Origin of the sequence: Pedobacter nanyangensis (genome assembly GCF_003313505.1) — a bacterium.
Classification (GTDB): domain Bacteria; phylum Bacteroidota; class Bacteroidia; order Sphingobacteriales; family Sphingobacteriaceae; genus Pedobacter; species Pedobacter nanyangensis.
Genome location: NZ_QMHO01000001.1, coordinates 57,672 through 288,357, shown reverse-complemented (window position 1 = coordinate 288,357; position 230,686 = coordinate 57,672). Strand labels below are relative to the sequence as shown.

209 protein-coding genes, 2 tRNA genes, 1 pseudogene and 1 riboswitch (2 of these 213 only partly in view) are annotated in these 230,686 nt (G+C 41.3%); of the genes and pseudogenes, 108 read left to right on the top strand and 104 right to left on the bottom strand.

Going from position 1 to position 230,686, the window contains the following annotated elements; translation table 11 throughout:
- Positions 1 to 1,017, top strand: the final stretch of a protein-coding gene (locus tag DUT71_RS01340) for a S9 family peptidase (protein ID WP_113660725.1). 1,299 nt of this gene lie to the left of the window's left edge; the window shows 1,017 of its 2,316 coding nt (coding positions 1,300-2,316); its start codon lies off the left edge, out of view; its stop codon occupies positions 1,015 to 1,017.
- A 218-nt stretch (positions 1,018 to 1,235) separates the two neighbouring features.
- Here DUT71_RS01340 and DUT71_RS01335 read toward each other — a convergent pair whose 3' ends face one another.
- Both DUT71_RS01335 and DUT71_RS01330 read right to left on the bottom strand, forming a co-directional pair.
- Entirely contained in the window at positions 1,236 to 1,481 is a 246-nt protein-coding gene (locus DUT71_RS01335; protein ID WP_113660724.1) for a hypothetical protein, read from the bottom strand.
- A gap of 32 nt (positions 1,482 to 1,513) precedes the next feature.
- A complete protein-coding gene (locus DUT71_RS01330; protein ID WP_113661074.1) occupies positions 1,514 to 2,416 on the bottom strand; it encodes a class I SAM-dependent methyltransferase in 903 nt (300 codons plus the stop codon).
- Between the two features lie 139 nt (positions 2,417 to 2,555).
- Between DUT71_RS01330 and DUT71_RS01325 the strand changes: the two genes are divergently transcribed.
- Positions 2,556 to 3,146, top strand: a complete 591-nt coding sequence (locus tag DUT71_RS01325) for an RNA polymerase sigma factor (protein ID WP_113660723.1) — start codon at positions 2,556 to 2,558, stop codon at positions 3,144 to 3,146.
- Positions 3,143 to 4,549: a hypothetical protein gene (locus tag DUT71_RS01320; RefSeq protein WP_113660722.1), complete on the top strand. Its 1,407-nt coding sequence runs from the start codon at positions 3,143 to 3,145 to the stop codon at positions 4,547 to 4,549. Before DUT71_RS01325 ends, DUT71_RS01320 begins: the two co-directional genes overlap by 4 nt.
- Here the strand turns inward: DUT71_RS01320 and DUT71_RS01315 are convergent, their stop codons facing one another.
- The 4 genes from DUT71_RS01315 to DUT71_RS01305 all read right to left on the bottom strand — a co-directional run bounded on the left by DUT71_RS01315 (position 4,550) and on the right by DUT71_RS01305 (position 7,187).
- A complete protein-coding gene (locus tag DUT71_RS01315; protein ID WP_113660721.1) occupies positions 4,550 to 4,954 on the bottom strand; it encodes a c-type cytochrome in 405 nt (134 codons plus the stop codon). It lies immediately after the preceding gene.
- A gap of 2 nt (positions 4,955 to 4,956) precedes the next feature.
- The gene (locus tag DUT71_RS01310; RefSeq protein WP_113660720.1) at positions 4,957 to 6,129 is read right to left on the bottom strand and encodes a PQQ-dependent sugar dehydrogenase; all 1,173 of its coding nucleotides are present in this window, start codon (positions 6,127 to 6,129) and stop codon (positions 4,957 to 4,959) included.
- Positions 6,130 to 6,250: 121 nt separating this feature from the next.
- Positions 6,251 to 6,424 carry a hypothetical protein gene (locus DUT71_RS20315; RefSeq protein ID WP_205313810.1) on the bottom strand — a complete coding sequence of 58 codons (174 nt, stop codon included), beginning with the start codon at positions 6,422 to 6,424 and terminating at the stop codon, positions 6,251 to 6,253.
- A gap of 139 nt (positions 6,425 to 6,563) precedes the next feature.
- Positions 6,564 to 7,187, bottom strand: coding sequence for a porin family protein (locus DUT71_RS01305; RefSeq protein WP_113660719.1), 624 nt, complete (start codon positions 7,185 to 7,187; stop codon positions 6,564 to 6,566).
- Between the two features lie 375 nt (positions 7,188 to 7,562).
- On the opposite strand from DUT71_RS01305, the gene DUT71_RS01295 reads away from it, so the two are divergent.
- Positions 7,563 to 9,269 (top strand): glycoside hydrolase family 3 protein, encoded by a 1,707-nt coding sequence (locus tag DUT71_RS01295; RefSeq protein ID WP_113660717.1) that lies wholly within the window; start codon positions 7,563 to 7,565, stop codon positions 9,267 to 9,269.
- A gap of 383 nt (positions 9,270 to 9,652) precedes the next feature.
- Here the strand turns inward: DUT71_RS01295 and DUT71_RS01290 are convergent, their stop codons facing one another.
- Positions 9,653 to 10,147 carry a thioredoxin family protein gene (locus DUT71_RS01290; protein WP_113660716.1) on the bottom strand — a complete coding sequence of 165 codons (495 nt, stop codon included), beginning with the start codon at positions 10,145 to 10,147 and terminating at the stop codon, positions 9,653 to 9,655.
- 113 nt (positions 10,148 to 10,260) lie between these two features.
- On the opposite strand from DUT71_RS01290, the gene DUT71_RS01285 reads away from it, so the two are divergent.
- The 13 genes from DUT71_RS01285 to DUT71_RS01225 all read left to right on the top strand — a co-directional run bounded on the left by DUT71_RS01285 (position 10,261) and on the right by DUT71_RS01225 (position 24,319).
- Positions 10,261 to 10,920, top strand: coding sequence for a TatD family hydrolase (locus DUT71_RS01285; protein WP_113660715.1), 660 nt, complete (start codon positions 10,261 to 10,263; stop codon positions 10,918 to 10,920).
- Between the two features lie 98 nt (positions 10,921 to 11,018).
- Positions 11,019 to 11,822, top strand: coding sequence for a tRNA threonylcarbamoyladenosine dehydratase (locus DUT71_RS01280; RefSeq protein WP_113660714.1), 804 nt, complete (start codon positions 11,019 to 11,021; stop codon positions 11,820 to 11,822).
- An 88-nt stretch (positions 11,823 to 11,910) separates the two neighbouring features.
- Positions 11,911 to 12,369, top strand: a complete 459-nt coding sequence (locus DUT71_RS01275) for a 6-pyruvoyl trahydropterin synthase family protein (protein WP_205313809.1) — start codon at positions 11,911 to 11,913, stop codon at positions 12,367 to 12,369.
- A gap of 149 nt (positions 12,370 to 12,518) precedes the next feature.
- A complete protein-coding gene (locus tag DUT71_RS01270; protein ID WP_113661073.1) occupies positions 12,519 to 12,932 on the top strand; it encodes an endonuclease domain-containing protein in 414 nt (137 codons plus the stop codon).
- 110 nt (positions 12,933 to 13,042) lie between these two features.
- The gene (locus DUT71_RS01265) at positions 13,043 to 16,288 is read left to right on the top strand and encodes a UvrD-helicase domain-containing protein (RefSeq protein WP_113660712.1); all 3,246 of its coding nucleotides are present in this window, start codon (positions 13,043 to 13,045) and stop codon (positions 16,286 to 16,288) included.
- A 71-nt stretch (positions 16,289 to 16,359) separates the two neighbouring features.
- Positions 16,360 to 19,197, top strand: coding sequence for a PD-(D/E)XK nuclease family protein (locus tag DUT71_RS01260; RefSeq protein WP_113660711.1), 2,838 nt, complete (start codon positions 16,360 to 16,362; stop codon positions 19,195 to 19,197).
- A 62-nt stretch (positions 19,198 to 19,259) separates the two neighbouring features.
- Positions 19,260 to 19,811, top strand: a complete 552-nt coding sequence (locus DUT71_RS01255) for a GNAT family N-acetyltransferase (RefSeq protein WP_113660710.1) — start codon at positions 19,260 to 19,262, stop codon at positions 19,809 to 19,811.
- Positions 19,812 to 19,828: 17 nt separating this feature from the next.
- The gene (locus tag DUT71_RS01250) at positions 19,829 to 20,026 is read left to right on the top strand and encodes a hypothetical protein (protein ID WP_113660709.1); all 198 of its coding nucleotides are present in this window, start codon (positions 19,829 to 19,831) and stop codon (positions 20,024 to 20,026) included.
- Between the two features lies 1 nt (position 20,027).
- Positions 20,028 to 20,498 (top strand): nucleotidyltransferase, encoded by a 471-nt coding sequence (locus tag DUT71_RS01245; protein ID WP_113660708.1) that lies wholly within the window; start codon positions 20,028 to 20,030, stop codon positions 20,496 to 20,498.
- A gap of 2 nt (positions 20,499 to 20,500) precedes the next feature.
- Positions 20,501 to 20,857, top strand: coding sequence for a bleomycin resistance protein (locus DUT71_RS01240; protein ID WP_113660707.1), 357 nt, complete (start codon positions 20,501 to 20,503; stop codon positions 20,855 to 20,857).
- A 153-nt stretch (positions 20,858 to 21,010) separates the two neighbouring features.
- Positions 21,011 to 21,997: a pyruvate dehydrogenase complex E1 component subunit beta gene (locus DUT71_RS01235; RefSeq protein WP_113660706.1), complete on the top strand. Its 987-nt coding sequence runs from the start codon at positions 21,011 to 21,013 to the stop codon at positions 21,995 to 21,997.
- A 315-nt stretch (positions 21,998 to 22,312) separates the two neighbouring features.
- Positions 22,313 to 22,948 carry an OmpW/AlkL family protein gene (locus DUT71_RS01230; protein WP_113660705.1) on the top strand — a complete coding sequence of 212 codons (636 nt, stop codon included), beginning with the start codon at positions 22,313 to 22,315 and terminating at the stop codon, positions 22,946 to 22,948.
- Between the two features lie 327 nt (positions 22,949 to 23,275).
- On the top strand, positions 23,276 to 24,319 hold the full coding sequence (locus tag DUT71_RS01225; RefSeq protein WP_113661072.1) for a hypothetical protein: 1,044 nt from the start codon (positions 23,276 to 23,278) through the stop codon (positions 24,317 to 24,319).
- Positions 24,320 to 24,324: 5 nt separating this feature from the next.
- On the opposite strand, the gene DUT71_RS01220 is transcribed toward DUT71_RS01225, so the two are convergent.
- The 5 genes from DUT71_RS01220 to DUT71_RS01200 form a co-directional block, all read right to left on the bottom strand.
- The gene (locus DUT71_RS01220; RefSeq protein WP_113660704.1) at positions 24,325 to 25,512 is read right to left on the bottom strand and encodes a hypothetical protein; all 1,188 of its coding nucleotides are present in this window, start codon (positions 25,510 to 25,512) and stop codon (positions 24,325 to 24,327) included.
- A gap of 29 nt (positions 25,513 to 25,541) precedes the next feature.
- Complete coding sequence (locus tag DUT71_RS01215; protein WP_113660703.1) at positions 25,542 to 26,369, bottom strand: type 1 glutamine amidotransferase; 828 nt, start codon at positions 26,367 to 26,369, stop codon at positions 25,542 to 25,544.
- A gap of 4 nt (positions 26,370 to 26,373) precedes the next feature.
- A complete protein-coding gene (locus DUT71_RS01210) occupies positions 26,374 to 27,474 on the bottom strand; it encodes a carboxylate-amine ligase (protein WP_113660702.1) in 1,101 nt (366 codons plus the stop codon).
- Positions 27,475 to 27,492: 18 nt separating this feature from the next.
- On the bottom strand, positions 27,493 to 28,524 hold the full coding sequence (locus tag DUT71_RS01205; RefSeq protein ID WP_113660701.1) for an ATP-grasp domain-containing protein: 1,032 nt from the start codon (positions 28,522 to 28,524) through the stop codon (positions 27,493 to 27,495).
- 63 nt (positions 28,525 to 28,587) lie between these two features.
- Entirely contained in the window at positions 28,588 to 29,292 is a 705-nt protein-coding gene (locus DUT71_RS01200) for an esterase family protein (protein ID WP_113660700.1), read from the bottom strand.
- Between the two features lie 147 nt (positions 29,293 to 29,439).
- Here DUT71_RS01200 and DUT71_RS01195 point away from each other — a divergent pair, with 147 nt between their 5' ends.
- Positions 29,440 to 30,228, top strand: coding sequence for an alpha/beta hydrolase (locus DUT71_RS01195; RefSeq protein ID WP_113660699.1), 789 nt, complete (start codon positions 29,440 to 29,442; stop codon positions 30,226 to 30,228).
- 4 nt (positions 30,229 to 30,232) lie between these two features.
- Here DUT71_RS01195 and DUT71_RS01190 read toward each other — a convergent pair whose 3' ends face one another.
- Positions 30,233 to 31,048 carry an anti-sigma factor gene (locus DUT71_RS01190; protein WP_113660698.1) on the bottom strand — a complete coding sequence of 272 codons (816 nt, stop codon included), beginning with the start codon at positions 31,046 to 31,048 and terminating at the stop codon, positions 30,233 to 30,235.
- Between the two features lies 1 nt (position 31,049).
- On the bottom strand, positions 31,050 to 31,601 hold the full coding sequence (locus tag DUT71_RS01185; protein WP_113660697.1) for an RNA polymerase sigma factor: 552 nt from the start codon (positions 31,599 to 31,601) through the stop codon (positions 31,050 to 31,052).
- 101 nt (positions 31,602 to 31,702) lie between these two features.
- Between DUT71_RS01185 and msrB the strand changes: the two genes are divergently transcribed.
- From msrB to typA, 4 genes are all read left to right on the top strand, one after another.
- Complete coding sequence (gene msrB / locus DUT71_RS01180; RefSeq protein WP_113660696.1) at positions 31,703 to 32,236, top strand: peptide-methionine (R)-S-oxide reductase MsrB; 534 nt, start codon at positions 31,703 to 31,705, stop codon at positions 32,234 to 32,236.
- 69 nt (positions 32,237 to 32,305) lie between these two features.
- Entirely contained in the window at positions 32,306 to 32,878 is a 573-nt protein-coding gene (locus DUT71_RS01175) for a fasciclin domain-containing protein (protein ID WP_113660695.1), read from the top strand.
- Between the two features lie 276 nt (positions 32,879 to 33,154).
- A complete protein-coding gene (locus DUT71_RS01170; protein ID WP_113660694.1) occupies positions 33,155 to 33,604 on the top strand; it encodes a VOC family protein in 450 nt (149 codons plus the stop codon).
- A 255-nt stretch (positions 33,605 to 33,859) separates the two neighbouring features.
- A complete protein-coding gene (gene typA, locus DUT71_RS01165; protein ID WP_113660693.1) occupies positions 33,860 to 35,668 on the top strand; it encodes a translational GTPase TypA in 1,809 nt (602 codons plus the stop codon).
- Between the two features lie 129 nt (positions 35,669 to 35,797).
- Here typA and DUT71_RS01160 read toward each other — a convergent pair whose 3' ends face one another.
- The 4 genes from DUT71_RS01160 to DUT71_RS01145 form a co-directional block, all read right to left on the bottom strand.
- Positions 35,798 to 36,202 (bottom strand): energy transducer TonB, encoded by a 405-nt coding sequence (locus tag DUT71_RS01160; protein WP_113660692.1) that lies wholly within the window; start codon positions 36,200 to 36,202, stop codon positions 35,798 to 35,800.
- A 3-nt stretch (positions 36,203 to 36,205) separates the two neighbouring features.
- Complete coding sequence (locus DUT71_RS20140) at positions 36,206 to 37,258, bottom strand: energy transducer TonB (RefSeq protein ID WP_162795908.1); 1,053 nt, start codon at positions 37,256 to 37,258, stop codon at positions 36,206 to 36,208.
- Positions 37,259 to 37,378: 120 nt separating this feature from the next.
- Positions 37,379 to 38,173 carry a M56 family metallopeptidase gene (locus DUT71_RS01150; protein WP_113660691.1) on the bottom strand — a complete coding sequence of 265 codons (795 nt, stop codon included), beginning with the start codon at positions 38,171 to 38,173 and terminating at the stop codon, positions 37,379 to 37,381.
- A complete protein-coding gene (locus DUT71_RS01145; protein ID WP_113660690.1) occupies positions 38,170 to 38,547 on the bottom strand; it encodes a BlaI/MecI/CopY family transcriptional regulator in 378 nt (125 codons plus the stop codon). Before DUT71_RS01145 ends, DUT71_RS01150 begins: the two co-directional genes overlap by 4 nt.
- Before the next feature lie 169 nt (positions 38,548 to 38,716).
- Here DUT71_RS01145 and DUT71_RS01140 point away from each other — a divergent pair, with 169 nt between their 5' ends.
- A complete protein-coding gene (locus DUT71_RS01140) occupies positions 38,717 to 40,123 on the top strand; it encodes an MBL fold metallo-hydrolase RNA specificity domain-containing protein (protein WP_113660689.1) in 1,407 nt (468 codons plus the stop codon).
- Between the two features lie 64 nt (positions 40,124 to 40,187).
- On the opposite strand, the gene DUT71_RS01135 is transcribed toward DUT71_RS01140, so the two are convergent.
- From DUT71_RS01135 to DUT71_RS01120, 3 genes are all read right to left on the bottom strand, one after another.
- Positions 40,188 to 40,826 carry a response regulator transcription factor gene (locus DUT71_RS01135; protein WP_113660688.1) on the bottom strand — a complete coding sequence of 213 codons (639 nt, stop codon included), beginning with the start codon at positions 40,824 to 40,826 and terminating at the stop codon, positions 40,188 to 40,190.
- 3 nt (positions 40,827 to 40,829) lie between these two features.
- Complete coding sequence (locus DUT71_RS01130; RefSeq protein ID WP_113660687.1) at positions 40,830 to 41,621, bottom strand: sensor histidine kinase; 792 nt, start codon at positions 41,619 to 41,621, stop codon at positions 40,830 to 40,832.
- A gap of 621 nt (positions 41,622 to 42,242) precedes the next feature.
- On the bottom strand, positions 42,243 to 42,677 hold the full coding sequence (locus DUT71_RS01120) for a hypothetical protein (protein WP_162795907.1): 435 nt from the start codon (positions 42,675 to 42,677) through the stop codon (positions 42,243 to 42,245).
- 154 nt (positions 42,678 to 42,831) lie between these two features.
- Here DUT71_RS01120 and DUT71_RS01115 point away from each other — a divergent pair, with 154 nt between their 5' ends.
- Positions 42,832 to 43,059 carry a response regulator transcription factor gene (locus DUT71_RS01115; protein WP_113660684.1) on the top strand — a complete coding sequence of 76 codons (228 nt, stop codon included), beginning with the start codon at positions 42,832 to 42,834 and terminating at the stop codon, positions 43,057 to 43,059.
- A 76-nt stretch (positions 43,060 to 43,135) separates the two neighbouring features.
- On the opposite strand, the gene DUT71_RS01110 is transcribed toward DUT71_RS01115, so the two are convergent.
- Entirely contained in the window at positions 43,136 to 44,701 is a 1,566-nt protein-coding gene (locus DUT71_RS01110; RefSeq protein WP_240186818.1) for a M28 family metallopeptidase, read from the bottom strand.
- A 98-nt stretch (positions 44,702 to 44,799) separates the two neighbouring features.
- Between DUT71_RS01110 and DUT71_RS01105 the strand changes: the two genes are divergently transcribed.
- The gene (locus tag DUT71_RS01105; protein WP_113660683.1) at positions 44,800 to 46,158 is read left to right on the top strand and encodes a M20/M25/M40 family metallo-hydrolase; all 1,359 of its coding nucleotides are present in this window, start codon (positions 44,800 to 44,802) and stop codon (positions 46,156 to 46,158) included.
- Between the two features lie 56 nt (positions 46,159 to 46,214).
- Here the strand turns inward: DUT71_RS01105 and DUT71_RS01100 are convergent, their stop codons facing one another.
- Genes DUT71_RS01100 through DUT71_RS01090 form a run of 3 tightly spaced genes read right to left on the bottom strand, consistent with a single transcriptional unit; the run spans position 46,215 to position 48,113 of the window.
- The gene (locus DUT71_RS01100) at positions 46,215 to 47,012 is read right to left on the bottom strand and encodes an ABC transporter permease (protein ID WP_113660682.1); all 798 of its coding nucleotides are present in this window, start codon (positions 47,010 to 47,012) and stop codon (positions 46,215 to 46,217) included.
- A gap of 4 nt (positions 47,013 to 47,016) precedes the next feature.
- The gene (locus DUT71_RS01095) at positions 47,017 to 47,928 is read right to left on the bottom strand and encodes an ABC transporter ATP-binding protein (protein ID WP_113660681.1); all 912 of its coding nucleotides are present in this window, start codon (positions 47,926 to 47,928) and stop codon (positions 47,017 to 47,019) included.
- Between the two features lie 2 nt (positions 47,929 to 47,930).
- Entirely contained in the window at positions 47,931 to 48,113 is a 183-nt protein-coding gene (locus tag DUT71_RS01090; RefSeq protein ID WP_113660680.1) for a hypothetical protein, read from the bottom strand.
- Positions 48,114 to 48,362: 249 nt separating this feature from the next.
- Here DUT71_RS01090 and DUT71_RS01085 point away from each other — a divergent pair, with 249 nt between their 5' ends.
- Both DUT71_RS01085 and DUT71_RS01080 read left to right on the top strand, forming a co-directional pair.
- Entirely contained in the window at positions 48,363 to 49,400 is a 1,038-nt protein-coding gene (locus tag DUT71_RS01085) for a sensor histidine kinase (RefSeq protein WP_113660679.1), read from the top strand.
- Entirely contained in the window at positions 49,397 to 50,134 is a 738-nt protein-coding gene (locus tag DUT71_RS01080) for a LytR/AlgR family response regulator transcription factor (RefSeq protein WP_113660678.1), read from the top strand. The genes DUT71_RS01085 and DUT71_RS01080 overlap by 4 nt, the downstream gene beginning before the upstream one ends.
- Positions 50,135 to 50,288: 154 nt before the next feature.
- Here DUT71_RS01080 and DUT71_RS01075 read toward each other — a convergent pair whose 3' ends face one another.
- The 5 genes from DUT71_RS01075 to DUT71_RS01055 form a co-directional block, all read right to left on the bottom strand.
- A complete protein-coding gene (locus tag DUT71_RS01075) occupies positions 50,289 to 51,026 on the bottom strand; it encodes a lysophospholipid acyltransferase family protein (protein WP_113660677.1) in 738 nt (245 codons plus the stop codon).
- A 3-nt stretch (positions 51,027 to 51,029) separates the two neighbouring features.
- Positions 51,030 to 51,734: a glycoside hydrolase family 16 protein gene (locus DUT71_RS01070; protein WP_113660676.1), complete on the bottom strand. Its 705-nt coding sequence runs from the start codon at positions 51,732 to 51,734 to the stop codon at positions 51,030 to 51,032.
- A gap of 2 nt (positions 51,735 to 51,736) precedes the next feature.
- The gene (locus tag DUT71_RS01065; RefSeq protein ID WP_113660675.1) at positions 51,737 to 52,288 is read right to left on the bottom strand and encodes an NUDIX domain-containing protein; all 552 of its coding nucleotides are present in this window, start codon (positions 52,286 to 52,288) and stop codon (positions 51,737 to 51,739) included.
- Positions 52,289 to 52,372: 84 nt separating this feature from the next.
- Positions 52,373 to 54,817, bottom strand: a complete 2,445-nt coding sequence (locus DUT71_RS01060) for an outer membrane beta-barrel protein (RefSeq protein WP_113660674.1) — start codon at positions 54,815 to 54,817, stop codon at positions 52,373 to 52,375.
- A 165-nt stretch (positions 54,818 to 54,982) separates the two neighbouring features.
- Positions 54,983 to 57,481: a TonB-dependent receptor domain-containing protein gene (locus DUT71_RS01055; protein WP_113660673.1), complete on the bottom strand. Its 2,499-nt coding sequence runs from the start codon at positions 57,479 to 57,481 to the stop codon at positions 54,983 to 54,985.
- Positions 57,482 to 57,577: 96 nt separating this feature from the next.
- On the opposite strand from DUT71_RS01055, the gene DUT71_RS01050 reads away from it, so the two are divergent.
- On the top strand, positions 57,578 to 58,180 hold the full coding sequence (locus DUT71_RS01050) for a thioredoxin family protein (RefSeq protein ID WP_113660672.1): 603 nt from the start codon (positions 57,578 to 57,580) through the stop codon (positions 58,178 to 58,180).
- A 151-nt stretch (positions 58,181 to 58,331) separates the two neighbouring features.
- On the opposite strand, the gene hisS is transcribed toward DUT71_RS01050, so the two are convergent.
- The 3 genes from hisS to pdhA all read right to left on the bottom strand — a co-directional run bounded on the left by hisS (position 58,332) and on the right by pdhA (position 62,905).
- Entirely contained in the window at positions 58,332 to 59,714 is a 1,383-nt protein-coding gene (gene hisS, locus DUT71_RS01045) for a histidine--tRNA ligase (protein WP_113660671.1), read from the bottom strand.
- Between the two features lie 430 nt (positions 59,715 to 60,144).
- Positions 60,145 to 61,791 (bottom strand): dihydrolipoamide acetyltransferase family protein, encoded by a 1,647-nt coding sequence (locus tag DUT71_RS01040; RefSeq protein ID WP_113660670.1) that lies wholly within the window; start codon positions 61,789 to 61,791, stop codon positions 60,145 to 60,147.
- 118 nt (positions 61,792 to 61,909) lie between these two features.
- On the bottom strand, positions 61,910 to 62,905 hold the full coding sequence (pdhA, locus tag DUT71_RS01035; RefSeq protein ID WP_113660669.1) for a pyruvate dehydrogenase (acetyl-transferring) E1 component subunit alpha: 996 nt from the start codon (positions 62,903 to 62,905) through the stop codon (positions 61,910 to 61,912).
- Positions 62,906 to 63,437: 532 nt separating this feature from the next.
- Here pdhA and DUT71_RS01030 point away from each other — a divergent pair.
- The 10 genes from DUT71_RS01030 to DUT71_RS00985 all read left to right on the top strand — a co-directional run bounded on the left by DUT71_RS01030 (position 63,438) and on the right by DUT71_RS00985 (position 70,871).
- The gene (locus DUT71_RS01030) at positions 63,438 to 64,688 is read left to right on the top strand and encodes a site-specific integrase (RefSeq protein WP_113660668.1); all 1,251 of its coding nucleotides are present in this window, start codon (positions 63,438 to 63,440) and stop codon (positions 64,686 to 64,688) included.
- A 654-nt stretch (positions 64,689 to 65,342) separates the two neighbouring features.
- Positions 65,343 to 65,735 (top strand): single-stranded DNA-binding protein, encoded by a 393-nt coding sequence (locus DUT71_RS01025; protein ID WP_113660667.1) that lies wholly within the window; start codon positions 65,343 to 65,345, stop codon positions 65,733 to 65,735.
- Positions 65,736 to 65,778: 43 nt separating this feature from the next.
- Positions 65,779 to 66,852: a DUF932 domain-containing protein gene (locus DUT71_RS01020; protein ID WP_113660666.1), complete on the top strand. Its 1,074-nt coding sequence runs from the start codon at positions 65,779 to 65,781 to the stop codon at positions 66,850 to 66,852.
- A gap of 51 nt (positions 66,853 to 66,903) precedes the next feature.
- Positions 66,904 to 67,110, top strand: a complete 207-nt coding sequence (locus DUT71_RS01015) for a DNA-binding protein (protein ID WP_113660665.1) — start codon at positions 66,904 to 66,906, stop codon at positions 67,108 to 67,110.
- A gap of 4 nt (positions 67,111 to 67,114) precedes the next feature.
- Positions 67,115 to 67,315 (top strand): hypothetical protein, encoded by a 201-nt coding sequence (locus DUT71_RS01010; RefSeq protein ID WP_113661070.1) that lies wholly within the window; start codon positions 67,115 to 67,117, stop codon positions 67,313 to 67,315.
- 4 nt (positions 67,316 to 67,319) lie between these two features.
- Positions 67,320 to 67,928, top strand: coding sequence for a PRTRC system protein E (locus DUT71_RS01005; protein ID WP_113660664.1), 609 nt, complete (start codon positions 67,320 to 67,322; stop codon positions 67,926 to 67,928).
- Between the two features lie 18 nt (positions 67,929 to 67,946).
- Entirely contained in the window at positions 67,947 to 68,165 is a 219-nt protein-coding gene (locus DUT71_RS01000) for a PRTRC system protein C (RefSeq protein WP_055133022.1), read from the top strand.
- A gap of 17 nt (positions 68,166 to 68,182) precedes the next feature.
- Entirely contained in the window at positions 68,183 to 69,349 is a 1,167-nt protein-coding gene (locus tag DUT71_RS00995; protein ID WP_113660663.1) for a hypothetical protein, read from the top strand.
- Positions 69,346 to 70,065, top strand: a complete 720-nt coding sequence (locus DUT71_RS00990) for a PRTRC system protein B (protein ID WP_113660662.1) — start codon at positions 69,346 to 69,348, stop codon at positions 70,063 to 70,065. The genes DUT71_RS00995 and DUT71_RS00990 overlap by 4 nt, the downstream gene beginning before the upstream one ends.
- The gene (locus DUT71_RS00985) at positions 70,065 to 70,871 is read left to right on the top strand and encodes a PRTRC system ThiF family protein (RefSeq protein WP_113660661.1); all 807 of its coding nucleotides are present in this window, start codon (positions 70,065 to 70,067) and stop codon (positions 70,869 to 70,871) included. Before DUT71_RS00990 ends, DUT71_RS00985 begins: the two co-directional genes overlap by 1 nt.
- A gap of 283 nt (positions 70,872 to 71,154) precedes the next feature.
- On the opposite strand, the gene DUT71_RS00975 is transcribed toward DUT71_RS00985, so the two are convergent.
- From DUT71_RS00975 to DUT71_RS00865, 22 genes are all read right to left on the bottom strand, one after another.
- Positions 71,155 to 71,604, bottom strand: coding sequence for a response regulator (locus DUT71_RS00975; RefSeq protein WP_113660659.1), 450 nt, complete (start codon positions 71,602 to 71,604; stop codon positions 71,155 to 71,157).
- A 268-nt stretch (positions 71,605 to 71,872) separates the two neighbouring features.
- Positions 71,873 to 72,172, bottom strand: a complete 300-nt coding sequence (locus DUT71_RS00970; protein ID WP_113660658.1) for a helix-turn-helix domain-containing protein — start codon at positions 72,170 to 72,172, stop codon at positions 71,873 to 71,875.
- Complete coding sequence (locus DUT71_RS00965) at positions 72,153 to 72,464, bottom strand: helix-turn-helix domain-containing protein (protein WP_113660657.1); 312 nt, start codon at positions 72,462 to 72,464, stop codon at positions 72,153 to 72,155. Before DUT71_RS00965 ends, DUT71_RS00970 begins: the two co-directional genes overlap by 20 nt.
- Before the next feature lie 196 nt (positions 72,465 to 72,660).
- Complete coding sequence (locus DUT71_RS00960) at positions 72,661 to 74,169, bottom strand: hypothetical protein (RefSeq protein WP_113660656.1); 1,509 nt, start codon at positions 74,167 to 74,169, stop codon at positions 72,661 to 72,663.
- A gap of 451 nt (positions 74,170 to 74,620) precedes the next feature.
- Complete coding sequence (locus tag DUT71_RS00950; protein WP_113660654.1) at positions 74,621 to 75,070, bottom strand: DUF3872 domain-containing protein; 450 nt, start codon at positions 75,068 to 75,070, stop codon at positions 74,621 to 74,623.
- A 12-nt stretch (positions 75,071 to 75,082) separates the two neighbouring features.
- Positions 75,083 to 75,643: a conjugal transfer protein TraO gene (locus DUT71_RS00945; protein WP_113660653.1), complete on the bottom strand. Its 561-nt coding sequence runs from the start codon at positions 75,641 to 75,643 to the stop codon at positions 75,083 to 75,085.
- A 21-nt stretch (positions 75,644 to 75,664) separates the two neighbouring features.
- On the bottom strand, positions 75,665 to 76,558 hold the full coding sequence (traN, locus tag DUT71_RS00940; protein WP_113660652.1) for a conjugative transposon protein TraN: 894 nt from the start codon (positions 76,556 to 76,558) through the stop codon (positions 75,665 to 75,667).
- 24 nt (positions 76,559 to 76,582) lie between these two features.
- On the bottom strand, positions 76,583 to 77,932 hold the full coding sequence (traM, locus tag DUT71_RS00935; RefSeq protein ID WP_113660651.1) for a conjugative transposon protein TraM: 1,350 nt from the start codon (positions 77,930 to 77,932) through the stop codon (positions 76,583 to 76,585).
- Entirely contained in the window at positions 77,919 to 78,206 is a 288-nt protein-coding gene (locus tag DUT71_RS00930; RefSeq protein ID WP_113660650.1) for a nitrogen regulatory IIA protein, read from the bottom strand. The genes traM and DUT71_RS00930 overlap by 14 nt, the downstream gene beginning before the upstream one ends.
- 13 nt (positions 78,207 to 78,219) lie before the next feature.
- Positions 78,220 to 78,648, bottom strand: a complete 429-nt coding sequence (locus tag DUT71_RS00925) for a hypothetical protein (RefSeq protein ID WP_113661069.1) — start codon at positions 78,646 to 78,648, stop codon at positions 78,220 to 78,222.
- A gap of 13 nt (positions 78,649 to 78,661) precedes the next feature.
- Complete coding sequence (gene traK / locus DUT71_RS00920; RefSeq protein WP_034867764.1) at positions 78,662 to 79,285, bottom strand: conjugative transposon protein TraK; 624 nt, start codon at positions 79,283 to 79,285, stop codon at positions 78,662 to 78,664.
- A 20-nt stretch (positions 79,286 to 79,305) separates the two neighbouring features.
- Positions 79,306 to 80,301, bottom strand: coding sequence for a conjugative transposon protein TraJ (gene traJ, locus DUT71_RS00915; RefSeq protein WP_050378374.1), 996 nt, complete (start codon positions 80,299 to 80,301; stop codon positions 79,306 to 79,308).
- A 2-nt stretch (positions 80,302 to 80,303) separates the two neighbouring features.
- Positions 80,304 to 80,936 (bottom strand): DUF4141 domain-containing protein, encoded by a 633-nt coding sequence (locus DUT71_RS00910; RefSeq protein WP_050378373.1) that lies wholly within the window; start codon positions 80,934 to 80,936, stop codon positions 80,304 to 80,306.
- 27 nt (positions 80,937 to 80,963) lie between these two features.
- On the bottom strand, positions 80,964 to 83,468 hold the full coding sequence (locus tag DUT71_RS00905) for a TraG family conjugative transposon ATPase (protein WP_113660649.1): 2,505 nt from the start codon (positions 83,466 to 83,468) through the stop codon (positions 80,964 to 80,966).
- On the bottom strand, positions 83,465 to 83,797 hold the full coding sequence (locus DUT71_RS00900; protein ID WP_113660648.1) for a DUF4133 domain-containing protein: 333 nt from the start codon (positions 83,795 to 83,797) through the stop codon (positions 83,465 to 83,467). Before DUT71_RS00900 ends, DUT71_RS00905 begins: the two co-directional genes overlap by 4 nt.
- An 11-nt stretch (positions 83,798 to 83,808) precedes the next feature.
- Positions 83,809 to 84,114 (bottom strand): DUF4134 domain-containing protein, encoded by a 306-nt coding sequence (locus DUT71_RS00895; RefSeq protein ID WP_113660647.1) that lies wholly within the window; start codon positions 84,112 to 84,114, stop codon positions 83,809 to 83,811.
- Positions 84,115 to 84,313: 199 nt separating this feature from the next.
- On the bottom strand, positions 84,314 to 84,844 hold the full coding sequence (locus DUT71_RS00890; protein WP_113660646.1) for a hypothetical protein: 531 nt from the start codon (positions 84,842 to 84,844) through the stop codon (positions 84,314 to 84,316).
- Between the two features lie 33 nt (positions 84,845 to 84,877).
- Entirely contained in the window at positions 84,878 to 85,513 is a 636-nt protein-coding gene (locus tag DUT71_RS00885; protein ID WP_113660645.1) for a conjugal transfer protein TraD, read from the bottom strand.
- Positions 85,514 to 85,516: 3 nt separating this feature from the next.
- Positions 85,517 to 85,789: a DUF3408 domain-containing protein gene (locus DUT71_RS00880; protein WP_113660644.1), complete on the bottom strand. Its 273-nt coding sequence runs from the start codon at positions 85,787 to 85,789 to the stop codon at positions 85,517 to 85,519.
- Between the two features lie 11 nt (positions 85,790 to 85,800).
- Positions 85,801 to 86,073, bottom strand: coding sequence for a DUF3408 domain-containing protein (locus tag DUT71_RS00875; RefSeq protein WP_052114627.1), 273 nt, complete (start codon positions 86,071 to 86,073; stop codon positions 85,801 to 85,803).
- Positions 86,074 to 86,084: 11 nt separating this feature from the next.
- Entirely contained in the window at positions 86,085 to 86,528 is a 444-nt protein-coding gene (locus DUT71_RS00870; RefSeq protein ID WP_034867772.1) for a DUF3408 domain-containing protein, read from the bottom strand.
- Between the two features lie 5 nt (positions 86,529 to 86,533).
- Positions 86,534 to 87,301, bottom strand: a complete 768-nt coding sequence (locus DUT71_RS00865; protein WP_113660643.1) for a ParA family protein — start codon at positions 87,299 to 87,301, stop codon at positions 86,534 to 86,536.
- A gap of 748 nt (positions 87,302 to 88,049) precedes the next feature.
- Between DUT71_RS00865 and mobA the strand changes: the two genes are divergently transcribed.
- The 16 genes and pseudogenes from mobA (at position 88,050) to DUT71_RS00780 (ending at position 107,586) form a co-directional block, all read left to right on the top strand.
- The gene (mobA, locus tag DUT71_RS00855) at positions 88,050 to 88,517 is read left to right on the top strand and encodes a conjugal transfer protein MobA (protein ID WP_072997294.1); all 468 of its coding nucleotides are present in this window, start codon (positions 88,050 to 88,052) and stop codon (positions 88,515 to 88,517) included.
- Positions 88,489 to 89,776 (top strand): annotated as a pseudogene (gene mobB / locus DUT71_RS00850) (conjugal transfer protein MobB). Before mobA ends, mobB begins: the two are co-directional and overlap by 29 nt.
- A 278-nt stretch (positions 89,777 to 90,054) precedes the next feature.
- Entirely contained in the window at positions 90,055 to 91,113 is a 1,059-nt protein-coding gene (locus DUT71_RS00845; protein ID WP_072997296.1) for a 3-oxoacyl-ACP synthase III family protein, read from the top strand.
- A 148-nt stretch (positions 91,114 to 91,261) separates the two neighbouring features.
- Entirely contained in the window at positions 91,262 to 93,259 is a 1,998-nt protein-coding gene (gene mobC / locus DUT71_RS00840) for a conjugal transfer protein MobC (RefSeq protein ID WP_072997297.1), read from the top strand.
- Between the two features lie 248 nt (positions 93,260 to 93,507).
- Complete coding sequence (locus tag DUT71_RS00835) at positions 93,508 to 94,119, top strand: GNAT family N-acetyltransferase (RefSeq protein ID WP_072997298.1); 612 nt, start codon at positions 93,508 to 93,510, stop codon at positions 94,117 to 94,119.
- Positions 94,120 to 94,441: 322 nt separating this feature from the next.
- Positions 94,442 to 95,530, top strand: a complete 1,089-nt coding sequence (locus tag DUT71_RS00830; RefSeq protein ID WP_072997299.1) for an efflux RND transporter periplasmic adaptor subunit — start codon at positions 94,442 to 94,444, stop codon at positions 95,528 to 95,530.
- A gap of 14 nt (positions 95,531 to 95,544) precedes the next feature.
- Entirely contained in the window at positions 95,545 to 100,008 is a 4,464-nt protein-coding gene (locus tag DUT71_RS00825; protein ID WP_072997300.1) for an efflux RND transporter permease subunit, read from the top strand.
- 43 nt (positions 100,009 to 100,051) lie between these two features.
- A complete protein-coding gene (locus tag DUT71_RS00820; RefSeq protein ID WP_072997301.1) occupies positions 100,052 to 100,561 on the top strand; it encodes a hypothetical protein in 510 nt (169 codons plus the stop codon).
- 22 nt (positions 100,562 to 100,583) lie between these two features.
- Entirely contained in the window at positions 100,584 to 100,994 is a 411-nt protein-coding gene (locus DUT71_RS00815; RefSeq protein ID WP_072997302.1) for a DUF2147 domain-containing protein, read from the top strand.
- 67 nt (positions 100,995 to 101,061) lie between these two features.
- Complete coding sequence (locus tag DUT71_RS00810) at positions 101,062 to 102,087, top strand: sensor histidine kinase (RefSeq protein WP_072997303.1); 1,026 nt, start codon at positions 101,062 to 101,064, stop codon at positions 102,085 to 102,087.
- Complete coding sequence (locus DUT71_RS00805; RefSeq protein ID WP_072997304.1) at positions 102,084 to 102,842, top strand: LytR/AlgR family response regulator transcription factor; 759 nt, start codon at positions 102,084 to 102,086, stop codon at positions 102,840 to 102,842. The genes DUT71_RS00810 and DUT71_RS00805 overlap by 4 nt, the downstream gene beginning before the upstream one ends.
- A gap of 35 nt (positions 102,843 to 102,877) precedes the next feature.
- The gene (locus tag DUT71_RS00800) at positions 102,878 to 104,035 is read left to right on the top strand and encodes an acyloxyacyl hydrolase (protein ID WP_221405655.1); all 1,158 of its coding nucleotides are present in this window, start codon (positions 102,878 to 102,880) and stop codon (positions 104,033 to 104,035) included.
- Between the two features lie 295 nt (positions 104,036 to 104,330).
- Positions 104,331 to 105,347, top strand: coding sequence for a BamA/TamA family outer membrane protein (locus tag DUT71_RS00795; RefSeq protein WP_072997307.1), 1,017 nt, complete (start codon positions 104,331 to 104,333; stop codon positions 105,345 to 105,347).
- 63 nt (positions 105,348 to 105,410) lie between these two features.
- On the top strand, positions 105,411 to 106,235 hold the full coding sequence (locus DUT71_RS00790; protein ID WP_072997308.1) for an RteC domain-containing protein: 825 nt from the start codon (positions 105,411 to 105,413) through the stop codon (positions 106,233 to 106,235).
- 158 nt (positions 106,236 to 106,393) lie between these two features.
- The gene (locus DUT71_RS00785; protein ID WP_072997309.1) at positions 106,394 to 107,122 is read left to right on the top strand and encodes a helix-turn-helix transcriptional regulator; all 729 of its coding nucleotides are present in this window, start codon (positions 106,394 to 106,396) and stop codon (positions 107,120 to 107,122) included.
- 59 nt (positions 107,123 to 107,181) lie between these two features.
- Positions 107,182 to 107,586: a VOC family protein gene (locus DUT71_RS00780; RefSeq protein WP_072997310.1), complete on the top strand. Its 405-nt coding sequence runs from the start codon at positions 107,182 to 107,184 to the stop codon at positions 107,584 to 107,586.
- 38 nt (positions 107,587 to 107,624) lie between these two features.
- Here the strand turns inward: DUT71_RS00780 and DUT71_RS00775 are convergent, their stop codons facing one another.
- Both DUT71_RS00775 and DUT71_RS00770 read right to left on the bottom strand, forming a co-directional pair.
- Positions 107,625 to 113,069: a helicase-related protein gene (locus DUT71_RS00775; RefSeq protein ID WP_072997311.1), complete on the bottom strand. Its 5,445-nt coding sequence runs from the start codon at positions 113,067 to 113,069 to the stop codon at positions 107,625 to 107,627.
- Positions 113,056 to 113,493 (bottom strand): DUF1896 domain-containing protein, encoded by a 438-nt coding sequence (locus DUT71_RS00770; RefSeq protein WP_072997312.1) that lies wholly within the window; start codon positions 113,491 to 113,493, stop codon positions 113,056 to 113,058. Before DUT71_RS00770 ends, DUT71_RS00775 begins: the two co-directional genes overlap by 14 nt.
- Before the next feature lie 173 nt (positions 113,494 to 113,666).
- On the opposite strand from DUT71_RS00770, the gene DUT71_RS00765 reads away from it, so the two are divergent.
- Positions 113,667 to 113,843, top strand: coding sequence for a histone H1 (locus DUT71_RS00765; protein ID WP_072997313.1), 177 nt, complete (start codon positions 113,667 to 113,669; stop codon positions 113,841 to 113,843).
- Positions 113,844 to 113,874: 31 nt separating this feature from the next.
- Here the strand turns inward: DUT71_RS00765 and DUT71_RS00760 are convergent, their stop codons facing one another.
- From DUT71_RS00760 to DUT71_RS00735, 6 genes are all read right to left on the bottom strand, one after another.
- Positions 113,875 to 114,753, bottom strand: a complete 879-nt coding sequence (locus DUT71_RS00760) for an ORF6N domain-containing protein (protein WP_072997314.1) — start codon at positions 114,751 to 114,753, stop codon at positions 113,875 to 113,877.
- A complete protein-coding gene (locus DUT71_RS00755; RefSeq protein WP_072997315.1) occupies positions 114,743 to 116,836 on the bottom strand; it encodes a type IA DNA topoisomerase in 2,094 nt (697 codons plus the stop codon). Before DUT71_RS00755 ends, DUT71_RS00760 begins: the two co-directional genes overlap by 11 nt.
- A 2-nt stretch (positions 116,837 to 116,838) precedes the next feature.
- Positions 116,839 to 118,290: a DUF3945 domain-containing protein gene (locus tag DUT71_RS00750; protein WP_072997316.1), complete on the bottom strand. Its 1,452-nt coding sequence runs from the start codon at positions 118,288 to 118,290 to the stop codon at positions 116,839 to 116,841.
- A gap of 99 nt (positions 118,291 to 118,389) precedes the next feature.
- Positions 118,390 to 118,683 (bottom strand): helix-turn-helix domain-containing protein, encoded by a 294-nt coding sequence (locus DUT71_RS00745; RefSeq protein WP_072997317.1) that lies wholly within the window; start codon positions 118,681 to 118,683, stop codon positions 118,390 to 118,392.
- Positions 118,684 to 118,694: 11 nt separating this feature from the next.
- The gene (locus DUT71_RS00740) at positions 118,695 to 119,048 is read right to left on the bottom strand and encodes a helix-turn-helix domain-containing protein (protein WP_072997318.1); all 354 of its coding nucleotides are present in this window, start codon (positions 119,046 to 119,048) and stop codon (positions 118,695 to 118,697) included.
- Positions 119,049 to 119,308: 260 nt separating this feature from the next.
- Positions 119,309 to 120,154, bottom strand: coding sequence for an RteC domain-containing protein (locus DUT71_RS00735; RefSeq protein ID WP_072997319.1), 846 nt, complete (start codon positions 120,152 to 120,154; stop codon positions 119,309 to 119,311).
- Positions 120,155 to 120,681: 527 nt separating this feature from the next.
- Between DUT71_RS00735 and DUT71_RS00730 the strand changes: the two genes are divergently transcribed.
- Complete coding sequence (locus tag DUT71_RS00730; RefSeq protein ID WP_113660639.1) at positions 120,682 to 121,236, top strand: C40 family peptidase; 555 nt, start codon at positions 120,682 to 120,684, stop codon at positions 121,234 to 121,236.
- A gap of 58 nt (positions 121,237 to 121,294) precedes the next feature.
- A complete protein-coding gene (locus DUT71_RS00725) occupies positions 121,295 to 122,404 on the top strand; it encodes a CapA family protein (protein ID WP_240186817.1) in 1,110 nt (369 codons plus the stop codon).
- Positions 122,405 to 122,591: 187 nt separating this feature from the next.
- Here DUT71_RS00725 and DUT71_RS00715 read toward each other — a convergent pair whose 3' ends face one another.
- A complete protein-coding gene (locus DUT71_RS00715) occupies positions 122,592 to 122,777 on the bottom strand; it encodes a hypothetical protein (protein WP_113660637.1) in 186 nt (61 codons plus the stop codon).
- 151 nt (positions 122,778 to 122,928) lie between these two features.
- Here DUT71_RS00715 and DUT71_RS00710 point away from each other — a divergent pair, with 151 nt between their 5' ends.
- On the top strand, positions 122,929 to 123,864 hold the full coding sequence (locus DUT71_RS00710) for an SPFH domain-containing protein (RefSeq protein WP_113660636.1): 936 nt from the start codon (positions 122,929 to 122,931) through the stop codon (positions 123,862 to 123,864).
- 185 nt (positions 123,865 to 124,049) lie between these two features.
- Here the strand turns inward: DUT71_RS00710 and DUT71_RS00705 are convergent, their stop codons facing one another.
- Positions 124,050 to 124,550, bottom strand: coding sequence for a DUF1579 family protein (locus DUT71_RS00705; RefSeq protein ID WP_113660635.1), 501 nt, complete (start codon positions 124,548 to 124,550; stop codon positions 124,050 to 124,052).
- A 164-nt stretch (positions 124,551 to 124,714) separates the two neighbouring features.
- Between DUT71_RS00705 and DUT71_RS00700 the strand changes: the two genes are divergently transcribed.
- Complete coding sequence (locus tag DUT71_RS00700) at positions 124,715 to 125,281, top strand: thiamine pyrophosphokinase (protein WP_113660634.1); 567 nt, start codon at positions 124,715 to 124,717, stop codon at positions 125,279 to 125,281.
- 83 nt (positions 125,282 to 125,364) lie between these two features.
- Positions 125,365 to 125,859, top strand: coding sequence for a GNAT family N-acetyltransferase (locus DUT71_RS00695; protein ID WP_113660633.1), 495 nt, complete (start codon positions 125,365 to 125,367; stop codon positions 125,857 to 125,859).
- A 56-nt stretch (positions 125,860 to 125,915) separates the two neighbouring features.
- On the opposite strand, the gene DUT71_RS00690 is transcribed toward DUT71_RS00695, so the two are convergent.
- The 3 genes from DUT71_RS00690 to DUT71_RS00680 form a co-directional block, all read right to left on the bottom strand.
- Positions 125,916 to 129,230, bottom strand: a complete 3,315-nt coding sequence (locus DUT71_RS00690; protein WP_240186816.1) for a S41 family peptidase — start codon at positions 129,228 to 129,230, stop codon at positions 125,916 to 125,918.
- Positions 129,231 to 129,237: 7 nt separating this feature from the next.
- Positions 129,238 to 130,548 carry a M20/M25/M40 family metallo-hydrolase gene (locus DUT71_RS00685; protein WP_113660631.1) on the bottom strand — a complete coding sequence of 437 codons (1,311 nt, stop codon included), beginning with the start codon at positions 130,546 to 130,548 and terminating at the stop codon, positions 129,238 to 129,240.
- A gap of 103 nt (positions 130,549 to 130,651) precedes the next feature.
- On the bottom strand, positions 130,652 to 132,487 hold the full coding sequence (locus DUT71_RS00680) for a M61 family metallopeptidase (RefSeq protein ID WP_113661067.1): 1,836 nt from the start codon (positions 132,485 to 132,487) through the stop codon (positions 130,652 to 130,654).
- A gap of 1,475 nt (positions 132,488 to 133,962) precedes the next feature.
- Here DUT71_RS00680 and DUT71_RS00670 point away from each other — a divergent pair.
- Complete coding sequence (locus DUT71_RS00670) at positions 133,963 to 135,696, top strand: GMC oxidoreductase (RefSeq protein ID WP_113660629.1); 1,734 nt, start codon at positions 133,963 to 133,965, stop codon at positions 135,694 to 135,696.
- 2 nt (positions 135,697 to 135,698) lie between these two features.
- Positions 135,699 to 136,358 carry a gluconate 2-dehydrogenase subunit 3 family protein gene (locus DUT71_RS00665; RefSeq protein ID WP_113660628.1) on the top strand — a complete coding sequence of 220 codons (660 nt, stop codon included), beginning with the start codon at positions 135,699 to 135,701 and terminating at the stop codon, positions 136,356 to 136,358.
- 120 nt (positions 136,359 to 136,478) lie between these two features.
- On the opposite strand, the gene trpC is transcribed toward DUT71_RS00665, so the two are convergent.
- The 4 genes from trpC to DUT71_RS00645 all read right to left on the bottom strand — a co-directional run bounded on the left by trpC (position 136,479) and on the right by DUT71_RS00645 (position 140,221).
- Entirely contained in the window at positions 136,479 to 137,261 is a 783-nt protein-coding gene (gene trpC, locus DUT71_RS00660; RefSeq protein ID WP_113660627.1) for an indole-3-glycerol phosphate synthase TrpC, read from the bottom strand.
- A 92-nt stretch (positions 137,262 to 137,353) separates the two neighbouring features.
- A complete protein-coding gene (locus tag DUT71_RS00655; protein ID WP_113660626.1) occupies positions 137,354 to 137,974 on the bottom strand; it encodes an anthranilate synthase component II in 621 nt (206 codons plus the stop codon).
- Between the two features lie 70 nt (positions 137,975 to 138,044).
- On the bottom strand, positions 138,045 to 139,454 hold the full coding sequence (locus DUT71_RS00650; RefSeq protein ID WP_113660625.1) for an anthranilate synthase component I family protein: 1,410 nt from the start codon (positions 139,452 to 139,454) through the stop codon (positions 138,045 to 138,047).
- A gap of 317 nt (positions 139,455 to 139,771) precedes the next feature.
- The gene (locus tag DUT71_RS00645) at positions 139,772 to 140,221 is read right to left on the bottom strand and encodes a cytochrome B (protein WP_113660624.1); all 450 of its coding nucleotides are present in this window, start codon (positions 140,219 to 140,221) and stop codon (positions 139,772 to 139,774) included.
- Positions 140,222 to 140,518: 297 nt separating this feature from the next.
- Between DUT71_RS00645 and DUT71_RS00640 the strand changes: the two genes are divergently transcribed.
- The 5 genes from DUT71_RS00640 (at position 140,519) to DUT71_RS00620 (ending at position 149,665) form a co-directional block, all read left to right on the top strand.
- On the top strand, positions 140,519 to 143,722 hold the full coding sequence (locus DUT71_RS00640) for a TonB-dependent receptor (protein WP_113660623.1): 3,204 nt from the start codon (positions 140,519 to 140,521) through the stop codon (positions 143,720 to 143,722).
- A 130-nt stretch (positions 143,723 to 143,852) separates the two neighbouring features.
- Positions 143,853 to 146,888: an amidohydrolase family protein gene (locus tag DUT71_RS00635; protein WP_113660622.1), complete on the top strand. Its 3,036-nt coding sequence runs from the start codon at positions 143,853 to 143,855 to the stop codon at positions 146,886 to 146,888.
- Positions 146,845 to 148,188 carry an amidohydrolase family protein gene (locus DUT71_RS00630; RefSeq protein ID WP_240186815.1) on the top strand — a complete coding sequence of 448 codons (1,344 nt, stop codon included), beginning with the start codon at positions 146,845 to 146,847 and terminating at the stop codon, positions 148,186 to 148,188. Before DUT71_RS00635 ends, DUT71_RS00630 begins: the two co-directional genes overlap by 44 nt.
- A 77-nt stretch (positions 148,189 to 148,265) precedes the next feature.
- Positions 148,266 to 148,781: a hypothetical protein gene (locus DUT71_RS00625; protein WP_113660620.1), complete on the top strand. Its 516-nt coding sequence runs from the start codon at positions 148,266 to 148,268 to the stop codon at positions 148,779 to 148,781.
- Complete coding sequence (locus tag DUT71_RS00620) at positions 148,778 to 149,665, top strand: HTTM domain-containing protein (RefSeq protein WP_113660619.1); 888 nt, start codon at positions 148,778 to 148,780, stop codon at positions 149,663 to 149,665. The genes DUT71_RS00625 and DUT71_RS00620 overlap by 4 nt, the downstream gene beginning before the upstream one ends.
- 21 nt (positions 149,666 to 149,686) lie before the next feature.
- On the opposite strand, the gene DUT71_RS20135 is transcribed toward DUT71_RS00620, so the two are convergent.
- Positions 149,687 to 149,831, bottom strand: a tRNA-Asp gene (locus DUT71_RS20135).
- Positions 149,832 to 149,925: 94 nt separating this feature from the next.
- Positions 149,926 to 150,035, bottom strand: a tRNA-Asp gene (locus DUT71_RS20130).
- A gap of 199 nt (positions 150,036 to 150,234) precedes the next feature.
- Here DUT71_RS20130 and DUT71_RS00615 point away from each other — a divergent pair.
- The 9 genes from DUT71_RS00615 (at position 150,235) to DUT71_RS00575 (ending at position 160,101) form a co-directional block, all read left to right on the top strand.
- Entirely contained in the window at positions 150,235 to 150,711 is a 477-nt protein-coding gene (locus DUT71_RS00615) for an Lrp/AsnC ligand binding domain-containing protein (protein WP_113647279.1), read from the top strand.
- Positions 150,712 to 150,819: 108 nt separating this feature from the next.
- On the top strand, positions 150,820 to 151,215 hold the full coding sequence (locus DUT71_RS00610) for a response regulator (RefSeq protein ID WP_113660618.1): 396 nt from the start codon (positions 150,820 to 150,822) through the stop codon (positions 151,213 to 151,215).
- Positions 151,216 to 151,223: 8 nt separating this feature from the next.
- The gene (locus DUT71_RS00605; RefSeq protein WP_113660617.1) at positions 151,224 to 152,300 is read left to right on the top strand and encodes a sugar transferase; all 1,077 of its coding nucleotides are present in this window, start codon (positions 151,224 to 151,226) and stop codon (positions 152,298 to 152,300) included.
- 11 nt (positions 152,301 to 152,311) lie between these two features.
- Positions 152,312 to 152,992 (top strand): TolC family protein, encoded by a 681-nt coding sequence (locus DUT71_RS00600; protein WP_113660616.1) that lies wholly within the window; start codon positions 152,312 to 152,314, stop codon positions 152,990 to 152,992.
- A gap of 6 nt (positions 152,993 to 152,998) precedes the next feature.
- The gene (locus tag DUT71_RS00595) at positions 152,999 to 155,149 is read left to right on the top strand and encodes a GumC family protein (RefSeq protein ID WP_113660615.1); all 2,151 of its coding nucleotides are present in this window, start codon (positions 152,999 to 153,001) and stop codon (positions 155,147 to 155,149) included.
- An 8-nt stretch (positions 155,150 to 155,157) separates the two neighbouring features.
- A complete protein-coding gene (locus tag DUT71_RS00590; protein WP_113660614.1) occupies positions 155,158 to 156,612 on the top strand; it encodes an O-antigen ligase family protein in 1,455 nt (484 codons plus the stop codon).
- Entirely contained in the window at positions 156,599 to 157,798 is a 1,200-nt protein-coding gene (locus tag DUT71_RS00585; protein ID WP_113660613.1) for a glycosyltransferase, read from the top strand. The genes DUT71_RS00590 and DUT71_RS00585 overlap by 14 nt, the downstream gene beginning before the upstream one ends.
- Before the next feature lie 104 nt (positions 157,799 to 157,902).
- Positions 157,903 to 159,099, top strand: a complete 1,197-nt coding sequence (locus DUT71_RS00580; protein ID WP_113661066.1) for a glycosyltransferase — start codon at positions 157,903 to 157,905, stop codon at positions 159,097 to 159,099.
- An 87-nt stretch (positions 159,100 to 159,186) separates the two neighbouring features.
- Positions 159,187 to 160,101 carry a glycosyltransferase family 2 protein gene (locus DUT71_RS00575; protein ID WP_113660612.1) on the top strand — a complete coding sequence of 305 codons (915 nt, stop codon included), beginning with the start codon at positions 159,187 to 159,189 and terminating at the stop codon, positions 160,099 to 160,101.
- A gap of 63 nt (positions 160,102 to 160,164) precedes the next feature.
- On the opposite strand, the gene DUT71_RS00570 is transcribed toward DUT71_RS00575, so the two are convergent.
- The gene (locus DUT71_RS00570) at positions 160,165 to 160,920 is read right to left on the bottom strand and encodes a glycosyltransferase family 2 protein (protein WP_113660611.1); all 756 of its coding nucleotides are present in this window, start codon (positions 160,918 to 160,920) and stop codon (positions 160,165 to 160,167) included.
- A 111-nt stretch (positions 160,921 to 161,031) separates the two neighbouring features.
- Between DUT71_RS00570 and DUT71_RS00565 the strand changes: the two genes are divergently transcribed.
- Together DUT71_RS00565 and DUT71_RS00560 are read left to right on the top strand one after the other, a co-directional pair.
- On the top strand, positions 161,032 to 162,558 hold the full coding sequence (locus DUT71_RS00565; protein WP_113660610.1) for a lipopolysaccharide biosynthesis protein: 1,527 nt from the start codon (positions 161,032 to 161,034) through the stop codon (positions 162,556 to 162,558).
- Entirely contained in the window at positions 162,555 to 163,289 is a 735-nt protein-coding gene (locus DUT71_RS00560; RefSeq protein WP_113660609.1) for a glycosyltransferase family 32 protein, read from the top strand. The genes DUT71_RS00565 and DUT71_RS00560 overlap by 4 nt, the downstream gene beginning before the upstream one ends.
- Positions 163,290 to 163,545: 256 nt before the next feature.
- Here the strand turns inward: DUT71_RS00560 and DUT71_RS00550 are convergent, their stop codons facing one another.
- Complete coding sequence (locus DUT71_RS00550) at positions 163,546 to 164,853, bottom strand: alpha/beta fold hydrolase (RefSeq protein WP_113660608.1); 1,308 nt, start codon at positions 164,851 to 164,853, stop codon at positions 163,546 to 163,548.
- A gap of 183 nt (positions 164,854 to 165,036) precedes the next feature.
- Complete coding sequence (locus tag DUT71_RS00545; RefSeq protein ID WP_113660607.1) at positions 165,037 to 165,453, bottom strand: OsmC family peroxiredoxin; 417 nt, start codon at positions 165,451 to 165,453, stop codon at positions 165,037 to 165,039.
- Positions 165,454 to 165,563: 110 nt separating this feature from the next.
- Between DUT71_RS00545 and DUT71_RS00540 the strand changes: the two genes are divergently transcribed.
- A complete protein-coding gene (locus DUT71_RS00540; RefSeq protein WP_113660606.1) occupies positions 165,564 to 166,040 on the top strand; it encodes a nuclear transport factor 2 family protein in 477 nt (158 codons plus the stop codon).
- Here the strand turns inward: DUT71_RS00540 and DUT71_RS00535 are convergent.
- Positions 166,027 to 166,308, bottom strand: a complete 282-nt coding sequence (locus DUT71_RS00535) for an ATP-dependent Clp protease adaptor ClpS (RefSeq protein WP_113647264.1) — start codon at positions 166,306 to 166,308, stop codon at positions 166,027 to 166,029. The two genes, DUT71_RS00540 and DUT71_RS00535, sit on opposite strands and share 14 nt — an antisense overlap.
- Positions 166,309 to 166,464: 156 nt before the next feature.
- On the opposite strand from DUT71_RS00535, the gene DUT71_RS00530 reads away from it, so the two are divergent.
- The gene (locus DUT71_RS00530; protein ID WP_113660605.1) at positions 166,465 to 167,511 is read left to right on the top strand and encodes a 3-oxoacyl-ACP synthase III family protein; all 1,047 of its coding nucleotides are present in this window, start codon (positions 166,465 to 166,467) and stop codon (positions 167,509 to 167,511) included.
- Positions 167,512 to 167,567: 56 nt separating this feature from the next.
- Positions 167,568 to 168,512 (top strand): Smr/MutS family protein, encoded by a 945-nt coding sequence (locus DUT71_RS00525; protein WP_317048845.1) that lies wholly within the window; start codon positions 167,568 to 167,570, stop codon positions 168,510 to 168,512.
- A gap of 30 nt (positions 168,513 to 168,542) precedes the next feature.
- On the opposite strand, the gene DUT71_RS00520 is transcribed toward DUT71_RS00525, so the two are convergent.
- Positions 168,543 to 169,574 carry a dipeptide epimerase gene (locus DUT71_RS00520; protein ID WP_113660603.1) on the bottom strand — a complete coding sequence of 344 codons (1,032 nt, stop codon included), beginning with the start codon at positions 169,572 to 169,574 and terminating at the stop codon, positions 168,543 to 168,545.
- Between the two features lie 69 nt (positions 169,575 to 169,643).
- Here DUT71_RS00520 and DUT71_RS00515 point away from each other — a divergent pair, with 69 nt between their 5' ends.
- Together DUT71_RS00515 and DUT71_RS00510 are read left to right on the top strand one after the other, a co-directional pair.
- Positions 169,644 to 170,774 carry a hypothetical protein gene (locus DUT71_RS00515; protein ID WP_113661065.1) on the top strand — a complete coding sequence of 377 codons (1,131 nt, stop codon included), beginning with the start codon at positions 169,644 to 169,646 and terminating at the stop codon, positions 170,772 to 170,774.
- 249 nt (positions 170,775 to 171,023) lie between these two features.
- Positions 171,024 to 171,986 carry a hypothetical protein gene (locus tag DUT71_RS00510; RefSeq protein ID WP_113660602.1) on the top strand — a complete coding sequence of 321 codons (963 nt, stop codon included), beginning with the start codon at positions 171,024 to 171,026 and terminating at the stop codon, positions 171,984 to 171,986.
- Here the strand turns inward: DUT71_RS00510 and DUT71_RS00505 are convergent.
- The 3 genes from DUT71_RS00505 to DUT71_RS00495 all read right to left on the bottom strand — a co-directional run bounded on the left by DUT71_RS00505 (position 171,966) and on the right by DUT71_RS00495 (position 175,273).
- Positions 171,966 to 172,583 carry a rhomboid family intramembrane serine protease gene (locus DUT71_RS00505; protein ID WP_113661064.1) on the bottom strand — a complete coding sequence of 206 codons (618 nt, stop codon included), beginning with the start codon at positions 172,581 to 172,583 and terminating at the stop codon, positions 171,966 to 171,968. The genes DUT71_RS00510 and DUT71_RS00505 overlap by 21 nt on opposite strands.
- A gap of 145 nt (positions 172,584 to 172,728) precedes the next feature.
- Positions 172,729 to 174,471: a M14 family metallopeptidase gene (locus DUT71_RS00500; RefSeq protein WP_113660601.1), complete on the bottom strand. Its 1,743-nt coding sequence runs from the start codon at positions 174,469 to 174,471 to the stop codon at positions 172,729 to 172,731.
- Positions 174,472 to 174,559: 88 nt separating this feature from the next.
- Entirely contained in the window at positions 174,560 to 175,273 is a 714-nt protein-coding gene (locus DUT71_RS00495; protein ID WP_113660600.1) for a hypothetical protein, read from the bottom strand.
- 74 nt (positions 175,274 to 175,347) lie between these two features.
- Between DUT71_RS00495 and pepT the strand changes: the two genes are divergently transcribed.
- On the top strand, positions 175,348 to 176,601 hold the full coding sequence (gene pepT / locus DUT71_RS00490) for a peptidase T (RefSeq protein ID WP_113660599.1): 1,254 nt from the start codon (positions 175,348 to 175,350) through the stop codon (positions 176,599 to 176,601).
- Positions 176,602 to 176,689: 88 nt separating this feature from the next.
- On the opposite strand, the gene DUT71_RS00485 is transcribed toward pepT, so the two are convergent.
- From DUT71_RS00485 to DUT71_RS00460, 6 genes are all read right to left on the bottom strand, one after another.
- Positions 176,690 to 177,370: a class I SAM-dependent methyltransferase gene (locus tag DUT71_RS00485; protein ID WP_205313808.1), complete on the bottom strand. Its 681-nt coding sequence runs from the start codon at positions 177,368 to 177,370 to the stop codon at positions 176,690 to 176,692.
- A 92-nt stretch (positions 177,371 to 177,462) separates the two neighbouring features.
- Positions 177,463 to 177,669, bottom strand: a complete 207-nt coding sequence (locus tag DUT71_RS00480) for a YtxH domain-containing protein (RefSeq protein ID WP_113660597.1) — start codon at positions 177,667 to 177,669, stop codon at positions 177,463 to 177,465.
- Between the two features lie 310 nt (positions 177,670 to 177,979).
- Complete coding sequence (locus tag DUT71_RS00475; RefSeq protein ID WP_113660596.1) at positions 177,980 to 178,750, bottom strand: succinate dehydrogenase/fumarate reductase iron-sulfur subunit; 771 nt, start codon at positions 178,748 to 178,750, stop codon at positions 177,980 to 177,982.
- Positions 178,751 to 178,836: 86 nt separating this feature from the next.
- Positions 178,837 to 180,816 (bottom strand): fumarate reductase/succinate dehydrogenase flavoprotein subunit, encoded by a 1,980-nt coding sequence (locus DUT71_RS00470; RefSeq protein ID WP_113660595.1) that lies wholly within the window; start codon positions 180,814 to 180,816, stop codon positions 178,837 to 178,839.
- A 31-nt stretch (positions 180,817 to 180,847) separates the two neighbouring features.
- Positions 180,848 to 181,516 (bottom strand): succinate dehydrogenase cytochrome b subunit, encoded by a 669-nt coding sequence (locus tag DUT71_RS00465; RefSeq protein WP_113660594.1) that lies wholly within the window; start codon positions 181,514 to 181,516, stop codon positions 180,848 to 180,850.
- Between the two features lie 388 nt (positions 181,517 to 181,904).
- Entirely contained in the window at positions 181,905 to 182,549 is a 645-nt protein-coding gene (locus tag DUT71_RS00460) for a hypothetical protein (protein ID WP_205313807.1), read from the bottom strand.
- 120 nt (positions 182,550 to 182,669) lie between these two features.
- Between DUT71_RS00460 and DUT71_RS00455 the strand changes: the two genes are divergently transcribed.
- The 5 genes from DUT71_RS00455 (at position 182,670) to DUT71_RS00435 (ending at position 188,636) form a co-directional block, all read left to right on the top strand.
- Positions 182,670 to 183,914: a DEAD/DEAH box helicase gene (locus DUT71_RS00455; protein ID WP_205313806.1), complete on the top strand. Its 1,245-nt coding sequence runs from the start codon at positions 182,670 to 182,672 to the stop codon at positions 183,912 to 183,914.
- Between the two features lie 250 nt (positions 183,915 to 184,164).
- Positions 184,165 to 185,445, top strand: coding sequence for a replication-associated recombination protein A (locus tag DUT71_RS00450; RefSeq protein ID WP_113661062.1), 1,281 nt, complete (start codon positions 184,165 to 184,167; stop codon positions 185,443 to 185,445).
- Between the two features lie 142 nt (positions 185,446 to 185,587).
- Complete coding sequence (locus DUT71_RS00445; protein ID WP_113660592.1) at positions 185,588 to 187,060, top strand: DUF5687 family protein; 1,473 nt, start codon at positions 185,588 to 185,590, stop codon at positions 187,058 to 187,060.
- A gap of 4 nt (positions 187,061 to 187,064) precedes the next feature.
- Complete coding sequence (locus DUT71_RS00440) at positions 187,065 to 187,760, top strand: ABC transporter ATP-binding protein (RefSeq protein WP_113660591.1); 696 nt, start codon at positions 187,065 to 187,067, stop codon at positions 187,758 to 187,760.
- 195 nt (positions 187,761 to 187,955) lie between these two features.
- On the top strand, positions 187,956 to 188,636 hold the full coding sequence (locus DUT71_RS00435) for an OmpA family protein (protein WP_113660590.1): 681 nt from the start codon (positions 187,956 to 187,958) through the stop codon (positions 188,634 to 188,636).
- Positions 188,637 to 188,690: 54 nt separating this feature from the next.
- On the opposite strand, the gene DUT71_RS00430 is transcribed toward DUT71_RS00435, so the two are convergent.
- Positions 188,691 to 189,035, bottom strand: a complete 345-nt coding sequence (locus tag DUT71_RS00430; protein ID WP_113660589.1) for a hypothetical protein — start codon at positions 189,033 to 189,035, stop codon at positions 188,691 to 188,693.
- 164 nt (positions 189,036 to 189,199) lie between these two features.
- Between DUT71_RS00430 and DUT71_RS00425 the strand changes: the two genes are divergently transcribed.
- Positions 189,200 to 190,216: a Gfo/Idh/MocA family oxidoreductase gene (locus DUT71_RS00425; RefSeq protein WP_113660588.1), complete on the top strand. Its 1,017-nt coding sequence runs from the start codon at positions 189,200 to 189,202 to the stop codon at positions 190,214 to 190,216.
- 180 nt (positions 190,217 to 190,396) lie between these two features.
- On the top strand, positions 190,397 to 191,884 hold the full coding sequence (gene hutH, locus DUT71_RS00420) for a histidine ammonia-lyase (protein WP_205313804.1): 1,488 nt from the start codon (positions 190,397 to 190,399) through the stop codon (positions 191,882 to 191,884).
- Positions 191,885 to 191,968: 84 nt separating this feature from the next.
- Here hutH and DUT71_RS00415 read toward each other — a convergent pair whose 3' ends face one another.
- Together DUT71_RS00415 and DUT71_RS00410 are read right to left on the bottom strand one after the other, a co-directional pair.
- Complete coding sequence (locus DUT71_RS00415; protein ID WP_113660587.1) at positions 191,969 to 194,275, bottom strand: TonB-dependent receptor; 2,307 nt, start codon at positions 194,273 to 194,275, stop codon at positions 191,969 to 191,971.
- Between the two features lie 119 nt (positions 194,276 to 194,394).
- The gene (locus DUT71_RS00410; protein WP_113660586.1) at positions 194,395 to 194,730 is read right to left on the bottom strand and encodes a hypothetical protein; all 336 of its coding nucleotides are present in this window, start codon (positions 194,728 to 194,730) and stop codon (positions 194,395 to 194,397) included.
- 195 nt (positions 194,731 to 194,925) lie between these two features.
- Here DUT71_RS00410 and hutU point away from each other — a divergent pair, with 195 nt between their 5' ends.
- From hutU to DUT71_RS00395, 3 genes are all read left to right on the top strand, one after another.
- On the top strand, positions 194,926 to 196,566 hold the full coding sequence (gene hutU / locus DUT71_RS00405) for a urocanate hydratase (protein WP_113660585.1): 1,641 nt from the start codon (positions 194,926 to 194,928) through the stop codon (positions 196,564 to 196,566).
- A gap of 164 nt (positions 196,567 to 196,730) precedes the next feature.
- A riboswitch (Fluoride riboswitch) is annotated at positions 196,731 to 196,795 on the top strand.
- A gap of 35 nt (positions 196,796 to 196,830) precedes the next feature.
- Positions 196,831 to 198,129, top strand: coding sequence for a voltage-gated chloride channel family protein (locus DUT71_RS00400; protein ID WP_205313803.1), 1,299 nt, complete (start codon positions 196,831 to 196,833; stop codon positions 198,127 to 198,129).
- A 56-nt stretch (positions 198,130 to 198,185) separates the two neighbouring features.
- A complete protein-coding gene (locus DUT71_RS00395; RefSeq protein ID WP_113660584.1) occupies positions 198,186 to 198,815 on the top strand; it encodes a hypothetical protein in 630 nt (209 codons plus the stop codon).
- Positions 198,816 to 199,059: 244 nt separating this feature from the next.
- Here DUT71_RS00395 and DUT71_RS00390 read toward each other — a convergent pair whose 3' ends face one another.
- Together DUT71_RS00390 and DUT71_RS00385 are read right to left on the bottom strand one after the other, a co-directional pair.
- A complete protein-coding gene (locus DUT71_RS00390; RefSeq protein WP_113660583.1) occupies positions 199,060 to 201,852 on the bottom strand; it encodes an outer membrane beta-barrel protein in 2,793 nt (930 codons plus the stop codon).
- A gap of 143 nt (positions 201,853 to 201,995) precedes the next feature.
- Positions 201,996 to 202,595 carry a hypothetical protein gene (locus DUT71_RS00385; protein WP_113660582.1) on the bottom strand — a complete coding sequence of 200 codons (600 nt, stop codon included), beginning with the start codon at positions 202,593 to 202,595 and terminating at the stop codon, positions 201,996 to 201,998.
- Positions 202,596 to 202,841: 246 nt separating this feature from the next.
- Between DUT71_RS00385 and DUT71_RS00380 the strand changes: the two genes are divergently transcribed.
- The 3 genes from DUT71_RS00380 to DUT71_RS00370 all read left to right on the top strand — a co-directional run bounded on the left by DUT71_RS00380 (position 202,842) and on the right by DUT71_RS00370 (position 207,461).
- The gene (locus DUT71_RS00380) at positions 202,842 to 205,196 is read left to right on the top strand and encodes a PIG-L family deacetylase (protein ID WP_240186814.1); all 2,355 of its coding nucleotides are present in this window, start codon (positions 202,842 to 202,844) and stop codon (positions 205,194 to 205,196) included.
- Positions 205,197 to 205,217: 21 nt separating this feature from the next.
- The gene (locus tag DUT71_RS00375) at positions 205,218 to 205,622 is read left to right on the top strand and encodes a GxxExxY protein (RefSeq protein WP_113660580.1); all 405 of its coding nucleotides are present in this window, start codon (positions 205,218 to 205,220) and stop codon (positions 205,620 to 205,622) included.
- A gap of 129 nt (positions 205,623 to 205,751) precedes the next feature.
- Entirely contained in the window at positions 205,752 to 207,461 is a 1,710-nt protein-coding gene (locus DUT71_RS00370) for a sodium:solute symporter (RefSeq protein WP_113660579.1), read from the top strand.
- A 376-nt stretch (positions 207,462 to 207,837) separates the two neighbouring features.
- On the opposite strand, the gene DUT71_RS00365 is transcribed toward DUT71_RS00370, so the two are convergent.
- Complete coding sequence (locus DUT71_RS00365) at positions 207,838 to 208,686, bottom strand: DUF2911 domain-containing protein (protein ID WP_113660578.1); 849 nt, start codon at positions 208,684 to 208,686, stop codon at positions 207,838 to 207,840.
- A gap of 91 nt (positions 208,687 to 208,777) precedes the next feature.
- Between DUT71_RS00365 and DUT71_RS00360 the strand changes: the two genes are divergently transcribed.
- Complete coding sequence (locus DUT71_RS00360; RefSeq protein ID WP_162795906.1) at positions 208,778 to 209,557, top strand: SDR family oxidoreductase; 780 nt, start codon at positions 208,778 to 208,780, stop codon at positions 209,555 to 209,557.
- Positions 209,558 to 209,643: 86 nt separating this feature from the next.
- Here DUT71_RS00360 and DUT71_RS00355 read toward each other — a convergent pair whose 3' ends face one another.
- Positions 209,644 to 211,959: a Tex family protein gene (locus DUT71_RS00355; RefSeq protein ID WP_205313801.1), complete on the bottom strand. Its 2,316-nt coding sequence runs from the start codon at positions 211,957 to 211,959 to the stop codon at positions 209,644 to 209,646.
- 454 nt (positions 211,960 to 212,413) lie between these two features.
- On the opposite strand from DUT71_RS00355, the gene hflX reads away from it, so the two are divergent.
- The 5 genes from hflX to DUT71_RS00330 all read left to right on the top strand — a co-directional run bounded on the left by hflX (position 212,414) and on the right by DUT71_RS00330 (position 215,847).
- Positions 212,414 to 213,613, top strand: a complete 1,200-nt coding sequence (gene hflX / locus DUT71_RS00350; RefSeq protein ID WP_113660575.1) for a GTPase HflX — start codon at positions 212,414 to 212,416, stop codon at positions 213,611 to 213,613.
- An 83-nt stretch (positions 213,614 to 213,696) separates the two neighbouring features.
- The gene (gene rbfA, locus DUT71_RS00345) at positions 213,697 to 214,080 is read left to right on the top strand and encodes a 30S ribosome-binding factor RbfA (RefSeq protein ID WP_113661059.1); all 384 of its coding nucleotides are present in this window, start codon (positions 213,697 to 213,699) and stop codon (positions 214,078 to 214,080) included.
- Positions 214,081 to 214,098: 18 nt separating this feature from the next.
- On the top strand, positions 214,099 to 214,734 hold the full coding sequence (gene trhA, locus DUT71_RS00340) for a PAQR family membrane homeostasis protein TrhA (RefSeq protein ID WP_113660574.1): 636 nt from the start codon (positions 214,099 to 214,101) through the stop codon (positions 214,732 to 214,734).
- A gap of 60 nt (positions 214,735 to 214,794) precedes the next feature.
- Complete coding sequence (locus DUT71_RS00335; protein ID WP_113660573.1) at positions 214,795 to 215,448, top strand: TonB family protein; 654 nt, start codon at positions 214,795 to 214,797, stop codon at positions 215,446 to 215,448.
- A 3-nt stretch (positions 215,449 to 215,451) separates the two neighbouring features.
- Entirely contained in the window at positions 215,452 to 215,847 is a 396-nt protein-coding gene (locus tag DUT71_RS00330) for a hypothetical protein (protein ID WP_162795905.1), read from the top strand.
- Here DUT71_RS00330 and DUT71_RS00325 read toward each other — a convergent pair.
- Entirely contained in the window at positions 215,837 to 216,715 is an 879-nt protein-coding gene (locus tag DUT71_RS00325) for a diacylglycerol/lipid kinase family protein (protein WP_113660571.1), read from the bottom strand. The two genes, DUT71_RS00330 and DUT71_RS00325, sit on opposite strands and share 11 nt — an antisense overlap.
- Before the next feature lie 52 nt (positions 216,716 to 216,767).
- On the opposite strand from DUT71_RS00325, the gene DUT71_RS00320 reads away from it, so the two are divergent.
- From DUT71_RS00320 to aat, 3 genes are read left to right on the top strand one after another with little or no spacing between them, the layout of a single operon-like run.
- Entirely contained in the window at positions 216,768 to 217,745 is a 978-nt protein-coding gene (locus DUT71_RS00320) for an App1 family protein (protein ID WP_113660570.1), read from the top strand.
- Positions 217,746 to 217,758: 13 nt separating this feature from the next.
- Positions 217,759 to 218,157 (top strand): META domain-containing protein, encoded by a 399-nt coding sequence (locus DUT71_RS00315; protein WP_162795904.1) that lies wholly within the window; start codon positions 217,759 to 217,761, stop codon positions 218,155 to 218,157.
- 41 nt (positions 218,158 to 218,198) lie between these two features.
- Positions 218,199 to 218,834 (top strand): leucyl/phenylalanyl-tRNA--protein transferase, encoded by a 636-nt coding sequence (gene aat, locus DUT71_RS00310; RefSeq protein ID WP_113660568.1) that lies wholly within the window; start codon positions 218,199 to 218,201, stop codon positions 218,832 to 218,834.
- Positions 218,835 to 218,867: 33 nt separating this feature from the next.
- Here aat and DUT71_RS00305 read toward each other — a convergent pair whose 3' ends face one another.
- From DUT71_RS00305 to htpG, 5 genes are all read right to left on the bottom strand, one after another.
- Positions 218,868 to 219,449: a TlpA family protein disulfide reductase gene (locus tag DUT71_RS00305; RefSeq protein ID WP_113660567.1), complete on the bottom strand. Its 582-nt coding sequence runs from the start codon at positions 219,447 to 219,449 to the stop codon at positions 218,868 to 218,870.
- A gap of 2 nt (positions 219,450 to 219,451) precedes the next feature.
- Positions 219,452 to 220,366: a M28 family peptidase gene (locus DUT71_RS00300; RefSeq protein WP_113660566.1), complete on the bottom strand. Its 915-nt coding sequence runs from the start codon at positions 220,364 to 220,366 to the stop codon at positions 219,452 to 219,454.
- Between the two features lie 253 nt (positions 220,367 to 220,619).
- A complete protein-coding gene (locus DUT71_RS00295) occupies positions 220,620 to 221,321 on the bottom strand; it encodes a DUF4397 domain-containing protein (protein WP_113660565.1) in 702 nt (233 codons plus the stop codon).
- Between the two features lie 362 nt (positions 221,322 to 221,683).
- Positions 221,684 to 222,928: a metallophosphoesterase gene (locus DUT71_RS00290; protein ID WP_113660564.1), complete on the bottom strand. Its 1,245-nt coding sequence runs from the start codon at positions 222,926 to 222,928 to the stop codon at positions 221,684 to 221,686.
- A gap of 74 nt (positions 222,929 to 223,002) precedes the next feature.
- Positions 223,003 to 224,886, bottom strand: a complete 1,884-nt coding sequence (htpG, locus tag DUT71_RS00285) for a molecular chaperone HtpG (protein ID WP_113660563.1) — start codon at positions 224,884 to 224,886, stop codon at positions 223,003 to 223,005.
- A gap of 449 nt (positions 224,887 to 225,335) precedes the next feature.
- Here htpG and DUT71_RS00280 point away from each other — a divergent pair, with 449 nt between their 5' ends.
- Both DUT71_RS00280 and def read left to right on the top strand, forming a co-directional pair.
- On the top strand, positions 225,336 to 226,565 hold the full coding sequence (locus tag DUT71_RS00280) for a M16 family metallopeptidase (protein ID WP_113660562.1): 1,230 nt from the start codon (positions 225,336 to 225,338) through the stop codon (positions 226,563 to 226,565).
- A gap of 60 nt (positions 226,566 to 226,625) precedes the next feature.
- The gene (gene def / locus DUT71_RS00275; protein WP_113660561.1) at positions 226,626 to 227,183 is read left to right on the top strand and encodes a peptide deformylase; all 558 of its coding nucleotides are present in this window, start codon (positions 226,626 to 226,628) and stop codon (positions 227,181 to 227,183) included.
- A gap of 32 nt (positions 227,184 to 227,215) precedes the next feature.
- Here def and DUT71_RS00270 read toward each other — a convergent pair whose 3' ends face one another.
- From DUT71_RS00270 to DUT71_RS00260, 3 genes are all read right to left on the bottom strand, one after another.
- The gene (locus DUT71_RS00270) at positions 227,216 to 229,282 is read right to left on the bottom strand and encodes a family 10 glycosylhydrolase (protein WP_113660560.1); all 2,067 of its coding nucleotides are present in this window, start codon (positions 229,280 to 229,282) and stop codon (positions 227,216 to 227,218) included.
- 130 nt (positions 229,283 to 229,412) lie between these two features.
- Positions 229,413 to 230,429 (bottom strand): hypothetical protein, encoded by a 1,017-nt coding sequence (locus tag DUT71_RS00265; protein ID WP_113660559.1) that lies wholly within the window; start codon positions 230,427 to 230,429, stop codon positions 229,413 to 229,415.
- Positions 230,430 to 230,448: 19 nt separating this feature from the next.
- Positions 230,449 to 230,686: the end of a HEAT repeat domain-containing protein gene (locus DUT71_RS00260; RefSeq protein ID WP_113660558.1), read on the bottom strand. 518 nt of this gene lie beyond the right edge of the window; only the last 238 of its 756 coding nucleotides appear in the window; its start codon lies beyond the right edge, outside the window; the stop codon is at positions 230,449 to 230,451.

The following is a 230,686-nucleotide window of genomic DNA, read 5'->3' as shown; positions in this document are numbered from 1 at the left end:
GTGGGTTTTGATGGTAAGGGCTTCACCCTGTTAACCCCAGATTTGGGTAATCACCAAGTGTCGTTTTCGCCAGCACACAATTATATCGTTGACACTTATTCGCAACCTAATGTGCCTGCAATAAGCGTATTGAGAGACTCCAAAGGGAAACAAATTGAGGAGTTGGGCAGAACCGATATTTCAAGATTGTTGGCCAAAGGCTGGAAAGCCCCTGATGTGGTCCAATTGTTAGCTGCCGACAACCAGACCGATATTTATGGGCTAGTATTTACGCCAACCAAAATGGAAGCAGGAAAGAAATATCCTGTGGTTGATTATATTTATCCGGGGCCGCAGGGCGGAAGTGTAGGCAGTTGGTCTTTTTCCGCTTCGAGATCTGATCACCAGGCATTGGCTGAACTGGGCTTTATCGTGGTAGTGATTGAGGGAACCAGCAATCCATATCGTTCAAAAAGCTATCATGACATGGCCTATGGTAATATGGGCGAAAATACTTTGCCCGACCAAATCACAGCGATTAAGCAATTGGCGCAAAAATATCCGATCGATTTAGATAAAGTTGGTATTTGGGGGCACTCTGGAGGTGGGTTTGCTACTGCTGCAGCCATGTTCCGCTATCCTGATTTTTTCAAGGTAGGAGTATCCCAGGCGGGCAATCACGAAAATAGAAACTACGAGGACGATTGGGGTGAGCGGTACAACGGTTTGTTGGCAAATTCAAACTATGAGGCACAAGCTAACCAAAACCACGCCAAAAACCTAAAAGGAAAATTGATGTTGGCGCACGGCATGATGGATAATAACGTGCCGCCTTACAACACTTATTTGGTGGTTGATGCGTTAAATAAGGCCAATAAAGATTATGACTTGGTATTGTTTCCGCATAGTGCACACGGTTTTGGTGCTAACAATCCTTACATGATGCGTCGTCGTTGGGATTATTTTGTTAAAAACTTGCTTGGTGTAGATCCGCCTAAGGAATATAGTTTAAGGGGAACCAATCAATTGCAGAGGTAGTAGTTACGATCGTCATTTCGATGCGTGCAACGAGGAGAAATCTGGCAAGTTGTATAGGCTTCTTGCTAGATTTTAAGGCGTAGCTGCTTCGTGGTCTTAACCCAAGTTCGATTAATAAACATGCTACGGCTAGCCTTTAAAAGCTGATGCTGAACCCGAATGGGTTGTAAGACTTACGGAGTTTCTAAAACTTCATAAGTCTGTAAAAGAAGCCGAAACTAGGTGTTGGGCCTCTCTTTTTCCTGTCTTTCCCTAACATGGTCGGCTAGTTGGTAGCCTTTTTTTTCGTCCTTAGCCTCTTTAGGTTTTTTGTTGTCAATCACTAATAAAACAACCAGGGAGATAATGGGGATGAGAAAAGATATGAAGAACCAAAACCAAAAACTTTTGCCAATACTGTGCGCATATACCCCGGCCACAATTTGTGGAATCAAGAGAAAACATAAAAGCAGGATCTCTGGCATGGCAAGGGATTTGATCAGTAAAGATAACTACATTATAGAAAAGGGTTGCTAGGGATTTTGATGATTTGATAGCCCGCAAGCCTTAGATCTTTAAGCGTGCGTTCATCGGGCGTTGTTTTGAAAACCAAAGCACATAATACTTGAGCGGGAATAATGCCCAATTTAGATAGCAAATCTCTCATTTGTTTTTTGAAGCAGATGGACAAGAATTTAAGATTTCTTTTATTAGCCATGCTTTCATTGGCACCCTCAAAGTAAAAATTTGGATTTAGTTTTTTGAACGCAACCATAGGTAAATTTAAACCGGCGGCAAATTTCTCTAGTTCCCTTTCAGACAGCTTGTACACAAAATTACCTACAGGCTCATAAGAAAAGCGATTTTTCCACAGCCTTCTACTTAAGCTGTCGCTAAAAGCGCCTACGATATTAACCAAACCTAATAAAAAAGGCATTTTAAGCACAGGGTCCTGCGGTTCCATTAAGATAAAGCCTTTTTTGACTACTCGGGCCATTTCGTATAAAGCAGCGTAGGGCCTGGGGAAATGATGGTAAGATTCCTTGCATAAAATGTAATCGAAGGCATTTTCCGGGTAGCTCAAAGCCTCCGCATTTTGAACGCAAAAATCTTCAATGATTTGATGTTTTTGTGCAATACCCAGAAATTCGGTATCAAGATCACTGGCAATAGCCCTATTTCCAGAATTAAGGATATACTGGGCATCGAAACCGTAAGCATCACCGAGGGTAAGCCAAGTATGGTTTTTGTTGATAAGCAATGGATTTAAGCTTCGGAAGAAAATTTGTTGCAACCATTTGCCAATGGTAAGCCGTTTGGTGTCCAAATGGCCTTTTAGGTAGGCAGATTTTAGCTCCTCTGTAGGAAATTTCTGATGGTACCATTGACTGTGCTTTTCGTAACTATCTAAATTGAACATGGGCTTTTTTTGATATTTACGGCCCAAAAGCCAAAGATGTTGGGCCAAAAAAAATAAAAAAAATCTTCCCAACGTTTAGTTGCTAGGTTGCGTATTAGTTAGTAGGAATTGATGTATAAATACGGATTTACATATTTGAATGAGCGATTTGGATAAGGAGATAGCAGCATTAGTTAAAACTTGTGTTGAAGGGCATCGCTTGTCGCAGGAACGCTTGTACAAAATGTTTTATGCAGAAATGTGGCGTACCTGTATCCGGTATGTAAAAACTGATGATTTAGCCAGGGAGGCTTTGAACACCGCTTTTTTGAAAGTATTTCAGCACATGTCAACGTACGATGTTAAAAAAGGTTCTTTAAATGCCTGGATGGCAACGATCATGATTAGAACCTGCATCGACCTGAGCAGAAAAGAGTGCAGGTTTGAAACAACTACCTGGCAAGGGGAACTGCCCGCTGAAGATGCATTTGTAGCGCCTGAAATTTTGGATAAACTATACGCCCAAGACCTGATTAAATTGATTAGACTGCTGCCCCATGCAACTCAAATGGTTTTTAACCTTTCCGTAATTGACGGTTACTCACATAAGGAAATTGCCGAAAGATTGGAAATAGGAGAGGCTACTTCCAGATGGCATCTTTCGGAAGGGAAAAAGCAGCTTAGAGCACTGCTACTAAAGCATACCAAGAGCAAAACAATTCATACTGAAAACAAAACAGAAAAAAAATGAAAAAATCAGTATGGTATCCTAAATTTTGGCAAAAGAAAATGGCCGAGCTTCCGGTAAATGAAGACCTGGATGCGGCATGGCAACAAATGAATAGTTTGTTAAACCAGCATTTTGAAATCGCTAACCCCAAGAAACCACCTTTTCCAAAGCGCACTTTGTTGCATCATTTTATTCCAATCATTAAACTGATGATACCAGTGGTGCTGGTTATAGGAGCGGCCTATTTTACTTTTTATCAGAAAACTGAACTCAGGGATGGGGAAAAAGTGGTTAAGCAGAAACCGTTAAAAAGCCCACAAGTAATACAGCTTCCCAAAGATTTGATTTTGGTGGATAGCCCTGGTATGGAAGTTGCCGCAGGTATAACAGCAAGAAAAAACACTTGGGGGCAAGAAACAGCTCAGCCAAATAACTCAGTTGGATCATACCCAACGGCAAAAATTGAAGTGCCAAACCAAACTACCTCAAGCACAAACACAGGCGCTACACTTCCGTTAAAAAGTAATGGGTCACCAAGCCTAACCGAATTTAAGGTTTATGCCATATCTCCCCTCATTTCGCCTGTTAATTTAGGAAATACAATTGGCCAACCAGCACTCACTGAAATTGGACTTCGCTTGAAGTTCAACCATGTTTGGCTTGCTCAAAATAATCAAGATCCTTCGGTAAAATTAACCACTACCCGATCTAAACGTGAACAAAGGCGTATGCGAAAAGCTTTCGTTAAAGATTCAAGGGAAAAAGCAAAAGAAGTACGGTTGCTACAAAGGGCAAACCTTAAACCCACCGCCACAAAGGCCCCAAAAAATCTCCAAAAAGAGATCATAAGTCCAAAATTAAGCTTTGAACTTCAAGGCGGACTGATGTTTAGCCAACAAAATATTTCACCATATTTAGGATTGCAAAGCCAATGGGCATTAACCAATAGGTTGTTGTTGGGGGCCGGCTTGAGGTTAAATCAAATGAAGTTCGAAGGCGAATATTTCCACCAAGGTTATAATACTGTTACTGCCGGAAGCCCTTTTCAAATTGTTGATACCAGAAAACTGACCAACATGGTTTTGCCGTTAAATATGAGCTATAGGATTAATAAATGGATAAGTTTAAAAGCAGAGGCAAATTTGGCATTTGCTATTGCAAAAAGCGGCGGAAGCAAGGTTGGATATGTGGCAAGTTATTTGGACACGATTTTTCACACCAAGCCCATTGAAAAAGCCCTTTCAGAAAGCAGTATCAATAAAATGAATTTCAATATTGGCGGCGGGCTCCGTATTCAGTTCAAGCAATTTAATATCGATGCCATGTATTTTTACCAGCCTAGCCCCTATCGGGTAAGCAGCAACTTGGGCAGTTACCGCCGTCGTTATACAACCTTTAATGTAGGCGTAGGCTATCAGTTTTAGTTACTTTTCCTTGATGGCCGCCACCATTTTCTGGGTAATCATTTCGGTGTTTTTGTTGCCAAACGAATTGCGGATATAATTCATTACATCAGCAATTTCATCGTCTGCAAAGCCAGATGGCGGCATGGCGCTGTTATAAGTTACACCATTTACCACTACTTTACCAGTCATGCCAAATTTAATGGAATGAATAGATTTTTCGGGATATTTCAGCAAGAAATCTGATTTGGCCAAAGGAGGGAAAGTGCCTTTTACCCCTTGCCCATTAGCCAAGTGGCAGGTTACGCAGCTTTCCATATAAAGCTCCTTGCCCCGTTCAATACTTTGGTTCAAATCGTCTTTAATGTTCAGCGAAAAGACGGCGGCGTAGGCTAAGCCACAGCCGATAAGGGTCAGTACTTTCATGTTTAAGCTTTTGGACTTATCTTAACAATTGAGCCAGTATTTTCTACCACCACGTAAATGTTGCCATCAGGCCCTTGTTTCACATCTCTCACCCTGCCTATCTTGTCAAAAATGATCTCTTTTTTAATCACTTTGCTGCCTTTAATGGTTAAGTGCTCCAAGTTCATGAACTTTAGGGATCCTACCAGCAAATCGCCATTCCATGCTTTAAATTTGGGGCTATTGATAAAAGTCATTCCACAGGGCGCAATAGAAGGTTTCCAGTAAATTACGGGCTGTTCCATACCTGGAGCCTCTGTTTTGTCAGAAATGATGGAATTATCATAATCAATACCGTAGGTGATTAGTGGCCAGCCGTAGTTTTTGCCTTTCTCTACAATGTTCAGCTCATCACCTCCCTGGGGGCCATGTTCATGCGCCCAAATAGTGCCAGTAGTTGGGTGTATTACCAACCCTTGCGGATTTCTGTGCCCGTAGCTCCAAATTTCTGGCAAGGCATCTTTGGTTTTTACAAAAGGATTGTCATTGGGAATTTTTCCGTCTTCGTGCAGGCGCACCATTTTTCCTTGTGCTTTACCTAGGTTTTGGGAGTTTTCTTTTTGCCCACGCTCGCCCAACGAAAGGAAAACATACCCTTTATTGTCAAATAAGATTTTGCCCCCAAAGTGTACACCACCTCTTACATTTGGGCTGGCTTTGTACAAATGCTCAATATTGGTGAGTTGGTGGCCATCCAATTTTGCACGCATCAATGCCGTGTTAGCGCCATTATCGTCCCCAGCTTCTCCTTCTTTTTTTGGTGAAGCGTAGCTGATGTAAATCCATCCGTTTTCTTTGTAATTAGGATGAAGCACAACATCTAACAGACCGCCCTGGCCACGGTAATAAACCTTAGGGATCCCTGTAATTTCCTGAGGGTCAAGAGAGCCCCCTTTCACTATTCTCAATTTTCCGGCCCTTTCGGTAACCAAAACCCGGCCATCAGGCAAAAACGCCATGGCCCAGGGCATGCTCAGCCCCGTTACAACAGTTTCCGATTTCAGGTCCTTCTCGCTTAGGGCAGTATCATTGGGGTTAATGTTGCAGTGGCTCATTAACAGTCCTGCTGCCAATATCGCCACCGGCAAAAGGAAAAATTTAAAAGATTTTTTGATCATCAAATATGAAAACTTCATAAGGGCATTTTTTCCTAAAGATATTAAAATAGAATTTACTTTTAAGGATGTAAAAGGAGCTTATACAAAATAACTCGTTTTTAAACCAAAGGGCTGGCCTAAGTTAAGCCAACCCCTTCGGTTATTGTCCGCGTTTGCGTTCGTTGTCCTTGTTCGAGGTCTGGTCTGATCGTTGGCCACCGGCATTGGTAATGCCAATTTTCTTTTTATCCAGTTTTACATCGTAATTTGCCCTATCGGCAATGGTACTGCCATGAGCACGGCCATTATTTTTTGGAAGATTGCTATTTTTCATGATCTCTAAGTTTTAAGGGTTTAAAAACTTTGGTTAAAGAAATAACCTGCAACCAGGTGCTTTGGTTTTCAAAAAAAGAAAAAGCCCATCCTTTTAGCAAAAGAATGGGCTTTTGATTTATATAGAAATCGCTAGGCGATTAGAATTTTATTCCTAAACCTACTTGGAAACCTTGGTTTTTAAACTCAGGCGTAGTCGTAGAGCCGTTTTCGTTGTTTTTTTGGAAATCCAAGCTGTAACGGCCGTAAATGCCCACCTTGTTGCTCAAATCAAACCTTGCACCAATTACACCGCCCAATAAGCTCTTTTTAAAACGGTCAGATTCGTCCTCTACAATTTGTTGCTCGGCAGAACTAAAGCCGTTTTCAAACTTGTTGTTGGTTGAAAGCAGGAACGATACCTGTGGACCCGCCACCACGTTAAAGCCCTCGGCCAGTTTAATGCTCGCCAAAATTGGCACATCAATAAAGTGGGTAGTTTGAGTGAATTTACCCAAGCCAGATTCTAATTTATAACCTTTGGTTGAGTACAATAGCTCTGGCGTAAAGGCCAAGTTTTCCAATAATTTGATGTCTAAGGTTGCCCCTACATGGTAGCCTACTAAATAATCAGTTTTAAAATCGTTGTTGCCATCATCTTTTATAATGTTTGAAAAACTGGCACCACCTTTAATACCAAACCGAATAAAACTATCTGTTGACTGAGCGTTTGCAGTAAGGCCAGTAACAAACAGGCCAAGTACCAGGATAACTATCTTTTTCATTTCTTTTAATTTTAGTTCAATTCACGAAAGAGCTCTCTTGCCTTTCGCAAAACGGTATCAAATAAATGTGCCAAAAGCACCACGGGCTTAATGTGCGGGCAAGTTTTTTTCTTTAAAAAAGCGATTTAAACCACAGATTTTTAAACGTTTAAAAATTTTTAAACGTTTGCTGCGGTCGCGCTTAAGGCAAAGCAAAGGTGTATCAAATTTAATACAATGGCCATGCCGATAAGCTAACAGGGTGTATTTTTTACACCTCTCCGTAAAAATGTAGGGCAATTTATTGGCAACAAGAAATTGTTTCCGCATCTTTAAAGGATTTTCCGCAAGAAACTGCATTTGCGGAACCCAACAACCAAAATTTTAACACAAAAAATGAACAAAAAACTTATTTATGCGCTCGGTGTAGTCTCCTTACTCTCCATAGGGCAGGCCGGCGCACAACAACCGTCTTACCTGGAATTGCTTAAACAACAGCCGCATTGGGTTGACTCGGTATTTAATAAATTGAGCACAAAACAAAAAATTGCGCAATTATTCTTTGTGCGGGCGCATACCAATCTGAGTCAAGCCTATCAGGATTCTGTGGGGAAAGTAATCAAGAGAGAAAAGTTGGGAGGCGTAGTGTTTTTTCAAGGTGGCCCCGTACGGCAGGCGGTTTTAACCAATAAATATCAAGCTAAAGCCAAAGTGCCCTTGCTTATCGCTTCTGATGGCGAGTGGGGGTTGGGTATGCGCTTGGACAGCACCATTTCCTATCCTTACCAAATGGCTTTAGGCGCCGTACAAAATAAGGAGCTTATTTACAAAATGGGCTTAGAGGTTGCCAAGGATTTTAAGCGTATTGGCATGCACATGAATTTGGCGCCAGATGTAGATGTGAACAATAACCCTCGAAATCCGGTGATCAACTTCCGCTCATTTGGGGAAAATAAATATAACGTAGCCGAAAAAAGTGCAGCTTATTTAAAGGGAATGCAAGAAGGTGGTTTATTGGTAAGCATCAAGCACTTTCCGGGCCACGGCGATACTGATGTAGATTCGCACTATGATTTGCCCCAGCTTAAATTTAGCAAAACACGCCTTGATTCGTTGGAGCTTTACCCGTTTAAAGAGCTCATTAAGCAAGGTACCGCAGGTGTAATGATTGCCCACATGAACATCCCTTCTTTGGATCCCACCCCTAACATGCCTTCTACCCTGTCGCAGCCCATTGTTACCGGACTGCTGAAAAATGAGCTGGGCTTTAAAGGATTGATCATTTCCGATGCCATGGACATGAAAGGCGTAACCAAGTTCTACAAAGACGGCGAAGCCGAAGTAATGGGACTAATTGCCGGAAACGATATCCTGGAGTTGGCGCATAATACCAAACAAGCCGTAAAAAAAGTAAAGCAGGCCATTAAAGATGAGCGTATCACCATGGAACGCATTGATGAGAGCGTCAAAAAAGTGCTGACCGCAAAATATTGGGCAGGCTTGACCTCCAAACCTCATATCGACGAAAACAATATTCCCGCAGACGTTAATCGCCCAGAAAGCATAGCCCTGGTACAACAATTAGCCGACGCCAGTATTACCCTTTTGAAAAGCCGCGAAGGATTGGCCAGTTTAACCCCTAACAAAAGAACCGTAATTGTAAATGTGGGAACTCCGCAAGCTACCCTGTTCCAAACCGAAATGACAAGCGTTTATAAAAACGCAATTGCTTTTAATGTAGATAAAAACGCCAACGCCGCGGCCATTGCCAATATCTTGAAACAAATCAAAGACGACGACCAGATTGTATTGGCTATTGTAGACACCAGAACACGCCCGGGAAATAACATCCCATTAAACAAAGAGGTAAAGGACTTAATTACTTCCCTGTCTGCTAGAAATGCGATGGTGGCCTTTTTTGCCAACCCTTACAACCTGGCCAATTTGCCAGGAATTGAAATGGCCAGGTCCATTGTGGTAGCCTACCAAAAAGAAGACTTTATGCAAAAGGCCGCAGCCGCAGTGTTCAATAAAAAATTAATGCCAACCGGCAAATTACCCGTAACGGTTAATGCCATGTTTAAATACGGCGACGGTTTGTAGCACTTGCCGTTAAATGGAAAGCGTCCAGTGCATAACTGGGCGCTTTTTTTGTGGAAGCGCAGTGTCCCAGCTACGATGATCGGCAGTCCCGCTTTCACTTCAAGTCCGCACACACCGCCAATTGGCGGGTGTTTACGGGCTTTCCGTTCAATCGGGGCTATTTTACTAAATTTGCTGCAATAAAAGGTAGCTGTCGGTTTCCATCCTTTGGCAAACATCAGAGATAGGCCAAAGTTTCCCCGATGTCACCACCTTCGGGGCTGCTGGCCGTGTGACTTGGCTGTTATAATTGTTCCACCCCTTTGGGGTTATAACCCAAATCCGAAGGACTGACATTATTTTTCAAAAAAAAAATCCCGCTCATAAGGAACGGGATTAAAATTTTATTTCGTTGTAGCTGGATTAACCGCTTTGTAGGTCCAGTTTTTCAGGAAATCCATAATCAGTTTTACACTGTGTCCCTTTCCTTCTTCCAGGTAAGCCGAATTTTGGATATGGATAACCTCGCCATTGCCATCCAGGATCAGAAATACCGGAAAGCCAAAACGCCCGGGGTTTTTTAGCTTTTTCAGCACCGCATCATTTTTATTTTCGGGGCTGTAATTAACTTTTACCGTTTCAAAATTGGTGTTCAGGTAATGTTTAAGCTCGGGCGTTTCCTCTACAAGGTTATGGAAACGAATGCACCAAACGCACCAATTTCCGCCAACCTGTACAAAAACGTGTTTGTCTTCTTTTTTGGCTTTGGCTACCGCAGCATTGATATCGGCTTGTGCATTTGCGGCAGGATTATAAATTTTAGCACCTTCCGTAGCCGATTGCCCAAAACTAGAAAATCCTAAGCCCAAGGCTAGCCAAAAAAATAACAGTTTTTTCATTTTGTAAATAATTAGACAGTTGATAATGATGCAAATATAGATCAATTAAGATCGACTACTGTTTTTGTATAGTAAATTTTTTCTAAAGCTATTTCCGTATTTTTATACCATCAATGGTTCCCTTTCTAAACATCCATACCCACCAGGCAAAACAACAAGATGGAGTTGTTGCCGTTCAAAGCCTTTCCTTAACCGAGGGTACGTTTTTGGCCATGCCCAAAACCAAGCCAATTTCCATAGGGATACACCCTTGGTATGCTCATTTGGAAAACCTTCCCACAAACATGAAATATTTGAACGTACTAGCCAGGCAAGCTAATGTAAAACTGATTGGCGAATGTGGTTTGGACAGGCTAAGAGGCGAAGAGATGACTAAGCAGATGGAAATATTAGCGGCGCAAGTTTTTTTGGCCCAGCAGTTGAAAAAGCCGGTAATTTTACATTGCGTAAAAGCATTTGATGAGCTTATTGCCCTAAAAAAGCAATTGAAACCCACAGTGCCAATGATTATTCATGGCTTCAGCAAAAAGCATGAAATGGCGCAACAACTGATGGCACAAGGTTTTTATTTGTCCTTTGGAGCAGCCGTTTTAAAATCCGACGAAATCGCGAGCGTGCTAAAGGAAATCGATCAGCCCTTCTTCCTAGAAACAGATGATTCGAATGCCGACATCGTTGAGATTTACGCCCGAGTAGCAGAAATAAAGAAAATATCCGTTGATGAATTGAAAGATGTTATTTTTGCAAATTGGAAAAAACTAGGGTTGTTGTAAACAGTTTTGGGTTGTCCGTTACGAGTTATAAGTTTACGGGCGCTTATCCCATAACCTGTAACTCCCAACCCATAACATTAAAAAATTTTACTTAGTAAATGTCTGATTTAGCTTGGTTATCACGTTCGGCCTTATTGGTAGGCAATGAAGGAATAGCGTTGTTGCAGCAAAAGCACGTTTTGGTAATAGGATTAGGGGGTGTGGGTTCTTTCGCGGCAGAGTTTATTTGCCGCAGCGGGGTAGGTGAAATGACCATTGTGGATGGCGACGTGGTTGATCCCAGCAATAGGAACAGGCAATTGCCAGCATTGGCCACCAATCACGGCGTAGGCAAAGCTCAAATTATGAAAGAACGTTTGCTGGCCATCAATCCTGAATTGAAACTGCATGTGGTAGAAGATTTTTTAACCCCGCAAAAATGTAGGGAAATTTTAGCCACAAAATTCGATTATGTGATGGATTGCATTGATAGCATTACGCCCAAGGTTACTTTGTTATCCACTGCTTTGCAATTTAACTTGCCTATTGTAAGCTCAATGGGTGCCGGAGGAAAGTTGGATCCTACCAAGCTTCGTGTAACCTACCTAACCGATACCTATCAATGTGTTTTTGCGCAGTATGTACGCAAGCGATTGAAAAAATTGGGTAATGCAAGCACCATAAAGGCCGTTTTTTCTATCGAGGAAGTGATGAAGGAATCGCTCATCATGACCGATGGTTCAAACTTTAAACGATCTGCTTATGGCACGATCTCTTATTTGCCAGCGGCTTTTGGAGGCGTTTGCGCTTCGGTAGTAATCAGGGATTTGTTAGGCTATAAAGTGGATATTGAAAAGCGCCCGGAACGGATCAGCAAAAAATCAATTGCCAAAAGCAAGAAGGCGGCTCAGAAGAAATCCTAATCCGCTTTGCGTTAAATAACTTTTATATCTGATGCTGCTCATTTTTCCATCAAGCTGCTTGCAGTAACTTGGTTGCATGCAAAATCAGATGATCAGAGTTACAAAGGAATTTACTTTTGATATGGCACATGCCCTTTTCAATTACGATGGCCCTTGCAAAAATATTCATGGGCATACCTATCGTTTACAGGTAACCGTATCCGGCTACGCCAACCAAGACCCGCAAAATGCAAAGTGTGGCATGCTTATCGATTTTGGCCAACTTAAAAAGATTGTTGCCGACCATGTGATTGATAAATACGACCATGCATTGGTACTCAACGAAGCAGTTCCCGCTTCGCTGCGTGCAAGCTGTTACGCCATTTCCGAAAAAGTACATTTTGTTTCCTTTCAGCCCACTTGTGAGAACATGCTGATCAGTATCAAATTTACGCTCTTGCCAATTTTAGAAAGCATTGGTTTTACCTTACAAACCGTGCGATTGTGTGAAACGCCAACCTCTTGGGCCGAGTGGCGAAGGGAAGACCAACCGAAGTCTTTTCAATAAAGTAGTATAGAAATAAGCCCACTGTCCAAATTCCCCTCTTTTAGAGGGTGCCCGACGGGCGGGGTGTTTTGTTAATGTGTATTCAACAAAATAAATGTCCGTTTTTTAGTTTATTGAGAATATTGGTAGCTTTAAGTAAACCTACCAATATGAAACCTATCACCATCGATGGCATAGCAATTACACCATGCCCTAAAACAAGCCTTCCTTATAATCCTAAGTTTATAGAACGAGCAAAAGCCTTACGTTATGCCCAAAATTTGCCCGAAGTGCTCTTTTGGATGCAGGTCACAAATGGACGTTTTCACCAGCTAGATTTTGATCGACAGCGCATTATAGGAAATTACATTGTAGATTTTTATATCAAACAATTGGGTTTGGTGATAGCAATTGATGGTGCCAGTCATGATTTTGATGGGGATTATGATGAACGCAGAGAGAAATATTTAATCTCTTTAGGTTTAAAAGTTTATCGAATAACAGTTGTAGATGTGCTGAAAAATATGGAATTTGTGATGACTGGATTGGAGAATTACATCATCGAAAATTACGGTATAAAATAAATAATAATACACCCCGCCCGTTGAGCACCCCTCTAATAGAGGGGAATTTAGGATTGTGCTATTCTGCCTTTTGTAGAAGAGTTAAAGATCGGGGTATTTAAGGTATATAAATGCAAAAACCACTCAAAATACTTCAGGCATCGGCGGGCTCAGGCAAAACTTTTAGTTTAGCAGCACATTACCTTACCTTGCTTTTTAGTGGCGATAATAAATATCGGGAAATATTAGCGGTAACCTTTACCAACAAAGCCACCGAAGAAATGAAAACCCGTATTTTGGAAGTGCTTAAAGGTTTTGCGGAAGGCAATACTTCCAAAAAAATTGAGGATTACAGAGCCATTGTATTGGCGGCACATCCTGATTTGAATGCGGAAACATTAAAACTAAAGGCAGATAAGGTTTATCGTAGGATTTTACATGATTACAGTCGCTTTGCGGTAAGTACCATTGATGGATTTGTACAAAAAGTAATCCGTGGCTTTGCTTTTGAGTTGGGCCTTAATGCCGATTACACCTTGGAAATGAACTACGACAAGGTGAAGAATGAGCTGGTGGAAAAGCTTGATGAAAGCCTGAACCATAATCAGCAACTGCTTCAATGGATCATTGACCTGGCCCTTGAACGCATTGGCGACAATAAGAGCTGGAATTACAAAGCCGAGCTGATGAACCTCATTAGTGAAGTGTTTAAGGACAGCTACGAAGTTTTTGAAATCGCCATAAATTCCTTGGGTTTAGCTAATTTGGATGAGCTCTTCAAAAAATATATCAGCGTTACCAAAAGCCAAATCCAAAGTTTTCAGGATAGGTTAAAGGAGCTTGGAGCTACTGCTTGGCAGCTCTTGGAAAATCACGGTGTAAGTGCCGACCAGTTAAAGGGAAAATCTCGTAACGGCTTGCTGAAAATTCTCAATATTGCTCGGGGAGATTTTTCCAAGCTCGATGCTGTTTTTAAATTGATAGATACGCCCGACGAATGGTTCCAAAAAGGGGTGGATTTACCACAATTCTATCAGGCGCTAAATGAGCAGATGACCGCTATTAAGGCATACTACGATGCTAATTTGGCGACTTATAGCCTCTCCATCGCTTTTAATAAAAATCTTTATTACCTGCGTTTGATGCAGGAAGTGGCAATGCTGCTTAGCAATTATCGAAACGAGAACGACAACCTCTTAATTAGTGATGCACAGAAGCTGATTACTGGAATTACGGATGACGCAGGCGAAAATCCCTCCTTCATTTGGGAAAAAGTGGGCAGCAAGTATAGGAACTTTTTGTTTGATGAATTTCAAGACACTTCGGTGAACCAATGGAAAAGTTTCAGGTCTATCCTATCAAACGCCATTGCTTCCCCAAGCCAAAAACATATCGATAACCTGATTGTGGGGGACACTAAACAATCCATCTATCGCTGGCGTAATGGCGATTGGAACATCCTCCATCAACAGGTAAAAAACGAAATAGGTGCGGCAAATGTGCTCGACGATCATTTGGAAGAAAACTATCGCAGTACCGAAAATATCATCAGTTTTAACAATTATTTGTATCAAGCGTTGCCATTGGTGGTGCAAAATAAGCTGAACGAAAATGTCACTGAAAAATCAGACGAATTGTTGCAATGGTGGGACGAAAACGGCTACAGCGATATTGTCACTTCGGTATATGCCAAGGCCAAACAAAACCTTTCCCCATTTACCAAAGCTGGAGGAACCATTAAAGTAAAACGCTTTGGGAAGGACGATGTAAGTGAAGAAATAGAAAGATTTTCAGAAACGGTTTATCGCGAGATAGCTTTACAGGACGTGATTGAGGAGATTAAATTTCTTAAAACCGAAAAAGCCTATCAGGAAAAAGACATGGCTATTTTGGTGCGTTCTAATATGGAGGCAATGCTTTGTGTAACCCGCTTAATGGAGCACAATATCCCTGTGTTGTCTGGCGAAGCGTTAATGGTAGCCAACAACAGTGCCGTGCAACTCATCGTGAATACGCTGAAAGTGTTGGTGGGGATAGACTCGCAAACGGCCTTGTATAAGGCCAATTGTATTTCGCTTTATCATCGCTTGCAACAAAAAACAATTGAGCCATCGGCATATTTGGCCTTAACAGGTAAATCGTTAAGCAGCTTGTCTTCATTACTTCCAAAATCGCTTTGCGAAAACTGGCAAAGTTGGATGCAACTGCCTTTGATTGAGCTGGTAGAAAACCTTATCGGAGCTTACGGGCTGCCTAAATTAAAGCAGCATATTCCTTATTTGTTGGCATTTAGAGATTTGGTAGCCAATGCCATGCGTTTGGGCGAGAAAGGCATTGTCAACTTCCTCACTTGGTGGGATGAAGACGGGGTACGACAGTCTCTGCCTTCGCCAGATGAAGCGAATGCGGTACAAATTGTGACCATCCATAAATCCAAAGGATTGGCATTTAGAGCTGTTTTTGTGCCTTTTTGTAATTGGGAGCTTAAAACAAAAGCCAATTCTATTTTTTGGGTCTCGGCCGAAGATACCATTTATAAGGAGTTGGGTGGTATTCCACTGAAATTTGCGGAAGAACTCAGTAACTCAACGGTGGCCAAAGCCTATTATAAAGAGCTGCTGGATAGTAATTTGGATGCCTTAAACATGCTTTACGTAGCCACTACCCGTTCCAAAGATTATCTGTACCTGTCGGTGATGGAGAAAAAGGATGCTTCGAATATCAGTTCCGTAGGCGATGCGTTGGCGCAAGTAGTAGGGCAATTAAGCTCGGTCGACGACGACGGTTTTGACGCCACAAATCGATACGAAATTATAGACCATGTGCTGGAAAAGCCTGAGGTAAACGAAAGCAATGGATTTGAATTGGAGGAATATCCCACCACCAATCGACTGTCGGCTTTGTACGTGCCTTCGCAGGATAAACATTTGCAGCACGTACTCAACATAGAACAATCAGGTCGTTTAGGTTCAATCAAGCACGAAGTATTGGCCAATGCGGCTAACCAAAAAGAAGTACAAAGTTACCTAGATGAGTTATTACTTAGCGGAGTGATTGCAGAACAGGAAGTGGAAACATTGCATGAAGAAGTCATGGAAGTTTTAAATCATCCCGAGTTAAAGGCTATTTTCGATAAATCTACCGAAAGTATCATCGAAAAAAATATTATTGACGCCAACGGTAAGCTACATCGACCAGATCGTATTTTAATTGACGACGAAGGGGTAGCTATTTTAGATTATAAGTTTACTTTGGAGCAAAGCGACCAACATATTGAGCAGATCTTAAACTATAAGGACCTGTTATTGCAAATGGGTTTTCAGAAGGTAAAAACCTACTTGTTTTATGCCGTGACTAAAGAATTGAAAGAAGTATAGATTTTAAGTAATAAGTTGTACGTTGTTTGACGCCTAAAATCGTCACTTGTCAATCTAAAATCGTAAGTTAAATGACACCATTTTTAAAAGAAGTTGCAGAAGATTTAGTTGCCAAATTTGGTGATGATTTACAGCATTGTGCCATTGTTTTCAATAACAACAGGCCAGCAACCTATTTGCGTAAATATTTGGCCGATATTATCCAAAAGCCATTTTTTAGTCCTGCCATATATACCATCCAAGAGTTTTTTGCTGGAAGTATAAAAGAAAAACCAGCCGATTTCTATTTACAGTTTTTTACCCTACTTAAAATATACAATAGGTTATTAGAGGAAGAGGGTCTTGCGCCCATGAAGAGCAGTCAGTTTTTCCCCTTGGCCAAAATTATGCTTAGTGATTTTGCCCAGATCGATAATGACTTGGTAGATGCCAACAAGCTTTACCAGGAAATGGAAGATGTAGCACAAATCAATCTGGAATTCGACTACCTCAGTAAAGAACAATATGATTTTTTAGCGCAGTTTTGGCAATCGTATAGCGAAGGAAAGCATAAAAAACAGCAGGAGCTTTTTATCAAAATGTGGCGACGCATGCCACGTTTATATCAATTGTTTCACGAAGCGCTAAAAGCACAAAATTACATCACCAATGGGCAAGTTTATCGTCATTTGGCCAATACAGATTTAACCACGTCTGATTTTATCAACTCCTTTAACCGGGGGAAAATCATATTTGTAGGCTTTAATGCGTTGACCAGAGCCGAGGCAAAAGTATTTACACACTTGCAGGAAGCAGATAAGGCGCTGTTTTACTTCGATACAGACACTTACTACTTGGATGATGAGCTTCAAGAAGCGGGATTGTTTTTAAGAAAGAATTTTAAACAACTAGGTTTAAAAAACGCCTTCGAAGGTGATGGTAATGGTTTTACTTCCGCGAAGCATACGGTGAATGTCTACAAGGTTCAGGGGCAAAGTGCACAGGCGAAAATCCTCCATCAAATTATTGGAGATGAGGATGGGAAGGAAGAGGTGGGTACCACAGCGGTTATTTTAGCCGACGAACAATTGCTGATGCCCGCACTGCAAACCATTAATGATGGTATAGACCTCAACGTAACCATGGGCTTTGCTTTGGCGGGTTCCACCGTTTTTGGCCTGGCCGATTTGTGGTTGGCCACCCAGTTAGAATTGAAAGAAACAAACAAGGTAGCCTATCAAACTTTGGAAGCTTTTGTTACTCATCCGCTAACGGGGCTAAGTGCAAAATTAAAAGCCAACGTGCAAGAAGCATTATTGCGTGATAATGTAGTAAGCATTGATTTGCACCGCTTAATTAAGCAAGGTGGTATTTTCGAAAGATTTTATCAAAAGATAGACGACCCAGCTCACTTAGTTGAGGAGCTGTTAAGTGTGATGAAGTATCTTTTGGCACGTTTATCTACACAACAGTCGTTGAAAAAAATTGATGCGGATTTGCTAGTGAAAACCATCGAAGAGCTCACTCGTTTGAATGATACTTTAAGAACTTTTGTGGCTGGAGAAGAGTTTCGCTTTGTGGTGCAGCTCATCCAGAAATCTTTGTTGGCTGTGTCTGTGCCTTTAAGCGGAGATCCCCTAAAAGGAGTGCAATTGATGGGTTTGCTGGAAAGCCGTAACCTCAATTTCGATAGGCTTATTTTCCTGGGCTTCAATGAAGGAATTATCCCCAAGACATCCATAGGTAATAGTTTTATTCCTGATAGTATTCGTAGAGCTTACGGTTTGCCAGTACTCGAAAATTTGGACGCCATTTCCTCTTATATGGTCTATCGTTTATTGCAAAGAGCTAAGGATATCAATTTTGTCTATAATAGCCTAACAGATGAACGAAATACCGGCGAAGTCAGTAGGATATTGAAGCAATTGGAGTATGAAAGTAGTTTCAGCTTCAATTATCAGTCCTTAAATCTGCCTGTGAGCACAGAGCCCAAGGAAGAAATCATTATCGATAAAAAAGATCCTGTGATACAAGCCGCTTTACAGCGATATCTCAGTGGAGAGAAGATTTTATCGCCATCGGCCTTAACCATGTATATCTCTAACCCTATTGATTTTTTCTTCCGATACATTGCCGAAATTAAAGAGCCAGAGGAGGTAACCGCAGTTATAGAAGCCAATCAGATAGGCTCTATATTGCACAAGGTGATGGAATATTTTTATATAGGAGAAATTGGGAAAGAAGTTACCGCAGATGTGATTTTGGTAAAGAGAAAAGCATTGAAGCAAATGGTAACCAAAGCCTTCAATTTTGTAATGACCAACAGGGAGGAGAGTACTTTGGAGTATTCTGGCATGCAAAAGGTGATTTTGGCGATTGTGGAAGCCTATGCAAATATCATTTTAAATAGAGACGAAGCCGATGCCCCTTTTACCATCCTTAGCCTGGAAGAAAAAATAAGTACCGAGTTGGAATTTGAGCTCAACGGAGAAATGCAGCAGGTAAAACTGTTTGGCTTTATTGATAGGGTCGACGAACGCAATGGCGTAACTCGTATCATCGACTATAAAACCGGAAGTGATAAACTTACCTTTTCGGAAATAGACAAACTTTTTGATACGGATGGAAAAAATATCAACAAAGCCTTAATCCAAACACTAATTTACACCTACGCTTACGAAAGGCAGTCGGGGAGGCAAGGCGTTGAGCCAAGTTTGTTCGTCGTAAAAACCATGGCCGATGGGCATGTATATTTTAGATCTAGAAAGTCTACGCTGTCTGATGCTTATTTGGAAGAAATTAAGCCGCTATTTTTAGCGCAGTTGCAGCAAAAAGTAGCAGAAATTTTCGATCTGAATGTGCCGTTTAGGGCAAGTCAGGTGCCAGATAATTATAGCTATTCTATTTATAAAACCTTATTTGGTGTTTAATTACACGGTAATGCTGGCAGATCAATATTCTTAACTCATCAACCTAAATCGTAAATTACGATATGCTTAACCTAAATTTTAATCCGTTTCCGGTTTTACGAACACAGCGCCTGCTGCTACGGCAAGTGGTTGAAGCCGATGTGCCATATGTGATAAAAATACGGGGCAATGAAGAAGCCATGCGCTACATTCCGCGGCCAAGAGCAAAAACCGAGGAAGATGCGCTAGGCGTAATTGCAATGCTCACCAATGGCATTAGCGAAGGTAAATCGATCAACTGGGCCATTTGCAATGCTCAAAATCCCAACGAAATTTATGGAATCATGGGTTACGTCAATTTCTATCCACAAGAACTTAAAGCCGAAATAGGTTATATGCTGCATCCAGATTATTGGGGAAAAGGTTATGTGCCAGAGGCCATTATAGCCGTAGAGAAATTTGGTTTTGAAAACATTAAGCTCGAACTCATAGAAGCCAAGATAGATCCACGGAATGATAATTCAAGGAAAGTGCTGTTAAGAAACAATTATCAATTTGACCGATTGATGCAAAAAGAAATGACCTTCGAAAATGAAGCATTAGATTCAGAGTACTATATAAAGCACCGTATGTAAATTCTTATATTTGTAACATGCAGCGACTAGATAGAACAGCATTCAAAGCGCATACTGCCGCACAAGCAGATAAATCTGATGTGGCTGTATACAAAAACATGACTTGGCAAGAACGGTTACGGGTTGCCAATTATCTTAATAGTGTTGCTTACAATTATCCAGAATTTAATCCTCCAAAAATGGATAAGACTTTCTTTAGGATAAAAATCAGGTGATATGGGCAACATATTTAATGAGGACTTTCGAGAGTTTATCCAAGCATTAAATCACCATGATGTTAAATATATGCTGATTGGTGGCTATTCAGTAATTTTACATGGCTATTCTCGGACCACTGGAGATATGGATATATGGGTTGAAAGAACGGAAGAGAACTACGCTAAACTTGTTTCTGCTTTCTTTCAATTTGGGCTTCCAGTATTCGATATGACGAAGGAAAATTTTTTGAATCATCCTGAATGGGAAGTTTTTAGTTTCGGCAGACCTCCAGTATCCATTGATTTGATGATTATTGTAAAAGGACTTGAGTTTCAGGCGTGTTATCAGAAAGCAGTGTTTTTCTCTGAGGATGGACTTAACATAAGGACCATTAACTATAAGGACTTGATCAAAGCAAAAAAATCCTCAGCAAGACCAAAAGATATTAATGATTTAGATAAGCTTTCTCAAACCAGTAACGAAGAATAACGATGCTAAAACACGCTGTGCCAATTCTCGCTTCTCTCCATGCAGATGATACGATTGCTTTTTATACCCAAAAGTTAGGTTTTACCTTTCATTCTAATTGGGATGGCTATCTCATTCTTAGTAGAGATGAGATCCAGGTCCATCTTTGGCCTACTTTAGATGAAGAAATACCTAAGAATACGGGTTGTTATGTAAACGTAACCAACGTAGACCTGCTTTATAAAGAGTTTTTACCGTTGGATATTGTACATCCCAATGGGAAGTTGGAAAATAAGCCCTGGGGAATGAGACAGTTTTCCATTTTGGATAATAACGGCAATATCATCCATTTTGGAGAAGATATTTCAGGAGAAGGCTAAGGGATTTCAAATTTTCATTTGGCAAATCATCTGTTTTATAACATTTTCTACGGCCAGTAAGCCAATTGCAATATTACAATTACGAGCTTTTTGAACCTTTGCATTGCAACAAAGTAATAATTATATTTGCCATCGTTAATTTTCAGCAAAACAATGAGAGAAATCCAATTCAGAGAAGCATTACGCGAAGCATTGAGCGAAGAAATGCGCAAAGACCAGAACATTTTCATGATGGGCGAGGAGGTTGCGCAATATAATGGGGCCTATAAAGTAAGTCAAGGAATGTTAGACGAGTTTGGTGACAAGCGTATCATAGATACCCCAATTGCCGAGCTAGGTTTTGCAGGTATCGGAATTGGAGCGGCAATGAATGGCCTTAAGCCAATTATCGAGTTCATGACCTTCAACTTCTCGCTGGTAGCTATCGACCAAATCATCAACTCGGCGGCAAAAATGTTGTCAATGAGCGGAGGCCAGTTTTCAGTGCCAATCGTTTTCCGTGGGCCAACTGGTAACGCAGGTCAATTAGGTGCTCAGCACTCACAAAATTTCGAAAACTGGTATGCTAACTGCCCAGGTTTGAAAGTGGTTGTTCCAGCTACTCCTTACGATGCCAAAGGTTTATTAAAGCAAGCTATTTTAGATCCAGATCCAGTAATTTTCATGGAATCTGAGGTAATGTACGGCGATAAGGGCGACGTGCCTGCAGAAGAATATTACTTAGAGATAGGTAAAGCCAATGTAGTTAAAGAAGGTACAGATGTAACCATCGTTACTTTTGGTAAAATGCTGACCCGCGTAGTTAACCCAGCAGTAGAGGAATTAGCCAAAGATGGGATCAATGTAGAAGTCATAGATTTACGTACCGTACGTCCAATTGATTACGCTACCATCATCAACTCTGTGAAGAAAACTAACCGTTTAGTGGTAGTAGAAGAAGCTTGGCCATTGGCTTCAATTTCTTCTGAAATTGCCTTCAACGTACAAAAAAACGCATTCGATTATTTAGATGCACCAGTAATTCGTGTTACTTGTGCTGACGTTCCGCTTCCGTATGCACCAACTTTAATTGCTGCCAGCTTACCCAATGCTGAAAAAGTAGTTAAGGCGGTAAAAGAAGTAATGTACGTTGCCAAATAAGAAATAACCATCGGCTTTGCCTGATAAAATATTGGAAATCCCGTTCTGCAAAAGAGCGGGATTTTTTTGTGCCCCTTGCTGTCATTCCGAGGAACAGAGAATCGCTAAGCACCCTAATAAGAAAACTAAAAACTATGAATTGTTTTGTTTGCTCCAGTACGCTTCGATAAACCCAGCGTGACCACAAGCAAACAGCGCAACAAAATGATTATATAATACGCTACAAGTAACTAACATCACAAAACAAGCTGTCCTGGCTCATTCATTACCTCAATTTCTCATGCTAATATTGTCTTAACAAAATCACATAATACGATGAGAAAAATATCAACCCTACTTCTTTTGATTGGATTAGCCACAAGTGTATTTGCACAGCAAAAAGGCGATTTTAGAGTACGTCTGCGTGCCACGGCCGTCATTCCTCAAGAAAGCGCAACCATCAGCACCATTAACGGCGATGTCGATATCTCTAACACCATTATTCCCGAACTGGATTTTACCTATTTCCTGGCTAAAAACTTCTCCGCTAACCTTATTCTCGGTACCACCAAACATGAGGTAAGTGCGGTAAACACCGCTTTGGGCAATGTAGATTTAGGAAAAGTTTGGCTACTGCCGCCAACCTTAACGCTGGCCTATCACTTGCCTGTAAGTAAGCAAGTACAACCTTATGTAGGGGCAGGCGTGAACTACACTATTTTTTACGGGATTAAAGATGGGCCAGCCATTGCCAAAACTTCATACAAAAACACTTTTGCGCCAGCAGCTCAATTGGGGGTTGATTTTGATATCAGCAAAAGGCTATTCCTCAATTTTGATGTGAAAAAGCTATGGCTAAGCACTGATGCTACCGTTACCACCATTCCTACTGTAGCGGGAGGAGCTACCGTAGTGGCTGATACTAAAATAAACCCTTGGTTATGTAGTTTCGGGATCGGAATAAAATTGTAGCTTTTTACAACCAAATACTGGCCCCATGTTTCAATGCATGGGGTTTTTGTTTTCTTCAAACTTTTAAATCAAATCATTTTCATTTAACCTGAGTTCGGAATGAACAAACTTTTTCTACCTGTTCTTTAAGAATTATCTGCTGCAATTGGTAACCGCAAATGCCCCTATGTGCCGATGTGGTTTAATATAATACCTAAAAGAACCACATAGGTACATCGCAAACTCGGTAGCATTAACCAAGAGTCGTTGCTTCTTAAACGGTGATTTTTTCTTTAAGTTTTTTTAATATTTCTTAAATAAGGGTTATCTTATTCAAAAATGATTGGTATGGAAATAACAGATGTAAAGATTTCGAGAAAGAAGCCCATATTTCCAGTTAGCGAAAATTTGCATAAATACCTGCGTACCTACCAGCGGGATGCACGCTTGCCCGTAAATTACGAAGCGCTGAAAGCGTTTACCGAGAGCTATCCGATACTAGATAAAAGCGGTAAAGATACTTTATGGGAAAGCCCTATCTATGCCCAGGGTCAAATGGAGGAGCTGCACAGCGGTTTAAAGGTAATTTACGCCAAATTAAAAGCTTCAGGGAATTTGCGCATCGTAGAGCATAAATATATCGATAGGATTGACTATTGTACTTTTGGGAACACCCATCCATTTAGAATAAGAATAGTGAACCGCCTAAATGATGTTTACGATTATTTTTATGTGAAAAAGGCGGACGCTTCCAGGATTTATGGCCTGGAACTGGAGGAGATCCTTTCGCCAAACCAGGTAAATTATTTGGTTGATGGCGATACCATGATCGAGGAGCATATTGTGGGTTTGCCTGGTGACGTGTTCAACCAAGGAATGATACATCAAGCGGAATACAATCCTACCCGTATTGCAAAAGAGTTTGTAAAGTTTAACGAGCGCTGTTTGGTTACTTTGTTGGGCGACATGCGTTCTTACAATTTTGTAGTGCAAATAACCCCTGATTTCGACGATATCCAATTCCGCATACGGGCAATAGATTTCGATCAGCAGTTTTACGAGGGCAATATCAAGGTTTACATGCCGCAATTTTTCAAGGAAAATTATCCTTTGGTAAAACTGTGCATGGAGCACCTCACCGAGAAAACGGTTCAGCAGTACAAACAGGAAGAATTGTCGTCCATTGTACATCGGGTACGCAGTGAACGCCATCGTTTAACCGATTTGAGGGATGTTTCTTGTAAAGAGGAGCTAACGACTAAAGAAAATATCACGAGGCTAAAAAAAAGTATGGCAGTTTACTACAAGGAATCGGCCTATGAAGATTGTAAGAACATGACGGATATTATTGAGCTTAACCTTAAGAATATCATCAGGCAGGTAAAATTATAGTTTGTCTAAGATTCCATCAAGCCAACGGTGCCTCCAACCCAATCAAAATCGGCGTTATAGCGTACGCCAATCATTTTACCACGACTTAAGCGGGCCAAATTGATGCAAAGCTGCGGTTCTTCGCCATCAGGCCATAAATACATCAATCTTAATTCTACTTTTACACCACCATCAGGAGCTTTTACAATGGGTTCGTAAGTTACTTTACGCTGTAATATCCAGTTCTCGGGATCCTTTATTTCACGGATATCACTTTCTTTTACGTCTATGATTACACCCATTCCGGCAAAAGAAAACAGGGGCTTTAAAACGTAATTTTCCAAGTCAGACGGTAGCTCGGTGAGCTCGTTTAAAAACCTCGTTTCGGGAACAAACTCGCCTGTTAGCATTGGCATCGTATATTTACTGATGCGGTAAAACCAGTTGGGGTGCGTTATCCATTCCACCTCTACGTCTTCTCTAGGATCAAAGCTGTGCTCAAACATGGAATTTTGTCCTGCAATTTCATCAAAAATCAGGCGGTTGTAAATCCGCTTGATCAGCACTTTTTTGTCATCTTCCATGTAATATAGCTTGCTTCCTTCCTTTTTTACTTCTTCTAAGGGTAAGATCTTAATACCCAGTTTGTTGGCTGTAACATGGAAATCGATTACAGTCTTTTGATTGAGCGCATCAACATCCATAAGAATTACCTGGTGGGGGTGGTGTTGGCCCACAATCACTTTTTTCAGTAAATTGAAATAGCTTTCCTCATTTAAACCGTTAAAAAAAGGACTAAGTTGTGGGTTAAGGTTAAAGCACTCTTTATAGGTGTTTGCCAAATGAGCTTGAAAGCCATACAGCGATGGGAACCCTTGCATTTCAATCAGCATTGGCTTGATTTCTCCATGCTCGTCCCTGCAAATACCGAAATCAAAAGTTAAAAAATGTGGGTGATCGTTCTCATTGGGCACTATCCAATCTTTAGGGATAGCATTTTTGGTGATCTCTTTAAAGTCGCTGCGTTTAATTGTTGAGATGATTTGATCTCCTGCAGCAATCAATTGTTGCTTTAGTTCTTCAGGAATAAAAACAGGAGATTCGGCCAGCCTAAACGTAATTTCGGGATATCCTAAGGTAATCTTTCCTAAGAAATCCTCGTATTTCTGCTCACTGAAACCGGCATTAAAAGCTGTTCTGTATTTTTCAATCATGGGTAGCCTTAAGGATTAAGAATAAGCGTTTATGCGAATTGCAGCGCATGAATGGCTTCATCCAAGAAATTTGGTAAAATAACGCCTTTGGTTAGCATAATTCTATCTGGATTTTCCAAGCTGTTCAACATGTCATAATACTTGTCTTCGCCGTGGTTTTTAATAATGGCTTCTTTCTTTTCTTCCTGTAATAAATAAATTTTCATGCCTGTAGGGTCAGCTTCCGGATGAAATTGGGTGCCGATTACATAAGGCGAAAAGCGTATGGCCATCATGCATCTTTCCAAGTCTACGTGCGGTCTATCCTTTTCAATGGCCAATAGCTTGGCGCCTATTTTTTCAAAGGCCTTGCGGTTGGGTTGTATAACCTGCCAATCTCTACTGTCTACCGAAAAAAATGGATTGTTAAGGCCGTTAAAAATAGGTTCTTTTTCACCTTCTGCAGTTAAGGAGATGGGAAAAATCCCAAAGGCATTGGATTTTCGCTGGGTTACTTCGCCCAATTGATACTTCCTACAGCCTAGTTGGAAAGAATGGCAAATCAAGAATGCGTATTTTTTTTCATCGCTGATCAGATTGAAGTTGTCAATTTGGTCCAATAAATTAAAAAAACTGCTTTCCCATTGCTGGCCTTCTCCATCGTAAGGGTTTCCAGGGCCGCCGCTTGAAATGTAAATGTTGTAACTTAAATCTGGGACTTCTCCTTTTTTCCTAATGTCAAATATGTCAATGGTTAAATTGAGGTGATTATCAGTTTTATATTGGTGTAAAATTTCCTGTATACCCCTCATTCCCTGGTTAGGGAAGCCCATATTCATATCAATAATGGCTACCTTAATACTGTTGCTATCGTTCATCTTTTTATTTCGCACCTATTAATGTTTGTGTAGTGATGTAGTCTACTACTGATTCATAGCTTTGGGTTTGTTCATAAACCGCCAGCTGTCTATCGGCCCCAGTTCCGTTGGCCAAAATCTTGTGTACGTACTCAATTTCCCTTCGGCTGCCTAGCTCGTCTACTACGTCATCTATAAAATCTAACAATTCAAGGACCAAATTTCGACAATTTACTTCCATTTCTTTCCCAAAATCTATTAAATTTCCGTCAATGCCGTAACGGGCGGCCCGCCATTTGTTCTCGTTAATGAGTGCCCTGCTGTAAGAAATGAAGTTTAAATTTTGTAAGCGCAACTTGTACAATTTGGCGCATAGTGCCTGAAAAATGGCCGTAAAGGCCATTGTTTCATCAATCAGCATAGGGCAATCACATACCCTAAACTCAATGGTTTCGAAGAAAGGGTGTACACGAATATCCCACCATATTTTTTTCGCATTGTCTATACAATTGGTCTTGATCAAGAGCTTCACATAATTGTCATAATCTTCAATACTATTAAAAATATCAGGAATGCCAGTTCGGGGAAACTTGTCGAACACTTTTGTGCGAAACGATTTATACCCAGTGTTTCTTCCCTCCCAAAAGGGCGAATTGGTAGAAAGGGCAAATACGTGCGGTAAAAAGTAGCGTACCTGGTTGGCAATATGTATGGCCAGTTCTCGTGATTGGAAACCTACGTGTACATGTAGACCAAAAATTAAGTTGGACCTGGCGGCTTCCTGTAGTTCGTTTACAATTTCACTGTAGCGAGGATGTTCGGTAATGAGCTGTTTTTCCCAATGCGAAAAAGGATGCGTGCCAGCAGCGCCAATGCGCAGGCCCTGTTCGCCTGCAAGTTCTGCCACGGTTTTTCGCAGTTGCGAAATTTCTGCTCTTGCTTCATCTGTATTTCTACAAATACTGGTCCCTACTTCTACCACGGCCTGGTGCATTTCTGCTTTCACCTGGTCTTTATGTATTTTTTGTGCTGCCTCTACAATCTTTTGGTCATGAGAGGTTAGCTCTCTGGTAATGGGATCAATGATCATGTATTCTTCTTCGACCCCTAATGTAAACTCGTTCATAGATAGTTCGGTTTAGCGTTATTTAATCGGTTTTTTGGCAGTTGCTTTTGGTTTGGCTACCGCTTTGGTACTGGCCGTTGCTTTGGTAACTTTTGTGGTTAAGGGCGTGCCGGCAGCGCTGGTTTTAACGTAGTTTCCCCAAGTGAGGTTGTTTTTGCCAAATTCTTGAGCCAATGCTTTTTCTATTGCATAATTAGCGGCGGTTTCAACTACCCATTCAAAGTTTTCTTGGCCAACACTTTCCAGGCTTGCATCTGGCGCCGGATTACAAAAATCGATGGCAATTGGAACGCCGTTTCTCACCGCAAATTCTACTGTATTAAAATCATAACCCAGATATTGGTTAAGTTTTAAGGTGTACTCTTCAATCTTTTTTAATAGCTTATCGCTTGGTTTTGGCCCATTAACCACATAACGTAGGTGGTGCGGGTTGCGCGGTTCGTACGGCATAATTCGTACATGCTTGCCGCCAATGCAATAACATCTAAAATACTCTTCGAAAATAATTTCTTCTTGCAGCATCATTACCGTTTGTTGGGTTTGGCTGTGTTTTTCAAAAAACTCTTCCATGCTTTCCAGTTTGTAAACCTCTTTCCAGCCGCCGCCGTCAAAAGGTTTCATGTAGGCAGGAAAACCCACGTAATTAAATATCGCCTCCCAATCAAAGGGCATCACCAAATTGGTAAACGAATGCTCATTGGTGTCGTCGGGATGCTCTCTAGAAGGAATTAATGCCGTTTTGGGTACAGGCACCCCAATGTTTTCGGCTAAGGCATTGTTGAAAAATTTCTCATCGGCACTCCACCAGAAGGGATTGTTAATAACTGCCGTGCCGCCCATGGCCGCATTTTTTAAGTAAGCCCTGTAAAAAGGTACATCCTGCGAAATACGGTCAATAATTACGGCATATTCAGGTTTTTCGGCTTGGAAAACCTTGTCTATTTTTACAAATTCCGCGGTAATGTTTTCAACCGCCTTTTGGTTCACCCTGTCTACAAAAGCTTGTGGGAATGAACGCTCCTGTCCAAATAAAATTCCGATTTTTTTCATAGTATATATGTTTAAAGTGTTGATTGTGCTGAAGTATTCTTTTCTAATTATGAGCTCCTATTCCTAAATCTGATAGACATATTCGGGAAACATTTCTCTCCATATTGGCCAGTCATGGTCTGCGTTGGGCTTTATGTCCAGCCAATGGCTAATTCCTTTTTGATGTAAAATTCCCGATAGATTTTCATTGTCAGCCCGGCACATATCGCGGTCAGTAGTGCCCAAAACAATTTTAAGCTGCCAAAGCTCGGGATTCATATTGTTTGGGATATAATCAATAGGGTTGTTGAAATAAACATCGTCGTTATAAAAGCCATCCAGTTGACCTCTGATGTTAAAAGCGCCACTCATGCTAAAAACATGGCTTATTGCCCAAGGATGCCGGAATGCAAAGTTCACCGCATGGTAGCCGCCAAAGCTACATCCGGCCGTAATGACTTTGTCCCTTCCCGTTTCGCTGCTTGCAAGGGGAAACAGCTCTTCTAATAAGAACTTATCGTACCAGATATGGTTTTTCACTCTTTCCGCAGGATGTATGCTCTTGTTGTACCAGCTTAAGGAATCAATACTATCGGGGCAGTAAATTTTAACCTTCCCTTCTTCAATGAAGTGCTGCACGGATTCTATTAACTTAAAATCCTTGTTTTCGTAATATCTTCCCATGCTGGTGGGAAATAAAATAATGGGATAGCCGCTATGGCCAAAAACCAAAGTTTCGATCTCTCTGTTGAGGTTGGGGCTGTACCATCTTTGTAATTCCTCTTTCATTCGGTATAATGGTTATAGAATTTAAGTTAGTCATTTTCAGTTACAAAAAAAATAATACCTATTTTTTTTGTCTACTTAATGGCTGTAGGTTTTTGAGATAATGATAACTTTGTAGCGGAATTAGAAGAATAACCGCAAACATTAACGATACTGTTTATCAAAACTACCTATCAAATAAAATCGAAATATCTTCAACGTACGGTTGATTTGGACGTTTATGTTCCCGCAAATCTGTTGGGCAACGAAATCGTAAACTTGCTTTTGGTGAATGATGGGCAAGACTTGTTGCAAATGGGCTTGGAAGATCATTTGTTGGAGCTGCAAAATAAGTGGAAAATAAATCCCGTAATTACCGTTGGGATTTATGCTGGGGAACAACGTTTGCTGGAGTATGGAGTTGCTAACAGGCCTGATTTCAAAGGCAGGGGTGGCAAGTCCGATTTGTACACCGCATTTGTAATGGGAGAACTATTGCCTTTTATCCAAAAGCAATTCGGAAAAACCATTAATGGTAAAAAAGCTTTTGCAGGCTTTTCATTGGGTGGTTTAACCGCTTTTGATATTGCTTGGCACCATAGTGATATTTTTGACCTGGTGGGGGTGTTTTCGGGCTCTTTTTGGTGGCGTAAAAAAGATCTATCAAAAGATTATACCGATGATGACCGAATTTTGCACGAGATGGTTAGAGAAACTCCCGACAGGCCTAATTTGCAGTTTTGGTTAATGACAGGTACAGAAGATGAAACGGCAGACCGTAATCAAAACTTTATCATTGATTCGATAGATGACACGGTGGATGTGATCAAAGAACTGATGAAAAAGGGATACGAACGGCCTAGGGATATCTTTTATTACGAAATGGTTGGCGGTAAACATAATGTGCCTACGTGGGGGCAGGTATTGCCAAAGTTTTTAGAATGGGCTTTCGCTAAATAAGGGTTTAAATCTTGCCCATTACATACATATTTTCCATGGTTGGCGTTTCACTACCGCCCCTCTTTTCCAAAGTAATGGCAAAGGCTTGTGCCGAGGCAATGGCCGTCATTTTTTGCACCGCAGTTTCCGAATCCTGATTATATACGCCTAGGCTAACGGGTTTTCCATTTACAATGGCCCATAGCTGGTATTGTTGCTCCTTGGCAGTTGCAGGCAGGTTTTCCAACGCCAAATATACATTGTTGGATTTTTGCTCCAAATAAACCATGGCCTTCATGTTAGGGTGTTTTGCAACTCCTAACAATGGAATAGATTTCATTTGGGGGTTGCTGGCCATATCCCACTTACTCTTTAGGTTTTGATAAGCAAGCTGGTTGTCCTTTTGCGCTTCGGTTAAAGCTGCAACTTGGTTTTTTATCGTATTTTGAGCATTGTTGAGATAAAGGTTCAGGGACGCACTGGCGATTAATAAAATAGAAGCAGCAATAGCAAACCATTTTAAGGTTGCTTTGCTGTGATCTGTACTTTGTGCCGGATAAAGAGGTTTTGCAACAGGTGCTGCCGGTATATCTTCAACAGCAACAGGGTTTTCTTGGTCATCGCTAATTTTGGCCCATATTGCTGATTTAAGATTGGGAGGTGGGGCAATAGCCTGCTGCGACGCAAAATCTTCCAATGTATTTTGTGCGTCAATAATAGCCTGCTTCACCTCGGGATTGTTCTTTTGGATACAGTCCAGAATGCGTATTTCCTCCTCAGAGGCTAAACCCATCACATAGGCTTCTATAATACCAGACGATATGTAATCTTTAATGTCCAATTTATCGGTAATCTTTTAATAATCTTTTCAACTCAATCAAGGCGTTTCTAGTTCTCGTTTTAATGGTTCCAATAGGGATATCAAGTCTTTCAGCGATTTCCTGTTGTGTATATCCTTTGAAATAAGCTAATTCTATCAATTCCCGCCATTCTCCTTTTAGTTGCGACAGCACGTTTTTCATGCCAATGTGGTCAACGTTGGTGACGGTGGCGTATTGCTCGCTATCATTTACGAATTCTGGAATAGTTTGGTTTTTTTGCTCGTTCTGATAGCCTCTGGACCTGATATAGTCAATGGCCGTATTGCGTGCCAAGTTAATCATCCAGGTATATAAGCGACCTTTTTCCGCATCAAATTGCCCTATATTTTTCCAAATCTTAACAAAGACATCCTGTATAATCTCGTCGGCATATTCTTTTAAGTGCACTACCTTGGTAATGATACCATAAATGGCCCCTGCATAATTATCATATAGATAGTTAAATCCTTTCTCATCTCGCTTTAAGAGCAAAGCGATGATCTCTTGTTCGGATAATTTGGGTTGTGTGCTCAAAAAAAAGTGCTTTTAACAAAAATATAAAAATATCTGAAAGTCAAGCTTTTTTAAATCTGTTTTTAATCCTTTATCGTACATGGGTTAAAAACGAAGATGATATGAACACATTTTTAAAAAGGGAGGTGTTTTTATGGCTGCTGAGCGGCATGCTAGCTGTACCAACATTTGGACAGCAAAAAGCTAAAAACCCTTATTATTCCAGAACAGATCAAAGCAAACTCCATGTAAGCAATAAAGAATGGAAGCGAATTTTAGGGCCTGATTTATATGCTGTAGCTCGAGAGGGGGCTACCGAAAAGGCTTTTACGGGCAAGTATAATGAGTTTGATGTAAGGGGCACCTATTATTGTGCCGTTTGTGGAAATAGATTGTTCCGCTCAGGGGCAAAATTTGCCAGTACCTGCGGCTGGCCATCATTTTTTGAGCCAGGTGCTAAAGGAAGTGTTGCCTATAAAGAAGACACATCCTATAATATGGTACGTACAGAAGTGCTTTGCGGCCGGTGCGGTTCGCATTTAGGACATGTATTTGATGATGGCCCCCAGCCTACGGGCAAACGTTATTGCATGAATTCTATTAGCCTTGATTTTGAGGCAGATAATGGGCGTTCTTTAAAAAATATTCAAAAATAAAAACCGAGGGCTTGCACAATCTCGTAAGTGTAGGCAAAGACATAAATCATTAAATAAAATTTAAACATCATGAAAAAGTTAACAAATCTATTGGCCTTAAGTGTATGCGCATTAAGCTTCACCTTTTCAAATGCTACCATGGCGCAAAGTTCAAAAAAAGAAAAAACAGTAATGGTAGGTGGAGCGCCCATGTATCCATCAAAAAATATTGTAGAAAATGCCGTAAACTCAAAGGACCACACTACTTTGGTGGCAGCGGTTAAAGCAGCGGGTTTAGTAGAAACTTTATCATCAAAAGGCCCATTTACCGTTTTTGCCCCTACTAATGCGGCTTTCGATAAATTGCCTAAAGGTACCGTAGAAACCTTGGTGAAACCAGAGAACAAAGCAATGCTTACTAAAATTTTAACCTACCATGTGTTAGCGGGCAACCATAGTGCTAAATCTATTTGGGCTGCAGTAACTAAAGGTGGCGGTAAAGCCGTGATGACTACTGTTCAAGGAGAGAAACTGACTTTCTGGACCAAAGGAAAAGATCTGTATGTGAGAGATGCTAAAGGTAATGACGCAAAAGTTACCATTGCTGATGTGAACCAATCGAATGGCGTTATCCATGTAATTGACACCGTTTTAATGCCTTAGTTTTCATTTTTGATTAATAAATGAGGCCCTGCACGTGCAGGGCTTTTTTTGTTGGTTTGTTGCCCCTTAAAAAAAATATAAAATATTTTTATCCTCCATACAATAAAGCCTTGTTAAGAGAGTTTATATTACTGAGAGCGTTAATTTAGATGGCGGGGACAAGGTGGTATGCCGAGTCCCCGTTTCTTTTTTTATCCCAAGCTTGATAGATATTCTTGATGATTGGATTGAGATAAGTGATTTTCTTTCACGTTTTGCTAAGCGTAACTTCACCACATGATTAAAGGATTATTTGAAACACACCTTTTCGTAGAGGATTTGGAGAGGTCTGTAAATTTTTATAAAAATGTATTGGGGCTTATTGCGTGTGGTTATAACGATGAGCGTAGGGTTGCCTTTTTTTGGATAGGCGAGCCTAAAGGCGCTATGCTTGGTTTATGGGAAAAACCGAAGAGTGAAATCGATATCCGTCATTTTGCGTTTCGCTGCGACGTTGACGAGGTATTGAACAAATCTATTGGCTTTTTGAAAGAAAGAAACCTGCAGCCTTATAATTTTCTGAAAGATGGAAAGGAGAAACCCATGGTTTTTGCCTGGATGCCAGCTGTAGCTATTTATTTTAAGGATCCCGATGGGCACGAACTGGAGTTTATTGCCATGCTGGAGGGGGAAGGAAAGCCTGAGTTGGGGGTGATTAGTTATGAGGAATGGCTACAGCATCAGTAGGGCCCCCTCTCGAGTGTTCGTCGGTAAGCATTTAGATGACGTTTAAGGTACAGCATTGCTAAAGGCTTAGCCTAGGGAAATTAAGTAATCACCCTTGCCTTGCGTCCTAAACCCGATTGAAAGGTAAAGCGGGGCTACAGTGGCGAATTGGCAATGCAATTGATTTACAAAAACTTAACATATTTTGCTTAGCGTTTGTGTTTCGTTTTTCGGCTTTTTTCGCTACCTTTGCGCCCTTAAATACTATCGCATAAGATGCAAAATATTAGAAACATAGCTATTATAGCCCACGTAGACCACGGTAAAACCACCACGGTAGACAAAATTTTACATGCCTGCTCTATTTTTCGCGACAACGAGGAAACTGGAGATTTGATCTTGGACAACAACGATTTGGAGCGTGAACGAGGCATTACCATCGTGTCTAAAAACGTTTCGGTTAAATATAAGGACGTTAAAATTAATATTATTGATACCCCTGGTCACGCCGATTTTGGTGGCGAGGTAGAGCGTGTATTGAAAATGGCTGATGGCGTGCTTTTGCTTTGCGATGCTTTTGAGGGAGCAATGCCTCAAACTCGTTTTGTAACTCAAAAAGCTTTGGCTTTGGGCTTAAAGCCAATTGTAGTGGTAAACAAAGTTGATAAAGAAAACTGTCGCCCTGAAGAAGTTTATGAGCAAATTTTTGAGTTGTTCTTTAACTTGGAGGCTACGGAAGAACAGTTGGATTTCCCGGTAATTTACGGTTCGTCTAAAAATGGTTGGATGAGTACTGATTACAAACAACCAACGGATAACTTTTTCCCTTTATTGGATGCGATTGTGGAACACATTCCAGCTGCGCCGGTAAATGAAGGTACTTTGCAAATGCAGATTACCTCTTTAGATTATTCTTCTTTTGTGGGCCGTATTGCTATTGGCCGTGTACACAGAGGAACCATTAAAGAAAACCAACCTGTTACTTTGATTAAACGTGACGGCAAATTGGTTAAATCTAGGGTAAAAGAATTATATACTTTTGAAGGTTTAGGTAAAGTTAAAACTACCGAAGTTAGATCTGGCGATATTTGTGCGGTGGTGGGTATTGATGGTTTTGATATTGGAGATACTATTGCTGATTTTGAAGCGCCAGAACAACTACCGGTAATTAAAATTGACGAACCAACCATGAACATGTTGTTTACCATTAACAACTCTCCGTTTTTTGGTAAAGAAGGTAAATTGGTAACCTCACAACGTATTAAAGACCGTTTATCGAAAGAGATGGAGAAAAACTTGGCCCTTAAAGTGGTTGAGACTGAATCTCCTGATGCTTGGTTGGTATATGGTAGAGGTATCCTTCACTTGTCGGTTTTAATTGAAACGATGCGCCGTGAAGGTTATGAGTTGCAGGTAGGCCAGCCACAGGTAATCGTTAAAGAAATTGACGGACAGAAATGTGAGCCAGTAGAAACTTTAATTGTTGACGTTCCGGCAGAGGTTTCTGGTAAAGTAATTGAGTTGGTAACACAACGTAAAGGTGAGTTATTGATTATGGAGCCAAAAGGCGATTTGCAGCACTTGGAGTTCGAAATTCCTTCACGTGGTATTATTGGTTTGCGTAACAACGTATTAACCGCTACCGCCGGCGAAGCGATTATGGCACACCGTTTTAAAGCTTATGAGCCGTGGAAAGGTACAATTCCTGGCCGTATGAACGGTGTTTTGATTTCTATGGATAAAGGTCAAACTACGGCATATTCTATTGATAAATTGCAAGACCGCGGTCGTTTCTTTGTAGATCCGGGGGTTGATGTTTACGAAGGACAGATTTTGGGCGAACACATTCGTGATAACGATTTAGTGATCAACGCTGTTAAAGGTAAAGCTTTAACCAATATGCGTGCCTCAGGTTCTGATGATAACGTTCGTATTGCACCAGCCATTAAATTCTCATTGGAAGAAGCAATGGAGTACATCCAAGCTGACGAATATATTGAGGTTACTCCTGCAAGTATGCGTTTACGTAAGATCTTTTTAACAGAGAACGAGCGTAAGGTGAAAGGCAAGATTTTTCAATCGTAATTGATTGTATGCTAGCATAGTAAATTCGGAAAATTGAAATTAATTTATTAACTTTAGTTGTCCGAGACAGAGGAGAAATTGTAAAGCCCCCCCGACTTTTTGTCGGGAGGGCTTTTGCGTTTTTATGAGTTATTTATAAAAGAATTTTATGGGAACACTATATTGTGCTCTAACAGGTTTGCCATCTAATGAGCCCGGCTTCCATTTTGGGCTAGTTTTTAGCACTCTTATAGCCTCTTCGTCTGTCCCTGAGCCCAGGCCCCGCAGTATTTTGATGCTGGAAAGTGATCCGTCTTTTTCGATGATAAAGGAAGCGAATACATTTCCACGGATACTTTTGGCCTTAGCAGCCTCCGGATATTTGAGGTTTTTGGCAAGAAATTCATAGAATTTAGTAAGGCCGCCAGGGAACTGTGGAGGATTTTTTAAGGCCACAAACGAATAAAGTTGATCTCCCTGGCTTTTGTTGGTTTGCGCTGGGCTGAGCCCATACCCTAATAATGCCGCTAATACGACAAGCGTAATTTTCTTCATTTTTTATTTTTGGTTTGTTTTTTTGCTAGGCCTGCCAATTACCGCCTTCTCCGCATTTTTTGTGGTAATCAATATCACCCCATTTTTCCCTTTTTCACCATAAAGGATCGTGGCGTTTTCATCTTTCAGGATGTTGATGGTTTCAATGGTTTTGGTGTCTATGCCAGTAATCTGGCCGTTTTCCACAACCTCTCCATCTAAAATATAAAGCGGTAGTTTCCCGTCATCAAAATCAGCGCCCCTTAAGCTCAGTTGATCTCCGCTAAGTTGTACTACACCGTCTCTGGACTGTACTTTAAAGTTCTTTATGGTGCCGGTTTGCCTTTTGCCTAAACTAAATTTGATAGGGAGGCTATATTTTACCCTTACCGCTTTCCCGTTCTGGGTTCCCGGATTCCATTTGGGGCTAAGTTTCAAAACCCTTATTGCTTCTTCATCGGTGCCATAGCCCAATGGCCTGTCTATCTTGATATCATTTATTGAGCCATCTTTTTCAACAACAAAGGATACAAAAACATTTCCCTGAATGTCTTGCTTGGCAGCTTCCTCTGGATATTTAATATTGTCTGCTAAAAACTTGAAAAAATCGCTAATGCCTCCAGGGAAGTTTGGCGGGTTTTCCATGCTTACGAAACTGTGCACCTCATCCGGTTCAAAAGGATAGCCTACAATGGAAATGGTGTTTAAGCTGATAAAGTTGGGCTTATTTTTAACAGTTTCATTTAGAAATGGTGCTGAGGAACCTTGGAGTATAAAAGCTACTTTTAGGCTGTAGCTTCCGTCTTTTAGCGCTCCGTCTTTGTAGGCGCTTATCCTTTTAACGATTTCCTCATCACAGCCTGCCCCTAATTTGGCTTCTATTTTAATGTCTGTGGTTTTTCTGTTGATGACCTTAAAGGTAACTATTAGGTTCCCCTGAACTTTATTTTCGGCAGCTAAAGGGGGGTATTTCACTGTATTGCCCAGATATTTATAAAAGGAGTTGATCCCCTCAACCTCTTTACTGCCCTTTGGAATTGGGAATCTTACCGTAGGCTCGGCAAGTACAACCTCCACAGACCTTTCTGGCGTTAAATTTAGCACTTCAGCTACGGCTGCCTTTGCTTCTTCAAGCTGTACCTGCTCTGCAGCGGCTAAAAGTTGTTCGTTTTTTCTGATGGTTGAAGATGAAAGTAATTAGGCTAAGGCAAATAGCGGAACGAAAATGCCATATTTGACAATGGCTGTTTTTCTTGACCTTTCTTTGTAGAGCATAAAGATCCGTTTCTTAATCATCGATTTCCTGAGAAAGCCATTGGTTAAGGTATTTACATTTACGCCAAAAGCCTGGTTAAGCAATAACATGGAGTAGGCTTCTTTGTTGCCCTGGAATTTAGCGGCTGCTTCGTCGGCCAAATATTCGTGGATATTTTTAACAGTGGCTTTGTACAGGTAGATGACAGGATTAAACCAGGTGAGAATGCCCAGCAGCTCAAAAAACAATACATCGAAAGTGTGCAGCTGTTTAACGTGGATGTCTTCATGATGGTTTACCGTTTCAAGGCCCGGCAGATTGTTGGCTACTATTTTTTTGTTCCAAAAGGAAAATGCCAATCCGTTTCTAGCGTCGTTGAACATTTTTTTTACACCAACCAACTGAACAACAAAACGGCCCAAAAAGAATAGTATGCCCAATAGGTAAATTGCTACAATTAAGCTCCCCCAGTTAAAGCGTTTAGCCTCTGCCACTACAGCCCCTTGCGTAATAAGCTGGTTAAACTGCTCAACCTGTACATAAATCTGTTGGCTGATTTCCTGTTTGCTAAACCAATCTAGCTGTATAAACGGAATAGCTAACGAGAAAACACCCGAACAAATTAAATAAGCTCTATTTAGTACAAAATAGGTTTCCTTAGTAAGTAATAATCTGTAAAAGGCATAAAATACAACCAAATAGATATTTACCTGCAATAAATAATGTGACCAGCTCATTTTGGTTTGTTTTTAAATTTATCAATCATTTTCAAGATCTCATCCACATCGCTCAGGTCAAGTTTTTCTTCCTTTACAAAAAAGGAGAACATGCTTTCTACAGAATTTTCGAAATAGCTGCCCAGTAGTTTTTCGGTGGCGTGTCTTTTATACTCGTCCTTTGAAATTAAAGGGTGGTACTTGTGCGACTTGCCAAAGGCCTCATGGCCTATAAACCCCTTTACCTCTAAAATTCGGATAATGGTTGATACCGTGTTGTAGGCAGGCTTAGGCTCAGGCAGATGGTCAATGACCTCTTTAACAAAAGCGCTGTCAAGCTGCCACATTACCTGCATAATTTGTTCCTCTGCCCTGGTTAAATCTTTAATTTCCATATCATCTATTTAAATAGTGTTCTTTAAAGCGCAAGCTTAAGAAATATTCCAACACCAATATATAACTAATTAATTAGTTATCAAAATTTACGACGATATTTTTATCGGAAATAACTTTGGTTGTTAAAATGAAGTTGGTTTCTTATCATTGAAGCATAAATTTGTTAAAATGAAAATAGCCTTTCATGGTGCCGCCAGAAATGTAACCGGCAGTAAGCATTTGCTTAGTTTAAATAACGGGACCAAGATTTTATTAGACTGTGGAATGTTTCAGGGAATGGGACAGGATACGGTATCATTAAATGAAAACTTTGGTTTTAATGCTGCCGAGATAGATGTTTTGGTATTGTCGCATGCACATATTGACCATAGTGGCCTTATCCCACGTTTGGTGGCGCAGGGCTTTAAAGGTAAAATTTACGGAACCCCGGCAACGAAGGAACTGGCCAAAATCCTGCTTCTGGATTCGGCAAAAATACAAGCGGGAGACCTGAACTATAAGAACAAGAAACTGGCCAAAAAAGGGCTGCCCTTGGAAGAAGCACTTTACGAAGAGGAGGACGTGCTTAAGGCCATGTCGCTTTTTGAAACTGTTCCCTATCAAAAGGAAGTGCCCATTGCCAAGGGGGCTACCTTGCAGTTTATTGATGCCGGACATATCATTGGCAGCGCTTCGGTGCATTTGCGCATTACCGAACAGGGAAATACCTCGCAGTTAAGTTTTAGTGGTGATGTGGGGCAATATGGAGATTTGCTTTTAAGGCCACCACAGCCTTTCCCACAAGCAGATTATATTTTGCTGGAATCAACCTATGGTGATAAGCTCCATAAAGATGCCCAACCAACAGCGCAGGCACTACTGGCCATAGTGATCAAAACCTGTGTGGAAAAGAAGGGCAAACTGATCATCCCTGCGTTTAGCGTGGGCAGAACGCAGGAAATTTTGTACGTACTTAATAATCTGGATTTAGAAGGCCAATTGCCAAAAGTGAATGTGTACGTGGATAGCCCGTTATCGGCAAAGGCCACACAAATTGTTGAGAACCATGCCGAGGGATATAATGATGAGGTATTGGATATCATGAAGATAGATGATAATCCATTTGATTTTGAACGACTGCATTATATAGAAACCGCAGAAGACTCCAAGGCGCTGAATGCCAACCCTGAGCCATGTATTATTATTTCGGCATCGGGCATGGCCGAGGCTGGGCGAGTGAAACACCACATCAAAAATTGTATTGGAGATCCGAAACATACCATTTTATTGGTGGGCTATTGCGAGCCAAACTCATTGGGCGGCAGGCTGAAAAATGGCGCCACAGAGGTAAGTATTTTTGGAGATAGGTTTACGGTACATGCCGAGGTGCAAAGCATCCAATCTATGAGCGCCCATGGCGACTATAACGATCTGCTGCAATTCCTTTCCGCTCAGGACGCCCGCAAAGTGAAAAAATTGTTTTTGGTGCACGGAGAGTATGAGGTGCAACTGGTGTTTAGGGAAAAACTTCTTGCGGCGGGATTTAGAAATGTAGAAATTCCAGACAGGCACCAGTCATTTGATTTGCCTAGTTAATTAGCTAATTATCGAATTGGCTAATTTGATAATGTCAATTAACCGATTTCAACAATTAACCAATTTAGATCTTTATCAAATCGTTTTTAATGCCATAAATTACCAAGCCAGTTCTCGACTTTAAATTGAGCTTAGCAAATAGGGATTCTCGATAGTTGTCTACCGTGCGGGGGCTAACGTTCATGAGTGAAGCAATTTCTTTATAGGTAAGTTCGGAGGCGCAATATTGTAAAAAGGTAAGTTCCTTTTCTGTAAGGATATTTTTGGGAGCTTCGTTTTTAATGGAAACCAATAAACGGCCTGATACCAGCTCATTTACATAAAATCCTTTTTCAAGCATTGCTTTAATGGCAATGAGCACTTCAGTGGGTTTTGATTCCTTTAAGAGATAGCCATTTGCTCCAGCCCTGATCATGTTGATGATTGATTTTTCATCCTCGAACATGCTTAGGGCCAAAATGTAAATATGAGGATACCGTTCCTTGATCCACTTTGTGGCTGCAAAGCCATCCATTATGGGCATGTTGATATCCATAAGGATCAATTGCACCTCTTCATGCTTTTTAATTTTAGTTTGTAAATCGATACCGTTTACGGCTTCAAAAGCGATAACGAGCTCGTCAAATTCGCTTAATAAACTGGCCAGGCCAGACCTGAAAAGCGTATGATCGTCAACTAATGCTATTTTTATGCGCTGTTGCATGGTTTAAGGATAAGGTATGGTAAGGATAATTTCAGTCCCGCTGCCTATTTCAGTGTTTAAGTTAAATTCGCCGCCAATTAGCTTTACTCTCTTTTCAATAGTGTGAAGGCCTAGCCCATTGCTGTTTTTAGCTACCTCCTGATAGTTAAAGCCAACACCGTTTTCATTAATAATGATGACCAGCTTTTCTTCTTTATGTGCTAAGCTAATGACAATTTGGGTTGCTTGTGCATGCTTAACGATGTTATTGATCACTTCTTGAAAGAGCCTTAGGATGATCAGGTCTTTTTCTGCGGAAGCTCCAATATTCTCCCCAAGCTCATCCGTAAAACTGATGTGGTAAACCTCTACTTTCTTTAGCCAATCTACTTCCTGTGCAATGGCATGGGCTATACCCCTTTCGAGCAGTTTTTCACCCTGTAGGAGCTTGGCCAGTTCCCTTAGTTCCTTGATGGACTTATTGACCAAGTCTGTAGAAGCATCTATTTTTTTGCGGGCTTTTTCTCGGTCATCCATGTTAATGGAAGCTAAGGTTAAGTTGGTAAGGCTTAGCAGTTGACCAATATTGTCGTGCAAGTTGCTGGCGATGGTTTGCATGGTTTGCTCCTGTACCTCAATTTGTGTTTTTAGAAGTTCTGATTCAAACTGCTGAGCCATTAATTTCTTTTCCTGCAGATGCTTTGCCTTACGGGCATTATATTGCCTGATGTAAATGAGTAGAAAGCCCGGAACTAACAAAAAAATTAGCGTAGCTAGAATAATTAGGATATATATCTGCGTTGTCGATTCCTGCATATAAAGGCGTATGTCCAAAAGCCGTACAGTAGTAGATTTAGTAAGATAAAGATAAAATATCTTAGAGTATGCCCAGCATATATTTTATTTGGAAAAATAGGGTCAAAAAGTGTAATTACTACACCTCCAAAATAAAATAGCAAAGCACCAGCTATCCACCAAAAAGGGGCATGTTTTCTTATAACAACAAATTCATCTTTTTTTAGTAGTAGATAATAATACCATAAGCTATATAAGATAGCTACTATTGATAGAAACATTATGGGCAAGGTATTTTTGCCCATAATGCCATTGAAATAAATTTCTAATATATAAATTGAACAAAAAATACCATAAGATGATAGCGCAAGTAATTTGACCTTCGTATAATCTTTAAGAAAATAATACATGCCATAAATAATATATGCGGCTTCAATTAGTATAAATATTGTATAAAGCCAAGTATTATGAAGGTGATAAATTCGACTGAGCACACGCCCTGTAATCTCTACCGAGCAAACAATGAACAGATATAAGATGGATAACTTCCAAAACTTGTTCTTGTCTAGTCGCAATAAAAAAAAAGAAGCAAGAAACGTTACAAGCTCTATAATGATAAATATGTTCAGTAATTTCGGCATACTAGTCTGTTAACATTGGACTATCTTTGGGACAGTCGTTTGGACAAAGTTCTCCTCTGTTTTCAGGGTTCATAGGGTGTTTCATGTCAGTAAAATAATCAGTTTTTTTTATGCCGTTTTCTTCTCTGGTCGAAACGAAGATTACCGTGTTTCTATTAGCATAGTCTTTTGGGATTTCAGGTGCACTAGTAATTTGGTTTAATTTTTTAATTAAATCTTCTGTGTATTGCCCAAAATAAACCCTGATGCCATCTGCTTTTTCTTCTTTCAAGGCATTTGCAATTGCTGTGATTTGTTCAACAGGAAACCAAACTGATTTGGTGTCTTTATCCGTCCTAACGTGATTCTTTCGAAATGTTTTAGCCATTTCTTTCGCAATAGGTAAAGGGACAGACGTCAAAGATGTTGTCAATAATTCTTCTTTTTGATTTTTCATTTGGATTTAATTTTAGTTGGTTATTAAATTGTTTTTTACAAAGGAAAGTAATTGGGGCAAATCACAATACCGTAAAAACACCCTGTAAATTAAGGTAATATCTCTGAAGTTAGAACAGTTAGGCCCAAATAATTTTGGGTAAAACTAAAGAACTATGACCATTCAAATTAATGAAGAACATCTTCAAGACAGTATCAGTGCCCGCGAGGTGGAAGTTTTACAATTGATTTCCTTGGGCTATTGCAATAAGGAAATTGCCGATCAGCTTTTCATCAGTAGGCTTACCGTTGAAACCCACCGCAGAAATATGGTGAAGAAAATGGGGTTTAGAAATGCTTACCAACTGGTGGTATGGGCATTTAAGGAAAGGGTATTCGTATAAAAACCACATAGAAACACAGTTTTATGATTTCGATACTATGTTTCTATGTGGTTGGCTTATTTTTCAGCTCAGTTACTTAATTTCTTGGAGCAACTGGTTTTGGTAATTCTTTACGTGGAATTTTCTCGGCACGCTCAGAGGTATGGTAAACAAAAGAAGCGATAATTGTCGCAGATTTTTTCAAGTCGTCCTCTACCAATCTGTCGTAAGTATCCTGGTTGGTGTGGTGGGTACGGGTGTTATAGTCCATTGGGTCTTGAATAAACTGGAAACCCGGCAATCCAACGGCATCATAAGCCTGGTGGTCAGTGCCACCGGTATTGCTAATGGTCACCGTTTTTGCCCCTAAATCAGCAAATGGGTTTAACCAAGCTTGGAAAATATCCCTAGCACCGGCATTGCCCTGTAAGTAGATACCGCGTACGGCACCAGTTCCGTTGTCTAAGTTATAGTAGGCGCTTAACTTGCCGTGCTCAGGTAATAGCTCCATTTTCGTTGGATCTGCGAAATGCTGTTTTACATAACCCCTTGACCCATGCAAACCTTGCTCTTCGGCATCCCAAAGTGCAATTCTGATGGTTCTTTTAGGTTTAAAGTCAATTGCTTTTAAAATTCTCATCACTTCAATCATTACAATGGAGCCCGCTGCGTTATCGGTTGCACCGGTTCCCGAATGCCAAGAATCAAAGTGGCCGCCCAACATAACAATTTCGTCTTTTAGCTTTTTATCAGTACCCGGAATTTCGGCAATAACGTTGTAGCCTTTTACATCCTGTGGATAGAAAGTTGTTTTCACCTCGGCCTCTACTTCTACTTTTTGGCCTCCGCGCAACAAGCGTAAAATGTGCAAAAAGTCTTCCGCTGATACTTCCAGTTCAGGCGCAACAGGTTTGGCGTCTACCGCATAAGAAGCGCCATTGCTAGTAAAGAAAGTGCCGTAGTTGCCACGGGCATAAGTTAAAATCAGGCCTACCTTTTCTTGTAGCAGCATTTCGTTAATAGCAGCCCTGTTTTGGCGCATGCGCATCATCATGGCCATTTGGTTGCTATTGCCCCCCGGACGGCCCTGCCTTGGTGCGGCGGGCTCTGCTGCGGCCATTTCGGCAAGTTTTTCATCAGTGTACCGCGTTACATCGGGGGTATAAGAGTTTTTCAACGGCTGTACCATTACTGATTCGATCACCACAATTTTACCCGCTAATTTTCCTTTATATTTCTCAAGGTCAGTTACCGTATCCGCTTTAACTAAAATAACTTCCGATTTTATTGGGCCGTTAGTGCCTGGCGTCCAAGCTTTAGGGTAGCCAATAATGGGTCTGTAGAAAGGAGCAGTGGTAGCAGCGTAATATTTTTCCACTGACCAGCCCTTTCCAAAATCGCCCCAGCTTTCTTGTTTGGCATTTTTAAGCCCCAAATCAGTAAAATATTTCACGGCCCAGTCCCTTCCCCTTTTTATGCCGGGAGAGTTGGCCAAACGAGGCCCGATTACGTCGGTGATCTGGAAAGCAATATCCATTACTTTCGAGTTTTCCAATCCTTCTTTTCTAATCTTCTGTATAGCCTCGTTATTAACGGGCTCCTGTGCAAAAGCGCTCAAAGAAAACGTCATGGCTAATGCGCCAATGGTAAAATTCTTTATCATAAAATGTTGATTTAGGTTAAGTAACAATATGGTGTGAATTTACAGGTAATGTCAAATAGTTGTAACTTTCTATTCAGAATTTTACAACTCGAAAGAATATGAAAAATTTCCGTCTGGCTTTGCTGATGAGCATAGTGGTTTTAGCCAATTCTGTTGTTTTTGCGCAAACGGCAGAAATTAAAGACCCTCAAATTACCAACATGTTAAACGAGGTTTCTGCTACTCATTTAGAAACTTTGGTCAGAAAGATGGTTTCTTTTCATACCCGTCATACGCTGAGCGATACCTTGAGCAAAACCAAGGGAATAGGTGCTGCCAGAAGCTGGATCAAGAGCGAATTTGAAAAATATGCGGCCGAAAGTGGAGGTAAGCTACAGGTTTCGTATGATACCTTTCAACAGCCTGCTGATGGCAGACGCATTAAGGAACCTGTAATCCTGAAGAATGTGATGGCTGTTTTGCCCGGTACCGATCCAAATGATAAGCGGATGCTGATGGTTTCTGGACATTATGATTCGAGGGTTACTGATGTGATGAACATCAAAGACTTTGCCCCCGGGGCCAACGATGATGCTTCAGGCGTAGCCGCGGTGATGGAAATGTGTAGGGTAATGAGCAAATATCAGTTCAGGACTACCTTGGTATTTGTTGCCTTTGTGGGAGAGGAACAGGGTTTGTATGGGGCCGCTAATTTGGCAAAGCGAGCAAAAGCCGAAGGCTGGGACGTTCATTTATTAATGAATAACGATATTGTAGGAAATTCCTACGGAATGGAAACAGACATTAAGGATAATAAAAGTGTTAGGGTTTTTAGCGAGGGGGTTGCTGCCGCAGAAACCAAGGAACAAGCGGCCGCCCGCCAGTCGGCAGGGACAGAAAATGATGGCAATGCCAGGCAGGCAGCTAGATATATCAAAGAAATTGCGGAGCGTTATGTAGATCAACTGGAGGTTAAGCTCATTTATAGAAGAGACCGGTATTTGAGAGGCGGCGATCATACTCCTTTTTCACAGCAGGGATTTACGGCTGTTCGGGTGACGGAAATGAACGAAGACTTCAACAGGCAACATCAAGATGTAAGAACTGAAAATGGATTTAAATACGGAGATTTGCCTGAATATGTCGATTATAGTTACCTTCAAAAAGTGACCCGAATGAATATGTCGGTAATGGCCAATTTGGGGCAGTCTGCTCAGGAACCTCAAAATGTAAAGGTGATTACTACCGGGTTAACCAACAAAACCCAGCTGAAATGGGAAGCCCCTAAAGGAAAAACGCCTTTTGGATATTATGTGTTAATGAGAGAAACCACCAGCCCGTTTTGGGAGCGTAAGTTTTTTGTGAAGGATCCCTCGGCCAACTTGGCCTACTCTAAGGACAACTATTTTTTTGCTGTACAATCTGTAGATGAAAACGGCCATGAAAGTTTAATGGTGGTTCCAAAACCGGGCAGATAAAAAAAGGCGGTAACCAGCCGCCTTCTTTATATTAACTAAAACTAAACTAAAAATTTTTATTTGATGTTTCGCTTTGCGAGAATAAAATAACCCGCAATAAACAGTGCTATTCCGTAGGCAATGCTTACCCATACTTCTTGGGTAAATATTGGCAAATCTTCTGGATTGGCATTTTTGCTGGCCTTGGTTAACTTTAGCGCCAGGGCAGGATCACTGTATGGGATAAGATAAGCATGTTTCCAGCCAACATTGGCGGTTATTATGCCCATAATGGTAAATACAAAACCAATCCCCATGGGCTTTAAAAAATCAGACCATATCAAACTGAATATAAACTGTAACGATAAGATGCCCAGCGAAGCAAAAAACAGTTTGCCATAAAGCCTGCTCAGTATAACGGCCGGATTGTAGTCGTTAAAGGTGTATTTGGGCACCATAGCCTGTAACAGATATCCGGAGGTATAGGTTAACAAGGCAAAAAGCACTAGACAGATGAACAATAGGGCAACGGCATAAGCATATTTCGCGGCATAAATAGAGAATTTATTTAAGGGCTGTGAAAATAATGTTTTCCAGGTGTCGTTTTTATGCTCGATGTTGTTTACGGAAAATGCCATAAACATCACGTAAAAAGGTAAAATGAGCATGCCCATTACACCTAGGGCTGCACTACTATATTGGAACCAGAGCATCATGCCCGGGTAGTTGTATTTAAGTACTCTATCTGAATTGGAATAATACCCAAAGGCAATTAGCCCACATATAATTAACGGTAGAACGATAGCCGCCCAAAAGGCCAGGGTTTTACGTGATTTATAAAATTCTGAAACAAAAGATATGTAGAAAGAACGCATGATGTTAGTTTTTAGAGGTAATATCCAGGAATAGATGTTCGAGGTCTTTTTTCTCGGTATGAATGGCATAAACCGTTACGCCACTGTTTACCAAAAGCGTGTTGTATTTGCCCATTTCGGCTTTGCCAGTGTAAGCAATTTTTACCAAACCCTCGTCGCTGCTTACGATTTCGGCACCTGCAGTGCTCAAAATGTTTGTGGCAGCACCACTGTCATCTACTTCAACTTTGATGACGGGCTTGCTCAGATCGTGAAGCTCGTTGATATTGCCCTGGAAAAGTAGTGCTCCTTTATTGATAATGCCCACATGGGTAGCGGTTCTTTCAATTTCGGCAAGTAGGTGGCTCGAAACCAGGATTGTTTTTCCGTGCTTGCTCACCAATTCCATCATCAAGTTCCGCACTTCAATAATCCCGTTAGGATCGAGGCCATTGGTGGGTTCGTCCAATAGCAATAGTTCAGGATCGGCAATTAAAGCTAGGGCTATCCCCAGGCGTTGTTTCATTCCTAACGAATACTTTCCCGCTTTTTTGTTAGCCGCATCTGTTAGGCCAACCAAAGCCAACATCTCTGTTGCGCGATGCTTACTTATGCCCAGCAAAATGCAGCGGTTGATCAGGTTTTCTTTGCCTGTTAAGTGTGCATAAATAGCAGGCTGTTCCACAAGGGAACCCATTTGGCTTAAGCAGGCCGTACGGTTGCTATTTAATTCCTTGCCGAAAATAAACACGGTATCCGAAGACGACCGCAACAGATTCAGTAATATTTTAATGGTGGTGGTTTTTCCAGCCCCATTAGGGCCTAAAAAGCCATAAATGCTTCCTTTCGGGACCTGTAGCGACAAATCTTTCACTACAGTTTGTGAGCCAAAACGGTGGTTTAGCCCTACGGTTTCGATGGCAAATGATGTACTCATGTTTATCGTAGGATTACACTGGCAGCCTTCACGATCGTGGCATTTTCTGAAGCACTGGTGGTTTTTACCAAGCCCTCTTCGTTATGGTTGGCTTCGCTGCTGTTTGAAGCAAATGCAAATAACATCACTACAAAAACAGGGAATAATAAAAGTAGAAATGGCGATACGTTGGTTAACTTTTTCATGGTTCTAAAGGTTTAAAGTTTAATGCTCTTTCGTTTTCGTTGAACAAATAGAATAATTCCTGAAAACCTGTGAAAATGTTTTAGACCAAGTGTAAAATATCCTAGATAAACGCTAAAAATGCCTGTTTGTCGAATAAATCGGCTAAATTGCCTATTCGTAGAAAAAAAATGCCAGTTGGTCGAAAGCACTTGGTTGAAATAGTGCCTTATGGCTAGTTTAGGTAAAATTTATTGTAGGCAAAACGGATAATGAAGAGTAGCAGCAAAGCGTCGTTAATATTGAATTGCGTATTTTGGGGAATCATTGTTTCCATCATCGCAGTTGCCTTGTTTTTTTCCAGCAAACCACATCCCCTAAAGGAACTTGTTATTGACTATGTGGTTTTTGGCGCCATTAACGTAGCTGTTTTTTATATTAACTACATTGTGCTCATTCCTGAGCTTCTCAAAAAAAGAAAGCAATATTGGTGGTACATCACCTGTTTTGTGCTGCTTATTGTTGCAAGTGTAGGCCTCAAACTACTGGTTGGCCTGCTTAACCCCGAGCAGGTATTTTATTACGAGTCCGATAACGGTACGCGTAACCAAATTTCCATGAGCAATTACGTGATCACCGTGATCTTTATTGCGGGCTTTTTCCTGGTTTCCAGTAGCATTATCAGGTTTGTGGTCGATTGGTTTTCCAACGAAAGAATCCAACGTAATTTAGAGAGCGAGAAAAAGGACATGGAATTGCAGTTCTTGAAATCACAGCTTAACCCACATTTTCTGTTCAACTCGTTAAATAACATTTATTCCCTGGCGTATCAAAAATCTGATAAAACAGCCGACGCCATCTTAAAACTATCGGAAATTATGCGCTACATGATTTACGAAAGCAACGACAGTTGGGTAAGTTTGGACAAGGAGGTGCAGTACGTAGAGAGTTATGTAGAGCTACAAAAACTAAGATTTAAGGATGGTGCGGCCGTAGAGATCAGTATCAATGGGATAATTGATGGCCAGAAAATAGTGCCCCTGATTTTAATATCTTTTGTTGAAAATGCTTTTAAACATGGCGTAGCCAATGATAGTGCCGATCCCATAAAGATCAATATTATTGCCAACCAAAAAATTTTACATTTCAGCGTAACCAATAAAAAGAACGCCACCAACAAGGATGCTATTGGCGGTGTTGGCCTAAACAACGTAGAACGTAGGTTGCAACTGCTGTATCCTGATAGATATAAGCTAAATATTGTAAATTCGTCTACACATTACACTACAGAACTAATGCTTGATTTATGATTTTAAAATGTATTGCCGTTGACGACGAACCTTTAGCGCTGGACATTATTGCCGACTACGTGGCCAAGGTGCCCTTTTTGGAACTGGTTAAACGTACTGAAAGTGCTATTGAGGCCATGCAGATAGTGCAAGAAGGGAACATTGATTTGGTGTTTTTGGACATTCAAATGCCTGAACTTACCGGAATACAATTCCTTAAAATTGCCGGCAATAAGGCCAGTTACATTCTCACAACGGCCTACTCTCAATATGCGTTAGAAAGTTATGATCTGAACGTATCTGACTATTTGTTGAAGCCAATTGCCTTTGACAGGTTTTATAAAGCTGTAGAGAAAGTGCGTAACCAACGTCAGAAACAAGATTTGCCAACGCCAATGGCTCCAGAGCCTGTAGCAGCCCCAGCAGCGGCACCAATACAGGATTTTATCTTCGTTAAAACGGAGCATAAAATCCAAAAAATTGAACTTGACGATATCCTCTACATCGAAGGGCTGAAAGACTATATCTCTATTTTCACCAAAAATGAGCGTGTAATTACGCTACAGAATATGAAGAAAATGGAAGAAACCCTGCCTAAAAATGATTTCATCAGGGTGCATAAGTCTTACATTATTGCGGTAGATAAAATTGAGAGCATTGAACGTAGCCGTATCGCTATTGCGGGGAAAACCATTCCGGTAGGAGACACCTACAGAGATGCGTTCTTCAAATTGATTGATACGAAGAATGTTTAGTTTTTTGTCATTCAGAGCGCAGCGAAGAATCTCCCAAGAGTTTTAACATTTATCTTTGCGTTCTTAACGTAGCTCTTCCCTTTATTAGTGGTTTAATTTTACCGCAAAAGGAAAAGAAGTATTCGCAAAAAACGCTAGAGTGGAAACACTTAACCTAAGCCTGCCCGATATGCTGTTTAATTGCATTTTCAGCCTTTAACACTAATTCTTCGGGAGCTTTGTCCTCACGTTCTATGGGAGCCAAAACAGTCCATTTTAGCGGGAGTAAAGTGCCCAGCGGATACGAGCCATATCTCACTATTTTCCACGAATTTTCTATCGCTACAGGAACAATAAGGGCATTTGGAACTATTTTAAGCAAGGTAGCAATGCCACCCACCTGAAAAGGCTTTAGCTGGCCATCTTTAGCTCTTGTACCCTCGGCAAAAATAACGGTGCTCCAATTGTTCTCGTTCATGCGCCTACCAAGTTTAATAATCTCGCCAATAGATTGTTTGCTGTCTTTTCTGTTAATGTTAGCACCTCCACCATATTTTAGGTTAAATGAAATGGAAGGAATCCCTTTGGTTAATTCAATTTTGGAAATGAATTTGGGATGATGCTTGCGCAAAAACCAAATTAAGCTAGGAATGTCGTACATGCTTTGGTGATTGGCCACAAAAATAATCGACCTGTCTTTTGGCAGTTTAAAATCGTTCCTGAAACTTACGCTATTCAGTAAGGTTAACTGTGAGTAGGTCAGGAAAAAGTTAAGCACATCTACCGACCATTTGTGCGCCGAGTAGCCAAACACTTTGTAGCAAAACCATTGTATGGGATGAAAAATGCCCAAGAAAAGACCAAAGACTAAATAGAATATTGGCGTTAGGAGGTAGCCCAAAAACTTGCTCATTAATTACTTTTTATAAGGTGTGTACTTAAACCAATCAATTTTTGCAAAGGTAGGAAGTTTTGCGTCTTTTATGCTACCTGCCCATTTGATAGATTTGGTGGCCCATAAATTAAAAACTACCTGCATGGCCTTGTTGGGCACGGCTGTGGTAGTTCTATGGATTATTTGGCCATCTATTTCCCATTCAATTAAATTGGGCTTCCAATGAATTACATAAGTGTGGAAATCTTTTGTGCTATCAAAATTTAGGGGGATGTCCTTGTCGTGCGAACGTTTGTCCACCCAATGGTTTAACGTAATTACCTTCGGATATTTACCGCTGATCTCGAAATCTATCTCAGTATTTTGAGCCGCGTTGGGCCGGTACAGAAAGAAAGCAGTAATACAACCTAAGGCATCCGAGGCTTTTAACCTTGCCTCAAAGCGGCCATACAAAAACATTTTTTTAGTGCGCAGTTCAGCTGCGGTGTAGTCCTTCCCCTGATGTTTGGTGGGGTTAAGTTCCAATACAAGGCTCCCATTTTCAATACGAACGTTGTTGTCAGAAAAATGGGCAAGGTTGTTTTCGAATGTATGGTTTTCTGCATACCAATCTACATCGTATCGATTGTCAAAATGCGTGTCCAGTTTGGTTTTTTGCTGCAATTTCTGTGAAGCAGAACAGCCCAGGAGCAAAACGATGAAAAAGAGAAAATAACCGGGGCGCATGCTTAGATTTCCCCTTTCTGTAGCATTAAATGTACTTTTAGGATGCCGGCAACACTCATGCTATCGGTAATTTCGCCATTTATTACCATTTCAACAGCTTTTGCGAAAGGCAGTTTAATGAGTTGAAGGTCTTCGGTTTCTTCGGGTTCGGCTTTGCCCAATTGTAAATCTTGCGCCAAATAGATGATCGCCAGCTCGTCACTTACCGAATTGGAAAGATGCATGCGTTGTATCTCCATAAGTTTTGAGGCAACCAAGCCCGTTTCTTCCGCTAATTCTCTTTTGGCACTTAATTCTGGGTCTGTGCCCAGGGGGCCGCCACCTTCAGGGATTTCCCAGCTATAAGCTTTTAAGGGATAGCGGTACTGTCCAACCAGCCAAGTGTTGTAATCCTCATCCAAAGGCAACACGCCTATGGCAAGGTTTTTAAAATGTACTTGGCCGTAAATTCCCTGGCCTCCAGAGGGATTAATAACCTGGTGCTCGGTAACGGTAATCCAATTATTGTTGTATTTTTCTTCGCTGCTCAGCGTTTTCCAAGGGTTGTCGGTCATTAACGATCAGTTTTTTGGGGGGTGTGCCAATAAATAAGGCAAAGCTAATAAATAATGAGTTTGTGGGCTAATGATTTTCCTGCGCTAATTTTTTGATGTAGTTGGCGGCGGCACATTTACCTTGTTGGTTTTTACCTTGGTAAAGCGATAATTGATGTTGAACACAAAATTGTTAGTATTGCTAACGCCATAAGTGTTAGAGAAGAAATTGAGCCCTTCGTTAAAGGTGGAGTTTCTTCTTGCCCTAAAAGGGTCATTTGCACTGATTCGGGCAGTAAGGGTATTTTTTAAAAAGGTTTTTCGTGCGCCAAAACTTGTGTTGATAGATGCACTATTTCTGCCTATGGCACTCACGTTGTTGTTGTAGTTCAGGTTGGCTTCAAATGCTGTTTTGTAAGGTAGCTGCATCGAAATGCCAGCTCTGGAACGGATACTAATGCCGCCTCTGTTCAGCGCACTATTTAAGCTCGAAGTGTAATTGCTTTGGATGATGCTAAAGTTTCCGTTGGCCGAAATTTTCTTGGTTGGCCTGTAATTTCCGATAAGCATGAGAGCTAATGAATAGTTTGTGCCCACATTATCGAAAGTACTTTCTGAAATACCGTTGTCGTTCACGAAACGATAGCGCTCAATAACGCCGCCAGCTCTAGAATAGGAGATGCGGGGAGTAAAAGACCATTGCTTTCCAAAGGCACCAAAACTCACATCAAATTGGTGGGTGTAGGAAGGAGAAAGATCAGGGTTACCGTAAGAGATATTCAGTGTATCGGCGTTGTTTACCTGGGGGTTTAAGGTGTTTTCCCGAGGGCGGTTAATCCTTACGCTGTAAGTGGCACCAATGTTGTATCTTTTTCTGAAAAATCGATTTAGAGATAACGAGGGGAAAAAGCTAAAATAGGGTCTTACATTGTAAACTTCGCCTGTAGAAAGGTCAAAATTAACGTTGGTGTATTCACTTCTCAGTGCCGCTTTTGCCGACCAACCCTTGTTCCGGTAATTATACGAAAGATATCCTGCCAAGATGTTTTCGTTGTAAAAAAACTCGTTGCTCAGCTTTTCGTTGGTTACAAACTGCTGTGTTTTGTAGTTAAAGTTATCCACTAATAAATCGTTCTGGTTTTTGCGATAGTTATAAGCTAGCCCAAACTCCAATCGGTCTCTTTTGTTAAAAACAGGCTTGTCGTAATCCAGGTTAAAGTTAATTCCCCTGTTACCGATCTCATTGTCGTTTTGCTGCAAACTTGGGTTTAAATTGGCGGGGAAAGCGTAACTGCGCTCAAAGCTCCTGATGGAGTTGCTGCTGTTTGCATTTACGGTAAAGCCTGCGGTTAGCTTTCCGCCAGAGGTATCGGTAGCCAGGCTGTAATCGGTATTGAACACAAAATTATTGCTGCTGGCATCTCCCAAATTGATTTGGTTACGGAGGCGTTTGGTAACTTGCTGCTGGTCAATGTAATAAAAATCATTGCCCGACCGGCTGTCGCTATTGTTCACATTGTAGCTGGTATTTACACGTAGGTTCTGTTTTTTGTTAATATCCCAATCTAAAGCTACTCTAAAGTTTCCACCACTGTTTTCGTTGCGGGCATTGTTAAATTGGTTGTAATAAAAAGTAGTGTCGGGGTTTTTGTAGATATCAGGATCTCTATCTCTAAAAAAATTAGTTCTATAACTTTCGCTACTGCTTTTCCCGATACCCATCCTATAGGCTCCGCCACCGGTGATGCTGTATTTTTCACCTTTATAGGAGGCGTTTGCATTGGCATTGCTGTTGCCTTGCGTACCTGCCGAAAGCCCTACATTGCCATTAAAGCCCACCTTAAAGCCTTTTTTCATCACGATGTTGATGATACCTTCGCCATCGGCTGAATATTTGGCGGGAGGGTTGGTCATTACCTCTATCTTTTCGATGGCATCAGAAGGAAGGACATTGAGCAAATCGGCAATGTTCGAGGTCATATAGTCCGAAGGTTTGCCATCAATAAATACCCGAGTGCTTCGTTTGCCGGAAATGGTGGTGTTGCCGTCAATATCCACTTCAACCATGGGCACGTTCTTAAGAAGATCTGTGGCGGTACTGCCCTCTGCCAAAATGCTCGAGCTTACGTTGTAGGTAATCACATCGGCACCTACCTCTATCACCGGTTTTTCGGCCGTAATTACTACCTCGTTCAGGTTATTTTGTTCGGCGGCCAATTTTAAAGTGCCCAGGTTTTTGTCGGACTCGGCTTGGTTAACAATTACCTCGTTCACAAATAAGGGCCCAAAACCTACATAGCTTACCTTAACTTTATACGTGCCAAATTTGATGTTGTTGAACTTGAAGAAACCATTTTCATCTGTTTGGAAAGTGGTCATAGGCTGCTCCGCACCGCTTTCAAAAATGGAAACAACAGCAAATGGAATAGGCAAGGCGCCTACTTCTTCAATAACTTTACCTCTAATAATACCTTTTTCGGATGTTTGTGCTTTTGATAGGAAGGGAGTAAGGAATAAAATAAAAAAGAGTGAGGCTAGTAAATTCTTCAAGGTTTGTTTTGGTCTAAATCAATACTAATATATTAAGAAACTCGCTAAATTTCAATTTGATGGAGCCAGTTGTTTTAAAAAGGTAGGTTGTGAAATTTTTTGGACAGGAAAAAGCCCTTAAGGTTTAATTTCTTAAGGGCTTTTTGTTTAGAGATACTCCTGTCGTTAAAAATTCTCTTCGTCTGATCGAGGGGCTTCCTGGGTTTTCTTTCTCTTTTGGTTAAAATCTGTTTTTCCAAAGCGGTAGGAGAATGTTAACGATCCCATGTTACCGGCCCTGGCTCTGCTAAAGTTAATGGTTGATCCTGTGTTAGCCGGGTTGGTATTATCAAACTCCATTTGGAATTTGCGGGTATTAAACAAATTTCTGATGTTAAAGCTTAAACTTGCTCGTTTGTTCATCAGGTCCATTTTTGCACCTGCATCAAAGCCGTACATTGCCTTAAAGGTACCTTGTGCGGTCACTTCGTCCGAGCGGTAATCTGCTCTTAGTTGTAGGGTGATATTGTACGGCAAAGTAATGTTGTTGGTAATATTGGCGTTGTAAGAAACTCCATCAACATCTGTGGTTCCAAATGCCGCTACACCTTCAATTTTTCTGTAGTACAAATTAAAGTTGGTCGTAAAGTTCCATTTTTTGGAAACATCAAACTTTCCGATCAACTCCATACCGCTATTTTTTGCGCTGGTAAGGTTTTGGGGAACGGTTAGGCTAACTCCTTGCTGGCCGTTATAATCATCAATCCTGATGCGTTGGATCACATCGTTGGTTTGACGGAAATAGGCCGAGGATACCAGGGAGAATTTCTTAAAGAACCTGCTGTAGCTAAACTCAAAGGCGTGCACATCTTCGGGCATTAAATTCACGTTGCCCATACGGTGGTTAATTGGATCCGAAACATCTAAAAATGGATTGGTATCCCAGCCACGCGGACGGTTAACACGGCGGCTATAGCTTAACTGAAGTTGTTGTTCGTTTTTAAGTTTTTGGGTCAAGAAAATACTTGGATATAAACGGGTGTAGGCAACCCTTCCTGGAGTATAGCTGATTTTTTGAGCCACATCATAGGCGCCCATTTCAGTTTCTAGCGCCGCATCTTCCCCCCTTAAACCAACTTGGTAACCAAAGTTTTTGATCTGGTTCTGATAGTTTACGTAAACCGCATGCACATAATCATCGCTATTAAAATCGTTACTTAGCGTACGGCTAAACTCATAGGCGCCGTTGATTAGCGAATCGGCAACGGTTCTGCTATTTGAAACACGGTACTGGGTTCTATAGCCCGCTTCTAAACGTGAAGTTTCGGTTAATGGCAGGGTATAATCTAACTGTACATTGTAGTTCTTGTTATCGCTAGGCCTAACGGTACGTTGTTGAAAAAATAAAGGCGTAATTGACGAACCATTTTCGAAAAACTTTTTGGTGTCAAAATACTGATAAGTGTCGTTATCGCCCGTGGCGTAACTAGCGTTAAAAGTTAATTCAGCACCTTTTTTCTTGAATTTTTGTACAAAATCTAAACTTAAGTCGTAGTTGTTCCCTTTACGATTTCGGGTGTTGGCACGATTGGATAAGTTTAGCGGGGCATTAGCGGCATCATAATCGCTAAAGCTAATATTTTCTATCTCGTCGCTATTTCTAACATTAAAGCCACCTGATAAGCTTATGGTACTTTTATCCGTGAGATTGTAGTCTATGCCCAATTTAACGTTATGTCCTTTTTCTAACTCGTTGGAGTTGTTGCTTTGGTTAATGTAGCCTCCGCCTCTTACGCCGCTTTGATAAAACGTATTATTGTATCCGTTGCCAGGCCTGTTGCCATAACGGTAGCTGTAGTTGGCGTAAAGGTTAATGTTTTTATTTTGAAACGACAGATTGGTAGAACCATTATAGTTGTCCCTGTTTCCAGCGGTTAAGGCCACATTTCCATTAAAACCTAGTTTCTTGTTTTTCTTTAAAACAATGTTGATGATACCCGTTTGCCCTTCAGCATCGTATTTAGAAGAGGGATTGGTAATTACCTCGATGGTTTCGATGGAACTTGCGGGGATTGATGCCAAGATCTGGGCAACATCGCCGCCGCCAATTAACGATTGTTTGCCATCAATGAGCACCCTGGCGGCCGAACCCCTTAACGAAACCCCTCCATCCATGTCGGTTTGCACAGAAGGTACATTTTGTAGCACGTCAGTGGCCGAGCCGCCTTCGCTAACTACGCTTTGATCTACCGAGAAAACTTTTTTGTCGATACCCAATTGCATGGTTGGTTTTTGGGCGGTAACCGTTACTTCGTTAAGCAAGTTTCCCTTGCCCGTTTTCATTTTGATGGTACCTAAGTTGATGCTTTTCAAAGCGCCCGTGATGGAAACAGAATCCCTAACCATGGTTTGGTAGCCTACATAACTGGCTTTAAAGGTATATGTGCCATCAGCCAAATTGGGAATGGCAAAATTCCCGTCCAAATCAGATTGGACAATTCTAACGGTGGCTTTTGTTTTTCTGTCCAATACTATTGCCGAAGCGTAGGGAATGGTTTCATTGGTTTGTGCATCTACGATCTTGCCACTTATCTTTCCGGTATTACCCGATTGTGCGTAAATTTTTACAGTTGCAATACAAATAACAGCAGCTAATAAAAGAACTTTGCGCTTAATCCTATCCATTTAAATTCAGTTGAAGTGTTGTGTGTTAATAAGGGCACAAATCTCGTCAAATAAAGATTTAAAAAAAGGGCGTAACCATTTTATTACAGCGTTTTTATGCTTAATTACAGTAATATTTTTGATAAAGAAGCGCTAGCTTATCCTAGCTATAGACATTTAGTAGATGAGCTTTTGGCTCAGGGACAAACTACTGGTCCCGACAATTCGGAAGCCATGCTGCACTACACCAAAATGAATGTGCAACGTATGAACAGGGTGGATAAAACCACTGTGCTGGACGAAAAACTTTTAGAAACCCTGAAAGGGATTAAAGGTAAATACCACTTTTTGGTGATTACGGAAGGTTGGTGTGGTGATGCGGCACAAATAGTGCCGGTTATAAACAAAATAGTTTTGGCGGCGCCTGATAAACTTCAGCTGAAACTTACGTTGCGTGATAAAAATCTGCCGCTAATTGATGCCCATCTAACTAACGGTGGCAGGTCAATTCCGGTACTTTTGGTATTGGATGAAGCAGGGAATTTATTGTTGCCCAAGTGGGGACCTCGGCCTGCGGTTTTACAAGGTTTGTTAGCCCAATGGAAAACTGAAGGGGTGGAAATGCCTGAATTGGCCGAAAAGCTTCATGGGTGGTACGCTAAGGACAAAACCGCAGCCACACAGCAGGAGCTCAACGAATTGTTGAAACAGCTGCTTTAACAGGAACCATCATTTTGGTCACGGCGTTAATTGTACGTCATTTCGACTGGGGCACAGTGGAACGGAGAAATCTTTGTATCATGGCAAATCCAAAGATTTTACTTCGTAGAGCTTCGGTTTTCCGGCACGGTTGAAATGACAGGCCTTGTGCTTATTTCAACTGCTCAATAATTTCTGCTGCGGATAATTTTTGTTGTTCTCCGCTGGCCATATCCTTTAGGGTAGGCAAATTGTTTTGCATCTCCTCCTCGCCAATTAAAATCACGTAAGGGATATTTTTGGCATCGGCGTAGCTCATTTGTTTTTTAAGCTTGGCCGAGCTTGGATAAAGTTCTGAAGGAATGCCAGCTTCCCTTAATTGTTGTAGTATTGGCAGGGCATATAGCTCTGCTTTTTCATCAAAATTGCTGATGAGTACTTTGGTGCCTTGTTGTGCTGAAGTTGGGAAAAGGTTTAGCTCTTCGAGTACATCATAAATACGATCGGCACCGAAGGAAATGCCCACACCGGTAAGATCTTTCAGTCCAAACATTCCCGTTAAGTCATCATAACGACCGCCACCGCCGATGCTGCCCATGGCTACTTCATTGGTTTTTACTTCGAAAATACAACCTGTGTAATAATTAAGTCCCCTGGCCAGGGTAATGTCTAATTCTATTTGGGTGTTGAGTTTTGGGTTGTTGGTTACGAGATTGTTCACGTAGTTGAAAACTGTTTCGATTTCTTGGATCCCTTTTAAGCCAGTTTCGGAAGCTGATAGGACGGTTTTCAAGCTGGCTAGCTTTGCAGCGTTAGAACCTTCCAGCAAAATAACTGGTTTCAGTTTTTCGATATCAGCTTCGGTAAAGCCACGCTCTAATAGTTCTTTGGCAACGCCATCTAGGCCAATTTTGTCTAGCTTGTCGATGGCTACGGTCATGTCAACAATAAGTTCGGGCTTGCCAATAATTTGGGCAATGCCGCTTAATATTTTACGGTTGTTGATTTTAATGGTGAAATCTTTCAGTCCCAGTTTGCTTAAGGCTTCGTGATAAATCAAAATAAACTCAGCCTCGTTTAATAGGGATGTAGAACCTACTACATCGGCATCACATTGGTAAAACTCGCGGTAGCGTCCTTTTTGTGGCCTGTCGGCACGCCACACCGGCTGTACCTGGAAACGCTTGAAAGGGAAAGCAATATCGTTTTGGTGCATCACCACGTAACGGGCAAAAGGCACCGTTAGGTCGTAGCGGAGCGCTTTCTCTGATAGTTTAGAAGTTGCTAAGTTAGAGTTGCGGGTGGCTAGTAGGGTTTCGTCAACTTTAGCCAAATAATCTCCTGAATTAAGGATTTTAAAGATCAGTTTGTCGCCCTCGTCACCGTATTTGCCTGTTAAGGTTTGCAGGTTTTCCATGCTAGGCGTTTGTATTTCGGCGTAGCCATATTTCCTGAAAACGGTTTTAATGGTGTCATAAATATAGTTGCGTTTCACCATCTCGATGGGCGAAAAATCTCTGGTTCCTTTGGGTAAGCTTGGCTTGGTTACTGACATGCCGCAAAAGTACTTAATTAAGGTGAGAAAATATACGTATTCTCGTCATTGCTTGGTGCCTTGCCATGACGACGGCGCGCTACAGGCGCTGCATTTTAAACCTGATTGAGCGGATTAGCCCGCAGGTGGAGTGCAACGAAACCGAGGGCTATGAGCGAAAGCAGGACGGACGTGAATAGTTGCAGGGAATTGCTTTGCTGGATTTTATTTCGATGATTTGGCTTGCTCATTGAAATCGAGGCATAGGTTAAGCCAACATTCAACGTATTCTTTCCGGTTGAAACGCTAGATGCTCCCTGATTCTGTCTGCTGGTTCGATGCTGTAGGCCATATTTAACGTTATGGAATTGGCTTTAAAAGAAAAAGCCCCGAATTTTCGGGGCTTTGTATGGTTTATGCTTCGACAGGCTCAGGATGACGAGCCTTACGATTATGCTAATAATGTAACCGGAGCTTCCAACAACTGTTTTAATGTTTGTAAGAAGGCTGCGCCAGTTGCGCCGTCAACTACACGGTGATCGCAGCCTAGGGTTAGTTTCATTACGTTGCCGGGAACAACTGCGCCGTTTTTAACTACAGGAACTGCTTGGATAGCGCCTACGGATAAAATAGCTCCATCGGGAGAGTTGATGATTGAAGTAAACTCATCAATACCGAACATGCCTAAGTTGGATACGGTGAAGGTTGAGCCTTCCCAGTCAGCAGGAGTTAGTTTTTTTGCTTTGGCTTTGGCGCCGTACTCTTTAACTTCAGCTGAGATGTGCGATAATGATTTGCCATCGGCAAAGCGAACTACAGGAACCAATAAACCATCTTCAACAGCCATAGCTACACCAATGTTGGTGTGTTCGTTGAAGCGGATTTTATCGCCGCCCCATGATGAGTTTACCGCTGGATGCTTTTTCAAGGCTACGGCAACGGCTTTAATCACGATATCGTTGAAAGATACTTTTACAGGAGCAACCGTGTTGATTTGGGTACGAGCAGCCATGGCGTTGTCCATATCAATACTGATGGTTAAGTAGAAATGTGGAGCTGTAAATAAACTTTCGCCCAAACGCTTAGCAATTACTTTACGCATTTGCGATACTGGTTTCTCGGTATATTTTTCTTCGCCAACATAAGTAGGGATTACAGGCGCTGCGGCAGCTTTTTCAGGTGAAGCAGCAGGTGCCTCAGCTTTAGCAGCTGTTGCCGAAGGTGTAAAGTTCTCTACGTCCTTCTTGATGATACGGCCACCTTCTGCGCTACCGGCCACTTGTGCTAAATCAATTCCTTTTTCTTTGGCAATTTTTTTGGCCAGAGGCGATGCGATGATACGGCCGCCGTTAGCATTTGATACTGCTGTAGGAGCGGTTTCGGCTTTTGCTTCCTCTTTTGGAGCTTCAGCGGCAGGGCTTGTGTCGGCTTTTTTGGCAGGAGCGTCGCCGGCAGCTAAAATGCCCGAAACATCCGTTCCTTCAGGACCTACAATAGCAATGATGCCGTTTACTTTAGCGGCTTCGCCTTTTTGTACGCCAATATGTAATAAAGTGCCCGTAGCGTAGCCCATTACTTCCATCGTAGCCTTGTCGGTTTCTACGTCGGCAAGTACATCGTCGTCTTTTACTTTATCACCTACTTTTTTATGCCACTCGGCAATAACGCCTTCGGTCATGGTGTCGCTTAGCAAAGGCATGCGGATTACGGTAATACCTTTTGCAGAAAGTTCTGCCTCGCTCAAACCGCCACCTTGAGCGGGAGCGGCTTCGGTTTTAGCTTCTTCTTTTGGCGTTTCCTGCTTGGTTTCGGCTTTGGTGCCGCCTTTTTCAGCTTCCAAAAGTGCTTTGTAGTCTTCGCCTTCTTTACCTACAATTGCCATTAGGGCGTCAATTGGTACTGCCTGGCCTTCCTCTACACCAATATAGAGTAGTGTGCCATCCCAGTAAGACTCCATGTCCATGGTTGCTTTGTCTGTTTCAACTTCTGCTAAAACATCGCCACTTTTTATTTTATCGCCTACCTTTTTGTGCCACTTTGCCAAAACCCCTTCGGTCATGGTGTCGCTCATTTTGGGCATCTTAATTACTTCAGCCATTGCTATATCTTTATTTGAATGCTTGTCTTTTTATGTCTTCGTCACCCTGAACTCGTTCCGGGGCCTGTTTCACTGATGCTGAAATAAAATTCAGCATGACGAGATGGTTAATTAAAAATTAAACTTGTTGAAAAGGGTAGTTGGTGTCTACGTAGATATCGTCGAACAACTCTTCTGGTTGTGGCCAAGGAGATTCTTCGGCAAATTTTACCGACTCGTCTACGATGCTTTTTACTTTTTCTTCAATTTCGGTAATCCAAGCTTCGTCAGCATATTTTTCTTTAAGGATAACCTCTCTTACTTGTTCAATTGGATCTTTTGCTTTGTATTCTTCCAATTCTTCCTTGGTACGGTACTTTGCAGGATCCGACATGGAATGTCCTCTGTAGCGGTAGGTTCTCATTTCCAGGAAAGTAGGTCCTTCGCCGGCACGGGCACGTTGAATGGCCTCGTCCATGGCATTGTGTACCGCTACCGGATCCATACCATCCACTGGGGCGCAAGGCATATCAAAACCTAAACCAATTTTATAGATGTCCATCATGTTGGTAGTACGCTCTACCGAAGTTCCCATGGCATAACCGTTGTTTTCGCAAACAAAAACCACTGGGAGTTTCCATAACATAGCCATGTTGAACGATTCGTTCAGCGCACCTTGACGTACGGCCCCATCGCCCATGTAGCAAATGTTTACGTTGTTGGTACCTTTATATTTTTCTGCGAAAGCGATACCGGCACCTAAAGGCATTTGCCCGCCTACAATACCGTGGCCGCCATAAAAGTCGTGCTCTTTGCTAAAAATGTGCATTGAGCCACCTTTGCCTTTTGAGCAGCCGGTTACTTTGCCATACATTTCGGCCATGATGCTGTTAGCGCTCATTCCCAATGCTAAACCATGAGCGTGATCTCTATAAGAAGTAATCATTGAATCGCCTTTTTGCATGGCAGAAACTGCCCCTGCCACTACGGCTTCTTGCCCAATGTACAAATGGCAAAAACCCCTGATTTTTTGCTGACCATAAAGTTGTCCAGTTTTTTCTTCGAACTTGCGCATCAGCAACATCGATTCAAACCACTTCAAATAGGTATCTTTATTAATTTCTACTGCACTCATGTTTTGATGATAAATTTTTTATTTACGAGAGCAAATCTAATCTATTTTCTTGTATTTTTTTATACGTGTTAATGTAAAAACATCAATAAGTAGTGGTTAAACCCCTTGCTGTACTGCTTTTTAAACCATTTTTGGAAATGGTAAATTTTACACTATTCATTTTGTGTTGATTGGGTAAAACTCAAAGCCTTTAAAAACAGAAATTTTATTTGGCATTGGAGTGCTTTGGCCTAATTTCTGATTTTGTGCTAAAAAAGATTAGTTTTTTAACAAAAAAGATTAGTAAAAAGCAAAAATAAGCAAAACGATTAAAACCGTTGCTATACAATGCTTTATAAAACAGTAGTCTTAGTTTGGAACTCGGTGTCTGATAGGTATTGGGCTTGAAAATACAAGGTTAGGTTACTAATTCGTTACCGATTAATAAAGGTAACAATATAGCTTAACTGATTATATTTCAGTCTTTTGCACCCATTTTTACATTCCCTTGTAACTCAATGTAATTTAATTTTAAACATTAAACATTTGAGTTATGGAACAGACAAAAAAGTCCACGTTTAAACTACTTTTCTATTTGAAAAAGAACGAACTGAAAAAGAATGGTAATGCCCCGATTATGGCACGTATTACCATTGATGGAACAGCTAAAACTTTCGGGACAAAGTTAGAAATAAACCCCAATAATTGGGATTTAAAGTACGGAAGAGTTGAGGGTAAAAGTGCGCAAGCATTGGGCATTAATAAAAAACTCGATAATATACGTGGGCGTATCGACAAGATTTATGAAGATATGCTCAAGCATGAGGGCTTTGCTACCGCCCAAAAAGTAAAGCTCTCATTCTTAGGTGTTGGTGTAATGGATGATGCAATACTAAAAGTCTTCAACGACCAAAATGAGGATTTTAAAAAATTGGTCGAAAAGGAAGAACGTTCGCAAAGTACCTATAACAAGTATATCACAGTTTACAATCATCTTACTACCTTTATAAAGGAACGCTATCATCGTGATGATATGGCTTTTCGGGAATTGACTGCCGATTTTATCCGTGAATTTGATTTTTACCTCCGGTACGATTTACAGTCTTCCCATAATACGGTTTGGGTTTACACTATGCCTGTATTAAGTCTGGTAGAGCTGGCTATTAAGAAAGGCTTGATACGTGATAATCCGTTTCAGGATTATGAAATCAATATGGAAGAAACCGACAGGGGTTATATACTTAAAGAAGACGTAGAAAAACTGATGATGTGCGTACCATCGCACCCACGGTATGAACTTGTAAAAGACCTGTTTATTTTCAGTTGTTTTACCGGACTTGCTTATGCGGATATAAAAAAACTAACAAGGAACAACATTCAATCTTTCTTTGACGGTCATCAGTGGATTATCAGCAGAAGAAAGAAATCCGATATTGCTTCCAATGTTCGGTTAATGGAAATCCCTAAACGCATCATTGAGAAATATCAAGGTACAACAAGGAATGAATTTATCTTCCCGGTTCCGACCAATGTAACCTGCAATACTCACGTAGGTAAATTGATTGTCGAAGCGGAAATCATTACGGAGCAAAAGGTAACTTTTCACACAGCAAGGCATACTTTCGGAACAATGTTTTTGACCGAGGGCGTACCGCTTGAAAGCCTTAGCAAAATGATGGGACATAAAAACATTTCAACCACACAGATTTATGCTAAAATCACAAGCCAAAAAATCAGTAAGGATATGGATTTAGTTGCCCCAAAATTTCAGGCTATGGAAGAAGCATTTTTAGCGGCAATCTGATTAGCTTTTATTACTCCACAACAGAGCAGAACTTAACGGTTCTGCTTTTTTTATGCCCATACTTTTTGTAGCCAAAGCACATTTACTTTCCTAACGCAATCCCACCGCAGTAAAAGAGCTTTTGGTTACTTCCGAAACAGAAAATTGAAAAATGCCCTCTTCCGCTACTCCTTTTTGCCCGCATTTTTCAAATCCCTGTTATGGTGGCTTACACAGCCACACTACTAAAAAAACATTTATAAATCCAGCGAATTGGAAGTGTTATTTCAATTCACTGGGAACCATTTATCAATGCCATTTTCTTAGACTTCCACAATTTTTTTTATCCAAAGAACCGTATGCTTTTTTGTCCCATTTCAAGAGCAAAGGTATTTCCGTGTTCTTAACGCCGACAAAAGGTCAAGCAAGTTTGTAAAAAAATCTCCACCCGTTGGGTAGTATTTGTTTTCCAAAACCTTGTGTCGCCTAAACACGAACCTTTTATGCTCGTGAAACGAAACATAGCATACTCCGGCTCTTTACACGAATAAAAAAAATGTCAGATACGAAAATTAAAAGCATTGAAAATGGTAATGAAACGAAACAGCACCTCCTCTCATTGCCGAATAAATCAAAAAAAATCAAATCAAAATCAATCACTAAAAATCAAAGGATATGAACATCACAGGCAGACTGACAAGAGATGCGGAAGTACGCACATTGTCGAACGAAAAACAGGTAGTAAACTTTTCAGTAGCGACCAACGACAGCTACCGTAACAAGCAGGGCGAACGAGTAGAGCAAACAACCTACTTCGATTGTGCCTATTGGATTTCTGCAAAGGTGGCAAGGCTACTGACCAAAGGCACTTTGGTAGAACTCACAGGACGAGTAAGTACAAGGGCGTGGGTAAGCAAAGACGGAGAAGCAAGAGCAGGTCTGAATTTCCATACCTCAAACATCAAACTGCACGGAGGTAGCAGGAGAACCGAAACCATACAGGCTACTGCACAAGCCGATAATAACAAGGTTACAGTACAGGGAACAGATGACGACCTCCCATTTTAATCAAGAACATTCAATCATTTTTTAACATCAAAATTTTATCAAAATGGCACATAATATCAATTTCAACGAGAGAACAGGACGTTATTCATTTTTCAGCGTTCAGCAAAAAGCGTGGCACGGATTAGGGCAAATCGTGGAACAATACCCGACAAGCGAGGAAGCTATCAAATACGCAGGGTTAGATTACGAAGTCGTAAAATCCCCACTATTTACAAAAGGTTCGGGCATTATTGAAACTGCCAACGGCATAGAGATAGGCAGTAGCGAATTGGAAGTACCTAACTATTTCGCCAACATACGCACCGATAACAATGCAGTATTGGGCGTAGTCGGTAAGGATTACCATATCGTACAAAACCGTGAAGCCTTTAATTTCTTTGATGCTATTGTAGGCGGTGGCGAGGGCATTCTGTACGAAACCGCAGGAGCGTTAGGCAACGGAGAACGTATTTTTATCACAGCCAAATTGCCCGACTATATCCGTGTAGGGAATGGCGATGATGTAACGGAAAAGTACATTTTCCTGACCACTTCTCACGATGGTAGCGGAAGTATCACAGCCGCATTTACTCCTATCCGTATCGTTTGCCAAAACACGCTGAACGCTTCGCTACGCAGTATGACCAATGTAGTCCGTATCAAACATACTTCGGGAGCAAAACAGCGTATCGAGAACGCTCACAAGATTATGGGACTTGCAAACACATTGAGCAACCAATTAGAGGGCATTTTCAATAATTGGGCAAAAGTAAAAGTAACAGACCGAGAGGTAAGAAAGTTAATCCAATTGGCACTTTGCCCGAATAAAGAAACTTTGGATTTAATCAAAAAGGGGGCGGAAGATGAAATTTCCACCGTGTTCAAAAATGTCGTTGAGGATGCTTTTGCGTATGCAATGATAAGCGATACACAGCAAATGGACACTACCAAAGGCACATTGTTCGGAGCGTACAACGCTGTTACAGGCTACTATCAGAACGTAAGAAATTATAAGAACGATGAAGCCAAGTTGCAAAGTATTGTATTGGGTGGTACTGCCCAACTCAAATCACAAAAAGCATTTGAATTGTGTAGTGATTTTGCCTTAGATGGTGCGGAAATCCTAAACCTTAATTAAATAACAACAGGCTACCGCCTTAATCGGTGGTAGCCTTATAAAACAACGGATATGAAAGCAAAAACAATAGAGGAAGCAAAAAGTATGGCTAAAGACAAGAGCCGTGAAACACAATACAAAGACGAAGCTATTTACATCATCTATTGCAGTAGAACCGAGTATTTCTATGTAGATACCAATAGCCTAATACGACTTTGGGAACAGCTATTTGGCTATTATGAAAATGGAGTTTATACCGCTGAAAAATCACACTCATAAAGCTATGCAAGTAACAGATTTGAACGGTTGCCCCATTGAGATAACAAACCTTAAAGAAGCCATTAAAATGGCAAGGCAATATAAAGAATACCGACACGAGGACAAAAGTTTTTCAGAGTTCGACAAAAAGCTAAAAGCCTATTGGACGGATATGTTTGAGAAACTGACAACAATAAAACGATTAGACGAAACTTTAAAATTTTAGAACAATGAACACAAATTTTTTCAATCAGATACAGCAGTTGGACTTTACAGGAGTTTTACAACTGAACATTTCAAAAGGAATAGAAAGCAACTTAATCGTAACAGTATTGCTCAACAACGAACAATGCGGAGATAGTGCCAAAAACCTTATTCCCCCATTGACATTTAACGCCACACCCCAAGAGTTTGACGAGGGATTTTTTGAGCAGATAACCACACCTATACAAAAGGTATCGGGCTTAATGGTGGATATGGAGAAATTCTTAAAGCAATTGGAAGAAGTTAAAAAGCAATCGGCAATCGAGAAAGAAAAAGCCGAAAAGGAGAAAAAGGAAAAAGAAGCCAAAGACAAGAAGTTTAAAGATGCTATGGCAAAGGCTGACGAGTTGGAGAAAGAGGGCAAGTTCCGTGATGCGTGGATGAAAGTACCCGATATAACGGAGTTCCCCGAAAAAGCGGACGAGATACGCAAGCGTAAAACATCATTGTCCGACAAGTTTGCCACACCAAGCCTTTTCGGGGCAATGGAAGAAGCAAAACCCGAACCGCAAAAAGAGGAAGAAGTTACTGCCGATTATCCTATTGATGAAGCGGACGAAGAAGAACAGTATTAACACTTAAAAACGACCATTATGTTATTAGCAACCCAATTAGAGCGAGTATTTATCCTCAATGATAAAGGACAGGACATCAGACTGACCGACCCAGAACCACGTTGGAGCGTGGAAGCCGTAATGAATTTTTACGCCAATATGTACCCGATTTTGACAACAGCAAAAGCATCCGCACCGCAAATCAAAGATGATGCGGTAGAGTACAAATTTGAAAGCGTAATGGGTACGAAAGGTTAAACAAAAATTATAAAACGATGAATTATGCAACGCAATATCATATCGGGAACAATCAGCATACCCGAACAGAAACGACAACAGCAGTTACACCGACAGTTGGGCGAGTTCGCAAATTGGCTACAAAGACCAAAGGACGCAAACCAAGTGCAGAAAGACAAGCAGAAATCCGTACCAATAGCAATGCTACCAATGGTATTCTAAAGTGTACGTTTCTGCCTAAACTGAAAATAGCACAATCCGTACAGGCTTGTCAGAAAACGGAGAGGGATTTTTACAAGTCCCTTTCCCGACTTGCTGAACATTACAGCATTGAGCCAATGCAGACCAAAGATTTTGATTTTCCATACAATATAACATTGTCTATGTGGGATATGGAAACCAAAGTAAAACGTACCAACATAAATTGGGATAGTTTCAAATTGGTACAGGATAGTAAGAAAACCTTTTTTGTGAGCGAGGAAAGGTATAATGTAGGTACAACCTTGTATTATATTCCTATTGCACCGCTTTTTAAAATGCTCAAAGACCCGAAGCGTAAAAAGACCGCACAGCTACTTGTATCGGTATGCAGTTATCTGTACCATATTGCCGATGTGCCGTATTACAGACAGGAAGACAGCTATTTGTATTGGCTATATGAAACGCATAAAGATTGGGTAGAACAGGACGATGAAACGGACGAAACCGAAACGTATAAAAGTGAGTTGAAAAATGCCGAATATATTGGCGACAATATAGAACAGAAGTTATTTAACCGTATCAATTTAAAGGTATTTGAACAGCGTTTGAGCCGATTTAAAAGCCTTGATACATTCGACAGGGAATGTTGGCAAGTTGCTTGTAATGCCTTTGCCCTTTATACGGAATATCCGAACGCAACCATTTTCAGAAATGCACCATTGTCCGAACAAGACCCCTATAATGATGATTATGAAAACGAAACAATCGGAATGGAAAAGTACATTTCATTTATCGCAGATACCAAAGGATGGCTATATGAAAGTCTTTCCGATAGCATCAACAATGAGTTCAACGAATACGGAAAAATGGAAGAACCGACTATTTGCAAAGTATTTGACAGCAGTAAAATAACACAAGGCAACCTTGATTTTGAAAATCGCCTGTTTGAATTGTTGGACTACCTTTCTTACTTATTGTATAACTATAAAACAACAGAAAAATGAACACCGTAAACGACTTAACCCAAGATTTTGGCACATTGTACTATCCAAAATCCGCTTTGGTTTTCTATGAAACCAAAGGAACAGACACAGCAATGTACGTGGAGCATTTCGATATGGATAGCAACGGAACGCCTACCAATGCCCACCCATTGACAGTAAAGGAAGCCAACGTATTGGCAAAGGCTTTACAGACCGATGAAGAAAAGAACACAGCTTTTTTAAAGCCAAATGGCATTTTGCCGACCAATATTCTGCATATCAGTCCGAGCGAAAAAGGTACGGTGCTATGGTACACCAAAGCACAGCAAAGGCAACTGTATTTTGTTGATAGTTTGGGCATACCCAACGGAATGGCACAAGTACCGCCAATGCTTTGGTTAGCGAGCAAAAGCAGTCTTACTGTATTTGCTTTGGCAAACAACAGAAGACCCACAGAGAAGACGCCATTGCATTACGCACCTTTTTTCAATATCTACGAAAAGGGCAATGTATGTATGGGTACTGTTAGTATTGACATTAAAAATTCGGCTTCGGTTGAGGAATTTATACAAGCGTGGGAACATTATTTTTTCAATTCCTATTTCAGCCATTCATTATGCGAAAACTTGACGAAAAAAAACATTGTAAACCTTTGGAAAGACCTTATCAGCACCGATAAACCCTTTCCGAAAGAAGTATTAAAAAAAAATAACAAAACCCTTAAAAATCTATTGTGATGAATACAGCAAAAACAGCAATCCATTTTACGGACAATTATCTGCTCAATCCGACAAACCCGATTTCGGTAAACCTTATCGGAGCAGGTGGCACAGGCTCAAAAGTATTGACCGCTTTAATGGAAATAAACGAAAGTTTGATAGCCTTAGGACACGCAGGGTTGCAAGTTCGCCTTTGGGATGATGATGTTATCACGAGTGCCAATTTAGGCAGACAGCGTTTTGCAGAAAGTGAAACAGGATTATACAAATCCGTTGCTTTAATCAATCGTTGCAACCGTTGGGCAGGAACAAATTGGAAAGCCGAAACGGTAAAATTTGAAAAGGACAAGTTTGGGAGAATGCCCGAAAAAGCAAGGGCAATCATTACCATTACTTGTGTGGATAATGTACAGGCAAGGTTTGGTGTTGCTGAAATTCTTAAAGAAATAAGTTACCGCAGACACTACCACGATGAACCAAAATATTGGTTGGATTTTGGCAACAGCCAAGATACAGGACAAGTGCTACTATCTACTATCGGAGAGATAAAGCAACCCAATTCCGAGAAATACCAAACGGTGGCAAGCCTGCCATTTGTTACCGATGAATTTGGCGAATTGCTGAAGCAATCCGAGCAAAAGGACAACACGCCAAGTTGCTCACTTGCCGAAGCATTGGAACACCAGGACTTGTTTATCAATTCATCATTGACACAAATGGGTTGCTCCTTATTGTGGAACTTGTTCCGCAGGGGAATGACCGAATACAAAGGATTTTTTCACAATCTGAAAGATTTCCGCACCCACCCGATAAAAGTCGCCTGACCTAAAAAATCGGGCGGCAAAAAGACAGATCCTCCCGATGGTCGGGACAGTCTTTTTGCATTAAACAGGTGCAACCACTTTGTCAAAATGCACCGCTCCACACATTCCCTTTCCTTACATTTTACCAAACAGATTGCGACATTATTGCGTGGGATATTCATTATCCCAAAGATTGGTTTTGGTAAAATTGACTTCTTTTCTTTTCACACAGCGACCAAAGAAAAGAAGCAAAAGAACGTCGCTTTATTAGAACAGATATTTTTACGCTGTTGGGATTGGACGGTTACTTATTGCTGAAATATTCCTGTGCAATTTCCGCTACTCCCATACTAAAATATCTTCCGCCATTGATAACAGTTTCAATGGCTTTTTTAAAATCGTCCCCATCGCTACCAATGAGCAGATAACCTGCAAAACCAATTTCCAAAAGAGGTTTCACGGCTTTTTCGCTATCCTTATCGCTGAAAGCAATCAATTTTATGGTTGGATATTGTGTTCTCAATTCTTGAAGCTGTGCAAGCACATTCCTGTCGTAAAAATCAAGGTCTATAAAACAAACTTTGGGAAGTTTTTTTAATGCGGATATTTGAGATAATCCGTCTTTAATGTTTTCCGAACGGAACAATATATCAATTCCAAAATTAAGGAGGTCATTGTAAATAATATCTACAATTGGGCTTTTATCGTTGATAAATGCAATGCTGATTTCTTGGAGGGAGTTTACAGTGTTCATAATACCAGTTTTAATATTAGTGAAGCCCTGCACAAAAAAAAGACGCAGGCAACTACACTCATCGATACTACGGCACTGGTACGCCTAACCCCGAATAAGCGAGCGCCCACGCCATAACGTGAGCGTTCTTACTTATTGCCTCGGGGTTACAAAAATTACCAGTTTTTAGTACCAAGACCTAAAGCAAAAACACTTTAAGTATTTTCTATATTTTACATAGCAAATATACTAAACCCATTTCGATAGAACCATACTCACACAAAATTTATTACAGCCAATGTTTGTTATTGGATATATAATTCTGCTCCAGTATTGTCAGAATATCCGTTTCCTTATAGATAATCTTACCTCCAATCTGTATATATGGTAGGATATTATCATCACGGTATTGCTGTAAAGTCCGTTTGCTGATATGTAACAGTTTGCACAAATCTTCGCCCGACAGGTATATTTCTCCATTCATTACAGGACGGTAGTTTTTCAATATACTTTCGATACGGGTTCTTAGCTGCGTTATCATTTCCTTATGGGCAATGATTTCGTCATTATCATTCGTGAATAAATCCATTTTCAAGAGTATTGTACGGCTGTCCGGCTTCGAGTAAAGCCTGTACGTCCGAGCGTTTGTAATAATTCTTCCGGTTCAGTTTGGAATAAGGAAGTAAGCCTTTGTCCTTGTAGGTCTGCAAAGTCCGCTTGGTAATGTTCATCATCAGGCAAACTTCCTGGTTATCGAGCCATTTTTCCGCTTTGAAAATCGGCGTGTATTTTCTCGTGACTTTTTCGGTCATTTCCAAAAGTTCCCTTAGCTCATTCTTCATTCCGTCAAATGCGGATTTTTGTATTGCGATAACTTCCATAATCTGCTCAATTTTTCTGTGGAAGTCGAATTTATAAAGGCTTATTACAGGGGTGGGAAATATTGCAGGGTTTGGCTTTGAGAGGCAGTGTTTGGCGGTTTACACAATAAAAAAGGATAACCTTTCGAGCTATCCGATTTTTTCAATACCGTCATTACAATTATTATGTTCCTAAAATTTGCTGTAAACTTAGACTTTACTTTTTTCCGTACTTTCTGAAAGCGGCAATGAATTGGTAGATTAAAAATCCAACAAGGATTTTATTAAAATAGTCAATAGTCAGAGAAAAACCATTGAGTTCAGTTTTATTAACCAAAAAGTCTGACCTATGTGTTATGTCCAAAAATGAGAAGTAATAACCAACTAAATTCCAATCAACATCACTGCAATTAAAAATTCTTCCCAAGCTCCATAAATACAAAACGTAAAAGACAATTGAAATCGCTATTGTTGCAATAAACGGTTCTTTTATTGATAATCCGTGGTTGTTTGATAGGCTGTTAACTTTTAAGATTAGTCTATCCCAATATGGCAAATTCTCAATGTTTTTAAGGGCTTCGTTAGATATAGCTTGAAATTTTTGAGCTTCGTAGAAGTTTCCTGATGCTTCAAGTTGTTTTTTAAATTGAACAAAAATTTCATAGCGTGTCTTGAAATAATTATTATCCTTTTTATCTGGATAATGAATGTTTTCAATAGTCTGTATTTTGTCAAATCCCTTGTATGTGGTTGGAAAATCACAGGCAGTTAATGTAGTTTGCCCAAATTTATTTCTGTATAGAGATATAGTTGAATATCCATCAAATGATACGTTGTCAAACCAAACTTTATCAAGATTGGATTTATGTATCTCTAATTTGGTTTCTTCCGTTTCTTTTCTGAATGGTTTTATATCATAAAAATTACTGCCTAACTGTGCGGAAAAATTTCTGATATACCAACTATCTATTTTGCAATTTTCAACTAATACCTCTCCGGTTGAATATCCACTTATAGATAATGCTAATAGTTTAGCATTAATGACTTTTGTCAATTTATGTTCTTTATCCGCAGAATATTGAATATTTAAACTGACCTTGAAATTTTTCTTTTCTGCTTCGCTCAGAAAGTAGCCAATTTTATTTTCGATGTTATTAGAATGTGGTCTTTTGTAAAGTCCAATCTTATCGGTTGAATTTTCATTGAAATTGAATACTATTTCTTTGCAGTCATAAATGTAAAATGACTGTTTTTCCAAAAGTAAATTTTCAAGTGTAGCATTGACTGATTTAAGTAGCCTCTTCCACCTGACGGGATATATATTTTCTTCGGTAAATGAAACTACAGCTTTCTTTAAGTCAAGTAGAAATAATGAATTGTTCAAAAAGCAATTATTAACTGTTACACTTAATAAGTTGCTGTTTTTAATCCGTCCTTGTAGTATTGAACTTCCAAAGAAGATTGAAAGATTTGTTGTTATGATATTTTCAACCGTAATTTCTTCTATATAACAGCTAATAAACTGAATGCTTATATCTTTAAACTCAATTGTATCACTGTTCTCAATTTCTAATTTTTTAAAACGACAGTTAATGAAGCTAAATGTTATTCTTCCATCTTGAAATAACACATTTTCAAAGTCCGATGCTCTAATAACAATTTTGGTATCAGTTGGATAGTCCGTGTTCTCAATTAATGTATATGGTGTCAGGAAAATTGTGTTCATTTATTATTGTCGTTTTATTTGTTTACAGAAAATCAACCATCACTATCGTGGATTTTGTATTTCTGTGTTCGGGGATGATTTTTCCTTTTTTTCACGTGAATAGACCCACAATGACAATAGCCCGAATATAATCAGCGCATAAGCTACCCATTTGCCAACCTTTTCAATCAATTTAATGAAAACCGAACTTTCATAAGATGAAAAACCCTCTGCTCCCATAGGGCTGCGCCTGTAAAACTTTCTTCGGTTAATCCAGTAACGAAGTCCCAAGCCTGCAACCAAAAATATTATCCCTATAACCAATGATGCAACCATATCCTCACATTTTTAATTTCACAAGTATAAATTTAAGAAATATTGATGAGCCAGTAAAATGCTCCTAAGCATACGCTGTAAATAGAAAACGGCTTACCAATCAGATAAGCCGTTTTTATGAAATGACATACTACTTTTAATCGCTACTATTAAACTGAAAGCTCAATTGCTTTTCGTTCCCGGAGCTATCCGAAATCCAAACCTCAAAGGATTGTGATACGGCAGATGTTGACGTATAGTACAATCGAAACTGGTCTGTCGATAATGGGTATAAATCGTTCGGCAGGTATGGTGGTTCATCGTAGTATTTCAACGTTCCCTGTCCGTCAAACTGAAAGTAGCGGAGAAAATACTGCGTGTTGCTGTAATTCCCTTTACGCTGTATGGTAATGCGTATTTCTACTGTCTGTCCGTTGGCAACATCTTTGGGAACTGGCATCACGTTTACCTCAAAGGGAAAATCGTTCTGTATTTCGAGTTCATCGTCTTTGCTACAAGATACCAAAGAAACCGAAGCTGTGAGGATTGCCAGCATTACATATATCGAGCTTAATCCCATTCTGAATTTATTGAATATTGTTATCATTGTCTTTACGTTTTAAAAATTAAACCTTAGTCCCAAACCTGCCGACGGTCGGAACTGTTGTAAATCTGTACCCCAAAACACTTTTGTACGTCCTTGCAGGACAAGTACAAAACGGTCGGACAGGTACGTTTCAAAAGTGAGCCGTCCACCAGTTCCGTAGATAAAATTATCCTCGCTCAAAATTTTTGCACCGTCATACAACATCGTTTCGCCCCGGTTGATGGTTTCGTAACCGACTACGCCTGTTATTCCGAAGTTCAGCGTAATGTTCTTACGGGCATCGCCCAGCAGGAAGAAGCTGTAACCGCCTTCGGCAGTATAAGTTTCCTGCGGTATGCGCAGGGCTTTATAATCGTGGTACTGATGTGTGTATTCCAACGCCCAAAGCTGGTAGTTACCGTTTTTGCCGTTTACGGTCATTGCTACATTGATATAATAATCATTGCCAATCTTATCATCGGACAGCACTCCTGCATTTATTTCCAATCCTTTCTGTTTAGGCAACATTCTTTGTGCCTGTGTAACCGTGATGGCTATCAAGATGAGCATCACGGTATAGATATACTTTTTCATATAATTACTTTAAAAGGGTTATTAAAATTTCAGGTGCATATCGTTAATTAAACGAGCCTTGATTAAGTCTGAGTTTTCGATTTGCAGGGTTTGATGTCTGCCACCGCTCTTCTCGAAAATTTCAATCAGCAGTACCTTGTCATCTGCAATGGTAAATTGGTCTAACAGGAACACGTTTTGCTCGGTCGTTTTTCCGCCAATCTCATCCAATGGTTTGTAAGTCCTAAGCGGTATCATCGGGCGTTCCTGCACTACGGTACGTTTGGCTACCTTTTTATCCACCACTTTGAAATTCACAAAATCAATCTGAAACGGCACATTGGTACGGTTTCTCAATTCCGTATGGAAATAGTATTTGCCGTTGTGGATGTAAATGCCTTTGAGAATAAACTGAATGCCGAAACTCTTAGCCCTGATATGCTTTACAATGCGTTTGTCCTTTTTGTAAATGGTTTCCAATAACAAGCCTGCCAGCGATGGCGAATTGTTGCCCAATTCCTCAAAAAGCACATCGTTACCGTTGGCTTTATCCACCGCCTTTTGCATTGTCAGCAGGTCATAGCTCAATGCTTCGGGATAGGAACTGTAATACACATTGAAACTGTAAAAACGTCCGTCATTCGTGATAACGGAAAAATTGGTTTCCGCTTCAAAATCCCTTACCGTTGCTTTTACACGCAACACGTTTTCCGCATCTTCAGCTTTACCAGCAATCAGGTATTCGCTTCCCAAATCCACATAACGGATAGCGGTTGGAAAAATCAGGTGTGAAGTCTTATCGTAGGTAACTTCCATTTTATACGGTTCTATCTTGCCCAACGCAAGCGGAGTTCTGATGCTGTCCTGTGCATAAGATTGTACGGCAAAGCCGAGTATCAGGGCAAAAGCCCAAAAGGTTTTTAAATGATTTTTCATTGTTTTATTTATTTGAGTTCAACATTATTTTTTAGATACAAGAAAGACCTGATGTCCCGCTTTCAGCGTAACCTTTGGGGTTCTTACCTTTTTAGCGAAATAGCCCGAAATTCCCTGTACCATTCCTTTGCTTAAATCTGCGACAACCTGTTGTCCGGCATTCTGTGTGAGCATTACGCTCGTTCCACCTGTCTGGCTCATATTGCCTGCCATTTCGGTAAGGGCATTCATTTCGGGAGAATACGGAACGTACAAGCCTTGCTGCCCGTCTAAATCGTAAATGGTTATATCTACCGGGATGATACTGCCCTCCAGTTCTATCGAGGTAATCTTTAATTGTAGCCTGCCATTCTGAAATTTGGCATTAGCAGTTACAACCGTTCCTTTTGGAATAGTACGTTGTGGCGTTTGGGCAGGCTCTAATAATCGTAAACGCACACCCGTTTCGCCAATAACCGTTTGAGCATCGTGTACGCAGGCTTTAATACTGTTTTTAGGTTGTACCACCTGCTCCACAGAACCGGCGGTATAAAAGCCACGGTTCTTTGTTTCGCTCCAATCGGCTAAAAAAGCACTGTCCGTAGGCTCCCGATACAGGGCTGATACGGTGTTCTTTCTTGCAGGCGTAAACGATACAAAATGCTCCTTTTGATTAGCACCCGCTGCACCAACAGCACCCGGAACAGCACCATTAGCAGGGGCGGCAGTTCCGGTATTAGCATTCTGCGGAAGATATTTTGCCGCCATTTCATAGGACTTCTCCATTAGTTTAAGTTGGTCATCTACGGTGGCAACAGGTGGCACATCTTTTTCAGCGAGCTTCTCTTTCATTTCGTCCAGTTGCCTGCGGAGTTCCATTGTTTCCGAATTATTATCCTGATAGAATGAACCCAATGTGCTTTGCATATTTCGGTAGCTGTTCAACCCAGGATTGCCGTTGCTTCCAACATTTCTGCCACCTCCGCCAAAGCCGTTGCTGTCCTCATCTTCAGGAAACTGCTCATCGGTCGGTTCTTCCTTATCTTCCGTATTCCAGTAATCGGAAAGCGTTGCAAGCGCATTGCGTTTTTCCTGCTCTTTGCGTTCGAGCATTTCCTGCTCATACGCTTTGCCTTTGTCGGCAGGCATTCCTGCTCCGGTAGCCTGTGGTACGGCATCGTTTAGCCCCACATTTTCGATTGCCTTTTTATCTTCGGACGGTTTAAATATGAGGTACATACAACCCACGAAGACAATCGTCATTAAGCCGAAGATTAAAGGCTTTTTGAGCTTTTCCTTATTATTCTGTGTACCGTTTTGAAGCACATCAACGGTTTCTTTCGGGCTTCCCCCGGTTACCCGAACAACCGATTTTTTGTTCTCATTTTCTTTCATAAATCCTATTTTTTAAAATTGTTGATACTGTGTCCCGTAATCTTGCAGGACTTTCATTCTTTTTAAGAATAGGGTTCTCGATATGCCTGATGTTGATAGCATCATTGGGCTTACCCGTATCGTACATTACTTTGCCGATAACCCCTGCGGTCAGCAAGAGATAACCCACAAAAAAGTACAGGGTATATTGGTGCTGTTTGCGCACTGGCAATGCCTGCCAACGTTCGTCGAGCTTATCAAAATACCTATCCATATTTGCTCTTAATTTTTTCATACCGTTTTCTGTTTTAGAGCTTGAAACGCTTAGGACTTTTCCCTGCCTTTTGTTTCGGTGCATCGTTGACCAATGCCACCGCTTCCGCCGCTTTGGGTGCGGATATTACAGACAGGTTTGCCAGTTCTGATTTTTTGAGCAATTGCCCAAATTGGTCTTTTCTTGCCACCTCCATTCTGTTGAGAGAAAATTTGCCGTTCAGGTGTTTTACCCACATACTACATTGCACACTTGGCTTGTCTTCGCCCGACCATTGCAGGTAGCCTGTCAGCAACAAATCCTGTTTAGGTAAAGTGTCTGCACCTTTTTGGCAGCTTTCGAGGTAATCGCTGATGCTGTCTTTCAGCTTTCCGGCATACGCACCCTGCGTATGGAAATAACCATTGTATCCTTTGTCTGTAAGGATTTTTGCGAACGTGTTTAAATCTGATAATGCTTCCATAAGATTGTTTTTTTTAGCGTTCAATAACTTCTATATCCCTGTTTTCAACCACCGCAAACTTTTCAATGTTGAAGCCTTGCGGATTGTTGTCGGAACGAACAGAGTTTACGAGATAGCAGGAAGTAATCAGGTTACGCCTGGTCACGTTGCTCGAACGGATAATGAACTGTTTGGCGTAGGTACGTACCGCATAAGGATAGGTGTCGAAGTTGCACACGACACTATCGACCTCTATGCGTTGCTGTACATTCCCCGAAATAATCCTGCTGTAATAACCCTTTTCCGACAGGTCTTTGTAATAATCAAAAGCTGATTTATCGGCAAGGTTGAACGCCCTGCTCATATTGCTTTCGATAGCGTTCTTGTCGGGAGCAAGCGTAAAAAAGAGTTCGTGAAAACGCCTGACGTGTTCCCTTGCTTCCACAGGTCGGTTGATACTTGCATCTTGTGATAAGGCAAGCATTAAAGATTTGCCGTTATCCAATACATAGATTTTTTGGCGTTGTTCTTCTGCAAAGCGGTAGGACTGCCATACGGCATATCCTACCACGCCAATGCAGAGAACCGCAAACACAATGGCATATAATCTTATTTGCCTAAAGCTGTTTTCGATATTTCTTAGCGTTTTAAATTCCATTTTTTAGAATGATTAATTGTTTATTTATTCATCAGTTTACCGCCGATGTTTCCAACTGTGGAACCTGCACCTGCACCTGCGATGTTTCCTGTTTTCATTGCAGCTTGGTTTACGTTGCGGGTAAAGTTTCCTGCGCCTCCGGCTTGGATTACCCAACCTGTTACTGTCGGAATTGTAAAGTACCCGATGATGCCGATAATCATAAAAATGATATACACCGTATTGCTTGTATCAGGTATATAGGTCGGGTCGGCAAGCATTGCTATATCCCTTTCCAGTATGAGGGATTGTATTCTTGCCAGCATCGAGCTGAACAAATCTGAAACAGGAAGCCAGAGATATACGCTGACATACCTCGTGATCCACTGTGTGAGCGTGGACTGAAATCCGTCCCACACGGAAATAGCAAAAGCTATTGGTCCGAGTATGGAAAGGACTATGAGGAAAAACGTCCGTATAGTGTCAATAACCAAAGCCGCCGCCTGAAAGAGTATTTCCAGTAAATTGCGAAACCAATCCTTTATGGCTTTCTCTATCTTGTAGGCTTGCCTGTCCATATACATTCCCGCCATTGTACCAACGTCTGATGGCGACCATCCTAATTCATCCAGCTTTTTATCAAACTCTTCGTCTGATACCATATAGGCGGTTTCGGGATTTCGTACCATTGCTTCATATTCCAACTGGTCTTTCTGCTGTTGCAGCTTGTTCAGGTCAAGCACCTGGTCTTCAAGTATAGCGTGTGTTCCTGTAACCACAGGACTTAGTACCGCATTGATGGTTCCCAAAACAATAGTTGGGAAGAACATAATACAAAGCCCCAAAGCGAACGGGCGCAGCAAAGGGAAGACATCAATAGGTTCGGCACGGCTTAAAGCCTGCCAAACCTTTAATGCCACATAGAACAACGCTCCCAATCCCGCCAATCCCTTAGCCACCGCTGCCATATCGCCTGCAAGCGGCATCATATCGTCATAAAGCGAACGCAGGAGTTCGTGAAGATTATCCCATTCCATTTTTACCAGTATTTTTGGTTAGCAGTTCCGTAGAGTTCAAGCACTCTTTTGGCATCGTTTTTCTTTTTCGCTCTCAGGTAGCTTACAGAAATGTTTTTATTGGTGTAGTAGCGTACAAGGCTATGATAATCTTTTACTTCTTTGTACACACGGTCGATGATGTCCATACGCTCTTTGTCGTTTAGCGAAAGGCTTGAAGAGGTTATAATCTGCTTCAATTCTTTTAGCAGTTCGGTACTTTCATTGAGCAGTGCCGAATAACCATTGCCGATAGCGACCAATTCCTGTGGTGTAAAATTTGGGTCGTTCATCATCTTGCCAAAATTCTGCACGTATATTTCGGACACATCGCCTACTAACAGCACGGTTTGTTGCACTTTTCGGGCATCTTTCACAAGGTTGTTGATAGCTTTCAGCTTGTCGTAATATTCTTTACCCTGGTCGTACACTTTCTTCACTTCGTTGAAGTTCTTAACCACATTGCTCACGGTGGAAGAAGTCTGTATGATTTCGTTCGCACTGTTGATAATCCCTGAAGCCAGATTTGCAGGGTCAGTTACTACAAATTGGGCTTTCGCTGACGGTGCTACGGCGAGCATTAGTGCCGTACACACCAGATACAATACTTTTTTCATTGTTCTTGAATTTTAAAATGTTAATGACTATTGATTTGCTTTGTCCCGCCTTTGCATTGCGATATGCTTAATGGCGAGTTCTACGTTACCGTCCAATTCAGAAGCTAATTGCATCACTTCCATTTTTTCGGTTTCTTCGGTGGTGTATGCGAGGTATTCCTCCAAACTAACTTCGGTGGCATAGACTGCCGAGTGCGTACCACCTAAGCCAATCCAAACCTCTTTGTACAGTCGGCTTGCATCGTTATTCATATTGATAGAAAGTACCTGCCCTTTCTCTTTGTCCGTAAGCCCCAACATTGCCTGTATGTCATCGAATTTGTTCATATACTTGCGCTGGTCTAAGAGGATTTTGCAATCGGAGTTGTTGATGATACTTTCTTTCACAATGGGCGACTGGATAATATCATCGACCTCTTGCGTTACGACAATCGCTTCTCCGAAGAATTTGCGGACGGTCTTAAAGAGATACTTGATGTATTCTGCCATTCCTTCTTTTGCAATCGCTTTCCACGCTTCTTCAATCAGGATGAGTTTGCGGATACCTTTGAGCCTCCGCATCTTGTTGATGAAGACCTCCATAATGATAATTGTGACTATGGGAAAGAGGATTTTGTGGTCTTTAATCGCATCAATTTCAAACACGATAAAGCGTTTGGAAAGCAGGTCTAATTGCTTGTTGGAGTTCAACAGGTAATCATATTCGCCACCCTTGTAGTAGGGTTCGAGAACATTCAGGAAGTTGGCAATGTCAAAGTCTTTTTCCCTTACCTGCTTTTCCTCCAACACCTTGCGGTAATCGCCTTTTACATACTCATAAAAGCCGTTGAATGACGGGTAAACATCTTCCTGTTTGATGCGTTCGATATAGCCACTTACTGCATTGGAGAGAGCAACCTCTTCCGAGCGGGTGGGCGGTTCATCATCACGTTTCCATAAGGTCAGTATCAAAGTCTTGATACTTTCACGCTTTTCAATATCGAACACGCCATCATCTGTATAGAAAGGGTTAAAGGCAATGGGATTGTCTTCTGTATAAGTGAAGTAAACGCCGTCTTCGCCTTTGGTTTTCCCTTTGATGAGTTCGCATAAACCCTGATAGGAATTACCCGTATCTACCAACAGGACGTGTGCGCCCTGTTCGTAGTATTGCCTTACCATATGATTTGTGAAGAACGATTTTCCCGAACCTGATGGCCCCAAAATGAATTTGTTGCGGTTCGTGATAATCCCACGCTTCATCGGCAAATCCGAAATATCCAAATGGATAGGCTTTCCGGTCAGGCGGTCAGCCATTTTGATACCGAACGGCGAGGGCGAATTGTGATAGTTAGTTTCTTCCGTGAAGAAGCACAAGGCAGGCTCGATAAAAGTGTAAAAACTTTCCTCACTCGGAAAATCGCCTGCATTGCCCGGCATTCCTGCCCAATACAATGTGGCTACATCCGTAGTGTTGTGGCGTGGTTTGCATTCCATCAGTGCCAACGCACTACCGCAATCATTCTTTAGCTGTTTCAGTTCTGCCGGATCTTCCGACCACGCCATAATGTTGAAGTGTGCACGGATGGAGGATAGCCCGAAGCTGTGGGCTTCGTTCAGATACTTTTCTATCCATTCTTTGTTGATTTGGTTGGCACGGCTGTACCTTGCCAGTGAGTGCATATTCCTTGCGGATTTTTCAAACTTTTGCAGGTTGTCTTCGCTATTATCCAAAAACAAATACTGATTGTAAATGTGATTGCAGCTTAACAGCAAACCCACAGGTGCGGCGAATGACAGACGGCAGTCGCTACGGTCGGTAGATAGCTTTTCAAAACGGGTATCTGCCGATACCGTTCCGGGCAGGTCGTCCGTGTCCGAAAGCGTGTGCAGGCTTAACCTTTTGTTCCCGATACGGACTTCTTCTGTTCCGAGTGCGATGTCCTGCATCGGTGTTCCCGCATCCCTCGATAGCGTAAGGTATTGTTCCAGCAACCCCTGCTTTTCTTCCGTTCCGATGATTTCATCTTCGGTAAGGCGTTGCAGGGTTATAAAACCGCTATCGTTTACGATACGTTCAAACTGTGCCACCGCTTCCATAAAGCGATGTATCGTTTCCTTGTTCCTAATTTCCTTTGGTATCAGTGAACCTTTACAAAGCGATGAAAAATTACTTTGCATACGCATACGCTCTTTGGTTGTCTTGGTTAAAAAGAGGTAGCAATAATGGTTCAGGAACGGTCGCTCATTAAAATGGCGTTGGTAGGATTTTGCCAAAAAACTTTGATTGTCTTCTGCCAAATCGGGCGCATAGCTTTCTTTGATATACCAATCCTGTTTGTGAATGACCGTAAAATCCGGCAAGGTCTTAATAGCCTTATGCCAGGCGGAATGAATGGCTTCATATTCCGCAGAGGCTACGGTAAACAGTTCCGGCAAACGCACTTCAAAACAGGCGGTAATGTCTGCATCTTTGGAAAGAATGCAGTTGTTTTCTACTGCCAGCAAAGGAAACTTGCTTTCCAATGTGGTGGTCTTTGCTACATTTCTCATACGGCATTCGATTTAGGAGTGAATTTTAAATAGCGGTGTACTGCCTTGCGACAAATGATATGGCGGGGATGCCTTTTATTAGCCGCTATCTTCATTAATCCGTGTTCGCCGTACTTCCTATTCAGCGAAAAGGTCTGCCACACAATCAGCGAAGCACCGCCTGCTCCGAGAAACAGGCAGATGTAAGAGTTTACGCCTGCCATATACAGTATCATCACGAAGATGAGCGTACCGAGTAATCCGCCAGCGAAGATGAACAGGTATTGCGCTTTCAAACCTTTAAATTCCACCGTTCTTCCGATGCCTTTGTTTATGTTGTAATTGTTCATAAAGCAAAGGATTAAAGGAAGAATGAACGCAGGATGGTAGCTGCCACGATTAAGAAGATACACGCACCGAACCAGCTTGCCGCAGTTTTGCTCGTATCGGGGTCGCCCGAACTGAATTTGTTGTACACCTTAACACCTCCGATTAGCCCGACCACCGCACCGATGGCGTAGATTAATTGGGTTGCGGGGTCGAAATAAGACGTTACCATTTGGGTAGCCTCGTTGATACCTGCCGAACCGTTACCCTGTGCGAACACACCAATTCCTGACAGCATAGCCACGGCTGCCAGCAATACTTTTTTTCTCTGTTTTTTCATAATTGAAACACATTAATTTGTTACTGTTATCCCGCACCTTGCGGTCTTTCGGGATAAAGGTGTTTCAGAAAATGAGGCGGTCTAACAAAGTGGCAGTCAAAGGAAGTGTTTGGCTGTGAGTGGCTTTGTAACAGATATTTGAGCATAAAAAAACGCCAAACTTTTTACTGTATGGCGTTTACTGACCGGGCTGTTTATTTTACATTTTTCGTCCTTTTGGTTTGCTTTTCTTTGATTGGGTTGGCTGTTGTTTTTCGACAGTCTTTTGTTGGTTCTTTTCAGTTTTCAGATTGCTTCTTATCAAACCAACAAGAAAGGTTTTCTCCCACGGTATTTGCTTCGCTTCAAACTGCAATTGCAAGCCCTGCTTTGCCAGTCCGTGTGTCAATTCAAATCCATAATGTCTGTTCCATCCAATCCTGTCAAGCAATCTTTCAGAGGGAAAACTCACAGCGATTAAATCTTTGGGAAGCTCTTTTATATTCCGATAGTCAGGCTCCTGAAATTCGTGTGTCTTCGGATTGTATGGAATGGTATAGGTTCTTTTATCTTCATCATAATAGTTTTCTATATCCGAGAACACAATCCCTTTAGACAGAAAATCATCTTTAGGTCGTAGCATATCCATACGGATATCCACATCAAAAGTATGACCTGCAATATCTATGGTAGGTAGCATTCCTTTGTTTACACGCAAGTCGTAGGCTTCCTGATTAATTTCATTTTCCATATTTCCTTGTTTTTAAAAATGACAAAGGGAAGTCTATAAAAACTCCCCAATGTCAAAATCACTCAAATCACTTTTCCGCAAAGTGGAAGAACTGTCTTCCGTTTCAGATGAAAGGGTACTATCCAAAAGCTCGGCAATTTTTAGGGAGGCACCCTCGATGGAATTTTCCAATAAGCTGAATAATTCAGTCCCCTGTAATCTTTGAACTATATCTACCGCTGTTTCCTTTTGTGATTGTTCCAAATTCTCTTTTTGGAGCAATGCACCTACGGAGCTTAGTTCTTCAAAGGTAACCCCTTGGGCAAGACTGTTATCGCCACCAAATATTCCGTACCTGTTCCATTCTTCTTCCTCTTCCTCCAAATCAGGCATATTTCTGAAAACTTCGTCCAGCTCTTCCTGCGGAATTTGAATACCTACGTTTTCATTTTCGTCGTATTCAATGTCTAAATTATCAGGGTTTATCTCTTGTTCCTCAATTTGGCTTTCATTGGCAGCGTTTGGCAGGGAAAGGCTTCTTACAGGCTTGGGCTGACCCATAATATCGGGCAGGTTCGGATTAACCTTTTCCTGCATTGGCTTATGCTCCGACCTTTTCTTAATGACAATCTTATCCTGCACCAGCAGGGCAATGACTATGAGCAGGCATATCACAATTACTGTTTCCATAGCTTATAAAATGGGTTTAAAATGGTCGTTGAAATAATCTGTAATATCTTCCCCGAACTCCTTGAAGTGGTGTTCAAGAATATTGTCAATGTATGAGTAGAGCGTTGTTTTTTCCTCCCTTGTTACTTGTACAATACGGAGCAATCTTTCGTGGTATTCAGGGCGTATGTAAACCACCTTGCCGTTACGCCCCGATGGAAACCGATTGGCTAAAAACCGGGCACTATATTGTGCGGTGCTTTTAGGTTGTGTCTTTTTCTTAAATAAATTTTTCATAATCAAATACTTTATAGAATAGGTTTATTATTCTTGTTATAATCTTCGAGAATTTCTTCGGAATGCAACTCAAAATGGTGCTTTAAGATATTATCCAAATAGGCGTACAATGGGATTTCTCCCGCACCGATAATCTTCACTATCCGGGTAAGCCTTTCGTGGTATTCGGGACGGACATAAATAGATTTATCGCCTCTTCCTTTCAGTGTGTTCCTTTTAAGGAATTTAGAAGAATACGATTTGTTTGTCTTCTTTGCTCTGGTCGCTTTATTGCTCTTTTCCATATCTCCAATTATTAAATGGGTTTATACTTGTCGTTATAGCTCTTGGTAATCTGTTCGCCAAATTCCTGAAAATGGTAGTCCAGCAGATTGTCCAGATAAGCGTATATACTAATCTTATCTTCGCCAATCACCTGAATAATGCGTGTCAGCTTTTCATGAAATTCCGGTCGTATATAGACCGTTTTTCCGTCACGGGCATTGGTGTCGGTTTTTTTGAAAAAGATATTTTCGTAATCGGTTTCAGCGTTTCGCCTTGTTCTGTTCTTTTCTCTAACCGTGACTTTGTTTCGGTCAGCCTGTTGTTTTGTTTCCTCAACTTCACTTTCCTTTTTGGGTTCTTTTACGGGCTCAGGAGGTAGTTTTATGCCATCCTTTTTGATACCATCCACCATAAGGCTCATCATAAGTTCTTCGTTTATATCGGGAGTAACCCTTTTCTTGTTTCCTTTTTCCATAGGGCTTATAATTGAATGATTTTTAAAAATTCGTTCATAAACAGGTTTAACTGACAGGTTTTCATCAACCGTTTGTCGGGAGGCAATAGCGTGGAGCGGAAAACGGTTTTGCTGTTCACTTCGCTTTCTTTACGAAAGCGTGTACTGCTCTTGATTTGGCTCTGCATCAGGCTTAATCCTAATTGGCGGATAAGGCTGTTATATACCTCATATAATGGTGTACTTTCCCTGCCGTCCACTTGGTTCCAAAACAGGTTAATTGTTTTAATGGAAGTTTCACCTTGTTTCATAATCACGTCCTTTAAAAGTTGTGTAAAAACAAGCGTACTTTCCATTACCACACGGTCTGCCGTGATGGGAGTAAAAATGTGGTGCATTCCTGCCAACGCTTTAAGAATGCCGGGTGTGTTCACGGTTCCGGGTAAATCGAAGAATATAACATCAATCGGAACAGGAGAAGCGTTTACATATTCCTGGGCTTTTTCTAATACACTATCAGCCCCGTGCTGTATAATCTCATACGCCTTTTTGTTTATGGTCATAAATTGATTATACGCCTGTTTCTTCAGGGCTTCGTTTCCCATTACCATTTTAAGGTCACGTTCTTTCATTTTCATCAGGCTGTGCTGTGGAAAATCCGTATCAAATACGGCTACATTATAACCTAAACGATAATGCAGGGTACTTGCAGCAAGTGTGGTGAATGTACTTTTGCCGACACCGCCTTTTTGAGAAGAAAAGGCGATAAATACTGTTTTGTGTTTTGTACTCATATCTCTATTTATTTAATTATTTATATACTCCATTACCTATTATGCGTAAATGCTTATGTCCGCAGATAGACACCTCTGTATTTAAGTATGTTGCTATGCACCGATTTATTTACGTACGTAATTATTTACCCATAGACCAACCTATCTATGTACTTGAATACACGCCTACATCGGTAGGCAGATAAGTAGATTTGTACAAGCAGACCTACTTACCTGAATACTTGCACTTGTGCATACAGAACAACATAACCAGGTATCTGAACAGGTACTTTTCTATGTACCTGTTTGCTTGATTACTTACTTCGGTAGTTAGGTACTTATGTTGTTACCTACATAACTATCTATACACTTACTTCCTTTTGTTGGTACAAATAAAAAGAGATAAACAAAGGAGTTTATTAATGTGGCAGTGTTTGGCGTTCAAAGGCAGTGTTTGGCACTGCTATACAGCACAATGCTTTCGTAAACAGGGCTTTACTTTGTACAATAATTTTTATTAACGGATTTATGCAAAAGACTTTTGACAAATCGGAGGGTAACGGGAACGGCATCGAGCCGTTTTTCCCTGTTACATTTAATCCGGTTCCGCCTTTTTTGGCGGACGGATTTTTGTGTTCAACAGAACACGGCAAGTTGTGTTTTGAGGCACTCGAAACCGAGTTTAGTGCCTCAAAACAACTTGCCCTTGCAGGGAGCAGAAAAAGACCTCCGAAGTCGGCTTTTCGTATGAATTAAAAATGGATTTGTGATGAACGAGAACAACAAACAGAAACAGCATAAGGGCGGTCGTAAGCCAAAGCTCAATCCCAGCACCCACCGCCACGTTTTCCGTTTGACAGACGAGGAAAACGCTAAATTATTATCGCTTTTTGAAGCATCGGGAATGCCCAATAAGGCAAAATTTATCATTTCGCAACTATTCGGAAATGAAATGAAGTCGGTTCAGATTGACAAAGGAACAGTTGATTACTATATGCGATTGACCTCGTTTCACAGTCAGTTCCGCTCCATAGGTGTGAATTATAACCAGATCGTAAAGCTGTTGTACCGCAATTTTTCGGAGAAAAAAGCTGCCGCTTTCCTTTACAAATTAGAAAAACAGACATTGGAAATGGTCATTTTATGCCAAAAAATTATGGAGTTGACCGAAGAATTTGAAGCAAAATATCTGAAAAACAGCATAAACAATGATCGCAAAAATCGGAAGAAGCAGTAATTTATATGGTGCATTGTCATACAATAACCTCAAAGTGGAAAAGGAAAATGGGCAAATTCTCCTTGCCCATAAGATAATTGAGACACCAAACGGAGAATATACCGTAGCACAGTTGACCCAATCTTTTGAACCCTACTTAATCGCAAATCGCAATACGGAATATCATACCCTGCATATCTCGCTCAATCCCGACCCAAAGGATAAGGTAAGCGATGACAAGTTCAGGGAAATTGCGGAACAGTATATGCGTGAAATGGGGTACGGCGAACAGCCTTTTGTGGTATTCAAACACACAGATATTGACCGTAGCCATATCCATATCGTATCGGTATGCGTGGACGAAAACGGTGTAAAGATTTCGGACAAATTCGAGAAAATGCGATCAATGAAAGTGTGCCGTGAACTCGAAAAGCAACACCATTTAGTACCCGCAACAAACAAAGAGCATCAGCAAAATGATAAGGTGTTTCGTCCGGTGGATTATCGGGCTGGCGATGTAAAAAGCCAGATCGCTTCGGTTGTCCGACACCTGCCCAATTACTATCAATATCAAACTTTGGGAGAGTATAATGCCTTGCTATCCCTCTTCCATATTACTACGGAGAAAGTGGAGGGCGAATTGCAGGGAAAAATGAAACAGGGGTTATTGTACATCCCGTTGAATGAAAAGGGAGAAAGAGCCGGGCATCCGTTCAAGGCTTCCCTGTTCGGAAAAAACGCAGGGTTACCCGCTTTGGAATTGCATTTTGCGAAATGCAAATTGGCATTGAAAGACCATCCCACCAAACAGACACTCAAAGCCGCCATTAACATTGCCCTAAAAACAACGGTTGATGAATCGAAATTTAAAAAAAAACTTAGCCGAGCAGGGCATTCAGGTAATGGTACGGCGTAATGATGTAGGACGGATCTACGGTATTACATTCATCGATCACAATTCCAAAACGGTCTGGAATGGTTCTCGCTTGGGTAAGGAGCTTTCTGCCAATACATTTAATGACTACTGGAACAACAACATCAGACCGGAAATAAAAGAACATGATGAACCACAGGCAAAGATATCCCATTTAAAGGATGAGGATCTACCCACGGAAGAACCGCATCATTTGTTCGACTTTCTGGATACTAAGGAAAAACATGAAGACGGTTTAATCGAAGCCTTTGGCGGTTTGCTTATTCCTGAAGCCCAGGGCGAGGATCATGAGGAACAACAGTTTGCTAATAGAATGAAGAAAAGAAAAAAAAGGAGAATGCAATAACTCATACACCACAATATAAATATGGATAATACCAAGACCTCCATTTTATAAGAGGTCATTTATACCGCTATCGCTCACTCTGGGGATTGGATTTAAAAAGAGTAATATCCAAAAAACCGTTTAAACTGATATATTACGATTGAACAGCAGATATCCGCTATTCAGCTTCTTTTACTGCGATACACTTTACTGCCCAAACTAATTTTGCCAAGAATATGTAATGATTGCAAATGTTGGAAAAAAAGGGATGAGGAAGTGCATCACAAGAAGAAATAACAATGAAGAGTAAAATTATTGGTGCGGGTAATTATGTACCTTCACAAACGATTACCAACCTGTTTTTTGATAAACATCATTTCCTTGACGAAAACGGACTGGCTCTAACACATGACAACGCAACAATTATCAATAAGCTGAAAGAAATTACAGGCATTGAAGAAAGGCGTTATGCTACAAAAGAACAGGTAGCTTCTGACCTGGGCTTTTTCGCTGCGAAATCCGCAATTAAGGACTCGGGGATTGATCCTGAAACTTTGGATTACATCATTTTTGCCCATAATTTTGGCGATGTGCGTTTCGGAACGGTGCAGTCCGATATGGTTCCGAGCCTCGCTTCGAGGGTCAAGCATCTTTTGAAGATAAAAAACAATTTTTGTGTTGCTTACGATATAGTGTTCGGATGCCCAGGGTGGATTGAGGGAATGATACAAGCTAATGCTTTTATTAAATCGGGTATTGCTAAACGATGCCTGATTATCGGAGCAGAAACCCTTTCCCGAGTAGTAGATATCCATGACAGGGATAGCATGATTTATGCAGACGGAGCAGGTGCTGCCATATTGGAAATCAGCAATGATGAATCGGGAATCCAATCGCACATATCGGGTTCGTTTACCTCAGAAGAAAAAGACTATCTGCACTTTGGTAAATCGTACTCTAATGAGAGTTGTCCTGATATACGATACATCAAGATGAACGGCAGAAAAATCTATGAATTTGCCATTTTGCGTGTTCCTATTGCTATGAAAGAATGCCTTGATAGCAGCGGATTTTCCATTAACCAATTGGATAAAATCATTATTCATCAGGCTAATAAAAAAATGGACGAAGCTATTCTTAAACGGTTTTACAGGTTATACGATGCAGCAGTTCCCAAAGACATAATGCCTATGGTTATTCAGAAGCTCGGAAACAGCAGTGTAGCAACAATTCCCTCTCTACTTGCGATGATTAAAAGAGGAGAGTTACCTGAACATTCTATTAAAAAAGGAGATATAGTTTTGTTTGCTTCGGTAGGTGCGGGAATGAATATCAATGCGTTTGTTTATAAGGCATAAAATAAACAGAACTCAGGATAATAATTTCGATTGATTGTAAACTGTACTATTCAGCCAAACACCGCCACGCACCGCCATTGAGTGCCATATTCTTATAGACACGCTATACAGCCTATAAATTCACGCCCGAACATTTAAAATTTTTCAAATGCAGGGAGAAGACGATTTAAGAGGCTTAGCCAAGATAATGGCTTTTATGCGGGCAGTAAGTATCCTTTTGGTACTGATGCACCTTTATTGGTTTTGCTACACTTTCTTTTTAGAACGTGGCTGGACATTAGAAATCATCAATAAGATATTAGGGAATTTCAACCGGACGGCAGGACTTTTTGAACATACGTTATATACCAAAGTGTTCGCTTTGGTATTGTTGGCTTTAAGCTGTCTGGGAACAAAAGGCGTAAAAAATGAAAAAATAACATGGTCTAAAATTTATGTGGCGTTGGGTATTGGATTTGTGTTATTCTTTCTCAATACGCCACTCTTAAAGCTGTCGCCAGTTGCCGGAACATTCCTTTATATCCTTACGATGGCGGGCGGTTATATTGCCTTATTGATGGCGGGTGTGTGGATGCACCGTTTACTCAACAACAACCTGATGGACGACGTTTTCAATAATGAAAATGAGAGTTTTCAGCAGGAAACCAAGCTGATGGAAAACGAATATTCTGTCAATCTTCCCACGAAGTTCTATTACAAAGGCAAGTGGAACAACGGCTGGATTAACATTGTGAATCCCTTTCGGGCAACGATCGTGTTAGGAACTCCGGGTTCCGGTAAATCGTATGCAATCGTAAACAACTACATCAAGCAACAGATTGAGAAAGGGTTCTCCATGTACATCTATGACTTCAAATTCGATGACCTTTCTACCATTGCCTACAACCACTTATTGAAGAACAGGGATAAGTACAAAGTACAGCCCAAATTTTATGTGATAAATTTTGACGACCCACGCAAGAGCCACCGTTGCAATCCGCTTAATCCCGGCTTTATGACGGACATATCCGATGCCTACGAAGCGGCATATACGATCATGCTAAACCTTAACAGGTCGTGGATACAGAAGCAAGGGGATTTTTTCGTCGAGTCGCCAATTATATTGTTGGCAGCCATTATCTGGTTTCTTAAAATCTACGAAAATGGTAAGTTCTGTACCTTTCCCCATGCTATTGAGTTGCTGAATAAGAAATACGCTGATGTATTTACCATTCTGACCTCTTATCCCGAATTGGAAAATTATTTGTCGCCCTTCATGGATGCCTGGCAAGGCGGAGCACAAGATCAATTACAAGGTCAGATTGCTTCTGCCAAAATCCCTTTGTCGAGAATGATTTCGCCACAACTCTATTGGGTTATGACAGGCGACGATTTTTCTTTAGACATCAACAACCCAAAAGAGCCTAAAATTTTGTGTGTCGGAAACAACCCCGATAGACAAAATATTTACTCAGCAGCTTTGGGTTTATATAACTCCCGAATTGTAAAATTAATCAATAAAAAAGGACAGCTTAAAAGCTCGGTTATCATAGACGAATTGCCCACAATTTATTTCAGGGGACTTGACCAACTCATCGCAACTGCGAGAAGTAATTTCGTATCTGTATGCCTTGGTTTTCAAGATTTTAGTCAATTAATACGTGATTATGGCGACAAAGAAAGTAAGGTAATTCAGAACACAGTTGGTAATATTTTTAGCGGTCAGGTCGTAGGCGAAACAGCGAAAAATTTATCAGAACGTTTCGGAAAAGTTTTACAAAAACGGCAGAGTATGACGATTAATCGTAATGATAAATCTACTTCCATTTCAACCCAATTAGACAGCCTTATTCCGGCTTCAAAAATCAGTACCCTTACACAAGGTATGTTCGTGGGTGCTGTTTCCGATAACTTCGACGAACGTATAGAGCAAAAAATATTTCATGCGGAAATCGTGGTTGATAATGAAAAGGTTGCTACCGAAACCAAAGCGTATCAGAAGATACCCGAAATTTTATCCTTTGTCGATGAAAACGGAGTAGATAATATGAAACGGGATATTGATAACAATTACCGTCAGATAAAATTAGACATTGTTCATATCGTGGAGAGTGAAATGGAACGCATCAAGAATGACCCTGATCTACAACATTTGGTACAACAATAGCCAAGACTTATGCTAAGAGATGATTGAAAAAAATATAAATTCTGCCACACGAATGACGATCCAAACACTTTACATCAACCAATTTCCCGGTTTAGATGAGTATAGAACAGTTCATAAGTCAATTTACCCTATTCAATTATTTTTTTTGACTATTGGTATCTTTGATTGGATAATTTTGTAAACAGAATCAACTGTATGAAAAATAGCAATATGCGGTTGCTATCTGATTGAAAAAAAAGGCAGATAAAATGGAAGTAGTAATAAAAAATCTCAGAGATAAGGATTTCGATATGGCAAGAAAGTTTGCTGTCGAAGGCATGCACTTATCATGGTACGCAACCAACAAGTTAGAACTCTATATCTACAGCAAATATTTCTGGTACTTGGAAATTACCAAAGCAACACGGGCATACGGAGCCTATATGGATAATAAATTGGTGGGCGTACTCTTAGCAGACATAAAGGGTAAACCAAAAATTTTTACCTCCTTTTATTACAGAGCCTTTGTCAAAACTATTTCTTTTTTTATCAATCTCTTTTACTGGAAAGCATCCAGTATATATGACGATACCAATGTAGAGATGCTCAATGAACTGAAAAGGACAAACGAAATTGACGGTGAACTGAATTTTTTCGCTGTTGACCCTACCATCAAGGGCAAGGGGATCGGAACACTCCTGCTTGACCGATTGGAAAAGGATGAAAAAGATAAAATGATCTACCTGTATACCGATTCCGGATCTACCTACCAGTTTTACGAAAGGCGGGGTTTCACTATGTCGGGTAAACGGGATATCACGATGGAGATACACGGAAAAGAGGTCGCATTGACCTGTTATATATTCAGTAAACGATTTTAAAAGCCTTGAAAAATTCAAGGCTTTTTTATTGGTAGGGGCTTATATACCTACGCTACATGGTTTCGTACCGGGCTTTTTACTACCTGTAAAAAACAATGCTTAATTTTCTTTTATCGGCTTGCTCCCAAGCAAAAAATAACTCACCAAATTCCTATATCATAGGTAGTTGCTACTACTGACTTTCAAACTGTGTCCAACCAAATTCTCAGCAAACGACTTAAACGGATATAACACAATTGAACGGTGAATATTTACCGTTCGGTTTCTTTTTCAAGCATACGCTTTAATGCCCAGGCTACCTTTGGCAAAAAAATAAGTGATCATGCGTAATAAAATATTTTTAATTGTCGGTGTTTTACTGGTCGTTGGGCTGGTATGGTTCAAACTTTCAAGCAACCAAAAAAAGGTGGATAAAGAGATTCGTGCAGAACAGGAAGCAGTTCCGTTCGCAATAGAAGCTATTGCTGTTACCGAAGAGCAGTTTGACGATTCTTTTTCTTATCCCGGACAACTGGAAACCACAGGGATGGTAAATTTAGTTGCGGAAACGGATGGTAAGGTTGTAAAACTAAACATCCAGAACGGTAGTAAGGTCAGTAAAGGTCAGGTCATCGCTGTCCTTGAAAACCCAATGAAACAGCCATCCCATCAGATACACCAGATCGAGTACGAAAAAGCAAAGGTAGACTATCAGCGGTATGCCGAATTACATAAACAGAACAATGCGACAGGCGTAGAACTGGAAACTGCCCGACACGCCTTGAACATGGCAGAAAAGCAACTGAAAATCTCCCAGTCTGAACTTAGCCGTACAACGGTCATTGCTCCGATCAGTGGCGTTATTGCTACCAAATCCGCAAGTGTAGGTGACTACCTGTCACCCGGAAGCCCTGTCGCTGTTATTATTCCTTTAAACCAGCTTGAAGTACGTTTTCAGGTTCCCGAAAAGGAAATTTCCAAGATCAAACAGGGCAAACCAGTTCGTTTTACCGTAGACGCCTATCCGACACACCATTTTGAGGGTGTGGTTTCAGCGATCATTCCCAACGCTAATCAGGCGAAAACATTTCCTGTACTTGCCAAGGTGAACAACAACCAGCACGGCATCACATTGATGGGCGGAATGACGGTGAATGTGGATATGGACGCATCGGAAAAAATTTCTACACTGGTTATCCCACGCACGGCGGTAAGAGGTGATTTCAATGCCCCTTATGTCTGGTTGGTCGGTGAAGGCAAAAAAGCCGTTCGCCGTCCGTTCCAAAAAGGCAGGGAACTGGAAGATTATATCGAAGTCATATCCGGTCTGAAGCCCGGTGATATCGTGGTGACCAAAGGACAGTCCAATATTACCGAAGGAATAGACCTTACATCGGTAAAGATTACTGAAAGCAAAGCAGATATCAACTAATAAACCCAAAAGAAATGAAGTTAACAGAACTGGCGATCAAACGCCCCATATTATTTATTGTCTTTTACCTGATCATAGCAGGTCTGGGTATATTGGGATATAGCAAACTCCGCTATGAACTATTGCCCGAACTGGCAACCCCCGTCGTTACGGTAACAGCCGTATATCCGGGAGGAGCACCGAGTGAAATAGAAAACACGGTATCCAAAAAATTGGAAGACGCCATATCCGGCGTAAACAAGATAAAAAGGGTCAGCACTTATTCTGCCGAAAACTCTGCGGTCGTATCCATTGAGTTTGTTGCCGATGCTGATCCCGAAAAAGCGATTCAGGATGTACAGCGGGCGATAAACAAAGTACTCCCTGAACTCCCTGCTGCCGTAAAATCACCCACTATTGAAAGTTACAGTATCAACGATGAGCCTGTACTAAGAATAGGAACTACTGCGAATATTCCTGAAGCACAGTTGTACGAGATGCTGGATAAGCAGATCAGACAGGGTATTTCACAGATCAACAATGTAGGGCGTGTTACGCTTCTTGGTGGTTCTCCAAGGGAAGTTAAAGTTGCCGCAGACCTTGAAAAGCTGAGGGCCTATGGCATTGGCATGGATGAGCTTGCACAGGCTATCCAAAGCAGTAATGTCGAGATACCCATTGGTGCGGTAAAATCAAAAGACGGCGAATTTGACGTGCGTACCACAGGTAAAGCAACGGACTTCGAGCAACTTCGTATGCAACCCGTACGTGTCCAGCCGGATGGCAGTACCATATTCGTAAAAGATGTCGCCAATATAACAGAAGGACAAAAGGAGGCTACGGTCATGAACCGTGTAAACGGCAAGAACTCCATCGCCCTGCTGGTCAACAAGCAGACCGGGGCAAATGCCGTGGAAGCCGCAAAACTGGTACGGGAACATCTGACAGAACTGGAATCCCTGCACAGCAACATCGGGCTTAAGTTTTCTGTTATTTCCGATTCATCGGAATTTACACTCAAAGCGGCTAATTCCGTGTACTTTGATTTCTTTTTGGCGGTATTGCTCGTGGCACTTGTTATGCTGGTGTTCCTGCACAGTCTGCGAAATGCAATCACCGTACTGATCGCTATTCCAACCTCCCTGTTGGTTGCTTTCATCATGATGTTCGCTATGGATTACTCCCTGAACCTGATGACGCTTCTCGCTATGTCTCTTGTGATCGGGATTCTGGTGGACGACTCCATTGTGGTGCTGGAAAATATCTACCGTCACATGGAAATGGGATCTGAAAGAGTGAAAGCATCCCTTGACGGTCGTACAGAGATTGGTTTTGCTGCGATGTCCATTACACTGGTGGACGTAGTGGTATTCCTGCCCCTTGCTTTTGTGCCGGGGCTTGTAGGTAGCCTTGTTAAAGAATTCGCTTTAGTCATCGTGGTTTCCACACTGTCCAGCTTAATGGTGTCTTTCACTTTGACACCGATGATATCGTCACGTTTTGCGAAACTTACCCATCTGGACGGAAAGACTATCTTCTCCCGTTTTGCGATGTTCTTTGAGAAACAGATTGCGAAGCTGACCGATCTTTACGAAAGGATACTGGCATGGTCACTTGTTAATAAATGGAAAACTGTCGGTATTTCCGCTGCTTTCCTGATCGCTTCACTAAGCCTGCTGTTCACAGGGCATGTAGGTAGCGAGTTTGTTCCCGCTACGGATAAGGGTGAGCTTTCGCTGATGGTCACAGCCCCTCCGGGTACACGTATCCAGGAAATGGATCGCATTGTCAAATCTATTGAACAGAGAGTGAATGAAGTGCCGGAAGTTACTAATCAGTTTACGCTTGTCGGTTATCAAAGTGATGGCTCAGGGGAGAACCGTGGCGGTAACGTGGCAAGTATAAACATATCGCTCGTTGAAGCTAAAGACAGAAGTAAATCCATTTCAGAAATAGGACGGGAACTTAAAAAAATCGCCTTGCTGGAAGCGGGTGTGAAAGTCGATGTTTCCACTGTAGGTCTCTTCGGAACCAATGCCGCTCCGATACAGCTACTGTTGCACGGAGAGAACAGAGATACTGTATTTGCAACCGCAAGACGACTTTTGGAAGATATCAGGAAAGTGGACGGTATCGTTGCTCCAAAGCTCTCTGTAGAGGATGAGAAACCGTCGTTACAGGTAAATATAGACCGTAAAAAACTCGGTGACCTCGGTCTGACCGTAGAGGGGATCAGTACGGCACTGCGTATAGCCGTGAACGGTTACGAAGATATGAAATATACAAAGGACGGTACAGAGATCGATATGCGTATCTCCCTGCGTGAACAGGACAAAGCGACCACAAGCAATATTGAAAATTTCCCGTTCGTTAACGCTCAGGGTCAGATGATATACCTCAAACAGTTTGCGGATGTCCGTTTAGCCACCGCACCATCTATGCTCGAAAGAAGAAATAAACAGTCCGCAGTGATGCTGATGGCAAAGGTAACCGGCAGACCTACCGGAGATATCGGCGAGGACATCAAGGCTATCGTAGCTAAAAATCCGCTACCTGCATCCGTTACGCTTCGTTATGAGGGCGACCTCGATTTGCAGGATGATGCTTTCGGAAGCCTTGCCGTGGCACTGGTTATGTCACTCTGCCTGATCTACCTGATCATGGTCGCATTGTATAACAACTGGGCATACCCGTTTGTCGTATTGTTCTCCATTCCGGTAGGTGTCGGAGGTTCCGTGGTCGCTTTAGCTTTAGCTGGAAATTCACTGAATATCTTTTCCATATTCGGATTGATCATGATGATGGGGCTTGTGGCGAAGAATGCCATCTTGTTGGTCGACAGGGCAAACGAACGACTTGCCGAGGGAGATTCTCTCAGAGCGGCACTTTTGGATGCCGGACGTACAAGGTTGAGACCGATCCTGATGACCACGCTGGCAATGGTAATTGGCATGCTACCACTGGCATTGTCAAAAGGGGCATCTTCGGAAATGATCAGCAGTCTGGCATGGGTACTTATAGGCGGGCTTACCAGTTCGATGTTCCTGACCTTGCTATTGGTTCCTGTCGTTCATTATGGTATTACCCGTTTGATGGAACGATCAAAACAACGCAAGGCACTCAAAGTAAACAAGTCCGGTATAGCGACTGTTCTGCTACTGATAGGTGGACTGCAACTGTCCGCACAGACCCAGCCGATTCCCGCTGATTCCGTGTACAGGCTGACCGTGGAGCAAGCGGTCGGGCTTGGGCTTCAAAACAACAGAATGGTCAAGGCAGGAGAACTTTCGACCTTGAAATCACAGTATGCGACAAAGGAAATCGAGGCAAACCGCTATCCGCAGATCAACGCATCGACCACCTACATACGTAACATCAAGCCGACCGTTTTCTTTTTCCCCGGTATCGGTGTTTCACCAACGGGAGATTTGACGATTGACAATTCAAGAATGATGCCTGTAAACGGATCGGCAAAGAATCATTTCAGCGGTTTGGTGGATTTACAGTTACCGATATTTAATCCCCAGCTTCGTGAAGGAATCCGGTTGTCCAAACTGAACACAGCGTTATCGGAAGCGGAGCGGGAAATGACCAAATGGGAACTGGCTGATGAGATACGCAGGGCTTATTATAATATCCGCTTAGCGATCCTTAACAGGGAACTTGTCCATAAGGCAATAGAACGGGCAGAACAGACCATGCACGATACCCGTGTCCTTTATAAAAATGATCTGGCACTTGTATCGGATACCTTGAATGTGTATATCAATGTGCAGAATCAGAAACCGAACCTCTACATGGCAGAAAATCAGATTGTACAGGCGACGGATTACCTGAAAGAGCTTATAGGACTGCCTTTTGAGAGTACGGTTTTGTTGCAGGAAAGCATTTCTGAAGAAACCCTTACAAGCCTGTTGTTTACAGAGCAGAACGGCTCTCCTGTTTTTGAAGGCAGACCTGACATCAGGCAGAATATATCACAACAGGCTCTGGCTAAAAAACAGATTGATCTGGATAAAAGCCGTAGGCTTCCCACACTGGATTTTATCAGCCAGTACCAGATTCAGGCTCAACATGACCATTTCAGGTTGAACCAATATACCTGGCCGAACAGTTTCTATGTGGGGCTACAGCTCAACATTCCTATATTCAGCGGTTTCAGGAACGATCACAAGGCAAAGCAGTCCACTATTGCATTGCAGGAACTGAAAATAGCAGGCGAACAGCTTAACAGTAAGGCACTGTTGGAATACCGTAAAGCTCAGGGAGACCTGCAAGAAGCCATGTCACGGATCAACGTTGCAAAAGATATTGTACAGGCATCAGAAAAGAGCCTGGAACTGATAGATGCCCGTTACCGAAAGGGAGTTGGACGTTATCAGGACGTACTTGATGGTCAGTTCAGTCTGATACAGGCAAATAACAGCTACAATAAGGCAGTATATGATGCTTTCATTGCTTCGGCTGCACTGAAAAAAGCAATCGGCACTATACAATAGAACCGGACTCATTAATACGATAAAAAACGATAACATTTAAAATATGACAAAAAGAATCGTAATGCTGTTAACACTTGCAGGGCTGGCTTTTACGGCGTGTCAAAACAATAAGAAACCGGACAACGAGAATGCTTTGAAAGATGCTGTAAATACAACGGACACGGTGTTAAATACAGCAGACATTGCTTTCACATTAGCTAAAAACTATTTTGTAAATAATACAGTAACAAAACTGGAGCATCCCAGAATTGAAACACAGGAACAGTTTAATGAAATTTTTGGAATGGCGGCTCACATGGGAAATGATGGAAAGCCTACCGTTATTGATTTTTCCAAACAAAATGTATTGGCGGTTGTGCTTCCGGAAACGGACAGGGAGACGAAAATATACCCTGTAAGTTTACAGAGAGATGAAAACGGCGAAATCCTGCTGACCTATGGGGTAAAGGTGGGCGAAAAACAGACCCATACAACAAGACCGAATCTTGCGGTGATTATTGCCAAGTCGGAAAAGGGAAACGTCCGTTTAAATGAAATAAAACTCTTGAAATAATTTATAACAAAAATAATAAAACATGAAAAATCTATTTTTAAGTTTTGCACTGCTGCTTATAGCATCGTTCACCTATGCACAGGAAATAAAAGGAAAATGGCTGACAGACGACGGTGAAGCCATTGTAGAAATTTATCAGTCGGGAGACAAGTTCAATGGTAAGATCGTATGGCTGAAAGATGCCAATGATGCACAGGGCAAACCATTGACCGATCAGGAAAACCCGGACAAGTCCAAACGTAGCAAACCTCTTATCGGACTGCTTATGTTAACGGACTTTAAGCAGAACAACGGAAAATGGGAAGGTGGCAAAATCTATGATCCATCGGAAGGAAAGACCTATAAATGTACCATGTGGCTTGAAAATGGCAAGCTAAAGGTGCGGGGCTATGTCGGCATGTTCTACCAGACACAAACGTGGACACGAAAATAGCAGGTGAATGTTAATTGCTAATGCATATCACGGTCAGCTCAACGATAATGTTTAAATTCGTACTGTTATGACATTTCAAAAAAAGGGATTTAAGTTTATCGGTTACTTTATCATCGGAGTAGTGTTCTATGGAATGCTGCTCCTGATAAACCCGTGGGATTATCCGCTCACAAAAGAGTTCGTGCTCGAAGTGCTCCGTGATCTGGCGGTGACTTTCATCGGTGTGTTGACCATAATGGAAAGCAGTTTTTGGGTCAGCAAAAAGCTGGATAAACATTTCCCGTGGCGTTCTGCACTTACCAAAAGGATTTTTATTCAGATCGGTATATTGATGGTTATCGTCAGTTCCGTACTGTTTCTTTCACGGCTGTTGATCCCCGATGCATACTATGATGAAACAACGGTTCGGCAGGTATTTGTAACCGGAACAGTTATGTGCATACTTTTTTCTGCGGTATTTACGGCTGCTTCGTTCTTCATCCAATGGAATACGGCGACGGTCACGCTGGCGAAGTATGAAGAAAAAGTGGCTAAGGCAGAACTGGAATTTTTGAAAATGCAGATAGATCCTCATTTTCTCTTTAATAATTTCAGTACGCTTACTTCCCTGATAGAAGAGGATTCACAGTTGGCGGTTGAATATGTACAGCAACTTTCAAATATCTACAGGCACGTACTGAAAGACAAAGAACACCATGTAGTTCCGCTGAAAGAGGAACTGGAATTTATACGTTCTTATCTGTTTCTGTACGAAGCAAGGTATCAGGAAAGTCTGATGGTGAAAATTGATATACCGGACAGCCTTATGAACAAAGGCATTGCCACGGCAACCATGCAGTTATTGGTTGAAAATGCTATCAAACACAATTCGATCAGCAGGCAAAGCCCTTTAAAAATAGAAATACTTGCTGACCAGGACGGTATCGTAATAAAGAACAACATTAACCCTGTGACTACCCAAAGAGCCAGCAAAGGCATTGGTTTGAAAAATATAACAGAAAGGTATCAGCTTCTCGGAAACGAAGTGGTTTCGATAAAGCACGATGATGATTTCTTTTGGGTGAGGGTTCCATTTTTAGAACTTAAGCGATGATAAAAGCAATAATAATTGAGGATGAACTGTTGACAGCCAACCGACTGAAACGGCTTATTTCAAAGGTTCGGGAAGACATTGAAATCGTGGCTATATTACACACGGTTAAGGAAACGCTGGAATGGCTCTCCGCTAACGATGAGCCGGATCTGTATTTCATGGACATTCAGTTGTCGGATGGTCTCAGCTTTGACATTTTTTCCGAATTTGATATTCAGAAGCCCGTCATTTTTACCACGGCTTACGACGAATATGCGATCAAGGCATTCAAAGCAAATGGCATCGATTATTTGCTAAAACCCGTAGCGATAGAAGATATTAAGCAAAGCCTGATGAGGTATCGTCAGTTGAATCCGGTAACTGCTATCCCCGATCTTCAACTTCTCCTTAAAGATATTTCAGCGAACCCAACGAGGTTTAAGAACAATTTTCTGATAGAGTGGAGAGACAGGTTACTGACGATCTCTAAAGATGAGGTCGCCTATTTTCAGCTCTCCAATAAATTAACGCATCTGGTTACGCTGGATAATAAGCCCCATGTGCTTTCCTCCACGTTAGACTTGCTGGAAAAAGAGGTTGACCCTTATACCTTTTTTCGGATAAACCGTCAGTTCATCGTTTCAAGAAAATGTATACGGCAGATACATATTTATTTTGGCAACCGTCTTAAGCTCGTGCTTTCCCCTCAGCCTGATGAAGATGTCATTGTGAGCAGAGACCGTGTACCTGACTTTAAAGCCTGGCTGGATAGTTGATCCAGCCCGTCCTATCGTTTTAAAAAAGAATACAAATGAGATTACTATTTTTCTGGCCGGCATGCCGGCATGAATCCCTATTGCCTTTTTTTATTGCCTTTTTTCCACTGTTCAGCATGGCTCAGGAAGATTCCCTCCGACAGGCTCCTGCCCGTAATCCGCTGGTCATTGAGTTCGATCTGGAAAACGGTGGAATCCTGAAACAAAAGGAACTGAGGGATATGACCTATAAGGATGCCTACTATCAGGGAGCCAACCTGAGGATCGGCTGGAAACAGAACAGTAAGCGGTATGCCTATAATGCACTCTACAATAACCCCATCTATGGCGTGGGGATCTATTCGGGTACCTTTAACAACGACATTATAGGAAATCCGTTCGCCGTGTACGGCTTCGTGCAGGTTCCCTTTTCCCCGGAAAGTGACCGCAGATGGTCGTTTGACTACCGGATCGCACTGGGTCTGACAGGTAACTTCAAACCCTATGACAAGGTTGACAATCCATTGAACCTGGCAATTGGCTCCCGGAACAACGTTTTTATCGATTTTGGCCTTCGTGCACAGTACCGCCTCCATGCAAAATGGAAGGCAGGGATCGGCGTGTCGTTCCACCATTTTTCAAACGGAGCCATGGCACTGCCTAACCGAGGTATCAATCTGGTGCCACTGTCACTTTCGGTCAGCTATCAGCCACATCCGGAAGCTATGATAAGGCACGATGCCCCTATCGCACCATTTCCAAAAAAATGGCTGTACCACATCAATCTCGGGACGGGTGTCAAACAGCTCAGTCCCGACTCGGACGACAGCTACCTCAAAGCGACTATCGGGATCTATGCCAGCAGGCACGTATCCCACAAATGGCGTCTGGGAGCCGGAGTGGACTTTTATTATTCTGGTTCTGGGAACGATAGCAAAGTGGCGGGCAGAAAGGCAGGAGCCTTTGGCTCCCAGTTTTCGGGAGGGCCGACCCTGTATATCGTACATATCCTGGATGAACGCCTTGTGCTAAACGGAAATATCGGCTATTACCTGCACAGGCAGGAGTTCAACGGTGAGGTAAATCCCTTTTTCCTAAGGGCTGGAGCTCGGTATTACGTGTATAAAAATATCAATGCCGGGGTATCCATCAAAGCACATATGGGCAAGGCTGATTTTGTCGAATGGACAGTGGGTTATACCATCAATAGATAATTTCATAAAATCATGAAAGTAGTGAAAAATAAAAAAGAATGCTTAACATTCAGTAATGAGTGTCCCCAATGGCCCATGCGGATAAGAGCAGGGATGCAGTGGACAGTACTGTGCCTCAGTTTCCTCCCTCTGGCACTTCATGCTCAGACTCCCACAGATTCTACTGGCATTGAAGCCAAACAGGATACCATTAAGCAGAAGGATCTGTTTGATGTCATCGAAAAGATGTTTAATATACATACCTCCGGAACCTCGTGACACCACGGATAAGCCATTCAGCTTTTCCGTACTGCCATTGACTACAGATGTTCCCGGAGGTGGCAGGGCTTTGGTCACCACGGTAACAGGAAGTTTTTATCTCGGAAGCCGAAAAAACACGAATTTATCCGAAGTCTGGTTTGTTCCCTATTTCGATTTTGAGGGCAGGTATGGACTCCCTGTACGTTCCTACATCTGGCTGGATCGTAACAAATGGGCTTTACGAGGCGATATGCGGATTTTGAAATACCCGGAATACACCTACGGATTAGGAAAGCTAAAAACTGATGATGACAAGTTATTAGTCGATAGATCATATCTGCGTGTTTACCAGCAAATATTCAGACAGGTTTCTCCCGGACTGTTGTTAGGGGTTGGATATCATCTTGATGTCAATTCAAAGATTAAAACAAACTCCCAAGACCCAACACTTACACAATTTTCCGGATACAATTATGGAACCACGAACGGAACAACCAGCACCTCCTCCGGTATCAGCTTCGATTTACTATATGATACGAGGGGTAGTTCGATAAATGCATCAAAGGGAAGCTACTTAAATATTACGTACAGGATGAATCCCGAATTTATGGGTAGTGATCGTTATTGGCATTCTTTGTATGTGGATGCCAAAAAATATTACAGATTGACCAAGTCTCCTGAACGGCAGAACCTGATCGCATTATGGAGCTATTACTGGACAACATTTAATTCCAATGCTCCTTATTTTGATCTGCCATCCATTGGATGGGATGATTTCAATACTTCGGGTCGTGGTTTTCAGCAGAGCAGGTTTCGTGCGAAATCCCTGTTTTATCTGGAAGCGGAATATAGAAAGGACATCACACGTGATGGACTGCTCGGATTTACACTGTTTTCAAACCTCAATAGCACAGAGGACTATAAAAATCCGCTGTTCTCTAAATGGAGTTTAGGCGTCGGTGGTGGGCTAAGGATTAAGGTCGATAAATTATCCGGCACAAATATATCGTTGGATTATGGTTTCAGCCGTGGCTACCACGGCTTTTACATAACATTGGGGGAATATTTTTAATCTTCTGTGGCTACGCCTGTATAGACTTTTCCTTTTAAACCAAAAACACTAAAATAAAGCTGAATGAATAAATTTTTGAATGAAAAACTCCATAGTCTGGAAACCACAATTCATGAATGTGAGTTGGAAACCGATTATTCCATACAACGTATAGAAACCATTATTCACCTCATTGTAAACTGTCTGTCTGAAGTAAAAGAATATGTTCTAAAAAGAGGTTTTAAGAATACAGATGAAGAAATCCGTTTTTTCAAGTATCAGAAGCCTGCAATTGTGGCAAAGCTCGTTTACTACAATGCCATTTATAAAATTGAAACCAAAAAGCCAAACAATAGTAAGGCTATAAAAAAATATCTAAATGAAGAATTGAGAAAACTCAAAAAGTATTTTGACAACAATCTCGAATTTTATAAATACTACCGGACTAATAATTCTTTCATTGATGACAAGCTCTTTATCAGAGGTAAATATGATATAAAATTGAGTCTGGATACTGTTTATTTTGAAACCGACCACAGATTTTCCACGTCTCATGATTACAAAGCGGCGAAGATTATAGCTAATGACCTGATACGGGTTTATCTTGAAGATCAGCTTCATAACACGCATCAAAATAAGACTTCTGAAAAGCCTGTACTGAACTGGACAGGTAGCAAAACAGCATTAACGGAGTTGATATATGCTCTATATGCACACGGCATATTTGACAATGGAAATGCCGACATCAAGGTTATTGCCAAAACATTTGAAAGCACATTTAATATTGACTTAGGAGATTTTTATCATACATTTTTGGAACTGAAAGCCCGAAAAATAAACCGAACGAAATTCCTTGACAACTTACGTGATGCACTGATTAGAAAAATGGATGAGTACGATGATAAGTAGTTTTGTTTGATAATACCCGCAATGTAGTTTATCCATAAGATATAAACATTTGCTTATTTGAATTTGATAACTTTGCAGGATGAAACGGAAAGGAAACCATCTAAGATAATGAGTAAATAACCAGGACAATATCTAAGTCTGTAAGACAATAAAAAATCGTGAAAAAACACATAAAAATAGGGTTTTCGGACATTGGCGGGATTTATATCGGTAAAGACATCCAGACCAGCGAACATCTGCATCACGCTATTACCGTTGCTGTATCGTTTTCAGATGAAATTGATTATTGGTGTGAGCGGCAAAAGGTTTCCTGCAAGGGAGTAATTATGCAGGCTAACACTATCCGAAAACTTGTCAATCCTGATAACAGCTACATTGCTTTTATCCATATCGAGCCTTTCTCTGAACAAGGCTTAAAACTAACCGACAGAAAAGAGCCCTTCAAACAATTATCGCTTATTCAGGTAAAAAATATAACCAAACGTTTAGAAAAATGGCTTTCAGATGAGCAGAATGACGAGAGCTTGACCAAAAAAATAATTGACAAAATTATTTCCGAAATTGGCTATACTTCTGGTATTGCGATAGACAAAAGAATTAGAAAAGCAATAGATAAAATCCGAAAAACAGAAGACATAACGCTCAAACAGATTTCTGAACACAGCCATTTATCAATGTATCGGTTTTCTCATCTTTTCAAACAGCAAACAGGAATATCTTTTAGAGAGTTTGTTTTATATACGAAATTAGTCAAATCCCTAAAAGCAGTTTATCAAAAACAGAGCCTTACACACTCTTCTTATTTAGGTGGTTTTTCAGACCAAGCACATTTTACACGAACATATTATAAGGCATTCGGCATATTGCCCTCTCAAAGCGTAAAATAGCAACTCCGTTCAATTTTATGGCAGGGTTAATAACAATCTTTGCCTAAAAATAATTGAATATGAAAACATTAGTTGCTTATTTTACGATTAAAGGCAGAACAGAAGAAGCCTTGAAATTCTATGAAGATTGTTTTGGAGGACAGACAATTTTTGTACAACGGTATTCAGAAACACCTTATCAGGTATCGGAAGCCTATAAGAACAAAATTGCCCACGCTGAATTTAAAGCGGAAAACGTTCATTTCTATATTTCTGACGGTTTTGAAAAGGAAGAAATCAGTTTTGGAAACGGTATTGGAATGACAGTAAATTTTGATAATCCTGATGAACAAAAATCAGTTTTTGAGAAATTGAAAATTGACGGAAATGTAACATTTGATTTTTTCCAAACAACGATTGACACCAACCTGGTGTGTGTCATAGATAAGTTTGGGGTACATTGGTATCTGAACTATGTAAAATAACGTCTGCCAAGAAAAAGGGAGCTTATAAAAAGCCCCTTTTATAATACCCCTCTTGGTAAATGAATGCCTTTTGTTCGCACAATACTTTCCGAAACCTTTGGTGTTTCTTGCTGTTTTTCAGTTTGTTCTTCGGGTTCGTCGTGTGTTTTGGGCTTGATAGATAACTGTATTTTCCGCTCAACAGAAGCCAGCTCGGTTTTAAGTTCGTTCAATCGGTTCTCTTTACTCCACGTACCGTTCAACACTTCATGAAGAACAGGTAAATCCTTTTTAATTTCGGCTATTCTCTTTTGTTCCTGTTCAATGTAGGAAGGTAGTTTTTCCAGTGCATTAAGGAAATTCATAGATGCCAGCTTCTCATCTTTGGCAAGGATACCGTTGTTGTAGGTATATTTGATATTTCCCTCGCCCTGTATCAAAAATCGGTTTACCCGAATATCCGCACCGTCCTTTTGCGACATTTCCGTTTTTACCAAAAGCTGAAAACCGTAGAGGCTTCCGATTTCCTCATAATCCCCCCCTGTACGGGATTTGTCCGCAAGCTGATTGAGCTTTGTACCGATTTGTTTTGTATCCGCATTTGGCGACAAGCCGTCCAGCTTAATAAGGTTAGCAACAGTACCATCCGACAGTTTTTGAATACGCCCTTGCAGGTTATTCCAGTCAAGGCTCATACGGTCAAATCGGGATTGGGTTCTGTCGAGTTCTGCCGTATAGTCTTCCAATTTATATTTGGCACTCGATTTTGAACGGTTGAACGATTGCCTTTCGCTTTCCAGTCCGGCAATCTGTTTTTCTATTTTAGCTTTGTCCAACAGGTCGGTATTGCCCATAAGAATAGCCACGTATTCTGAGAAGTTCATGCCCGATTTTTCGTCCATACTGCCCTCGTCAATCGTCCGTTTGCCGAGATTATTGGATTTTAACTGGTCGATAAATAGCTGTTTGTTGTACAGCAGGTTGAACTTGTAACTGTCCAACGATTTTTCTACTGCATAAATAATGACATCCACTTTATTGTTGTTAAAATGTTTGGCTATTTCATTGCCTTTTCGGATAGCCCGACCATCCCTTTGGGCAAGGTCGGACGGTCGCCAAGGCGTATCCAGATGATGTACGGCAACGGCTCTTTTCTGTGCATTGACACCTGTACCGAGCATACTCGTAGAACCGAACAACACACGGATTTTACCGCTGTTCATTCCTTGTATAAGTTCTTTGCGTTGCTTGTCATTTTTCGCTTCCTGTATAAAGCGGATTTCGTGTGCAGGTATGCCGTGGTCTTCCGCCAACTTGCGTTTGATTTCGGAGTAGATATTCCATTGGTTCGGTTTGTATGTTCCCAAATCCGAAAACACGAATTGCGTTCCTTTCTGTGCATTGAATTTGTGGTAATACTTAGCGATATTATTCGCACAATGCGTAGCCTTGTTGTCGGGGTGGTCTTGGTAATGAGGGCTTACCATCCGCATATCCAAAGACATCTTACGGGCGTAATCCGTAGCGATGAGCATTTTTGCTTTTTCCTCTTTTTTAGATAAAGGTTCTCTGCCCAATAATTCGCCTTTGCCTGTTTTGGCAAACTCCATCAGCTTTTCGATAAATTGCTCCTGGTCTGGCGTAGGCGGTATGTTATAAAACACCTCGTTCTTTTCTGGGCGGTCAATACCAATCATTTCCGCAGTACGGTAATCCGTGATTTCGGAATAGAATTGAGCCAGTTCCGGTACTTTGATAAAGTATCGGAAACGCTCTTTTGCCACGATATTATTAGCTACCGAAAATTCATAATCGGTCGTTTTCTTTGCATAAATCGCTGCCCACGCATCAAAGGAGTTAATACCCTGTTTTGCCAATGCTCTTGGTCGCAGGTATTTAAAGAGCAGGTACAGTTCGGTAAGCGAATTGCTTATGGTAGTTCCCGACAGGAAAGTTGCCCCCATATCCGCATCAATACGCTCCTGTATGGTACGGATAGCAAACAGCAGGTTCAGTGCCTTTTGGCTTCCCTGTTGATTGCCCAATCCCGCAACCCTCGAATGCCTTGTGTTGAACATCAGGTTTTTGAATTGGTGGCTTTCGTCTACAAACAAATGGTCTATACCCATCATTTTGAAATCTACAATGTCATCTTTGCGGTTTTCAATATCGTGTTGCAGCGTTTTGAGCTTTACTTCGAGGTTTTCCTTTTGTTTTTCCGCTCCGGCAAGCATACCTCTGGTTACTTCATCTCCTTGACTACGCAAAACATCAAGATTTTCTTCTACGCTGTCTAATTCGATTTGCAGGATTTCCTTTTGTATTTCGGGTGATTGCGGTATCATCCCGAATTGGTCGTGTGTGAGTATCACACAATCCCACTCGTTGTTTTTAATATCACCGAAAATCCGCAGACGTTTTTCGGGCGTAAAGTCATCAATGCCCGGATAGAGGATTTTGGCGTGGGGATAAGCGGTGCGGTAGGCTTCGGCAATTTCGGGTACATTGGCTTTCAGTCCGATAATCATCGGTTTGTGTGCCAAGCCCAAACGCTTCATTTCCTGTGCTCCCGTACACATTATCAACGTCTTTCCTGCACCTACTTCGTGGTCGCAGATAGCACCGTTGTTGAGCTTTATCATCCAGACCGCATCCTTTTGGCTCGAATACAGGTCGTCAATCTCCAATCCCTTTCGGTCTAATCCCGGAAACTCCTGATGTGAGCCGTCGTAGTTCGGGCGGACAAAACAGTTAAAGGTGTCGTTGTATTGGTCGGTCAGCCTTTTTTTGAACACATCGTTTTGGGCGTGAAGCCAATCGGTAAAGGCAGTTCGGATTTCGTCAATCCTGGTATTCGCCATTTGTATGGCTTCCATATCCCTTACCTTAACATCTTTGCCATCTACCTGTACTGTTTTAGAAATATCGGGCGTGGTATTGATGAGGGCGTGTTTGAGCAGGGCAATTCCGTCATACGTCCGGCTTTTGGCTTTGACCGCATATTTATCCCAAATGTGTACGTTCTTTTGCTTACAGGTTACGGAGAAATCGTCGGCACTATCGGAGTAATGGATACGGACTTCTGTATCGAAAAGGTGCGATGCAAACCGGGCATAAATGCCTGCGGGTATCCAGCGTTCGCCGAGATTAAAATCGAGTTCCTCAAATTCGATACGTCTTGGTCTTGCTTCCTCTAATACGGTAAGGCTTTCTTTGGCTTGGGCATCATCGGGATTGTTTTCGAGGTGGGCTCTGACCTCTTGTGCTTTCTCCACAACGTTGCCCGCAACCCAACGTTCAGCAATTTCATATTCCTTTTCGAGCGGATTGTAATAAATACGACCGTGCAGGGCTTCCCTCAAAGCATCAGCAGGCATATTGCTGATTTCGGACATATAGCCCAGATCCACGCTCCCGTATTTGTTCAGCGAAGCGGATAACGCTTCTTCGGGATTGTCGGTTGTTATGGTTACAGTTGAGAAACTTACAGGACGACTGAAAATATCCGATTTATGAATAATACCGCCTTTTACACGCTCCAAATAAGGTATTTCCTTTCCGGCACTATCTGTTTTTATCAACTTGATGTTATCGGCATTGTTAAGGTTCCCGTACCGCTTCACAAAGGCATCGTAAAGACGGTTAAGAGTTTCCCTTTCTTTTTTATGCTCGATCTGTTGTTCTGCTTCTTTGGTGTATAGCAGTTGATAAACATCACGCACCCCGATATACGCTTCGGCTCTTGCTTTCTGTAAAGGCGGCAATTGCAAGGGGTGGAAAACAGCCGTACCGTCTTTTGCCTCTACTTCTTGCAGATGACCCACCCAGCCATTATCCACGACAAGGCAGTCGTTTCGGTGGAATGCTTGCAGTTCGCCACTGTACGGAGCAGGTTCGGGGATGGTGTTGATTGCTATGTCGGGATCGGCTGGCTTATCAGCGTGGCCATTCCCGCCAACTTGTGAAAACAAGTCGCCGATTATTTCCTGTCCGGTGTTGTTCGGTCGAGTGTTTCTCTTTACTGTACCGTTTGAAGCAGGAGGCGTGTAAGATTGTTGCATTGTACCGCTGAACAGGTCGGTTTGCCGACCCATAGGAGCACGCCTGCTTTTTACTGTCTTTCTTTTACTCTGGGTAGTTTTCTTTGGTGGAGCAAGAACCGCTACGGGTTCCCCTGCATTCTCAAACAAATCGAAAATGCTCAGTTGCTTTAATTCCTGTGGACTTTCCTGAACGGTTGCAGGTGGAATATTTCGTTGTTTAGGTGGTTCCGTCTGAACTGTTAAAGGTTCGGCAACCGGAGGTGCGACTGTCGGGGTAATTGGTATTGGTGTGATGGGGTCATCGTTCCGTTTGCCTTTGTATAAACCTAAATCCAAATATTTTCCAAAATCATCGGAAAGCATTTGATTGAGGTCTTTTGCTATGCCCTCAATACCCCCTTTGTGAGTATAGATGAGAGCAGGTTGTCCGTAAGGATCGGTGTCTATTTTTTTGTCGGTATGAACCACCCTGTCGAGATCTCCCAATAATACGTTAGTTGAGAAGTTTTCCGCTGTTATGTATGTGCCGCAGAACTTATTTTCTCTCCAGGAATTTTTTTGTTTTTGTATATCTTTTTGTAATATGATTAAATCACTTCCAACCTCTGTACCTGCATAATCCGTAAACAGGTTATTCGGCAATCGAATAGCCGAAACCAGATTGTTGTTTTCCATTAACGCCCTGCGTATTGGCTCATTCTTTGGACTGTTCAGAATACCCTGAGAAGTAATAAACACCTGTAAACCGCCCTCACGAAGCATGTCATTTCCTTTTAAGAAGAAATAATTGTGGATGCTGCGGGCAGCCTGTACTTTTGCGGGGTCTTTGCTTCGGGAAAACGACAGATCAAATACCGAAGTATCCCCAAAAGGGATATTGCTTGCAATTACAGCATACGAGCCTTGCTCTTTTTCAGGTATCTCTTCAAATCCGCTAATGCGGATAGTGCTTTCAGGATAAAGGTGCTTTAATATTTTGCCTGTGAGCAAATCCTTTTCATAAGCAGTAACTTTAGCCTCCCGGTTCTCTGCAAATGATTGTATAAAGGAGCCGATACCTGCGGAGGGTTCGAGGAATGTATCAATATTAAGACCGCTATTCCTCAATGTCGAAGCAATCGTATCTATGACCTGTGGTGGTGTATAAAAAGCAGTCAGTACCGAGCTTTTCATACTATCTACATACCGACGGTATTGCTTATCGTCTTCGGAATTTTCTTTGAGCAGTTTATGGAGTTCCTGTGTTATCGGAAAAAGATCATGTTCGGTTTTTCGCCAATGATTGATGTCTATTTCATTCGCTATGGGATTCAACACGAATTTAAGACCGCCAAATCCGCTGTAACGCTTCATTAGCAGTCTTTCCTCTGCGGTGGCTTGTCGTCTTTCCTTTTCTAATGTAAAAGCAATCCGCAGGGCTTCGATGTTGTGCTGGAGGTGTTGCCTTTTACTGAAGCCCATTTTCCTCTATCCATATTGCGATAGTTCCCGTCAGTTCGGTATAGAGGACATCAAACTCATAACCGTAAGCGAAATCATCTGTCAGTTTATATTTGGCAAAAACAGGCTCACAGACGGGAAACATTTTGAAGGCGAACGGTCGCAGTTCCTCGTCTGCCATAAGGGTATCAAACTCATTGCAGACCACTTGAAAAATGGTATCGAATTTGGAGAAATGCAGGTTTTCAAACAGAATGTAATTGGCTATCTCATTGCATTGGTCGATAGCGTTGCCGGAGCGGAACGCTCCCTCATAAGCATTCGCTGCCCACGAGGAACGCTGGTCGATAAATTTTTGATCGTTGGCTTTTTCGGGAAAGCTCGAATTAAGATGCTCTTGCAGTCGTAAACGGAAATACGACAAGTCTTTTTGCTGTGTACTCATAATAATTTTTGTTTAGAAATTTTGCGTAAAGCCTAAAATTAGAGTAGAGATCAAGAGCCTTTGAAGATGTGGCAGGGTTTGGCTTTGAGAGGCAGGATTTGTCGTAAAACGTAGTTGATGTAAGGGCTTAAAAATGTACTTTTGTTTGTTATAAATTTTAATCCATTATCATAATGAATGAACTAATCGAAAAAATCAACGCAAGCATTGAAGCATTCAAAGCTGATGCGGAATTACAGGCAGAAAAAGGGAACAAAGCCGCAGGAACAAGAGCCCGTAAGGCTTCTCTTGAATTGGAGAAACTTTTAAAAGAGTTTAGAAAAGTTTCGTTGGAAGCATCAAAAAACTAAAATAAAACCCTCTGAAATTTCAGAGGGTTTATTATTCGTTCAGAAGTTGAAGCATCCTGCCGACTTCTATATCCATTCTGGAAAAAGCAAACCATTTTTTGCCCAGGTCTTTTAGCGAAGCTCCAATATGATACAGTTGCGTCTGGTCTATGATCAAAAATCGGTCATGGGCATCGGAGAAAATCTCAATTTCAATCGGGGGATATTGGCTGTTGTATCGTTGTAAGTCCAGCCTTAACTGATTGCTGATATTTTTGGTGTAGATTTTTGCTGTTACGTTATCCTTACGTTTGCCCAACAAGGTCAGCACTGTATCATCTGTGTAATTATCGAGCAGGATAATTGATTTATCGGCACTTCGGATAATGTCTGATACAAAGGTATAGGCATCAAAGACCTGTCCATTGTAAAAGATACCTTTTTCGCTATGGAGCTTGTCACTTTCCAAAGCCTTAAAGATTTCTTCAAATTTTTGATCGGCTTCTAATTGCTTTAATTCAATATTATCCAAACGATGGAATAAAGAAGCATTGCTAATAAGCATTCTACGCATTTCTACAAATGCTTCCATAATTTCTACACTGACTTTGACAGCAACATCAGAACGAAGTATAGCAGAAGCCATTGCAACCCCTTGTTCGGTAAAAACATAGGGCAGGTAACGCCGTCCACCGTAACTCAAACTTGAGGTTCCAATTTGGAACCTCAAGTCTTCAACTTCCTTATCGGTCAGTTGAAAACAAAAAGAAGCAGGAAACCGCTCAATATTTCTTTTTACGGCTTTGTTGAGGTTCTTTGTTTCCACTTGGTATAAAGAAGCGAGATCGCTGTCCAACATCACTTGCTTGTCACGTATGGTATAAATCAGATTTTTGATTTCTTTAGGTACAATAGTCTGTTTATTTTCCATTTCGTTTATTGCTTTTCTTGTTCTCAAACTCAAACGAACTCTCGGCATTTTCTTTTAGCACGATGTAAGCATCGAATTTCTTTCCGGCTTTGCTTTTCATTCCTTTGATTAACGAGGTTTTGCCTTTATTGACAAGGCTCGTTATATCATCTATCCCGATTTGCACTCCACATACATTGCGGAACTGCACCCAGCTACAATTTTCGTCAGGACATTTGACAATCTTGTCACGGATAATGAGTTGCCGGGTTTTACATTTCGGGCAGGCAAGTTGGGGTAGGTTCCCGTTGGCAATGGAGGTTTGTAACAATTCATCCGTGATGGATTTGGCATAAGTTTCCATCTCCCTCTGAAATACCCTTGCATCTACTTCGTTGTTTTCAATTTTCTGTAATGCTAATTCCCATTCGGCAGTCATCGCTACATCTGCAATTTTACGGTCTTTGACCAATTCATAAACCTGTAATCCTTTTTCGGTCGGGATTAAAGATTTCTTTTCCCTTTGGATATAATTGCGGGTAAACAAGGTTTCGATTATTGCGGCTCTTGTCGCAGGCGTACCGATGCCGATATTTTGCAGGGCTTTCCGTTCTTCTTCATTTTCTATTTCCTTACCAGCGGTTTCCATAGCTGACAAAAGTCCGGCTTCGGTATAAAGCACAGGTGGTTTGGTTTTCTTCTCCAAAACGGAGGCTTCTTTTATTTTTAGTTCATCGCCCTTTTTAAGTTCGGGCAAATCCTGTATCGGTTCGGTGTCTTCATCCATAAAATTGCCTTTTATGGAACGCCAACCTGCATCCAGGATCTTACATCCTTTCAGCGTAAAATCATAGTGTGAAACTTCCAATGCTATATCGGTTATCTCTTTGACACAGGCTTGCGAAATGGCTTCGAGCAAGCGAAAGGCAATCATGTTATAGACTTTTGTTTCGTCTGCGTTGAGTGCGGACGGGATTTTATCAGTAATCAACAATCCATGATGGTCAGTAACACGGAGATCATTTACAATCCGTTTATTGAAACGACCCCATTTCATTTTGGCTATGGCTTGTTTAAAATTTTCGTTGTCCTGCAAGGCTCTTACGAGATTGGGAATCTCACTCCACATATCTTCAGGGATGTATTTGCTTCCTGTACGTGGGTAGGTGATGAATTTCTTTTCATAAAGGCTTTGAGCGATGTTCAGGGTTTGTTCGGCAGACAGGTTCAGCTTTTTGTTTGCTTCCTTTTGCAAGCCTGTAAGGTCAAAAAGCAAAGGTGGTTGCTCCGTTGCGTTTTTGCTTTCCACAGCTACAACCGTAGCAGTGCCGTGTCTTCCGATTAACCGCAATGTATCATTTGCGAGCTTTTGGTCTTCCCATTTGGTTTTAGAAATGCTTTTAAAATCTATATCCTCTTTTCGGTGCAACAACTGTATTTGCCAATATTTCTTTACCGTAAAATTCTTGTTTTCCAAATAGCGTTTACAAATTAACGCCAATGTAGGTGTCTGCACTCTGCCGAGTGAATAAATGCCGTTGCCTGCGGCTATGCTCAATGCTTGTGTGGCATTGATACCTACCAACCAATCGGCACGGCTTCTGCCTTGTGCTGCCTGATACAATCCGTCAAATTCTTTTCCGTCTTTCAGTTTCTCAAAGCCTTGTTTGATGGCTCTTTCGGTAAGCGAGCTTATCCACAGCCGTTCAAAGGGTTTACGGCATTTCAGGTGTTCATAAATGTATCTAAAAATAAGTTCGCCCTCACGCCCTGCATCGGTCGCAACGACAATGCTATCACTACGTTGAAAAAGTTGTTCGATAACTTTTAGTTGTTTCAATGCTCCTGTATCGGCTGTATAGCCTTTGTTCTTTTTGACTTTTCGGACAGTCAAAATAAACGGATTGGGGAGTATCGGCAATGATGCCTGATCAAACCCCGAAATTCCGTAATCTTCGGGCATTCCCAATCCGACCAAATGTCCGAATGCCCACGTAACAAAATAGCCATTCCCTATAAGGTAGCCGTCCTTTTTTTCGGATGCTCCCAACAGGCTGGCTATTTCTTTTGCTACGCTTGGTTTTTCTGCTATAACTGTTTTCATAACTAACTAACTTTTCTACCTCTTGATTTTGCAGGCTTGTTTTGTTGCTCCTGCTGTTTTTCATTTTTAGGTCTTTGTTGCCCGGACTTCAAAGGCTCTTTGATGTTTTTGGTCGCTTCGTTGGTTTTACCCTGCGAATTGACGGCAGTTTGCGTTTTGTGGGCTTCGGTAGGTTGCATTCTTTCTTTATATTGATTTGGAAACTCAAAGCCAGTTTTTCCGGTGTCTTTGTTGAACGTGATGTAACCGTTATACGTTTGCCCTTTCTTATCGACCAGACCTGCCATATACACGGTTTGACCCGCTTTGAAATCCTTATACTGCTCATCGGTCAGTTCCTTACCCCGAAATGTTTTTGGGGCTTCCTGTGGTTGGCTTTGCTGATTGTTTTGTTGGTTATTTTGCTTTTGTCCGTTGGAGTTACTACGGTCAAACAAAAATTCAGTATAGCGTTTATCAGCATTGTACTGTACGGTTGCCGAGAACTCCGTTCCTTTTGTGGAAATCATCCCCTCCAATTTGAGCGGTTTGCCCTCCATTAAGGTTTGCTTTTGCTCATCGTTCAGTTTTACCCCCTTAATTTCATCGGGAATTTTAATGAAATCTGTTCGCAGGGCAATTACATCATTGGTAAGCCTGTCAATACTGATAATAGACGGCATTAGTTCGCCTGTTTTAGAATTGATTAGATTAACCACACGCCCCATGTTACCTGTTTCGAGCAGGTTTTTCTTATCCTCATCTGTAAACTTGTGTCCGAAGAACTCAAAATGCAGATTAGGTTCTTTTTTGATACCGTGTATTGCCACGATAGCATTTCCGTCTTCGCCTTGCTGTAAAGACAGGCGGGCATCTGTGCGGAGGATGGAACCGCCGAGATTGATGCCTATTGGCACAAGTTCGTTGGTTTTATAACCTCTTAGCAAAGGATCGAGCAGGTTTCTTTTTTCAAGATATTCCTTACTCAATCCGATATTTTTCATTGTATCCCAATCGATCTGCTCCGGCTTGTAGCGGTATTCGCTTGTTTCCGGTGTTGTTTGTGCTGTTGCCATATCATTTTTATTTTCTTGTTTATTATTCTCTTGTATGTCGGTTTTTACTTCGTGTTCTTTCATCATCTTTTCGCCCTCCGGAGTGGGCTTGTCAACCTGCTTCTGCATTTCCTTTGCCTTTTCAATAGCTTCGGGTTCAGCAACTTTAAAAAATGAAAAGTTGGTTGGATTTTTCAGTTGACTGAAAAAGTTAGAGAAGAAATTAGAGAAGAAATCGCCATGCTTATCCACACGCATAAATTGATTTTGATTCTTTTTCGTGGGGTCTACGGTTTCCATTTTTCCGTTTTCGTCAATGCTCTTTACGGCTTGGATTTTCATTTTTTCTTTATCCAGCACTAACAATATGTCCGATAACTGTTCGGGCATTTCCTGCTTGTTTGTTATTTCTTCGCTCATAATCATAAAAATTTAAAGTTCATCGCCGAAAGTAAAGGAAGCGTTCACTGACTTGCCCGATGTGGCACTCAAAGGCAGTATTTGTCGCTCATTGGCTTTCTATTTGTTCGCAGGAGGGTTAAAGCTCTCCCTGATGAACTGATGCACATCGGACAGCTTGTAATACAGCTTTCCGCTTATTGTGTAATAGGGTAGCTTTCCAATGGAGCGATACCGTTGTAGAGAGCGGTTGCTTATTTTCAGCATTTGCAGTAAGTCTTGATTATCCAGCAATTCTTCGCCATCAATGCTGTTTCGTTTCTTTTGCAAGTCGTCTATATTGTCGCTCAGCATATCGAACCTGTCCATTATACGTTCCATCCACGACAAAAATTCCATTCTATCAATATTCATAAGGATAAGTTTTAAAGTTTGTCGGATTTTATTTTTCTACCTTTTTCGATATAGCTTTTGCCCTTTTCCATAAGTTGTTGTACATACTCGTCACTACTCTGTATGGCATTGGCATTGAGCATATCCTTAATTGCTCCGATGGTATAGAAATATTGTCCATAGATTTTTGAATACGCTATCTCGCTTTTATTACGCATACGCCACAAAGTCTTTTCGCTGATGTGCAGATATTGGCATACCTCGTGGTTATTGAGCCACAGATCGTCATAGCTTGTGTCTTCCAATCTTTTCAGATAATCAGCAATAGCGTTGATACGGCTATTTAGATTTTTCCACGCTTCTTCTTCTATAGTTATGATTTTCATTGCATAGCTTTTTAAAGTTCACTATGCAAAATTGCCAAAGGTGGCAGTGTTTGTCCGCCAACCTTCGCCAATTGGTTTGGGCATTTTTTGAAAATTTTTACAATTGAAAAAAAAACTTATCAGATAAGGGTTTTAAGGGATTTTAAATGTTTCGTCAACGGATTCAACCACCGTTCGCCAATTGGTGTATATTGGCAAATGATACAAACAAAAAAGCAGTACACGGTAATGTACTGCTTTGAAAATAAGACGATCATAAACTAAAGGTCTTTATCCATATATTCTTCCAATGAGTTTTTGAGCTGGTCTAAAAATGCAGTTCGGGAACCGCTTCGGGTTTTCATTCTGTGGAAAGCGTGATGTATATCGTTTAGCGGTGTTTGGAATAAAACCTGAAATATCAAGGCTAATTTTTTGATACCGATTTTTCCGTAGCTAACAGAATTTGAGGCATAGATAGCGTATATAAGCTCAATAAGTGCGTTTTGCGAGTTCGTCCAAGAAATATCCATGTTGGCATCTCCACTTATCAAAACCATTTCGGGATTTTCTTCGGGATTGATTTTAGTAAGTAGATAATTATACAGTAATTCATTTGCAATAATATGGGCAACCCGATTGTCATAATACGTTGAGAAATTAAGGTCAATTTCAAAGACACCGCTATTTAACCCATCGTGGTAGTTGATTTGTCCGAGCCTGAAATAAGTATGGTCACGGTCTGTTCTCCCTGCACGGTAATACTTGTAAAAATCCGTATTACAGATACTATCCTTGTATTCGGATTTGAGATTTTTTAATTCATTTTCAAAATAGGCATAATACATTTTGCCGTTGCTGACAGGGCAGGTCGTTTCAATACGGAATACCTTGTTATAATAAATGAGCTTTCCTAATATCTCTGGTTTGATATTCTTGAAAAAGTCAACCTCCTGTTGTTCATCCTTAAATCCAGTTTGTAAGACTGAAGATTTTACAGAACACAGCATTTCTCTTAGGAATATGGTCATTTCATAAGCCTCTTCCGATGTTCGCATCATTTGAGAAGATACTTTGTCTTCCTGATGCCGAATTTGCAATAATATTTTGCTCAACGTAATTTCCATAGCATAGACTTTTTAAGTGTTTGACACTATTTGTTTCGGAGCTATATCTATTGTCGGTATGGCAAAATTTGAAAATAATATTGAAACTTTTTCCACAGATTCCCCCATATTGGGAAAGATTTTCATTAACGGATGTACTTTAGTAGCTGTGAAAAGATAAAAAAGGGCAAAGTATTTAGTGTTACTTTACCCTTATTTTATTAAATTTGCACTAATGATTTACAAGGTAATCAAGTGAAAGTGAGTGCAACAAGCACCATGACTAAATCGTTACCGATACGGTTTTCAAATCTTGTAAACTACTCTTTATAAACAACTTTTAGCCTTATTAATCTTTTTGGATAAAAAAACACGTTTTACAGCGGTTTGCCGAAAGGCCGTTGCGACAAAAATGTTAATAACTTGATTTTTTAACATTTTAATATTTGGATTAAAGAAGCTTTAATTATAATTTTGCTGCCTAACAATAAGCCCACGTTGGTTTACGTTAAGTGTAAGTGTTGTTTACCCAAACTTAATAGTATAACATGATTAAAAAGTTTTTGTTTTCTACTTTAATCGTTCTCGCAGCTTTCTCGGCAACATTTGCCCAAAGCAAAGGTAAAGAAGCTGCTAAAGTAGAAGATCCGGACAATTTAGCTTCGCAATATTTCTCGCAAGTAATGGGGGTTGCAGTAAATGCAACATCAAACCTAAAATTATATAAGTTTATTTACGAATGGATAGGAACTCCCTACCGTTTTGGAGGCAACACCAAAAAAGGAATAGACTGCTCGGCTTTTACCAAGGCTATTTACGACAAAGTTTTTAATACAACCATTTTACGTAACTCTCGTGACATTTTTAGCATGGTTAACCCCTTGTCTAAGGATGAACTGAAAGAGGGTGATTTGGTTTTCTTTAAAATCAAGAGCCGTAGCATATCACATGTAGGTATTTATTTGGGCGATAATCGTTTTGCCCATGCGTCAAGTACCCGTGGTGTGGTAATTAGCAATTTGAACGAACCTTATTACAGCCGCTATTTTTATAAAGGTGGAAGAATTATTGAGCCCGAGGATAAGGAGTTTATAGAAGAATAAGTCAATTAAAAAGATATTAGACGATCCTTCCCAAATTGGGAGGGATTTTTTTTGAAATATGATGAAGAAAATTTTTGGACTGCTTATTTGTATTGCTGTTGTTTATGTGCTGGTAAGTTGCCAAAGTAGGCCTACGGCAGCAAAGCAGATTGTTGATGCCGATACATTGTCGGAAACCAAAAAAATAAAAGATACGATCAGCATTGTAGCCGTTGGTGATATGATGTTGGGCTCTGCCTTTCCAAGCAAACTTAATTTGCCTCCTGATGATGCCGTTAATAGTTTTAAGGCTGTCGATACTTTTTTGAAAGGAGATATTGTATTTGGCAATTTGGAAGGTTGTTTTCTAAACTCGGGAAATTCTTCCAAATGCAAGGGGATAAACCCCAATAACTGCTATGCTTTTAGAATGCCTGATCGCTATGCCGGAATTTTTAAAACTGCTGGCTTTAATGTGCTCAGTGTTGCCAATAACCATGTGGGCGATTTTAACAACAAGGGCCGTAAGAATACTGCTAAGATTTTGGACTCCCTGCAAATCCATTATGCGGGGCAGTTGGACAAACCATTTGATTTGTTTTCTATGGATAGTGTGAGGTATGCTTTTGTGGCTTTTGCGCCAAATGAGAATACCGTTTCCATTAAAAATATAGATAGCGCCAAGCTGTTGGTGGCCGAATTGAAAAAACAGGCCGATATTGTGATCGTATCCTTTCATGGTGGAGGTGAAGGCGCCAGATTTGAGCATGTTACCCGAAAAACGGAGATCTTTTATAACGAAAACCGTGGGAATGTGTACGCTTTTGCGCACGGCGTAATTGATGCGGGTGCAGATGTGGTATTGGGGCATGGGCCACATGTGACCAGAGCGGTAGAAGTTTACAAGAATAAATTTATTGCCTACAGTTTGGGTAATTTCTGCACTTACGGCATGTTTAGCTTAAAGGGGCCCAATGGTATAACGCCTTTGCTGCAATTGAAAATAAATGCCCAAGGTGATTTTCTTTATGCCGATGTTATCTCGGTAAAACAGGATAAGATTAACCGTTTAACCTTAGACGAAAGTGGCGCCGCATTTCAAAAAATTAAAACGCTTACCGATATTGATTTTAAGGGACATGGGCTAAAGTTTGAAAACAACAGGATCTCGCTCAATGAAAAACAATAAACTGACCTTACATTATGTGATTGCGGCAGCGGCATTGCTGGTGCTGTTATATGCGTTATATCTGCTTTATCAGGACCCGCTGCGGATCAGGTTTTTGATCATCACGATTATTGCTTGTTCATTGGTGGCGCTGGTTCAAATTCTCATTGTTAGACAAAAGAGATCCCAAAACAAGCATTGATTTTTGTTAGGACTCATCCTTGGTATTCTTGATCAGGCCAATGCCCGACACAAAAAAGATAATGGCAATAATGGCCACAACAAGAAGTTCTCTGGTGCCTACGCTATGGTTTAGAAAACCCCAGCCAGCATAAATTAGTCCTACAATGCCAAGAATGGTTAAAATAGTGCCGAAAGTTCGTTTTACGTTCATCTCTATACTTCGATTTGCTTAAAAACAGCCTAAAGTATTTTTTGTTTGTTAAGCCGTTTTAAGATGTGCCCATTGTTTTTTGGATTAAAGACATAGGAATAGCCGCTTGCTGGTTTATTTTTAGTAATATTGGTCATCAAAAATTATTGCTATGGATTACTTCGGTTATGGCGTACTTGTATTTGCGCTAATTATTCTTTTCAGTTCATTTGTAACGGTTAAACAAGGCACAATTGCTGTCATTACTATTTTCGGTAAATATCAACGATTGTTGCGCCCGGGGCTGAGCCTTAAAATTCCGCTGATAGAAGTTATTCATTCAAGGATATCTATTCAGAACCGCTCGGTTGAGTTATCTTTCCAAGCAGTCACACAAGATCAGGCCAATGTGTATTTCAAGGCCATGTTGCTTTATTCGGTGCTTAATCACGATGAGGAAACCATTAAAAATGTAGCCTTCAAATTCGTAGATTCTAATAACTTGATGCAGGCCTTAATTCGTACCATTGAAGGCTCTATCCGTGCTTACGTAGCTACGCAGAAGCAAGCAAATGTATTGGCACAGCGTAACGAAATTGTTGAGCACGTAAAACACCAAATTGATCAAGTGTTGGAAAGTTGGGGTTACCATTTACAGGATTTGCAATTAAACGATATCACTTTTGACGAAGAAATTATGCGCTCAATGAGTCGTGTGGTAGCTTCCAATAACTTAAAAGCCGCCGCTGAAAACGAAGGCCAGGCTTTATTGATTACCAAAACGAAGGCTGCCGAAGCAGATGGTAATGCCATCAAAATTGCCGCTACAGCTGAGCGTGAAGCTGCACAGTTGCGCGGTCAGGGTATTGCGTTATTTAGGGAAGAAGTAGCAAAAGGGATGACCAATGCTGCTCACGAAATGCAACAGGCAAACCTAGACACCTCAGTGATTTTATTTACCATGTGGACGGAAGCCATTAAGCAGTTTGCAGAATATAGCGAAGGGAATGTGATTTTCCTAGATGGGAGTACCGAAGGGATGAACAATACCATGAAGCAGATGATGGCCATGCAGATGAATCAAAAGACGGCAGCAGATAAGAAATAATTTCTTAGAGATCTAAGAACATTTTAGTTGCATGGCTTAGGCGAGCTAAGGGGCCTTAGGTGGTTTTGTTTTTTTGCTATTTTCTTTTTAACCATTAAGGCATTAAGGGACATTAAGTTTTCTCAACCATGCCTTAATTCTGTTAATTTCTTAATGTTTATCTTATAGCCAAGGTGCCTCAAACTTTATAAATCCAGCCTCAGGTTAATCGTTTCAATAGCCTTGGCTTCTTCGCCGCTTGGCGAGATATTGTAGGCACGCAGAATGAACTGGTCTGAATTGATAATTTCAAGTTCTGTGCGCCAGCCCCAAGGCTCGGGCATTTCACTATTGCTGTATTGTCCAGTTACCGAGAAGCCGTTGCTCGTTTCTACACCTTCGGAAAACATAATTCCCGTGCCCATGTGAAAACTATCTATCCAACTGCAAACGCACTTGTTATTGCCCAAATCAAATCCCCAAACCATTAGGCCCTCGTGGGATTTTCCGTTGATAATACCCCTATATTCATAGCGGATAAATCGTTTGTTGAGCAGTGCAATAATTTTACTGCTCGTTGCTGATTCATCTGCCAGTACATCCTTTTCAAACCAAGTGCGGGTACGGCCGTCCCAATTGCCTATTAAGCTTAAAAGCCTTAAATGCGGGCCAGTTTCTTTTGATATTTCGAATTTACTTTTGCTCATCACTACAAGATACGATTTTTGTGTTATCGATATATATTTGAACGATTGAAAATTTGAAAGGTTTGATATGTTTAATCGGTGAAATGTAAAACTGTAAATGACGAAGTGGAAACTGCCAACTGAAAACTGTAGATTGTGAACGGAAAAACTGTTAACTTAGGTCCATGTCATCACACCATATCATCAGGGAAAAACAAGAGCCTGCCTTGTATATTCACGAACTGGGAAATTTTAACGAGGAACATTTAGGACAGCTTTTAGAGTGGAGCCCAACGCTCATGGTAGCCGCCAGTGAATATGAGAAAGTAATTTCCTTAGAGCTTAAGGTAGATCTTGTGGTTGGAAACCTGCCGCAGGGAGCCGCATTACAAGAGGATATCCGGATAATCCCAAAGCCAAAAGAAGGCCTGGAAGATGCCATGGCGTTTCTTATCAAAGAAAAATATCCTGCGGTAAATGTCATTAGTAGGATCAACAGTTTTGATGACCTAACCTGTTATTTGCCAGATATTAATTTGGTGCTTTTTACCGATACAAGTAAACACTATGCCATTAAAAGCGGATTTAGCGTTTGGAAGCCTGCGGGTACCATCCTGTTGATTGATGTGATTGCCTATTTTGAAGCGGATAACCTGATGCAACAAGAAACGGGTGAATTTGTAGTGGTAGAAGACGGTTTGGTTTCTTTTAGATTTCAGGCTCCTTATCTATTTATTGGAGAACTGCTGTAATTAGTATTTAGAGATTAGCAGTTAGTATTTAGCTAGAAAAAAAGACCAAAACGTACACTTTCAAAATCCCTGACCCCTAAAAAATGATATATCTCAGAAAAGCCAAAGAAGAGGACCTTCCTACGATCAAAAGTTTGGCCCAACAAACCTGGCCCACGGCCTATGGCGATATCATCTCGCAAGAGCAAATTGTATTTATGCTGGATAAAATGTATAACCACGGTGAGCTTTTAGGCCAACTGCATGATGGGCATACTTTCCTGATCGCATCTGAACTTAAAGAAGATGTTGGCTTTGCCGGCTTCTCCGTAGTTGATTCGGAAAACCACGTTTATAAGCTGCACAAACTTTATGTGCTGCCCAAAATGCACGGTAAAGGCGTAGGTAAAATTTTAATGAACGAAGTGGTTGATCAGATCAAAGCTCAAGGGGCAAAATTTTTGCAACTGAACGTAAATAGAGCAAACAAAGCCAAGGATTTTTATGAAAAGGCTGGCTTTAAAATAAAAGAAACCATTGACCTTGATATCGGTAACGGTTTCTTCATGAATGACTATGTGATGGAAAAAGAGGTTTAAATTCTTTATCCAGAGAAATTAAGGGGACCTGCGGTTAGCTGCAAGTCCCCTGTTTTTTAATGGCCCCTAATTGGATCTTTAGGTTTTGCGGTGTTAGGATATTTATAATTTTTCATCTCCTCCTGCAATATTTTGATGGTTCTTTCCAGCTGCGGGTCTCTACCTTCTAATAAATCTTTCGGAGTTTGTTCAACAAAAACATCTGGCGCAACACCTTCATTTTCAATGATCCATTTGCCCTTGGTATCATAAATGCCGAAATTTGGCGAGGTAATGCTGCCGCCATCTAACAAACGTGGATAACCGCTAATTCCTACCAAAATGCCCATGGTAGTGCGCCCCACCAACTTGCCAAGGCCTTTCTCCCTGAACATGTAAGGCATCATATCGCCACCGGAGCCAGCGTTTTCATTGATGATCATTGCTTTAGGGCCGTAAATGCCGTTTCCAGGTGTAGTAAAGCTTTTGCCATCTCTAATTGCCCAATAGCTCATTAATTCGCGGCTGAGCAAATCAATCACATAATCAGCTACCCAGCCACCGCCATTGTTACGCTCATCAATTAACAATGCTTTTTTATCCATTTGAGAGAAATAGTAACGATTGAAGTAAGTGTAACCATCAGGCCCGGTGTTTGGCATATACACATAGGCAATTTGACCATTGCTTAGGTCGTTTACCCTTTTGCGGTTGCGTTCCACCCATTCCATTCTGCGCAGTTCCATTTCGGCACCTGGTGTAATTGGTACTACCACCACTTCTCTGGCACCATCTAGGCTAGGCTTGCTGTTCACTTTAATGGCTACTTGTTTGCCAGCCTTAAAATCAAAAAGGCTGTAAATAGATGTTTCCGAATTTAATGGTACACCGTTAATGGCAACAATGTAATCGCCTTCTTTAATGTTCAGGCCTGGCTCTGCCAAAGGAGCCTTAAAGCTTGGATTCCAGTCTAAACGGTTAAAGATTTTCTGGATTTTATAAAAGCCATTTTCAATTTGATAATCGGCACCTAACATTCCTACTGTTACCGAAGTAGCCGAAGGTTCATCGCCTGGATAGATATAGTTGTGGCCCACCACCATTTCGCCCATCATTTCGTTTAATAGGTAAGCCAAGTCAGATCGGTGGTTTACATAGGGCAAGAATTTTTCGTACTTGGTTTTCACTGCCGGCCAATCAGCTCCGTGCATATTTTCTACGTAAAAATAGGCTTTCTCCATGGTCCAAACTTCATTGAACATCTGTTTCCATTCTGCCGCCGGATCTACCAATAGTTTAATGCCTTCTAACTTGATTTTGCCAGTTTCGGGCGTGGCAGGTTTTTGTGCCGCCGGAACAATGAAATAACTTCCTCTTGAACTATAAATCATGCTCTTGCCATCGGCACTCACCCCAACACCAAAAACACCTTGCACCAAGCTGGTACTTTCCATTTTGCTGAGATTTAAGGTGCTCAACTCGCCGTTGCGGATGTACAGCAACTGACCTTCAACACCGCCCTCAATACCTGATAAACCACCTGCTGGAATAGGCAATGCAATGATGCGGTTGCTTAAATCGTCCAAGTCAATTTCAATAGGTTTTTTTGTTTCTGCTGGTTTTGCGGGTTCGGCAGCAGGTTTCGCATCTTTTTTCGCAGTTGATTTCTTTTCTTCTTTTTTAGGCTCTTCTTTTTTGGCCGGCGCAGGTTCTTCGGTTATCTTCTCCTCGTCGCTTTCTGTTTTATATAAAGAAGGCGTTTTTTTAGAAAGGATTAGGGCATATGCGGTATAGTTTACCGGACGCTGATAGGCCGACATGTGCAAGCCGCTATTGGTTAAGCCTACATCGGTGCTGGCCATAAAGAAAAGATACTTGCCATCTTTACTGAAATTTGGATAAACCGCATTGCTCATGCCATCGGTTACCTGGGTATGCGTTTGTTTCTCCAAATTGTACAAGAAAACCGCACTTAAACTGTTTGGCAAAGTAGCTACGTATGAAATCCACTTAGAATCTGGGGACCAGCTGGGCAACAACTGATTGTAGGTTCTTGCAGTGTGTGATCCCAATTTGTCTTGCTTAACCAATACTGGTTTTTTAGCGTTGATATCGATGTAGTATAAATTCAAATGCGCATCAGCATAGAAAAGCTTTTTGCTGTCAGGCGACCAAGTTGGTTGGAAATAAAAGTGAGAATCTCCCAAGGTGATATATGCTGGTTCGCCCTTGGTTGCTTGGTTTAGCAATACCAACTGATATTTGCCATTTTTATCAGACAGGTAAGAGATGTATTTGCCATCTGGCGACCACCCTGGATATTTCTCATAACTGCCCGGTGAGTTAGATAGATTTCTAGCATCTCCTTTTTCTTTAGGTACAGAAAAAATCTCTCCGCGGCTTTCAAATAAAGCCCTTACCCCTTTTGGCGAAATATCGAAGTTCCGGATATCGCTGGCCATATCAATATATCTGCTGCGTTTGTAAGGAGCGTCAGCCTGGATCAATATCTTTAAAGTGCTGATTTTGTTGTTGCTGGCATCCAAAAGGTGGATGCGGCCACCTTGCTCAAAAGCAAGCATGTTTGTGCCTCCAGTTAACGATTTGATATCATAATCCTTGAAGTTGGTAATTTTCTCAACTTTTTTAGATTTTACATCGTAGCTATAAAGATTGAGCGTAAGGTCTTTATCATTTAAATAATAAACCTTATTGCCTACCCATTGCGGTTTTACGTTGTTGGCACCTTCTCCCGGAATAATTTCGATGTTCTTGGTCTGGGTGTCGAAAATCCAGATTTGGGGCATGCCGCCGCCACGATAGCGTTTAAAAGCAACGTTTAACCGGTCAGAAGGGTCGGTGTTCTTGATGTAGGCCCAATAACGTCCATCGGCAGAAGGCGAGCCTTGAGTGGCTTCGGGCATTGGCAGGGGCTGTTCCTTGGTGCCATCAATTTTGATGCGGTGCATGCGAGAACTCAATGCGTAGCTATAATCACGAGTTGAAGTAAAATAAACTTCTTCATTGCTTAGCCAGCCCTTTACCAAATCGGCACTGGGATGGAAGGTTACCCTTTTAGGCTCGCCGCCTTCTATCGGAATAACATACACATCGGTATTTCCGTCGTAATTCCCCGTAAAGGCAATCATTTTGCCATCAGGCGAAAAAACAGGACTTTGCTCCACCGCTGGATTAACGGTTAACCTTCTGGAGTTGCTGCCATCACGATTGGCGATCCAAATATCACCGCCATAAACAAAGGCAACATTTTTTTCACTTACTGAGGGGCTACGCAACAGCAATGTTTCTGCCGTTTGCGCAAATATATTTGGTATGCAGAGCGCCATAGACATGGCACCGCCGCATATTGCTTTCAATAATAATTTACTCATGGTTGGTTTATTGGTTCAGTTTGGGAATTCGAGTTGGGGTATCTGTTCCACTGATGATGCTCACGGCACTCTTGGCGATAGCTTTGATGGTTGATAGGATATTTTCTACATCCAAAGAACTGTATTCATCTTTTACCGTGTGGTATAATTTATCGATGTCAATTTGATCGGTACTGATGGTATGCGCAGGAACCCCTAATGCCGCTAAAGTGGCGTTATCACTCCTATAAAATAGATTTTGTTCCTTGTATGGATCAGGATGGAAGGTAAACTCGGTTCCTTCCAAGTTTTTTTGGAGGATTTTGCCGAAATCTGATTTCTCGTAACCTGTAATGAAAGCGGTATTTTTCCCGAACTTACTGTCCTTGCCAATCATTTCGATGTTGAACATGGCTACAACATCATCTGGATTTAGTTTTTCTGAAAAGTAACGAGAGCCATAGCCACCAATTTCTTCAGCGGTAAAAGCAACAAAAATCAAGGTGCGCTCATTTTTGTTTAATTTTTTGTAGTATTTGGCCAGGGCAATTACGGCCGAAGTTCCAGAGGCATCATCGTCAGCTCCGTTCATGATACTGTCGCCTTCCACCGGTTTTACAATGCCCATGTGGTCGTAATGTCCGGAGAAAACCACAAACTCCTTAGCTTTGGATTTGCCCGGAATAACTCCCGCAACGTTAAACAGCGGCATTTTCGAAACCGAGTTTTTCAGTTCAACTTGAAAAGAACTTGCGCTTTCTTTGTCCAATACAAATACCACCGCTGGGCTTTTGGCGTTCTTTAGGTCCTTCTCATCTACAACCGACTCTCTTCCAATCATCCCTTTAACACGTTTAAAGGCATCCAGGAATTTTACGTCAACTAAAACCAATTGCCTTTTGCCGCTACGGGCCAAAGTTCTAAACTGGCTCATGAAATCTTTGCTGTCATCTAATTTCACCCAGCCATCGCTATTGGTTTGATCAAATGAGATACTTTCCGCCCTATTGCCGTAGATCAGAATATTTTCTTCGGCAATAGCTTGGCCATCAATGGTTACCTTGGCCGAAAGTGGCTTTAGCTGATATTTATAGAAAGTTTGGCGATATCCTTTTTCACCATCCAGTGGCTTTAAGCCAATGGCAGTAAATTCTTTTTCGATAAAAGAAGCGGCCTTATCAATACCGGGCGTAAAGGTACGGCGGCCTTGCATATCATCAGCACTTAAGGTTTTGATCAAATGATCTACGTAATCCTTGGTAATGATTTTGTCGATATTTTGGGCATTTGCAGTAAGCGAAGCTAAGGCAAGGCCCAAGGCGTAAAAGGTTTTTTTCATTTTTATAATATTAGTATTTAGTAATTAGATGTTAGTATCTAGATTGTATTTGCTTGTTGAAAATATGAACGACTAGCAAGTAAAACTTACAACGTATTACCTACTATTTCACCGCACTTTCCAACCATTTTTCTCTAAAAGCTTTCATTTCGGCAGTTAAGGTGCCGCCAGTATTTTCAATAGGAACCAATTCAAGCATCGGATTTTCAACGTAGGTGAGCTTGGTGGTTCTTTCTATTCCTTTTCGACTGTACACAATCTCAATTGTTTCACCAGGTTGGTGTTTTTCTGTGATTGCATCAAAATCCTTTGCGGTTTTTATTTCCACGCCATCGGCTTTTAAAATCACATCATCCAAATCCAGTCCGGCGTTATAGGCCGGCAGGCCTACCGTAGTGGCCGGCACCGTTACCTTCCCTGTTGAGCCGCCATCAACTAAGCGGCCAATACCGCTATACGCTTTTCCAGAAGCTTCCTTGCGTAAAACCAATCCAGCCTTCAGGAGTAATGATGCGTAATCTTCCTTTTTGGTGGCATATACAAAATCTTTAAAGAACTTATTGGCAAAACCTGCATTTTTGGTGAGGCTGCTCAGTGTTTTCTCTAAATCACTAATGGTGTAGGCAATCTCGGTTTTGCCGTAACTTTTCCACAACGCCTTCATATAATGATCTAGGCTCAGGTTAAAATCACTTCTTAAACGTAAATCCAAAGCTAAAGCTACTGCGGCACCATAAGTGTAGTACGAGGTGAAAATATTTTGTTGGTTGGTTCGGTCAACAGCCACCCCGGCATCGGCAAAAACGGCATACCTACTTGCTTGTATTGGCGAGAAATTTTTTGCGCCGGGCGAGTTGCTTACCGCATTTACCAAGCCGCCAAATACCCTCGTGATATTTTCAAGTGTTCTAAAGCCCGACCTTTTTAAGGTGAGGTTTCCGTAATATTGTGTAAACCCCTCGGCAATCCAAAGTTCGTCGCTAAGATTTGATTGCGTGAAATTAAAGGGCTCCAGCGTTTTAGGGCGCAAACGTTCCACATTCCAGGCATGGAAAAACTCATGGGAAAATGTGCCCAACAAGTTGCTTTCGTTGCCCACAATTTTAGGCGTGCGCTGCACAATTACCGTAGAGTTACGGTGCTCCATGCCATCGCCCGCATAGCTCGGATGTACGCAATGCAGGAAATAATAATTGCCGTAATCAAAAACAGGGAGCTCGCCAAAAATAGCTTTTTGCTCCTCTACCACCTTTTTAAGCATGTTTGCATAGTTAAAAACGGTCATTTCATCGTCGTCGGAATGAGCTATTAAATGGATTTTCTGTGTTTTGCCATCCGTATTTTTTACTTCCCAGCTAGCCTCCTTAAAAGCGGAAATTTCAATGGGACTATCCATGAAATACTGGAAATCTTTGGCGTAGTAAATGCCATTGCCCATTGGTTTTAGTTGGGTGGCAATTTTCCAGTCGGTTTGTTTTGGGTAGCTGAATTTAACCGTTCGCGGTCGCTTGTCCATGCCTACGGGAAAGGCAAACACCGCAGGGATATTCATGTGGGCATGTTGCTCGTCGAAACCAGCATAGGTGCCGTCAATCCAGTTGCCGAAAATAGTGTAGGTAATTTTTACTTTGCTGGCAGGTTTTTCAATCTCGAAAACATCGCCTGCCGGTTGTTTAAGTGCCAGGGCCTTGCCGTTTGCATCAAAAGCTTTTAAGCGGTAAATGTTTTTGCCGAACTCGTGCGTGGCATATCGCCCGGGCGAGGAGCGTGCAAACCTAACTTTTAAGGGCGTATTTGCAGGCACATTGGGTATGGTCATGCTAATTTGAGCCTCATGGTGTACCAAATTGGGGAAACTCACTTCATAGCTGATTTCTTGCTGAGCTTTAAGGCCTACGGAAGTGCCAATAAGCAAAGCAGCGATTAGGTAATTCTTCATTTTGTGCAGTTTAATGGTTGAAGTTAAAACTTCCTTTTGTAAATACCCCGTTTTGGGGATATTTTTTACGTTTATAACAAGAAAGATATTTTCTGGGAAAAGCAATTTTAGGATGCTGAAATAGAGGCAAAGCAATGTTTTTTCGGCTATTTACGCTAGCCCCGTCATCCGCTCATATGGCTACAGGCCTTAGCCACAGGGCCGGTATCCGCTGCTGCCGGGTTTAGTGGGCAAGTGCCGTGCACAGGTTTAAGTAACCTAAACCCGATAGCAACGGAAAGCCCGCAAGGAGCGTGAGCGGATGAGGACTTGTAGTGAATGAGCGGGGCTGCCGTAGCCCAAGCGTTGCCGAACATTGCTTTTTAAAAATAGATTTTGATGTTCTTATAATGGCGATCAGTATAATGGTTAGTGGTATAGACATTTCGTCATCTCGACCTTTTGGATAGATCTTTGGATATGTTTATACAATGGTTAGTGGTGTGGTTGGTGATAACACCAACCATAGGTCTAATGGTTAGTGATGGCGATCAGTATAATGGTTAGTGGTATAGACATTTCGTCATCTCGACCTTTTGGATAGATCTTTGGATATTTTTATACAATGGTTAGTGGTGTGGTTGGCGATAACACCAACCACAGGTCTAATAGATTTTGATGTTCTTATAATGGCGATCAGTAGAATGGTTAGTGGTATAGACATTTCGTCATCTCGACCTTTTGGAGAGATCTTTGGATATGTTTATATAATGGTTAGTGCTGTGGTTGGTGATAACACCAACCATAGGTCTAACACCAACCACAGGTCTAATTGGGAACCGGGAAATCCGAAGGATTTCAATCCTTATAGATAAATATCTAGGCGCAATCATGCGACTCCGTAGGAGTCGTACCCGAAGGAAGTAGGTCTGTTTTTTATAACTATTTGACCTCTTCGAGGTCCTAAACCTATGGACTGGGCTTATGCTTTTTGCCGATCAAACCCAAATGTTTAGTGGTATAGACATTTCGTCATCTCGACCTTTTGGAGAGATCTTTGGATATGTTTATATAATGGTTAGTGCTGTGGTTGGTGATAACACCAACCATAGGTCTAACACCAACCACAGGTCTAATTGGGAACCGGGAAATCCGAAGGATTTCAATCCTTATAGATAAATATCTGGGCGCAATCATGCGACTCCGTAGGAGTCGTACCCGAAGGAAATAGGTCTGTTTTTTATAACTATTTGACCTCTTCGAGGTCCTAAACCTAAACCTATGGACAGGGCTTATGCTTTTTGCCGATCGAACCCAAGTTTGTTAAACCCGATTGGAACGGCAGCCCCGCTCACTTTAGCCATCGTACCTCGGGGCTGCTGTAGCCCATAGGAGCCTGCTTAAATTTTCTTCATTAAAATATAACCATGGCTGGTACAATTTTTTGTGCATCAAGCAAAAATGCGTTAACTTGAGCCTACTAACTTATAAGCCTAATGCAAATTAAAAAACAAAGCAAACATTATGATGCGGTAATTGTGGGCTCGGGCGCTGGCGGGGGCATGGCGGCATATACGCTGGCCAAGGCGGGATTAAAGGTGTGCCTTTTGGAAGCCGGGGCCATGTACGACCCTCAGAAAAATATTACGCAGTTGAAAAACCCCTGGGAATCGCCACGTAGGGGAGCAAGCACAAAATTTAGGCCCTTTGGCGATTTTGATGCGTGCTACTATGGTTGGGATGTAGAGGGTGAGCCTTACACCAAAGCGCCAGGTACTGAATGGGACTGGTGGAGAGCGAGGATGCTTGGCGGTAGAACCAACCACTGGGGGCGCATTTCGCTGCGGTTTGGCCCCAAGGATTTTAAGAGAAAAGACATTGATGGGCTGGGAGAAAACTGGCCTATCGGTTATGAAGATATTAAACCGTTTTACGATAGGGTTGATAAATTGATCGGTATTTTTGGTACCAATGAAGGGCTGGAAGACCATCCGGATGGTTTTTTTCTTCCGCCGCCAAAGCCACGCTTGCACGAACTTTTTATCCAAAAGGGTGCGGCGGTTTCGGGCGTAAAGGTAATTCCTTCAAGGCTGTCTATCCTTACTCAAAAATTGAATGATGAGCGAGGCGTTTGCTTTTTTTGTGGACAGTGCAATAGGAACTGTAGCATGGCAAAGGCCGATTTTTCTTCTACCAATGTGTTGATTTATCCGGCCCTGGCCACAGGAAATATTGATGTGGTGCCTAATGCAATGGCCAGGGAAGTGCTAACCAACAACGAAGGTTTGGCCACAGGTATTTCGTACATCAACAAAGATGACATGATGGAATACCAGGTAACCGGCCGTACGGTTATTTTAGCGGCAAGTGCTTGCGAATCTTCCCGTTTATTGCTGAACTCAAAGTCGAAACGACATCCGAATGGTTTGGCCAATAGCAGTGATGTAGTGGGCCGTTACCTGCATGACTCCACCGGAGCGGCAATGGGCGGGGTGCTTCCGCAGCTTTTTGACAGAAAACGTTACAATGAAGATGGTGTAGGGGGCATGCATATTTACTCGCCTTGGTGGCTAGACAATAAAAAACTTGATTTCCCCCGTGGTTACCACATTGAGTACTGGGGCGGAATGAGCCAGCCAGCCTATGGTTTTGGTGGCGGTATCGAAGGGATGAACGGCAAATTCGCTGTTAGGGGGCAACAAAAAGAAGCCGGGGGTTACGGCAAGTCGCTGAAAGAAGATTATCGTTATTTTTATGGGGCAAGTGTGGGCATGGCCGGCCGTGGAGAGGCCATACCATTATATGACAACCGCTGTGAAATTGACCCTAACGTGGTAGATAAATTTGGGATCCCGGTATTGAAATTTAACGTGAAATGGAGCGATCATGAGATTTTGCAGGCCAAGCACATGAAAGAAACGTTTGATGAAATGATGCACAATATGGGTGCAATTGTAACTTGGGGTGGCGACTATAATAAAGAGAACAACTACGGACTGGAGTCTCCGGGAAAAATTATCCATGAAGCCGGAACGGCACGTATGGGCAGTGATCCAAAAACTTCGGTACTGAACAAGTACAACCAGGCGCACGACTGTAAAAATTTGTTTGTTGTAGATGGCGCCGCTTTTACGTCGCAAGCGGATAAAAACATTACCTGGACCATTTTGGCACTTTCCATGAGGGCCAGCGAATACATTATTGCTGAAATGAAAAAACAAAACTTATAGCCATGAACAGGAGAGAAACATTAAAATTATTAGGTGTTGGGGCCATTTCGGGCACGGCTTTGGTAAGTGGCTGTAAACCCAAAGATGACAAGGGGGGAGCGGTAACCGATCCGGAATTTACCTATGACCGGGCAAAGGAAGAACTTGTGAGGGAAAAGGAGCTTTTGGCTCAAGCAAACTTCTTCAGCAAAGAGGAAATGGCTACCATTACCATCTTGTCGGATATCATTATCCCGAAGGATGAAGTGAGCGGAAGTGCCTCGGAAGCGAAAGTGCCTGAGTTTATTGAGTTTATTGTGAAAGACATGCCGCAACACCAAATTCCTATGCGGGGAGGTTTGCGTTGGCTAGATTTACAATGCTTAAACCGTTTTGGCAAACCTTTTAGGGAGTGCAGCGATAAGCAACAAATAGAATTGATAGATATGATTGCCTATCCTAACAAAGCAAAGCCCGAAATGAGCCAGGGTGTGGCGTTTTTTAACCGTATGCGCAATTTGGTGGCTTCTGGCTTTTATACTTCAGAAATGGGTGTGGCGGATATCGGCTATGCCGGAAATTCACCCAACCAATGGAATGGCGTACCTGATGACGTATTGAAGCAGTATGAACTGGCTTACACCGAAAAGCAGTTGAAAGAATGCGTGAAGTTTGATCGTTAGGGAGTAGTGGTTAGTGGCTAGGCGTTAGTGTTTAGTGTTGGGCTGCTCAACTTATTCTTGTCGTTATTGCGGGCTTGCGAAGCTTTTAAAACTTCGCAAGTCTCTTTTCAGTTAATGGAACTACAACTCCCCAACAAATTTTTGCATTGCCAAACCAGGATGCTCCGTTTTCATAAAGTTTTCGCCAATTAAGAAACCTTGGAAACCTACCTGTTTTAAATCCTTAATGGTTTGTGGATGGCTAATGGCGCTTTCCGAAATCTTTAAAAATTCATCAGGAATTTTATCAACCAAATCAAAAGAAGTTTGGATGTTCACCGTAAAATCGCCAAGATTTCTGTTGTTTACGCCAATGGCGTCAAGGTGCGGACAAATGCTGCGTTCCAATTCTGCAAGGTCATGTACTTCCAATAATACATTCAATCCCAAACTTTGAGCAAGCTTACCTAAATCCACAATTTGCTGCGGACTTAAAATAGCAGCAATCAGTAAAATTACGTCGGCTCCCCAAGCTTTGGCCTCTAAAATTTGATATTCGTCAATCATGAAATCCTTCCTCAAAATTGGAATTTCATTCACGCTGCGTGCTTGGATTAAATCTTCTTTTTTGCCGCCAAAGAAATCAGTATCCGTCAGTACAGAAAGTGCCGAAGCACCCGCTGAATTGTAAGCTTGGGTAATTTCCTTAACGTCAGCATTGCCATTGATCACTCCTTTTGAAGGCGATTGCTTTTTGAATTCGGCAATGATCCCTGTTCTATCTTCAGCGAGTAAAAAATCCTTAAAACGATATGGAGTTCGTCCAAATGCGGGGCTGCTTTCCAACTCTTTTACACTTTTTAGTTGTTTGGCAGCGGCAACTTCTTCTTTTTTTCGTAGAACGATTTTGTCGAGTATGTTCATGTTCTTATTTTGGGGACGCATTGCGGGAAACGAAGCTCATGTAATCGCTTTGAGATTGCTTCGTTGCTCGCAATGACGATCATTTAGCGTTTCTACTTTTCACTTCCTTCTAGCCAGTTTTTCATCATTTGCTTGCCCTGGGGCGTCAATACACTTTCGGGATGAAACTGTACACCGCAAATATCCAGCTCTTTATGTCTTAACGACATGATTTGGCCATCGGTATCAACCGATGTAACGGTTAAACTTTCGGGTAAACTAGCGGGATCAACTACCCAGCTGTGGTAACGGCCCACTTCAAAGGGAACGGCAATGTCTTTGAAAAGTGGTTCGTCGTCAACCGTTTTGCTTACGGGGGTAGCAATGCCATGCATAGGTCGGCCTAAGTTGAGCAAGCTGCCGCCAAAAGCTTCGGCAATAGCCTGTTGGCCCAAACAAACGCCCATAATGCTTTTGGTATTGGCATAGGTTTTAATCACATCCAATAACAGGCCTGCCTCTTCTGGAATCCCTGGCCCAGGTGAAAGCAGGATTTTATCGTACTTGGCCACTTCCGAAAGTTCAAATTTGTCATTCCTCCACACTTCGGTTTCATAACCTAATTCGTTAATTAAATGCACCAAATTATAAGTGAAACTATCGTAGTTATCTATTACTAAAACTACCCCTGCCCCTAAATCCCCTGAAGGGGACTTTGTATTTCTATCGCTCATGTATGTTGTAAAAATCTTTTTTAATTTATTAATTCTTTTTGCGGTCAGCTAGTAATTATCCTTTAGGGGGCTAAGGGGTAATCCCCACGGCCATTTCTATCGCTTTGCGCAAAGCGGCAATTTTATTGTTTACTTCATTAAGCTCGGTTTCTGCAACCGAATCGGCTACAATGCCAGCGCCAGCCCTATAATAAAGCTTGTTGTTCTTGCTCATGAAAGTCCTGATCATGATGGCATGGTTGAAATCATCGTTAAAGCCCATGTAGCCAATGGCTCCCGCATAAAAATTACGGCCCAAGTTTTCATTTTCATCTATCAATTGCATGGCCCTGTATTTTGGCGCTCCACTTAATGTTCCTGCGGGATAAGTGTCTGCCACTACTTTGAAAGCACTGTTTTTTTGCTGAAGCTTTCCGCTTACTTTGGACACCAGGTGGATCAAGTGCGAGTAGTACTGTACTTCTTTAAACGATTTTACTTCCACTTGCTGGCAGTGCCTGCTTAAATCGTTGCGGGCCAAATCAACCAACATCACATGTTCTGCACTTTCTTTGGGGTCGTTTTCCAGAGCTTTGGCAATCTTGGCATCTTCCTCGTCGTTACCGCTGCGCTTGAAAGTTCCCGCAATGGGGAAAATATTGGCAGTTTCATTTTTGATGGTAATTTGAGCTTCTGGCGATGAACCAAATAACTTGAAGTTGCCATAATCAAAATAGAATAAGTATGGAGATGGATTGATAGAGCGCAAACAACGATACACGTTAAACTCGTCCCCTAAAAAACCTTGGGAAAAAGCCCTCGATGGCACAATCTGGAAAACATCGCCGCGATAGATATGCTTTTTAAGTTTTTCAACCATATCCATAAAGCCCTGATCGGTAAGGTTTGAACTTTCAGTCCCGTTGGTGCTAAAGCCATATTCAGGAAAGTTTTTATTTTGGATGATGTATTCCATCTTGCTCAAATCCTCATCTTCGTCGTTATTGAAGGTGTTTTTGAACAAAGTGATCTCATTCTTAAAGTGGTCTATGGCAATAATGTACCGATAGATATGATACTGCATTTCGGGAATTTTATCTTCTTCTGGCGTAGCCGATGAAAATTTGATGTCTTCAAAATACTGCACACAGTTCCAGGTAAAGTAGCCGAATAAACCGCTCGAAATATGTTTTGATTCGGGAGCGTTTGCTTGCTCAAACTTGTTTTTAAATGCCGTGATCTCGTTGGAAAGCACAAAGTCGTTCTTTGTTTCGGTTTTCCCATCGGGATAGCTGATGCTAAGCGTGCCCTCCTTAACCACAAAGCCGGCTACTGGCTCGGCACAAACGAAACTGGTAGCGTTTTCCCGACTATGATAATCGGAACTTTCCAGCAGGATGGTGTTCGTAAAAACATCTCTCAAACGAAGATAGATGCTCACAGGCGTTGTCGTGTCTGCTAATCTTTTCTTGTTGTAAGTATGTATCTGATATGTGTTCATTTTTTTATAAAATAAAAAACCCGACGTGTGGTTCCGTCGGGTTTGAATGTGGTTTAAGTTTAGGTTTAAGTTGATAAACTATATTTTGCACGAGCCATTGACGAAACTTTCTTTCGAGTTAGTACGCCAGTGCCAAGTGTTTATTTTGTTAATCATCGTAAAGCAAATTTATACAAAATGTTAAATAATCAAAATATTTTGAAAAATTTTATTGATCGCTTTCATCATGCTGACCACAAAGTAGCTGCGAAGCAAATTTATTTCAGCATCAGTTTAACTAATAGACCCTGAAATAAATTCAGGTTGACGGGAAAGTGCTAAGAAACCCCAAATAAAGTTCTGGATGGATCGTTTTTAACCATCATGAAAATAGAACCAATAATCAGGATCAGCGCTAAACCAAAGAAAATGGCAATGGCTTTATGTTTGGCTACCCCATCTGCGATCTTTTTAGATCTGGAATTGCCAATGGTAATCAATACTACGGCCAAAAGCATGATGGTAATGTGTTCCATTTTCCAATAACGACCAACAGCTACTGAACTATCAACAGCAAACCATTTGCCGATGAAATACAAAGCCAACCCAAAAAGGAATTGTATATGTGCGCTAATCAAGGTAAAAACATTTAGCTTTCTATTGCCTTCTGTATATCCTTTTTTGCCTAGCCAGCCAGCCAATGCCTGTAAAAGAGCCACCACTAATAGAATTAGAACAATGTAGCGCCAGCCTGAGTGCGCACTTTTTAGGATTCCGTATAAGTTCATGTCTTGTTTAATTATTTTCTCAAAAATAGGAATTTAATTGAGCCATTGTACGTGGTTTGCCCAGAGGGATTAATTTATAATGGTTTTAAGTTGTGAAAATGCCATAAGAATTACAAAAATGAGTTGGAACGGCATATTCATAATGGTTTGTTCCGGTGTTTTTTTGTTTTCGTTTTGTTGTATTTGTTTACATAAACTTAAAATTTGGGCCTTAAATTCATAAATAGTTAATTTTTGAAAGTAACAGAGTTAATCTGCCCCGGGCAATTTTGCTGATAAACAATTAAAGAATTTTACATGCAACGAGCTTTATTTAAACTATCAACGTTGATGATCTTGCTTTTGAGCTTTGTTCACGCAAATGGCCAAACCACGCAAGCATCTATTTCGGGCAAGGTAACCGACGAGGAAAAGAAGCCTATTCCTGGCGCTTCGGTTCAGGTTAAAAATGAATCAACAGGTTTTACCACCAAGGGGGGAACCAATGCCCAGGGAGATTATACTTTTAAGGAACTTCCTTTGGGTGGGCCTTATACCATCAAAGTTAATTTTTTGGGTTACGGCGAGCAAACCCTTTCTGGTTATATGCTCAATCAGGGCGATGCTGTAAGAGCCAATGTAGGCATGCAAACTTCGGCACAAACTTTACAGGCCATACAAATTAACGGTAACGGTTTACGGAACAAAGTAGAACAGTTTGGCGCTTCAACGGAAATTTCTTCCAAAACCATGAACCAATTGCCGATTAATGGTCGTAACTTCTCCAGCTTAACGGACCTTTCTCCGCTAGCTGCAAACGGAGGAATTTCAGGGCAGTTAGGTTCTTCTACCAATTTTACCATCGATGGGATGACGGCGAAGAACCCAACTTCAGCAGGTAGTACTACCAGCCGAAGCGGTGCACCATATTCAATTTCGATCGAATCGGTAAGGGAGTTTAAGGTAGTGACCAACCAATACGATGTAACTTTAGGTCGTGCAGGTGGTGGTACCATTAGTGCGGTAACCAAATCAGGTACCAACCAAATTTCGGGTAGCGCTTTTGGTTACGGTCGTGCAGACTGGTTGGCTAGCGGTAAAGATATTAGAGGAAACAAAAGAACAAACGACTTCTCTACTTACCAATATGGTTTTACCTTGGGAGGTCCAATCATTAAAGATAAATTACACTACTTTGTAGGTTGGGATCATCAAAAAGATGCTCGTCCTTTGATCATTGCCGATGTGCAAACTGATGCGGATGCAGCAAGGTATAATATTACCAATGCAACATTAAGTCAATTTTTAGGCATAGCCAGAACAAAATATGGCGTAGCAAACACCCCGCAATATGGTACTTTCGATAAAAAACGTGGTACCGATGCTGGTTTTGTTCGTTTAGATTGGCAAATCAGCGACAAGCACTTGTTAACCGTAAGGGATAACTATACCAATGATAGAAACCCATTAGGATTGGGCGATAACACGTCGATTAACTTTTTAGAAAGTTATGGTAATGATAAAAACGTAGATAACAGTTTATTAGCTACGCTTCGTTCTAGCATTAGCAGTAAAGTAACCAACGAATTGAAGGTGCAACATTTGTACACTTTCCAAGAAAGCTCACAAGGGGATCAATTGTCAGGTCCGATACCAAGAGCTATCGTAAAGAACTTGATATCACCTTTGGGAGGAAGAAATTTGTCTACTGCAGTTCAAATAGGAGGTCATCGTTTTGCTCAAGAAGGTTTTACCAATAACGTCATCCAATTGGTAGATAATTTCTATTACAATACAGATAAGGTTAAATACACTTTTGGATTAGACTTGATGTACACCAATGCGCTTTCCTTATATGGAAGTGAAGTGAATGGTCGTTTCGAATACACAAATAGTGTTGGTACTGCGATGCAGGATTTTGATAATCTTAGACCAGTATTGTTCTATCGTGAAGTACCTTTGATGGATGATCCTAGTGTGAGAGCAAGTATTTGGAACACGGCAATTTATGGCCAAATGCAAACGAAATTGGCTAAAGGTTTAGAATTTACCGGAGGTTTACGTATCGACTATAGTAAATATCCTAAATCGCCACTTAACCAAGAATTGTTTAATGCCATTGGTGTAAGAACCGATCACGAATTGAAACAGTTTTTGATACAGCCACGTATCCAATTCAATTGGGATGTGAACGAAAAACATACAGATTACGTACGCTTTGGAGCGGGTATCTTTGGATCTGATGTAAACAACTATGTGACCATTAATAATCTTTCTTTTGATGGAAAGCATTTTGCAACGGTTGATGTTACTGGAGCAAATGTGCCAACACCAGATTTTATCGGTTATAGAAACGGTACCGCACAGGTGCCAACTTTATCGCAATTCCAAGTGCCAACAATCAATACTTACGCGGAGGACGCGAAAATGCCAGTAGTTTATAAAGCAAACTTGTCTTATAATAAATTAATTAATGACAATTTACGTATAGGGATTACAGGTTATGCAACCTTCGCAAGAAACAACTACATGTATGTAGATAGAAACATGGTGGCTAATCCAATTTTTAGGCTAGCTAACGAAGGGAACAGAGGAGTTTTTGTTCCTTCAATTCCTGAAAATGGAACACCAGACTGGAAAACAGGCCGTTTAACTACAGCTTTCGGTCGTGTATTGGAATTGAATAGTAAAGGTAAAGTAAACCAATTTGCCGTAGTGGTTGATGGAAACTGGAGATACTTTAAAGATGGGGAAATTTCGGCTAGCTATACTTGGAACGATGCCAAAGACAATACCTCTTTTAATGGTAACGTAGCCAACTCTGCAACTTTGTCATTACCAGTGGTTGATGATCCACGTGATTTGAGTAGAATGAGCTATTCAAATGGACAGTTTAGACATAAAGTAGTAGTTTATGGTACTTTGCCTACATTTTTTGGCTTTAAAGTTGGCGTTCGTTATTCGGGAATTGGCGGTACACGTTATACTTTGCTTTCTGGAGCTAATAATAATGGAGATTTCGTAGCTACAAATGATTTGGCTTTTGTTTTTGATCGAAATAACCCTAATGTGCCAGCAAGTGTTCGTAATGGTTTGCAAGCATTGCTTGATAATCCTAACGCTAGCCAAAGTTTGAAAGACTACATTTTAAAATATGAAGGAAAGATGGCAGAGCGTAATGGTGGTATCAATAGTTTCTTCGGTACGGTAGACGTAAGATTGGCTTATCAATTGAAGATTGGTAAAGCGAAAAAGCAAAGCGTAGAAATTTCTGGTGATATCTTCAACTTTGCAAACTTATTGAATAAGAAATGGGGTGTGACAGAGACGTTTGGAAATCAATCATTATATGCATTGGGAACACCTGCTGTTAGAAATAGTTCGGGTGCGATTGTAACTCCTGCAATTCCAAACTACGATACTGTAAATCGTCAATTTAATTATCGTGTAAATAATACTGGTGTAATTAATCCATCGGGTAACCCTTGGCAAGCACAAATTGGTTTGCGTTACGGTTTTTAATCAAGAATAAATAAATGATTTGTAAAGCCACACTTTTAAAGTGTGGCTTTTTTTGTAAAAAGTAAGATATAGTATCTATAAGTTCTGATTTATCAATAGCTTTAAGCTTTCTAAAACATTAACTAACAACATGAAGAAAATTTTACTAGCGCTTGCGTTGGTGTTTTCTGCTTTATTTGCATTTTCACAGCAAACATTTCCTGTAAACGGCTCTGCTGATGTGCGGTCGGGGCAATATGCCTTAACCAATGCAACTATTGTGGTAAACGCTAACCAAACCATTAGCAATGGGGTGTTGCTAATCAAAAACCAGGTCATCCAATCAGTAGGTACTGGTACCGCAATTCCAAAAGGATACGTGGTTGTTGACCTAAAGGGGAAATACATTTACCCTTCATTAATTGACGCATTTAGCAGCTATGGCATTGCTACAGATCCAAGCGCCGCACAGCGAGGTGGTTTTGGGGGGCAGCGCCAGTCTATCTTTACCACCACAAAAAAGGGACCTTACAACTGGAATGCGGCCATCAGGCCTGAAACAGAAGTAAGAACCATTTTTGCGATCGATAACAAAAAAGCAGACGAATTGCGGAAAGCTGGTTTTGGTAGTGTAAACGTGATCAACCGTGATGGTATTGCCCGCGGAACCTCGGCCGCAGTAACGCTAAACGATGAGTTTGAGCACAAGGTTTTCTTGAAAGACCAAACGGCGGCCAACTACTCTTTCAACAAAGGAACCTCTTCAAACGACTATCCAACTTCATTAATGGGTTCCATCGCCCTATTGCGCCAAACCTATTTGGATGCTGCTTGGTACAAAGGTCAAAAAGAAGAGTACAACATCTCGTTAGAGGAATTTAACAAACAACAAAACCTACCTCAGATTTTTGAGGCCGATGGATGGCAAAATATCCTACGTGCCGATAAAATTGGCAAGGAATTTGGCAAGCAGTACATCATCAAGTCCAACGGCGATGAATACCAGCGCATAGATGCGGTTAAAGCAACTGGTGCCAGCCTGATCATCCCAATTGCTTATCCAAAAGCCTACGATGTAGAAGACCCGGCCGAGGCTAGAAATGTGAGCTTGGCACAAATGAAAGCTTGGGAAATGGCCTCGTCAAACCCGGGCGTGTTGGAAAAAGCAGGGATCAACTTTGCGCTAACCGCTTTTGGGCTAGATAACACCCGCGAGTTTTGGGCCAATATCCGCACTGCGATAGAAAACGGCTTGACCGAAAAACAAGCCTTGCTTTCAGTAACCGAAGTACCAGCCAAAATGTTGGGCATTAGCGAGAAAGTTGGCTCTATCGAAAAAGGTAAATTGGCCAATTTCCTGATCACTTCAGATAATCTGTTCAAGAGCAGCAACATCATCCACGAAAACTGGGTGCAAGGCAAACGTTACATCGTGAACAAAATGGATGTAAGCGATTTGAAAGGCGTTTACAACTTAAATGTTGATGGCGTTGGTTCACTAACCTTAAAAATTACCGGGCCTTCAACGGCAGCTATCGAAAGATCAGGTGCCGATAGTGTAAAAACTACTGCAACTTTTGCCCGCAACGGCGATTGGGTGACCTTAAACTTCAACTTAAAGAAAAATCCCAAGGGAGATGTCCGCTTAACGGGATATATTTCTTCGGAATCGCCAATTGCCATGAAAGGCGAAGCTGCTTTGAGCGATGGTACCGAAGGCAAATGGACGGCTACTTTTAGGGAAGCCGGCAAAGAAATGCCAAAAAGAGAAGAGCCTAAACCTGCGTTAGCCGCTAACGGCCCGCTTATTTATCCATTCCAATCTTTTGGTAACGAGGTTTTGCCTAAGGCAGAAAGCGTATTGTTAAAGAATGCTACCGTTTGGACTAACGAAAAAGATGGTATCCTTCCAAATACTGATGTGCTTTTAGAGAATGGTAAAATCAAAGCGGTAGGTAAAAACTTGGCTGCGGGTTCGGCAAAAGTAATTGATGCTACTGGAAAACACGTGACCCCAGGTATTATCGACGAGCACTCGCATATTGCAGGTACAGGCGGTATCAACGAAGGTGCACAATCGGTTTCTTCTGAGGTGCGTATCGGCGATATCATCAATTCGGAAGACGTAAATATCTATCGCCAGTTGGCTGGTGGAGTAACTACTTCGCAAATTCTGCATGGTTCGGCAAACCCAATTGGCGGTCAGTCGCAATTGATCAAATTGCGTTGGGGCAAGTTGCCAGAAGAGTTGAAATTTGCTGGTGCTGATGGTTTCATCAAATTTGCATTGGGCGAAAACGTGAAGCAAAGTAACTTCGGTAGCGGACAACGTTTCCCGGTAACCCGTATGGGAGTTGAGCAAACTTTTGTGGATGCCTTTACGCGTGCTAAAGACTATGAAGCGGCCTTAAAAGTAAAAGGAAATAATGTACGTAGAGATTTAGAATTAGATGCCTTGGTAGAAATTTTGAATAACAAGCGTTTCATTACCTGCCACTCTTATGTACAGTCGGAAATCAACATGTTGATCCATGTAGCAGATAGCTTAGGGTTTAAAATCAACACTTTCACGCACATCTTAGAAGGATATAAAGTGGCTGATAAAATGAAAGCTCATGGTATCGCAGCTTCTACTTTCTCTGATTGGTGGGCCTACAAGTTTGAGGTGGCCGAAGCCATCCCTTACAACGGAAAAATCATGCACAACGTAGGTATTACTACCGCCTTCAACTCTGATGACGCCGAAATGGCTCGTCGTTTAAACCAAGAAGCGGGTAAAGCCGTACTGTACGGCGGCGTGCCAGAAGAAGAGGCTTTTAAATTTGTAACCTTAAACCCCGCTAAAATGCTCCATATTGATGATAAAGTTGGAAGTTTAAAAGCAGGTAAAGATGCCGATATAGTGGTTTGGTCAGACAATCCGCTATCGATTTATGCCAAAGCCGAAAAAACTTTCGTAGATGGGGTTTTATATTGGGATATCGATAAAGATGCCCAAAAATTGAAGCAGCAACAGGTAGAAAGAGCAAGATTGATCCAAAAAATGTTAGACAGTAAAAATAAAGGCGGAAGAACTCAACGTCCGATGGGCATGACTTCTACCTTGTACAATTGCGAAACTGCCAGCGATTATTCAAATGGTTTTGAAGCCATACAAACTGAAGAAGGAGGACATCACCATGAATAAGAAAATGTTAACCCTGTTTTTAGCCCTTGCGGCAAGTATATCAGCATTTGCGCAAGCCAATATCTCTCCAGCCAAAGCACAAGCCAAAAAAGTGATTTTATTGGGCGGCGTGGTACATACCGGAAATGGACAGGTGATCAATAACGGCTACGTAGTATTCGAAAAAGGCAAGATCACAGGCGTAGGCGACGCAACTACCGTAAAATTTGCAACCAACGACGGCGAGCTGATCAACGTAAATGGCAAGCACATTTATCCTGGCTTTATTGCACCCGTAAATACTTTAGGTTTGGTAGAGTACGAATCGGTAAAAGCGACCTTGGATTTCCAGGAAATAGGTAGCCTTAATCCGCATATCAGGTCAATTGTAGCCTACAATACCGACTCTAAAGTGCCTGCAACCCTGCGTAGCAACGGGGTTTTAATGGCGCAGATTAGGCCTAGCGGCGGGGCTATTTCTGGTAGCTCATCTATTGTTCAGTTAGATGCCTGGAACTGGGAAGATGCAGCCCTTAAAACCGATGATGGCATGCACGTAAGCTGGCCCGCTACTCCCCGGTTCAGAGGTGGTTTTGGTGGAAGAATGGCTTTCTCTCCGGAATCATTGGCCGAGCGTACGCAAAATGCTATTTTGGAATTGAACAGTTTCTTTACCGAAGCCAAAGCATATAACGAAGGCGCAAAACCTGCGGAAACCAATACGCGTTTTGCGGCCATGGCCAAATTGTTCAAGGGCGAACAAAAGCTTTATATTACCGCCAATACGCAAAAGGATATTGTGGCCGCGGTTAACTTTGCTAAAAAGTTCAACATTACGCCGGTAATTATTGGCGGTAGCGATGCTTATTTGATCACTGATTTCTTAAAGCAAAACAACGTGCCGGTAATTGTGAAACAGCCACACGCTTTGCCAAACAATATTGACGACGATGTGAACATGCCGTATAAAAACGCCGCGATATTGTACAATGCGGGCGTAACGGTAGCCGTAAGCATCGATGACTTTTGGCAACAACGCAACTTGCCATTTATGGCAGGAACCGTAGCTACTTGGGGCCTTGACAAAGAAAAGGCATTGCAAACCATTACGCTGAACACCGCAAAAATTTTAGGGGTAGATAAAACCGTAGGGAGTTTGGAAATTGGCAAAGATGCCACCCTGTTTGTGTCTACCGGTGATGCTTTGGATATGAAGAGCAACAAAATTGAAAAAGCTTTTATTCAAGGCAGAGATATCAATTTGGACAATCTGCATAAACAACTGGACAAAAAATTCAGTGATAAATATGGAATTAAATAAGCAGTTCGGTTAATCTTTTAAAATCCTCCTGATTTGTGCACTCACAACAGGAGGATTTTTTGTTAGTTTTGAAACTAATGAAGCGCTTTGTTGTCATCTTTATTTGTGGTGTTTTTGCAGTTTATACGTTGGTATTTCTTTCGGCGTTTGTTTTTGTGCAAAAACTGATTCCACCTATGCTGCGCCCAAAATTCCAACAGGCCCGAAATTTTACAGGCTTGGGAAGTTTGTTTGTGAACGAGGCCTCAATGAAAGCTTATGCCACAACTTACAGGTTTTACCAGGATGGAAAATGGACGGCTTGGCAAGTTTTGGAAGAGCCCTTGTTTGAAGAATATGTTTCCAAAGGGCGCCTGGCCTCCTTAAAACATAATCGCTTGGATAAACGACTTAGCCAGAAAGCCGTATATATTGGCCGTAAAAATGGAAACGCCAAAATGATGGCCAGCAGGGAGTTCAAAGCATTTACCTTGCATCTTTTTTATGCGCACAACCAAAACCGCAAACCCGATTCGCTGGAACTGATCGTACATCAAAAGTTTAGGCAGCCAAAAGCCTTAAAAACCATCCTTAAATTTAAATATCAGCCATGAACCGCTTCCAACGCTTTTTAACGGATACCGAGGTGGTTTTAACGAACCAAGTAGGAAGTAATGCCAAGCTGTACTGGTTCAGAAGGGCGGTGTATTTGGTTCTCCTGCTTAAAATGCTGTTGCTTTGGCCTGAGCTCAAAACTTTTTACCACCACGTGGTTGATGCACAGGGCATGATCGTGCGATTTAGCTTTTCAAAGGTGATGTTTTGGCCGCCATTTCGTCCCTTGGTACAGCTTTGGTGGTGCTTGGCTTGTGTAATAGTAGCCATGAGTATGGTGTTTGCCGCAAAGCGATGGTTGTCTATCGCAGTCTTCATCATTAGCCTCAACTATCTCAGTTTGTTTTATTTTGCAACCAACAGCGGAGATAAGCTGCTTAATTTTTTTGTTTTTGCATTGATTTTTGTGAACGAAAATGCCGTAAAGGGGCAGGTAAGCTGGATCCTGAACAATGCCACGGTACTGCTGCTCAAAGTTAATATTTGTGGCTTGTATTTTTTAAACGGCTATGGCAAAATCCTGAAGCCCAGTTGGTGGGACGGTTCATTTATGGCACAAGTTTGGCATTTGGAGTATTACACCAATTTCCAGTTGGTTCCGCAGTGGTTTTCTAACCCGGTGATATGTTTAGCCACCTCTTGGGGGGTAATTATCTTTGAGCTGGGCTTCCCTTTTCTGATTTGGAACAGAGCTTTTAGGAAATGGCTTGTGCCCGTAGGCTTAATATTTCATATCTTTATAGCCGCATTTTTATCGCTCCCAGATTTTGGTTTGACCATGGCGGCTGCTTATCTGTTGTTTGTTGATAAAATTGGCAAAGTATGGTCTTTGAAAAATGATGGAAATAAAAAAAAGCGATTCAATCCAGAACCGCTTCCTTAACTAACTTATTATTTATAAAAATGGCTGTTGGGGAAGGAGTCGAACCTTCAAGGGGTAGTTAGCTACAGTTCAAAAATTAATTTGTGGTCAACCCATAAACTGCGTTTATCCCATAATCCCCACCACCGAGACAAGGAGGTGTGTCTGCCAATTTCACCACCCAACATTTTTTACCAAGTTATAGGTGATACGTTTTAATTATAAGTAACGTTTTGCAAATAAAACGTATAACTTAACAACTTACTACTTATAACATAGTGCTGTAGGGGAAGGAGTCGAACCTTCATAGAGTGGTTGTGCCGTTGCCGGATTTCCCAATTTCTCTACCACCGAGACAAGGAGGTGTGTCTGCCAATTTCACCACCCTACATTTTAGTTTTCAATTCTCAATTCTCAACAAGCACTTAGAAAATGCAAACTGTTTACTGAGAACTGCAAGCTGCCCTCCGGCATTTGCTTGATACAAATATAGGAGCTTTATTAAATACGTTGCAAATTTTTTAATGATTTAATTTTATTTTTATTATATTTTCATTTATATTTACAAATAGTTAACAAAAATGTAATTTATGCTGAAAAAGGAAACTCAAAATTTAGAAATTGATAACCTCGATATTCAAATACTTACGCAGTTGATGCACGATGCGACCAAACCTTATACAGAAATTGCCAAAGAATTGATCGTTTCTGGAGGTACCGTACACGTGCGTATGAAAAAACTGGCGGATATGGGAATTATCAGGGGTTCGCATTTAATTATCGACCCACGTAAAGCTGGATATGATATTACTGCGTTTTTAGGGATTTACTTGGAGAAAGGCTCGCTTTACAAAGACGCTGTGGAGCAATTGAGCAAAATCAAGGAAGTGGTGGAACTGCACTACACTACGGGCGCTTATAGCATGTTTGCAAAAATTACCTGTAGGGATACAGACCACTTGCGCCACGTGCTTAACGAGGAAATTCAGGCGGTTAAAGGAATACAACGAACAGAAACACTGATTTCATTAGAAGAAAGCATTAAAAGGCAAATCGAATTGATTTAAATAAAATCGTTTTCTTAGGGGGGTAAATTATCACAAAAAGAAGTAATAATTGAGTTTTTATTAATAGCTTAGATCGTTCTAAAACAACATTGAAAAATTATCCTGAATATGCCGTCTCCAAATTGGAAAGCACCTCGAGGTAAAAAGCTGATTTTGCTGGTTGATGATGAAATTACCGTACTCAAGCTTTTGGAATTTATTTTGAAGAAAGATTATGAGCTGGTGATACACAACAATGGGCTGGAAGCAATTAGCTGGATGGACGAAGGCCACATGCCTGATCTGATCATCTCCGATTTGGAAATGCCCTACGTGGACGGCCTCGACTTTGTCCGAAGCCTCAAAACAAGCGGGTACTATCGGGATATTCCCATCATACTGCTTTCGGCAGCCTATTCATTAGAAGATTTAGCAGAAAAACTGCCTTATAGTTTCAACTTGTTGATGCCGAAACCGTTTAATCCAAGTAAGTTGAAAGAAAGTATCCAAAACCTGTTAAACTAGACATCGAAATGCAAGAAACGAGCTCATTTGGCATGCCGCAATCTAGGGTTAATATCATTTACTACGCCAACCAGTACGATGCGGATATTGTGAACAATTTTAGTAGTGAAAACAGTACCGTAAAAAAAGCTTCAAGTTTTAGCAACCTGTACGAAATGGTGAGCAGGCTTACGGTATATGAGCTTGACGTAAATATTCTGATAGAGGTGCAACCAGCTTCCGCCAGCGAAGCGTTTGCACTGGTGTCGTCCTTGAGGAAAAATTGGCTGAGCAGAAACCTCACGGTGATTTTCTTACTTACGCAGAAAGACCCCGCAATTACGGCTGAGGCTTTCGAAGCCAGGATTAGCGATTGCTATTCGCCCGATATTTCCTTTGCTGACGTTAAATTGCGCTTGCAGTTTTTATCCGCATATAAAATTCTTAACGAACAGCTTAAGCACCTGCCGGAGCAACCGCTGCAGCAATATAAAACACCCTTCCTAAAACGACTTTTAGATTTAACCATTTCCGTAACCGCGTTAATTCTGTTAAGCCCTTTCTTTGTCCTCATCGCTATTCTCATTAAACTAGATTCGAAAGGTCCGGTTTTTTACACCAGTAAAAGGGTGGGAACGGGATATAAGATATTTGATTTTTATAAATTTAGATCGATGCGGGCCAATGCGGATAAAGAAGTAGAGGCTTTAAAGTCCACAACTGCAAACCAATATGGAGATTCTGCTTTTTTTAAAATGAAGAATGATCCAAGGGTAACCAAATTGGGCAACTTTTTAAGGAACTCCAGTATTGACGAGCTCCCCCAACTATTTAACGTGGTTAAGGGCGATATGTCCATTGTGGGCAATAGGCCCTTGCCTTTGTATGAAGCTGAACAGTTAACCACCAACGAATGGTCGATGCGCTTTTTGGGCCCGGCGGGCATTACTGGGCTTTGGCAAATTATCAAGCGGGGAAAAAGTGATATGTCTGATCGTGAACGTAAAAAATTGGACAATTTTTATAACAAAAAGTTTTCGGTTTGGTTAGATTTGAAAATAATTTTAATGACCGTACCTGTTCTATTTCAAAAAGAAAAGGTGTAAAAATACTACCCATGACAGTAAAGAGGTTGTTTATCCTGTTGTTTTTTGTGGCAATTAACGTGCAAGTTAAGGCGCAAGATGATATCGCGAGCCAAATAAACCCGCCCCAATTGCAAAAATACGTTGATTTAGCTAAAGAATACTATCCCAAAAGGAAGATGTATCGGGCTAGTGAATTGAGCGCAAAGGCAAAAATAGGTGTAGCCAAAGCGGGTTATCTAGAATCGATGAACGTATCTTACTTCTATCGTCCGGACAATGCGGCAATTGTGGATACCACCAACCCGTATTCCATCAATGGATTTCAATTTGGGGTGTACCTCAATTTGGGATTGTTTTTTCGTACTCCCTCACTGGTTAAGCAGGCCAGAGAGGAATATAACGCTGCATCTTATTTAACCAAAGAATACGATATTTTACTCGAAACCGAAGTGAAACAGCGATATTTTGAATACCTGCAATGGCTTAGCGATCTGAAAGTGAAAAACCAAGCCTATTTGGATAACAAAACATCCAGCGATGGACTTCGTTATAAATTTGAAAAAGGAGAGGTTTCCCTGGATGTTTACACCAAGGCCAAGTCCCTTACTTCTATTTCAAGCTCAGAAAAATTGCAGGCCGAATTGAATATGCTAAAGGCAAAAAATTCATTAGAGGCACTGATCGGAAAAAAATTGGAAGAAGTGAAATAGGCGAATATGAATATTAAAGAGTTTTTAAATCTTATTGCTAAATACAAAACGCTGATTATCGCTATTCCGGCAATAACCCTCTTTGTAACGTACCTCTTTGTCAAAAACCTTCCCAAGCAATACAAATCGCAGGCAAAACTATCTACAGGGTTACTGGACCCGTCGCGTCAGGTAGCGCCGGAAGTCCCTTCTTATTCCGGGCCAGATCTTTTAATCAAGATCAACCAGCAGTTTACCAATATCATGGATATCATGGCAATGCCCAAAAACATGAGCATTCTGTCTTATCGTTTGATTTTGCACGACCTGAAAAATCCCCGCCAGCCTTTTAAAGTGCAAAGCGATGATGTAAATGCGCTCAGCGAAGCACAAAGGCAGGAGGCCATTAAGGGCTTTGAAGAGCGCCTGGCAAAAAAGCAGGTGCTTACACCTTTTGATAATTACGAAGTGAAGTTTTACAACTTGGTAAAATCAATGGGATATGATGGGCCAACCATTGCCAGAAAATTATCGATTACCCACGAAGACAATAGTGATTTCATTACCGTAGAATATACTTCGGAAAACACATTTCTTTCGGTGTTTATCGTAAATACGCTTTCCGAAGATTTTATCAATAACTACAGCCAAGATCTTATCAGCAATAAAAACCAATCTATTTTGGTGCTCGATTCATTGCTTCAAAAAAAGGAAGCGGTGATGAATGATAAAAATCAGCAGTTAAAGGAATACAAGATCAGAAATAAAGTGCTGAACCTCGACAAGCAATCACAAATTGTTTACCAGCAAATTATTGATTACGAAAACAAAAAATCTCAGGCCCTAATCGATCTGCAGTCGCTACAAACGGCCTTAAATAACCTCAATACCAAATTAAACAACCCATCTTTGGATCGTTATTTGGGTGCCGAGCTATCTACAGACAACCAAGCGGTAATTGCCCTTAGAAATAAGGTGCAGGCCGCCAATAACGATTATATTGATGGTGGCTTTAAAGCTGCCGACAAGAAAAAAGTTGACTCCCTGCAACAGTTGCTCAACCAACAACTGGTAAAAACCAACGATAATTATGTGGCTGATCCTGTGGTGGCCAAACAAACCTTGGTGCAACGCCGCATTTCGCTGGGCATTGACCTGGACAAAACCAGGGCCAGTATCAAAGATATTGACCGTGAGCTGGCTAAGCTGAACGCCAAATTCTCTACCATGGTACCGTTTGATGCCGGTGTGCAGAAATTTGAGCGTGATGCAGATGTGGCCACCAAGGAATACCTCGACTTGCTGAATCGCTACAACCAAACCAATTTGGACAAGAACATTGGCTTGCGGTTACATTTGGAGCAGGAAGGCGTACCTACCACAGCGGAACCTTCCAGAAAAATTATTTTCATGGCCTTAAGTGCCATTGCAAGTTTTGTGATCTGCTTTTGCGTACTTTTTGTGATCCATATCCTGGATCGGTCCCTCAACAACAAAAAACAATTGGCTTCGGCAACAAAGGGCAGGGTTATCGGCGAACTAAATTATATCAAATCCTCACAACGAGATATTGATGAAATTTGGAAAAACGCAGCGTACGATAAAGACCATCTTACCTATAAGAACTTGTTGCGGGAAATACGCTTTGAAGTTGATAGGGCGCTCTCAAGCGAAGAGAAAATTTTGGGTATTACCAGACTACATCCCGACAAGTTCGCCATATTTTCTGCCGTAAGCTTGGCTTACGCTTTTGCCCGATTAGATAAGCAGATTTTGTTGATTGGTAACGCGGAAATGGCATCGGAAATACAACGGTGGAATATCCCTGCCGACCAATCGCTCAAAACCGTACTCGAAAGCCTTACACTCAAGAAAAACAATCGCATTACTTTTTTAAATAGCGATTTGGGAGGCGTTTCCCTGCTCGAAAACAAGGATAATCCAAGCGTTGCGCAAATATTTAAAGGCCTTAAAAACGAGTTCGACCTCATCCTTGTTTATTTGGATGCCGTAAATAGTGTTTCCGATGTAAAGGAATGGATTTTGTTTACCGAAAAATATCTGGCCACTTTTATGGCTGGAAATTCTATCAGCGAAAGAGATAAAGAATCGATTAAACTGTTAAATAGCGACAAAAAATTTATAGGTTGGTTAATTAATGGTGTGAAACAAAAATAAGCAAGTTGATGCTTAAAAATTTACACATACATATTGGCAATCACAAAAAGCAATTATTGTTTTTTTTAGTAGCGATGAGTCTGTCCATCCTGGTTGCTGGTTCTACCCAACGCTATGGGTTTTTGGGCCCTTTGGCCGTGTTGGCTTTGGCAGGGGCGGGTACTTTTGTTATCGCATCTTTTAATAATCCACGCATTGCTTTCATCTTTTATTTTGCCTACTGCTTTGTACTAGGTTTTGTAGTTAAAACCTTTTTGGATATCCCTGTAGGTTTGGCCATGGATGCTATTTTACTGCTTACCTGGGGCAGTATTTTGGTGAACATGAACAAGTTTAATTGGAAAAGCCTAAAAAACGAGCATGTGATGCTATCGCTCGTTTGGTTCGGTATCAGTGTGCTGCAAGTGCTTAATCCTTATGGCGGCAGTTTTACGGGATGGTTCAATGAACTTAGGTTTACTGCATTGAGTTGGTTGCTGATTGCTCCGGTGGTTTTCTTGCTGTTTAACCAACTGGCCGATTTAAACCGCTTTATTGGGTTTATCCTGTTCTTCTCTTGCCTGGCCACGCTATATGGTGTTAAACAGTTGTACATTGGTTTAACCGCCGGTGAGCGGCAATGGTTAGATGCCGGCAACCATGTAACACATATCTTGGGCGGAAAACTGCGGGCATTTTCCATCTACTCTGATGCGGGGCAGTTTGGTGCTTCGCAAGCCATTATGGCGGTTATTGCCCTGGTATTGGCCATGGGGCCATTCTCCATCATCAAGAGGCTTATTTTTGGCCTTATTGCCGTGCTCATGCTGTACGGTATGGCAATCTCCGGAACAAGGGGAGCTTTATTTGCACTGGCCTCAGGGTTGGCCTATGCCCTTTTTTTAAGTAAGAATTTTAAATTGCTCATTGTTGGGTGTGCTTTCGCAATTGCAGGCTTTGGCACCCTAAAATATACTAAAATTGGAGATGAAATTTTTCAGGTAAGGCGATTGCGCAGCGCACTCGATCCTAAAGACGCTTCTTTTAACGTGCGGATGGAGAACCAGAAAAAACTCAAAATCCTGCTCAGAGACGAACCTTTTGGCGCAGGGTTGGGAATGAGCGGAATGAACGGAACCACTTACAATGCCGACAAGCCCATTGCCAACATACAGCCAGATAGTTACTGGGTAAAGGTATGGGTAATGTACGGAATTGTGGGTTTGCTCATTTGGTTTGGCATCAACGCCTACATTATCGGAAAATGCAGCGGTATTGTTTGGAACTTAAAGGACCCCAAACTAAAGACGAAGATGATTGCCTTAACCTCAGGAACGGTGGGCTGCTTTATTTGTAGCTACGGTAACGAAGTGATGAATGGATTGCCCTCTTCCGTAATTATGTTTATGTCATGGTCATTTGTATTTATTTCACCATGGTTGGATGAAAAAGCTAAAAAATTAAAAGCCGATGGAGATGATTAATGGCTTTCTGGATATCTTATTTTGGGCTTTGGGGATTTATTTGTTGCTCAATTGCGCTTACCTGGCCTTTTTTGCGCTGGTAGGCCTGTTCAATTTGCCCAAGTCAAAAAAAGAGGCTGATACTTACCGAAAAGTTGTGGTACTGTTTCCTACCTATCAGGAAAATGTGGTGATTTTGGAGAGTGTTAAAACGGCTTTAAAGCAACCATATCAAGGCGCTTTTGAAGTGGTGGTTATTGCCGATGGTTTGCAGCCAGAAACCATTATTCACCTTAAGGAACTAGGTGCACGCGTAATTGAAGTGTTTTTTGAAAAAAGCACCAAAGGCAAGGCCATGCAGTTTGCCATGAACCAATTGGCAAATAATGGGTTTGATATTGCTGTAGTATTGGATGTGGACAATGTGATGAGTGACGAATGCCTGTGGTATATTAACGGTGCTTTTGAAAAAGGTAACAAAGTAGTGCAGGCGCACCGCATAGCCAAAAACATGGATAGCAGTTTTGCATTTTTAGATGCCTGCAACGAAGAGGTAAACAATCATCTTTTCCGCAAAGGGCATGCCGTAGTGGGCTTGTCTGCAGCGCTTATTGGATCGGGAATGGCTTTTGAATTTGAATATTTCAGGCATCTGTTAAATAACATTGGCGAAACCGTTGGAGAAGATAAGCAACTGGATTTCATGATTGCCAAAGATAAAATTGAAGTAGCCTATTTGAATGATGTTTATGTTTATGATGAGAAAATAGAAAACGCCAAAGTATTTACCAAACAACGTACCCGTTGGATTGCCTCACAAGTGGAGTTTTTAAAGAAATATGCTTTTGAAGGCTTGGCCCAACTTTTTAAGGGGAATTTTGAGTTCTTCAACAAAAGCCTGCAAACCTTTTTAGTGCCACGGATGTTGCTATTGGCCTTGCTTTTTGTGATGGCGGCACAAGCTTTTTTTAACCCTTTTGGGCCATCCTACCGCTTTTGGATAGCTTTGTTCCTAAGTCTTTGCCTTACACTGGCCATTGCTGTCCCTAAAAGATTTTATACCGACAAGCGCCTTTACGTGGCTTTGTTTCAAATTCCTAGGGCAATGCTGGGCATGATGGTGGCTCTCTTCAGTATCGGTAAAGCCAAAAAATCATTCATGGTAACGCCACATAGCCATAAACCTGTAGAAAAAGAAACTCATTGATATGCCTTTAGAAATACTCGCCATACCTGCTGTAATTTTTGGAATCCTTGGATTTATAAGGGGGTTGGGTGCATATAAAAGAGCAAATCATAACCCCTAAACAAATGGCACTGATTGAAAACAGAGATTTTATCGTTGTGGGTCAGCAACCGTGGGATACCCCAATTGGTAGTAACTGCAAAGATTTAGCGCTGGAATTTAGCAAACACAACCGAGTGTTGTACATTAATGCTCCGTTGGACCGCCGTACAAAATTTCAGCAAGGCCATACTGATGGCGTAAAAAAGCGCATGCGAGTAATCAATGGCCAAGAAGATGGACTGCAGCAAATAGCGCCTAACTTTTGGGTGTACTACCCCGATGTCATTAACGAATCCATTAATTGGATCAAGCCTACTGCGTTGTTCAGATTCTTCAATAAAATCAATAATAAGAGGTTTGCGAAATCTGTTAAAAAGGCCATAAAGCAGTTGGATTTTATAGATTTTATTTTGTTTAATGATAGCGATATGTTCAGGAGCTATCATTTGAAAGCGCTTTTAAATCCTAGCACCAGTATTTATTACTCCCGCGACAACCTGTTGGCTACGCCTTATTGGGGTAAGCACGGAAAGTACTTGGAGCCCGAGCTGATTCAGAAAAGTGATTTGTGTGTGGCCAATTCCGTTTATTTGGCCAACTACTGCAAACAATATAACCCACATTCTTTTTATGTTGGCCAAGGTTGTGATTTTGGGCTATTTAAAAATGACGATAACGTTAAAATCCCGGAAACTCTTTGGCCGATCAAAAAGCCAATTTTAGGCTACGTTGGCGCTTTGTTGTCCATAAGGCTTGATGAGCACATCTTGTTGCATTTAGCGGAGCAAAGGCCCCATTGGAGCATTGTTTTAGTGGGCCCCCAAGACGAGGATTTTAAAAAAAGCAAGCTTCACCAAATGGAGAATGTTTTTTTCCTGGGACCGCAGAAACCAGAAACTTTGCCAGCTTACATTAAGGGCTTTGATATTTGTTTAAACCCTCAGGCGCTAAATCCCTTGACTATTGGCAATTATCCTCGTAAAATAGATGAATACCTGGCTATGGGTAAACCAACGCTTGCCACCAGAACCGAAGCCGTAGGTATTTTTGAAGACTATGTTTACCTTGCCGAAACCAAAGAGGAATATGTATCGCTAGCAGAAAAAGCTTTGGCGGAAAATTCAGCAACTTTAGCTAACGAACGCATTGCATTTGCAAACACCCATACTTGGGAAAAAAATGCAGAAGAAATTTACAAGGCGATTAAAACTGTAGAATAATAACATCATAGTTTGTTGTTCCGGTGCAGGGAGAAATCTGGGAGATTCTTCGCTATGCCCAGAACGACAGCAGGAAGGAAAAAATCAATGCCACTAACCACCATCATTACCGTCAATTTTCATCAAGCTGAGGTGACGATAGATTTGTTGAAGTCTATAGCTAGCTGCTATGGCCCATCTGAGGTGGAAATCGTTATTGTGGATAACGGTGCCCAGGAAAGTAACCAAGCTGCTTTTACGCCTTATTTTGGGAATATCACCTACATCCAATCTAAAGAAAATTTAGGCTTTGCAGGTGGAAATAACCTTGGAATTAAACAGGCCAAGGGCGATTACCTCTTTCTGTTGAATAACGATACCGAAATTCCTGAAGGCTGTATTGAAACTTTGATAGCTGAATTAGAAGCAAATCAAAACATTGGTTTGCTATCACCACTGCTGCTGTATTTTGACCAAAAGGACCTGGTGCAATATGCGGGCTTCACGCCCATGGATTATCTGGTAGCCCGTAACGCTTATGTGGGTCAGTTTGAAAAAAATGTTGGACAGTTCAATAATCAATCCTATCAAACAGGTTTTTGCCATGGCGCTGCAGTAATTTGCCGCAAAGCGGATTTACTTAAAGCTGGTTTAATGGATGAAACTTATTTCTTATACTACGAAGAACTGGATTGGTGCGAGAAGTTTAAACGCATTGGCAAGCAAATCTGGTTTACCGGCAAAACCTATGTGTACCATAAGGAATCTATTAGCGTAGGCAAGGCAAGTCCTTTAAAAATCTATTTCAACACCCGCAACAGGATGTTGTTCATCAGGAAGAATACGGGTTGGTTAAATACGGTGTTATTTTCTGTTTATTTCACTTTAATTGCCTGCCCAAAGGCCATTCTTAAATTCTGGCTTAATAAGCAGCCAGCGCTAGCCAAATGGGCCTTTAAAGGTTTATGGTGGAACTATACCCATGGCAAAAACAGCAGGGATTTAGGCTATCCAATTAAATAGTGTTTCCTTTGCGTTCTTTGGGAATTCTTCAAATTCTTCGTGTTGAGATCGAGTTAAAAAATACTATTTCAACCTCTTCCAAACCGTAGCAAAAGCATACTTCGTAAACAGGTAGATTGATTCAAGCAAACCCAATTGCTCGCTTTCCCTTAATATTTTCCAAGTGTAGCCAATCACTTTTAATTTATTGGCCGATACTGATCCTTTTCTGATTCGATACCACACTAAGGCCTCATCAATGCCAAATCCGGCAATGCCCTTTTTGAATAGATTAAGCCAAAAGATCCAATCTTCATGCCCCGCTTTTTTAAACCTCAAATCGCCAATGGCACTTTTTAAGGTAAGCGATGTAGAGAAGATGATTACATTGTGCGACAACAACTGACGGTAACTTACACGATAAGGAGCCGCTATTTTTGCAGAAATAATTTTTCCTTCTTCATCAATTCTGTGGTAGGCGCAAAAAGTCATGGCCAGGTTTTTGTTTTCCATGTAGGCAACCTGCTTCTGCAGTTTGTCTTTCAGCCAAATGTCGTCACTGTCCAAAAAGGCAACATACTTCCCGTTTGTATGGGCTAAACCTACGTTGCGGGCGTTGGCTACACCACCATTTTGTGGCAGTTTAACCAGTTTAATATTAGGATGCTCGGTTGCAAAACCTGCTACGATTTGGCAGGTGTCGTCTTTCGAGCAATCATCAACCACAATCAGTTCCCAATTTTGGTAGCTTTGCTCCAATACCGAGCGCAGTGTAGGGGCGATAAAATCGGCAGAATTATAACAAGGTGTAATGATGGATACAAGTGGTGCTAAACTCATATAAGTTGAAGTTTACAAAGCGGAAATCACCAACAAAATAAACACATTTTCTCGTAAAACGAGTTAAAGTTTAAACATAAAACAAGTATTTTAGCGAAGCTGTTTTTGGGTATGGATAAAAGACGTTTCGTTGTCAACTTAGTTTCAAACTTTTTCAGTGCCATTTCAGGCGTTGGCATTTCGTTTTTTCTAACCCCCTATATCGTAGAACATCTGGGCAAGGAAGCCTATGGTTTCTTTCCATTGTCAAACAATTTTGTGATGTATGCGGGCATCATTACCACGGCCTTAAACTCCATGTCGAGCCGATATATTACCATCAGCTTGGAGAAAAAGGATATCAAGGAAGCAAATACCTATTTTAATTCGGTGCTTTTTGGGAATATCCTTATTTCACTGGGCTTTGTTTTAGTGAGTGCCTTATGCTGTCTTTTTATCGATAAGGTATTGGATATCCCTACTGCGCTCATCCATGATGTAAGGCTGCTGTTCATTTTTATCTTCCTCAGTTTGGTGATCAACGTTTCTTCGGCTGTTTTTCAGGTAACGGCGTTTGCACTTAACCGGTTTGATAAGCTGGCGTTTATCAACATTATTTCCAATGTGCTGAAACTGGGAGCAATTATATTGCTATTCTATTTCTTTACCCCAAAAATCTATTTCTTGGGAGTGGTTACGGCAGTAACGGCTTTTTATATGTTTATTGCCAACTATCGGCTTACCAAAAAACTACTTCCCGAAGTAAAGATAGGCTGGTCTTTTTTCTCTAAAAGCGCACTATATGTGATTGTAGGTTCAGGAATTTGGAACTCTATTATGGCCCTTGCCAATGTGGTGAACACACAGTTGGATTTATTGATTGCGAACCATTTTTTTGGCGCATCTGGCATGGGGTTTTTGTCTCTTACCAAGTTCATTCCTAATGCCATTTATATCCTTTTGGGGATTATTGTGCCCATATTTTTACCCGAAATGTTGAAGGCCTACGCAAACAATGACATGGGAAGGCTGAAAAAAACTTTGGACCTTTCTTTTAAAGCCATTTTCGTAGTTGTTTTGCTGCCGCTATCCGTCTTTTTTGTGTACGGAGAAGTGTTTTTTAAGCTTTGGCTGCCAACGCAGGATGCGCACGCCCTGCATATTTTATCGGTGATTACCTTGGTGCCTTTTATTGTGCATGGGACGATAGAAACGGTTTACCACGTTTTTGTGATCACCAATAAGTTGCGGATTGCTTCTTTTTGGGGCATTTTTATCTCCATTTTCAACTTCGTGCTGGTTATCATACTTTGTAAATATAGCTCCCTTGGGGTATATTCGATCCCTGTGGGAGCCTTAATTAGTGGCGTGCTCAGCCATTTAACTTTTACGCCGCTGTATGCCGCCTATTGTTTACAGGAAAGCAGGTGGTACTTCTTTTTTAAGATCGTAAAAGGGCTGGCAGGTTTTACGGTTTTAATTGGCATCAGTTACGGTTGGAAACAGTTGAATTTATTTGAAGTGAATACTTGGCTGATGTTTATCATCAACAGCTTGGTTTTAGGCATAATTTTGCTTGTAGTAACTTTGTTTATGAGATTTAACAATGCAACCAGAGCGGATATTTTCGATAAATTGAGACAAAAAGTGAATTTATGATCCCTAAGATTATACATTATTGTTGGTTTGGTAAGGGCCAAATGCCGGAGCTTGCGGAGAAGTGTTTAGAATCTTGGAAAAAGTATCTTCCTGATTTTGAGATCAAGGTTTGGAACGAAGATAATTTCGACGTTCATAGCTTTCGCTTTGCGGCAGAGGCATATCAGGAAAGAAAATTTGCCTTTGTATCCGATGTATGTAGATTGTACGCTTTGAATGAAATGGGCGGGATCTATATGGATACCGATGTGGAGTTTTTGAAGCCTTTGGATCAAGAAATCCTTGCAAAAAAAGCGTTCACAGGTTTTGAAGATAACCTGCTGTTATCCTCCGCAATTATGGGCAGCGAAAAAAATGGCCAATGGATTAACGACCTGCTATTGCACTACCAAAACAGAAGTTTTTACTTGACAGACGGTAGCTTGGACGTAAACCCCAATACAGAAATTATTACGGCTTTTATGAAGGATAAAAGAAGTATAAAAATCAATAATACCTTCCAGGAAATCGCAGATTACTGTACCATTTATCCGAGCGATTATTTCTGCCCTAAAAGCTGGAAAACTTTAAAGATAAAGCGAACCCATAATACCTACTGTATCCATCATTTTGCAGGCTCGTGGCTACATACCAAGCAAAGCCTCCTCGGTAAATTGGCTAATTTTTTGTTAGGAAAGAGAATTGCAAATGCTTGGTCAGAAAAGTATCGCAATATAAAAAATGCAAAGTGACAAGGTTTTATACGTCGGAAAATTAAGCTCATGATCCCTAAGATTATTCATTATTGTTGGTTTGGACGTGGAGAAATGCCCTAACTGGCCGTTAAATGCCTTGAATCTTGGAAAAAATACTTGCCAGCGTATAAGACTATGCTTTGGAACGAAGATAACTTTGACATCAATCAATACCCTTACGCCGTTGATGCGCAAGAGAACGGCCCAACGTTGGTCGGTGGCCTATCGAAAAATCAGATCCAGAAAATAGTTTCTAAAGTGCTTTCAGCCAGGTTGATAAATCTTCAATAAACCGTTGCTCTACGTTAGCGGGTTGTTGATATTGCAAGGCATTGCCCTTTTCCTGTTGCTGACTAAACAGGTGGTTAAAATCTGGATATAATTTAAAATCAACGTTTCTGTAACCAGCTAGAGCATCTTTCCACAAAAGGTAATCTGCTTCAGAAACTTGAAAATCATAACCGCCCTGAACAATATAGATGCGTTGTTTTAGTGTTTTTGCTACTTCCACCTGATTGTAATTGTTCAGATCAACCCAATAACTTGCGGGCAGGCCTAGGAAAAGAGAATCAGGCTTCATTTTGCCTAATTTCATAAATCTGGTTTTTTCAATTTCGGTAATGGCGTCTGCAAGTGATTTTTGCAAAACGGCCGAGGTATCTTTACTTTGGGAAACCAAGTATTTGTTCTGCTCGATGATCAGGTCGGTAAGTTTACGAGCGGGCGCTGCTGCCAAAATAATCCCTCTAATATCCGGTGCAAGTGTTGCAATGCGTGGAGCAAGCATTCCGCCCAAGCTGTGACCAAGGACATAGATGTTTTTTAGATCAGCACCTTCAATGGTTTTTGCCAATGCAATCGCTTGTAAGGCATCATCTAATACTTCTTCTTTTACAGTAAAGGCTTTACTGAACTCGCCCGGGTAAAGCAAGGTTCTTTTTACATAACGAACCGAAGCAATTCCATTAGCCGCTAGGCCGGCCGCAATATCCTTAAATGGTTTATTTGGGCCAATGGTTTCATCCATATCATTAGGACCTGAACCATGTACCAAAACCACTACGGGAAAACTGTTTCCATCTTTAGGAACGGTAATTATTGCTGCTAATTGATGCCCCGGCGTTTGAATATAAGTTGACTTTTCCTTGTACAGCGTTGAATCGGCATAACCAGGAGACCTATAAGTGATGGCTTTTGGAGGCAGGTGCATACCTACCAGCTTTTCTGATTTGTCGAAAACCAGTACAAAGTCCTGTGTGTCGTTTGCAAATTCACCGCTTACGGTAATGGCATAAAAATCGCCCTGCGTTTTACTGCCCGTAGCGTCTATAGCCTTAACTTTTCCAAGTCTGTTTTCTAAAGCGGTCCAAAATTGTTTCAGGTTTTCGGCGGTAACCTTTGTTTTTCCTTCCTCGGAAAAATAATTATGGGCTTCTTCGAATTTGCCTGCGGCAAATAAATCAAAAAAGGAATTTGCTTTGCCAAATAGGCTGAAAACATTTTGCGAAAAGGCGTTTAGCGTAAAAATGACTAAAACCAACAGTAAAAAAAACTTCTTCATTAGTAACTATGAAATACAATAATAAGCGGTAAAGCCAAATGTACTATTTTTTGTAAAAAATCAACGTAGTTTTTAGTTAGAAGAAGAACTATTTTGCCACAGATGCACAGAGGATATCTTAAATACTACCGGAATTTAAATCTCTGTGTATCTGCGGCTGAAAATTTATGAGTTCAAGTGCATTTATAACAGTTCCGATTCCAAGGTGATATCGGTGTTTAGCAATTTCGAAATCGGGCAATTTGCTTTGGCATCGGCTACCAATTCGTCAAACTTCTCTTTTGACAATCCCTCGGCTTTTACTTTTACTACCAAGTGAATGTTATCAATAGCGCCCTTTTCAGGATTAAGATTTACGGTAGCCTTAGTTTCAATGCTTTCAGGGGTAATGTTTTCTGCCGAAATGTTAAAGCTTAGCTTCATGCTGAAACAGCCCGCATGTGCGGCAGCAACCAATTCTTCGGGATTGGTGCCGGTTCCTTCTTCAAAGCGGCTTTTGAATGAATATTGAGTGTCTTGCAAGGTGGTGCTTTGGGTAGTTAAGGTACCTTTCCCTTCTTTGCCTGTGCCGTTCCATACGGCGGTTGCGTGTCTTTTCATCTGTTTTAAATTTAATGGCTTACACTAAGATAAGCGCTATACATCAAATTAATGTTGTTGCGAGGTTAATTGTTTTCATAAATTTAACTTTATTTGTTAAACCCATAGCCATGAGCCCAAACGAAACCCTTATCCACCAATTTTATACCGCATTTCAACAAAAGGATGTAAAAACCATGCAACACAGCTACCACGAGGCTGCCGTTTTCAACGATGCTGTTTTTGTTAACCTTGATGCCCGTCAGGTAAGAGCCATGTGGCAAATGTTGCTATCGCGGAGCGGAGACATGAAGATGAACTTTGGCGGAATTGAGGAAAGGGGCAACAAGGTAACCGCCCACTGGGAAGCGCATTATACTTTTACCGCCACAGGTAAAAAGGTAGTTAATGAAATTGATGCCGAGTTTGAAATCAAAGACGGAAAAATTATCAGGCATACAGATACCTTTAATTTCTATAAATGGGCCAGGCAGGCTTTTGGAAGTGGTGGTTGGCTGTTGGGATGGACAAATGTTTTTAAAGAAAAAGTTCGCCATACGGCCAAAAAAAAGCTACTGGAGTATATGCAAAAACTTAATCTACTGTAACCGTTAGTCCTTCCTGTTGCAAAATTTTTCGGTAAACTTCCATCTCCGTAAAAGAACCCTCTAGAACGGCACATTTACCTTCATTATGAACTTTCCAAGCAATTTTTTCAGCTTGGGTTTCATTATAATCTAGGTAGCGCATCATGCACCAAATCACATGGTCAAAAGTGTTTACATCGTCATTCCACAGAATTAAACGGTGTATCGTTTTCAACGAAGTTAAAATCTCCTCAAGCGTGAAGGTTTCTTCCTGAGTTTGTGTTGACATGCTACAAAAATACAAATAGATTTACGAATTACGATTTTAGATTCACGATTTGATTAGAAAACATGATGTTACTTCAATTTCTTTTATTGGACGCAATAGCCGTTAGTCGATCAAAAATCGTAAATTAACCTATCTTTGTTGATCAAACCACCTAATATGTATAGGACAAAAATTGCTGGCATAGGCCACTATGTGCCAAAAAACGTGTATACCAATAACGATTTGTCGAAGTTCATGGAAACCAGTGATGAATGGATCCAGGAGCGTACTGGGATTAAAGAACGCCGTTTTGCCGACAGGTTCGAAGAAACCACCACCACGATGGGGATTGAAGCCGCTAAAGTGGCCATGGAAAGGGCGGGAGTGACTAAGGATGATATCGACTTCATTATTTTTGCCACCCTTAGCCCCGATTATTATTTCCCGGGTTGTGGGGTGTTGTTGCAGCGTGAAATGAACATGAAGGAAGTAGGCGCCTTGGATATTAGGAACCAATGTTCGGGGTTTGTGTATGCGCTTTCTGTGGCCGATCAGTTCATAAAAACGGGGATGTACAAAAACATTCTGGTGGTAGGTAGTGAGAAGCACTCGTTTGCAATGGATTTTGAAACCCGAAGCAGGAATGTTTCCGTAATTTTTGGAGATGGCGCCGGAGCTGCGGTGTTACAAAGAGCAGATAAAGAAGGCCAGGGGATTTTAAGTACACATTTACACAGTGATGGTGCCGATGCCGAGATTTTGGCCATGCATTATCCCGGAGCCCACGCCAATAAATGGTTGAAAGACAAACCTGCGTTTCCAGAAAAGGAACTTGGCGGCTTGTTTATGACTACCGAACAATTGGAAAGTGGTGCCGCTTTACCTTATATGGATGGTCCAGCAGTATTCAAAAAAGCGGTAGTGAAGTTTCCTGAGGTGATTAACGAAGCTTTGGCTGCTAACAATTTTACCGCAAAGGACATTGACTTACTGGTGCCGCATCAGGCTAATTTGCGCATCAGCCAATACGTGCAGCAATTATTAGGTTTAACCGATGATAAAGTGTTTAACAATATCCAAAAATATGGCAATACCACCGCCGCATCTGTGCCTATTGCATTAAGCGAGGCATGGGAAGCAGGTAAGGTTAAAAATGGCGACTTGATTTGCTTGGCGGCATTTGGCTCGGGATTTACTTGGGCAAGCGCATTAATTAAATGGTAATATTAAACAACAAAAATCCACTTCTAAATACTAAAGGCTAATTACTAAATACTATTATGTTCAAAATAGGAGATTACGTTCGTTTTATTGATGAGAAAAGAGAAGGCTATGTGACTAGTGAAATAGACGAGCGCACGGTAGGAGTTACAGATACTGACGGGTTTGAAATACCAGTGTCCACAGGTAATTTGACCTACGTGCATGGTCATTTTAGCAATGCCGATACCAGCAACAATGCCATGCCTACCAAACAGGTAGACGAAAAATTTGTAGAAGATGGAATCTATTTGGCGGTTGCCGAAGACAGTAAAGGTTCCGTAGTAGCGCATTTTACGTTATTGAACCAAAGTTCTTATCAATTATTATTTTCTCTGAAAACAGAAAAAGGAGGGATTTATAAAGGTGAGTTTGCAGGTGTCGTTCAGCCAAAAGGCAAAGTGCAAATTTATACCGCCAATTTAGGCGATTTGGACAACTGGCCTGGTTTCACTTTTCAAGCATTGTATTTTACTACTTCCAATAAAAAACCTAAAACTCCATTGCAGGTCGAAAGACGTTTTAAATCGAAAGATTTTAGTGGTGCCAAAAACCAAATCACGGAGATCAATAAATTTGGGTGGTTGATAAGATTAGATGAACCTGCATTGGTGATAAATGCTCAAAAGCTAAAAGAAAGCTTTTTTACGCCCAAAGAAGAAAGACCAAAAATAGCCAAGCCAGCTAACGAAGTAGATTTGCATATTGAGAAGTTAAGGGATGATCATCAGTTTCTGTCTCAAAGCGAAATCTTAGAGGTTCAATTGGCGAAATTCCAAGAGGCTTTGGATGCGGCCATCGTACATCAAATGCCTTCCATCGTGTTTATTCATGGTGTTGGAAATGGAACTTTAAGGCACCATATCCATCAAAAAATCAGCAAACATCCTCAGGTACGTACCTTTATGGATGCCCGTAAAGAGAAATTCGGTTACGGCGCTACCGAGGTGATTTTTAAAATATAATAATAAGTTAAGTGTTCAAACACCCAACTTTTACCCGAATAAATCTTCCTTAACCCCCGTCAGTCCCAAGCCAGGCAATTGGTTGAGCATATATTTGCCATTTTCAAAAGCAGGTTGGTCAAACGGGTTGTTGATGGTCAAAAATGGGCCATCTAAGTCGGCCCAATCGCAAAGTGGCGCTAAATGAGCACCCGCTAAGGTAGCAATGGAAGTTTCGCTCATGCAACCAATCAATACTTTCATGCCTAGCTGGCGTGCCTTTAAAATGGTCTGATGCCCTTCATACATGCCAGTACTCTTCATCAGTTTGATGTTGATCCCATGGTAAGCACCTTTCAGCGAATCTAAATCAGAAAGGCGTTGCATGGCTTCATCTGCTAAAATTGGAATAGGGCTGCGTTCCGTTAGCCAGGCATTTCCTTCCAAATTATTTTTATCCATCGGTTGCTCAATCAAAACCACCCCTTTATCGTGCAGCCAATAAATCAAATCGATGGCTTTTTTCCGTTCGTTCCACCCTTGGTTAGCATCCACATATAGCGGTACATTGGTTACGCTGCGGATCGTCTCGATAATTTCTTTGTCATTATCTCTACCGAGCTTCACTTTCACCACTTTAAAGTCTTTGGCATCTTCCAGTTTTTTCTTTAAAACTTCGGGGGTATCTATGCCTACGGTGAAAGAAGTTACGGGCATTTGAGCAGGATCAGCGCCAAATATTTCGTAGCAAGGCTTGTTGAGTAGCTGCCCGTTTAAATCATGGAGCGCAATATCGATAGCTGCTTTGATGGCAGGATGACCTGGCGCTAGGTGGTCTAAATATTCATTGATGCTGGCAAAATCAAGCGGGAATTTAAATTGGTTCCAGTCTACTTTTTTTAAAAATGTATTGGCGGTTTCATAGCTTTCGCCCATGTAAGGAACCATACTTGCTTCGCCGTAACCTACTTTTCCTTCGTGTTCTACTCTTAACAGGAATAACGGGGTGCTGGTTCGGGTAAATTTGGCAATAGAAAACGGGTGTTTCAATTCTAATTCAAATTCCTTGCAACTAATTTTCATCTTTAATCGTCTAAATCATTAAAAGGTTTACAGCCTTGCAGTATATTTGTTAACGCTAATATCATGGCCATGAATTCTATTTCAAGATTACGTTATTTTCTTTACTTATCCATATTAATTATTGGATGTACCACTGGAAAAAATGCCTTGCAAAAAGGTGATTACGATGCCGCAGTTTCTAAAGCGGTTGACCGGTTAAGAAGTTCGCCACAAAATAAAGAGGCGATGCAGGTTTTGCCTGAGGCATTTAATTTGGCCATTAAAACCCATTTAAGGAAAATTGACGAAGCCAAGGCTTCGGCTGATGGGCTGAAATGGGAAAATATCATGTATCGCTACCAAAAAATTAACCAGTTGAGCGACGAAGTAAATGCTTGTCCGAGTTGTTTGAATTTGGTGCCTAACCCACCAAAATACATCAAAGAATTTGAAGACTCGAGATACCGGGCAGCAGAAGCACGTTATTTATTAGGCGAGCGTTCATTGCGGGAAAATAACCGCCAAAGCGCAAAGGTAGCCTATCATCATTTTGTGAAAGCGCAAAGCTTATATCCATCCTTAAAAGGAGTAAAGGAAAAAATAGAGGATGCCTATTGGGCTGCGGTGCTAAAAGTGGTGGTTCAACCTGCGATTATTAACAGCAATACTTATAGATTAAGCAATCAATACTTTCAGGAACAAATAGCTAATTATTTGGCTACTTATAAAGGGAATACCTTTGTAAGATTTTACTCGGAAGAAGAAGCGGCCGCTCAAAAGTTAAGAGCCGACCAATTGGTAGAACTACATTTTGACGACTTCATCGTTGGCCAAACCTATGTGAAAGAAAGAATAGAAAAGCTACAAAGAGACAGCGTGGTTATTGGAGAAAACAGACGGGGCAAAATTTATGGAACCGTTAAAGCCACTTATAGTGTTTTTGAAAAGCAGGTTTCCTCTTCTGGTTTGTTGAACTTTGCGGTGGTAGATTTAAGTACCAATAAACTTTTGCGTAACCAGAAAATTGCGGGTACCTACGTTTGGAAAGATTATTGGGCTTCATTTAGGGGTGATGAACGAGCATTAGATAGGCAGCAATTGGCGCTAACCAGAAAAAGGGAAGTAATTCCTCCGCCACCCGGTAATTTATTCGTAGAGTTTACCAAGCCAATTTATGCCCAGTTGGTTGATCATATTACCTCGTTTTATAGCAGGTATTAGAAGACTTACGAAGTTTTTAAACGGCAAAGCCCTCAACTTTACCATAAAAAAATAATAGCTAAACAAAAGTTAAACTTCGTAAGTCTATAATTTTGAATGTTTAAGTGTTGAATGATTGAATAAAGCTAGCGATCGGTGTTTTTGGCAATAATCAGTTAAGCACTTAAACAATTCCAACAGTTAACGATCTTTCATCAATATGACAATAAAACCATTACTCCCTTATCAATTATTGTTAATATTGCGGCGATGAACCATAGTCTTTATAATCCTTTTAAAACGTTCGATTTTAGAAACGACAAATGTTTTTTGAGCGGTAGTTCAACTTCGCCTTTGGGGGTCCGTGTTTTGCCTGATTGGTTGTTAAACATGGCCAAGCTTACTGGCGAGGAACAAATCAAATTGCTGGACGAAAGTATCAGGACGTACAAGAGTTTAGTGGTTCCTGCCAGCGCAGAAATCTATAGTGAAGCCATTTTACCTTTGGAACAAAAGATAGAAACTGCGTTTGAACAAGGTTATAAGGGTGTTTCGGCTTTGCCAGAGATAGATTTATTTCATTGGGTGGGTAAATTGATGTACAGCTTTTTGTATATCGAAATGCAGGGCGCAATTCGCTTGAAACAGTTAAGTGGCGATGGGATGAACATGTCACAAGGCTTGATGCACAAATTTGGCAACCTCCATTTAATGTTGCAAGGTATTTTCAGGGAAGTAGAATTTGAAGCGTTTAAACCTTGGTCTATCGTGGTAGTTCCTTTGGAAAATACAGATACGGCATTTAGCTTTCGCGATGAAATCAATACGCTAATATTCTCTTTGAAATTTAAAGATTTTGGAATTGTGGCATGTTTGCAGGACAACGGAACCAATGCAAGGTACCATCAGCAACTGCTGGATTTTATCAAGGACAAGCCTTTAACCGACCAGCAATTTGAAGAGCTTGCGGCCCGTTTCTTTTATTCGGCTTACCTGTTTAACCGTTTGCCAGAGTACAATGTTATTGAAGCGAACGATGTGGCTTATATTGATCCGATGCCACTGCGTGGGATACAAAACAAACCCATTTTTGATGAATGGCAACATAAGACCTATGCCCAGGTACTGGAAAACTTTTGGAAACCTTATGGTTTTACGTTGTTCGAAATCATTAAAGACCCCAAAGCGCCATTAAGCTTTTTTGAAGAACCTTTACTGCCAGATGCTGGATAGCTGGTTGATAAAATGTGCAACTGCCCCGGGAACAAGAATTACCGTTAATATTAATCCTGTTAAGGCCCCAAAAAAGTGTGCATCGTGATTGATATGGTCCCTTCCATTTTTGGACATATACATACAATATGCAAGGTAAAGCACCGCAAATAAAATGGCCGGCATAGGAATGAACATCACTAAAATCAAATTCAGCGGATCAAACAATATGTAGCTGAAAAGTACCGCACTAACGGCGCCCGACGCTCCCAAACTGCTATATCCATAATTTTCCCTGTGCTTAATGGCAGTAGGGATATCGCTCACAATTAGTGAAACAAGATAAAGCACGCCAAATTGCCAATGGCCTATAATGGTTTCCAACCTGAACGCAAAGAAAAAGAACGTAAACATGTTGAAGAAAAGGTGCATCCAATCTGCATGGATAAGCCCGCTGGTAATGAATGTATATAGTTTGCCCCCCTTGGCTATACTGTAAGGATGCAGCATAAATTTGCCAAATAACTGTGGGTTGTTAAAAGCATAAATGCTGGTTGCAATAGTAAAAAGGAAGATGATTGATGCGACGGGCGCAGCGTTCCAGTATTCTAGTAGCATGTTGATTTTGGTTGTTGCTTTAAAAATCACGTCATTGCGAGGTACGAAGCAATCCTACCAATAAGTTAAAGGAGAAACTCTCGCTTTAAGATTGGTTTACTGCGTAGCTGCTTCGCGGTCGTACCTCGCAATGACGATAATCTAATTATTTTATATCTAATTTAATATCCTTCATAAGCCTTCCAATAGGATAGCGCATAAAAGTGGGCTCAAAATAATCAGAATTTTTGTAAACAAACTCCAATTGTGCATAAGCACTTTTGGCCAGCTCCGAATTTTTTGCTTTTTCGGCTTCCAGTTTTTGCTTTAAGGATGGATTGTTTTTTAAAAGTTGTGCGGCGGTATCTTCAAAAATGTAGGATGAAAAATGTTCTTTCTGCCCCAAAATAGAATCAAAAAAGTTCCAATTGAAAAAGGAGTCGGGTGCTTGCGGTTCCAAAGTTTCTACAATGTAGCGATTGGTTTTTTGATTGACATAAACAACATGATCTCCTGCATAGTATTGAACGTTTTGTTGTTTCGGCTCTACTTTTACAGCCGAGTGTAAGTAGTGCCCTTCAAAAGGCCTTTGCGCCGTTTTAAAGTCTGTGATATGATACATGTTGAGGTCCAGATTTGTGTCTTTTTTCAGCTGGCTAACTTTAACATTGTTGAGTTTTAATAGTTGGACTATTCTGTCCCAAGCTTTGGGAATAATGTAGGCAATAGGTTTTTCAACTGTCAAAGCAGGTTCAAAGCTGTTCCATTGCTTAATGGTTTTGGTGTATGGCTCATTGCTGTCATAATATAATCGGTCCAATCCGCTTATTTCACTAGGTTTGTATTTGGCCGCATATCCTTTAAATTCAATCTCCTCAAAATGATCTTTGTTTAATTTCCAATCTAAGGTAAATGATGTTTTTGACGCCGTTTCTGCATCTGCTTTTTTCTTGTTCTCTCCAATTACCCTGGCATCACGCTCAACCAGTCCGATATAGGTTTCCAATAGCTTATAGGTTGATTCTACCCTTTTGTCATAAGGTTTTAGCATATGGGTTTCGGGCATAAAGCCTATGGTATTGTGCAATGCCGCATAACCCGTGCTGTAGCGGGGACTTTCCATAAAACCAGCGATGCCATTGTCTGGAATTTCTTTAACCGAATTGACGTAGGGAATTAACTCAAAACCTTTTCCCTTCATTTCCCGATACAGATAAGGCAGCATGGTTTGTGTAAGGTAGTTGGATAAAGTTGGGTTAAGCTTGTCCTTTTGTGTAGGGATCAAGGTCATGGTATATTGATAATCTGCACCATTACTGGTGTGGGTATCCACAAAAATTTCTGGCTGCCAAGTGTTAAAGATCTGCTGGAAAGCAGCCGAATTTTTAGAGTCCGTTTTGATGAAGTCGCGATTAAGATCGTAGTTCTTACTGTTACCTCTAAAACCGTAAGCTAATGGCCCGTTTTGGTTGGCCCTTGAAGTGCCGGTTCTGTTAAAACTGCCGTCAATGTTGTAAATTGGAATAATGCAAACGACCACATTTTTGGGCAGTTGGTTTTTGTTCAGCAAATCTCTCGCTAACATCATGCAAGCATCTATCCCCTCAGGCTCGCCCGGGTGGATGCCATTGTTAATCAGTAGTACACGTTTATCTGCCAGTTTTATCTTGGCTACATCAAAAATGCCATCTCTGTTAAGCACCAGCAAATGCAGGGGTTTACCAAAATCGGTTTGTCCGTAGGTCGTTAGCTTTGCCTGCTTGCTAAATGCCGTGGCGAGTTTTTGGTAATAAGCAATTGCTTCATTATAGGTAGCAGTAGCTTTTTTTTGACTGGCCTCATAAGGAGTTAATTGCGCAAAAACAGTCATGGTAATACAGATAAGTAACAAAAGAAAATATACCCTCATTATCAAATGATTTATGTATAAAAATAGCTTTTGTTTCTATAACAATAAGACTGTATCCAAAATTTTGGATAATCTAGCCCAAAATAAACTAGCGGATGGTTTTTCGGGTGATGCCCTTAGGTCCAAAAGTGTATTTAATTCCAATGGAGAGGAAATTATACATGTCCGGACTTACATTTTTGAATCCCTGGTTTTTAGGATCATTGTAGCCATCAAAATTATCGGCAAACACAAAATTTGTTTGATAGTTGACATTAAAAATGTATCTGATATCGCCCCAACTGTCGGGGAAATAAAAATCAATACCCAAGTTAACGGGAACCATAACGCTGGAGCCCTTGTCGTCGCCAGGAAAGGTATAAGTGCTGCCATCATCCCGTGTTTTGTACCTTACAATTGAATTCATGTGGCTTTGTACAAAGCCCAAACCTGTGCCCAGATAAAAACCTTTGGTGTAATTAAGGAAGTCGCTGTAGTAAAAGTCAGTGAATTCGCCAGCCCTGAATTTGAAGTTTAAAGCAACAGCTTTAAAGGCATTTGTAAATTCCCTGTTGTGAGGGTCTGTATCTTTGTTCCCGCCTTTGGCAAGGCCCATCTGCAACTCTAAGCCTCCAGTAATAAAAGGAGTAAAATGATAGTCAAGAGCGCCATAGGCACCGTAACCAAAACTGCCTTTTTTAACATCGGTGAAAGTGTAGGTTCCGCCACCACCTATGCCGCCACTTAATTTATAAAAATTTGATTGCCCAAATGCTGTAATCGTAAAAAAAATCAGAAATAAAGCTAAGTAACGTTTTTTCAAGTTGTTATAAATTAAGTGCTTACTTTGCAAAAGTATAATCTTTATTCAAAATAATAAATAATATCTTTGAATTTATGCAAGATATAAAAATAAATGCTGTTTCTATAGCCGAAAGGTTCATGAAATATGTAAAAATAGACACCCAATCTGACGCTTCTTCACCCACTACTCCTTCTACGGCTAAACAAAAAAATCTAGGTAAGATTTTAGCACAAGAATTGCTAGAATTGGGCTTAAGTGATTCGCATTTGGACGAGTATGGCTATGTCTACGCAACCATTCCTTCTACCACCGATAAAAAAGTGCCAGTAATTTGCTTTTGCTCACACATGGACACCTCTCCCGACAGCAGTGGCGAAAATGTAAAACCGATTATTCACAAGAATTATCAAGGTGAGGATTTGGTATTGCCAGATGACCATAATGTGGTCTTGAGGTTTTCAGAGCATAAAGATCTGAAAAATCAGATTGGCCACGATATCATTACCGCAAGCGGCACCACGCTACTTGGGGCAGATAATAAAGCCGGTGTGGCTGAAATTATGGAGGCCGCTACCTATTTGGTGCAAAATCCTCAAATTAAGCATGGTACTATTAAAATACTTTTCACACCTGACGAGGAGATTGGTCGTGGTGTAGATAAAGTGAACTTAGCAAAGCTGGGCGCTGAATTTGCCTATACCATAGATGGAGAGACTTTAGGTTCAATTGAAGATGAAACGTTCTCTGCGGATGGTGCTAAATTGGTGATTAATGGAGTAAGTGCACACCCAGGTTTTGCTAAAGGAAAAATGGAAAGCGCCATTAAGATTTTGGCAGATGTCATTAGCGCATTACCAAAAGATAGGTTGAGTGCTGAAAGTACTTCGCAAAAAGAAGGTTTTATTCACCCCGTTGGAATGAATGGAACAGCAGAACAAGCAGAAGCTAGTTTTATCCTTCGTGATTTTGATAACGAGCTGTTAAAGGCTCATGGCGAGACTTTAGAAGGAATCGTGAAAGAAGTAATGAAGGCCTATCCAAAATCAACATACACATTGACGATTAAGGAACAGTACCGTAATATGAAAGAGGTATTGGATAAATATCCTCAAATTATGGCCAACGGTATTGAAGCTTTAAAGAGAGCGGGCCTTAATCCAATCACACGCAGCATTAGAGGTGGTACCGATGGCTCCCGACTGTCATTTATGGGATTGCCTTGTCCAAATATATTTACCGGCGGACACGCTTTTCATGGCAAGCAAGAATGGGTTGCAGTGCAAGATATGGTAAAGTCTGTGGAAACTATTGTCCACTTGGCACAAGTGTGGGAAGAAAACGCCTAATTTGCGAATTACGATCTTAGATGGACAATTGGCGTCTATTACAGGGCAGTGCTATTTTGGTCGTAAATTGTAACTCTAAATTCGTCAATTACAAAGTTAATTGCGCCAAATATTGGTCTTGCTCATCCACGTATACAATTTTGCAATTCCAGCCATGCTGTTTACTTAAACGTTGCAGCGTGGTTGGATCAATATAAAGCCAGTTGAACCAATTGCCTTTTTGCTTTCGGTATTCATAGCAAAAGCTAATTTCGCCAAAATACTGATTAAGGGGCATGGGTAGGTCATCGTATAAATAGGAAATATCAGAACTGTCGAAAAGCAATTGCCCCTTTGGAATTAGTATTTGTTTGGCATTTTCTAGGAAATCTTCAAAGCCCTGCAAAGTCCCTGTGAGACCAATGCCATTCATCATGAACAGCAAAGTGTCGTATTTTTCACGTACGGTAAAGATGTTTTGTAACTGAGGATTCTTTACACCTCGATCTTGCATGATTTGCACGGCAATTGGAGAAATATCGATGGCGGTGACGTCGATGTTTTTTTGATCGAGCAGTAGTGCATGACTACCCACCCCAGCGCCAACGTCAAGCACTTTTCCTTTACAGAGGTTTAGGGCTTTAAGCTCTATTTCAGGCATACCGTCTTCATTCCTAAAGAAAACATCTACAGGCATTTCTTCGGGCTCGCCATAGGAATTATGAAGCCATAAAATTTCGGCTTTGCCTGTTTGGTAGTAATCTAAAAGGGCGTTTCCGTAAATATCCATTTCCAAAGATACGGAAATGCAAACGTCATTGCGAGGTACGAATCAACTATCCATTATTAGAGATTGCTTCGTGCCTCGCAATGCCGAGAAATTTATGCTTTCATTTTGTCTGCTTTATCTTTTGCCATTTCGGCGATACCAGCCAGTTTATCTTTCGATTTATCAAAAAGGTCACAAAACCAATCGTTTATTTTATTTTTCATGTCACTATGTTTATCAGACGATAATACCATCGCAACTACGGCCCCTAAAGCTACTCCAGCTAAAACACCGCTCAATATTTTTGTTTGCTTTGTCATAATTAAAAGTCTTTTAATTAAAACGATAGGAGACTGGGATTGTTTGTTGTTTTTTGTTAAAACTTACATTGCACTTCCGGTGCTCTTTAATGGTTCATCATTGTCAACTTGTAATACCATACTGGGTACCGTCATCCCGACCTTGCGGAGAGATCCTTGGAATAGTACTAAATATGCGCAGGATCATTACAAAGTCCAAAGATTTCTCCACTCGCTTTGCTGCGGTTTTAATGACGATAGTGCTATTAAAAACAATAAATCCCCAAGTCTAACTAAAGATTTGGGGATTTATTTATCATGCCAATTGAACTTATATTTCTTCTTCGCTGATAAATTTAGCGTTGAGATAATCTCTGTTCATACGAGCAATGTTCTCTAAAGAAATACCTTTTGGACATTCGGCCTCGCAGGCACCAGTGTTGGTACAGTTACCAAAGCCTTCTTCGTCCATTTGAGCTACCATGCTTTGTACACGACGGTAACGCTCGGGTTGGCCTTGTGGCAATAAAGCCAACTGAGAAACTTTAGCCGAAACGAAAAGCATTGCCGAAGCATTTTTACAAGTAGCCACACAAGCACCGCAACCAATACAGGCAGCAGCTTCAAAAGCCGCATCTGCTTTAGATTTAGGAATTGGCAAGTTGTTCGCATCTTGGGCATTACCAGTGTTTACTGATACGAAACCACCTGCAGCAATTACGCGGTCAAAAGCAGAACGGTCTACCGCTAAATCTTTGATCACTGGAAATGCCTTTGCTCTCCATGGCTCAACTACAATGGTATCACCATCTTTGAATGAACGCATGTGCAATTGGCAAGTGGTTACCAAGTCCTTTGGTCCGTGGGGCTGTCCGTTGATGAACATTGAGCACATCCCGCAGATTCCTTCTCTACAGTCGTGGTCAAATACCACTGGCTCTTCGCCTTTGTTAATTAATTGCTCGTTTAAAACGTCAAACATCTCTAAGAAAGACATGTCTGGAGAAATATCAGAAAGCTTGTAATCAACTAGTTTACCTGCTGATTTGCTATTTTTTTGACGCCAAACTTGTAGCGTTAAATTCATGTTTCCTGTACTCATTTTTTTAAGTATTCAGTATCGAGTAACAAGTATCAGGTATCAAGATTTTGATTCAAGTCTTGATACTTGATACTCACTTCTTGCTACTATTTGTAATTCCTTTGTGCAACTTTAATGTTCTCGTAGTTCAATTCTTCTTTGTGCAGCTCGAATTGACTTTCACCTTTGTATTCCCAAGCGGCTACGTATGAGAAGTTTTCGTCATCACGCTTTGCTTCGCCTTCTTCGGTTTGGTGTTCCTCTCTAAAGTGTCCGCCGCAGCTTTCTTCTCTGTTAAGGGCATCAATACACATCAATTCTCCAAGTTCTAAGAAATCGGCAACGCGGTGCGCTTTTTCTAATTCAGGGTTAAATTCATCAGCAGAGCCAGGCACTTTAACATCAGTCCAAAATTCCTTACGCAGATCCTGAATTTCTTTGATTGCTTGGGTTAAGCCTTCTCGGTTACGGGCCATACCACATTTTTCCCACATAATGTGGCCTAATCTTTTGTGGAAATGGTCTACAGATTTAGTTCCATTAATGCTTAGGAATTTATCGATAGTTGCTTTTACATTATTCTCTGCTTCCACAAACGCGGGGTGGTCTGTAGGAATTGGTTTGGTCGCAATCTCTTTTGATAAGTAAGCGCCAATGGTGTAAGGCAATACGAAATAACCATCTGCCAAACCTTGCATCAATGCCGAAGCACCTAAACGGTTAGCACCATGATCAGAGAAGTTCGCCTCACCTGTGCAATATAAGCCTGGTATAGTGGTCATTAAGTCATAATCTACCCAGATACCGCCCATGGTATAGTGAACCGCAGGATAGATACGCATTGGTGTTTCGTAAGGGTTTTCACCGGTAATCTGCGCATACATGTCGAACAAGTTCCCGTATTTTTCTTTGATCACTGCAGTACCTAAGCGCATGCAGGTTTCCTTATCAGGATTATGGTTGCCAGCTTTTGAAGCTTCGATACGACCATAACGCTCTGTATTTGCTTTAAAATCTAAGTAAACGGCTAGTTTAGAAGCGCCTACGCCATAACCAGCATCGCAACGCTCTTTAGCGGCACGGGAAGCTACGTCGCGAGGGACCAAGTTGCCAAAAGCAGGGTAGCGGCGCTCTAAATAATAATCTCTTTCGTCTTCTGGAATATCCGAAGGTTTACGTGGATCATCTTTCTTTTTAGGCACCCAGATACGGCCATCGTTACGCAACGACTCCGACATCAAGGTTAATTTTGATTGATGGTCTCCAGAAACTGGAATACAAGTAGGATGGATCTGCGTATAGCAAGGGTTTCCGAAGAAAGCACCCTTTTTGTGCACTTTCCAAGCTGCGGTAACGTTGCTTCCCATCGCATTGGTTGATAAGTAAAATACGTTTCCGTAGCCACCAGTGCCTAAAACCACCGCATGGCCGAAGTGACGCCCCAACTCCCCTGTAATCAGGTTACGGGCAATGATACCACGAGCTTTACCATCAATAATTACCACATCGAGCATTTCGTGGCGGGTGTACATTTGTACTTTGCCCATGCCTACCTGACGCTCTAAAGCTGAGTAAGCACCTAACAATAACTGTTGACCAGTTTGCCCAGCAGCATAAAAAGTACGTTGTACCTGTGTACCACCAAAAGAACGGTTATCTAACAAACCGCCATATTCACGAGCCAAGGGAACTCCCTGGGCCACACATTGGTCAATAATGTTTGCACTTACTTCTGCCAAACGATGTACGTTGGCCTCGCGTGCCCTATAGTCACCACCTTTAATGGTGTCGTAAAACAAACGATAAGTACTATCCCCGTCATTTTGATAGTTTTTTGCGGCGTTGATACCACCTTGAGCCGCAATAGAGTGGGCCCTACGAGGTGAATCCTGGAAGCAAAAACATTTTACTTTGTAGCCCATTTCGGCCAGGGTAGCCGCTGCAGATGCACCTGCTAAACCAGAACCCACTACAATAATTTCCAAACTTCTTTTGTTGGCTGGGTTAACCAAGGGTACAGAAGATTTATATTTAGTCCACTTTTGGGTCAATTCGCCCGCAGGGATATTTGAATTTAATTTCGACATTTACTTAATCCTTTTAATTAAACGTTTCGGTTTAGCCAATCCAACCTAGGTAAATAGATATTGGCATTAGCGCAAAAATGATAGGCACAATAATGGAAAACCATATACCTACCGTTTTTACCACTGGAGTCCATTTTTTGTGGTTCCAGCCCATGGTTTGAAAAGCCGATTGGAAACCGTGCAATAAGTGATAGCCTAATGAAATCACACCTAGAACATAAATAATCACTACCCAAAGCTCTTGGAAAATCATCACAATGTTTTGGAAAGTATTGTGCTCTTGGTGCGTGTAAACAGCCACTTTAGTAGGCCACCAAAAGTGATAAAGGTGCAATACTAAGAACATCAAGATTAAGGTGCCCAGTAAACCCATGCTGCGAGAATACCATGTGCTGTTGGCAGATGCTTTATTGTAGGCGTACTTTTGTGGCCTTGCAGCGTTGTTCTGCGAGGTCAAAATAATGGCCTGTACAATGTGAAGGATAATTCCTACGAATAATCCAACTTCCATGATGCGGATAACAATGTTGTGCCCCATAAAGTCGGCCGCCACATTGAAGGTTTCTCCACTGTCATTTAAAAAAATCAGCGCATTTATAGATACGTGAACAATAAGGAACGAAATCAAGAAAAGACCCGTTAGCCCCATTACAAACTTTTTACCTATAGACGACGTAAAAGCTTTACTTAAACTACTCATTAGATTGTTTATTTATAATTCTAGTGTGCAAATCTATCTAAAATATGAAAACTTATTGGGAATAAAACTTACAAAAAAACGACAAAACGACAATTTAGAAACGTTCTAATTAAAATGCTGTTTTGGCAACGTTTGCACTTGTAGTTTAAGGAGTTAAAATTGGAAATGTACGCTGTTTTTCCTTGGCTTCTGTAGTCCTGCTGTACGCTGCTATCTTTTTGCTTTTTTCGTCACTGCTAGGAACGAAGCAAGCTTAAGCAAAAAGGATATCCGCTGCCATCAGGTTTAATTAACCAAAAACAGTGCAATGAAACTTGGTATCCTTTGCAAAGCACGTCTTTTCTTTGCGCTAAAATTTAGCTGCAAATAAATATGCTTTGTAATCTTGCTATTTAAAATTATCCTTAAATAGTTCTTCTATCTGTAATATGGCTTGCCGGCCCTTTTTGCCAGGGCATACCTTGTTGTAGAAATCAGGTGCATAAAAGGAAAGGTGTTTGATCTCTTTTTTACTGATTAGAAATAAGCTTATTCCGCCGCCATCGTAAATCTGATTTACTTCGCCTTTCTCATTTGGGGGACACCCCCAGCCTTCAACGCTATCATCATTAATGGTCCACGGACTTAAGCGTTGTAATCTCCCCCAAAAAGCCTTAATGGTTGTGTTATCGGTATATAAAGCATTAAAATATTTGTTGATACCAACACTATATATCTCTTTATACTCCGCTTTTAGATCTATGGGGTTAATTTTTGAAAGCGTGTCACGTACAGACTTTGGCATTCTTGCCCGCCTGTCGTCAAATTTATATCTGTAACGGGTAATGGTGTCGTTCTTTTTGCTGATGACCCAATATTCTGGCAAAGTCATCCAATTGCTTTCGTACTTAAAAATCAAAGTGCTGTCGGCATTTTTTTGTAAAAAAAGATGTAAGGGTTTGATCTCATTTTTTTGTCCCATGCAATTGGAATAACCCAGTACAAAAACAAAAAGAGAAATTAGAAATATGTTGGTGTTTAAAAACCTCTTCATTAGTGTAAAAATACCCTTTTTAGATTAATAAATAAGGTTTTGTATCAAGAAACCCAGCGTTGGTTTGCTTTTCCCTCTATTTAACGATACTTTTATCCTAATTATATTATTAGATATCAATTGGATTTTAAAGAATTTGGATTTAACACTGAGCTTTTAGAAGGCTTACTGGCAATGGGTTTTAAAAATGCAACGCCCATACAGCAACAGGCCATCCCTATCATTAGCGAAAACAAAGATTTGATTGCTTGTGCACAAACAGGAACAGGGAAAACAGGCGCTTATTTGTTGCCTTTAATGAACCTTTTGACCCAAAAGCACGAGCGACATAACAACGTTTTGATTTTAGCGCCAACTCGTGAGCTGGCCCAACAAATAGATGTACAGGTAGAAGCGCTTTCGTATTTCACCAACATTAGTTCGTTAACGGTTTATGGTGGTGGCGATGGTGTGGCCTATGATCAGCAAAAGAGATCGATGCGTGAAGGCGTAGACATTATTATTGCTACGCCGGGTAGACTTATTTCACATTTGGCTTCAGGGACATTAAAAATGGACAAACTGGAGCATTTGGTGCTGGATGAGGCAGACCGTATGTTGGACATGGGTTTTTATGACGACATCATGAAAATTGTTGGGTACCTGCCCAAAGAGCGCCAAACGGTCATGTTTTCGGCTACCATGCCGCCTAAAATCAGAAAGCTCGCAAACAATCTATTACAGCAGCCCGAGCAAATTAACATTTCGATTTCTAAACCTGCTGAGGGCATTAACCAACAAGTATATTTAATTCACGATGAGCAGAAAATAGGTTTGCTTACAGAGATCCTAAAATCTGCAAATTATAATCGGATTATCGTATTTGCGGGGCGTAAGGAAAAAGTGAAGGAGTTGGGCAAGGTGTTTAGAAAGTTGGGACTTAAGGCCGAGGCTTTTCATAGTGATTTGGAACAGAAGGAACGGGAAGCCATCATGTTGGATTTTAAAAACAGCAAACTTAACGTATTAATAGGTACCGATGTGCTGAGCCGAGGAATAGATGTGACGGGAATTGATTTGGTGATTAACTACGATGCACCGCAGGACCCCGAAGATTATATCCACCGTATTGGTCGTACCGCCAGAGCAGCAACCACAGGAACGGCCATTACCTTGGTTAATGGAAAAGATAAACGTCGCTTAGCCAATATTGAAAAGCTAATTGAACGTCCTATCGATAGAATTCCATTGCCCGAACATTTAGGCGAGGCACCAAAAGAGCAGCCTGAAGGAGAGAAGAAACCCTATAAAAATAAGAAGAAAAAGTTTTTTAAGAAAAAGCCTAAAGGTGGTGAGCCACAGGCTGCGCCGGCAAAAGCTGAATAAGGGGGCTGCAAAGTTGTATCATATACTTTAAGATTGCTTCGCAAAGCTCGCAATGACGTTGTTCGTAGTTCCCGTCTTTGCGAGGAGGAACGACGAAGCAATCTCTAAATTATTTTAAATGACTCCTCTTTTAGTTAATTTGGAGAAACACGCTTAAATTATAAGAGATTAGTATGGTAACATCTTGACAAGATTTTATACTTATTGACTTTAAAGAATCATTTGTGCATCTGTGGCCAAAAAAAACATTATGCAAAACCTAGTACCATTAGCCGAAAGATTACGACCCAAAAGCCTTGACGAATATGTAGGACAGAAGCATTTGGTGGGCGAAGGAGCGGTACTGCGCAAAGCCATCGAAAGCGGTCGTATTCCATCCATGATTTTTTGGGGACCGCCAGGAGTAGGAAAAACCACCTTGGCCACCATTATCTCCCAAAACCTGGACCGCCCCTTTTTTGCATTAAGTGCCATTAATTCGGGGGTAAAAGATGTAAGGGAAGTGATAGACAAAGCAGCTGCCATGAAAGGTGGTTTTATGGGCATGCCCGTACTGTTTATCGATGAAATCCACCGGTTTAGCAAATCGCAACAGGATAGTTTGTTAGGGGCCGTAGAGCGTGGATTGGTTACGTTGATAGGCGCCACTACCGAAAACCCAAGCTTCGAAGTCATCTCAGCTTTGCTATCCCGATGCCAGGTTTATATCCTCCAAAACTTAACCGAAGAGGAGCTGGTTGGCCTGTTGGATACAGCCATCACTAAAGATGAAGTTTTATCGAAGAAAAAAGTAAAGATCAAAGAGCACGAAGCGCTCATCCGTTTAAGTGGTGGCGACGCCCGGAAATTATTGAATGTGCTGGAGATTGCCATTAACGGGATTGGCGGCGATAAAGTGGAGCTTACCAATGAAAACGTGTTGGCCCATGCGCAACAAAACCTGGCCCTGTATGACAAAGCTGGGGAACAACATTACGACATCATCTCGGCCTTCATCAAATCTATCAGAGGAAGTGACCCCAATGCTGCCGTTTACTGGTTGGCCAGGATGATCGAGGGGGGCGAAGATCCATTATTTATCGCCCGTAGGCTGGTGATCCTAGCCTCTGAGGATATCGGAAACGCCAATCCAAACGCCTTGCTATTGGCCAATAACTGTTTTCAGGCCGTCAATGTCATCGGTTTTCCCGAAAGCAGGATTATCCTCTCGCAATGTGTAACCTACATGGCCTCATCCGTAAAGAGCAATGCTTCGTATATGGCCATTAATCACGCTCAGGCATTGGTGAAAGAAACCGGTGATTTGCCAGTGCCCTTACATTTGCGTAACGCCCCAACCAAGCTCATGAAAAACATTGGTTATGGAGCCGATTATAAATACTCACATGCCTATGAGTGTAATTTTGAAGCCCAGGAATATTTGCCGGAAAAATTAAGTGGCACTAAGCTTTACGATCCTGGTAAAAACCCCGCCGAAGAAAAACTACGAGAAAAACTGAAACAAAACTGGAAGAATAAATACAATTATTAATCTATCCCAATTGTTTGATGAAAACTGATTACACACGAAGAATACGATTCGGAAAAGAAAAAGATACTAGCAATCATGAAATATCAATTGGTTTGGCTTTAGTGCCGCAAATTGTCAAAGAAATCATCAAATTTTAAACGAAATGATATCAATATTTTTATCACATCAATGGAAATCATTTTGGCGTAGCCGAAATAAAGCAGGAAGCATTGCCGCTCAAATAGTACTGGGCTTTTTCATGCTTTATTTTTTAGTCGTAGCTATCGGAATTGGCTTTTGGATGAGCACACTCATCGAAAAATTTATGCCAGGCATTAATCCCACGGTTATTTTTAACGGACTGATCCTATATTATTTCCTTTTCGACCTGGTAATTAGGATACAAATGCAGGAGCTTCCTACCCTAAGCATTGTACCTTATCTGCATTTAAATATCTCCAGAAAAACCATCGTCAACTTTTTAAACATAAAGTCGCTGTTTTCGATTTTTAACATATTGCCCTGGTTTATTTTCTTCCCGTTCGTGATCCTTAATATCATGACCATACAAGGCGCTTTGGTGGGTACCGCCTATCTACTGTCTATTTTAGCACTTGTCTTTTTTAATAACTACCTAGTGCTTTACCTCAAGCGCAAGGCAATTAACAATGTGGCTATTTTTGGTGTGGGCATGCTGCTGATTTTGGGTTTGGCCGGCTTAGATTACTATCAGCTCATTTCCATTAGAGATTTTTCTAATCTAATCTTCCAATCTGTGGCCAAATATCCTTACCTGTCTTTGGCTTTTGTAGCAGCTGCTGTGGCTATTTTTAGCGTTAATTCTATTTTTTTAAGAAACAACCTATATACCGAGGAGCTGAGCTCAAAAGATGATAAAAAAGTTAGTACAGACTATCCGTTTTTAAATAGTTTTGGCAAAGTTGGCGAATTGGCGGCCTTGGAACTTAAACTTATTTTAAGACATAAAAGATCAAGGACATCTATCATTATGGGGCTCTTGTTTTTGGCCTATGGTTTCTTGTTTTACAAAGATAAACTATTGGCTACAGACCAGTTTGGTGCCATGTTATTTGCCGCTATTTTCATGACAGGCATTTCCATTGTAACCTATGGGCAATTTATGTTTGCTTGGCAAAGCGCCCATTTTGATGGGCTGCTAGTCAACAAAATCAATTTCAGGGATTTTATTAAGGCCAAGTTTTTGCTGTTTACCATCAGTTGTACCATTATCACCATTCTGTCTAGCTTTTATGGCTTTATAAGTTATAAACTGTTGCTTTTGCATTTGGCTGCCTACCTTTATAATATTGGATTTGGCACAGTAATCGTGCTGTTTTTTGCCACCAATAACTACAAACGGTTAGACATTACGCAAAGCGCCAGCTTTAATTGGCAGGGCGTTGGTGCCACACAGTGGATTTTAGGGCTTCCCTTCTTTTTGGTGCCGATATTTTTATACGTGCCATTTGGAATGATGAACAAACCTTACTGGGGGTTGTTGGCCATTGGCCTGTTTGGTTTAATTGCCCTTTTACTCAGAAATTATTGGATTGATCTTATTGTAAAGAGATTTGAAAAACAGCGTTATAAAATAGCCGAAGGCTTTAGAGAATAAAACTATGATTGAAGTTAGGAATTTATTAAAAACCTATGGTGGTAGAACCGTAGTAGATATTCAAAATTTAAATATTAGGGCAGGCGAAACGATCGGTTTGGTAGGGAACAATGGCGCTGGGAAAACTACTTTCTTCAGGATGCTTTTGGATCTGATACGTGCCGATGGAGGCGAGATCCTTTCAAAAGACATTAATGTGGCCAAAAGCGCCCAATGGAAAGATTATACAGCTTCCTATCTTGATGAAGGTTTCCTGATCGATTACCTCACGCCAGAAGAGTACTTTACCTTTATTGGAAGCTTGCATGGCTTAAGCATTGCTCACGTTGCCGATTATCTGAAACAATATGAGGAGTTCTTTAACGGCGAAATATTAAATCGGGGCAAGTATATAAGAGATTTTTCGAAGGGTAACCAAAATAAGGTGGGCATAGCCGCAGCGCTGATGCAAAAACCTGAGCTGTTAATCTTAGATGAGCCTTTTGCCAACTTGGACCCTACTACACAAATCAGGCTTAAGTCCCTGATCAAGCACCTTAATACTACCCAGCGCTTAACCACTTTTATCTCGAGCCACGATTTGAACCACGTAACGGACGTATGTAATAGGATCATTTTACTAGAGAAAGGTAAGGTCATTAAAGATTTCCATACCGATGAGAATTCTTTAAAGGAACTGGAAGCCTATTTTGGGGAATAACTTGTCCATGTAACGAGTTTGTTGTATAAAATTTTGGTCAATGCCCAAGCGGGAAGGAGGCCGTATGATCTTCTTATTTATTTGTAAATCAGTGATTGTTAACAAGAAAAGCCGAATAATTTACACAAATATGTTAAATTGGCATTACCTTTGAACATGAAAACAGACAACATTAGAAAATAAACAACATAAAAAATGATGACTACAAAATTTAAGACAGCAACTGTCGCTATAGCTTTATCGGTAGGTGCTATGATTTTTCAAAGCTGCGATAGCCTAAACAATACTCAAAAAGGTGCGGGTATTGGTGCGGCAGCTGGAGGTGTAATTGGTGCTTTAATTGGAAAAAAAGCGGGTAACACAGCTGTAGGTGCGGTAATAGGCGCTGCTGTTGGCGGTACTGCAGGGGGTTTTATCGGAAAAAGAATGGATAAGCAGGCGGCCGAAATTAAACAAGCAATTCCAGGGGCAGAAGTAATTCGCGAAGGTGAGGGAATTATCGTAAGATTTGATAGCGGTATCCTTTTCGATTTCAATAAAACTGAATTGAAAGATGCAGCCAAAACCAATATCCAATCATTGGCAGCATCATTAAACCAATATCCAGGAACCGATGTAAAAGTGATTGGCCACACCGATAACGTAGGTACAGCGGCTGTAAACCAAACTGTTTCAGAAAAAAGAGCTGCAGCGGTTAAAACCTATGCGGTTTCTCAAGGTGTTCCGGCTTCACGTTTGGTAACAGAGGGCAAAGGTTTTAACGAGCCAATTGCTGATAATAATACAGAAGCTGGCCGTGCTGCTAACCGTAGGGTAGAAATTGTGATTGTTGCTAACGAACAATTGAAAAAAGAAGCTGCTGAAAAAGCTGGATAAGCTTAGGCTACATCTTCAAAAAAATCCCCCAGCGATTAATCGCTGGGGGATTTTTTATTCGTAAATATCTGCAAAGTAGTTGATGGCTAGAGATTTCAGGAGCATTTCCTGTTCTAGTCCAACGTAGGGCGGAATTTGCTTTACCAGTTTCCAATGTGGCCAGCCATCTTGGTCAAGCCCCTCTAGTTCGTAAAATCCCATTTCGCTTAACAAGCGGCAGGTAGCAATGTGCATCAACTCTTCCTTTTGCCTCTTGCTAAATTTTCCCGGTCCTTTTCCCAATTCCTGTACGCCGATCAAAAATAGTATTACCTTTAAATCTGGTATTTCCGAGTCAAAATCCTGCGCAATCTTTTCTTGCAGTTCTTTCCATTTGATATTGATTTCGGATGGTTTCATGATGCAAATATAGCGTTAACCTTACTTAGATGATTGTTTTTTGAAAATATACTTTGTTTGCGCAAGCCCAGATACAACACTTAAAGCGTGGAAATAGGACGGTTAATGCATTCATAGCCTTCATTTTTGAGCGATATGTCTATCAAATTTTTAGTTTTGTAGTTATGGGATCAAAAATAAATGTGGGCTTAATGGCCTATGGAATGTCGGGCAAGGTATTTCACGCCCCCTTTATTGATTTGCACGAAGGCTTCAATTTTATGGCCGTAACCGAGCGCAGTAAAAAACAGGCCGCTCAAGATTACCCCGGCGTGGCCAGTTATGATAGTATTGAACAACTGATTGCTGATGATACGATTGACCTGGTAATTATCAATACCCCTAATTACACCCATTATCATTACGCAAAAAAATGCCTGTTGGCGGGCAAGCATATTTTGGTTGAAAAACCTTTTACGGCAACGGTTGCCCAGGCCAATGAACTTTTCGCTTTGGCTAAGGAGGTTGGAAAGCATGCCCTGGTTTATCAAAACAGAAGATTTGATAGCGGATTTAAAATCACCAAGGAGATTATTGAAAGCGGGAAATTGGGCAAGCTCACCGAGGTGCATTTCCGTTTTGATCGTTATCGTAATGAAATTGGACCGAAAGGATTTAAGGAAGACCCCAGTTTTGAAGCCAGTGGGCTGTCTTACGATTTAGGCCCACATCTGATAGACCAGGCAATCGCTTTATTTGGCAAACCAGAGAAATTTTACAAAATTTTGGCCAGCAATCGTGAAAACAGTAAGGTAGATGACTATTTCTTTATTCACCTGGCCTATCCCAATCAGTTAAATGTGTATTTAACCGCTACCTTGTTGGCCGCTGATATTCCGCCGGCATTTGTGGTTAATGGCGCTTTAGGCGCTTTTTCCAAAAACCACGGCGATGTACAGGAAGCACAACTTTTAAAAGGGATGAAACCTACCGATGACGGCTATGGTTTGGAAATTGCGGAGGATGCTGGTAAACTTACCTTGGTAAATAGTGGTGGCGGTAGAGAGGTTTCTTTGCTCACTTCTCCATTAGGGAATTATGGCGAGTTATTCGAAGCCGTTTATCAAACCATTGCCAATGATCAACCATACCCCATCAGCCCAGAAGATATTATTGCCCAACTGGAGATTTTGGAAAGCTAAGTTTGTAGGGCTTTAACAACTAACCAACATTCATACCGCCGCAGCGTTAATTTTTTTGGAAAGATCAACCAAACCACAACATTTAACCTCACTGGGCCGTGCTTCAGGTTGAAATGACATTTTTATTTGCATCAATTCCTTGCAATTATTTATACTTTTGGGCAACCAAATGAAATCGATATGATCAAATACGAAATAGGCAGCGGCGTCCTAAGCTTGGCCATTTTGCAGGAAATTATACAATCTGGGAAAAGCATTGTGCTAGCTGCGGAAGCTACGGCCCGAATTATTAAATGCAGGAATTATCTGGATGAGAAATTACGCCAAACGGAAGCACCCATCTATGGGATTAATACAGGTTTTGGGTACCTGCAAAATGTTAAGGTAGAAGCAGATAAACTCACACAGCTTCAACACAACCTCCTGTTGTCACACGCTTGTGGTACGGGGCAGGAAGTGCCTAAACCTATTGTTAAGCTAATGCTACTGTTAAAAATACAGTCGCTAAGCTACGGGCATTCTGCCGTTGCCTTAGAAACCGTACATCGCCTAATAGATTTTTACAACCAAAACATCTTACCGGTAGTTTATACCCAAGGTTCATTGGGTGCCTCTGGTGATTTGGCGCCGCTGGCGCATTTATCAATCCCGTTAATTGGCGAGGGCGAGGTTTGGTATAAAGAGGAGAAGATCCAAACCTCGCAATTGTACCAGCAACTGGGTTGGCAAGCCTTAACCCTACAAAGCAAGGAAGGTTTGGCGCTGATAAACGGTACACAATTTATGAGTGCCTATGGCGTGTATGTACTTTTGCAGTCCAAACGTTTGCTGGATTGGGCCGACGCCATTGCGGCAACCGCTATAGACGCATTTGATTGCCGTATTGATCCTTTTTTAAGCCTCAGTCATTTGATTAGGCCGCATCAGGGGCAGTTGCAAACTGCCGAAAATGTGAGGAATTGGCTGGATGGAAGCGAACTGATTGCTCAAACGGGCAAGCAAACACAAGATCCTTATTCATTCCGTTGCGTGCCACAGGTGCACGGCGCAAGTAAAGATAGTGTAGCTTACATCCAATCCGTTTTTGAGACAGAAATTAATGCCGTTACCGATAATCCAAATGTATTCCCCGACGAAGATCTGATTATTTCGGCAGGGAACTTCCATGGACAACCATTGGCGCTTACGCTAGATTTTCTTTGTATGGCATTGGCCGAAATCGGGTCTATTTCAGAGCGAAGAACTTTTCAACTGATTTCGGGCAGCCGAGGGTTGCCGCCTTTCCTGGTAAAGCAAGCGGGGCTAAACTCCGGTCTTATGATAACTCAATATACGGCGGCTTCCATTGCCAGCGAAAACAAACAGTTATGTACACCGGCATCGGTGGATAGTATTGTAAGCAGCAATGGCCAGGAAGATCATGTGAGCATGGGCGCCAATGCGGCAACCAAATGTTTACGTGTGGTACAAAACGTGGAACGTATTTTAGCCATTGAACTTATTACCGCCACACAGGCCCTGGAGTTGCGTAGGCCATTAAAGTCATCTCCAAAAATTGAAAACTTATGGAAAGATTTTAGAACCGTGGTAAGCTTTAACGAAGCGGATAGGTTGTTGGCAACGGATATTGAAAGGAGCGTGGCCTTTATTAAGGCCAATCAGGTATAGTTTAGAAGTATCCACCATCCAATTGTAGGCGTGGTGGATACTTCTGAATTTCTAAAGTTGCGGCAATGCTTGGTAAATTACAAATTACAAAGGCACACTCAGCCCAAAACTTACGTTACGTCCGGGATTGTAAATGCCCGCCAGTTTATATCTGCTTAAATGATTATAATAAAGTTTGTTGGTTAAATTTTGTCCGGTAACCCAAACATTAAGTTTCCCCCTTTTGGTTTTAAAAGAAGTACCTATGCCGGCATCTAACAAGGTGTAGCCATCGGTTTCGGTTTCAAAGGCATCAATTCTATCCTGTTTAAATACATTAGTTAAACCAACTTTAATAAAACTGTCGTTTAAGCCTTTTAGGTTAGGCTCAAAACGGATTTCATTGTTTAAGCTTGCTGCTGGTATAAAAGGCAATGGCGAGTTGGTAGCTTTATTGGTTCCTTTCACGTAAGCGAAAGTGTTTTCAAAGTGTAGGGCTTTTACCAAGTGGAAATCTACCGAAGCTTCGCCACCAATTAAACTGGCATTGGTTTGCAGGAAACGGTAAACAGGTAATGTTTCGGTATTGCCCTCATGATCGGTATTTACAATGGTTTCGTTATTGAGGTTGCTCAAATAAATGTAATCGTAAATTTTATTGCTGTAGGCATTTAACCCCAAGGTGATATTTTCGGCGTCATAGGTTAGTCCCAAATCAAATTGCAAGCTGGTTTCCTGTTTCAGGTTGCTGTTGCCAATTTCATATCTGAAAGTGCCTTCGTGCTTCCCATTGGCTCCCAATTCTGCAATATTGGGCGCTCTAAATCCAGAGCCTATATTTCCTTTTAGGTTAAGATTTTTGGCAATATCAAAGGCAAAGCCCAATGAGCCGGTAAAGTTGGAGAAACTATTGTTGAATGCCGTAAATACTTGGTCTTCATGGTCGTCGTGTGTTTCGAACAAATCTTTGCCATCAATTTTTTTGTAGTCGTAACGTATCCCGGCGTTAATGGCGCCGTTGCTGAAATTGCGTTTCAAATAAGCAAATGCGCCAATGTTGTTGCTGTTATAATCGGGCACTAAAAATTCTTCGCCACTGTTTTTGTTGGTTTGATACATGCCCTGCACGCCCACTGTAGGCTCCCATTTACCATCATTAGCAAAAGAATACTTGACATCGTAAGTATAGGAGTTGAGGCCTAGGTTCAGTCCGGGTTCATCTTTAGTTTCTTCAAATTCCTTGCGGATATTGCGTTGGAAAGCCAAGGTAGATTTTAACTGGCCACCGCCAAGCAGGATATTGCTATTTAGCGCTGCACGATAATGGTTGATGTTTTGATAGGGCAAGTTTAGTGATCTGGTACGGGCATCGCTTTTGCTGATCACGTTACCATCTTCATCAAGATAATTTCCATCTTCATTAGGGCCTTCTTCTACTAAACCAATATTGGTGGCAAATCTAGAAAGACTTAAATGCGTGTAGCCCCAAGCTTTGTTAAGCCCCAACATGGCACTGGTATTGATTTCATTGAAGCCTGCATTTGGAACTACATGACCTTTGTAGCCAAAACCATAGGCGTTTTTATAAGAAACCCTGCCGCGGTATACAAAGCCCCTGGTGTTGCCCTGTGCCATAATGGAAGAAGCCGTTAAGCCGCCGTTAGTATTGTAATTGGTGGTGAAACTGCCATTAAACTCTCCCTCTGCAGGAACAAGATCATCGATGATGTTGATTACACCTCCCAAGGCATCAGAACCGTACAGTAAACTGGCCGGGCCCTTCAATACTTCAATACGGGCTGCGGCAAATTGGTCAACTTGCACGCCATGCTCATCACCCCATTGCTGTCCTTCCTCTCTGGCGCCATCAACCATGGTTAGTACGCGGTTATAGCCTAAACCTCTAATGGTTGGTTTAGAGATAGCACCGCCAGTGGTTACCTGCGCAACCCCAGGTATTTTGGCAATTGCATCTACCAGGTTAGTTGCGGCAGATTGGGCCAGCTTATCGCGGCCTACTATTACCACCGCTAAGCTATTGGTCTTGTTGTTAGCACTAAAAGGAGTACCGGTAATCACAACTTCGGCGCTTTCAATTACCGATGGGGCTAGCGCAAAGACAATCTCCTCTTGGGAAGATAAATCAATTACTTTAGAAGAAGTTTTATAGCCCAAATAGCGCACCTCCAATAAAAACTTGCCTTTTGAGGGGATGTTGTTAAATATAAATTCGCCGTTGCCATTAGTGCTTGTTGAGGCTTTTAAATCAGAAATGTATAATGTGGCGCCAGCCAAAGGTGTTTGGGTACTGGCATCTATAACCCTTCCCTTGATGCTGGCAAATGTGCTGGCCATCGCATTAATTGATAATAATAGGGCAATAATAGTTACTAATAAAGGTAACCTTTTCATAAAAAAAACAATAAATCAGGATGGATCTCCACCCTTTTAGTGTAATAAATAGATCATTAAAGCCATTTTTGCTCATGGCCATCAAGGCGATGAATAAATGGCATGCGAAATAGGTAGGTTTATGAAAAAGCAGGCGGTCCGCGTAGGCACGAAGCAATGATTTCGGTAAAGGCTCCAGCTACCGAAGGGATGGGTATTTCAAGGAAATTACTTTTTAGGTAAACGATATAGCTATGGAAAGCTGTAGTGAAGTTTTTCTCAAAATGAGCCTTGCAAATCAAGCAAGTTTCTGTGGAGGTTTTTACGTGTACGGTATGTGTACAATGTTTTTCCTTTACAACGGTGCTTTCTTCATGATGATGCAGGGCGCCCCACGGGGTAACAGCTAATGCAAATACGCCCAACATGAGCGCAGCAAAAAACTGTTTCAGGAAATGACGTTTCTTTGCCTGCATTGTGTTGCGAAGTTAAGTAAATAATAAATAATGTAGTTTTGAAGAAATGTAACATTATTCTTCGTGTTGTGAGTTTGACATTTGGCAAACCAAAATACAGGCACTAACATGGTAAAAATATCTTCATGTTAAATGTTAAACTGTTTAAAGTGACTACATTTGAAGCACATAGTTTTCAAATATAAAACCAAATATATGAACCTGAAAATAAGCCAAACACCTCATGGAAGCACCTTAAACTGCAAAGGATGGGTACAGGAAGCGGCATTACGAATGTTGTTGAACAACCTTGATCCGGCGGTAGCCGAAAAACCCGAAGATTTAATTGTATATGGAGGCCGGGGCAAGGCCGCCCGAAATATGGCAGCACTTGAACTGATCGTCAAGGCATTGAAAAATTTAGAAGAAGACGAAACCTTGTTAGTCCAATCTGGAAAGCCCGTGGCTGTTTTGCCAACACATAAAGACGCCCCCAGGGTGCTGATCTCTAATTCGCAATTGGTGCCCAAATGGGCTACGCAGCAGCATTTTGACGAATTGGAAGATCGGGGTTTGATGATGTACGGTCAGATGACTGCCGGATCGTGGATTTACATCGGTTCGCAAGGAATTGTGCAAGGCACCTACGAAACATACGCAGCACTGGCCAAAAAGCACTTTAACAGCAACCTAAAAGGAAAATTAAATGTGACTGCTGGCTTGGGCGGAATGGGCGGTGCCCAACCTTTGGCCATTACCATGAACCAAGGAGTTTGCTTGGCCGCCGAAGTAGAGGAATGGCGTATCCAAAAACGTTTGGAAACCCGATATATTGACGAGATTGCCTATGATATTGACGAAGCGATTGATAAAGCATTGCAATATAAGGATCAACAGAAAGCAATTTCTATTGGAGTGGTGTGTAATGCCGTGGAATTGCTACAGCGTTTGATAGACAGAAATGTTGTTCCTGATACCTTAACCGACCAAACCTCGGCGCATGACCCGCTGATTGGTTATTTCCCACAAGGGTTAACCGTTGAAGAAGCTGCGGATTTGCGTAAGAATAACCCTGATGAATACGTGAGACAGAGTTATGCGACCATGGCCAAGCACGTTCAGCAAATGCTGGAATTACAAAAGCGAGGCGCAATTACTTTTGATTATGGCAATAATTTAAGAGGCCGGGCACTGGAAGTAGGCGTTAAAAATGCTTTTGATTTTCCCGGTTTCGTGCCAGCTTATATTCGTCCGTTGTTTTGCGAGGGCAAAGGCCCTTTCCGTTGGGCAGCATTAAGCGGCGATCCCCAAGATATCTATGAAACGGATAAATTGATTTTGGAACTGTTTCCCGAAAATGAGAGCCTGAAACAGTGGATTACCATGGCGCAGGAACGCATAGCCTTTCAAGGTTTGCCGGCACGTATTTGCTGGTTGGGGCAAGGGGAGCGTGAAAAAGCCGGCCTAGCTTTTAACCGTTTGGTGGCCGAAGGGAAAGTAAAAGCACCTATTGTAATTGGTCGCGACCATTTGGATACAGGTTCTGTAGCATCTCCAAACCGGGAAACCGAAGCGATGCTGGACGGTTCAGACGCGGTGGCAGACTGGCCGATCTTAAATGCGCTTGTTAATACCGCAGGCGGTGCCAGCTGGGTATCGCTGCATCATGGCGGTGGTGTGGGCATTGGATATTCCATTCATGCAGGGATGGTTATTGTGGCCGATGGTACCGACGATGCCGCAAAGCGATTGAAAAGAGTATTGCACAATGACCCTGCAATGGGCGTAATTAGGCACGCCGATGCAGGTTACGATATTGCCAAGGATACGTTAAGGAAACATAGATTAGGCTTGTAGCTTTTTGCCTCAGATGTATGGGCGATATTTATTGAGGTAATTTCCGATGGCCGTTTATGAATGGGGACCAAGCCCAATACGCTACGAAATAGAATGACAACGGATCATCTAACCAAAGATTTAAATTTCATTACCTGTGCATCTGTGGCTAATTTTTACTTACTTTGTGTGAAGGAAATGGTGTCTTCCTGTTAAACCGCCCTAAAAAGCTGATGGCGCCTGGTTAAAAATGTATTTACATTGATCAGGAAAAGTATGTCATTAATGAAACGAAAATCTTTTGGAGCAAAGCTTACACTAACTTTTAAGTTATTGATTACAAGGCACCCGGCAATTCCCTATTTGTTCAAATGGATTTTGGTTAGCCTCTTGCTCGGAGCGTTGGTAGGAACTGCATCTGCTATTTTCTTGCAGTCGCTGGAGTGGGCTACTCAAACAAGGGAGCGGCATTTATGGCTGATTGGCTTTTTGCCCATTGCGGGTTTGCTCATTGGTTTGCTGTACCACTACTATGGAAAAGATATCGCTTCTGGGAATAATTTGTTGATTGATACCATTCATCGGCCAGCACAAAAAATTCCTTTCCGAATGACGGTGTTTATTTACCTGGGAACTATTGCCACGCATTTGTTTGGAGGTTCGGCAGGTAGAGAAGGAACAGCTTTACAAATGGCAGGCGGAATTGCAGATCAGCTCACTAAACCTTTGAGATTGCCCGTAGAAGATCGAAGGACATTGATCATCGCTGCAATAGCTGCTGGTTTTGGATCAGTATTTGGAACGCCTTTGGCGGGAGCTATTTTTGCCATGGAATTTTTCCTCACTGGCAAATTGAGATATAATGCCATTTTTCCAGCTTTTGCAGCGTCGATATTGGCCAGCGAGGTTACCCACTTGTGGCAGGTCAAACATACGGTTTATGCCATAGCTACAGTTCCTGATGTTTCTTTTTTAAATTTGGGCTACGCCGTGTTAGCGGGAATTGTTTTTGGAATATGTGCCGCTATATTTAGTAAAAGTTTACGCTATGTTGGCGGAATATTTAGGTCTAAAATTAAGTATCCACCACTCAGGCCATTTGTGGGCGGGTTGATTTTGATCTTGTGTGTACTAGCTTTAGGAAGCACCAAATATATTGGTTTGGGCATTCCAAGCATTGTGCAATCATTTGAGCAACCCTTGCCTGCCGATGCTTTTGCAATTAAACTTGCGCTAACGGTAATTACCTTGGCTGCAGGCTTTAAAGGGGGCGAGGTTACGCCCCTGTTTTTTATTGGCGCCGCCCTAGGGAGCGCAATGGCCATGGTGTTGCCGCTGCCTGTGGCACTTTTGGCCGGGATGGGCTTTGTTGCCGTTTTTGCAGGCGCAACCAATACGCCCCTGGCCTGCTCGGTAATGGCAATGGAGTTGTTTGGAAGCTCCTGTGGAATTTACGCTGCCGTTGCCTGTATCGTTTCGTACCTGCTATCAGGCCATACGGGCATTTACGAAAAACAAGTGATCGGTGAAGCCAAACATCAACGTTTTTCAAATGATGTGGATAAATGGATTGGCGATCTATAGAAAATCCTGATGAATAGGTATATTTTCATTTATAAAATATCTGTATATTCGGACCCATGCAAAACCACAACTTCGACGTAGATATCGTCATTCCTTCATCAAAACAAAAAGTAAAGATTACTGCCGAGGCTATTGAGGTAAATCAAACCCGCATTGCCTGTAACGACGTTGCGGCGGTTAAATACGGGGTGTCACTTATTGGTCCCGTAAAAAAGCCCATCAAGAAAAAATACGTGATTGATGTGAAAAGCAAGGATGGTAGAACCGTAGGCATTCAGTTTGAAAGTAGCAAGGTTGAAGAACTTTTGGAAGAAGACCATACCTACTATTATGTGATGTCTGGATTATGGCAATATGTGAAAAAGCATTTGGTGAATGATTTTATTGAAAAGTTGAACAATCAGGAGAAATTAGAGGTAGGTGCCGCAAAGTTCAACTACCAGGGGTTTGAAATGCAGTATAAAACTTGGTTTTTAGGCAAAACAAAAACTACCGTGGTAGGATGGAGCCAAATCAAATATTTTTTGGATAAAGGTGTTTTGCATGTCCAGGATATGTACGATAGAAAGAAAAATATCAATGTGAGCTTGCATGACGATTGGAACGCCGTAGTGTTGAATACTTTGCTCCACTATCTTTCGCAAGAACACAGAAAAGAGAAACTTGAAAAAGGAGAGAAGATTTAATAGGAAGCCCCGCTAAATTTAGCAGGGCTTTTTTATGCGATATGAACAAGCTTTTGTAACATAAACCTGATGGGAGGGGATATCCTTTTTGTTGCACTGGCTGGGTAAAAGGTATTTGCGATCACAAAAAGATAGCAGCGTACAGCAGGACTGGCGGCACCGATGAAAGTAGGCGCTTGTTTTTCCAAGTCCTAAAAAGCAAAGACCGCATCCGCGGTCTTTTTACTTTTAATTTAACTATTAACTAGAACCTAAACATGGTTTCTTTACCGCCAACTTTGCCACCAAAGTTTTGGATGTTGTAGGTGAGGGTAAAGAGTCCGTGCCTGCCAATATTGTTCACACGTAAATCTCTGGCAGTATTTTCGTTGATATAGACATATCGTCGATTATTGGTGTTTAAAATGTCGTTGTAGCTGCATTTCAACTGCAATCGGTCGTTTTTTAAGAACAGAAAGGTCACGGCGGCATTCCAAAAGGCCATTTTGGTGTCAATTCCTGAAACGGATTGGGCGTTGTACTGCCAACGGTAGTTGGTTTCCCAAACTACTTTTTTGGGCCAACGGATAATCAGTTCCGTATCACTGTTGTGGTTGTAATAGTTTAGGTTGTTAAAAAACGGGTCTTTATAATAACTTTTGTTAAAGCCGAAGCTATAGGTTTCGCCCAGCTCAAATTTATCGTTCAAATTAATTCTTCCGCCAACTCTGGGTCCACCATTTATTAGTTTGCTTTCGCTTTTCACGGCGTTAACAATTACGTAGCTTTTATTGTAGTTTCCCCAGTAACCGGCACTAATGGTGAATTGTCTTTTTGGGCCTTTAAAATCTTTGGAAATATTGCCATTGCTGTGGAACTGCCATATACCATCCTGGTTAACTGGGGTGGTAACTTGTTTTCCGGGCTCACTGGAGTTTTCGTCAAAAAATATCCTGTCCATAATTATCCCGTCGTTTTGTACACTGCCGCCCAAATAAATGTTGTAACTAAGGGTTCTTTGGGTGTCGTATTTATACATGTTCAGGTTAACCTGATGTGTTCTGGAGGGCCTTAGGTTGGGATTTCCGTTTTGTTCGAAAAGGTTGTTGGTATTGTTTGGCACTGGCTGCAGGTAGCGGACATCGGCTTCCCTGAACGAAGGTGAGTAGCTTAAATTAAGGCTTTTGTACCTCACAATTAGCTGAGGGGCAAAAAAAGTAAAGTGCTGCCCAAAATTTGGATGTTTTGTGAATTTGTTCTCCAGATCGATGGTGTTAAAAACAAAGCCTGGCTGTATGCTAAAATCTTTATTTATTTTCCAGCGCAAGCTGAGCCTGTTATTCGTTTTAAATCCACTTTGTGTTACCGTTTCTGTGAAATTGGGCACGGCAATATCATAGGCTTGGTCTGGTGAGTTGCGCACAAAAGTGGCAAGTACATTTTCATTGTCTATGTAGTTGCTTGATGAGGCAATATTTAAAGTTAAGGATTTGCTGATCGGCTCGCTATAATTGGCGTTTAAGCTAAGGTTAAAATTGTTGATGTCGTTGTCTCTCCATTGGTCAAATGAAACGATGGAATTTGGATCGTAAAAATTACTAACAATCAGGTTGTAATTGTCGCTAAGGTTTGTTCTCTGGGAAACGTTCACTGAGATGTTCAGAGAGCGGCCTACTTTTTTAAAGTCTTTCCATAAACTGGCGGAAAGGCCATAGTCCGTATTTCTTCCGGTTAATCGAGAGGCATTTTTACCGTCGTTCATCAAAACCCTGTTCGTATTAAAGTTGTAGGTGGTTAAGTTGCCGGTGTTTTTGGGAAGGCCTATAGATACGGCGGGTTCTACGGTGAGTTTGGTAAGGCTGTCTAATTTGGCCTCTATTCTTGCTCCAATATTATGGCTGTAGTTTCTGTTTTTTTGCGAGGAGAGGGATTGTGTATAGAAGAAGTTGTTCCCCAGGTTTTGCGCAATATCTGTAGACTGTTCATTGAAAGTATTGGAATAGCCCAAAAAATATTTGGCGTTAATTTTAGTGCCTTTTTTGGTGAGGGTGTTAAAATTGGCACCACCTCCGGAGGAAGTTTGTACCCCGCCGTTCATGGCACCGCCGAAAGAAATGCCGTTAAGTGAAAAGCCGCCGTCGGAGTTGATCATGGTTGAATTTACACCTGATCTGGAGAAACCTCCAATGCGCATTACGTCGCCAATGCTGAAACCAGGTTTATTGGCATTGTTGCTGTAGCCTAAAATACTAACCTGGGTGGTGTCTCTAAAGAAATTCATGATCCCGCCGGCTTCGTACAGCTCTTTGGGGCCGGCGCCTGCATAAAGCTTTCCAAATGCGCCGCTTTTGATGGCTTTTTTAAGCTTTAAATTGATGATTTGGGGAACATTGCCCGCCACAATATCGGGATCTCTGCGCTTTGCCTCAGGGTCATCCGTTAATTGAACCTTGTCGATAATATTGGCGGGAAGATTTTTGGTCGCAATTTGTTGATCGCCGCCGAAGAACTCTTTGCCGTCTACCAGTATCTTACTTACTGGTTTGCCATTTACCATAATTCCGCCATCGCCGTCTATAGAAACACCCGGCAATTTCTTCAGCAGATCTTCGACCACTGCACTGGGCAGTGTTTTAAAAGACTCGGCATTAAATTCAATAGTATCTTTCCTAACCACAATGGGAGGCCTTTCTGATTGGATAACTACCTCGTTGAGGTTATTGGTTTTTTCGGTAAGGTAAATATTGCCCAAGTTTAAGTTAGGCTGGGCTGCCGTTAAGGTTACTTCGTGACGGTGAATATTGTACATCCACGCATTGATGACCAAACGGTATCTGGTCCCAATATCGAGATTGCTGATTTTGAAAACTCCTTTGTCGTCGGAAAGTTTGTAGGAATGCAATACCGTATCAGCACCTTTAAAGATGGAAATGGTGGCGAAGTTAAGCGTAGTTTTTTTATTTAAACTATCTAGTAAGGTGCCCGTTACACTTCCTTTTTGTGCAAAGGATAAGCAAAAACTAAAAATAAGCGTAAATAATAGTATGGTTTTCTTCATTTGTTGAGGTTTAGTCAGTAGACGCGGCAAAAAGCATAATGTTGCATCAAACTAATAACTTAGTTTTTAAATTGGCCGTTTATCCCAATTTAATACTGACCCTCAAACAATTGTACGCTGAAAAAAAATATACTATAAATGTGTTAAAGCAATATTTTGCTGCTTACCTCTTTGTCGATGGTGATGTAACCTGGATATTTGACCAATCCGCCCGCAACTTTTATTGATGGTCTGATTTTTAAGGTCACCAATCCCTTTTTCTCAGATCCGTTGGTAGCGCCGCCAATGAAAGTGCCTATATCGTTCAGCATTTTGTTGTCTGTTAAAAATTGGTAGATATTGGCATTTACTTGTACGGGAACTTGGGTGGTTTGTCCTGCACCAATATTTACGCTTTGATTAACAGAGCCATTGAAAACTTCTTGACGGTTGATCAGAACGATATAATCGAAATCATTGATGGCTGCCAAATTATTGCTTGGATTGCTAATTTCGAGATTAAGCTTTGCTCTTAAGGGAATATCTTTTCTGAGCATACCCAATGCAATGCCTGGAATGCTAAGTGTATTGACAGATTTGCCGTCTATTAGCTTTCTGATATCAGTGCCTGCAATGGTAATGTCGGTAGCGTCGGTAATACGGTAGTCGCATTTTTCGAGCGCTTTAATTTGTTGAGCCTGTTTGTTGATGCCACATGATCCCATGCTTAGGATGATCAGACCAGCTAAAAATAAATTTTTCATCTACGTGTAGTTTAAAATAGCCATAGCTGCATTGATGTTTTTAATAGATCTTGTTTAACTCCCGTTGGAATGAAAATAGACATACATCTGCAGCTTGTAAAAATATACGATAAGTTCTGCAAACAATGTTCCATTTCAAGAGGCTTTTACAAAATTTAACTATTTTAGCGATACAACCAATACAGAATGAACATCAAGAGATTTTTTCTTGCTGCTATGCTATTGCCATGCTTTTTAAAGGCGCAAATGCAACAACCAAATGCGGCCGAAATTGCACAGGGCATTGCCAGCTTGTCTATCAAAGGCAGCGTACTTTACATTGCGGCCCACCCCGATGATGAAAATACCAGGTTACTGGCCTACTTGGCAAAAGAGGCCAAGGTAAGGACCGCTTATTTATCATTGACCCGAGGAGACGGTGGCCAAAACCTTATTGGAAATGAACAGGCTGAGCTTTTAGGGCAGATTAGAACGCAGGAATTGCTGGCGGCTCGTAGCGTTGATGGTGCGGGACAGTTTTTTAGTAGGGCAAATGATTTTGGCTTTTCTAAAACCTCTGCAGAAACTTTTAAGATTTGGAATAAGGAACAGATCCTGGCCGATGCCGTTTGGATCATCAGAAAGTTTAGGCCGGATGTAATTATTACCCGTTTCCCCGAAGATGCCAGAGCTGGGCATGGGCATCATGCGGCCTCTGCAATTATTGCAAGAGAGGCTTTTATCGCCGCTGCGGACCCAAAACAATTTCCAGCGCAATTGAAAAAAGGCGTAACGATATGGCAGGCCAAGCGTATTTTATGGAACACCTACAATTTTGGCGGAAATAACACCACGGCACCAGATCAGCTCAGGATAAATGTGGGGGTTTACAACCCTCTTTTAGGGAAAAACTACGGCGAGATTGCGGCCATTAGCCGTACCAATCACAAAAGCCAAGGTTTTGGCTCAGCTTTGCAGCGGGGCGAGGCCTTTGAATATTTTAGCCATACCGCTGGAGAGCCTGCAAAAACTTCCTTGTTTGATGGAATTAACATTGCCGTGGGCAACAAGGAGGTCATCAGCCTGTTGGCAAAAATCCAGCAGCAGTACCAACTTAGCCAACCCGCGGCTTCGTTGCCTGATTTGTTGAGGTTGAAAAAGCTTGCCGCAACAGAACAGGGTTTTAACCATCAGCTGTTAGACCAGGTTATTGCGGCCTGTGCCGGGTTGTGGGCCGAAGCAGTGGTTCCAGAAACAAGCTATGCCGTGGGCGATTCCATTGCAGTTACGGTAAATGCGATTTACAGAGGCATTACGCCATTGAAAATAAGGGCTATAATAAATGGTAAAGGAATTGATTTACAGGAAAACCGCTTGTCGTCTACCAAATATAGCATCAAAGCCAATCCATCAGATATTACCCAACCTTGCTATCTCAAAAAAGAACACCCTGTAGGTTATTACATAATCGATAAACAGGAGGAAATTGGCTATCCAGAAAACCCTGGCAGCTTAACTGTAAAAGCAATATTTAGCTTAAATGACGAGCAGATAGCGTTTAGTTTGCCTATTTTGCATAAATCAACCGATCCAATAAAAGGTGAACTTTACCAGCCCTTGGTAGTTGCACCGCAGGTAACGGCTAGTTTGAATGACCAGGCATATTTATTTGTAAACCACCAGCCAAAAACGGTTGAAGTAAACCTAAAAAGTTTTACCAAAAATGCAGAAGGTGAGCTCATCCCTGTTTTGCCTAGCGGATGGACAGCTAATCCAGAAAAAGTCGACTTCAAGTTTTCCCAAAAAGGCGATGTACAGTTGGTCGTTTTTCAAATTACCCCAGGTGCAGGCTCAACGGCAGGAGTGCTTCGCCTGCATGTAAAAGTAAATGGGCAAACAGAAAGCAAAGGGTTTAGAACCATCCGTTATGACCATATCCCTAATATTAACCTGTTCCCGGAAGCTGCCGCGAAATTGGAAGTAACAGATTTGAAAATTGCAGGGAAACGCATTGCCTATATTGATGGCGCGGGAGATTTGGTGGCCAATGCCTTGCAGCAAGTGGGCTATCAGGTGGTGCATTTGAGCCCATCGCAGGTATTGCTAAATGACCTTTCAGCATACGATGCAATTGTTACCGGAGTGAGATTTTTTAATGTAAACGAAGAGGCAAAAAATATTCACTCGAAGTTGATGGACTATGTGAAAAATGGTGGGGTTTTGTTGGAGCAGTATAATGTAAACAATGGGTTGAAATCGAACGTTTTTGGACCCTATCCTTTTAGGTTGGAGAACAAACGAGTGACAGAGGAAGATGCGGTGGTTACTTTTACTAAACCTGCCCACGCAGTCCTTAACTACCCTAATAAAATTACCAGCAAAGATTTTGAGGGCTGGGTACAGGAACGGGGCCTTTATTTTGCGGATGATATTGACCCTAAATATGAAACTGTTTTAAGGATGAACGACACTGGCGAAACCGCTAGCGATGGCTCGCTTTTAATTGCCGATTACGGGAAGGGAAAGTTTGTTTATACTTCGTTATCGTTTTTCAGGCAGTTGCCCGCGGGCGTTTCTGGAGCCTATCGTTTGTTTGCGAATTTATTGGCGAAGCCACTGTGATTTTTTGATTAATCGATTCCTATGATTAATGAACAATACAAGTACTCAGAATTGACTTCTAAAATTATTCGTTGTGCAATGAATGTACACAGCGAACTTGGGAATGGATTTCAAGAAGTAATTTATCAGCGAGCTTTAGAGATTGAAATGCGACTGGAGAATATCGCTTTTAATCGTGAATTCGAAATGCCAATTTTTTACAAAGAACGAAGAATTGGGACACGAAGAGTGGACTTTTTAGTTGAAGGAATAATTTCTGTAGAGCTCAAAGCAAAAACGCAATTAGAAGATGTGCATTTCGCTCAAGCAATTAATTATTTGGAGGCTTATAATTTAGAAGTAGGTTTACTAATTAATTTTGGAGAAAGAAGTTTAAATTTCAAACGCTTAAGCAATAAAAAATATAAACCAGCACCGCTATCATAAAAATCAAATGAATAATAGTAAAAATGAACTACCGCCATTTGTAAAAAGCTGGAAACAGTTTTATTACCTGCTACTATTTTGGCTGGTGTTACTCATCGCTTTGTTTTACGCTTTTACCAAATATTTCCAATGAGTAATTTAGATTGGGCAGTGTTGCTCGTTACCCTATTGGGGATTGTAGGTTACGGCGTTTATAAAAGCCGTGGTACCCGAAGCATGGATGCCTATTTGTTAGGCGGACAAAGCATGCCTTGGTATACCGTTTGCCTTTCGGTAATGGCCACCCAAGCCAGTGCCATTACTTTTTTATCGGCCCCAGGTTTAGCTTACTCTTCGGGAATGAGTTTTGTGCAGTTTTATTTTGGCCTGCCATTGGCGATGATTGTATTGTGTATCACTTTTGTGCCTATTTTCCATAGACTGAAAGTGTACACTGCGTACGAATTTTTAGAGCAGCGCTTTGACTTTAAAACCAGGGCGTTAACCGCTTTCCTTTTTTTGATCCAAAGGGGGCTATCTACTGGAATTACCATATACGCACCAGCCATTATCCTTTCCACCATCTTAAATATCAATGTTACCTATACCACTTTGTTTATGGGCGGATTGGTTATTTTTTATACCGTTTTTGGCGGAACCAAGGCTGTTTCGTACACACAGCTGCTACAAATGACGATCATTTTTTGTGGTTTGTTTGCCGCCGGAGTGATGGTGGTGCACCTGTTGCCTGAAAGCGTTGGCTTTGGCAAGGCCATTGACATTGCTGGAAAAATGGGACGTACCAATGCCATTGATTTCGATTTTAGCTGGACCAATCCCTACAATGTTTGGAGCGGCATTATTGGAGGTTTCTTTTTACAGTTATCGTATTTCGGGACTGACCAAAGCCAGGTAGGCAGGTATTTAACGGGCTCGTCAGTAGGGCAAAGCCGATTGGGATTGTTGATGAACGGCTTGGTAAAAATTCCAATGCAGTTCCTGATCCTGTTGATTGGCGTTTTGGTGTTTACCTTTTACCAGTACAACAAAGCACCGCTGTTTTTTAATAGTTACGAATTACATAAACTTGAGCGCAGCGAACATAGGGCCGAACTGGCAAATATCCAGTTAAAGCACGATCGGCTTTTTGAAAAGAAGAAGCAAGAAGTGGAAAAACTGGATGCCGCCTTGTCTGCCAATAACCAAGCGTTGATTAACCAACAACGTACATTGGTAAAGCAGTATGACGAAGAAGGCAAAACCATTAGGGAAGAACTGAAAGCTTTAATGATAAAAAACGATGCCGATGCTGCGACTAATGACAACAACTATATTTTCTTAAGCTTCGTAACCGAGTATCTCCCAAAGGGATTGATTGGCTTATTGATTGCGATTATTTTTCTGGCCTCAATGGGTTCAACGGCCAGTGCCTTAAACTCTCTGGCTTCTACCACAGTGGTGGATATTTACAAGCGCTTGATTAACAAAAGTGCTAATGACGGACAATATGTGAATGCTTCGAGATGGGCAACCATTTTGTGGGGCGTAGTATGTATCATTATGGCTTTGTTTACCAGTAAAATTGGCAATTTGATAGAAGCCGTGAATATTTTAGGCTCTTTTATTTACGGGACTATTTTGGGTGTGTTTTTAGTGGCTTTTTATTTGAAAAATGTGGGAAGCAAAGCGGTTTTTTATGCCGCTATTTTATCGGAAGCAGTGGTTTGCGTTTTAGGATTTAACGAGGTGGTAGCTTATTTATGGTTGAACGTTATTGGCTGCTTAGGTGTAGTAATTTTTGCTTATTTGTTCCAAAATTTGATCAAGGAAAAAGCGGTTGAAATAGAGGTGCCAGTTTAAATTCGACTTACAGATTTTTCGTCATTGCGAGCTTTGCGAAGCAATCTTAAAGCGTAAGTCTTTAAATAAGTTTGTCTTTGCGAGTTCTTATGGGATTGCGGTAAAAATAAATAAACGCTAAGAAAAAAAGAGTTAGCGAAGAACGCAAAGTTTTTGTTTTCCAAACCTGATTGAGCGGATTAGCCCGCAGCCCCTGAGTTTATCGAAGGGCGAGGACTATGAGCGAAAGCAGGACTGCTGTTTGATCGTAGTAAAGGCATTGCTTTACCAAAAAAAAAACAAGCATTCCCCTAGAAAAGTTATTTAAAAAAAATGGAGAAACCTTATTTAAAAGATTTCTCCACTCCTTACAGTCGGTCGAAATGACGACTAAATATTACTTTTTCGTTTCTTCCAATAGCTGGGTATTTAAACGAATGTACTCCTCATTTTTGATTTTGGTAGCAATTTCAACGCCTTCTTTTGCTGTTTTTGCTGCACCAGCCTTGTCGCCCATTTTCAATTGTACTCGGCCTTTCCAAAGTTTTACCCAAGGAGCATCGGTCATTTGTTTTTCGGCTTCGTTCATCCACGCTAAAGCCGTTTTTAAATCTTTGCCATTGCTGTAGTAGTAAATTGCCGATTGGAAGTAAGGTTTTTTCTCGCCTTTCATCGCTTCTGCAATACTAGCCATTACCCTTTCGTCCACAGAAGTAGTAAGGTTCACGTTCACCAAGGTATTTTCCCATGATAATTGCAATTGTGCCGATGTATCATAAACATTAGCAAATTGGATGGTGAAGGTTTCTACTTTCTCTTTAAGCGCAATTGGCTTTACTTTCACACGTAAAACATCGTTAGCTTCGCTATAAGTATAGGCACCCCATTCTTTAACTCCTTTGTTAAAAATAATGGTCCATTCGGTTTTGCCAGGGATGGTAAACAAAGCATATTCGCCAGCAGGTAAATCTTTGCCTTCAACTTTAATGGCGTCGGTAAATTTAACTACCGTAGCAGAGTTTGCTCCAGTGCGCCAAACTTTATCGTAAGGCTCTAGTGCGCCAAATATTTTACGTCCTTTAACATTTGGGCGAGAGTAACTTACGCTGATCTTGCCTAAACCAAAATCTTGTGAAATGGTTTGTGGTGTGCTGGGTTGCGGCATTTTTAAGCCCTGGGCCTTAAGGTTTTGGCCCAAGATAACCAGTACAAAAAGTACTAAAACGAGTTTAATTGATGATTTCATCTTTTTTTATATTTGTTGAGTTGCGCCCTAAAATTACAGAATAAATCTTTCATGATTGCGGCTGCTTAGAATTATGTTATTTTGCAAACAAATGGAAAATAAAACAGTCGGAATTTTAGGGTGTGGCTGGTTTGGTTTGCCTTTTGCCAAAACCTTGGTGCAATTAGGTTATAAAGTGAAAGGATCAACCACAAGTGCAGAGAAGTTGAAAGACTTGGCAGCACTGGGCATTGAACCTTATCAGATTAATTTGAATGACAATGGCGAATTGCCTGCTGAGTTTTTTAAAGTGGATGCGCTGTTTGTAAATGTGCCGCCGCGAGCAAAATCGGAAGCGGTTTCTACTTATCCGGATAAATTAAGGGCGGTGGTCAAGGCAGCCGAAGGAAAAGTGAAGCAAGTTGTTTTTATCAGTTCTACGGGTGTTTTTGAAGACGGTAATTTTAAGATCGATGAAAACTCGAAACCTCAACCTGATACTGATGCGGGTAGGGCATTGTTGGCCGCTGAAGAATTATGCAGTAAGAACGAGCAGTTTACAACCACTATCATCCGCTTTGCGGGATTAATAGGCCCCGGTAGAAATTTGGCTAAATTTTTTACAGGGCGAAACGGGGTGCCCAACGGAAAAGCGCCTGTTAATTTAATTGCTTTGCAAGATTGCATTGGCATTTGCTTACGGCTGTTAAATACAGAAGCTTTTGGAGGGATTTACCATGCGGTGATGCCGCAGCATCCTAGCCGAAATGAGTTTTATACTGAACTGTGCAAAGCTTCAGGAATGGAAAAGCCTATTTTTAAAGACGAGTTACTGGCTTGGAAAGAAGTTAACTCGGTAAACGTGGCTAACAGGTTAAAGTTACACTTTTGAAGTTAAGGATTGGTTGGAGTGGATGAAAACCGCTTCATGGTAATTAAACCTTGCCAAGGGGAGTAATTGGCAAGGTTTAACGGTTTTTATTTAAACATCCCTTTTAGTTTGGCCAGCTTTTCTTGCAAATCGCCATCCACTTGCTTTTCCTTTTTAGGCTGATGTTGGTTAAACGGTTTTCGATGTTGGTCGTTACGTTTTTGACCATCACCTTTATGCCGATCCGCTTTCTGGTTTCCGTCTTTGCTCTTTGTTGCCTGTTCTTTACTCTGGCTAATTTCTTCCTTCATTGATAGGGAAATTCGTTTGCGATCCACATCTACCTCGGTTACGGTAACCTGAACCACTTGGCTCACTTTGACCACTTCGTTAGGGTTGGCTACAAACCTGTTGGCTAATTGGCTGGTATGCACTAAACCATCCTGATGAACACCTATATCTACAAATGCCCCGAAATTGGTAATATTGGTCACAATGCCTTTCAGCTTCATCCCTTTTCTCAAGTCTGCAATGCTGTTTACCCCATCGGCAAAACTAAATGCTTCAAACTGTTCACGAGGGTCGCGGCCAGGTTTGGCCAGTTCCTTAAGAATATCTTGTAAGGTAGGTAACCCAACCTCCGTGCTTACATATTTTTGTAGGTTGATTTGTTTTTGAAGATTGGTGTCGCCCATGAGTGTGGCTACGGAAACGCCAAGATCAGCGGCCATTTGGTTTACCAGGGCATAACGTTCGGGATGTACACCGCTGCTATCCAAGGGTTGTTCGGCATGGCGAATGCGCAAGAAACCCGCCGCTTGTTCAAAGGCCTTATCGCCCAAACGAGGGACTTTTTTCAAGCTTTCGCGGTTTTTGAAAGCGCCGTTTTTGCTACGGTAGTTGACAATGTTCTGCGCCAAGCTTTCGCCTAATCCAGAAACGTATGCCAGTAATTGTTTTGATGCCGTATTTAACTCTACGCCCACAGCATTTACACAGCTCATCACGGTATCATCTAAGCTTTGTTGTAGCTTAGTTTGGTCAACATCATGTTGATATTGACCCACGCCAATAGATTTGGGATCTATTTTTACCAGTTCTGCCAACGGATCCATCAGCCGGCGGCCGATAGATACCGAGCCACGTACCGTAACATCGTGATCAGGAAATTCTTCTCTGGCCAATGGCGAAGCCGAATAAATAGAGGCGCCACTTTCATTCACCATCACCACAGTAACATCTGCCAGGTTTAATCCACGTACAAAACTTTCGGTTTCTCTACCCGCCGTTCCATTCCCAATGGCTATGGCTTCTATTTCATATTTCTCGCAAAGCTGGCGCACTTTCCATTCTGCATCTTTAATGTTTCCTTGTCCGGTATGCGGATAGATGGTGGTGTTTTCCAGCAAGTTCCCCTGCTTGTCTAAACAAACTACCTTACAGCCCGTTCTGAAACCTGGGTCAATGGCCATGACGCTTTTTTGTCCTAAAGGAGCGGCCATTAACAACTGCCGGGCATTTGCGGCAAAAACCCGAATGGCTTCTTCATCTGCTTTTAGTTTAATGGCAGTTCTTAGTTCGGTTTCCATTGCAGGGCGAAGTAGTCGTTTATAGCCATCGTATATCGCTAATTGCACTTGTTTGCTGGCACTGTTATTTCCGGTGATGAACTGACGCTCCAATAGTTCAATGGCTTCTTCATCCGGAGGGAGTACATCTAACTTTAATAGGCCCTCGTCTTCACCTCTTAGCATAGCCAACACACGGTGCGAAGGTGCATTTTTAGCATTTTCTTCCCATTCAAAGTAGTCTTTATATTTCATGGCCTCGGTTTCTTTGCCTTTGGCTACCGTACTTTTATAGGTTGATTTTTGCTCAAAGTACTTACGCATTTTGGTTCGGGCGTCAGCATCTTCATTAATAATTTCAGCAATGATGTCTCTAGCGCCAGCCAGTGCTTCTTCTGTGTTGCCAACCCCTTTTTCGTCGTTTACATAAGTAGCGGCCTCTCCTTCCACATCTATTCTGCTTTGCGCCAGTATGCGTAGCGCTAATGGCTCTAATCCTTTTTCGCGAGCTACCGATGCACGTGTTTTGCGTTTAGGCTTGTGGGGTAAATAAATGTCCTCTAAAATAGCCAACGTTTGGGCGGCATTTAGTTGCTTTTCCAATTCGGGCGTTAGTTTCCCTAATTCCGTCAACGATTTTAAGATAGCCTCCCTACGTTTATCGAGTTCTTTTAATTGTTGAGCCAAATCTCTAATCGCGGCAATCTGTACTTCGTCCAAGCTGCCCGTAAGCTCCTTGCGGTAACGGGATATGAACGGAACAGAACCGCCTTCCTCTAAGAGTGTTAGTGTTGCGCTAACCTGCTTGCTATTGATGCTAAGTGCGCTAGAGATGTGTGATAAGTGCTGGTTCATCGTCATGATTTAAAGCGCTAAAATTATCATTATTAAATCAGATAAAAAGTCAAAACAAACGATAAGTGGAAAACTTTATATTCCCTTTTGTAAAGGAAATATGACACTAATGGCACAAAGTTTTTAAGCGCTGTTGGGGGAAATACTTGGAGCAATAAGGTAACAGTTAAGGCGGGTGTACCTGTAATAGGCATTACGGCCACTGGATATGCCGAAACTGGCGGGACAATTAAAGTTCAGATTTTGATAGATGGAAAAGTTGTCCAAGAAAATACAGGTTCAGGTACCGCACTAACCGCTTCAACTACCTACATGACCAATGCCAAGTAAAATTTAGTTAAAAATTATGGTAGGCGCTGTCCAATTGGACAGCGCTTTTTGTTTAAACACGATCTCCGGTGAGTTGTTATCTTAAATTAAACGGGAATAGATTTCGTATCTTTGTAATTATTCAATGGGAAAACAGAAATTTTATGATACGGCGCCCAAGCAAGAACGGGCGGTTTTGGTAGGGGTGGCCTTACCAGGAGAAAAAGCAGAACAAACCAAAGAGTATTTGGATGAGTTGGCTTTTTTGGTGAATACAGCAGGTGGCGTGGTAGAGAATGTATTTACACAACGCATGCAAAAACCCGATAGGGCAACCTTTGTAGGTACAGGAAAGCTAGAAGAAATACAAGCCTATGTAAAGGCCGAAGAAATAGACCTGGTTGTGTTTGACGATGAACTTTCACCTTCGCAACTGCGTAATATTGAGCGTGAACTGAAAGTGAAGATATTGGACAGGAGCAACCTGATTTTAGATATTTTTGCAGGAAGGGCACAAACAGCCCAAGCTAAAACTCAAGTGGAATTGGCGCAATTGCAATATTTATTGCCCCGCTTAACCCGTATGTGGACCCACTTGGAACGCCAAAAGGGGGGAATTGGAATGCGTGGCCCCGGAGAGAGCCAAATTGAGAGCGATAGAAGGATGATCTTGGAGAAAATTACCCTGTTGAAGGAACGTTTGAAATTGATTGACCGCCAGAACGAAACCCAGCGTAAAAACCGCGGGCAGTTAATTCGAGTAGCGCTGGTAGGATACACCAACGTAGGTAAATCTACCATAATGAACATGCTCTCCAAATCAGAGGTATTTGCAGAGAATAAGCTGTTTGCCACCCTGGATACTACCGTTAGAAAAGTAGTGATTGATAATCTTCCCTTTTTATTGTCGGACACGGTAGGCTTCATCAGGAAACTTCCACATCATTTGGTAGAGTGCTTTAAATCTACTTTAGATGAGGTGCGTGAAGCAGATATCCTAATCCATGTGGTGGATATCTCACATCCAAACTTTGAAGACCAAATCCACACGGTAAACGAAACCCTTAAAGATCTTGGCGCAAGAGATAAAGATACCATTATGGTGTTTAATAAAATTGATGCCTATGTGGTGCCAGAGCAAGATCAATTGGCAGCTGTTGACGAGCAAAAAGAGCCTTTAACATTAGTTGATTTTAAAAACACATGGATGGCGCATCATAATGCCCCGGCAATTTTCATTTCAGCTACGCGAAAAGAAAACGTAGAAGAACTGAAAGCCTTGCTATACGAAAAAGTAAAAGATATACATACCACTCGTTATCCTTACGATAAGTTGTTGTATTAAATGTTTAATAATTAAATTTTCGAAGAGGATTTTTATAATGTTTGAACATTGAATATGGAGAATTGGTAATTTTAGAAAAGAATATGGAAAGTAACAGACAAAAGAAGTTTGCAGGATTATTACAAGAGGAATTGGCCTCAATTTTTCAAAGAGAAGGAGCTGCTTATTTGCCCAATACATTGGTAACCATTACTAAGGTGCGCGTATCGCCTGATTTGGCCGTGGCCAAGGTTTACCTTAGTTTTTTAAACACCAATAATACTAGCCTATCAGTGGCTACGGTGAATTCGCATGCTGGCGAAATCAGATATAAATTGGGCTCTCGTATCCGCCACCAGGCTAGGGTAATTCCTACATTGTCTTTTTTTGTTGATGACACCAATGAATACGTGGAAAGAATGGACCAGATCTTTGATAAAATCGCAAAGGAACGTAAAGAGACCGAAGGCCAAGAGGGAGAAGATTAAGCTCAACAGCCATGAAAAATGAATAGATATATCCGCGAACCAGGAAATTTCATTACGCACTTTTTACCTGCGGTTTTGGCATTGCCCGGAACATATTTGTTATGGCAAAAATCGTCAACATTGTTGGAAGTAACTGCCGCAATGGTTTACGGGCTAGGAATTTTTTTGCTGTTTAGTGTAAGCGCCATTTACCATAGCGTACCCAAAACCCCTTACGGGATCCGTTTTTGGCAAAAATTTGACCACTGTTGTATTTACCTGATGATTGCCGGCTCCTTTACGCCTACCGCCCTCATTATTTTTGATGGTTGGTTGCGATGGTTGCTCTTTGGGCTGGTATGGTTAATTGCGGTATTGGGCTGCCTGCTCAAAATTTTCAATCGATTAAAAAACAAAGCGGTTTCCACCGGATTGTATATTGCCATGGGCTGCTTAATTATTCCGTTTATTGCTAAAATGGTGGCGGAAGTGCCAGTAATGGGCCTTTTTTGGCTTTTTTTAGGCGGTGTGTTCTATATCGGGGGAACTTACTATTATGCCAAGGATAAGCCTTTGCACAAATATCTGCACAGTCATGAGCTTTGGCATCTGTTCGTTAATTTCGGAGCCTTGTCCCATTATTTCTACAACTACGTTTATGTGTTTAAAGTTTAATTTGGCGTAACAATTAGGCTGGTACACTACGTTTTAGGTTTTAAATTCGTAAATTTAAGAATGCGCCGATTGATTTTAATTATCGTAGTAAGTGCTTTTTTTAGCGCAAGTGCCCAACAGCCAACGCTCAAAAATGGCTTGGAATCTTTTGTGAAAGCTAATACCATTTATCCCATGTTTGCGCTTGATAACTGCATTCAGGGCACTATTGAAGTGGGTTTCAAACTTAACAAGAAAGGAAAAGTTATTTATGCCGCTATTACCAAAGGCATAGGCGCTGATTTGGATGCTGAAGCATTGAGGCTGATTAAGCTGAGCAGTGGCAAATGGCAGGTGCCTGTTGGTTATGATACAACCTTTTTAATCCGTTCACCCATGAAATTTTCTTTGAAGGATTACGGCTGCGAAAATCTTAACCCCGCAAGTGCTGGGCTGGCAATCAATCGCTACAATGATGAAATGAAATCGATCAATAAAATCGCTAATTTTTATCGCAATGCGGCGCTGGGAATAGAGAATTTTACGGAAGAGACAGAAATCATAGCGCTTAAAGAAGAGCTCGGTATTGATGATCATTTTATGAACCGGAAAATTGCCATAGCCGAGAAAAAAATAGCACAGGGCGACTTGCAAAGCGCCTGCGAAGATTTTAAGTTTGTAAAATATATGGGCTTTAAAAAAGCGGATAAATCGCTTGCCAGATATTGTAAATAAAACATGCGTATACTTCTTCGTGCTTTTGCCTTTCTTGATCTGTTTTCGTTGTTGTTCATGATCCTGCAATTGGCTGCCATTGTTAACAATTTTGGCAAGCTAACGTTACTCTCTGATAAGGTGCAGAGCATTTTGATGTTTCCAATGTTTGTATTGGTTGCCGCAGGGGCTTATGGCTTGTTTTTTCAAAAAAAGATAGGCTTTATTAGCTACTATGTACAATTCCCGTTTAGGCTGTACCTTTGGGTGTTAAGCCTTGGCTTTATTACATTGCTGCCCGAAGCTCTCAGCAATTACGATGACAAATGGTTCCCAATTTTGCTGAAGGTTTGCTATGTGGGCGAGTTCATTAGGTTGTACCTGACCATAAAGGCACATTATAACGCCACTAAGGCATAATGATATTGATGGCGTTGGGGATTATCCTGGCCTCTACCTTATTGGTTTTGCCCATATATTCGCCATCAACCTGGAAATGGGCTTGATATTTAGTGCTGATTTTAACCTCCGAAGCCTGAAAGCTTTCAATTTTTTTGGGATTCCAGGGGAGCTTGCTAATCCAGATTTTCAAAATTTCCATTACGGCATATTCTTTAATAAGGATTACCTCAAAAACATCATCATCTAATTTTCCATCGGGATTAATCTGAAAGCCTGTGCCATATTTGGTAGCATTGGCAATTACCACCATTGCTGCACTGGCTTTTACGTTACGTGCCCCAACCTTAAATTGCACCTGCATTTTTCTGTGGTTCCAAAAGGCATGCCACGCTGATTTGGCATAGGTTAGCATCCCCCTAGTGGGCAGTTCATCAAATTTCTTTACCAAATAGGCATTAAAACCAATATCTGAAAGATGGATGCAAAGCTCATCGTTTACCATGGTAGCATGTATTTTATGGGCGCTTCCATGGGCCGCAACTTCTAGGGCTTCCTCAATATCCATGGGGATGTTCAGCTCTTTTGCCATACCGTTGGCCGATCCGGCCGGAATAATGCCAATGGGGGTTTCGGTATTTAGCAAGCATTCTGCCACCAGTTTCAAAGTGCCGTCACCGCCAACGGCAATCACCCTATCTGCGTTTGCCTTTGCAATTGCTTTTTTGATTTTGTCGATATCGCATTTACGAGGCAGTTCAAATATTTCTATCGTTGTTTCGCTTGCCGAAAAGTAATTGATAATCTGCTCGCTAAGGCTTTCGTCTCGGCTGCCAGAACCCTGGTTTACCACAAAGAGTAATCGTTGCTTTTTGTTTTTATAGGCCATCTTAATAATAATGTAATAAAAACAACAATGGGCCTACTCTGTTTTAAATAATATGGCAAAAAAATCTGCTCAGGTTAAAATTTATCATGGCTATGGCCATACACATAATTTGGTGGTTTATGGGCATGTATTCAGGTATAGGGCCAAAGCCGAACAAAGGTTTAGAAACAGCTTTTGGGTGAATTTGTGGCACGTGGTTAGGCTTTTCGTTTTAAAACCTTATCCCTTTGCGCAAGTTAAGCTCATGTTCAGGGGGCAGCATATTGCCACAAAGGCTGCCTATGATGGTTTCTTTAAAGTTGAATGGGAAGCTCAGGAAAATGTAGAAGCTGGCTGGCATACCGTTGAAGTAGCAGCCTACGACCAGAGCGGCGAAGAAATTGCCCGTTCAAGCGGAACAATTTATGTGCCCCACATTACACAATATGCGTTTATTTCTGATATTGATGATACGGTGATGGTGTCGCACTCCAAAACGGTGGCCAGGCGGTTGAGAGAGTTACTTTTGAGGAACCCACGTACCCGAAAAACATTCCAATCTACCAGATATCATTATGAACTATTAGCAGAAGCCCATACCAATGCAGCACAACCCAATCCTTTTTTCTATGTTTCCAGCAGCGAGTGGAATTTATACGATTACCTGGTGGAAACTTTTCGCTTTAACGGTTTCCCGGAAGGGACTTTCCTGTTGAATCAACTTAAGCGATGGAGAGATTTGCTAAGAACAGGCAAAACGGGTCATGAAGGCAAGCTTCTTCGGATCATGCGCATTATTGACGCTTTCCCTAATCAAAAATTTATATTCTTGGGCGATAATTCACAAAAAGATCCAGAAATTTATGCTAAAATTGCCGAAAAATACGGTGAAAACGTGGTGGCGGTTTACATTAGAAACGTGAGAAAATCTAAATTATTCGAAACCAAAGAAATATTGAATAAATTAGAGGAAAATAAGATCAGTACCTGTCTTTTTGAACATAGCGAAGATGCCATTGCCCATTCAAAGAAAATAGGTTTAATTAACTAAAATGAACTTAACAATGAAAAAATTAATGATTGCTCTTCTTGTAGTTTTTGCACTGCAGGCCTGTACCAAGGATTTGAAATTAATTAAACAGCAGGATACGAAGTGGGAACTTTCGGAATGGCCGGGTAAAACCTTGCCAACCGCCGCAAAAGCTACCTTAAATATTACCGGCGGAAATAAAATAGGCGGAAAATCTTTTTGTAACACTTACGGAGGCAGCGCAGTAATTAATGGAAACGCTATACAGTTCAGTAAAATTTTTGGCACCAAAATGTATTGCGAATCTGTAGGCGATGCCGAGAACAAATACTATGCGGATTTGGAAAAAGTAACCGCGGGGAAAGTTTCGGGCAACAAATTATATCTCTATCAAAATGAAACTTTGCTGCTTGTATTTTCAATGGCCCAATAGCCCTTTTAACCCAGGTTGCTGACTATTGCTTATTTTTTGACATGGTTTTCAGCTTGCCGCTCGATGAAATAGTTTTCCCAAATCCTGAATTAGCAGATGATGATGGACTATTGGCCGTTGGTGGCGATTTAAGCCCCGACAGGTTGATCTTGGCCTATCAGCACGGGATTTTCCCTTGGTTTAGTGAAGGAGATCCAATACTCTGGTACTCGCCCCATCAACGCTGTGTAATTTACCCCCATCAAATAAAGGTAAGTAAAAGTATGAGGCTGATCCTGAAGAGCAACATTTTTACGGTAACTGCCAATAAAGCTTTTGACCAGGTGATCAGTAATTGTGCAAAAACTCCTCGCAAGGACCAGCCCGGAACCTGGATTACCAAAGAAATGCAGGATGCTTATAACCATTTACATGACTTAGGCTGGGCACATAGTATTGAAGTTTGGCAGCATGAAAGCCTTGTAGGAGGTTTGTATGGCATTGGAATGGGAAAAGTTTTTTGTGGCGAAAGCATGTTCAGCTTAGTGAGCAATGCCTCCAAAGTTGCGCTAGTTTATTTATGTAAAGAATTTGAATTTGAACTGATAGACTGCCAGTTGCCCAATGACCACTTGCTAAGTATGGGCGCCGAAATGATAGATCGTAGCAACTACATGAAAATACTGCAAAAAGGCTGATTTTTTATTTCCTGGGTGTTCAATGCCCCTGTATTATTGGTTGCTCTTCCTTAGTTTTTCTATAAAGTCAATAAATTTTTGACTGTTATAATTGGCTGCTCCCGCATGTTGAAATGAAAGCCTACCTTTTTTGTCAAAAACAACCGTAGTAGGTAGTGAACCAGAAAAAATTTGCTCCGGAACGCTACTGGCCATTTGGTAAACAGGCATTTGATAGTTTTTTCTTTTCATGTAGCCACTGGCTTTTTCAAAATTGCTGTCGGCATCAAGCATTATGAAAACCACATCATCATAGCCTTTGTTTTGCTCATAAAGTTTATTGATGGAAGGCATTTCGGCCAAACATGGTGGGCACCAAGTTGCCCAAAAATTGAGAAATACTACTTTGCCCCTCAAGTCGTTTAAAGTAACGACCTGGCCATTTTGATCTTTAAACCTTAAATCGAGTACGGGTTGGACAACATTTTTCTCCGAAGATATGTTGGGATTGAACAGTCCGATCTGCATTAGGCCCTGCAACAAAAGAGCTTTGGCCGATGGAACAAATAGAAGTACCGCCAAAATTGCAATGAAAATGCCATTGGAAAGATATTTTTTAAAATGTTTTTTGTTCATCGCTATTGGGTTAATTTGAGCAAAGCTAAATAAATACCATCAATTACCTTAGCCATCCTGTTAATGTCCAAGGTTTCCATGGTGTCGGTTTTTTGGTGGTAGTTCTTGTTTCTATAAAACGACGTGTCGGTAATCATCATTGCGCTGTAACCAAAATTCCAGTAATTTAAATGATCAGAAAAATCTATTCCGGGTAAGGCTTTGGGAGCGGTGAATTTTTTGGTTTTGATTTTTTTTTGCTGCTTGAACTGCCTACAGAACTGTCGGGCAAATTTTCCTTTTCCAAATTTGTTCACCAAGGTGATGTAATTTCCCCTATTGCCGTAAAACCAAGATAAAATGCCCAAGGGATAAGTTTGGCTTTTTTTTGCGTCGCTAAAAAAGCCAATCATCTCTACCGACAACATGCCAAATACCTCAATTTTATGATCAGTTAGGTATTTGGCATGGATGTAACTGCCCATGTATTCGGTTCTAAAGTAAGGCGGTTCTTCCAAGGTGTAAGCTACCAGATCAATGCGCTTGTGAAGCTTTTGGCCAGCCAGTTGTTTTGCCAGCTCCAACAACGCCACCACGCCACTGGCATTATCGTCGGCACCTTCTTGTTCACCGCATACATCGTAATGTGCCCCAACAATAATGCGTGATTTGTTTTCGGTGCCAAAGGAGCAGATAACGTTCTTATAGGTTTTGCCCTCTACTTCATATTCCTGAAAAGAGACACTGTCGCTGTATAGAGAAAAATTTTTTTTGATATAAGCGGCGGTGATATTTAACTGTGCTATGTTTTGATGGTTGCGATAAGACGGTGTTTTGGTAATGTTTTTAAGATGGTTTTTGATGCTTGTGGTATCGGTATTGGCTAGGCAGCTAAAAAAACGGAATATCAAAAATAAGCTAAGTACTGATTTGGCCATTGTTGAGGGTTTGAATAAGATCTAAAGATAAAACCTTTTAATCCAAACAGGCCATGTTTGGGCAACAAGAAACCATTTAAATTTTGGCAGACAGTTAGCGCAGCAAACCCTGCGATAAAATTTACAGGCTGTTTTAAAAAGAGGAAAATAAAATCGCCATTGCGATTAAAGAAACTTATTGCTTAGACAATTGCTTTGGGTTTCTCAAAAATCGCAATGGCGATAAAGTATTTTAAAAATGTTTGGAAGATGCTTAGTTGCCGCTATGTAGGAACATTTTTGCGGAAAAGCCCAAGTCGCCGGTGTTGGCTTTTAGGCCTTTGGCATATATGGTGTAAATTTTGCCATCTTCAAATTTCGCATCAGCAATGGTGGCTTCAATGGCACCGCTTGTTGCATTTTTAATATTCAAGGTTACGCTTTGTGTAGCGTCTACTGCTTCAAATGCGCTAAACTCTTTAAATGCTTTGTTGGTAACCAAGTCTGTTGCCGCACCGCCTACATTTAGGCTTAAGCTGCCGCCATCAGGGCTTAAATTTACGAAGCGGACTTTTGCCTTACCTGTAGCTGGTTTTGCTAAATCATCTTCTAACATTAACAATTCGATGTTGGCAAGGGTGTTGGCTACAAAAAGCGAATAACCAACTTGAGGTTTTAAATTGTGTGTGATGCTTTTTAATGAGGTGGCGCTACCCTTTTTGGTAACATTAAAAATCCTGTTTCCGGCGTAAGCACTCAAATAGCCAATTTTATTCCCAAATTCGAAATCAGTAGCGGTAGCTCTGGAATTGTCAACATAAACATCTAAAAGTTCAGTGGTAGGAGATGCCTGAATAACGTTCAGGCCAGATACTTGTACTGGCTCATAATCTCTATCTAATTTTGAGCAAGATAAAAAACCTAAGGAAAGCACTAGCGCAGCGGCGATGGCTTTATACGTAAAAGAAAGTTTCATGATATGATAAAAATATTAAACAAATAGGCATATTGCCATTAACTCACGATGTATATACGTAGCATATTTTAAAAACGCTACAACCTCATGAATGTTTTTTGTTTAAACATTTGCTGTTTAATTTGATGCCTTTGTTTTTTGGCTGTTGAGGTTTGATTTGGTGCCTCAGCTAACCTGTGCCGGCAAAATATAGTATTGGCATGGTGCAGAGTGGCCGAAAGGCTACAGGCCCTGCAAAATAAACTTGATGGCAGCGGATATCCTTTTTGTTGTACTACGCCCGGGGGAAAGCAGTTCCAGTCACAAAAAGATTGTAGCGTACAGCAAGACTACCGTGGCCGAAGGACTGCTGATTTTGCTTTTCAAATAAAATTTATGTCCTGTTTTTTAAGGCTGTTTTTTTTCAGTTCAATAAGTGTTATTTCTGGCCATATCCCTACCCGTCCGGAAAAGCCAATAAAGCCAAACCCCCTATTTACATTTAAAATGCGTTGATTTTCTTGTTTTACGCCTGCCCAATGTTTGTAGCGGAATTGTACCGGGCTCCATTTAAAGCCAAATGCCTCAAACCCGAACTGCATGCCATGGGTGTGGCCCGCTAAGGTAAGCTGTATTTTGGAAGGGCTGTTTTTTACCTGCGCCTCCCAATGGCTGGGGTCGTGCGACAATAATATCTTGAATTCTTCTTTGTTTGTTCCCTGCAAAGCTTTTTGCAGGTCTCCTCTTTCTCCGAAACCTAAGCCCCAGTTTTCAATGCCCAGCAAGGTTAAATGTTGCCCATTTTTTTCAATTTTTACGTGCTCATCAAGCAAAAGCCTAAATCCAATTTCGGCATGATAGTTCTTGAGCTGTTGCAAGTTCTGGTTTTTCACTAAATCGCTTTCCCATTTAATGTAATCTCCATAATCGTGGTTGCCTAGCACCGAGAACTGCCCCAGGGGAGCTTTTATCTGCGAGAAATGATGGAGGTAAGGTTTTATCTCTTCGGCTTTGTTGTTTACCAGGTCGCCCGTGAAAACAAACAGATCTGCCTGTTGCTTATTGATTAAATCTATTCCTTTTTGAACTGCTTTCGGATTTTTTAAGCTGCCGGCGTGTACATCAGAAATCTGTACCAGTTTAAGCCCGTCAAAGGCTTCGGGTAAATCGTCAAAGTAAAGCGTATGCCTGATAACCCGATAGGCATATTTCCCTTTAATGATACCGTAAATAAAAGCGATAATAATGAGCAGGCCCAAAAGGATGCTGATATAAATGCCCGTAATAGGCCTTTGGGGGAAGTTAAAGGTGCCATCTGAGAAATATTTGCCCATGGCAAGCACCAAACGGTAGGCATCTGTTAACACGGTAGCGAGCACAAATACCAGCATTGAAACAAAGTAAATAAGCAGGCTATGGGCGCTTATTTTGAAAAGCTGGGTGGGGCCGTTTACACTAAGCCTGATCATGCTGTAGCTAAATGCGAGGAAAAGTATGGTGGGAATTACCCATAGCCACGAATAAACTACCGGGGGAAATACCAAAGTTAATGCGCTAAAGGCATAGCCGTTGATGAGCAAAAAGAATAAGGCAAAAATTAACAGCGGGATATATGGGCGTGTTCTCATATCATTAAACTAAAAACCGCCATTACGTTAATAAGTTTGTAATGGCGGTTGTTTACAAGGTTTTTTTTAAGGCGTTAAATCAGTTCAACGCTGCGGCTTACAAATGCTGTAAGTTCTGCTCCGGTAAGCATACCTTGGGATAAAAGCGCCAGGTCAACAGCCTGTTTTGCAAATTTGCTTTGCTCTTCTTGGTCTGCGTTTAAAATTTTGCTCACCAATTTATGGTTGCCATTAATAGCCACTTTGTAGCTATCGGGCATGTTGCCATAAAAGCTCATGCCGCCGCCCATTTTAGCCATGTCCTTCATGCGGCGCATAAATTCGTCCATGGTAATGGTAACCGGCGCATCGTCAGGATTTAGCCCAACCACTTCTACCGTATAGCCTGGTTTGTTGATGGCCGTTTCAAAAATGCTTTTTACGGTATTCGATTGTTCTTCGCTTAAAACAGAATCAAGTTTCTCGTCTTTTTCGATTAATTGATTAGCCACAGAGGCATCTACACGTTTCAGCAGCGTTTTCTCAAGTTTATGTTCCAAACTGCTCACAAAGTGATTGTCTATTGGAGAGTTCATTACCAAAACATCGTAGTCTTTTTTGTTGGCCGCTTGGATAAATCCGTCTTGCTTATCAGGATCAGTAGTGTATAAATAAACTACATTTCCATTTTTATCGGTTTGCAAAGCACTTACTTTTTCTTTGTACTCTTCGAAAGTGAAATGTTCTTTTTGCGTATTGGTTAGCAATGCAAAATCTTTGGCTTTGTCATAAAACTTTTCTTCGCTAATCATGCCATATTTTACAAATAGGCCAATATCGCTCCATTTTTCTTCGTAAGCTTTACGGTCTGCCTTAAACAGTTCGCCTAACTTGTCAGCTACTTTTTTGGTGATGTAGTTGTTGATTTTCTTCACGTTGCTATCCGCTTGCAAGAAACTTCTAGAAACGTTCAAAGGAATATCCGGACTGTCAATTACCCCGTGCAAAAGCATTAAAAACTCAGGAACAATGTCCTTTACTTCGTCCGTAATGAAAACTTGGCGGCTAAAAAGCTTGATTTTGTTACGTTGCATATCAAAATCCTCTTTTACCTTAGGGAAATAAAGCACCCCTGTAAGGTTAAAAGGGTAGTCTACATTAAGGTGGATCCAGAACAAAGGCTCCTCCGAAAAAGGGTATAATTGCTTGTAAAAATCTAGGTAGTCCGCATCTGACAAATCTGCAGGCGCCTTGGTCCAAATAGGGTTGGTGGTATTTACAATATTATCCACCTCAACTGAAGCGTATTTTGGTTTGCCTTCTTCATCTACACCATCTTCTACGCTTTCTGTGTTTGTGCCAAATTTAATAGGTACAGGCAAAAATTTGGCGTATTTATCTAAAATTTCCTGGAGTTTGTGTTTGCTTAAAAACTCCTCGCTCTCGGCATTGATATGCAAAATAATATCGGTACCGCGAGTAGTTCTTGTACCTTCCGAAATTTCAAATTCAGTGCTGCCGTCGCAAGTCCATTTTGCCGGCTCGGCGCCCTCCTGGTAAGATAAGGTATTGATTTCAACCAAATCAGCTACCATAAAAGCCGAATAGAAACCCAAACCAAACTTGCCGATGATCTCATTGGCATCTTTAGCATCCTTAAACTTTTCTACAAATTCACTAGCACCTGAAAACGCTACCTGATTGATGTATTTCTTGATTTCTTCGGCAGTCATTCCTAGGCCGTTGTCGCTAATGGTAATAGTTTTGGCCTTTTCATCCAGCTTAACCTCTACTAAAGGCTCGCCAACTTCGCCGGTAAATTGGCCAAGAGCGCCTAAGCGTTTAATTTTCTGCACTGCATCAACCGCATTAGAAACTAATTCCCTTAAAAAGATCTCATTGTCCGAATACAGGAATTTCTTGATGATTGGGAAAATGTTTTCTGTGTGTATGGAAATACTTCCTTTTTCTGTTGTCATATCTTAAAACTAATTTTTTGCTTATAGCCTTGTTTATCAAGCCCTGTTCCAAAATAAAATATAGGTCAAAGTGGCAGAGTATAACGTGCAAAACTCCCCGTTCCCGGCCTTGTTTTACTAAAGCCTGCTGTGATAAACAATATTTGAAAAGCAGTTGCGGTTGCTCTTCGGTTCCGATAGCCCCGCTTTACGCTTTACTCACTGCGTTCGTGCCCGCTCCAATCGGGTTTAGTTAATCCAAGCACCAGGCCTTGGCGCAACTTTGCGAAAAGGTCTCTTTTTGCCGTTCAATTAAATGCAATTCTTTAAGCACTGGCAACAACGCAAAATTGGGCCCAGCTTATTCTGAATTTGCAGGTAACGAAGTTCCTTGGGGGTAAATCATCCATATAACCTTACAATATTTCAACGATTTAACAACAAAACAATATGTATCTTTGCCATTTCAAATGGAGTACAACGTTCATACCCTTAAAAATGGCATCCGCTTATTGCATGTTCCCGCCGCATCGGCAATTTCACATGCTTGTATTTTAATCAATGCAGGTTCCCGTGATGAAGATGAGCAACAAATGGGGTTGGCTCATTTTATCGAACATTTGATTTTTAAGCGTACCGAGAAACGCAATACCACCCAAATATTGAACAGGTTGGAAAGCGTGGGTGCCGATTTGAACGCCTATACCACCAAAGAATATACTTGTATTCATGCTTCTTTTCTTCACCCATTTTTAGACAGGACCCTCGAGCTTTTCAATGATATTGTTTTCCATTCGACTTTCCCGGAAGATGAAATGGAAAAAGAAAAGGGAGTGATTTTAGATGAGATCGCTTCTTATTTGGACCAACCGGAAGAAGCGATCAACGATGACTTTGAGGACCTGCTTTTTAAAGGGCACCAGTTGGGTAAAAATATCTTAGGTACTCCAGAAACAGTTGGAAAGCTATCTAAAAAAGATATCCAAGCATTTGTAAAGAAACACTACCGAACAGATCAGATTGTGGTGGCGGTGCTGGGGAATTATCACTTTAATAAGCTCATTAAAATAGGAGAGAAGTATTTTGCAGAGCTAGCGGAAAACACCTCGGCTAGCCAAAGGATAGCACCTTTAGGAAATCCAGCCCTGCACCAGATTGTGGATAAGCAAATAGCACAAAGCCACTGCATGATGGGCACACAAACCTATTCGTTGCACCATCCTTACAAAACAGGCTTGCTGTTGCTGAATAACTTATTTGGCGGTACGGGCATGAGTTCTATCCTTAACCTACAGCTCAGAGAGAAATATGGTATTGCCTACACCATCGAATCGGCGTATAGTCCGCTTTCAGATACGGGAATTTTTGCCGTTTATTTTGGTACTGATGTAGAAAAAGCAGAGAAAGCGATGAAGCTGATCCGTAAGGAGATGGATAAATTGAAGCAAAAGCCACTAACGGAAATACAACTTCATAAAGCTCAAAGTAAGTTCATTGGGCAAATAGCACTTGGCGAAGAAAACAGGATTGGTTTGGTTATTGCCATGGCCAAGAGCCTGCTAGATTATCAATACATTGATAGTTTAGAAACCGTGTTCCAAAAAATAAGGAAAGTAACCGTTGCCGAGATGAACGAAATTGTAAAGGAGGTTTTTGACCAAAGTCATTGGAGCAGTTTGGTTTTTAACCCTACCGAGTAACTTGCCTACCTTAAAATCTGCATTGTTTAGCATCCGTCTTATTTTTCTTAACTTTGCACCATGAAATTATCAATTGTTGCCTACGGAGACCCAGTTTTAAAGAAGGTATGTGGGCCGATAGAGAAGGACTATCCTAATCTTCATGAGCTGATAGAAAACATGTGGGAAACCATGTATAACGCTAGTGGTGTAGGTTTGGCGGCCCCGCAAATTGGCTTGCCTATCCGTTTGTTTGTAGTTGATACCGGCGATAATGACGATGAGCCCCGCTACAAGAAAGTATTCATTAATGCACAAATTTTAGAGGAAAGCGGCGAGCCCTGGGGCTTTACCGAAGGTTGTTTGAGCATTCCGGAGATACGCGAAGAAGTTTTTCGTAAACCTAATATCGTAATCAGTTATTTTGATGAAAATTGGCAAAAACATGAAGAAAGTGTAACTGGCTTTGCCGCTCGAGTGATTCAGCATGAGTACGATCATATTGAAGGAAAGCTTTTTACCGAAAAGATAAATTTGTTGCGTAAACAGCTCATCAAAGGTAAGCTCGATAAAATCTCCAAAGGAGAAATCAGGGCCGATTACAAGATGAAGTTCCCAAGGCAGCCCAAGAAAAGATAAAAAAAGCCAGCAGTTATTGCTGGCTTTTTTGATTATAATACAATGAGTTTAATATTTTTCTTAAAACTATCGTTAGATAGGCTCAAGATATAATGCCCCTTCGGCAGGTTTTTCCCTATCGAAAGCTGATAGGAGCTTTGGCCTGCTGAGGTACTGAATTCCTGCTCATGAACCACTTGCCCATAAAGATTGATCAGCTTCGTCTGGATAAATCTTCCGCCGAAATTTTCTAAGCTGAAATTGATGTCTTTTTGTGTGGGATTTGGAAACGCTTTGGCCTGTACAATAATCATTTCGTTGAAGTTTACCGAAGCAAATACGGGCTTGGAAGTAGTTCCGTCCTTGTCAAATTGGGTAAGGCGATAATAATTTGCGCCATTAGCGGGAGCATTGTCCCAAGCGGTATAATGGTTAACGGTATTGGTATTTGCCGCTGCCGAGCTTTGCTTGCTGAGGAAACCAAATTCGCCATTATTTCCGGCTTTCTCCAATAGGAAATAATCGCTGTTCAACTCGCTGGCTGTAGACCATTCAATCTTGATTCTGTTGTGGTCTTTTTTAGCCGCAAAATTTAGGAGTTGAACAGGGAGTACAGTTGGATCGGCAACTACATTGCTGGCCGCACTTTCATTACTAATTCGATCTAAAGAAGTTACGGCATAGTAATAAGAGGTGCCTAACCCCGGTGTAACGGTGTTATCGGTGTAGCTGGCGTCGGTACTTGGGATAATTGCAATCAGGTTTGCCGCATTGTTAAAATCGATGGTTGCAGAAGTGGCACGGTAAACCGCATATCTTACCACTTTTTGCAATTCGTCGGTGGTAGCTGTTGGCGGAGTCCAGGTAAGTTTTGTTTTGCCTGATTGGAGGCTCGCCGCTAAAGCCGTAGGCTCAGCAGGGGCAATGTTATCTATCCAAGTCATGCTTGGAACCAGCGATAAGGTACTGTACTGGTTAGCAATTAGATTTGTACGGAAATTAAAGGTGTTTGCGTTTAAAGTGGTGGTGTTATAAAAAGCAACCCCTTTCAAGTTGGAGGTTCCCCTCACCAGATCTATTTGTTGGGATATTTCATTTTGGTTCGTGTTAAATGCGCCCTCAGACGCATTTCCAACTTTATAGGCGGCTATCCCAATGGTAATATGCCTTGCGGTATTGATGTTGTTCCACCAAGGAGTAACCACGTTGAAATTGGCATTGGGCTGGCCGATATACCAATAAACCTGCGGCGTGAGATAGTCGATCAGGTTTTGCTCCATGATGTATTTGCTATCGATGTATTGAACATTGTAGTGTTCTGAGCCTGCAGTGTTCGTCCCAATAGCAGGATTAGTACTGTTTCGGTAAATTCCGGAAGGGGAAATGCCAAATTTTACCCAAGGTTTCTGCGCCTTAATTGCGTTATTGGTTTCGGTAACCATCAGTAATATATTGTTTCTTCTCCAGGCAGCTATGTCACTATAGCCTCTGGGTTCGTCAATAAAAGTTTGATTGTCTTGTGTCCCCACACCGGTGAGATAGAAATAATCATCAAAGTGTATGCCGTCTATGTCGTAGTTGTTTACAATCTCCATGATGACCTGGTTGATGTGGTTTCTAACTGCGGTGAGCCCCGGGTCAAGATAATGTGTATTCCCGCTGGTAAGTACCCTCATGCCCGTTTGTTTGGCCGGATGTGCGGAGGGCAGGCTGTTGTACGCCGAAGCCGACGTGGCAACTCGGTATGGATTTAACCAAGCGTGAACCTCCATCCCTCTTTTATGTCCTTCATCAATCACAAATTGCAAAGGATCAAAATTATTAGCCGGGGCTTGGTTATAAGTTCCGGTTAAAATTGTTGCCCAGGGCGTAATATTGCTTTTGTACATGGCGTCTGAGAGGCTCCTCGCTTGGAAATACACGGTGTTTATGCCAAGCTGTTTGTAGCTGTCCAAAATGGCTATCATATTGGCTTTTTGGGTATTTTGAACAGTGCTTTTTGGCCAGTCTGTGTTTGAAACTGTGGTTAACCAAGCAGCCCTCACTTCCCGTTTTGGATTTTGGGCTATTGCGTTAATTTGCGTTAAAAGAAGGGTTAAATAGAGTAGTTTTTTTTTCATTTGCGGTTTTATACAGTTGGTTTGGATTAAAAATAAGAATAAAACCGCAAATATTTGCAATAACTTGCTTAAATAAAAAAGCTAGCCCATTAACATACAGGCTAGCTTTTGGAAATATATTTGGTGTAGTTTATTTGCGTAAGTAGATTTTCCCGTGAGTAGATTTCAAAACGATTTTCTCTCCACCGCCGTTTAGTTTTCCGGTAATTGAAGTTCCGCGTGAACTGCCAGAAAAAACTGAAGTTGAATAGGTGTATGCAACATCGCCTACCATGGTCCTTCTTTTGCTTGTTTCAGGTTTGTCATTATTGGTGGAGCCATGGCCTACTGTTGTGCCGCCAGAAACTTCTGTGCTTGCTTTTGCTTTTGCCTTTGCAGCTGCCTGCGCATTTTCGTTCAAGGTAATTATCTGAACATTTTGTCCATCAATTTTGGTATTGTTGTAAGTTAGCCCGGTAAGCGGGGTAACTTCTTTGTTTTGTGTCGTTTCGGTGATCTCAAATTTGAGGTCTTTAGCGGCATAAAGGGTTTCATAAAGCGTGTTGATGGTCATGTCGGCTTTCGCATTTTCAGGAACTTTGAGATCAACAAATCCGTAAACGGATACCAAGGAGATTGGGCCTTTGAACGACGGGCTTAAAGTGCTTTCTATATTGCCGTGCAACGTTTTAATGCTTACTGGGCCAGTAATGTTAAATAATTTGATGTTTTCATATTGTGTGGAGGCATCTATTTCGCTTTTCAAATTATTAAGCAGGATAGGTTCACCGCCCTCATTGCCAAATCCGGAGGTTTTAACAGAAAGATCAACACCATAAGGCAGTTTGATGGCAACTTTTAGGGAATTGGATTTATCTACGGCAGCAATCTCGGCCACTTGGTCTTTCTGGGTAACAGCTATCCCAATACCGGTATTGTCAAAGCCGCTATTCCCCAGCACGGTTAATCCCTCCGCACGAGGGTCGGCGGCTTCTTGTTTGCCTTTAGAGGTAATGATGATTTCCTTGCCTTCATAACCTTCTACAGTAAGGTATGAAATGTTGTTGATGACTAATTTCCCACTGCTTTTTGCAAGCCTGTATTCTTTTTGGGCAAATGCTTGTCCTGCTGCAACAAGCAGTACTAAAGCTATTATTGTTCTTTTCATTTGTTTGTTATGTATATGTTTATTGAAGTTGTTGTTTGGTTAATAATGCGTAATGTACTTGGTCCTTAACTACATCCATGGTTAGCGGGTTGTCGGCCATGGCAATCAACTTGTCGGTAGTTTCTGGGTTATTGCTGTTGCCTAGTACTTTTATTAGTTCCAGTTGTATTACCGGATCTTTTTGTTTGGTAAGTCCTGCGGTGAGTTGTTGTTGTATATATTTATCTGCCGCAAATTTAGATAGTACCTCTAGTGCT

Excerpts from the sequence above, each read along its gene's own strand:
- DUT71_RS01335 (WP_113660724.1), bottom strand. The coding sequence starts at position 1,481 with ATGCCAGAGATCCTGCTTTTATGTTTTCTCTTGATTCCACAAATTGTG.
- DUT71_RS01330 (WP_113661074.1), bottom strand. The coding sequence starts at position 2,416 with ATGTTCAATTTAGATAGTTACGAAAAGCACAGTCAATGGTACCATCAG.
- DUT71_RS01325 (WP_113660723.1), top strand. The coding sequence starts at position 2,556 with ATGAGCGATTTGGATAAGGAGATAGCAGCATTAGTTAAAACTTGTGTT.
- DUT71_RS01320 (WP_113660722.1), top strand. The coding sequence starts at position 3,143 with ATGAAAAAATCAGTATGGTATCCTAAATTTTGGCAAAAGAAAATGGCC.
- DUT71_RS01315 (WP_113660721.1), bottom strand. The coding sequence starts at position 4,954 with ATGAAAGTACTGACCCTTATCGGCTGTGGCTTAGCCTACGCCGCCGTC.
- DUT71_RS01310 (WP_113660720.1), bottom strand. The coding sequence starts at position 6,129 with ATGAAGTTTTCATATTTGATGATCAAAAAATCTTTTAAATTTTTCCTT.
- DUT71_RS20315 (WP_205313810.1), bottom strand. The coding sequence starts at position 6,424 with ATGAAAAATAGCAATCTTCCAAAAAATAATGGCCGTGCTCATGGCAGT.
- DUT71_RS01305 (WP_113660719.1), bottom strand. The coding sequence starts at position 7,187 with ATGAAAAAGATAGTTATCCTGGTACTTGGCCTGTTTGTTACTGGCCTT.
- DUT71_RS01295 (WP_113660717.1), top strand. The coding sequence starts at position 7,563 with ATGAACAAAAAACTTATTTATGCGCTCGGTGTAGTCTCCTTACTCTCC.
- DUT71_RS01290 (WP_113660716.1), bottom strand. The coding sequence starts at position 10,147 with ATGAAAAAACTGTTATTTTTTTGGCTAGCCTTGGGCTTAGGATTTTCT.
- DUT71_RS01285 (WP_113660715.1), top strand. The coding sequence starts at position 10,261 with ATGGTTCCCTTTCTAAACATCCATACCCACCAGGCAAAACAACAAGAT.
- DUT71_RS01280 (WP_113660714.1), top strand. The coding sequence starts at position 11,019 with ATGTCTGATTTAGCTTGGTTATCACGTTCGGCCTTATTGGTAGGCAAT.
- DUT71_RS01275 (WP_205313809.1), top strand. The coding sequence starts at position 11,911 with ATGATCAGAGTTACAAAGGAATTTACTTTTGATATGGCACATGCCCTT.
- DUT71_RS01270 (WP_113661073.1), top strand. The coding sequence starts at position 12,519 with ATGAAACCTATCACCATCGATGGCATAGCAATTACACCATGCCCTAAA.
- DUT71_RS01265 (WP_113660712.1), top strand. The coding sequence starts at position 13,043 with ATGCAAAAACCACTCAAAATACTTCAGGCATCGGCGGGCTCAGGCAAA.
- DUT71_RS01260 (WP_113660711.1), top strand. The coding sequence starts at position 16,360 with ATGACACCATTTTTAAAAGAAGTTGCAGAAGATTTAGTTGCCAAATTT.
- DUT71_RS01255 (WP_113660710.1), top strand. The coding sequence starts at position 19,260 with ATGCTTAACCTAAATTTTAATCCGTTTCCGGTTTTACGAACACAGCGC.
- DUT71_RS01250 (WP_113660709.1), top strand. The coding sequence starts at position 19,829 with ATGCAGCGACTAGATAGAACAGCATTCAAAGCGCATACTGCCGCACAA.
- DUT71_RS01245 (WP_113660708.1), top strand. The coding sequence starts at position 20,028 with ATGGGCAACATATTTAATGAGGACTTTCGAGAGTTTATCCAAGCATTA.
- DUT71_RS01240 (WP_113660707.1), top strand. The coding sequence starts at position 20,501 with ATGCTAAAACACGCTGTGCCAATTCTCGCTTCTCTCCATGCAGATGAT.
- DUT71_RS01235 (WP_113660706.1), top strand. The coding sequence starts at position 21,011 with ATGAGAGAAATCCAATTCAGAGAAGCATTACGCGAAGCATTGAGCGAA.
- DUT71_RS01230 (WP_113660705.1), top strand. The coding sequence starts at position 22,313 with ATGAGAAAAATATCAACCCTACTTCTTTTGATTGGATTAGCCACAAGT.
- DUT71_RS01225 (WP_113661072.1), top strand. The coding sequence starts at position 23,276 with ATGGAAATAACAGATGTAAAGATTTCGAGAAAGAAGCCCATATTTCCA.
- DUT71_RS01220 (WP_113660704.1), bottom strand. The coding sequence starts at position 25,512 with ATGATTGAAAAATACAGAACAGCTTTTAATGCCGGTTTCAGTGAGCAG.
- DUT71_RS01215 (WP_113660703.1), bottom strand. The coding sequence starts at position 26,369 with ATGAACGATAGCAACAGTATTAAGGTAGCCATTATTGATATGAATATG.
- DUT71_RS01210 (WP_113660702.1), bottom strand. The coding sequence starts at position 27,474 with ATGAACGAGTTTACATTAGGGGTCGAAGAAGAATACATGATCATTGAT.
- DUT71_RS01205 (WP_113660701.1), bottom strand. The coding sequence starts at position 28,524 with ATGAAAAAAATCGGAATTTTATTTGGACAGGAGCGTTCATTCCCACAA.
- DUT71_RS01200 (WP_113660700.1), bottom strand. The coding sequence starts at position 29,292 with ATGAAAGAGGAATTACAAAGATGGTACAGCCCCAACCTCAACAGAGAG.
- msrB (WP_113660696.1), top strand. The coding sequence starts at position 31,703 with ATGAACACATTTTTAAAAAGGGAGGTGTTTTTATGGCTGCTGAGCGGC.
- DUT71_RS01175 (WP_113660695.1), top strand. The coding sequence starts at position 32,306 with ATGAAAAAGTTAACAAATCTATTGGCCTTAAGTGTATGCGCATTAAGC.
- DUT71_RS01170 (WP_113660694.1), top strand. The coding sequence starts at position 33,155 with ATGATTAAAGGATTATTTGAAACACACCTTTTCGTAGAGGATTTGGAG.
- typA (WP_113660693.1), top strand. The coding sequence starts at position 33,860 with ATGCAAAATATTAGAAACATAGCTATTATAGCCCACGTAGACCACGGT.
- DUT71_RS01160 (WP_113660692.1), bottom strand. The coding sequence starts at position 36,202 with ATGAAGAAAATTACGCTTGTCGTATTAGCGGCATTATTAGGGTATGGG.
- DUT71_RS01150 (WP_113660691.1), bottom strand. The coding sequence starts at position 38,173 with ATGAGCTGGTCACATTATTTATTGCAGGTAAATATCTATTTGGTTGTA.
- DUT71_RS01145 (WP_113660690.1), bottom strand. The coding sequence starts at position 38,547 with ATGGAAATTAAAGATTTAACCAGGGCAGAGGAACAAATTATGCAGGTA.
- DUT71_RS01140 (WP_113660689.1), top strand. The coding sequence starts at position 38,717 with ATGAAAATAGCCTTTCATGGTGCCGCCAGAAATGTAACCGGCAGTAAG.
- DUT71_RS01135 (WP_113660688.1), bottom strand. The coding sequence starts at position 40,826 with ATGCAACAGCGCATAAAAATAGCATTAGTTGACGATCATACGCTTTTC.
- DUT71_RS01130 (WP_113660687.1), bottom strand. The coding sequence starts at position 41,621 with ATGCAGGAATCGACAACGCAGATATATATCCTAATTATTCTAGCTACG.
- DUT71_RS01120 (WP_162795907.1), bottom strand. The coding sequence starts at position 42,677 with ATGAAAAATCAAAAAGAAGAATTATTGACAACATCTTTGACGTCTGTC.
- DUT71_RS01115 (WP_113660684.1), top strand. The coding sequence starts at position 42,832 with ATGACCATTCAAATTAATGAAGAACATCTTCAAGACAGTATCAGTGCC.
- DUT71_RS01110 (WP_240186818.1), bottom strand. The coding sequence starts at position 44,701 with ATGATAAAGAATTTTACCATTGGCGCATTAGCCATGACGTTTTCTTTG.
- DUT71_RS01105 (WP_113660683.1), top strand. The coding sequence starts at position 44,800 with ATGAAAAATTTCCGTCTGGCTTTGCTGATGAGCATAGTGGTTTTAGCC.
- DUT71_RS01100 (WP_113660682.1), bottom strand. The coding sequence starts at position 47,012 with ATGCGTTCTTTCTACATATCTTTTGTTTCAGAATTTTATAAATCACGT.
- DUT71_RS01095 (WP_113660681.1), bottom strand. The coding sequence starts at position 47,928 with ATGAGTACATCATTTGCCATCGAAACCGTAGGGCTAAACCACCGTTTT.
- DUT71_RS01090 (WP_113660680.1), bottom strand. The coding sequence starts at position 48,113 with ATGAAAAAGTTAACCAACGTATCGCCATTTCTACTTTTATTATTCCCT.
- DUT71_RS01085 (WP_113660679.1), top strand. The coding sequence starts at position 48,363 with ATGAAGAGTAGCAGCAAAGCGTCGTTAATATTGAATTGCGTATTTTGG.
- DUT71_RS01080 (WP_113660678.1), top strand. The coding sequence starts at position 49,397 with ATGATTTTAAAATGTATTGCCGTTGACGACGAACCTTTAGCGCTGGAC.
- DUT71_RS01075 (WP_113660677.1), bottom strand. The coding sequence starts at position 51,026 with ATGAGCAAGTTTTTGGGCTACCTCCTAACGCCAATATTCTATTTAGTC.
- DUT71_RS01070 (WP_113660676.1), bottom strand. The coding sequence starts at position 51,734 with ATGCGCCCCGGTTATTTTCTCTTTTTCATCGTTTTGCTCCTGGGCTGT.
- DUT71_RS01065 (WP_113660675.1), bottom strand. The coding sequence starts at position 52,288 with ATGACCGACAACCCTTGGAAAACGCTGAGCAGCGAAGAAAAATACAAC.
- DUT71_RS01055 (WP_113660673.1), bottom strand. The coding sequence starts at position 57,481 with ATGGATAGGATTAAGCGCAAAGTTCTTTTATTAGCTGCTGTTATTTGT.
- DUT71_RS01050 (WP_113660672.1), top strand. The coding sequence starts at position 57,578 with ATGCTTAATTACAGTAATATTTTTGATAAAGAAGCGCTAGCTTATCCT.
- hisS (WP_113660671.1), bottom strand. The coding sequence starts at position 59,714 with ATGTCAGTAACCAAGCCAAGCTTACCCAAAGGAACCAGAGATTTTTCG.
- DUT71_RS01040 (WP_113660670.1), bottom strand. The coding sequence starts at position 61,791 with ATGGCTGAAGTAATTAAGATGCCCAAAATGAGCGACACCATGACCGAA.
- pdhA (WP_113660669.1), bottom strand. The coding sequence starts at position 62,905 with ATGAGTGCAGTAGAAATTAATAAAGATACCTATTTGAAGTGGTTTGAA.
- DUT71_RS01030 (WP_113660668.1), top strand. The coding sequence starts at position 63,438 with ATGGAACAGACAAAAAAGTCCACGTTTAAACTACTTTTCTATTTGAAA.
- DUT71_RS01025 (WP_113660667.1), top strand. The coding sequence starts at position 65,343 with ATGAACATCACAGGCAGACTGACAAGAGATGCGGAAGTACGCACATTG.
- DUT71_RS01020 (WP_113660666.1), top strand. The coding sequence starts at position 65,779 with ATGGCACATAATATCAATTTCAACGAGAGAACAGGACGTTATTCATTT.
- DUT71_RS01015 (WP_113660665.1), top strand. The coding sequence starts at position 66,904 with ATGAAAGCAAAAACAATAGAGGAAGCAAAAAGTATGGCTAAAGACAAG.
- DUT71_RS01010 (WP_113661070.1), top strand. The coding sequence starts at position 67,115 with ATGCAAGTAACAGATTTGAACGGTTGCCCCATTGAGATAACAAACCTT.
- DUT71_RS01005 (WP_113660664.1), top strand. The coding sequence starts at position 67,320 with ATGAACACAAATTTTTTCAATCAGATACAGCAGTTGGACTTTACAGGA.
- DUT71_RS01000 (WP_055133022.1), top strand. The coding sequence starts at position 67,947 with ATGTTATTAGCAACCCAATTAGAGCGAGTATTTATCCTCAATGATAAA.
- DUT71_RS00995 (WP_113660663.1), top strand. The coding sequence starts at position 68,183 with ATGAATTATGCAACGCAATATCATATCGGGAACAATCAGCATACCCGA.
- DUT71_RS00990 (WP_113660662.1), top strand. The coding sequence starts at position 69,346 with ATGAACACCGTAAACGACTTAACCCAAGATTTTGGCACATTGTACTAT.
- DUT71_RS00985 (WP_113660661.1), top strand. The coding sequence starts at position 70,065 with ATGAATACAGCAAAAACAGCAATCCATTTTACGGACAATTATCTGCTC.
- DUT71_RS00975 (WP_113660659.1), bottom strand. The coding sequence starts at position 71,604 with ATGAACACTGTAAACTCCCTCCAAGAAATCAGCATTGCATTTATCAAC.
- DUT71_RS00970 (WP_113660658.1), bottom strand. The coding sequence starts at position 72,172 with ATGGATTTATTCACGAATGATAATGACGAAATCATTGCCCATAAGGAA.
- DUT71_RS00965 (WP_113660657.1), bottom strand. The coding sequence starts at position 72,464 with ATGGAAGTTATCGCAATACAAAAATCCGCATTTGACGGAATGAAGAAT.
- DUT71_RS00960 (WP_113660656.1), bottom strand. The coding sequence starts at position 74,169 with ATGAACACAATTTTCCTGACACCATATACATTAATTGAGAACACGGAC.
- DUT71_RS00950 (WP_113660654.1), bottom strand. The coding sequence starts at position 75,070 with ATGATAACAATATTCAATAAATTCAGAATGGGATTAAGCTCGATATAT.
- DUT71_RS00945 (WP_113660653.1), bottom strand. The coding sequence starts at position 75,643 with ATGAAAAAGTATATCTATACCGTGATGCTCATCTTGATAGCCATCACG.
- traN (WP_113660652.1), bottom strand. The coding sequence starts at position 76,558 with ATGAAAAATCATTTAAAAACCTTTTGGGCTTTTGCCCTGATACTCGGC.
- traM (WP_113660651.1), bottom strand. The coding sequence starts at position 77,932 with ATGAAAGAAAATGAGAACAAAAAATCGGTTGTTCGGGTAACCGGGGGA.
- DUT71_RS00930 (WP_113660650.1), bottom strand. The coding sequence starts at position 78,206 with ATGAAAAAATTAAGAGCAAATATGGATAGGTATTTTGATAAGCTCGAC.
- DUT71_RS00925 (WP_113661069.1), bottom strand. The coding sequence starts at position 78,648 with ATGGAAGCATTATCAGATTTAAACACGTTCGCAAAAATCCTTACAGAC.
- traK (WP_034867764.1), bottom strand. The coding sequence starts at position 79,285 with ATGGAATTTAAAACGCTAAGAAATATCGAAAACAGCTTTAGGCAAATA.
- traJ (WP_050378374.1), bottom strand. The coding sequence starts at position 80,301 with ATGGAATGGGATAATCTTCACGAACTCCTGCGTTCGCTTTATGACGAT.
- DUT71_RS00910 (WP_050378373.1), bottom strand. The coding sequence starts at position 80,936 with ATGAAAAAAGTATTGTATCTGGTGTGTACGGCACTAATGCTCGCCGTA.
- DUT71_RS00905 (WP_113660649.1), bottom strand. The coding sequence starts at position 83,468 with ATGAGAAATGTAGCAAAGACCACCACATTGGAAAGCAAGTTTCCTTTG.
- DUT71_RS00900 (WP_113660648.1), bottom strand. The coding sequence starts at position 83,797 with ATGAACAATTACAACATAAACAAAGGCATCGGAAGAACGGTGGAATTT.
- DUT71_RS00895 (WP_113660647.1), bottom strand. The coding sequence starts at position 84,114 with ATGAAAAAACAGAGAAAAAAAGTATTGCTGGCAGCCGTGGCTATGCTG.
- DUT71_RS00890 (WP_113660646.1), bottom strand. The coding sequence starts at position 84,844 with ATGGAAAATGAAATTAATCAGGAAGCCTACGACTTGCGTGTAAACAAA.
- DUT71_RS00885 (WP_113660645.1), bottom strand. The coding sequence starts at position 85,513 with ATGGAAACAGTAATTGTGATATGCCTGCTCATAGTCATTGCCCTGCTG.
- DUT71_RS00880 (WP_113660644.1), bottom strand. The coding sequence starts at position 85,789 with ATGAAAAATTTATTTAAGAAAAAGACACAACCTAAAAGCACCGCACAA.
- DUT71_RS00875 (WP_052114627.1), bottom strand. The coding sequence starts at position 86,073 with ATGGAAAAGAGCAATAAAGCGACCAGAGCAAAGAAGACAAACAAATCG.
- DUT71_RS00870 (WP_034867772.1), bottom strand. The coding sequence starts at position 86,528 with ATGGAAAAAGGAAACAAGAAAAGGGTTACTCCCGATATAAACGAAGAA.
- DUT71_RS00865 (WP_113660643.1), bottom strand. The coding sequence starts at position 87,301 with ATGAGTACAAAACACAAAACAGTATTTATCGCCTTTTCTTCTCAAAAA.
- mobA (WP_072997294.1), top strand. The coding sequence starts at position 88,050 with ATGAACGAGAACAACAAACAGAAACAGCATAAGGGCGGTCGTAAGCCA.
- DUT71_RS00845 (WP_072997296.1), top strand. The coding sequence starts at position 90,055 with ATGAAGAGTAAAATTATTGGTGCGGGTAATTATGTACCTTCACAAACG.
- mobC (WP_072997297.1), top strand. The coding sequence starts at position 91,262 with ATGCAGGGAGAAGACGATTTAAGAGGCTTAGCCAAGATAATGGCTTTT.
- DUT71_RS00835 (WP_072997298.1), top strand. The coding sequence starts at position 93,508 with ATGGAAGTAGTAATAAAAAATCTCAGAGATAAGGATTTCGATATGGCA.
- DUT71_RS00830 (WP_072997299.1), top strand. The coding sequence starts at position 94,442 with ATGCGTAATAAAATATTTTTAATTGTCGGTGTTTTACTGGTCGTTGGG.
- DUT71_RS00825 (WP_072997300.1), top strand. The coding sequence starts at position 95,545 with ATGAAGTTAACAGAACTGGCGATCAAACGCCCCATATTATTTATTGTC.
- DUT71_RS00820 (WP_072997301.1), top strand. The coding sequence starts at position 100,052 with ATGACAAAAAGAATCGTAATGCTGTTAACACTTGCAGGGCTGGCTTTT.
- DUT71_RS00815 (WP_072997302.1), top strand. The coding sequence starts at position 100,584 with ATGAAAAATCTATTTTTAAGTTTTGCACTGCTGCTTATAGCATCGTTC.
- DUT71_RS00810 (WP_072997303.1), top strand. The coding sequence starts at position 101,062 with ATGACATTTCAAAAAAAGGGATTTAAGTTTATCGGTTACTTTATCATC.
- DUT71_RS00805 (WP_072997304.1), top strand. The coding sequence starts at position 102,084 with ATGATAAAAGCAATAATAATTGAGGATGAACTGTTGACAGCCAACCGA.
- DUT71_RS00800 (WP_221405655.1), top strand. The coding sequence starts at position 102,878 with ATGAGATTACTATTTTTCTGGCCGGCATGCCGGCATGAATCCCTATTG.
- DUT71_RS00790 (WP_072997308.1), top strand. The coding sequence starts at position 105,411 with ATGAATAAATTTTTGAATGAAAAACTCCATAGTCTGGAAACCACAATT.
- DUT71_RS00780 (WP_072997310.1), top strand. The coding sequence starts at position 107,182 with ATGAAAACATTAGTTGCTTATTTTACGATTAAAGGCAGAACAGAAGAA.
- DUT71_RS00775 (WP_072997311.1), bottom strand. The coding sequence starts at position 113,069 with ATGGGCTTCAGTAAAAGGCAACACCTCCAGCACAACATCGAAGCCCTG.
- DUT71_RS00770 (WP_072997312.1), bottom strand. The coding sequence starts at position 113,493 with ATGAGTACACAGCAAAAAGACTTGTCGTATTTCCGTTTACGACTGCAA.
- DUT71_RS00765 (WP_072997313.1), top strand. The coding sequence starts at position 113,667 with ATGAATGAACTAATCGAAAAAATCAACGCAAGCATTGAAGCATTCAAA.
- DUT71_RS00760 (WP_072997314.1), bottom strand. The coding sequence starts at position 114,753 with ATGGAAAATAAACAGACTATTGTACCTAAAGAAATCAAAAATCTGATT.
- DUT71_RS00755 (WP_072997315.1), bottom strand. The coding sequence starts at position 116,836 with ATGAAAACAGTTATAGCAGAAAAACCAAGCGTAGCAAAAGAAATAGCC.
- DUT71_RS00750 (WP_072997316.1), bottom strand. The coding sequence starts at position 118,290 with ATGAGCGAAGAAATAACAAACAAGCAGGAAATGCCCGAACAGTTATCG.
- DUT71_RS00745 (WP_072997317.1), bottom strand. The coding sequence starts at position 118,683 with ATGAATATTGATAGAATGGAATTTTTGTCGTGGATGGAACGTATAATG.
- DUT71_RS00740 (WP_072997318.1), bottom strand. The coding sequence starts at position 119,048 with ATGAAAATCATAACTATAGAAGAAGAAGCGTGGAAAAATCTAAATAGC.
- DUT71_RS00735 (WP_072997319.1), bottom strand. The coding sequence starts at position 120,154 with ATGGAAATTACGTTGAGCAAAATATTATTGCAAATTCGGCATCAGGAA.
- DUT71_RS00730 (WP_113660639.1), top strand. The coding sequence starts at position 120,682 with ATGATTAAAAAGTTTTTGTTTTCTACTTTAATCGTTCTCGCAGCTTTC.
- DUT71_RS00725 (WP_240186817.1), top strand. The coding sequence starts at position 121,295 with ATGATGAAGAAAATTTTTGGACTGCTTATTTGTATTGCTGTTGTTTAT.
- DUT71_RS00715 (WP_113660637.1), bottom strand. The coding sequence starts at position 122,777 with ATGAACGTAAAACGAACTTTCGGCACTATTTTAACCATTCTTGGCATT.
- DUT71_RS00710 (WP_113660636.1), top strand. The coding sequence starts at position 122,929 with ATGGATTACTTCGGTTATGGCGTACTTGTATTTGCGCTAATTATTCTT.
- DUT71_RS00705 (WP_113660635.1), bottom strand. The coding sequence starts at position 124,550 with ATGAGCAAAAGTAAATTCGAAATATCAAAAGAAACTGGCCCGCATTTA.
- DUT71_RS00700 (WP_113660634.1), top strand. The coding sequence starts at position 124,715 with ATGTCATCACACCATATCATCAGGGAAAAACAAGAGCCTGCCTTGTAT.
- DUT71_RS00695 (WP_113660633.1), top strand. The coding sequence starts at position 125,365 with ATGATATATCTCAGAAAAGCCAAAGAAGAGGACCTTCCTACGATCAAA.
- DUT71_RS00690 (WP_240186816.1), bottom strand. The coding sequence starts at position 129,230 with ATGAGTAAATTATTATTGAAAGCAATATGCGGCGGTGCCATGTCTATG.
- DUT71_RS00685 (WP_113660631.1), bottom strand. The coding sequence starts at position 130,548 with ATGAAAAAAACCTTTTACGCCTTGGGCCTTGCCTTAGCTTCGCTTACT.
- DUT71_RS00680 (WP_113661067.1), bottom strand. The coding sequence starts at position 132,487 with ATGAAGAATTACCTAATCGCTGCTTTGCTTATTGGCACTTCCGTAGGC.
- DUT71_RS00670 (WP_113660629.1), top strand. The coding sequence starts at position 133,963 with ATGCAAATTAAAAAACAAAGCAAACATTATGATGCGGTAATTGTGGGC.
- DUT71_RS00665 (WP_113660628.1), top strand. The coding sequence starts at position 135,699 with ATGAACAGGAGAGAAACATTAAAATTATTAGGTGTTGGGGCCATTTCG.
- trpC (WP_113660627.1), bottom strand. The coding sequence starts at position 137,261 with ATGAACATACTCGACAAAATCGTTCTACGAAAAAAAGAAGAAGTTGCC.
- DUT71_RS00655 (WP_113660626.1), bottom strand. The coding sequence starts at position 137,974 with ATGAGCGATAGAAATACAAAGTCCCCTTCAGGGGATTTAGGGGCAGGG.
- DUT71_RS00650 (WP_113660625.1), bottom strand. The coding sequence starts at position 139,454 with ATGAACACATATCAGATACATACTTACAACAAGAAAAGATTAGCAGAC.
- DUT71_RS00645 (WP_113660624.1), bottom strand. The coding sequence starts at position 140,221 with ATGAACTTATACGGAATCCTAAAAAGTGCGCACTCAGGCTGGCGCTAC.
- DUT71_RS00640 (WP_113660623.1), top strand. The coding sequence starts at position 140,519 with ATGCAACGAGCTTTATTTAAACTATCAACGTTGATGATCTTGCTTTTG.
- DUT71_RS00635 (WP_113660622.1), top strand. The coding sequence starts at position 143,853 with ATGAAGAAAATTTTACTAGCGCTTGCGTTGGTGTTTTCTGCTTTATTT.
- DUT71_RS00625 (WP_113660620.1), top strand. The coding sequence starts at position 148,266 with ATGAAGCGCTTTGTTGTCATCTTTATTTGTGGTGTTTTTGCAGTTTAT.
- DUT71_RS00620 (WP_113660619.1), top strand. The coding sequence starts at position 148,778 with ATGAACCGCTTCCAACGCTTTTTAACGGATACCGAGGTGGTTTTAACG.
- DUT71_RS00615 (WP_113647279.1), top strand. The coding sequence starts at position 150,235 with ATGCTGAAAAAGGAAACTCAAAATTTAGAAATTGATAACCTCGATATT.
- DUT71_RS00610 (WP_113660618.1), top strand. The coding sequence starts at position 150,820 with ATGCCGTCTCCAAATTGGAAAGCACCTCGAGGTAAAAAGCTGATTTTG.
- DUT71_RS00605 (WP_113660617.1), top strand. The coding sequence starts at position 151,224 with ATGCAAGAAACGAGCTCATTTGGCATGCCGCAATCTAGGGTTAATATC.
- DUT71_RS00600 (WP_113660616.1), top strand. The coding sequence starts at position 152,312 with ATGACAGTAAAGAGGTTGTTTATCCTGTTGTTTTTTGTGGCAATTAAC.
- DUT71_RS00595 (WP_113660615.1), top strand. The coding sequence starts at position 152,999 with ATGAATATTAAAGAGTTTTTAAATCTTATTGCTAAATACAAAACGCTG.
- DUT71_RS00590 (WP_113660614.1), top strand. The coding sequence starts at position 155,158 with ATGCTTAAAAATTTACACATACATATTGGCAATCACAAAAAGCAATTA.
- DUT71_RS00585 (WP_113660613.1), top strand. The coding sequence starts at position 156,599 with ATGGAGATGATTAATGGCTTTCTGGATATCTTATTTTGGGCTTTGGGG.
- DUT71_RS00580 (WP_113661066.1), top strand. The coding sequence starts at position 157,903 with ATGGCACTGATTGAAAACAGAGATTTTATCGTTGTGGGTCAGCAACCG.
- DUT71_RS00575 (WP_113660612.1), top strand. The coding sequence starts at position 159,187 with ATGCCACTAACCACCATCATTACCGTCAATTTTCATCAAGCTGAGGTG.
- DUT71_RS00570 (WP_113660611.1), bottom strand. The coding sequence starts at position 160,920 with ATGAGTTTAGCACCACTTGTATCCATCATTACACCTTGTTATAATTCT.
- DUT71_RS00565 (WP_113660610.1), top strand. The coding sequence starts at position 161,032 with ATGGATAAAAGACGTTTCGTTGTCAACTTAGTTTCAAACTTTTTCAGT.
- DUT71_RS00560 (WP_113660609.1), top strand. The coding sequence starts at position 162,555 with ATGATCCCTAAGATTATACATTATTGTTGGTTTGGTAAGGGCCAAATG.
- DUT71_RS00550 (WP_113660608.1), bottom strand. The coding sequence starts at position 164,853 with ATGAAGAAGTTTTTTTTACTGTTGGTTTTAGTCATTTTTACGCTAAAC.
- DUT71_RS00545 (WP_113660607.1), bottom strand. The coding sequence starts at position 165,453 with ATGAAAAGACACGCAACCGCCGTATGGAACGGCACAGGCAAAGAAGGG.
- DUT71_RS00540 (WP_113660606.1), top strand. The coding sequence starts at position 165,564 with ATGAGCCCAAACGAAACCCTTATCCACCAATTTTATACCGCATTTCAA.
- DUT71_RS00535 (WP_113647264.1), bottom strand. The coding sequence starts at position 166,308 with ATGTCAACACAAACTCAGGAAGAAACCTTCACGCTTGAGGAGATTTTA.
- DUT71_RS00530 (WP_113660605.1), top strand. The coding sequence starts at position 166,465 with ATGTATAGGACAAAAATTGCTGGCATAGGCCACTATGTGCCAAAAAAC.
- DUT71_RS00525 (WP_317048845.1), top strand. The coding sequence starts at position 167,568 with ATGTTCAAAATAGGAGATTACGTTCGTTTTATTGATGAGAAAAGAGAA.
- DUT71_RS00520 (WP_113660603.1), bottom strand. The coding sequence starts at position 169,574 with ATGAAAATTAGTTGCAAGGAATTTGAATTAGAATTGAAACACCCGTTT.
- DUT71_RS00515 (WP_113661065.1), top strand. The coding sequence starts at position 169,644 with ATGAATTCTATTTCAAGATTACGTTATTTTCTTTACTTATCCATATTA.
- DUT71_RS00510 (WP_113660602.1), top strand. The coding sequence starts at position 171,024 with ATGAACCATAGTCTTTATAATCCTTTTAAAACGTTCGATTTTAGAAAC.
- DUT71_RS00505 (WP_113661064.1), bottom strand. The coding sequence starts at position 172,583 with ATGCTACTAGAATACTGGAACGCTGCGCCCGTCGCATCAATCATCTTC.
- DUT71_RS00500 (WP_113660601.1), bottom strand. The coding sequence starts at position 174,471 with ATGAGGGTATATTTTCTTTTGTTACTTATCTGTATTACCATGACTGTT.
- pepT (WP_113660599.1), top strand. The coding sequence starts at position 175,348 with ATGCAAGATATAAAAATAAATGCTGTTTCTATAGCCGAAAGGTTCATG.
- DUT71_RS00485 (WP_205313808.1), bottom strand. The coding sequence starts at position 177,370 with ATGGATATTTACGGAAACGCCCTTTTAGATTACTACCAAACAGGCAAA.
- DUT71_RS00480 (WP_113660597.1), bottom strand. The coding sequence starts at position 177,669 with ATGACAAAGCAAACAAAAATATTGAGCGGTGTTTTAGCTGGAGTAGCT.
- DUT71_RS00475 (WP_113660596.1), bottom strand. The coding sequence starts at position 178,750 with ATGAGTACAGGAAACATGAATTTAACGCTACAAGTTTGGCGTCAAAAA.
- DUT71_RS00470 (WP_113660595.1), bottom strand. The coding sequence starts at position 180,816 with ATGTCGAAATTAAATTCAAATATCCCTGCGGGCGAATTGACCCAAAAG.
- DUT71_RS00465 (WP_113660594.1), bottom strand. The coding sequence starts at position 181,516 with ATGAGTAGTTTAAGTAAAGCTTTTACGTCGTCTATAGGTAAAAAGTTT.
- DUT71_RS00460 (WP_205313807.1), bottom strand. The coding sequence starts at position 182,549 with ATGAAGAGGTTTTTAAACACCAACATATTTCTAATTTCTCTTTTTGTT.
- DUT71_RS00450 (WP_113661062.1), top strand. The coding sequence starts at position 184,165 with ATGCAAAACCTAGTACCATTAGCCGAAAGATTACGACCCAAAAGCCTT.
- DUT71_RS00445 (WP_113660592.1), top strand. The coding sequence starts at position 185,588 with ATGATATCAATATTTTTATCACATCAATGGAAATCATTTTGGCGTAGC.
- DUT71_RS00440 (WP_113660591.1), top strand. The coding sequence starts at position 187,065 with ATGATTGAAGTTAGGAATTTATTAAAAACCTATGGTGGTAGAACCGTA.
- DUT71_RS00435 (WP_113660590.1), top strand. The coding sequence starts at position 187,956 with ATGATGACTACAAAATTTAAGACAGCAACTGTCGCTATAGCTTTATCG.
- DUT71_RS00430 (WP_113660589.1), bottom strand. The coding sequence starts at position 189,035 with ATGAAACCATCCGAAATCAATATCAAATGGAAAGAACTGCAAGAAAAG.
- DUT71_RS00425 (WP_113660588.1), top strand. The coding sequence starts at position 189,200 with ATGGGATCAAAAATAAATGTGGGCTTAATGGCCTATGGAATGTCGGGC.
- hutH (WP_205313804.1), top strand. The coding sequence starts at position 190,397 with ATGATCAAATACGAAATAGGCAGCGGCGTCCTAAGCTTGGCCATTTTG.
- DUT71_RS00415 (WP_113660587.1), bottom strand. The coding sequence starts at position 194,275 with ATGAAAAGGTTACCTTTATTAGTAACTATTATTGCCCTATTATTATCA.
- DUT71_RS00410 (WP_113660586.1), bottom strand. The coding sequence starts at position 194,730 with ATGCAGGCAAAGAAACGTCATTTCCTGAAACAGTTTTTTGCTGCGCTC.
- hutU (WP_113660585.1), top strand. The coding sequence starts at position 194,926 with ATGAACCTGAAAATAAGCCAAACACCTCATGGAAGCACCTTAAACTGC.
- DUT71_RS00400 (WP_205313803.1), top strand. The coding sequence starts at position 196,831 with ATGAAACGAAAATCTTTTGGAGCAAAGCTTACACTAACTTTTAAGTTA.
- DUT71_RS00395 (WP_113660584.1), top strand. The coding sequence starts at position 198,186 with ATGCAAAACCACAACTTCGACGTAGATATCGTCATTCCTTCATCAAAA.
- DUT71_RS00390 (WP_113660583.1), bottom strand. The coding sequence starts at position 201,852 with ATGAAGAAAACCATACTATTATTTACGCTTATTTTTAGTTTTTGCTTA.
- DUT71_RS00385 (WP_113660582.1), bottom strand. The coding sequence starts at position 202,595 with ATGAAAAATTTATTTTTAGCTGGTCTGATCATCCTAAGCATGGGATCA.
- DUT71_RS00380 (WP_240186814.1), top strand. The coding sequence starts at position 202,842 with ATGCAACAACCAAATGCGGCCGAAATTGCACAGGGCATTGCCAGCTTG.
- DUT71_RS00375 (WP_113660580.1), top strand. The coding sequence starts at position 205,218 with ATGATTAATGAACAATACAAGTACTCAGAATTGACTTCTAAAATTATT.
- DUT71_RS00370 (WP_113660579.1), top strand. The coding sequence starts at position 205,752 with ATGAGTAATTTAGATTGGGCAGTGTTGCTCGTTACCCTATTGGGGATT.
- DUT71_RS00365 (WP_113660578.1), bottom strand. The coding sequence starts at position 208,686 with ATGAAATCATCAATTAAACTCGTTTTAGTACTTTTTGTACTGGTTATC.
- DUT71_RS00360 (WP_162795906.1), top strand. The coding sequence starts at position 208,778 with ATGGAAAATAAAACAGTCGGAATTTTAGGGTGTGGCTGGTTTGGTTTG.
- DUT71_RS00355 (WP_205313801.1), bottom strand. The coding sequence starts at position 211,959 with ATGAACCAGCACTTATCACACATCTCTAGCGCACTTAGCATCAATAGC.
- hflX (WP_113660575.1), top strand. The coding sequence starts at position 212,414 with ATGGGAAAACAGAAATTTTATGATACGGCGCCCAAGCAAGAACGGGCG.
- rbfA (WP_113661059.1), top strand. The coding sequence starts at position 213,697 with ATGGAAAGTAACAGACAAAAGAAGTTTGCAGGATTATTACAAGAGGAA.
- trhA (WP_113660574.1), top strand. The coding sequence starts at position 214,099 with ATGAATAGATATATCCGCGAACCAGGAAATTTCATTACGCACTTTTTA.
- DUT71_RS00335 (WP_113660573.1), top strand. The coding sequence starts at position 214,795 with ATGCGCCGATTGATTTTAATTATCGTAGTAAGTGCTTTTTTTAGCGCA.
- DUT71_RS00330 (WP_162795905.1), top strand. The coding sequence starts at position 215,452 with ATGCGTATACTTCTTCGTGCTTTTGCCTTTCTTGATCTGTTTTCGTTG.
- DUT71_RS00325 (WP_113660571.1), bottom strand. The coding sequence starts at position 216,715 with ATGGCCTATAAAAACAAAAAGCAACGATTACTCTTTGTGGTAAACCAG.
- DUT71_RS00320 (WP_113660570.1), top strand. The coding sequence starts at position 216,768 with ATGGCAAAAAAATCTGCTCAGGTTAAAATTTATCATGGCTATGGCCAT.
- DUT71_RS00315 (WP_162795904.1), top strand. The coding sequence starts at position 217,759 with ATGAAAAAATTAATGATTGCTCTTCTTGTAGTTTTTGCACTGCAGGCC.
- aat (WP_113660568.1), top strand. The coding sequence starts at position 218,199 with ATGGTTTTCAGCTTGCCGCTCGATGAAATAGTTTTCCCAAATCCTGAA.
- DUT71_RS00305 (WP_113660567.1), bottom strand. The coding sequence starts at position 219,449 with ATGAACAAAAAACATTTTAAAAAATATCTTTCCAATGGCATTTTCATT.
- DUT71_RS00300 (WP_113660566.1), bottom strand. The coding sequence starts at position 220,366 with ATGGCCAAATCAGTACTTAGCTTATTTTTGATATTCCGTTTTTTTAGC.
- DUT71_RS00295 (WP_113660565.1), bottom strand. The coding sequence starts at position 221,321 with ATGAAACTTTCTTTTACGTATAAAGCCATCGCCGCTGCGCTAGTGCTT.
- DUT71_RS00290 (WP_113660564.1), bottom strand. The coding sequence starts at position 222,928 with ATGAGAACACGCCCATATATCCCGCTGTTAATTTTTGCCTTATTCTTT.
- htpG (WP_113660563.1), bottom strand. The coding sequence starts at position 224,886 with ATGACAACAGAAAAAGGAAGTATTTCCATACACACAGAAAACATTTTC.
- DUT71_RS00280 (WP_113660562.1), top strand. The coding sequence starts at position 225,336 with ATGGAGTACAACGTTCATACCCTTAAAAATGGCATCCGCTTATTGCAT.
- def (WP_113660561.1), top strand. The coding sequence starts at position 226,626 with ATGAAATTATCAATTGTTGCCTACGGAGACCCAGTTTTAAAGAAGGTA.
- DUT71_RS00270 (WP_113660560.1), bottom strand. The coding sequence starts at position 229,282 with ATGAAAAAAAAACTACTCTATTTAACCCTTCTTTTAACGCAAATTAAC.
- DUT71_RS00265 (WP_113660559.1), bottom strand. The coding sequence starts at position 230,429 with ATGAAAAGAACAATAATAGCTTTAGTACTGCTTGTTGCAGCAGGACAA.